Here is a 228,630-nt window from a genome sequence, read left to right on the forward strand (position 1 = left end):
GTCCCGGATGTGCCCGACGGAGGACTCGACGACGTAGTTGCCGCCGAGATAAGGGGCGATCTTGCGGGCCTTGGTTGGCGACTCGACGATCACCAGCCGCCGTCGATCGGCACCGTTGCCCCCGGTACCGCTCTTCTTGGTCCGTGTTCCTGCCACGCTGCCCTGCTCTCCACTCATCTCCGCGCCGCCGCGGCGGCGCTCTCACCCCTGCACCAGGGGTACTGCGCCCGCGTCTCGACCTGTCAGTGTGCACGTCCCCGGTGTCCGCGCAGCGCCGAGGTGCCCCGACGAGCCGCCGGGTCCCTGCCCGTCGGATCGCCGCTGACCTCGGCGATGTTTCTCCTCCACACCTAGCACGTGATGTCGGACACGTGCCGTGCAGGGTAACCGGTCATCCCGTCGATACCCTCCGTTAGACGGTGGCGGGTCCAAGTCTGGCGACGGTTCACTTATTCCTCCCCTCGGCCGAAAGGAACCCACCATGATCCGCCGACTGGTTGGCACCGCGATCGCCGTCGCGGCAACATTCGCGCTGGTCACCGCCCCCGAAGCGAACGCAGCGACCACCACGTTCACCGGTGCCGTGGCGTTGTCCAACTGCTCCGGTTCGGTCGTGAAACCCGCCGCGACGCCGCTGGACGCACCCGCTCTGGTGCTCTCGAACGGCCACTGCCTCGAAGAGGGCTTCCCCTCGCCAGGCGAGGTGATCGTCGGACAAGGCTCGAACCGCTCGTTCGACCTGATGTCGCCGGACGGGCAAAGCTCGGTGGGCACCGTGACCGCGACCAAGATCGTCTACGCGACGATGACCGACACCGACATCTCGCTGTACCAGCTGAGCGACACCTACGCCGACATCGAGCAGAAGTACAACGTCCCGCCGCTCGAACTGGTGAACACCCACCCGCAGGCGGGCACGCCGATCGACGTGGTGTCCGGGTACTGGAAGCAGATCTACTCCTGCTCGATCGACGGTTTCGTGCACGAGCTGCACGAGAACGACTGGATCTGGAAGGACTCGATCCGCTACGTGCCGGGCTGCGAGACCATCGGCGGCACGTCGGGCTCGCCGGTCGTCGACCGCAACACCGGCAAGGTCATCGGCGTGAACAACACGGCCAACGACGACGGCCAGCGCTGCACGCTGAACAACCCGTGCGAGGTCGACGAGGCCGGCAACGTGACCGTGCGGCCGAACTACAAGTACGGCGAGCAGACCTACGGAATCCCCGCCTGCCTGACCCCGGCCAACGAGATCGACCTCAACCAGCAGGGCTGCACCCTGCCGAAACCGTAAAGTCCTTCCCGGAAGGCCCCGTCGCTTCGCTGAGCGATGGGGCCTTTCTTTCGCGCAGCTACCCCACAGCCTCCAGTAAATACTGAAGAGAACTCTCCTCGGGCCCACCGCGCCGCGACTCTCCCGGCGCGCGCTCCCGCCGTTCCCCGGCAGGCGGCAGCTCCGGCCAGGCAGGCTCGGCCCCGGCAGGCGGTTCGCCGATCAGCTCGAGCAGACCGGCCAGCCTCCGCCGCCCGCTGATCCGCACCGCCGGCTGCTCCGCACGAGGCCCGAGCAACCGAGCCTGGACGCCCAGCGGTGCGAGCACGGCCAGCAGCTCCTCGTGCATCCACGGGGCCAGCGGATCGACTCCCAGCAGGTAGCCACCGGGTTCGGGCCGTCCGGCGGCCAGCGCCCACATCCGCAGCATCGCGCCGCTCAACCGGAACCCGCTGGGCACCGCCTTGCCGGAATCGTCCTCCGCCGGACCGGTGTGCCCCGGCCGGAGCCACCGCTGCGCGAGACCGAGCAGATCGACCCGGAACGACGTGCGCACCTGCGAACCGCCGCATTCAGCCACCGCGACCTGCGCGTCCGCACCCCGGCTACGGCATTCGCGCGCGAGCACCCGAGCCCGCCACGGCTCCTCGACCAGCACCGACAGCCGCGCCGCGGTGCGGCCGAACCCGGTGATCTGCCCTTGGCAGCACAACAGCCCGGCCAGGTCGGGCAGGCCCGGGCCGGTCGCCTCCGCCGAGAACAGCGAGATCGTCCGATCCACGCGGCCGATGATAGAACACAAGTTCGATTAAAGGCGAGCGTCACGGCGAGGTTTTCTTCAGGCACTCAGCGTTGCGTGCTCGCCAACCGGCGGCACCCGCAGAGACCAGCAACCACCGGTCGCCCCCGTCGGTTTCGTACTCCTCGTGCCAGATATGAGTTTCCCAGCCCAGATCACCGTCGAGCCGCTGCCGAAGGCGACATTGACCAGCGCGTGCGCGACGTGCCGCACGAGATCGCCGACTGCCCAGCCGGGGCAGGTCGGCACGGTCACGGCCAGATTTCCGGCGGCCGCCTCAGCGTGGCGCGGGCGGGACCACCAGCTGCTGACAGCCCGCCGCGCGCTTGCCCGCCGCGGACAGGGCTGGCGTCGCGTCCAAGCCCTTGAGGACGTCGAGCCGGGAAACCTCGTCGATCGCCGATTTGGCGTCGTCCAGCGCCGCTTTCACCGCGTCAGGGCTGGCGGCCGCGTCGAGTTTGCCGCGCACCTCGTCGGCCTGACGCCGCACTGAAGTGAACTGGCCCAGCAACGCCGTGCGCGCCGGTTCGCCGCCGGGCAGCGGCGCGGGGCCGACGCGGTGCAGGCCAGACACGGTCTGGTCGATTCCGGTGGCCACCGACGCCAGGAGATCGCTCGACGTCCGAGTCGCCTGCGCCGACGAACTCGGGTCGATCGAGGGCAGATTCGCCAAGGCACGCACCAGATGCGTGACCGCCCCGCAGTACCCGTCGGCCCATTTCGCGGCCGGATCGGCCGGGGCCGCCGCCTCCGCGTGCCCGCCGGAGGCGACCTGCTCGGACGGGGGCGGCGGTTGCCCGCAGCCCGTGACGCCGATGCCGATTCCTGTTGCCAGCGCGGCTAAACCGGTCCAGCGCGGCCGCACTCGCACCACTCCTCCGCGTCGAACTCCGTGTCCTCCGCACGGTACCGACCCGCCGGTAGTCCGCAACTCGCCCCGTATCCCGGACGCGAACGGGCCCGGTACGCACAAGGCATACCGGGCCCGAATGGAGCAGTGCGTCAGGCTTTCGCCTCCGCCGGAGTGTCCGCCATCACGCTGCCGCGCCGCTTGGACATGACGATCGCCGCGACGATCACCGCGAGGGCGACCACCGCGATCACGATCCGCCACGTGGTGTCCGCGCCGCCGCCGAGCGTCAGCGTGACCACCGCGGGCGCGATCAGCACCGAGACCAGGTTCATGACCTTGATCAACGGGTTGATCGCGGGACCGGCGGTGTCCTTGAACGGGTCGCCGACCGTGTCGCCGATGATCGTCGCCTCGTGCGCGTCGGAACCCTTGCCGCCGTGGTTGCCGTCCTCGACCAGCTTCTTCGCGTTGTCCCACGCGCCACCGGAGTTGGCGAGGAAGATCGCCATCAGCGTGCCGGTCGCGATCGCGCCGGCCAGGTATCCGGCGAGCGCGCCGGTGCCGAGGCCGAAGCCGACCGCGATCGGCGCGAAGACCGCCAGCAGACCCGGCGTCGCCAGCTCCCGCAGCGAATCGCGGGTGACGATGTCGACGACCTTGCCGTACTCGGGCCGCGTGGTGCCCTCCATGATCCCGGGGATCTCGCGGAACTGGCGGCGCACCTCGTACACCACCGCGCCGGCGGCGCGCGAAACCGCGTTGACCGCGAGACCGGAGAAGAGGAACACGACCGCCGCCCCGACGATCACGCCGACCAGGGTCTCCGGGCTGACGATGTTCGCCACGAACGTGCCCGTGCTGCCGACCGCCTTCGCGATCGCGTCCGAATAGGACCCGAACAGCGCCGTCGCCGCCAGCACCGCGGTAGCGATCGCGATGCCCTTGGTGATGGCCTTGGTGGTGTTGCCGACCGCGTCCAGTTCGGTGAGGATCTGCGCGGCCTTCTCGTCGACGTCGCCGGACATCTCGGCGATGCCCTGCGCGTTGTCCGAGACCGGGCCGAAGGTGTCCATCGCGACGATGACGCCGACGGTGGTCAGCAGGCCGGTGCCGGCCAGCGCCACCGCGAACAGCGCGACGCCGCCGCCGAGCAGGAACGCGCCGAACACGGCGGCCCCGATCACCAGCGCGGTGTACACGGCGGACTCGAAACCGACCGAGATGCCGGACAGGATCACCGTCGCCGCACCGGTTTCCGACGTCTTGCCGACGTCCTTGACCGGCTTGTGCTCGGTGCCGGTGTAGTAGCCGGTGATGCGCAGGATCAGCGCGGCGAGCACGATGCCGATGATCACCGAGACCGTCGCGATCACCGCCGGGTTGCCGGTGTTGTGCGAGAAACCCTCGCCGAAGTCGGCGAAGCTGCTCGGCAGGTACACGAACGCGGCGACCGCCGACAGCACCGCGGAGATGACCGCGGAGATGTAGAACGAGCGGTTGATCGTGACCAGACCGCCCTCGCCCGCGCGCGCCTTCGTGATGTAGACGCCGATCACCGCGGTGATCACGCCGATGGCGGGCACGATCAGCGGGAAGATCAGGCCGTGCGCACCGAAGGCGGAGCTGCCGAGGATCAGCGCGGCGACGAGCATCACCGCGTAGGACTCGAAGAGGTCCGCGGCCATGCCCGCGCAGTCGCCCACGTTGTCGCCGACGTTGTCGGCGATCGTCGCGGCGTTGCGCGGGTCGTCCTCGGGGATGCCCTGCTCAACCTTGCCGACCAGGTCCGCGCCGACGTCGGCGGCCTTCGTGAAGATGCCGCCGCCGACCCGCATGAACATGGCGATCAGCGCCGCGCCGAAACCGAAGCCCTCCAACACCTTCGGTGCCTGGCCGGTGTAGACGAGCACCACGATCGCCGCGCCGAAAAGGCCGAGCCCGACGGTGATCATGCCGACCACGCCGCCGGTGCGGAACGCCACGCGCATCGCCTTCTCGCGGCCGCCTTCCTCGCGCGACGCGGCCGCCACCCGCAGGTTCGCCTGCGTGGCCAGCCACATGCCGAGGTAGCCGATGGTGAACGAGAACACCGCCCCGACGAGGAAGAAGATCGACCGGCCGATCCGTTCGCTCCAGTCGTCCGCGGGAAGTGCGAACAGGAGCAGGAACACGATCACGCCGAAGATGGCGAGGGTGTTGCGCTGCCGCTTCAGGTATGCGGCCGCACCTTCCTGCACTGCCTTCGCGATGTCCTGCATCTTGGCGGTGCCCTGGCCTGCGGCCAGCACCTCCTTGAGCAGGGCGTAACCGATGGCCAGTGCGACAAGGGCGACCACGGCGACCACACCGACGATGGTGTAGCCACCCCCGGAGAGCGTGATACCGCCCTCCGCGAGGAACTGCCGGGACATTCGTCCTCCTGGGAACGCCGTCTGGCCAGCGCGGGCCCGTCGTACCCGGCGCGCCTGCACTGGCGTGGATCTGTGCCGAAGGACACGCTAGCCGTGCAAGCAATGCACGTCTCACATGACGCTCGCCACAGTGGGTGTGGATCGAGGGAGTGTATTGGTAGTGATCTGCGCGTCCGCAATGTGTCCCGGCGAGAGCACGTTCGGTAACCTTGTGTGATTGGTCACTGGATCGATGCCAGCCCGGTTTTGTCGGTGCCCTGTGCGAAGCTTCGGCACGTGGTGGGAGAGCGAGGACGGAGGCTGCTGGACCGGGTCACGGCGGGCATCCCGGCGCACGAAAATCCGGTCACGCACGTGTCCCGGCTGCCGGAACGCGCGGCCCGGCACGAGCCGTGGCCGGAGTGGGCGGAGCCGTCGGTGGTGGCCGCGTTCGGCGCGGCCGGGGTGGGAAAACCTTGGCGGCACCAGGTCGAGGCGGCCGCGCTGGCGCATTCGGGCGCACACGTCGTGGTGTCCACCGGCACGGCGTCCGGGAAGTCGCTGGCGTACCAGCTGCCAGTGCTCACCGCGCTGGCGACAGACTCGCGGGCGACCGCGCTGTACCTCTCGCCGACGAAGGCGCTTGGCGCTGATCAGCTGCGTGCGGTGTCCTCTTTGGACGTTCCAGGAGTGCGCGCGGCGGCCTTCGACGGCGATACGCCGATGACAGAGCGCGACTGGGTTCGCGCCCACGCGAACTGGGTGTTCAGCAACCCGGACATGCTGCACCGCGGCATCCTCTCGGCGCACTCCCGATGGACGCAGTTCTTCCGCCGGTTGCGGTACGTCGTGGTCGACGAATGCCACAGCTATCGCGGCGTGTTCGGCTCACACGTCGCACTGCTGTTACGCCGTCTGCGTCGAGTAGCGGAGCACTACGGCGCTTCGCCGGTCTTCGTACTGGCGTCGGCGACCACCGCTTCGCCAGCTTCCTTCGCCACGCGCCTCACCGGCGTGGAGTGTTCAGCGGTCACCGAGGACGCGTCGCCGCGCGGAGCACGCACGGTCGCGTTGTGGGAGCCGCCGCTACTGGACGAGTTGACTGGCGAGAACGGCGCGCCCGTCCGCCGTCCGGCTGGCGTCGAGACCGCGCGAATCCTGACTGAGCTGGTAGTCGAAGGCGCACGCTCGCTGGCTTTCGTCCGCTCCCGCCGCGGTGCCGAGCTGACCGCGCTGGGAGCCCGGCGGCTGCTGTCCGAAGTGGACCCCCGGTTGGCGGACACCGTCGCCGCGTACCGGTCTGGCTATCTCCCCGAGGAGCGCCGGGCCCTGGAGCAAGCCCTGCTCTCGGGTCGGCTGCTAGGCGTCGCGACCACGAACGCGCTGGAGCTGGGGGTCGACATCGCCGGCCTGGACGCGGTGGTCCTGGCGGGTTATCCCGGCACCCTCGCGTCTTTCTGGCAACAGTCCGGCCGCGCCGGCCGTTCGGGCGACGAAGCGCTGGTGGTCTTTGTCGCCCGAGACGATCCGCTCGACACCTACCTGGTGCACAACCCGGCCGCGCTACTGGAACGCCCGGTGGAAACGGCGGTGCTGGACCCGACGAACCCGTACGTGCTAGGCCCGCAGCTCGCGTGCGCCGTCGCGGAACTGCCGCTCACCGAACCAGAACTGGAAACCTTCGGCGGCGACGCGGCCCGCGCGGTGCTGGCGGAACTGGCCGAGGAGAAACTGCTGCGCCGCCGATCCAGCGGCTGGTACTGGACTTCCCGCGACCGCCCGCACGCGGAGGTAGGCATCCGCGGCTCGGGCGGCGACCAGATCGCGGTAGTGGAAGCGGATTCGGGCCGGATGCTCGGCACCGTCGACCCCGGTTCGGCCTGCTACTCCGTCCATCCCGGTGCGGTGTATTTGCACCAGGGTTCGTCGTATGTCGTCGACGAACTGGACTTGGAGACCGGCCTCGCGCTGGTCCACGCGGAGGACCCGGACTGGACGACTTCGCCGCGCGAGATCGTGGACATTTCGGTGCTGTCGATGGAAGAACAGTGCCGCCACGGCGGGGTGACGGTGTGCCTCGGCGAGGTGGCGGTGACGTCACAGGTAGTGGGGTACTTGCGGCGGCGGCCCTCAGGTGAGGTGCTGGACCACACGCCGCTCGACCTGCCCGAGCAAAGCCTCCACACGAGGGCGGTTTGGTACACGGTTTCGGGTGAGCTGCTGGAGTCGCCTGGTGGTTCAACGGCGGGGGCCGGGAACGCGTCTCCATCCGTCGGGGGCACCGCTGCTGGGCCAGAGGTCAGCCGCGGGGTTGACGAACCGGCCGGGGCGGAGAGCGGGTCGCCGACCGCCGGAGATCTGGGCGACGCCGGTGCGGGGAACCGTCAGGCGGCTGGCAAACCGGTGGGGACCGAGAGTCTGCCGCCAACCGACGGGGATCTCGGTGGGGCCACTGCGGGGGCAGCGGGCAACCAGGTGACTGGCGAACCCGTGGGGACCGAGAGCATGTCGCCAGCCGCTGGGGATCCCGGTGGGGCCGCTGCGGGGGCAGCGGGCAGCCGGGTGACTGGCGAACCAGTAGGAACCGAGAACTTGCCGCCAACCACCGAAGACCTCGGCAAAACCGCTGCGGGGGCAGCGGGCAACCAGGTGACTGGCGAACCAGCGGGGACCGAGAGCATGTCGCCAGCCGCCGGGGATCTCGGTGGGGCCACTGCGGGGGCAGCGGGTGGCCGGGCGGCTGGCGAACCGGTGGGGACCGGAGGTGCCTCGTCGGTTGTCGGGGTAACCGGCGAAGTTTCGGGGCGTCCGGCGGCTGGGCGGGGGCCCAGTGCCGGAGTCGCGGTGGGACCGGTGGGGACCGGGGGTGCTGGCAGAGCACCGGGGGCGCCGGATTGCTTCCGGCGCGCGTCCCCGGTGCCCTGCATGCCGCCGAGCACGCGGCGATCGGCCTGCTACCGCTGTTCGCTACGTGCGACCGCTGGGACATCGGCGGGGTGTCTACCGCGTGGCACGAGGACACCGGGGAGGCGACGGTGTTCGTGCACGATGGGCATCCCGGGGGTGCGGGGTTTGCCGACCGCGGTTATGCCGCGATTGTCCCGTGGCTGGCCGCTACGCGGGAGGCGATCGTCTCCTGCGAGTGCCCGACGGGCTGCCCGTCCTGCGTCCAGTCGCCGAAGTGCGGGAACGGCAACGATCCGCTGGACAAGGCGGGGGCGGTGGCCGTACTGGGAGCCGTGCTCGGGGCGTTGCGTCAGCACGGGGAACAGTGCGGCCACGGTGGAGCGTGAAAACTCTCTTCGGTTGTCGCGTGCTGCCTGCCGGGATGGAACCGGATCAGGCGGCGGTGCTCTCGACCAGCATCGGGGCGTGCTCGTCGGCGAGGGCGCGAACCAGCACGTCCTGCACCTCGGCGGCGGGCGGCAGCTGCCAGCCGCACACCTCCGGCTTCACGCGCCAGTGCACGACACCGTGCTGGAACGGCGACGGCGGCAGCGGGATGTAGCTGTCCGCGCCGTGCCACTGCACGGAAATCTGCTCGGCGATCTCGGCGGGCATGCGGTCGGCGGGCTGGGTGAGGAACAGCCACCGGCCGTTCGGCATCGCGACGATCGGGGCCGGGTGCCCGATGGCCCGCAGCAGCCGAGCGGCGCGCTTGCCCAGCTCCTGGTCGACCTCCACCGCGTCGAGCACGGTGCCGGTCGCCACGAGGAGGCTGTGCGTGCGGTCGGTGAACCAGCCGGCGACCTCGTGGGCGTGCGAACCGACCAGCTCACGCCAGTCGTCGCGCACCGGCACCGGCCGGCGCCAGGTCAGGTCGTCCCCCTCCGCGGTGATCGGCTCCGGGGTCGCCCCCGGAAGCACCGGCCAGCCGCGCCAGGCGAGACCGATCGCCTCCGCACGCAGTTCGATGCGGAAGGCGTTCCGCCAGCTGTCCGGCCAATTCGCGTCCAACATTGCTTTCCTGCCTTCGAGGTCCGGTTTTCGCGCCGTCCGGGTCGGGGCCGTGGTGGCGCACGTCTCACTAAACGGCAAGTTGCACATTGCGCGGAAGACTCCAGCGACAACCGGCCGTTACCGCGCGATGAACGCCCGGTAGTCCACTGTCCGGCCGATAACAAGGAGCCGATCATCGGCCGCTGACCCCGCCACCCGACCCGCGAGAACCGGCTCACCACGGGATTCGACAGTTTCCCGGCTTTCCGCAGGCATGCTGGAGCATCCCGATTGACAGGCCGCTGACCTGGGGATTCAACCGTTCGGCGTGCGCCAACGACCGCTGCTCGTGGTGGTTCGCCACTCGTCGTCGGTACGGGAAAGGACCGGACGAGCGGCTGTTCCGGGGACTGGTCACCGGTCCGCGAGGGAGCCGATGAGCGGTTCCGGCTGATGAGCGGAGCAGCGGTGGCGGGGTGCCCGGTGGCGAGGCGACGGGACTGCGCGGGGGCGGGTGGCAGGTTGCAACTCCCTTCGGGTGGGGCGGGTGAGGTCGGTTTGAGCGAGGACTCGGCCAGGCGTGCCGCGTACGGACTGGATCGGCGAGGGCTGGGGTTGCTGCGCGGGGCTAGCCGCCTGAGGACAGCCATCCGGGTAGGGCCGCGTCAGCTCAGCCGAGCCGAGACGGCTTCCTCACGCGCAGCCGGACAGTTGTCCCAGCAGGACGGCAAGTCGGTCGGGACGACGCGGCTTCCTCACGCGCAGCCGGACGGTTGCCCCGGCAGGGCGGCAAGTCGGCCGGGCCGAGGCGGCTTTCTCGCGCTGCTGGACGATTGTCCGGGCAGGGCGATGAGGCAGCCGGGGCGAGGCGGCTTTCTCGCGACCGGCCACGGCGGTTCCCCGGTCAAGGGGGCAGGTCGACTGGGCCTGCGCGGGCTTTCGCGGTGGGAGCGGGCAGGCCGGGGATTGGGGCGGAGGTGGCGCGGACCTCGATGAAAGCGTCGCGGTTGTGCCAGCGGCAACTGGTCAGCACGGCGTGCTCGTGGTCGGCGACTTCCTGGGCTCGGGCGCAGGCGGTGGTTGGTCCGGCGGCGGCGTGGGCTGCTGCGGCCAGTGCGCCTAGGTCGGCGGCTGCTTCGGTGCGGTGGCGGGCGGTGATGGCCGCGGCTAGCCACCACACCAGGACCGTGATGGCGATCAGGGTGGTTGCGGCTAGGGCGGTCCAGATCGTGGCGACGCCGGCGTCTGCCGGTTGTTCTTGGGTCATGAGGATGTGCCTGGTTCGGCTATGGCGTAGGCGGTGGCGCTCAGGTGGAGGGCGGACAGGGCATCGGTGGTGACTTCGGCGGTGAGGCCGTCGCCGGTTCGGTGGATGGTGAGGTGTGCGCCGCGCGGGGCAATGGTTTGGACCACTGCGTCGGCGGCTCCTGGCTGTCCGGCCGCGGTCAGGCGGGCGGCTTCGCGGGCGGCGTCCAGGCAGCGGAGGTGTCCGGCGATTGCGCTGGTGCCGGCGAGCAGGATGGCCAGCACGGCGGTCAGCGCGCCCAAGGAGAGGGCGGCTTCTACCGTGACGAATCCGCCGTCCCGGCGACGGCTGGCCATCAGGTGGCCACCGTGAGGGCTTTGTGCACGAGGCCGGCCAACGTCGCGGAGACTGAGTCTCCGCTGAGCAGGACGTAGAGCGCCACGGCGAAAGCTGTCGCGGCTACCGTGCCGATGGCGTACTCCGCGGTGGTGGTGCCCTCGTCTCCGGGCAAGAACCGCATGATCGGTTTCCCTTTCTGTCGTGGATGGGTTCACAGCAGGCCGCCGATCCGCCCGGCGAGGCCGAGCACCACCGGCAGCACGCCGAGGGCGAAGAACGCGGGCAGGAAGCACAGGCCTACCGGCAGGGCCAGGGCGACCCCGGCTCGTTCAGCGCGTTCTTCGGCCTCGACGCCCAGCCCGTCGCGTACGCGGCGAGCCAGGTCGTCCGCGGTCGAGGCGAGTGCTGCGCCGGACCGCGCGGTGCGGGTGGCGGCGACTGCCAGTTCGGCAAAGCCTGGCCGGGCTCGGACTGGAGCCCACGAGGGAGCCGGGTCGGCTCCCAGGGCTAGGAGGTTTGCTGTTGCGCGCAGGGCGTTTCCGGTGTCCGGCGGTGCACCGGGCGCGACGGCGTCCAGTGCGGTCGGGACTGGCATTCCGGCGCGCAGGCAGGCGGCGAGCATGTCTAGGACTGAGGCGGAGCGGAGGCGATCTGAGACGTCGTCTGGGTTTTTCGGGTGGCGGGAGCGGCGCAGGAGCCACCAGGCGGCTGCCCCGGCGGCTAAGCCGAAAGGGATTCCGGTAAGGACGATTGCGGACAGGCCTACGACGGTTGCGGCAGCGGGGTGCCAGACCTCTGGGCGCAGGGTGCGGCGTGGGCGGTTGGGGCGGACTAGGTGTCGGGGCGGGGCGGTGTTTGGCCAGAGCAAGAGCGCGGTGGCGGCTAGGGCGAAGCTCAGGGTGGTCATGGGGCGGCCTTGCGGTTGGTCAGGGCTCGGGACCATGCGGTGCCTGCCCATAGCAGGGCTGCGCCAGCTACTAGGAATGCTTGGCCGATAAGGGTTTTGGTGAGGACGGCGAGCGGGTTCGCGCCGATGAGCTGTCCCATTGCTAGGCAGGCGACCGGTAACACGGTCAGGACGACGGCGCTCATGCGCGGGCCCGCCATTTTTGCGTGCAGGCGGCGGGTGAAGGCGATTTCGGCGTCTACGTCTCGGCGGGTGGCGTCCAGGGCGTCGGCGATCGGGAGGCCGTGGCGGCGGGCGAGGTTCCAGGATTGGGCGACGGCGGGGAGTACTGGGGATTCCAGGGTGCCGTCGAGGCGGGCGGCGGTGGAGAGGTTGTGGAGTTCGTCGGCTAGTTCTGGGACGGCGTCGGCGGCTGCTTCGGCGGCGGTGACTGGGTGAGCGCCGGCGCGGAGTTCGGAGACCATCGTGCGGAGGACGGTCGAGGTGCGTTCGGCCTGGGTCAGGGTTTCGGTGATTTCCTTTCTGCTGCGCCATTCCTGGCGGACGGCGAGGGTGAGCAGCGCCGTGGCTATCGCGGCGCCGATTCCGGCTAGCGGCAGGGCGAGGAAGGCGGGGGCCAGCCAGAGGGCTTGGCGGGGTGGGATGGGGAGGCGTAGGCGGATTCGGGGTGCTGGAAAGAGGCGGTTGGGGGTGGTTGGCCAGCACAGGATTCCGGTGCCTGCGCAGAGGAATGACCAGGCGGAGATCACTGGGGCACCTCGCTGCTCGGGCAGTTCGCGGGGTGGACGGTGAGGTGTGGCCGGTTGATGCGGTGGGCGGTGGTGACGCGGGGTTGCTTGATGGGGTGCGTTGCGAAGGCGCGGTGCCAGTCGACGCGGGAGCGGTTGATGGGACGGGCGACAGTGACGCGGGACCGGTTGACGGGATGCGTTGCAAAGACACGGCGCCAGCCAACGCGGGACCGGTTGACGGGACGGGCAGCAGTGACGCGGGACCGCTTGACGGGATGCGTTGCAAAAACACGGCACCAGCCAACGCGGGACCAGTTGACGGGACGGGCAGCAGTGACGAAGGAACTGTTGATGCGGCGGGTCGCAGCAACGCAGGACCAGATCACGCAATGCCCGGCAGTGACGCGAGGCCGGTCGATGTGGGGTCGGGTATTGGAGTGCGCGGCGGCGAAGCAGGGCCAGTCGGCGCGGTTGGCGGCCGTGCGGCAAGGGTTAATCATGGGTGGGCCCGGGAGTCGTCAGGGTGGTGAAGAGGTGGCGGCGGTTCGTCCAGTGGCCGTCGCGCCAGACTGGGTGGGTTTTTACTTCTCCGTGGTAGCGCTGGAGTACTGCGACTTCCGTCAGGTGGCGACCCGTGGTCGTTCGGCGCATGTGGAGGATTACGCGGACGGCTGCGGCCAGTTGGCTGTGCACCGCGTCGCGCGGGAGGCCGCCTAGGGCTGCAAGTGCTTCTAGGCGGGCGGGGGCTTCTGCGGGGGAGTTTGCGTGCAGGGTGCAGGCTCCGCCGTCGTGGCCGGTGTTCATGGCGTTCAGCAGGGAGCACACTTCTGCGCCGCGGACTTCGCCGACGATCAAGCGGTCTGGGCGCATGCGCAGGGCTTGGCGGACCAACTCGGGGAGTTCGACGGCACCGGCACCTTCTACGTTCGCGGGACGGGCGACGAGGCTGACGAACTGCGGGTGAGTTGGGCGTAGTTCTCCGGCGTCTTCTACGCAGACGATCCGTTCAGTTGGGGCTACCGCGCCTAGCAGGGCACTTAGGAGGGTCGTCTTTCCTGCACCGGTGCCGCCGGTGATCAGGAAGGCTAGGCGGTGCTTGAGGATCGCGTGGAGGATGGTCAGGGCGGTTGCGTCGATGGCTCCTTGTGCGTGGAGGGCGGACAAGTCGTGGGTCGCCGGGCGTAGGACGCGTAGTGACAGGCAGGTGCCGTTGGCGGCGATGGGCGGCAGGACGGCGTGGACGCGGATTCGGCCTTGGCGGGCGGGGAGCCAGCCGTCTACGTAGGGCTGGGCGTCGTCCAGGCGGCGGCCTGCGGCTAGGGCCAGGCGCTGCGCCAGGCGGCGGACGGCGTCCTCGTTCGGGAAGGCGATCGGTGTTTGGGTTAGGCCGGCTGGGCCGTCGGTCCATACCTGGTCGGGGGCGGTGACCAGGACGTCGGTGACGGTGTCGTCTTCCAGCAGTACGGCGAGCGGGCCCGCGCCGACGAACTCGTCTCGGGCTTGGCGGACGGCGGCTAGTACTGCGTCGTGGCTCAGGGCACCGCCTGCCTCCGCGCGGACGGCTTCAGCCAGGGCGATCGGGTCGGTGCCTCGGCTTTCTCCGGCTAGGCGGTGGCGGACTCGTTCTACGAGGTCGGTCGTCATCTATGCCGCCTGCGCGAGGGGAAGAGGGCGCAGCTCGGCCAGTACCGCACGGGCGGCGGCGACCAATGAACCCTTGGAAGGAAGCTCGAATTCGCCGGATTCCACAGTGGCCGCTACTCGGCGTTCGGGGGACACGGTGGCGATCAGGGGCGGGCCGAGCAGTCCTGCGGTTTGTGCGGCCGAGACGCCGTCTACGGGATGTCCACTTGCGACGATTGCGAAACGTTCGGCGTGCGGGCGCAGGTGAGTCAGGACCTGTTTCGCTGCCATGCAGGCTCGGAATTCCACGGGAACGACAAGCACGATTAGGTCGGCCGCGGACGCGACGGCGACGGTGCCTTCGTCGAAATGGCGGGGTAAATCGCAGACGACGGTGCGGCCGGCGCGGCTGCCAGCGGCCACCACGGCGGACAGAGCACGCGGGGTCGGGCCGGCACCGGAGCGGCCGCAGGACAGCACGGGAAGCTTGCCGCGGCTTGGCAGTGACGCGATCAGCGAAGGGACGGAGACGCGGCCGGACAGCCGAACCTCCGGCCAGCGCAGGCCTTTCGTGTCTTCTAGGCCCAGTGGGAGATCTAGTCCGCCGCCTAAGGGGTCGCAGTCGACTAGGAGCGCGGGGCCGGTGCGATCGGCTTCTACCGCGACCGCAGCGGCCAGTACGGAGGTACCGGAACCGCCTCGGCCGCCTACGAAAGCGATTACTGGGCCTGGAGAGTCGGCTGGTGCGTCAGTGACGTCGGCGAACGCGCCGGTGAGGTCGGCTTCGTCGTCGGGCAGGCTGAAAACGCGGCGAGCGCTGAGCGCGGCCGCGCGGCGCCAGGTCTCCACATCGGGTGTGCCTTTGCTGACGAGCACGACGTTGTCGCGTGCTGGCATTGGCGGACTGTCAGCGGCGAGGTCCTCGTCCAGCACCACGAGTGGAGCGCGGGTCCACCGGCCGCGGGCGGCGGCCAGGTCTGGCGCGTGGTCGAACTCGCAGCCGACGACGGCGGCGACGCGGCGGATCTCTTCGAACACGGTGCCCTCGCCTGCGACGACGAGCGGTTGTGCGGTGGCCATGTGCCCCTCCCCTTGGTCTCGTGGGCCGGACTTCCACGGTCGCTCGCCTCCGGACCGCGCGGCAATGCCCGCTTTTCCGTCCTGTGGATAACCCGGGGGTTGTGGACAACCGAGCGGCGAAATCGATCCAGAACCGCCGGAGTGTCCGCCCGCTCCGGATAATGCGCGGCTCCGCTCATTCAGTCGAGAAAACGATTGCCACGAAGAACCTTCGGAAAAACAACGCGAAAAAAGTAAATTTGCCGCGCCGGGTCGGATAACTGGCCAGCATCCGGAGAAAATACCGCCAAGGTAAGCGTGCGGTTAACTGATCTCGCGCATGCAAGTGCACGGTAAACCGCCGGAACCGCCCAGGTCAGCAGCGGAAAAGCAGGTCACGGTAAGATTTCCGGGGCAGACCTGAAAATTGTTCGCTGACGCGGAAACGGGGAGAATAGAAGGCGGCCCTCGCCAGGGGGAGGGACGAGGGCCGCCAGGGGTTCAGCCCCGGGGGTCGGACTGAACCAGCCCGGTTCACGACCGGGTCCGTTCACTGTAACTCCGTTAGCTATGAGTTGGCTGTGTGAGTGATACATACGATTCGATAACGGCACTCGAGGCCCTAAGCGAGCGGATGTCATCGATTTTCCGGCCGTCGCCACGACCGGTGTGCTGCCAACAACACCACGCCGTACGCCTATCCTGATCACGTGGCCGAACCCCGCAGCGAAGAAGCACCCCGGCGCGTAGCCGCCTTCTTCGATCTCGACAAGACGATCATCGCGTCGTCCAGCGCGCTCGCGTTCAGCAAGCCGTTGCTGCGCGAAGGACTGATCAACCGTCGCGCGGCGCTGCGAAGTGCTTACGCGCAACTGGTTTTCTCCCTCGCCGGCGCGGACGCGGACAAGACCGAGCGGATGCGCGCCGAGGTTTCCGCGCTGTGCGCGGGCTGGGATGTCGCGCAGGTTTCCGCGATCGTGCGCGAAACATTGCACGACGTAGTCGATCCGCTCGTTTACGTAGAGGCGACCGACCTCATCGCGCAGCACCTCGCGGACGGGCACGACGTGATCGTGCTTTCCGCGACCGGCGAGGAGGTCGCGGCCCCGGTCGCGGAGATGCTCGGCGCGACCCGGTGTGTCGCCACCCGCATGGAGATCGTCGACGGCCGCTACTCCGGCGAGGTCGATTTCTATTGCTACGGCGAGAACAAAGCCGTCGCGGCGAAGCAGCAAGCCGCCACGTACGGCTACGACCTCGCGGACTGCTTCGCCTACACCGATTCCAGCACCGACATCCCCCTGCTGGAGGTGGTGGGTCACCCGCACGCGGTGAACCCGGACAAGCTGCTGCGCCGCACCGCCGACGAGCACGGCTGGCCGGTCCTCGCGTTCGAGCGGCCGATGTCGCTGCGCACGCGGATCCCGGCGAAGTCCGCGGGGATGGTCGCGCTCGGCGTGGGCGCGGTGGCGGCGGGCGCGACCTGGTACAGCCTCAGCCGGCGCAGGCGGTCTCGCGGCGGGAATGGCTGAGTACCCACGTGGCGGTACCGAAACTCCGGTTTCCGCAGCTAGGTCCGTTGCTGAGGGTGGTGTTGTCACCGGATCGAGCCTCTGTACCGGTGCACCCGTACGCGCACTTGAAGTGACCGGGCTCACGGCGTAGAAAGTAGGTGCGGACGTTGATTCGGCCAGGACAGAGGTAGAAGAGAAGCCTCTGTCACCCCGGGCAACCTCCGTGCGCGGACTCCGGGTACCCACGCGCAGCACGCCGCGGGAGGCTCGTCGTCTAGGGACTGCGTACCGGGACGCCGGACGCCGAGTCCATGAAGGTACGACCAGAGTTGCACGCTTGGTCGCCCGAGATGTTCGCGCTGACTGGCGGCGCCCGTTGGCCTCGGCTGACGGGCGCCGCCAGTGTTATGTCGACACCGAAGCTGCGGACCGAGCCAGGCTCGAAGAAATCCGCGCGCGGTGAGACGTCCTCCCAGGTGAACCCTCCCGTTCCTGCGCTCGGCCGATGGACAACCCCGTGTCGCGGTGAGTAGCTTCCCGATACCGGTGCTGCCCGGTGGACGCTTCACGACCCGCGTCTCCACCCGCGGCGGCACGCGACACTGGGAGGCAATTCGTGACGAACCGACTCGCGCGCACGCGGAGGATGCAGGTGTTCGCCGTTCCCCTCGCGGGGGTGCTCGCCGTCGGGGGGTTGAGTTCCTCGGCCTTCGCGGCGCCGAAACAACCGCAGCAGACACCCCCGCAGACCTCAGCGCAGCTCGACGCCGCCGCGGCACAGGCGCTGCGCGGCATGAGCCTTGAGGAGAAGGTGGGGCAGCTGTTCGTCACGTGGGTGAACGGCAAGTCCGCGGACGAGGTGAACCCCAAGAACCAAACCGATTTCGGCGTCGACACCGCGGCGCAAGCGGTGCGGAAGTACCACCTCGGCGGCGTCATCTACTTCAACAACACCAGCCGCGACAACTTCGACGATCCCGTGCAGGTCGCGAAGCTGTCCAACGGCCTGCAGCGCGCCGCGCTCTCCAGCGGCGCGCACATCCCGCTGCAGATCGGCACTGACCAGGAGGGCGGCACGGTCACGCGGATGGGCGCGCCGGCCACCGAGTTCCCGAACGCGATGGCTATCGCCGCCGGTCGCGACACCGGCAGCGCGACCAAGGCCGCCACGATCCTCGGCCACGAACTGCGCGCGGTCGGCATCAACCAGGACTACGCGCCGGACGCGGACGTCAACTCCAACCCGGCCAACCCGGTCATCGGCGTCCGGTCGTTCTCCGGACGACCCGACCTGGCCAGCGGTTTCGTGTCCGCGGAGGTCAAGGGCTACCAGGAGTCCGGGCGGGCGAGCCAGACCGTCTCGTCCACCGCGAAGCACTTCCCCGGCCACGGCGACGCGGCGACCGACAGCCACACCGGGCTGCCGAAGATCAACCGCACCGAAGCGGATTGGCGCAAGATCGACGTGCCGCCGTTCAAGGCCGCGATCGCGGCGGGCATCGACTCGATCATGAGCGCGCACATCCAGTTCCCGAGCCTCGACCCGTCCGGCGAACCGGCGACGCTGTCGAAGCCGATCATCACCGGCAAGCTGCGCGGCGAACTCGGCTACAACGGCGTCGTGATCACCGACTCGCTGGAGATGCAGGGCGTGCGGGAGCTGCACAGCGACGCCGAAATCCCGGTCCTCGCGCTGAAAGCCGGCATCGACCAGCTGCTCATGCCGGTGCACCTGGACGTCGCGATCAACGCCGTGATCGCCGCGGTGAAGTCCGGCGACCTGACGATGCAGCGGATCGACCAGAGCGTGTTGCGCGTGCTGAAGCTCAAGCTCAAGCGCGGAATCCTGTCCTCGCCGTTCACCGACCCCGCGCAGGTCATGAAGAAGGTCGGCACGCCGGAGCACCTGGCCACCGCACAGGGCATCGCCGACCGGTCGATCACCGCGATCGCCAACGACGCCGGGGTGCTGCCGCTCAAGCAGAAGCCGTCGTCCGTGCTGGTCACCGGCTGGGGAGACACCACGACGCAAACGCTTGCCGGCCGTTTCACCGCGCACGGCACGAAGGCGACCGCGCTGGCCACCGGGCAGACGCCGACCGACGCGCAGATCGCCAAGGCCGCCGAAGCCGCGAAGCAGAACGACGTCGTCGTGGTGCTGACCAACAACCTCGGCGGTTTCCCCTTGCAGGGCAAGCTTCTCCAGGCGCTGATGGACACCGGGAAGCCGGTGGTCGCGGTCGCCGCGCAGATTCCGTACGACGCCGGGTACGCGAACCCGGTGCCGACTTGGCTCGCTACCTACGGCTACATCACGCCGTCGCTCGAAGCACTGGCCAAGGTCGTCCTTGGCGAGACGAAGCCGAGCGGAAAGCTGCCGGTCGACATCCCGGCCGGGACGGACGTGCACACCGTCAAGTACCCCTTCGGACACGGGCTGACCTGGTGACTCTCAACCGCAGGAACTTCCTGGCCGTTCCAGCGCTCGCCGTTCCGGTGCTCGCGGGCGGCTCAGCGGCAGCACAGGCGTCCGAAGCGGCACAACCCGAGTTGGAACGCCGAGTCGTCACCGGCGCCGAACAGCTCGCCGCACAGGGCTGGCGTCCGCTCGCCGGGCGCAAGCTCGGCGTGCTGTCCAACCCGACGGGCGTGCTCGCCAACGGCGACCACATTGTCGACTCGATGGTCGCGGCGGGCGTACGTCCCGTCGCGGCCTTCGGGCCCGAGCACGGCTTTCGCGGCAGCGCGCAAGCTGGCGGCTCCGAAGGCGACTACACCGACCCGCGTACCGGCATCCCCGTGTACGACGCGTACGGCGCTAACGCGACGAAGCTTGCTTCGCTGTTCCAGAAGGCCGGCCTCGACACTGTCGTCTTCGACATCGCGGACGTCGGCGCGCGCTTCTACACCTACATCTGGTCGCTGTACACAGCGATGGTCGCCGCAGCGAAGGTCAACGCGGCCTTCGTCGTGTTAGACCGGCCAAATCCCATCGGCGGACGGCTGTCCGGCCCAGTGCTTGACCCGAAGTTCTCATCCGGCGTCGGGCTGAAGCCGATCGCACAGCAGCACGGCATGACCGTCGGAGAACTAGCGCGCTTCTTCGCCGCCGAGTTCTTGCCTGGCGAAGGCGTAAAGCTGGCGAAGCTCGAAGTCGTCCAGGTACGCGGCTGGCGACGCGACAGCTTCTTCGCGGACAGCGGTCTGCGTTGGGTCCTGCCAAGCCCGAACATGCCGACGCCGGACACAGCGCTCGTGTACCCCGGCACAGGCATGTTCGAAGGCACGGTGTTCTCCGAAGGACGCGGCACAACACGGCCGTTCGAGATCATCGGCGCGCCCGGCCTCGACTGGCACTGGCGCGAGGAACTCGAGAAGCTCCACCTGCCGGGCGCAGCGTTCCGCGAGATCTACTTCGTGCCCACCTTCGGCAAGTTCGTGAACGAGCCTTGCGGCGGCGTACAGGTCACCGTCACCGATCCGCGGGCGTTCGACGCGATCAGCACCACCGTCTCGATGTTCGTGACAGCCAAGCGCATCGCGCCCGACAAGTTCGGCTGGCGCCCGGACCACATGATCGACAAGCTGTCCGGATCCGCGCGGCTGCGCACCATGGTCGACGCCGGCGCAGGGGTGGACGAGATCACCGGCGCGTGGCGCGCCGAACTCGCCGACTTCGCCCGCAGACGCCGCCCCCACCTGATCTATCGCTGAGGAGAGCGGTCATGCGTGCTAGGAAAGTGCTCGTCGCGACGTTGGCCGTCCTAGTCGCGGCCACGACGACCGCGGGAGCAGCCACGATCGACAACCGGCACGGCACCTTCGCCGGGCGTTTCGACCGTCCACAGCACGGGTTCGCCCCGGCGAGCACGACGCTGCGCGACGGCAGCCCGCGCGAGGTCAACCTCGATCCGCAGCCGATCCGCGACGCCGAGCAGTTCCTGAAGAGCTGGACGCAGCCGGACGCCAGCGGGCATCCGCACTTCTCCGGCGCGGTCGGCCTGCTCGCGCACGACGGCGTGGTCGTGGACCGTTACGCGGTCGGCGGCGCGCTCCGGTACGCCGACGCCAAGGGCCCCGAACTGCCGCCTGACCAGCAGGTTCCGATGCGGAACGACACCATCTTCGACATGGCGTCGATCTCGAAGCTGTTCACCTCGATCGCCGCCTTGCAGCTGATCGAAAAGGGCAGGCTGGACGTCAACGCGCCGGTCGTGCGCTATCTGCCGGAGTTCGGCGTCAACGGCAAGCAGGACGTCACCGTGCTGCAGCTCCTCACGCACACCTCCGGTTTCGACGCCGACCCGTCGCCGTCGCTCTGGGAGGGCTACCCGGACATCCCGTCGCGGCGCAAGGCGGTGCTCGACAGCCCGCTCAAGAACGCGCCGGGCAGCACGTATCTGTACTCCGACCTCAACATGCTGACCCTCGGCTTCCTGATCGAGAAGCTGTCCGGCAAGCCGTTGGACCAGGTCGTGCACGACCGCATCACCGCGCCGCTCGGCATGGTCGACACCGGCTACAACCCGCCCGCGTCGAAGCTCGACCGGATTGCCGCGACCGAGTACGAGACCACCCCGCCGCGCGGGCTCGTGCGTGGGCAGGTGCACGACGAGAACGCCTGGGCGCTCGGCGGCGTCGCCGGGCACGCGGGCGTGTTCTCGACGGCGAGCGACCTGGCCGTGCTCTGCCAAGCCATCCTCAACGGCGGCAGTTACCACGGGCATCGGATCCTGCGGCCGGACACCGTCACGAAGATGCTCACGAACTACAACCAGCGCTTCCCCGGCGACGAACACGGGCTCGGCTTCGAACTCGACCAGCCCTGGTACATGGGCGCGCTGGCGTCGCCGGTGAGCGCGGGCCACACCGGCTTCACCGGCACCACGCTCGTCATCGACCCCGAATCGCGCTCGTTCGCGCTGCTGCTCACCAACCGCGTGCACCCCACGCGCACCTGGGGTTCCATCAACACCGCGCGCCAGGTCTGGGCGACGTCGCTCGCGAAGGCCATGGCCGTGCGACCGGCCGAGGGCCCCGACGCCTGGTACGCGGGTCTCGGAAACAACAGCGTCGCTACGCTCAGTACTCAACCGCTTCCAGCCGGTGCGCCACTGCGAGTCTCCTTCGACGCTTTCGTCGACACAGAGGGCCCGAGTGACCCGTTACAGCTCGAATCGAGCACCGACGGGGTTAATTGGCAACCTATTCCGCTTCAGGCTTGTGGCCCGGGCGCACCCGACGACGAGACGTCCGCGCTCGGCGGACACGGGCACCGCTCCTGGTGGCGGGTGTCCGCGGAGGTGCCCGCAGCTGCCGCTACCTCGCTTCGGTGGCGTTACAGCACCGACCCGAATTACTCGGGACGGGGAGTTTCCCTCGATAGTGTGAAAGTCACCCAACGCGGCCGCCTCGTGCTCGATGGTGAGCGAAACCCCTCGGAACTGGCCTCTTCCGGCTGGAAATTGAGCGCTCGGTAGGCACGCCGCCGCGTATTGCCACCATTGTGTCCCCACTCAGTGGAACAAACTCCTTCGCTAGACACACTTAGTTGCCAAGTCGTTAGCTTGACCTCGTTAACGCGGTGGACCCGGTTGGCGACTTTCTTGACAACGATTAATCGCAAACCGAAGTCCGCAGACACGGACGGGTTGTGGTTCTGCCGAAGGATGTGGGTAGCCTTGTCGCAAATGCCAACGGTTAGTAACTTTCCGACGGCGGATGATGCGGGATCCGTAATCAGCAGCGCACCCTCCGAGCACCTCGCAGGTCAGACGGCGGCGCGCGACGCGGATGCGAGCCCCCTGGTCCGCATTCGCTCGCTGCTGCCCGGACTCGCCCGGGCCGAGCAGCGCGTCGCGAAGGTCGTGCTCGAGGACCCGGCCGCCGTCGCGCGCCGCAGCATCACCGAGGTCGCGCTCGCCGCGAACACCTCCGAGACCACCGTTACGCGCTTCTGCAAGGCCGTCGGGGTCGGCGGCTACCCGCAGCTGCGCATCGCGCTCGCCGCGGACACCGCCCGTACCGAGGCGCGCACCTCGCGCAACCTCGGCGGCGAGATCGGCCCTGGCGACGACCTGGCGTCCGTCATCGGCAAGGTCAGCTTCGCCGACGCGCGCGCCGTCGAAGAGACCGCGGACCAGCTCGACGTCGCCTCGCTGCAGAGCGTCATCGACCTCGTCGCCGAAGCCGGCCGGGTCGACGTGTACGGCGTGGGCGCAAGCGCTTTCGTCGCCGCTGACCTGCAGCAGAAGCTGCACCGGATCGGCCGCGTCAGCTTCTCCTGGTCGGACACGCACATCATGCTCACCTCGGCCGCCGTGCTGAAGCCGGGCGACGTCGCGATCGGCGTCTCGCACACCGGCGCGACCACGGACACCGTCGAGGCGCTGCGGGTCGCGCGCGAGCACGGCGCGGTGACCGTCGCGGTCACGAACTTCCCGCGTTCGCCGATCACCGAGGTCGCCGACCACGTGCTCACCACGGCGGCCCGCGAAACGACCTTCCGGTCGGGGGCGACCGCAAGCCGGATCGCCCAGCTGACCGTGATCGACTGCCTCTTCATCGGCGTGGCACAGCGGCACATGGAGGAGTCGGTCAGCGCGCTCGACGCGACGAGGGACGCGGTCGGCTCGCACCGGCTCGGGGTCAGACCCGACGGGCGCCGTCGTCCGAGGGAAACCGGCAAGTGAACCAAGAAGCGAGGATCTGATGTCCGTCCCCTGCCAGACGGTGCACGTCGATTCGCCCACCGAACAACGAAACCCGCGCACGGTCGACATCGACCTGATGTCCACCATGGGGATCCTCGGCGCGATCAACGCCGAGGACCGCCGGGTGCCGGACGCGGTGGCCGCCGTGCTGCCGCAGCTGGCCCGTGCGGTCGACTACGCGGTCGAGGCGCTGCGCGGCGGGGGGCGCGTGCACTACGTCGGCGCGGGCACCTCGGGCCGCCTCGCGACGCTGGACGCGGCCGAACTGGTGCCGACGTTCAACGTGCCCGGCGACTGGTTCGTCGCGCACCACGCCGGCGGCGAGAAGGCGCTGCGGCAGGCCGTCGAGAACGCTGAGGACGACGAGGACGCCGGTGCGGCGGAGATCGCCAGCTCGGTGCGGCCAGGCGATTTCGTGCTCGGGCTCGCCGCTTCCGGGCGCACGCCGTACGTGCTGGGCGCGCTCGCCGAAGCCAGCCGGATCGGCGCGCACACCGGGCTCGTCTCGGCCAACCCGCGTGCCGCGAAGCCGTCCGGCGTGGACGTGCTGATCGCCGTCGCCACCGGTCCCGAGGCCATCGCGGGCTCGACCCGGATGAAGGCGGGCACCGCGCAGAAGCTGATCCTCACCGCGTTCTCCAGCGCGACGATGATCAAGCTGGGCAAGACGTACTCGAACCTGATGGTGAGCATGCGCGCGACGAACGCGAAGCTGCGCGGCCGCACCATCCGGATCCTGCAGGAGGCCACCGGCATGACGATGGCCGACTGTTCGGACGCGCTCACCGAATCCGGCGGCGACCTCAAGGTGGCGCTCGTGCACCTGCTGTCCGGCAGCGACGTCACCCGTTCCGCCGAGGCGCTGTCCGCGGCAGGCGGGCACGTGCGCAAGGCGCTCGACTCGCTGCACCTGCGCGCCGGCTGAGCCTTACTGGATTGTCCGTGAAGGGCTCCTTGAGGGAATCTGATTCCCTGAAGGAGCCCTTCACGGCTTTCGGCGAGCGAGAGGACGGCGATGACGCAGCGGCTCACTCGCGGCGATCGGTGGTCGATCGGCGGCATGGCGGCCGTGATCCTGCTGCTCAATCTCGTCGGCTGGGGTCTGCTCGCGCTGGTCGTGGCACCGCAGCACTACGCGCTCGGCGCGGGCGGCACGTTCGGCATCGGCCTCGGCGTCACCGCGTTCACGCTCGGCATGCGGCACGCCTTCGACGCCGACCACATCGCCGCCATCGACAACACCACGCGCAAGCTGATGTCCGACGGGCAGCGTCCGCTGTCGGTCGGCTTCTGGTTCTCCCTTGGCCACTCGACGATCGTGTTCGCGCTGTGCCTGCTGCTGTCGATGGGCGTCCGCGCGATCGCCGGGCAGCTGGAGGACGACGGTTCCGCGCTGCACGAGACGACCGGGCTGATCGGCACGTCGGTGTCCGGGATTTTCCTGTACCTGATCGCGATCATGAACCTCGTCGTGCTCGTCGGGATCGCGCGCGTGTTCGCCCGGATGCGCCGCGGCGAACTGGACGAAGCCGAACTGGAACGCCATCTCGACAACCGCGGCCTGATGAACCGGCTGTTGCGCGGGGCCACGAAAGCGGTGCGGAAGCCGTGGCACATCTATCCGGTGGGAGTCCTTTTCGGACTTGGCTTCGACACCGCGACGGAAATCGGGCTGCTCGTGCTCGCCGCGGGCGCGGCCGCGTTCTCCTTGCCCTGGTACGCGATTCTCGTGCTGCCGATCCTGTTCGCCGCCGGGATGAGCCTGTTCGACGCCGCCGACGGCGTGCTCATGAACTACGCCTACGGCTGGGCTTTTTCCCGGCCGATCCGGAAGATTTATTACAACCTCACGGTCACCGCGCTTTCCGTAGCGGTCGCGCTCGGCATCGGGACCATCGAGCTGGTGACGCTGCTCGCCGAGAAGCTGGACATCACCTCCGGACCGCTCGCGGCGATCGCCTCGGTGAACCTCGACTACGTGGGCTTCGCGATCGTCGGGCTCTTCGTCGTCACCTGGATGGCCGCGTTCGCGATCTGGAAATTCGGGAGAATAGAGGAGAAGTGGGCCGCGCGGCTGGGTACCGCCGACTGACACCTGGGGGCACCGTGAAGGGACAAGTACCGATACTGGCGCGGGCGTTGTCGCTCGTGTTCCGCCGCCGGATCGACGTGCCGACCGGCGGTGCCGCGATTCACTACAGCCGCGGCATCCGTCCGATGTTCTGGGCCTTGCTGGTGGTCAACCCGGTCGACATCGTGCTGGTCGAGGTCGTGGTGAAGTCGGTGCCGGTGCGGATCTCGGTGCTGGTGCTGGAAATCCTCTGCGCGCTCGCGTTCTTGGCTCTCGTCGCGACGCTCTACAAGTACCCGCACTCGGTCGGCAAGGACGAGCTGCGGGTGCGATACCTGTCCACTTTCGACTGCCGGATCCCCTTGGCCAGCATCGATTCCGTCCGGCAGGCAAGCCGGTCGCCGCGAACCCGGGGCACCGTCAGCGTGCCCGAAGACGGTGTGCTGGCAGTGGGAATCAGCCAGTCGACCAACCTCTCGGTCACCCTCCGCGAACCGCTGCTGGTCGACCTCGGCCGCAAGGGCACCGTCGAAATCACGCAGCTCGACTTCTGGGCCGATGAGCCTCGGGACGCCGTCGCGGCGATCCGGGAGCGGCTGCCCGCCAGCGTGTAAAGCTGCCGGAAGCGGCGGCGGATCCCCTCGCCGCCGCTTCCGGCAACACCCCCAGTGCGCGTCAGACCGAAGCGACCGGCTGGCGGATCGCGGCGTTGAGCCGGTTCCACACGTTGATCCCGGCGATGGACAGCAGCAGCGACGCGAGTTCCTTCTCGTCGTAGATGTCCGCGGCGGCGTCCCAGACCTCGTCCGGGACCGGGTCGGTCCGGTCGGCCAGCCGGGTCACGGACTCGGCCAGGTCCAGTGCGGCACGCTCGGCGTCGGTGAAGTACGGCGATTCGCGCCACGCGCCGACGCCCCAGATCCGCTCGTCCTTCTCGCCGGCTTCCTTCATCTCCCGCGCGTGCATGTCGACGCACATGCTGCAGCCGTTGATCTGGCTCACCCGCAGGTGGATCAGGTGGTGCGTGGTCGCGGGGACCGTGCTGTCGTTCGTGGCCTTGCTCAGCGCCATCAGCGCCTTCATCGCGTCCGGCTGAACCTGGATCGGGTGGGTCATCCGTGCCTGCATGGTGGTCTCCTCCTGTCACGTCCGCCGTGTTCGGCGGGTCCTGGTGGTAGGACCCGGCGCAAGGAGAAGATGTGACAGTGCGGGACGAAAAACAGGACGAGAATTTCTGGGCGGCTCAGTTCGAGGAGCATCGGCCCAGGTTGCGGGCGGTGGCGTACCGGATGCTCGGTTCGTTCGCCGAGGCCGACGACGCCATCCAGGAGACCTGGCTGCGGGTGACGCGATCGTCCGGAGAGGACATTCGCAACACCGGAAGCTGGCTGACGACGATCGTGTCGCGGCAATGCCTCAACATGCTGCGCTCGCGTGCGACCCGCCGCGAGGACCCGCTGGACATCCGGGTGCCGGACCCGGTCGTGGAGACCGGGGACGGCGTCGATCCGGCGGAGCAGGAGGTCCTCGCGGACTCGGTGGGGCTCGCGCTGCTGGTGGTGCTGGAGGCGCTCGACCCGGCGGAACGGCTCGCCTTCGTCCTGCACGACATGTTCGCCGTGCCGTTCGACGAGATCGCCACGATGCTCGACAAGAACACCGCCGCGGTCCGGCAGCTGGCGAGCCGGGCGCGCCGCCGCGTGCAGGGCGCGACGCCGGCCGGCCCGCCGAACCGTGCCCAGCAGCGGCAGATCGCGGACGCCTGGCTCACCGCCGCGCGCGGCGGCAACTTCGAGGGGCTCGTCGCGCTGCTGCACCCGGACGCGCTGCTGCGCGTCGACACCGGCGGGCTCGGCTCGAAGGTCGTGCGCGGTGCGGCCGAGGTCGCGGGCAGCGCGTCGCAGTTCCGTCCGGTCGGGCTGGTTTCCCAGTACGCGACCGTCAACGGCGGTCCCGGCATCGTCGCCCTGCGCGACGGGAAGCCGGTTTCGGTGCTGTCGTTCACCGTGTCCGACGGGCTCATCACGGAGATCAACATCCTCGCCGACGCCGAGCGGGTCGCGGCGCTGAACTTCTGAGGTCAGCCGAGCCGGTCCAGGGCGGCTACCGCTTCGGCGGGCAGCCGCACCTGGCCGGCGGCGAGGTTCTCGGCGAGATGCGCCGGGGTCGCCGTCCCCGCGATCAGCAACGTGCTGTCGTAGCGCTGCAAGAGCCAGGCCAGCGCGACCTGCGCGGGCGTACAGCCGAGTTCAGCCGCGATCCCGGTGACGACGGGATGCCCGGTTACGTCCTGGCCGAGGTCGAACGCGGAGCCCAGCGGGAAGTACGGCACCCAGGCGATCCCGTGTTCGCGGCACAGCTCCAGCACGGGTTCGGTGGCGCGGGCAAGCAGGTTGTAGGAGTTCTGGACGCAGGCGATCCCGGCGTCGAGCGCGTGCCGGAGCTGGTCCGCGGACACGTTGCTGAGCCCGAGTTCGCCGATCTTTCCCGCGTCGCGCAGGGAAATCAGCTCGGCTAGCTGGTCGTCGATGTCGACGATCTGGTCGCCTTCCGCGATCAGCCCAGGCCCGGCGTCCGCGCGCCGGAGGTTGACCACGTCGAGCTGTTCGACGCCGAGCGAGGTGAGGTTGGCCTCGACCTGCTCCCTCAGCTGCTGCGGTTGTTGCGCGAGCTGCAGCCCTTGCTGAGCTTCTACGGCACCGACCTTGGTCACCACGACCAGGTCGTCCGGATAGGGAGAGAACGCTTCGCGGATCAGGTCGTTGCATCGGCCGTCGCTGTAGAACTGGGCCGTGTCCAGGTGATTCACGCCCGCGCGGGCCGCGGAGCGCAGCAGTTCGACCTGGTCAGCGCGGTTGGCGCCGGGGCGGCCAAGCTGCATCACGCCGTAGCCGATCCGCGCGACCTGATGGCCGGCGAGCTTCGCGGTGCCGCCTGGAGCTGGGGTTGCCGTCATGAGGAAAGACTCCTGCCGTGGCATAGTGGACGTTGATGCGGAGGCGCCTCCGTATTGCCACCGTAGCAGAACCGGAGGACCCTCCGCTTTGTCGAGTCCGAAGAAGCCGCGCGCGGACGCTGAACGCAACCGCGCTCGCCTGCTGGCTGCTGCCCGCGAAGCGTTCGGCGAAGGCGACGAGCCCGTCACGCTGGAGCGAGTCGCGCGCGAAGCGGGTGTCGGCATTGGCACGCTCTACCGACACTTCCCCACTCGCGAAGCGCTCGTGGAGGCGCTGTACCGGGACGAGCTGGCACAGGTCGTCGCGAGTGCACCGAAGCTGCTTGCGACCGAGAAGCCGCTTCGCGCGCTCCGCCGGTGGATGGACCGCTTCGCCGAGTACGCGAGCACGAAGTACGACATGGCCGACACGCTGCGCGCGATCATCGAGGCGGGCACGGTCGACATGACACAGGTCCGCGCGGAGCTGACCGAGGCTGTGCAGCTGATCATGGACGCGGGCGTAGAAGAGGGAACGCTCCGCGCGGATGTTCGGGCGCAAGACGTCGTGGTGACCGTGGTTGGCGCGTGCAGTATGCGAACCTTGCCGGACGGACCGGAACAGTTGGGCCGGATGCTCGATCTGATCCTCGCTGGAGTGCGTCAGCCGCCGAGCTGATGCACCCGCAGCGCGAGCTGGATCTCCAACGACCGCTCCGGCTCGCGCCAGTCCTCGCCGAGCAGTACGGCGAGGCGCTCCATCCGCTGCGCCACCGTATTGACATGGACGTGCAGAGTTTCCTTTGCCCGCACCAAATTCCCACCAGCCGCGTAGTACGCACGCAGCGTGCCGATGAGGTCGGTGCCGCGCCGGGCGTCGTAGTCGAGGACTGGACCGAGAGTCGCCCGGACATAACCGGACAGGTCGGAATGGCGGCCGAGCAGGACGCCGAGGAACCCGAGGTCGGCCATCGCCGCGCCGTCGCCCTCGCGGCCGAGCGCTAGCAAGGTATTAACGCATCGAACAGCTTCAGTGTACGCCTGCGCCAGCGCTTCCGGCCCGTTCGCGGGGCCAGCCGCGCCGACGGTCACCGGACAGTCCACAACAGACTTCAGCTCAGTGGCGATCCGCGCTGCCGCAGGCTGATCCGGCGCGAGCGCGACGACTTGCTCGGCGTGCACACCTACCAGATCCCCATACCGCGCACAGGCGGCAGCGAGCCCGCGCCGGGAGATGCCGGACGCGTGCGCGACCAAAACCACGTGCGGTGCCGACAAATCGACCCCCAACCGGCGGGCGCGGGCGACCAACGCACCGGGATTTCGGGTGGGCGCGGTAAGCAGATCCGTCAGCAACTCGCCGCGCACCTGGTCCTCGGCTTGTGCCACGGAACGACGCAGCAGCAACAACAATGCCGTGACCACCGCGGCGCGCTCAAAGAGCCGACGGTCGTCCCCGGCCAGCTCCGGCCGTCCGGACAAGGTCAGGCTGCCTAGCAACTCCTGGCCCGCCCGCACTGCGCAGACCCAGGTGTCCTTTGTAGACACAGCGCGACCGTTGGCATGCGACGAAGCTACGGCAGCCCCGTCGAAAGGCATAGCGGTGCCAGCCAGCAGGCCGCCTTCCTCGTCATGCACGGCGATCGAACCGCGCAGCACTCCGGCTACTTCCGCCGCCACCGCAGGTAGATCCGCACCGCCGAGTACGAGGTCCATGAGGCGATCGTGCGCGTCGTCGGCTCGGCGCATCGTCGCGTTGGCCGCGTTCAATTCCGCGGCGGCGGAACGTGTTTCGTCCAGCAAGTGCGCAGTGTCCAACGCGATCGCGGCATGCGCGGCCAACGACGACAGCAGTGCGACTTCCGCCGTCGAGAACGCCCGCGACGCCCGGTCGGATGCATACAGCACGCCCAGCACCTTGCCGCCGATCGCCAGCGGCACGCCAAGAATCGCCTTAAGCCCTTCCTCACGAACCCCCGCGTCGATCGGGTTCGTGTGCCGGAATCGCTCGTCCTTGAAGTAGTCCGCGGTCGCGTACGGACGCGCGGTTTGCGCCACGAGTCCGCCGAGACCTTCGCCCATTCCGAGCACAATCTGTTGGAACAAAGCGGAAACCGAACCGTCGGTGACGCGGATGTACGTCTCGCCGTTCGCCTCGTCGTTGAGGCTGAGGTACGAGACGTCGACGCCCAGCAGCGTTCGCGCGCGCCGGACGATCGACCGGAGCACCGCGTCCGGATCGCGCAGCCGGGCGAGGTCGCTCGCGGTGTCGAACAACGCGGTCAGCTCGGCTTCCCGCCGCCGGTGTTCGCTGAGCGTCTCGCGGATCCGCAACGCCAGCTCGGTCGCCGAACCGATCGCGGCGGACTGTTCCGCGGACAAGCCCCGGGCAGCGACGTGCGCCAGCTGCTCACTGCTCGCTCCAGCGGCGAGCAGTTCGAGCAGCCGGCGATACGCCTCGGCGGTGGGGTCCACACCCGTCATGCTGTCATTGAAGCCTGCCGTCCGGCCGACGTCTCGTGCAACGACTCGCCGCGCGTCTCCCGCGCGCCGAACAGCGCGACCAGCGACAACAGGCACATCGCGACCACGTAGAGCGAGATCGGCACCGTGGAGTGGTACGCCTCGAACAGCGCCACCGCGATCAGCGGCGCGACCGCCCCGGCCGCGATGGACGACAGCTGGCCGCCGACCGAAAGCCCGGTGTAGCGGACCCGCGTCGGGAACTGCTCGGCGAAGAACGCTGCTTGCGGGCCGTACATCGCGCCGTGCACGACGAGTCCGATCACGGCCGCGCCAATCACCGAACCGGTGGTGCGGAGGTCGAGCAGCCAGAAGAATCCGAACGACCACGCCGCCATCCCGACCACGCCGAACAGGTACACCGGCCGCCGTCCGATCTTGTCAGACAGCAGTCCCCACAAGGGAATCGTCACGAAGTGGACGGCCGACGCGATCAGCACCGCGGTGAGACCGGTCGCCTTCGGCAGCCCGAGCCCGGTCGTCACGTACACGAGAATGAACGCGGTGATCACGTAGTACGACACGTTTTCCGCGATACGCGCACCGAATGTCACGGCCAGCGCCCGGAAATGCCCGCGGAACACGTCGACAATCGGTGCCTGTTCACGTTCGTCCGCGGCCGCCTTGGCCGCGAGGAACACCGGCGATTCCGAGACCGCCAGCCGGATCCACAGGCCGATCACCACCAGCACGCCGGACAGCAGGAACGGAACACGCCAGCCCCAAGCCTGGAAAGTCGCGTCCGACTGAGTCGACGCCAGGATCGCGAGCACCGCCGTGGCCAGCAGGTTCCCGGCCGGAACGCCGGTCTGTGGCCAGGACGCCCAGAACCCGCGCCGCCGGTCGTCGCCGTGCTCGGACACCAGCAGCACCGCCCCGCCCCACTCGCCGCCGAGGGCGAAGCCCTGGATCAGCCGCAGCAGCGTCAACAGGATCGGCGCGAGCACGCCGACCGCGCTGTACGTGGGCAGCAGACCCATCGCGAACGTCGAGCCGCCCATCATCAGCAGGCTCACGACCAGCAGTTTCTTGCGTCCGATCCGGTCGCCGAAGTGTCCGAACACGAGCCCGCCGATCGGGCGCGCGAGGAAGCCGACCGCGTAGGTGAGCAATGCCAGCAGGGTGCCGGTGAGCGGATCGGCGGACGGGAAGAACAGTTTGTTGAAGACCAGCGCGGCGGCCGAGGTGTAGAGAAAGAAGTCGTACCACTCGATGGTGGTTCCGATCAGCCCGGCTCCGACGACGCGCAGCAGCTTTTTGTCCATAGTGGACTCCACTCCGTTGTGGGGAAAGGGGATTCAGCCAGCGGTCCAGCCGCCGTCAACGGGAAGCGACGCGCCGGTGACGTGCCCGGCGGACTCGCCGCACAGCCACACCACGAGATCGGCGACGTCCTCGGGTTCGATCAGCCGCTTGATCGCGGCCCGGCGCAGCAGAACCTGCTCCAGTACTTCGTCCGGCGGCACCCCGTGTTCGGCCGCCTGCGCCTCGATCTGGCCGGTGACGAGCGGGGTGCGGACATAGCCAGGGTTCACGCAGTTGCTGGTCACGCCGTGCTCAGCGGCTTCGAGAGCGACCACTTTGGACAGACCCTCAAGCGCGTGCTTCGCGGTGACGTAGGCGGCTTTGTACGGACTCGCCCGCACGCCGTGCACGCTGGACATGTTCACGATCCGTCCCCAGCCGCGCGCGTACATCGCGGGCAAGCACCGGCGGATCAACAGAAACGGCGCGGTCACCATCAACGACTGGATAAAAGTGAACCGCTCCGGCGGAAACTCCGGCAGCGGGGCCACGTGCTGAACGCCCGCGTTGTTGACGAGCACGTCGACGTCCGCGGGGAGCGTCTCCAGCGCCGCCGGATCGGTCAGATCCACCTCGTGCGCCTGCCCGCCGACCTCGGCGGCCGCCGCCTCCGCCCCGGCGACGTCCACCACGTGCACCTTCGCCCCAGCGGCACCGAACGCCCGCACGCAAGCCAGCCCGATGCCGCTGCCGCCGCCGGTCACCAGCACCGTGCGTCCGGCGAGGGAACTGTCACTGGTCATGGCCGGAAACAGTAAGTCGCTCCGACCAGGGCGACCATGGCTCAATCCACTACAGAGTGCCGCCCGGTGATGTGGTCAGGCCACACCTGTCAGCCAGCGGCCGACGAGATGCTCCGCGCCTCGTTCGCCCCGGTTTCAAAGGCCTCACAGCAGAAGAGCAGCCACTCGCGCACGCCGTCCGGAGTCCCGGCGGCGAATCCCTCCGCCAGCTCGACGTACCGGGGAACCCGCCGAAAATACGCGACCTCGGGCACCGTCAACGCCTTCGGGTCCAGCCCGGTGGCGACCATCGACAGCCGAGCCGCCGCGCGAGCGACCACCCCGTCCGCCGAACCGAACGGGGCCAGCGCCAGCAACTCGCCGTGCACCACCGCGGTGAGCACCGGCCCAGGCACCGAGGTCGCGCCGGTGACCAGCTGAGCCAGCAACTCCAGCCGCTCGCCCCCGCGCTGCGGCCTGCCGAGCTGATCCGGATCAGTGACCACATCGGACGCGGCCAGCAAATGCAGCCGCGCCAACGCCTGCAACGGAGCCCGCCGCCACGTCGGCAGCAGCGACTCCAGTTTTTCCGCCGCCCGCAACGCCCCGGCGAGCAGCGGGTCCGTCACCGACCCGTCCTCGGGCAGTTCCGGGTTGGCGCCGTCGATCCCGGCCGAAGCCCGCGCTGCCCGGACCGAAGCCTCAGCCGCGGTTTCCGCACCACCGCGAAGATTCGCGGGCAATCGGTGCACGGCGAACACGGCGTCCTGCGCCGCCTTCGCCGCCGCGGCGACGCCGTCCAGCTCCAGCAACGGCTTCAGCGGATCACTCATGCGTCAAGCACCTGCCCCGCGCGCTCCACCACGGGCGGCAGCACCGACCACGGGAAGTTGATCCACCGGTCGGTCCGCTTCCACACGTACTCGCACTTCACCGTCGAAGCGGGCTTCTCGTACACCACCGCGCAGCGCACGTCCGCGACGTGGTCGGCGCAGAAGTCCCGGACGAGCTTGAGCGTCGCCCCGGTGTCCGCGACGTCGTCGGCGACCAGCACCTTCTTGTGTGTGAGATCCACCACGTTGGGCACCGGCGGCAGCATGACCGGAAGGTCCAGCCGCTGGTCGACCCCGGTGTAGAACTCGACGTTCATCACGTGCAGGTTCTTCACGTCGAGCGCGTACCCGAGCGCGCCGGCGACGAACAGCCCGCCGCGTGCGATGGAGAGGATGAGGTCGGGGACGAACCCGTCCGCGGCCACCTCCTGCGCCAGTTCGCGGCTCGCCGAACCGAACAACTCCCAGGTGAGGTTTTCTCGCTCCTCGGCCATGCGCGCTCTCTTTCTCAGGTGGTCCTGGGAGCATAAGCGGCCGGAAAGTGGACTGCTGAAATGATCGGGAAATGGTACTTCGACGCTGCCACTTGCCGCCGTAGCGTGAGCCCGTGACCTGGAGCGAGCACCCCATTCTGTCCGGCCGCCACGTACGGCTCGAACCCCTTTCCACCGGCCACGCGGCCGGCCTGCTCGAGGCCGGAGCCGACCCGGCCATCTGGCCCTGGCTGAGCGTCCGCCAGCCCGCCGACCTCGGCGAAGCCGAGACGATGGTCAAGGACGCGCTCGCCGACCCTGACCGCCGCGCGTGGGCGCAGATCGACCTCGCGTCCGGCCGCGTCGCGGGCACCACCTCTTATTACCAGGTAGTAGCGAAACACCGGATCCTGTCGATCGGGCACACCTGGATCGGCGCGGACTTCCAGCGCACCGCGCTCAACACCGAGGCCAAATTCCTTCTGCTGCGCAACGCCTTCGAGGACTGGGGAGCACACCGCGTCGCGTGGGAAACCGACATCCGCAACCTCCGTTCGCAACGCGCGATCGAACGGCTCGGCGCGCTGCGCGAGGGTGTGCTGCGGGCGCACCGGATCCGTCCGGACGGCACGACCCGCGACACGGTGCTCTACTCGATGACGGACGCCGAGTGGCCGGGCGCCCGCGCCCGGCTGCTCGCCCGCCTCGGCTGAGCCTCGCCGCACTTCGCTTGGCGCTGTGCGCGCAACGTGGCTGCAACCTTGTCGTAGGCGGACTAACGTCGCTAGCGTTCCCTGCGCCGCGGGTTCGCACTACAGGAGGCTTTGCACCATGACCGAGCAGTCCCCAGCGTTGGACAACCTGCTCACGGAGAGCCGTACGTTTCCGCCCAGCGCCGAGTTCGCTGATCAGGCGAACGCGAAGGCGGATTTGTACGCGACGGCGGACGCTGACCGGGAGCAGTTCTGGGCCGGACAGGCCGAGCGGCTGACGTGGGACACCAAGTGGTCCCAGGTACTGGACTGGACCAATGCGCCGTTCGCGAAGTGGTTCGTCGGCGGGAAGCTGAACGTCGCGTACAACTGCGTGGACCGGCACGTCGAGTCCGGCCACGGGGACCAGGTCGCGATCCACTGGGTCGGCGAACCGGGCGACACGCGCGACATCACCTACGCGCAACTGAAGGACGAGGTCTCGAAGGCCGCGAACGCGCTGTCGTCGCTGGGCGTGGTCGCCGGGGATGTCGTGGCGATCCAGCTGCAGATGGTGCCCGAGGCGATCTTCGCGATGCTCGCGTGCGCGCGGATCGGCGCTCTGCACAGCGTGGTGTTCGGCGGCTTCTCGCCGACCGCGCTGCGCGCGCGGGTGGACGACGCGGCGGCGAAGATCGTGATCACTTCGGACGGTCAGTACCGCCGGGGCAAGGCCGCGCCGATGAAGGCGAACGTCGACGAAGCCTTGCAGGGCGCGGAAACCGTGCAGAAGGTCATCGTCGTCAAGCGCACCGGCAGCGACCTCGAGGGCGAGACGCCGTGGACCGAGGGCCGCGACCTGTGGTGGCACGAACTGGTCGACAGCCAGTCCGCTGAGCACAAGCCGGAAGCGTTCGATTCCGAGCACCCGCTGTTCATCCTCTACACGTCGGGCACCACGGGTAAGCCGAAGGGCATCTTGCACACCTCCGGCGGCTACCTGACCCAGACCGCGTACACCCACAACGTCGTGTTCGACCACAAGCCGGGCGAAGACGTCTACTGGTGCACCGCCGACATCGGCTGGATCACCGGGCACTCGTACATCGTGTACGGCCCGCTGGCGAACCGCGTGACCCAGGTGGTTTACGAAGGCACGCCGAACACGCCGCACGAGGGACGGCACTGGGAGATCATCCAGAAGTACAAGGTCTCGATCTACTACACCGCGCCGACGCTGATCCGCACCTTCATGAAGTGGGGCGAGGACATCCCGGCGAAGTACGACCTGTCGTCGCTGCGGGTGCTGGGCAGCGTGGGCGAGCCGATCAACCCCGAGGCCTGGATCTGGTACCGCGAGAAGATCGGCGCGAACAAGACGCCCATCGTGGACACGTGGTGGCAGACCGAAACCGGCGCGATCATGATCTCGCCGCTGCCCGGCGTCACCACCGCCAAGCCGGGTTCCGCGCAGCGCGCGCTGCCGGGCATCTCGGCGAAGGTCGTGGACGACACCGGCACCGAGGTCCCGCACGGCGGCGGCGGATACCTGGTGCTGGACAAGCCGTGGCCGTCGATGCTGCGCGGCGTGTGGGGCGACGACGAGCGCTTCCGCGACACCTACTGGTCCCGCTTCTCCGAGCAGGGCTACTACTTCGCCGGCGACGGCGCGAAGTACGACGACGACGGCGACATCTGGCTGCTCGGCCGCGTGGACGACGTGATGAACGTGTCCGGCCACCGGATCTCCACCACCGAGGTCGAGTCCGCGCTCGTGTCGCATCCGACGGTCGCCGAGGCCGCGGTCGTCGGCGCGACCGACCCGACCACCGGACAGGGCATCGTCGCGTTCGTGATCCTGCGCGGCAACGCCGGGAACGGCGGAGACGCGGCGGTGCAGGAGCTGCGCAACCACGTCGCCAAGGAGATCGGGCCGATCGCGAAGCCGCGGCAGATCATGGTCGTGGCCGAGCTGCCGAAGACCCGCTCGGGCAAGATCATGCGCCGGCTGCTGCGCGACGTCGCGGAGAACCGCCAGATCGGCGACGTCACCACGCTCGCCGACTCGTCGGTCATGGACCTCATCTCCTCCGGACTGAACTCCGGCAAGGAGGAGTAAGTTCTTCACCGTCAGGAAGGGGCTCTCCCGGCTGGGAGGGTCCCTTCCTGCATTGATCCCCTGAAAGTGCGGGCATCGAACGCATGTTCTAAGATGCCCGCGTACCCAACCCAGATCCGGGCAAGGAGACGACACGAATGTCCGTGGAAGCCTTGACGCACGACGAGGACACTGCGGCCGAGACGGCGGCGGCGTCAGCGCCGCAGGCCGCCGGCACCCCGGAGACCCCGGAAGTCGCCGAGTCCGCCGAGTCCACTGCCGCTCCCGCGGAGACGGCTTCGGACGCCCCGAAGCCCGCGTCGGAGTCTGAAGAGACCCCGGCCGTCGAATCGCCGAAGCCGAAGCGCGGCCGCCCGAAGGCCGCGGCGTCGACGGCGAAGAAGACGCGCACGGTGGAGCTGACGCTGACCGTCACCGGCACGGCGGACGGCGAGTGGCAGGCCGAGCTGAAGAACGGTGCCAAGTGGGTGGCGAAGGGCCTGGCAGTCCCGGCCGCGGCGGTGTCGCGGGCGGCGAAGGAACTGCACGACGACCTGTCCGGCCCGATCGACGAGGTCATCAACGCCGCCCGTGAGGCGCAGGCCGCGAAGGTCGCGCAGCTGGAGGCCGAGCTGGAAGCCGCCAAGGCGGCGCTGGCCGAACTCGACAACTGAGCTAGACCCGGTTCGCCCGGGTCCGGCGTCCACTGTGGCGCCGGACCCGGGCGTTCGTCGTTTCAGCCCACCGGCGACCGCCCCGGCAGCGGGGCCTTGAACTCGATCCAGCGGCTGTCGGTGAGCGCTTCGACGTGATGGCGCACCCCGCGCGGATGCACCACGACGTCGCCCGGCCCGAGTTCGGCCCAGACTCCGTCGACCGTGCCGCGCAGCCGCCCTTCCAGCAGGTGCACGATGCTGTCGTGGTCGTGGCTGTGCTCAGCCGACGCGACGCCCGCCGGATAACGGATCTCGTACGCGAGCCCGTGCTCGGCGCGCGCCCGCTCGCGGATCAGCCCGGTGCCGCCGCGCAACGGCTGCCCTTCCACTACCGACAACGTCCGCCACTCCTGCTCCATCCCGGCAGCCTATTCGCCAGGTCAGGCAAGGCACAATTCATTGAGGATTGCCTTTCTTAACCGAATTCAGTGCTGCGGGAAAATGTCGCGCGGAAACAATTTCCGTGATTCACTTAAGACGTGACCGAAACGATGGGCGACGCAGTGCACGCACACGAACCGCACGAGGACGTCGGCGGCAAGCTGAACTGGCTGCGTGCCGGGGTTCTCGGGGCGAACGACGGGATCGTGTCGGTCGCGGGCATCGTCGTGGGGGTCGCGGGAGCCACCACCGACAGCACCGCGATCCTCACCGCCGGAATTGCCGGGCTCGTCGCCGGCGCGTTTTCCATGGCCGGCGGGGAATACGTGAGCGTGAGCACTCAGCGAGACACCGAACGCGCGCTGCTGCGGCTCGAGAAGCACGAACTGAAAACGATGCCGGAGGCCGAGGAACGCGAACTCGCGCAGCTCTACGAGGACAAGGGCTTGTCCCCGGAGCTGGCGAAGCAGGTCGCGCGCGAGCTGACCGAAAAAGACCCGCTGCAGGCGCACGCGGAGGCCGAACTGGGCATCGACCCGGACAACCTGACCAGCCCGTGGCAGGCGGCGTGGGCGTCGCTGCTGGCGTTCTCCGTCGGCGCGCTGCTGCCGTTGCTGGCGATCGCCTGGACGTCGGTCAGCGTCCGGGTCTGGGCATGCGCGCTGGCGGTGGTCGTCGGCCTCACGCTCACCGGTTTCGTGAGCGCGCGGCTCGGCAACGCGCAGGTGGGGCGCGCGATCGTCCGCAACGTCGGCGTCGGCGCCCTCACCATGCTCGTCACTTACTTCGTCGGGGTGCTTTTCGGCACCACCGTCGGCTAGCTAGTGCACGCCGCGCATCAGGCGGCGGATCACCGGAATCAACGCGAACAGCACCAGCCCGACCGCGACCGCGACGCCGCCGATGATGCTGAAGTACGGCACCTCGTCGTGCGGGTCGTAGGACTGGGCGAGCTTGCCCGACATCGCCGTGCCCAGTGACACCGACAGGAAGTTCAGCGCCACCATCTGCGTGCGGAACGCTTCCGGCGCGAGCTTCGTCGACAGCGAAAGCCCGACCGGCGACAGCATCAGCTCGGCGATCGTGAACACCAGCAGGATGCCGGCCAGCGCGATCAGCGGGCTGCCGTTCTCGCCGGTGTGCGCCATCGGCAGGAACAGCAGGAACGCGATGCCCATGAACACGGTGCCGAGCACGAACTTCATCGGCGTCGACGGCTGCTTCGGGCCGAGCTTCGTCCAGATCGCGGCGACCACCGGCGCGAACACGATGATGAACACCGGGTTGATCGAGTTGACCCAGGACACCGGCATCGTCCAGCCGAACAGGTCGCGGTCGAGCCGCTGGTCGCTGTAGACCGCGACCACCGTCGACTGCTGCTGGTACAGCGACCAGAACGCGGCGCTCGCGATGTACATCGGGATGAACGACAGCACCCGGCTGCGCTCGTCCGAGGTGATCTTCTTGCTGGCGAGGATCGTCACGAAGTACACCACCGAGATCGCGATGACCACGTAGACCACGACGTCGGCGAGGTTGTCCGGGGTGACCACGCCGGACATGATCAGCGCGACGATCGCGGCGATGATCACCACGGCGACGCCGATCACGAGCGCGCGCTGCGAGGCGGGCAGCGGATTCGGGACCTCGGACGCCTTCGCGCCGAGGTTCTTCCGCCCGATCGAGTACTGGATCAGGCCGAGCGCCATGCCGATCGCGGCGAGGCCGAAACCGAGGTGGAATCCGCCGTTCTGCTGGGCGAGCCCGGTCAGCAGCGGGCCGATGAACCCGCCGAGGTTGACGCCCATGTAGAAGATCGTGAACCCGGCGTCGCGTCGCTCGTCGCCCTCGGCGTACAGCGTGCCGACGACCGAGGTCGCGTTGCCCTTGAGCCCGCCGGACCCGAGCGCGACGCACGCGAGACCAACACCAACGCCGGTCAGCCCGGGCAGCACCGCCAGCGCGATGTGCCCGATCATCACCACGACAGCGCTGTAGAACAACGTCCGTTCAGAGCCGAGGAGCCGGTCGGCGATCCACGCGCCGACGACCGTGGCGAGGTAAACCGTGCCGCCGTACGCGCCGACGATGCCGAGCGCGGCGCTCTGGTCGATCCCCAAACCGCCCTTGTCGGCCTGGTAGTAGAGGTAGATGGCGAGGATGCCCTGCATCCCGTAGAAGGAGAAGCGCTCCCACATCTCCACGCCGAAGAGGTTGGCCAACCCCCGCGGGTGCCCGAAGAATCTGGTGTCGTGCTGGGCGTCGATAGGGGTGCTCACTACTGCCTCGTCCCTGTATTCAACATCATTGTCGTTCTCTCCTCGCATGCTAGAAGGCGAACAGGTGAACGAAAAACCGGCGCCAGTATGGACTAGACAACTTGAGTCCCGCGATGGGCTGACCTGCGTTTGCGCTCAACGCGCGGCGGTGCGAGCGTCATCGGGCAGCCGCGGCTTGCCGTTCGTCACAACGGCCGGTAATCGGCGACTGCGGACGGTAAACTGGACATCGGTGTGCCGGGAAGTCTGGTCGGCGGGAGAGCCGCCGTCCCCACAAGGAGTTGTTCGTGACCCCAGCCCGCGCCGTCGCCGAATTCGCCCGTTTCCTCCGCACGGAAACCACCGGCGGGCTGATCCTGCTCGCCGCCACCGCGGTCGCCCTGGTCTGGGCCAACTCGCCGCTCGCGCCCGCGTACGAGGCGCTGCGCGACTTCCGGCTCGGCCCGGAGTTCCTGCACCTCAACCTCACCCTCGGCGACTGGGCCAAGGACGGGCTGCTCGCGCTGTTCTTCTTCGTCGCCGGGCTTGAACTCAAACGGGAACTGGTGGTCGGCGAGCTGTCGCGGTGGCGCCAGGCCGTGCTCCCGGTGATCGCCGCGATCGGCGGGATGGTCGTGCCCGCGGTGCTCGCGCTCTCGATCGCCTGGGGCACGCCGGAGGTCGACCAGGCGTGGGCGATCCCGGTGGCCACGGACATCGCGTTCGCGCTCGGCGTGCTCGCGCTGACCGCCTCGAACCTGCCCAGCAGCGCGCGGGTGTTCCTGCTTTCCCTTGCCGTGGTGGACGACCTCGGCGCGATCCTCGTCATCGCGATCCTCTTCACCAGCAGTTTCAACCTGATCGCGGCGGCGGTCGCGGTGGTCGCGCTCGGGCTCTACGCCTTCCTGCAGCACAAACGCGTCCGCACGCCGTGGCTGTACGTGCCGATCGCCTTGATCACCTGGGTCGCGGTGCATTCGGCGGGCATCCACGCGACGATCGCCGGCGTCGCGCTCGGGCTGCTCACGCGCGTCCGCGAGGACGAGGGTGAGGAAGAATCGCCCGCGGTCCGGCTCGAGCACCGGTTGCAGCCCTGGTCAGCCGCGGTCGCGGTGCCGCTGTTCGCCTTGTTCGCCGCGGGAATCTCGGTGAACGCCGACGCGCTGTCGACGGTCTTCACCACCGCGTTGCCGCTGGCTGTCCTCTTCGGACTGGTCGTCGGGAAGTTCGTCGGCATCTTCGGCGCGAGCCTGCTGGCGGTGAAGCTGCACGTGGCGGAAAAGCCCAGCGGGATGAGCTGGCGAGACGTCGCGGCGCTGTCCGTGCTCGGCGGCGTCGGGTTCACCGTCAGCCTCCTGATCGCCGAACTCGCGCTGCCCGCCGAAGCCGCTGAAGTGGCCAAGGCGGCGGTCCTGATCGCGTCGGCGATCGCCTCGCTGGCGGCGGCTCTGCTGCTCTTGCGGCGCAGCCGAGTACACGCGAACGCGGCCTGATCCCGACACTCCCGCCAGTCCGTCGCGCCCGGGGAACGGCCACGTGGCACGATGACCCAGTGAGCAGCCCCAAACACGAGCGCACCAGCCCCGACGGCGTGGGGGCCGTGCCGTACCTGCCCCTGTCCAGCGACGAGGAAGCCGCGGCGAGCGAACAGTCCATCGGCAAGCTCGTCGGCGACGCCACCCAGCACCTGTCGACGCTGGTCCGCGCCGAGATCGAGCTGGCGAAGGCCGAGCTGGCGCAGGAAGCGAAGAAGGCGCTCAAGGGGACCGTCTTCTTCCTGGTCGCCCTCACCGTCTTTCTGTACAGCACCTTCTTCCTGTTCCTGCTGATCGCCGAGGGCCTGTCGGACTGGTGGGGCATCCGCTGGCCCGCGTTCGCGACGGTGTTCGGCCTGATGCTGGTCACCACGGGCGCGACCGCGTTCCTCGGCTGGCGCAAGGTGAAGAAGCTGCGCGCGCCGGAACGCACCATCAGCAGCGTCAAGGAGACGGCCGAGGCGTTCAAGCGCAAGCAGGCCGAAGACGACGACCTGCCGTCGACGCAGGGCTGACGTCAGCCCTCGCGCCGCAGTGGTGGAGCTGACGCCAGACCCGTCGAGCGTGCGGGTCGACGGGCCGTGGACGCATCGGGACGTCTCTGCCAACGGCATCCGCCTGCACGTCGCCGAGCGCGGCGAGGGCCCGTTAGTGCTGCTCCTGCACGGGTTCGCCGGTTTCTGGTGGACCTGGCGACACCAGCTGCCCGCTTTGGCGGACGCCGGTTTCCGCGCGGTAGCGGTAGATCTGCGCGGCTACGGCGACTCAGATAAACCTCCACGCGGCTACGACGCGTGGACCCTGGCCGGCGACGTAGGCGGCCTGATCAAAGCACTAGGCGCCCGCCGGGCACACCTAGTCGGCCACGCCTGGGGCGGCATGCTCGCCTGGACAGTCGCGGCGTTGCATCCGCGACTGGTGTCCTCCGTGACCGCGATCGGTGCCGCGCATCCCCTCGCGTTCAAGTCCGCGGTGAAGCGCACGAGCAGCCAGATCCGCGCGGCCGGCCACCTTTTCCGCTTCCAGGTACCGATGGCCCCGGAGAAATGGCTGGTCCGCGACAACGCGGCGGCAGTAGAAGAACTGTTCGCCAAATGGTCCGGCGAACCCTGGCGATCCTCTTCGGACTTCGCCGAGACGATCCCGTCGTTCCGCCAGGCGATGCTCGTCCCCGGCGTCGCACACTCCGCACTGGAGTACTACCGCTGGGCCTTCCGAGCCCAGTTCCGCGGCGAAGGCAGGCGCTTCACCGACGCCGTCAGCGCCCGCATCGCCGCCCCCGTACTGCAACTACACGGCGCCGACGACACCTGCATCCTCCCGGAAACCGCACGAGCGTCAGTGCACTGGGCAGGCCCACACAGCGAACCCAAGATCTGGCCCGGCATCGGCCATTTCCCGCACCTGGAGGACCCGGACAGGGTCACCAAGTCCGTTGTGGACTTCGTCCGCTAAACCGCATCGAACGCACCCAACCATCGGTGCACCCAGCCCTCCCCCGCACCCCGATACGAAGCCGCCCTGCGGTCGGTGGGTGCTTGTCAAGGCATCTTTCCCGCCTTGACAAGCACCCACCGACCGTCAGCACAATTGGGCTTCGGGGTGCTCACCGCCGGGCTCAATTAGCACAAGCCCCAGTACCAACCCGATCAGCCTGAGAAGGAGCAGCCTCCACCTCAGCCCGAACCTGATCCGCCGTCAACGTGAACCCAGTCTCCGGATCCTCCACCGCGGCCCCGAACACCACCCCGATAACCTCCCCCTCCGGAGTAATCATCGGCCCCCCAGAATTCCCGCTCCGCACAGTCCCCCGAATAGTAAAAACATCCCGCTGCACAGTATTAGCGTCATAAATATCCGGCCCACGCAAATTAATCCGCCCCCGCACCCGAGCCGGAGTAGCGGTATAAGGCCCATCCAACGGATACCCCAACACCACCGCGTTATCCCCAGCCTTCGCGGTCTCCGGAGCAAACGGCAACACCGGCGCCCGCAGCCCAGGCACCGCCAACACCGCCACATCGACCTCAGGGTTGAAATACACCACCCGAGCCCGATAATCCCCCGAGGTCGACTCAATACCGACCTCTTCGGTCCCAGCAACCACGTGCGCGTTAGTCATCACCCGCTGCGGCGCGACCACAAACCCACTACCCTCAAGCGCCCGAGAACAAGACGGCGCGTTCCCGCGAATCTTCACCACACTCGAATGCACCCGCTTGGCCACCGCGGACACATTGAGCGAAGTATCCGGTGGCGGCGTATCCACCGAAGGAGCCTTCTCGAACGGCGAAAGCGCGGACGGGAACCCAGACGCGTCCAGCAGTTTCCGCAGATCGCTCGGCAGCCCCTGCGCCTCCGCGGGCATCAGGTCGTTGACTTTGCCCAGCACCACCGACGAGTTGATCGATTTCGCCAGCCCGGGAATCGCGGACACCGTCGTGAGCGGATTGGCGACCAGCCACGCGACCACGAACACCGCCGCCGCCTGCAGGATCGCGCCGAGCGTCTTGTCGATGCCGGAAAGCTTGTCCGGATTGATCTTCTGCCGCAGCTTCCGCCCGACCCACACCCCGAGCGTCTCGCCGAGCACGATCAGGAACACGACCACGGCGAACGCGAACGCGACCTTCGCGACCGGGCTGTCGAAGAGGCTGATCACGAACGGGGCCAGCTTCACCCCGGCCACCGCGCCCAGCGCCACTCCCACCAGTGCGGGCAGCGCGACGATCACGCCCTGGAACGCACCGGAAACCGCCGCCATGACCGCGAGCAGCAGGACGACGACATCGACCCAGTTCACCGCGCCGTCACTCCTCGATAGTGCCGTCCCGGGCCGCCAACCGGCCCTGATGTTCGGCCCACGCTACGTCAAGCTCGCGCACGTCGCCGGTGTCCCACGCCCGTTCCCAGCCGCCGAGCGACAGCAGCACGGACAGCAGACCGGCGGTGAAACCCCACACGAACAGGCCGTCGACGGTGAACGCCGGCCCCCGCCACGATGCGTCGCCGCGGCGCACGGTGAACCGGTTGGCCGGGTCGGCGAGGTCGGCGAGCGAGACGCGCGCGACCGCCGCCGTCTCGGCCGGATCGACCGCGCGGACCGGCGACGGGGTGTGCCAGTGCGCCAGCACCGGCGTGACCGCGAACCTCGACACCGGCACGAACAGCTCCGGCAGCACCGCGACCGGCAGGATGCCCGACGGATCGACGCCGGTCTCCTCCTCGGCCTCGCGCAACGCCGTGCCGACCGGGCCGTCGTCGCCGTCCTCCGCGCCGCCGCCGGGGAACGAGACCTGCCCGGCGTGCGAGCCGAGCGTGTCCGCGCGCCGCTGCAGCAGGACGTCCGGACCGTCCCCGCCAGGCCGTTCGCCGAACAGGATCAGCACCGCCGCGGCCCTCGTGAGCAGGTCTTCCGGCGGGCTGAACCGGGTGAACGTGCGGCTGTCGACCTCGCCGGACACCTTCACCAGCGGCCGCAGCCACTCCGGCACGGCTTCGGGGTCGACGAGCGGTCCGGTGGTCATGAGTAGTCCTTCACAGCAGCGCGCACCTGGTCAGTGTTGTCGAACAACCGCGGGCTCGCGATGAACCGGACCTGGCCGTCCGCGGTGACCAGGTACGACGCGGGCAAGGACGAGGGCACCTTGAGCGCGGTGCGGATGGGACCGGTCTGTCCGTCGCCGTCGTACAGCGACGGCAGGTGCACGCCGAGCCGCGCGAACAGGCCCAGCCCGTCCGCGGCCGGGCTCGCGACCTGCACGCCGACCACGCGCACCGCACCCGGCTCAGCGGCATACCGCTGCAGCACCGGCAGCTCCGTCCGGCACGGCTGGCACCAGGACGCCCACACGTTGACCAGCACCGGGCCGCCGCCGAAAACCTTGCCAACGTCCACACGGGACCCATCGCCAAGACAGTCCGCCTCGATCCCGGACAGCTGGCCGACCTCCTTCGCCGAAGCAGGCGGGCAAGGCTGCAGCTTCGCCGCCGCTCGCGCGGCAGTGAGGTCACCGGACGCGGGGGGCGCGGAGTTCGAACCGCCGCCGCGGAGCGTCAGCACCGCGACCAGCGCGGCCACCGCCAGCACCGCGACCCCGAGCGCCCATTTGGTGACTGCGGTCACCCGCGCGCCGCCAGCTCGAGGATGTGGTCCTTTTCCGGGCCTTTGACCAGCTTCGCGGCCACTTCGAACTCGGTGGGCCCGGCGCCGAACGACGGGCAGTCCTTGCGCAGCGGGCACGCGCCGCAGGCCGGTTTCCGGGCGTGGCACACGCGCCTGCCGTGGAAAATCACGCGGTGGGACAGCATCGTCCACTCTTTCCGCGGGATCAGCTCGCCGACCGCGTGCTCGACCTTGACCGGATCCTCTTCCGCGGTCCAGCCCCAGCGCCGCACGAGGCGGCCGAAGTGGGTGTCCACTGTGATTCCCGGCACGTCAAAAGCGTTGCCGAGCACGACATTCGCGGTTTTGCGGCCGACACCGGGCAGCGTGACGAGGTCGTCCAGCTTGTTCGGCACCTCGCCGCCGTAGCGCTCCACGAGCGCCGCGCCGAGACCAAGCAGCGAATTCGCTTTCGCCCGGAAAAACCCAGTCGTACGCAGGTATTCCTCGAGTTCGGCGCGGTCGGCTCCGGCGTAATCGGCCGCCGTGCGGTACCTCGCGAACAAAGCGGGCGTGACCAGGTTCACCCGCACGTCCGTGGTCTGCGCCGACAACACCACCGCGACCAGCAGTTCCAGCGGATTCGTGAAGTCCAGCTCGGCTTTGGCGTCCGGATAAACCTGATCGAGGCAACGTTTCATCCGCCGGGCGCGTCTCACGAGCGCGAGCCGGCTTTCGCCGCGGTCCGTGCGGGGCCCGTTCGGGACAACAGAGGGCACCCCGATAGCCTACGGGCGAGTCGGACGAGCCGGTCGGGAGCATCCGCCGGTGGACGCCCGAGCCGCCAGAGGACCACCTCTGCGGGCCGAGGGTCCGCCCCGAGCGAGGATCTGGAGTCCATGTCTGAGTGCGTCACCGACAACCGCGGAGGTGTGGCATGACCGTGTGGTTCGTGATCCTTGTCCCGCTGGTGATCATGTTCTTCGCGTTGTTCATGGAGCGGGTCGAAAGCCGGCTCAAGCACGTCGCGGTGCAGGAGAACGAGGTCGAGGAATTCCTCGAGCAGGCACAGCCCAACGAGGTCAGGGCCCTGTACGGGCACGGAATCGGCCGCGCGCTGGAGCTGTTCCGGCTCCGCAGGCTCGGCGGACGGGCAGCCAGGCTACGGGCCCGCAAGGTGCGGAGTTAGGCTCCTCAGTCGGACGTGATCGTTCCAGGCGGGCCGTGCCGTGCGCGGCGAGCCGACGAGCGATCTGCCCGACACGCCCTAGACTGACGCGAAAGTGATCGGCGACACTGCCTTCGACCTGCGAAGGAAGTGATCGTTTCTCGACGAGGAGGCACCCGAGGTGGACGAAACCCTGGCCCGTGCGGGCATTTTCCAGGGTGTGGAGCCGGCTGCGGCGGAGGCGCTGGCCCAGACCTTGGAATCCGTGGAGTTCCCCCGCGGCCATGTCATCTTCAACGAGGGCGAGCCGGGCGACCGGCTGTACATCATCCAGTCCGGCAAGGTGAAGATCGGCCGCAAGTCCCCGGACGGCCGCGAGAACCTGCTGTGGATCGCCGGTCCGTCGGACATGTTCGGCGAACTGTCCATCTTCGACCCGGGCCCGCGCACGTCCGGCGCCACCACGGTCACCGAGGTTCGCGCGGTCACCATGGACCGCCCGGCGCTGCGGCAGTGGATCGCCACTCGCCCGGAGATCGCCGAGCAGCTGCTGCGCGTCGTCGCGCGCCGCCTGCGCCGCACGAACAACATGGTCGCGGAGCTGATCTTCACCGACGTGCCCGGCCGCGTGGCGCGCGCGCTGCTGCAGCTGGCGCAGCGCTTCGGCAGCCAGGAGGCTGGCCTGCTGCGGGTCACGCACGACCTGACGCAGGAAGAGATCGCCCAGTACGTCGGCGCGTCCCGCGAGACCGTCAACAAGGCGCTGGCCGACTTCGCCCACCGCGGCTGGCTGCGGCTCGAGGGCAAGAGCGTGCTGATCCTCGACCCGGAGCGGCTGGCTCGCCGCGCTCGCTGATCTTCCCCCGAGTGGGTTAATCCGCGCGGGTTTTTCGAAGGCCACCTCCTACTGGAGGTGGCCTTCGTGCGTTGATCCCCCACACGAGCGGCATTCCGCGGCCGCACCGTGTCGCCGCCCGTTTCGGCCCGGATTGCCAGGAAAATGACAAGGAGCCGGGCGCCACCCCCGACGTGGCGCACCGGCTCCTCGCCTGCGCACGGATCATCCCCCGACGATCCGCGCTCCCCGCCCTCCGGACCAGGCCCCGACCCATATGCCGGAGGGAGCTGGGTGCTGCAGTGCTGTCCAGCCCTGAACGGGCTGTCGTTCAACCATCATGGCCAATACCCACGAATTCAAGGCCATTCACCCTCAAGGACGCCATGAGTGCGTCTTCGTTGCACTTGTTCACGCGGAATCCAGCTGGTGTTACCGGATCGAGACCTTGAGGTCGGGCAACCGCGCAACCACCGCGGCGGGGGCGGGCTGCTCGGCGATCTGGGCGGCGAGGGACCCGGCGGACTCCCGGTACCTGGGGTCGGTGAGCACGGCCTGAACCGCGTCTCGAATTCCCTCCCCGGAGTCAACCGCGATCCCCGCTTCCGCGGCCTTGACCTGCGCGGCGACCTCGAAATGATCAGACGCCAACGGCGAGACCACCAGCGGCACGCCGTGCGCGAGCGCGCCCAGCACGGTCGCAGAGCCGCCATGGCAAACCACCGCGTCGACCGCCGGCAGCAGCTGCGTCTGCGGCACGAACTGCTCGATCCGCACGTGGTCCGGTTGCTCGCCGAACCGGCTGACGTCGCCGTCCCGGCCGATCGTCGCCACGACGTTCACCGGCTCGTCGCGCAGCGCGGCGACCATGCTTTCCAGCACTCCAGGGCTGGCGTTGTGGGTGGTGCCGAGGGTGACGTAGACGGTCCGGTCGTACGGCAGGCCGTCGAGCACTTTCGCCCGGGGACCTGGTTCCGGCACCACTCCGGCCGGCTGGAGCGGCCAGCGGGTCGGGTACTCCCAGGCGACGCCGGCCGGGCGCAATCCCTCCGGCCAGAAGTCCAGGTACGGCACGGCGTCGCGCGGCGGCAGCCCGTCGAGGCCGCGCTCGCGGACCAGACCGTCGGCGACTTCCCAGGCCCGCGCCATCGTCGCGGCGGACTTCGGCGGGCCGATCGCGTGCATCGCGTACGGCACGCCGACCAGGCAAGCGGCCATCACGGCAGCGCGTTCGGCGAGGTTGGCGACGACGAGATCCGGCCGCCAGTCGCGGACGAACTCGACCATGTCGTCGAGCCGCGCGGCCGCGCCGAGGCCGACCATGTACTCGGCGACCAGATGGGAGAGCCGCTCGTCCGCGGTCATCCCGGCCATCTCCTCGCGGGCCCGCTGCCACATCGCGGCCGCGGCGGCGGGGTCGCTCGGCCGCCCTACCGACACGGCTTGCAGACCAGTGTTTTCCAAGTGCCCCATGGCTTCCGGACCGGTCACGAACGCGACCTCGGCACCGGCGGCTCGCGCGGCCCGCGCAAGCGGCAGCATCGGCGCGATATGGCTGTACCCGGCCCCGGAGGAGAACATCAGCCGCATCGCGCGAGCGTACTGACTGACCCGATCGGGCGTGACCAAGATGACCGGGAAAATTACTGGTACCTCCGTACCAATTTCGCCATACTCGTACGCGTGTCCCAGTCTGCCCACTCCGAAGGCCGCACCACGCTCGCCGACTACCGCTCCGCGCTGACCGCCCCCGGCTCGCGCGGCCCGGCGATCGCGTCGATCCTCGCCCGGCTCCCGATCGCGATGATCGGCATTTCGGCGCTGCTCTACGTGCAGCGCGAAACGGGTTCGTTCGCCGTGGCCGGGCTGGTTTCGGCGAGTTCGCTCGCCGGGGTTTCGGTGGGCGCGGTCGTGCAGGGCAGGCTGATCGACCGGTTCGGCCCCAGCCGTCCGCTGCTGGTCGTCGCCGCCGTGCTCGCGCTGTCGATGGCTGCGCTCGCGCTCGCGATCGAGGCGCATCTGCCGACGTACGTGCTGATCCCGCTGGCTGCTCTCACTGGCCTTTCGGAGCCGATGGTCGGCTCCGCTTCGCGGGCGCTGTGGACGAAAATCCTGCCGGAAGGGCCAGCGCGCAATGCCGCGTTGTCCTACGAGGCGATCAGCATGGAGGTCTTCTTCATCCTCGGCCCCGGTATCGCGGGCCTGCTGATTACCGCGCCGTGGCCGGGCACCGGCATGGTCATCGGCACGGCCACCATGGTCACCGGAGCGGTGCTGTTCGCGCTGAACCCGACCGTGCGCGCGTGGGGTCCGGCGCCGAAGGCGAAAACGCCACTGCTCGGCGCGCTCGCCAGCCCCGGAATGCGCACGCTCGCGTTGGCCGCGCTCGGTTTCGGCATGGTGATCGGGTTCGTGGAGGTCGCGGTTCCGGCCGCCGCAACGGAATCCGGCCATCCCTCGCTGAGCGGTCTGCTGTTGTCCGCTTGGTCGTTGAGTTCGGTGGCGTTCGGCGTGGCCTACAGCCTGCACCCGTGGCCGCGGCGGCTCAGCCTGCGCCTGCCGGTCCTGCTGGGCGGTTTCGGGGCTTTCGTTGCGCTGCTTGCCCTTCCGTCGAGCCTGTGGGCGCTGGCCTTGCTGATGCTGCTGGCCGGCGCGATGATCACGCCCCAGTCCACGACGCATTCCGCGGCGATCGAGGTCGTCGCGCCGCGCGGCACTGCGGCTGAGGCGTTCGGCTGGGTGCTTACAGCGGTCACGCTGGGGCTCGCGGCCGGGCAGTCGGTGAGTGGTTACCTGGTCGAACACTCCGGCACCGGTGCGGCGTTCGCAGCCGCTGGGGTCGCCGGGGTCGCGTTGGCCGTCGTGGTGTGGCTGCTGCGCGGGACCGTGCGGGCCGCTTCGCCGGTGGTCGATGACGCCCTCGTCGGCGCAGCCAGCTAGACCGCATCTCCGCAGCTCAACGGCTTCTGCGCCGTTTTTGTCGGTGGTCGCCGCTACTTTGCGTGGCATGGATCTCACTTCCTTCGTGCGGCCGCTGGCCGCCGTCGCGACCGCCGCGGCCCGGCTCCTGTCGCGGCAAGCCCGGCTGCGACTGCGAGCAAGGGCGGACGGCCTCGTGGTGTCCGGCAAAGACCGCGACCTGGCCGTCCAGTTCTCCTGCCCAGCGACCACCCACCTCGACGGCGAGGTCGTGGTGCCAGCCGCGCCCTTCGCCGAAACGGTCCGCATGCTGGACGTCGACCAGGTCCGGCTAGCCGTCGAAGGAACCCGCCTCGCGATCCGCACGGACAATGCCCGCTTCGCCCTGCCCCTGCTGGACCGCGACCTGCACCTGGATCCCGAACCGCCACCCCTGCTGTCCAAAGTAGACGGAGCAGCGCTCGCCACCGCCCTGCGCACCGTCGCCGGCACCGCGGCAAAGGACGATCCACTGCCGGTCTTCACCGGCGTACGCGTGCAGTCCCTCGGCGACGAGCTATGCCTGACCGCCTCGGACCGTTACCGGATGGCCGTAGCCCGTTTGCCGCTGCGGGAGGTCCGGGAGCCCATCGACGTCCTAGTCCCAGCCACCTTGCTGACCGAAGCCGCCCGCCACGGCTCCGGTGCCATGGGACTGCACGCCGACACGAGCCACTTCGCCCTGAGCTGGCCCGGCGGCACCGTCACCACGGCAGTCCTGGACGCGGGCTTCCTCTCCTCGGACGCGATCCCGTCCGACGCGGTCGACACCGAGGTCGAACTGGGCGCCGACGAACTGGCCGCCGCCATCCGACGAGTCGGCGTCTACTCCGAGGACCGCCGGGTCCTGACCCTGGAAGTCGGCGATGCGCACCTCCGCCTGGCCAGCGCGAGGCAAGACACCGGCGAAGCGGAGGAACACCTGAAGGCAAACGTTTGCGGCGGCCGCACGTCGCCGTCCTTCCAGGCCCGGTACCTCCTGGACGCACTAGCCCCGTTCTCCGGAGAACGGATCCGGATGGCGATTCAACCGGGGTTGCGAGCGTGCGTCCTGACCCCAGCGGACGAGGACGGACGGGAGGTGGGATTGCGGTACTACCTGATGCCGATGCTGCCTCGCTGACCGGCGAGCCCGGAGGCTGGCTGGAACCTGGCGAGACCGACCGCGCCCTTGCCTTCCATTGCTATCGTTTTCTGTCCTTATAGTCAGATTGCAGAGCTTGGATCACGGACATCACGGCGGCTCAGCTGGACCTCATCCTTGACGAGGCCGACGGAGCGACGGCCGGGCATTCCCAGCTCACCCGGTTCGCGATGGAGCTGTTCGACCTTCAGCGTCGGCACGGGCTGCGCGGTGATCCGGCTTTCACCATGGCGATCGGGTCGCTGCTCACCGTCGAGGGGTTGCGGAGTCGCCGACGTGGAGCTGTAGCTGCTTGAGCGCGTTGTCCCAGACCCTTTCATGCCAGGTTCTGGCCTGCTGCCAGGTTTCCCCGGACCGCCAGCCGCCGTGCCGCAGGCGCAGGATCGTGTTGTTCCCGCTGCCTGCTCGAAGGTCGATGCTGACCCAGGTAGGCACTGGCGAGCCGTTCATGACGGACGCGAACTGCACCGGGCCCTTCCATTCGATGGTCAACCTGCTCGGTTGTGCCCATTCGACGATCCGGCATCCGATGGTGCTGTTCACCTCGCGGTTGCCGGGATCCCAGAACAGTTCGAAGGGTTCGCCGGCGGCGGTTCCGACCCGCGCGTCCTCGGCGAGCCACGACCTCAGCTCAGCCGCGCTGGCCACCGCTGCCCAGACCTGGTCCTGCGTTCCCGGCACCTCGAGCTCGATCAGGATGTCCTCGGGAGAAGAGTCGCCCACAAGTTCCTCCAGTATCGGATTCTGAAGCGAACAAGTGGGCAGTATCGAGCCAAGCAAGCCCGGCGAGTAGCCCCACCAGAGTGAATGGTCCGGAGCCAGCCGGGGTGCGGGCTCAGGCAGCCGTCTCCGCCGCCACCGCGGCCTTGACCTCGTCGAACGTCGGGTTGACCAGTGCGGTCGAGCCGATGATCACCGTCGGCACCGTCTCGTTGCCGTTCGCTACCGCGCGGACTCGTTCGGCTGCTCCGGGTTCTTCCCAGATGTTGATTTCCCGGACCGGCAGGCCGCTTTCCCTCAGCGGCCTGCGCAGTGCCGAGCAGAAGCCACAGCCTGGCCGCCAGTAGAACTCGACCTCGACGTTGCTCATTGTCCGTCCTCCGAAGAAGCCCGTAGGTAGTCCAATTGCGCTCGCACGCTCGCCTCGGCGGGAGCCCACAGCGCGCGGTCGACGTCGGCGTAGACAACCTCGACCACCTGTCGCGGCGTCGCGTCTTCGCCGAGCGTTCGCAAGGCGGAACGCACCTGATCCAGGCGCTGTTCCCGATGCGCCAAGTACTCCCGCGCGGTCGCGGGCAGATCGGGCAGTTCCGGGCCGTGGCCGGGCAGGCCGGGGGTGCCCGCGGGCAGGTCGATCAGTTTGCGCAGCGAGCGCAGGTAATCACCGAGGTCGTGCAGGACCGTGGTGCCTCGGCCGAGGATCGTGTCTCCGGTCAGGATCTGGCCCGCTACCAGCAGCGACACCGAATCGTCGGTGTGGCCGGGCGTGTGCAGAACGTGGAAGTCCAAGCCACCCGCGGTAAGGACTTCCCCGTCGGCGAAAGGCTCGGCGCCGATGCAGAGGGAGGCGTCGAAGGCTCGTACCGGGGCGTCCGTTTTGGACGCGAACCACGGAGCGCCTTCGGCGTGATCCGGGTGGTGGTGGGTCAGCAGGATCAGCTCGACCGGACCGACCGCGGCGAGTTTTTCCAGGTGGTCCAGGTCGTGGTAGCCGGGGTCGACGACAACCGAGGCCGCGGCGTCGGGGGCGCGCAGTACCCAGGTGTTGGTGCCCTCCAACGTCATCGTGGACGGGTTGTTCTCCAACAGCACCGACGCGGTCTCGGAAACGCGGCGCAGCACGCCGTAAGCGGGAGCGGTCACTCAGGACTCCGAAGTATCGAGGACAACGCGGATGTTTTCGCCGTCCCGGACAAGGGTCGGCACCGTCTTAACGATCTCGCGCGGCTCAGCGAGCACCGCGTCGGCGTCGGAAAACTCGGCGAGTTCGACGAGGGTCAGCCAGGTCGGCGGCATCAGCGTGCGACGGCCTTCGCGCGCGTCCGCGACTGCTTCGGCGGGCGGTTGCCAACCGGCGGCGGCCGCTTCGGACGTCGCGCCGTCCGCACGCTGGCCTTCGGGGAGCTTCGCGACAAAGAACCGGGTGTCGTAGCGACGCTGTTCCTGCGGCGGCGTAACCCAGTGCGCGTACGGGTGCAACAGGTCCGCGCGCAAGGTGAGCCCGGCGTCGGCGAGGAAGCCCGCGAGCGAGATTTCCCGTGATTCCAAGGCTTTTCGCGCTTCGTGGTACGGCGCGACGTCGGCGACCACCGCGTCCTCGGTTCCGGCCAGTAGCACGCCGGACTCCTCGAAGGTCTCCCGAACCGCGGCGCACACGAGCGCGCGGGCGAGGCTTTCGTCGCAGGTGAACTGCTCGGCCCACCACGACGCTGGCGGCCCGGCCCACGCCACGGAGGCGTCGGCGTCGCGCGGATCCACCCCGCCGCCGGGAAACACAGTCATCCCGCCGGCGAACGCCATGCCCATCACCCGGTGCTGAAGGAAGACCTCCACGCCGTCCGAAGTGTCCCGCAGCAGGATCACCGTGGCGGCGTCCTTCGGGGTCGCCGGCGGGCCATCCGCGTTGTCCCGGATCGCGATGCCAGGACGGGCGGGGATGTCGAAAACGAATTCACGCGGCCGTTCCACCCGGGCAACATACCTCGCAATCCGTACGCGTCGCGGATTACTTGTGTCACCTCGCGACCCGGAGAAACAGCGAAGGGCCCCTCGCGGAGATCACCGCGAAGGGCCCTTCACCGAACAGGCTCAGGACCAGTGCTGGTCCCCGCCGGAACGGGACGCGCCGTTGAGCCGCAACCGGGCCGCCTCGGCACGCTCGCGCTCGGCCAGCTCCTCGTGCAGCTCGCGCAGCAGCGCGCGGTCGCGTTCGGACAGGCTCGGGTCGTCCAGATCCAGCGCGGGCAGCTCGACCACCTCGTGCATGCTCGGCTTGCCCGCGGCGATCTCACGGCCCTTCTCCGGATCCTCGGCCAGCGCGCGACGCAGCTGCGCCACCTCGGACGGCGTCAGGTCCGACGTGCGCTCGGCGCGCGTCTCCGACCCAGCTGTCCGCGGCCGTTCCGCGGCCGCGGGCTCGGCGGCGGGCTCCGGCATCGCGACCGGCTGTGCGGGCACGGCCTGCACGATCGGCACCACGGGCGCGACCGGCACCACCGGCTCGGCGGCGGCCACCGGTTCCGGCTCGGGCTGGCGGTGCCCGTGGCGGCTCGGCGCTTCCGAAACCGGTTCGGGCACCGGAGCCGGAGCGGACGCCGGGGCGCTGCGCTGCGGCGTCGGTTCCGGCCGGTAGTCCGGGGCCGAATGGGTGCTGCCGGTGACCCACACCGGGCTCGCGACGGCACCCGCGGCCTGGTGATAGTCCGACTGCGGGATCCCCGGGCCGCTCACCTCGACGACCGAGCGGATGCCCGCCCGGCGCAGTGCGGTGTCGACGCGGAACGCGACCGCGGGCGGGTTGCCCTCGGGACCCAGCTCGACCAGCACGACCCGCTGCGGCAGCGCGCCCGGCACGCTGCCCGCGGGGGTGTTGCGCCACACCGCGTGCACGGAACGCACGTCGGGCAGCACCTGCAGGGTGCGGTCGAGCGCCTCGGCAAGACCGAACTCGGGCTGGTTGTCGCCCGTGAACCGGTGCGTGTGCATCGGCTCGTGGTCGGTGACCAGCAGGTCGTTCGCGAGGGTCGCGTCCGAACGGCTCATCTCGAGCACCAGCGCCAGTTCGCGCTGTTCGGCCTCGCTCACCCCGATACGGCCCGCGATCAGCGTGCCGGTGGTGAGTTCCACCGCCTCGTCGATGTGGGCTCGGGCGATCAGTTCCCGCGCTTCGGTAAGCGCGCTGTCGTCGATGCGGCCCGCCAGGGCCAGCAACAAGTTATGCAGGCGCAGGGGCACCGAGAACCCGTCCATCGGGCCGTCGTGAACCTCCACCATGGCTCTGCTCCTCCCAGCTCGCCTGGCGGCAACGAGCGTTAAGCGGCGACAAGTCGATGACCGGCGCCCGCGGCGCCTACGCAGACCAGCTCGGACTCGGCGAGCGCGGCCCGGTGGTACCCGGGAAGGTCGAAGCGCGGCGGGATGACCTCGACACTGGGCTCCTCGTCCCCCATGACCCGCAGCACCCGCTGCAGTTCACCGGTGAGCCGGGGCTGTCCCGCGGTCGCCGTCACCAGCAGGACTCGCTTCGCCCCGCCCTCGCCGGAAGCGCCGAGGCGCCGCCAGCTCTGCCGTACTTCCCCCACATCCGCGCGTCCACGCAACGTCGCGTGGAGCAAGACGGACACAGAGTCGACGGAGTTCACCCATTCGGGCGCACTCTGCGTGAATGTGTACCTGGTCTCGGTGACGTCGTCTACCCCCAGGGTGGAACTCACCTGATGCCAGTCGGCGCCGTGCGGGATCAGACCGGCCACGAGCAGGCGGTACTCCGCCTGGTCCAAATCGATCCTGTGCTTGAGCAAAGACCTTGGCAGGGTCCGCGCGAGCGTCCCCATCGCGCCTTCGCCGAGCCAGTCGCGGAACCGCCACAACAGCTGGTCCGGCGTGCGGCCCGCCAGCCGCAGCAGCAGTTCGTGCAGGGACTGTTCGATGTCGGGGTCCATCACTCCACCTCCACGATCAGTTCGACTTCCACCGGCGACGCGATCGGCAGCTCCGCGACGCCGACCGCCGACCGCGCGTGCACCCCGGCGTCGCCGAAGATCTCGCCGAGCAGCTCGGACGCCCCGTTCACGACCGCGGGCTGGCCGGTGAAGCCCTCCGCGGAGGCGACGAAACCGACCACCTTGACAATCCGGACAACAGAGTCAATGCCGACGAGGGCGTGCACCGCGGCCAGCGCGTTCAGCGTCGCCGTGCGGGCGTGGCCCTTGGCTTCCTCCGGGCTGACCTCGCCGCCGACCTTCCCGGTCGCGGCGAGCGCGCCGTCGACGAAGGGCAGCTGGCCGGAGGTGTAGACGTGCGAGCCGGTGCGCACGGCCGGCACGTACGCGGCCAGCGGTGCGGCGACTCCGGGCAGTTCGATACCGAGTTCGGCGAGCCGGTCGCTCCAGGTCAACGCCGCCCCCTCAGCTCTTCGGCCGCTTCAGGTACGCGACGTGCTGTTCGCCGCTCGGGTTGGGCAGCACGGTCACCAGCTCCCAGCCGTCCTCGCCCCACTGGTCGAGGATCTGCTTCGTCGCGTGGATCAGCAACGGGACGGTGGCGTACTCCCATTTGGTCGCACTCATGACTCGGGAGCGTAACCAAGCGGGCAAGGCCCCTCCGGACCGCCGCCGCCGAAAGCCCGTCACCCGTCCAGGGGAGCGCCTGGCTAGGCCGGGTGAGTGTGGGTCACTTCACATCCGATCGTCGCTCGCTAGCGTGGGCGCGTGGAGACCTGGCGGATCGTCGCGACCGTGCTGCTCGCCGTGGCCGGGCTGCCGCTCGTGCTGGTCGTGATGGCCAAAACGCGGGACCGGGTGAACGATTCGGGCCAGGTGGTCATCGCGGGCGCGGTCACCCTCACCGTGCTGGTCGTGGTGGCGGTGCTCACGCTGACCGTGCTGCCCGCCTTGGTGACCTGGATCGTCGTCGCGGTGGTCGCCGCTGCGGTCAGCGTCATGATGCTGGCCAGCTGAGCACCGGTTTAGTGTTGAGGATGTGACCACACCCTCCGCCGGCTGGACCGACGAGCTTGCCAGGGCCCGGCTGCATTTCGTCACCGGCAAGGGCGGAACCGGCAAGACCACGCTCGCCGCGGCGCTGGGTCTCGCGCTCGCCCGCGACGGCCGCCGGGTGCTGCTGATCGAAGTCGAAGGCCGCCAAGGCATCGCGCAGCTCTTCGACACCGAGCCGCTGCCGTACGCGGAGCAGCGGATCGCGTCGGTCCCCGGCGGCGGCGAACTGCGCGCGCTGCACATCGACGTCGAAGCGGCGCTGCTCGAATACTTCGAGATGTTCTACAACCTCGGGTTCGCCGGGCGGACGCTGCGCCGGATGGGCGCGATCGAGTTCGCCACCACGCTCGCGCCGGGCCTGCGCGACGTGCTGCTCACCGGGAAGATCAAGGAATGCGTCGGGCGCACCGAATCCGACGGTCGCCACACGTACGACGCGGTCGTGGTCGACGCGCCGCCGACGGGCCGCGTGGTGAAGTTCCTCGACGTCACCAAGGCTTTGACCGACCTCGCCAAGACCGGCCCGATCCGCGGCCAGGCCGACGGCGTCGTGCGGCTGCTGCACTCCGGCGAGACCGCCGTGCACCTCACCACGCTGCTGGAGGAGATGCCGGTGCGCGAGACCGTCGAGGCGGTGGCCGAGCTGGACGGGGCCGACCTGCGGCCGGGCGCGGTGCTGGTGAACCGGGTCCGCCCGCCGCGGCTGCCCGCGCGCTCGGTGACCGCGGCCGCCGACGGCCGGGTGGACGCCGACCGGGTGCGTTCCGGCCTCGCGTCCGCCGGGCTGAACCTGCCGGAGGCGACGCTCGACGCGCTCGTGGAGGAAACCGTGGAGCACGCCGTCCGCGTCGCCGCCGAGCAACGGGCCCGCGAGCAGCTCGCCGAGGCCGATCTGCCGACGCTGGAGCTGCCGGATCTCACCGACGGCGTCGATGTCGCCGCGCTTTACGAACTCGCCGAAACGCTGCAGGAACAGGGGGTGCGCTGATGCCCGCCGACACGGCGCTCGACGTGGACGCCCTCCTCGACGACCCGGCCAGCCGCGTGATCGTGTGCTGCGGCTCCGGCGGCGTCGGCAAGACCACCACCGCGGCGGCGCTCGCGCTGCGGGCCGCCGAACGCGGCAGGCAGACCGTGGTGCTCACGATCGACCCGGCGCGCAGGCTCGCCCAGGCGCTCGGTCTGCGCGAACTGGGCAATCATCCGAAGCAGGTGCAGGTCGAGGGCTTCGAGCCCAAGGGCGAACTCTGGGCGATGATGCTCGACATGCGCCGCACGTTCGACGACATGGTGCGCGTGCACGCCGGGCCGGAACGGGCCGAGCAGCTGCTGCAAAACCCCTTCTACCAGACCATTTCCACGTCGTTCTCCGGCACGCAGGAGTACATGGCGATGGAGAAGCTCGGCCAGCTCGCGGCGACCGACGAATGGGATCTGATCATCGTCGACACGCCGCCGAGCCGGTCCGCGCTCGACTTCCTCGACGCGCCGACCCGGCTGTCCACCGCGCTCGACGGCCGGATGATCCGGTTGCTCACCGGACCGGCGAAGGCCGGCGGCTGGGGCCTGCGCAAGGTGGTCAGCGCCGGGTTCTCGATGTTCGCGAAGGCCGTGTCGACGATCATCGGCGGACAGCTGCTCGCCGACGCCTCAGCGTTCATGCAGGCCTTCGACAGCATGTTCGGCGGTTTCCGCGAACGCGCGCGCAAGACCGCCGAGCTGCTGCGGTCATCCGGCACGTCGTTCCTGGTGGTGGCCGCGCCGGAGCCGGACGCGCTGCGCGAGGCGTCCTACTTCGTCGAGCGGCTGGCCGGCGAATCGATGCCGCTGGCCGGTCTGGTGGCCAACCGCACGCATCCGGTGCTCGCGCCGCTGTCCGCGACCGAAGCGCTGACCGCCGCCGAGTCGGTGCAGAACGCGCCGCTGGCCGAAGCCGTGCTGCGGCTGCACGCCGACCGTGTCGCGCTGGCCGAGCGCGAGAACCGCCTGCTGGCGCGCTTCACCCGCGCGCATCCGGAAGTGCCGCTGACCCGGGTGCCCGCGCTCGCCGGTGACGTGCACGACCTCGAGGGCCTGCGCGACATCGGAGTGAAGCTGACGTCGTGAGCGGCTGCGCCGGAGCACAGCCGCTCACGAGCAGGTTTTCAGCCCGCCGCGGCGGCCAGCGCGTCCCGCTTGGCCGCTTCGAGCAGGTCAGTCCAGCTGGTCACGTCCGGGCGACGGCGCAGCAAGGCCCGCCGCTCCCGTTCCGTCATCCCGCCCCAGACCCCGAAATTGATCCGGCCGTCGAGCGCCTCCGCGAGGCATTCGGTGCGCACCGGGCACCCCATGCACACGGCTTTCGCCCTGTTCTGTTCGGCGCCTCGCACGAACAACCCGTCGGGATCAGCGTCCCGGCACGAGGCATCGACCCGCCAGCCAACCTGATTGGTTTGCATACCCCCAGCTCCCTCATCTGGTGTATGGCACCAGCGAAGGCGAAGCTCCCGCTCCCACCCCCGCGAGCGTTTCCCACTGCGCCGCACGTCGGTGACGGCACCTCCCCGGTGCCGCTGCCGCTGTCTGGACCAGCCAGGCTCCCACCCGGGCTGCTCCGTCTGTCGGCATCTACGTGAGACGTTGACGGACTGTAGGGTCCCTCGGTTCCCTCCGTCGAGACCTAGCATGCATTCCGTTACCTGAGGTCACGTCACGGGGTCCCGTTAATGATCGCCCGAGGGGCGCGCGGACGTGAGGTCACGGGGACGGCACGGGCCTTCAGTACCCTGGCTTTCGTGCGCAAAACGGATGGTCTGTTCAAGCTCATCGGCCTGTGCCTGCTGGCGGGGGTGCTGGTCGCCGGGATCATGTTCCCGGTGGTGGGCGCCGCGGGGGTCGTGTCCAACCAGGCGAGCGAAACGGTCGACAAGACGTCGTCCGACCTCGCCGACATCCCGCCGCCGCTGGTGACGACCGTCACCGACTCCGGCGGCAAGCCGATCGCGACGCTGTACGACCAGTACCGCATCCCGGTCCGGCCGGACCAGATCAACCCGGCGCTCAAGTGGGCGCTGCTGTCGGCCGAGGACAAGGCGTTCTACGAGCACCACGGGGTGAACTGGGGCCGGACGCTGCGCGCCGCCGTCTCCAACACCGCGGGCGGCGACACCCAGGGCGCCTCGACGATCACGCAGCAGTACGTGAAGAACTACCTGATCAACGTCGTCTACCGGAAGGACAAGAACGGGCAGGCGAAGGCGCAGGAGCAGTCGCTCTCGCGCAAGCTCAAGGAAGCCCGGATCGCGATCAACCTCGAGACCAAGCTCTCGAAGGACCAGATCCTCGCCGGCTACCTCAACATCGTCGAGTTCTCCCGGCAGATCTACGGGGTCGGAGCGGCCGCGCACGCCTACTTCAACACCACGCCGGAGAACCTGACCGTGCCGCAGGCCGCGCTGCTCGCGGGCATCGTGAACAACCCGATCGTCCTCGACCCGTGGAACCACCCGGACAAGGCCACGAAGCGGCGCAACCTGGTGCTCGACCGGATGGTCAGCAACCAGAAGCTGGCGAAGGCGGACGCGGACAAATTCAAGGCCGAACCGCTCGGCGTCGTGCCGGACACCCCGTCGAAGCCCGCCTCGAACTGCACCGGAGCCGGGCCCGAGAACGGCTTCTTCTGCCAGTACGTCGAGGATTATTTGATCAAGTCCGGAATGTCGAGGGACCAGCTCTACACCGGCGGGTACACGATCAAGACCACGCTGGACGAGAAGGCGAACCACGAGGCGAAGGTCTCGGCTGAGACACAGGTGAGCAAAACCCAGAAGAACGTCGCGAACACGCTTTCGCTGATCCGGCCCGGCAAGGACCGGCACGAAGTGGTGGCGCTGGCGGCGAACCGCGATTACGGCATCGACGCGGATCAAGGCCAGACGACATACGCGCTCCCGTCCGGCGTGTTCAACACCGGCGGCGCGGGGTCGAGCTACAAGATCTTCACCACCGCGGCGGCGCTGAACCAGCACGTCGCCGGGATTTACAGCAACATCCCGGTCGGCAGCGGCTATACGTCGCACGTGTTCACCGGTGGCGGCAACCACTGTCCGCCGACCGGTCCGCCGCTGAACTCCCGCTGGTACTGCGTCGGCAACGCCAGCAAAACCTCTCCCGAATCGCTTACCTTGCAGATGGCGCTGGCGACCTCGCCGAACACCGCGTTCGTGGCGCTGGAGGACAAGATCGGCAGCACCGGGCCCGGCATCGACATGGCGACCAAGCTCGGCATGCGCGACACCATGGCGAGCAACCCCGGCGGCGGCCGTGTCGACCCGAAGTCGAACGAATCGGGCAAGAACCAGAGCCAGGCACAGGCTTACGGCCCCAAGCCGAACTACCCCGGCACGGGTGCGTTCACCCTCGGCTTCAGCCCGACGAGCGGCCTGGAACTGGCGAACGTCGCCGCGACCATCCTGAGCGGCGGCAAATGGTGCCCGCCGACCCCGCTGGCGGCGGTGACCGACCGCGACGGCAAACCGGTGCCGATCAAGGAAGCCCCGTGCGAGCAGGTCGTGCCGGAAGGCCTCGCGAATACGATGGCGGTCGGCATGAGCAAGGACGACCAGCCCGGCGGCACGTCCGCCGCCGCGGCCGGAGCGGTCGGCTGGAACCGCCCGCTCGTCGGCAAGACGGGTACGACCCAGAACAACGGCTCGGCGACCTTCGTGGCCGGCACGCCGCAGATGGCAGGCGCGGCCATGGTGTTCCGTCCGGAAGGCGGTAGCGGCGGTCTTTGCTACAACGGCGTCGGCAACGTGTCGACGTGCGGAACGGGCAACATGTTCGGTGGCAAGACACCCGCGCAGACGTGGTTCGGCGCGATGACGAACATCATGAAGGACCAACCGGTTGTGCCGTTGCCGCCGGAGGATCCGGCGTACACCAACTGAATCCGGGAAACGGGGCGGGAGAGGAGATCTCCCGCCCCGTTTTGAATTGTCCAGACCGCTGAGCGTCACCGGCCACAGCGGACGACCCGATCGAACACGTATCCTCGAACATGTGAGCACGCTCGGTAACACCAACCCGCCCGGGGGCACCGCGAAGCGGTTTGCCGTAGGGACCATCGCCGTCGGGGCCGCCACCCTCGGTTACGCCGTCGGAATCGAACGACGCCGCTGGACGCTGCGGACCGCTGAGCTGCCCGTGCTCGCGCCCGGCACCCGGCCGTTCACCATCCTGCACGTCTCCGACCTGCACATGCTCCCCGGCCACCAGGCCAAACAACGGTGGGTCGCCGCGCTCGACGAACTCGACCCGGACCTCGTCGTCAACACCGGCGACAACCTCTCCCACCGCACCGCGGTCCCGTCCGTGCTCCGCGCGCTCGGGCCGCTGCTCGACCGGCCGGGGCTGTTCGTCTTCGGCAGCAACGACTACTACGCGCCCAAACCCAAAAACCCCGCGCGCTACCTCATGCCGCGCGGCAAAAGAAGCGCATCCACGGCACCCAGCTGCCCTGGCGCGACCTCCGCGCGGCCTTCGTCGAACACGGCTGGGTCGACCTCACCCACGTCCGCCGCACGGTCGACGTCGGCGGCCGCGCCGTCTTCGCCGCCGGAGTCGACGACCCGCACCTCCACCGCGACCGCTACTCCGACATCGCCGGCCCCGCCGACACCACCGCGGCCGTCCGCCTCGGCGTCACGCACTCGCCGGAACCCCGCGTCCTCGACACCTTCGCCACCGACGGCTACGACCTCGTCCTCGCCGGCCACACCCACGGAGGCCAGCTCCGCATCCCCGGCTACGGCGCCATCATCACCAACTGCGAACTCGACCGCAGCCGCGCCCGCGGCGCCTCCCGCTGGGGAGCCCGCATGTGGCTCCACGTCTCCGCCGGACTCGGCACCTCCCCCTACGCCCCCGCGCGCTTCGCCTGCCCACCGGAAGCGAGCCTGTTGACGCTGGTCCCGCGCGGATCCGGCACCGCCGACCCCCGCAAACCAGCCCCGCGTAAAGCCGCGAAACCCGTCCGCTAGACTTACTCCCGACCCGCTAAGCAGTACCTCGGGGTGTGGCGCAGCTTGGTAGCGTGCCTCGTTCGGGTCGAGGAGGTCGTGGGTTCAAATCCCGCCACCCCGACTGGTGAGTGAGGGCTGTTGTCTGCAGAAAGCGCAGACAACAGCCCTCACTTCGTTTTGTCCTCTGGGGGTCGGACCCCCAGACCCCCGCCAGGGGGCTCGCCCCCTGGACCCCCGAAGGTGCATCGGGTGCGGTTGGTGGGGGTGGATGCGAAGCCACGGCTCGCCTCGGGGCTAGCTCGCCATTCGTCCGGCCGTCCGTCGACCGCATGGCATCGTGGTTTCGGGGTTAGCGGGTGGCGGTTAGTTCTTGCCAGCATTGGTGGAAGTCGCCGATGGCGGGGGTCTTTGTCCAGGACCAGGCGGAGCGGGCGGCTGAGGTTAGTTGGTCGTGGTCTTTGGTGGGGGGTTCGGCTAGGGCTGCGGCTAGGCGGGTTTCTATGTAGGTGGCTAGGGCTCGGTAGGGCAGGTCTTCTCGGTAGCGTGAGCGTTCGGTGATGTTGGTGAAGCCTGCGGTGGCTACCTGGGTGGCGATGGTGCGGCCGCAGAACGGGTTGCCGCCTTGGCGGCGGCGTAATAGGTAGTGGCCGCGTAGGGCGGCGTCTACGTTTGCGGTTCTGGGGCGGATTTTGGCTCGGCTCCAGTCGGATGTCGAGATTGCCAGGTGGCCGCCTGGGCGTAGGACTCTGCGGATTTCCGCGAGGGCAGCCTGTGGGTTTGCCAGGTGTTCGAAAAGTGCGTGGGAGAAGACTGCGTCTATTGAGGCTGTCGCGAAAGGGAGGGCGTAGGTGGTCGCGTTGACGTAGTCCACTGTGGACGTTGTCGGGAGCAATGGCAGGTGGATGTCGACGCCGATTACGTGGCAGGCGGGGGCCAGGGTGGCGGTGATGGAGCCTTGGCCGCAGCCTAGGTCCAGGACTCTCAAGCCCGGAGTGAAGAGCGGTTGGGCGAACGCGGCGCGGTCACTCGCTGTGCGCGTGTTCATCATTGACAGCGCGTCTTGGGCATAGCCCGGCGCGTAACCCTCCAGCACCTCGCACAGAGTACGGGTGAGAGGTGGCAGGATCGAGGGGTGAGCACGCAGTCAGGCAACCAAAATCCGCCCGCGGTGGTCCCGGACCGCCTGTTCGACGACGCCGAAACCGAAAAGCGCTGGCTGGCGCGGTTCCACGCGCCGCGTATCTCGGTGCCCGAGTGGGCCCGCGACGCGCCCGACGCCAACGTGTACGTCTCCAACGCCAGTGGCGTGTGGGAGGTCTACGCGTGGGACCGGGCCACGGACAGTCACCGGCGCGTCACCAACCGGCCTAACGGCACCCTGCACGCGACCCCCGCCCCCGACGGGACGGCCATCTGGTGGTTCGACGACACCGACGGCGACGAATTCGGGTCTTGGCGCAGCCAGCCCTTCGACGGCGACAGTTCCGCGGCCGTCAAAGCACTGCCCGATATTCACGACGGATATCCGGCCGGACTGGAGATCGGCAACCGCGTGATCGCGGCCGGTGTCTCCACCGATGACGGCAGCGAACTGTTCGCGAAAATCGACGGCGTAACCGAGCGTTTTTACCAGCACGCGGACGACGCTGGAATCGCGTCGATGTCGCGTGACGAAAGCCTGCTCGCCATTTCGCATTCCGAGCACGGGGATTCGCGGCATCCGGCGTTGCGAGTGCTGTCCACCGACGGGTTCACCACCGTCGCCGAGAAGTGGGACGGCGAAGGAAAAGGCTTGCAGGCGCTGGAGTTCTCGCCGCTTCCCGGCGATCAGCGCTTACTGGTCCTGCACGAACGTCGCGGTCGTGAAGAACTGCTCGTGTGGGACGTGCAGGCGGACACCGAAACCGAACTGCGGATCGATTTGCCCGGCGAGGTCGTCGCGGACTGGTATCCGGACGCGCGCGCGTTGCTGGTCGTGCACTTCCACGAGGCGCGCAGTTCGTTGTACCGCTACGACCTGGACACCGGCGAACTGTCCGCAGTGGACACTCCGGCCGGCCGGATCGGCGGCGCGGGCGTGCGGCCGGACGGGACCATCGAATACTCGTGGTCCAGCGCCGCGGAACCGGCGGCGGTCCGTGCCCGCGCGACCGACGGCACCGACACCGTCCTGCTGACTCCGCCAGGCGAGCGCGCACCGGGTTCGTCGCCGGTCACGGACGCGTTCGTGGAGGGTATCGGCGGCCGGATCCACGCGCTGGTTTCCCGTCCGGCGGATGCCCCCGAAGGCCCGCTGCCCACGGTGTTTTCGCTGCACGGCGGCCCGCACGCGGCCGACGAGGACCGCTTCTCCGCCTACCGCGCGACGTGGCTGGACGCCGGCTTCGCCGTGGTCGAGGTCAACTACCGCGGCTCCACCGGCTACGGCTCGGCGTGGCGGGACGCCATCGAAGGCCGCCCTGGCCTGACCGAACTGGAAGACGTCGCGGCGGTCCACGACTGGGCTGTCGAAAGTGGACTGTCCGATAAGGACAAGTGCGTGGTGAACGGTGCTTCGTGGGGCGGATATTTGACCCTGCTGGCGCTCGGTACCCAGCCGACGCGATGGGCAGCCGGCGTCGCTGGCGTGCCGGTGGCCGACTATGTGGCCGCCTACGAGGACGAGATGGAACAGCTGCGCTCGTTCGACCGCGCCCTGTTCGGCGGGTCACCGGAGGACGTGCCGGCGGTGTACCGCGAATGCTCGCCGCTGACGTACGTGGACGCGGTCGCCGCGCCGGTGCTGATCCTGGCCGGGGACAACGACCCCCGCTGCCCGATCCGGCAGATCGAGAACTACCTGGACCGCCTCGCCAAGCGCGACGCGCCCCACGAGTTCTACCGCTACGACGCGGGGCACGGATCGCTGGTGATCGCCGAGACGATCAAGCAGACGTCCATCGAGGTGTACTTCGCCTTGCGGGCGCTGGGGATGCGCTGAGTGTTCGGGCCGTCCAGGTTCGCCTGGACGGCCCGGCCTCACAGCCCGCGCTTAGCGCCCTTCAACCGCTCCACCGCAGCGTCATCCCCCTCGAAAGTCACCTGCACCGCGTCCCGGCCGAAGACGAAGAGCAGCAGCTCCACCGGCTCGCCCACCACGGTCACCACCGGAGCCCCGGACTTCACCGAAGCCGACTGGCCGTCCGGAGTCCGCAGGACCACCCCGACCGGCGACTTGCGCAGGTTCAGCTTCGCCGTCCGCGTGGCCAGCCGCCAGGCCGCGCCGTCTCGGGAAGGGTCGGCGGGCCGCGGGGTCCAATCCGGTTGTGCCCGGCGGACATCCTCGTGGTGCACCAGGAACTCGGCGCTGTTCGTCGCCTCGTCGACCGGGCCGAGCGAGGTCGGCCAGAAGCGCGACGGGCCTCGGCGCACCTGGGCGACCAGGTCGTCCCACGGGCGCGCCGCCACCCCGTCCTGCACCTTCTGCGTGTGCCCGGCGAGTGCGGGCACCACGATCCCGGGCATCGCGTCCGGTCGGTGTTCCCGCACGACCAGGTGCGCGGCCAGGTCCCGCGTCTGCCAGCCTTCGCACAGCGTCGGGGCGTCCGGGCCGAGCTGCTCGAAGAGGTCGCTCAGCGCTTGGCGTTCATCCTTGGCAAGGCCCATAGCAGTCAGGTTACTCGTCAGTTAGTGATGGAAGCCGGTCGATGTGGCTGGGTCGTGCTGCGGGGACGGTTGGCTGCTCAGCTCCGGCAGCACGCGCTTCAGGTCGCCGAGCAGCAGGTCGGCCAGGTCGTGGGTGAAGCCGTTGCGGACGACGACGCGCAGAACCGCCAGGTCAGTGCGGTTGTCCGGGAACGTGTACGCGGGCACGAGCCAGCCGCGTTCGCGGAGGCGGCGGGAAACGTCGAAGACGTCGAACGCGGTGACGTCCGAGCGCGTGGTGAAGGCGAACACTGGCAGCTGGTCGCCGTGCGTGAGCAGTTCGAAGGGCTCCAGCTTCGCGATCTCCTCGGCCAGGTACATCGCCACGTCGCGGGAAGCTTGTTGCACCGCACGGAAACCTTCGCGGCCTAGCCGGACAAAGGTGTAGTACTGCGCGGCGACTTCCGAGCCAGGTCGGGAGAAGTTGAGCGCGAAGGTCGGCATATCGCCGCCGAGGTAGTTGACGTTGAACACCAGCTCCTCCGGCAACGCTGCCTTGTCGCGCCACACAACCCAGCCGACGCCGGGGTACACGAGGCCGTATTTGTGTCCCGAGGTGTTGATCGACGCGACGCGCGGCAACCGGAAGTCCCACTCCAGGTCCTCGTCGAGGAACGGGGCGATCATCGCGCCGGACGCGCCGTCGACGTGCACGGGGATGTCCCAGCCAGTCCGCTCCTGAAGCGCGTCGAGTGCGGCCGCGATCTCGGCGACCGGCTCGTAGCTACCGTCGAAAGTGGACCCGAGGATCGCGACGACGCCGATGGTGTTTTCGTCGCAGAGCTTCACCGCTTCTTCCGGCGACAGGTGGTACCGGTCGCCCTCCATGGGCACCAGGCGCGGTTCGACTTCCCAGTATTCGCAGAACTTTTCCCAGCACACCTGGACGTTGATGCCCATCACCAGGTTCGGCTTTCCGGTGCGGCCCAGCTTCGCCCAGCGCCGCTTCAACGCCATGCCGGCGAGCATGCAGGCCTCGGACGACCCGGTGGTCGAGCAGCCCATGATGTCGGTCGGATCGGGCGCGTGCCACAGATCGGCGAGGATGTTGACGCAGCGCCGTTCGAGTTCGGCGGTCTGCGGGTACTCGTCCTTGTCGATCATGTTCTTGTCGACGCATTCGGCCATCAGCTCGCGCGCCTGCGGTTCCATCCACGTCGTGACGAACGTGGCGAGGTTGAGCCGCGCGTTGCCGTCGAGCATCAGCTCGTCGCGCACCAGCTGCAGCGCGGTGTCCGGCGGCAGCGAATCGTCCCGGAGCCGGTCGCGCGGCATCGTGAAGTCCGCGGCGAGCGCCGGATTGCTCCCGGCGTACAACGGATTCGTGCCGGTCTTCCGGTCTGCCCGATCTTGTTTCCCCTGATGCAGCACCATGGCTGCGAACCTACCCGCGACGACCGCCGGATGCGGGAAAGCCGCCCGCGACAAGGGCGGGCGGCTTTTCTCCGACGGGTGCGGTCAGGCTTGCTGCGCCTGCCACATCCAGTGCGCCTCTTCCAGCGCGCGGGTGATCTCGATGAGCAGATCCTGCGTCACGAGGTCGCTCTTGTCGGTTTCGTCAATGCGCTTGCGGAGCCGTTCGATCAACGTCGCGAGCGTGTCGACGATCGCGGAGATGGTCGAGTCGACGGACTGCCAGTTGTCCGGGTACTCCGGCGCACCGGAGGTCGCGACGACGGTTTTCGCCTTGCCGTTGGGCGAAACCCCGATCGCGGCGGCGCGCTCGGCCACCTCGTCGACGTACTGTCGCGCGGTCGACACCAGCTCGTCGAGCTGGAGGTGCGCGCTGCGGAAGTTCTGGCCCACCACGTTCCAGTGCGCCTGCTTCGCGATGAGCGAGAGGTCGATCAGGTCGGTCAGCGTCGCCTGCAGCGCGTTGCCGGTGATCTCCTTGTCCGCGTCGGACAGCGGGCTCTTGATGGGGGAAGTGGTCATCTCGGGTGTCCCTCCTCTGTCTTGGTCAGACGGTGGTGGTCAACTCCACCTCGATGTTGCCGCGGGTCGCGTTCGAGTACGGGCAGACCTGGTGGGCCTGCTCGACCAGCTGGTCGGCCTCGGCCTTCGCCAAACCGGGCAGCGTCACGTCGAGCCGCACACCCAGCTGGAACCCGGCGTCCTTCTTGAAGACGCTCACCGAACCGGTCACCGTCGCCGCCGGCAGCGCGACCTTCGCCTGCCGCGCCACGGCTTGCAGCGCGCTCAGGAAACACGCGGAGTACCCCGCGGCGAACAGCTGCTCCGGGTTGGTTTTGTCGCCGCCGGGACCGCCCATCTCCTTCGGGATCGCCAGCGACTCGTCGATCACGCCGTCCGAGGACGTCACGTCGCCGTTGCGGCCTTCTCCTCGCGCGGTCGCGACGGCGGTGTAGATCGGCTCGGCCATGCGTGTTACCTCCTCGTCGGGACGCCTCCGGAGTCAGCGTCTCAATGAGTTCAACACTCCGCATTCGCGGAACAGTGCCCCGGCATGGCAGTCATCACCCCAGGAATAACCGGGATGCGGGGAGGCGAAACGTCAGCGCGCGCGAAGCAGCGCGTGCTCCGCGACCTGCTCCCCGATGAGCCGCAGCGTGCGGACGCTCTTCTCGTCGGACGCGCCGCCGCCCTCGTCGAACTTCGTCTCGGCGGAGTTGATGGAACCACCCAGCGGAGTGGACCAGCCGCGCAACGCGTGCGTGATCGTGCGGAGCTGTTCGAGCGTGGTGACCGCGGCCTGCCAGCCGTATGCGACGGCGGCCAGGCCCACCGCGCGGCCGTCGAGGTAGGGACGGGTGTCCTCGCGGAGGTCTTCGACGTAGTCCAGGGCGTTCTTGACCAGGCCGGACAGCCCGCCGTGGTAGCCGGGCGAGACGACGATGAGCCCGTCCGCCTGGCGGATGCCTTCGATGAGCTTCCGCGCGCGTTCGTTTCGCTCCCGGATGGCGGTGTCGTAGAACGGCAGGACCAGCTCGGGTCCCGGGATCAGCTCGGTCACGACGCCACGTTCTTCGGCGGCGGCGAGCGCGATACGCAACGCGCGCTCGGATTGCGAGCCCTCTCGCAGGGAGCCGCCAATGCCGAGTACCCGGACCGTTTTCGCGGAAGTCACAGGTCGAGGCTAACCCCTCCACCTAAGTAGAGGACCAGGATCTGAGACGGAGGTCTGAGTCACACACCGACTGGACCAACGTACCTACTGACAAGTAACCTCGGGCTATCCGGCGTTCGAGGAGGAACGATGGCCATTCCGCCGCAGGTCCGTGCCCAGGCTGCCGCCGCGCAGCTGTTGTTCTGGCTGCCCCGGCCGGTGCGCAGGCTGATCGCCGGGGCACCGCTGCGGCTGGACGGCCAGGAACTCGCCCTCGACGCCCAACTGCTGCTGCGCCTGCAGAAGCTGTCTGGCGCGGCGCTGGTCAACGGGTCGGTCGAGCGGTCCCGCGTGATGCTGGAGCTGGGTCAGCACCTGGTGAACGGCAAGCGGATCGAGCCCGTCGCGACCCGCGATGTCGCCATCCCATCCGGCGACGCGGCCCTCGACGCCACGCTGTACACCCCGGCCGGGCTGCCGGAACCGTCCCCGTTGCTGGTGTTCTTCCACGGCGGCGGATGGGTCATCGGCAGCCGGGCGACGCACGACAACGCCGCGCGCTACCTCGCGAAACACGCCGGGGTCCGGGTGCTGTCAGTGGAGTACCGGCTCGCGCCGGAAAGCCCGTTCCCCGGTCCGGTCGAAGACGCGCTGGCCGCGTTCGACTACGCGCACGCCAAGGCGGCCGAACTCGGCGCGGACCCGGACCGGATCGCGGTCGGCGGCGACAGCGCGGGCGGGAACCTGTCCGCCGTCGTCGCACTGGAGGCGACCCGGCGCGGCGGCCCGGCACCCGCATTCCAGCTGCTCATCTACCCGGCGGTCGACTTCACCACGCGGCGGCGGTCCCGCGAACTGTTCGGCGAGGACCTCTTCCTCACCGACGAGGCGATGGTGTGGTTCGAGGGGCATTACGCACCCGAGGGCGTCGACAAGGCGGACCCCCGGATGTCGCCGCTGCTCGCGTCTGACCACAGTGGACTCCCGCCGGCCTACATCGTGACCGCGGGCTTCGATCCGCTGCGCGACGAAGGCGAGGCGTACGCGGAAAAACTGCGTGCGGCGGGGGTTCCGGTGGCTCTCAGCAGGCAGGCCGACCTGATCCACGGCTTCCTCAACTTCGCCGGGGTCGGGACGCGGTTCCGGGAGGCGCTTGCCGAGATGGCCGGCGCGCTGCGGGTGGGGCTCGCCAACCGCTCGTGAGCGGCAATGCCGGTTAACTCACGAGGCCCGGACATGGAACGGAGCCTGGCGCGGCGAACGCACCAGGCTCCGGGCCTTTTCTCCTCCCAGTCAGGTCCCCGGCACAGGCACCGGTGCGGGCACCGGCGGCGCGGGCAGCGGCGGAGTCGGCACCGGCAGCGGTGGTACCGCGCCCCCGCCGAGCAGACCGCCCAGCAGGCTGGTGACCGCGGCGAGCAGGCCCTTGACCAGGTCGCTCACCGCCTTCAGCGGTCCGGGCAGGTCCGGCAGCGGCGGGATCGGCAACGGCGGGATCTGGCGCGGCGTCGCCGTCGGGTCGCCGAGGAGCCGGTTGGACTCGTCCGCGCGGACCTTCGCCGCCGACGACATCTGCTGGGTTTCGGATTGGACCTGGTACCGCTTGCCCGCCGCGATGTCGGCGAGCACCGGGCTGAGCCGGCCGAGGTCCGCCCTCGTCTTCGCGACATCGCCCGCGTAGGCCACCTTGGTCAGGTCGTCACGCATCTGCAGTACTTGTGCGGCTACGGCTTGCGTGGCCGAGGAGCCCTTGCCGCCCGCCGGGCTCGCGGAGGCCATCCCCGAAGTGCCGACGGCCAGCAGACTGCCGGCGGCGACCACAGCGATGATCCGCCCGATCTTGCCTTTCATTCTTTACCTCCCTGGCCTCTGGGACCTGACGGGTAAATCGATACCCGCCGTGTCGGCCCAACACCAGCCGATCACCGGATAGGGAGCTTTTCTAACCCTTACGTGCCGAATCCAACGGCCGGGAACCGGCCCGCAATTGATTAACGTGGATGGCTTGCGCGTCCCCCGACAATGACAGACCCCGGGACCTGAATCTGACTCATAGTAGCCGGATTGCCCGAATGGCGGTATTGCTCACTCACACGGGGGCAGTTCGTGATCGATTACCTTCATCACCCCGTCGGGATGCGGGATCTCGCTCGCCCAACCGTGGGTGTCCCCCACGCACGCACCGTCGGCCGCATTCGAGGCCGATCCGCCTTTTCCTGGCGATCGCCGCCGCTTCGACCGGAAAACTCCAAGGTCGGCGCGGAAATATGAAAAGCTGTTCGCCAATATGCGGTGGGAATTCCTTTTCCGCGTTGCCGAGCAAGTTAGCACCCAGGTCGCGCACGCATTTTCCGGCCCCGCCGAACGCCTGCGCGACACCCGGCCGGGGCGCCGGGCGGACGCCGGCCGGGTGTGACGAAAAGAAGTTGCACGCTCGTACCAACTCTTGCTCTCATGGGGTACGTGCCTTTTCAGCCGTATCGCCGCGTCCTGAGCGTCCCCGGAGTCCGCCCGTCGATGGTGCTGATGTTCTTCGCACGGGTGCCCATGACGATGACCGGCGTGACGCTGACGCTGTACGTCGTCAGCGGCCTTGGCCGGGGCTACGGCGCGGCGGGCGTCGTCGGCGCGGCCGTCACGCTGGGCATGGCGCTGGGCGCGCCGCTGATCGGGCGCACTATCGACCGGTACGGCCTGCGCCCGGTCGTCGCGGTGTGCGGGCTGTCGTCCACCGCGTTCTGGTTCGCGGCACCGCATCTTTCGTACCCGGCACTGGTGGTGTGCGCGCTGCCAGCCGGGGTGCTGTCGGTGCCCGCGGGTTCGCTGGCGCGGCAGATCCTGGCCGCGCTGGTGCCCGCCGAACAGCGCCGCGCGGCGTACTCGCTGGACACGATCCTGGTCGAGGCGTCGTTCATGATCGGCCCGGCGGCCGGGATCGCGGCGATCTCGTCGCTGTCGGCGACGCTGACGCTGAGCGGCATCGGCGCCATCTTCGGCATCACCGCGCTGCTGATCTTCCTGCTCAACCCGCCGATCCGGAACGAGGACGAACTGGCCCCGGCAGGCACCGCGCGCCCGCCGCTGCGGTCCTGGCTGAGCGGACGGCTGCTGGCGACCCTGCTGATCGCCGCCGGAACGCTGTTCTGCCTGGTCGGCACGGAGGTCGCGACGCTGGCCGCGCTGCGCTCCCACGGGGACGTCGGCTGGACCGGCCTGGTCATCGCGGTGATGTGCGCGGCGTCGATGATCGGCGGCATCGTGCACGGCGCGGTACGGAAATCGCTGCCGCAGGGAATGCTGATGCTGCTGCTGGCGCTCCTGGTGATCCCGGTCGGGCTGGCGACGCAGCCGTGGTGGCTGCTGATGCTCCTGCTGATCCCGACGAACCTGGTCTGCGCCCCCACGCTCGCGGCCACCACGGAGGCGGTGAGCGCACTCGCGCCGCCCGCCGTCCGGGGCGAGGCGATGGGGCTGCAGGACGCGTCGACCCGGCTCGGGCTGGCCGCGGGGAGCCCGGTGGTCGGGTTCGCGATCGACCATTCGAGCCCGGCGTGGGGGTTCGCGGCCGCGGGGTTGGGCGGATTGGCGCTGGCGGCGCTGGGGCTGGTGTGGTCGCTGCGGCGGCCTTCGGCACGGATGCCTTCGCTGGCCGCGGCGGTTCGGGCCCGCCGCTGAGCTGGCTGGCGGGCAGCTCGCTCAGCTGCTCTTCAGCGCCCCAATGTGGCATTGGTTGCGTGGGACGCACCCAATGTGGCGTTCGGTGCGTGGGACGCACCCAATGCCACATTGGGGGCACGCTAGCGACCGCTAGGCAAGGCGGGGTGGGTGCGGATCAGGTGCAGGCTTTGCGCAGCCCGTCCAGCTTCTCCAGGTTTCGTTTGGTCCACCGGGCGATCACCCCGGCGTCCTCGAGGTGTTCCTTCTGCACCTGGACGTACGAGTCGGCCATGCCGAGCAGGGCGTTCTTGACGTCCTCCTCCTTGACGTCCGCCGCCAGCTCGCGCAGGCGCTTTTCCTTGTCCTGCGCGCGGGCTTTGAGCTTTTCGCCGTCCACCAACGGGTTCAGGTCGGCCAGTCCGAGCGCCTCGCTGCACGCGGAGACCTTGTCCACCGCCGAATTCGCTTGGTTGACCGCCGAATCGACCTGGTCGCATCCGGCCAGCAGCGTCGCAGCCGCGGCCAGGGCGACGACCATCCCCCAGTTCTTCATGAACTCAGCGTAGCGGGTCCTGCGGGCGAACCACCCTGGTTCGCCCGCAGGACCTTTCTTAACCCTTCACGCACACGACCTGCTTGAGGTGCGCGACCACCTCGACCAGGTCGGTCTGTGCCTTGATCACCGTCTCGATGTCCTTGTACGCGGCCGGGATCTCGTCGACGACCCCGGTGTCCTTCCGGCATTCCACGCCCTCGGTCTGCGCGGCGAGGTCGGCGGCGGAGAAGGTCTTGCGGGCCTTCGTCCGCGACATCCGCCGTCCAGCGCCGTGGGACGCGGATTCGAACGACGCGGTGTTGCCCAGTCCGCGCACGATGTACGAACCCGTTCCCATGCTGCCGGGGATGATCCCGAGGTCGCCGGAGCCGGCCCGGATCGCGCCCTTGCGGGTGACGAGCAGGTCGACGCCGTCGTAGGTTTCCTCGGCGACGTAGTTGTGGTGGCAGCTGATCGCGTCGTCGAAGGTGGTGCCGGGGATGACCTCCGCGACGGCGAGCTTCACCAGCGCGACCATCGTCGCCCGGTTCCGCGCCGCGTAGTCCTGCGCCCAGAACAGGTCTCGCCGGTACGCCTGCATTTCCGGCGTGTTGGCGACGAACACCGACAGGTCGGGGTCCGGCAGATCCCGGTTGTGCGGCAGCTTCCGCGCGATCGCCATGTGCCGCTCAGCGAGTTCCTTGCCGATGTTGCGCGAACCTGAATGCAGCATCAGCCAGACCCGGCCCTCGTCGGCTCCGCCCTGTTCGAGGCAGACCTCGATGAAGTGGTTGCCGCCGCCGAGGCTGCCGATCTGCCGCGCCGCCCGGTCGTGCAGATCCTGGACGCCCTCGTGCAGGTCGCCGAACGACTTCCAGAACGTGTCCCAGCCACCGACACCGTGCACCTTCGCGGTGTTGACCGGCGTCTTGTGCAGCCCGAACCCGACCGGCACCGCCGCTTCGATCCGCTTGCGCAGCTTGCCGAGGTCGTCCGGCAGATCCGCGGCGGTGAGCGAGGTCCGCACCGCGCTCATCCCGCAGCCGATGTCGACGCCGACCGCGGCCGGGGAAACGGCGTCGCGCATGGCGATGACGCTGCCGACCGTCGCGCCCTTGCCGTAGTGGACGTCGGGCATCACCGCGACACCGTGCACCCACGGCAGGTTGGCGACGTTGCGCAGCTGACGCATCGCCTGGTCTTCGACCGACGCGGGGTCTGCCCACATCCGGATCGGAACCCGCGCGCCGTCCACCGCCGTGTACATGATTTTCCCTTTCTCAGACCGGTGTTTGCCCAGTCAGCATCCGGCACCGAGGCGCTCGCGACAACGGGTTTTCCGGATCCGCGGCACGGGTGAAACGAAAACCGCACTGGCGTCGATATCGGGCTCGGACGACCGGTTCGCCCAGGGTGCCGGTCTTGGGGAGGATTCCGTTTTTCGATGAAGAACTCGTCGCGGGCGTTGCTCGCTGTCTTGCTGCTGGCTGGTTTCCCGGTGCTGATGCTCGTCGTCGCCGGACTGCTGATCTGGCTGGAAATCGCCGCGTTCCAGCACAGTCCGTTCTCCGCGGGGCGGCTCGGCGTCTTCGTGGTTCCGGTGCTGTTTGTGCTGTTCAGCGCCCTGCTGACGTTCGAGCGGACCCGCGACGACGACGTGGGCGTGCCCGTCACGCCCGAGGAACAGCCTGAACTGTGGGCGACCGTTCGCGAACTCGCCAGCGAGGTCGGCACCCAGCCACCGGATGAGATTTACCTGATTCCCCAGGCCAATGCGGCGGTGTACGAGGAGACGCATTGGCTGGGGCTGCGCGTGCGGCGGCGCCAGATGTTGATCGGCGCGCAGCTTCTCGCCGGGACGCGAGTCAGCCAGCTTCGCGCCATTCTCGGGCACGAGCTGGGACACTTCAGCAACCGCCACACCCGGTTCGCCAGCGCGACCTACCGCGGACGGCAGACGATCGGGCGAGTCCTGAATGGACTCCACCGGTCGGCCTGGCTGCTGCGGCCCGTCTTCAGCGTGTACGCCGCGATGTACTTCCGGGTCTCGATGCGCGTGAACCGGGAACGGGAACTCGCCGCTGACATTGATTCCGCCCGGGTCGCGGGAACCACGGCCGCGACCACCGCGTTGCGCGAGGCCGAAGTGCTCGACGCGGCGTGGTGGCTCTTCCTGCACGAGTACGCGTCGATCGGCTGGGCCGCCGGCTATCTGCCGGAGCGGATGACCGAGGGCTACCAACTGCTGCTCGCCGACGGGAAACGCGCGGAGGAATTCGCTTCCCTGAGGGAAAACCCGTCCTCGGAGCCAGAATCGAAGTACGACAGCCACCCGCCAACGTCTGAACGAATCGCGCTGCTGGAAGCCGCTCCGGCCATCCCCGTGCCGCCCGGCGGCGAGCGACCGGCGACGGATCTCCTCCGCAATGGAATGGCGCTGCTCGACGCGGTACTGGCGACCGGCTTCACCGAGGAAGCATCCTCGAAAAAGAAGCTCGACTGGGCCAGCCTGGTTGACGTCGGAATGCGCAACTCGAATCAGGTCGAGGCACTGCGAATTCTCCGCAGCCGCAGCCTCGATTATCTGCTCGATCTGCTCGACGACGGACGCCTTGAGGACATCGCCGATCCCACCGCGCCGCCGGAGGCCAACGCACGGGCGAAGCGCGAGCTTTACCGTCCGCAAGTCCACAGTCGACTGTCCATTGTGGTGCATGCGCAGCTCGCCAAAGCCGATGCGGCGCACTGGGAACTGTCCTGGTCCGGGCCAGCGAAGCTGGTCCTGTCCGAACCGTATGCCACCGAACTGGATCCCGCGATCGACGCGGCGATCGACGGGGATACGGCTCCGCTCCGCGCGTTGCTCGCCCCAGCCAATTCCGGAGAGGAAACCCTTTGCTGCGACTGATCAAGCTCTACACCGTTCCTCGATACCGCCGGATGATGAAGGGGATCGCGAAAGACGCCAAGAAACGCGGCTTGACCACTTCCGACTACATGCGCACGCTCGGCAGCAAGGACCTGGCCCGCTATCTCATTCCGCCGGTCAAGCCGATGGACGTCGAACGGTTCGGCCTGCCTCCGGACGCCAAGCTCACCAAGAAACCGCTGCTGCCGGAGCCGGTCCGGGCCGCCAAAATCGCGTATGCCGCTGGGGACTGGCGGCCAGGCGCTGATCTGCTCGCCAAAATCGGGCAGGACTGGGACCGGCGCAGTGCGATCGTGAGCCTCCTCGGCGAGGTCGCGGCTGACGACGACACCGCTCTGAAGTCCTGGCGCGCGGCCCGGCCCGACGACGCGGACGCCGCCGCGGTACACGCCGACGCGCTCACCAATGTGGCTTGGCAGATCCGCAGCGGACGGGGAGCGAAGCACGTCAGCGCGGAGCAATTCGCGGGATTCCAGCGCGTGCTGGGCGAGGCCGATGAAGCCAGCCAGACCGCCGCTGAACTCGCTCCCGACGATCCGACGCCGTGGGCGATCCGGTGCATGATCGCGATGGGCAGGCAGTACGGGCACGAGGAATTTCGCGCGGTGTGGAACGGTGCGATGGCTCGCGATCCGCTGCACGTCCACGCCCACGCGCGCGCCCTTCAGTACTGGTGCGGCAAGTGGTTCGGCAGCAACGAGCTGATGTGGACATTCGCCGAGGAGGGCGCGGCGAAGCATCCGAAACTGGCGTTTCTCCCGCTTGCCGCGGCGTTCGAGGCGTCTTTCGCGGACGTCAAGGACGCGTGGCGGGACAAGCGGGTCGAGGCGGCGCTCGACCGGCTGCTGCCGTGGCTCGACGGCGAAGGCCGGGACGCGCCGGACACCCCGAACAGCCGCGCCTACGCGGCCCGCGCGCTAGTGGAACTCCGGCGCGGCCCCGAGGCGGTGGAGCAATTCCGCCACCTCGGCCGGAGTGCGTCCGGACGGGTGTGGTCGTACAGCGGCTACGGAGCCATCCACGAATTCCGGACGCACCGCAACCGGGCTTGCCGGCTCGCCAAGTAGCGGGGACCGGTCCCGGGCGACCAGTGGTCTCCTGGCCCGGTTCCCGAACCTGAGGTGGTGTCCGCGGTGTACCCGTCCAGCCCTGATCAGCCGATGCCCGCGTCCGGACCGAACGCGGAGCAGGAGGTGCTGCGCGGAATCCGGACGATGCGCTTGGCGATCGGCGGCCAGGCCGTGCTCTACCTGGCGCTCGTCGCGTTCGTCGGGTTCCTGCTCGGACTCGGCGGCACTACGAGCGCCGTGGCCCTGCCGGTGGCGATCATGGCGGTCAACGCGGCGCTGACCATCGCGCTGGTGGTGTGTGCCGTGCTGCTGAGCAAACGGCAGCGCAAGGTCATGCTCACGCTGATCTGGCTGGAGTGCGGGTTCATCGCGATGCTGCTGCTCGGCCTGATTCTGACCTTCGCCACCAGTTCCGGGGCCGGGGGCGCGCCGGTCGGGCTGATCCTGTGGGGGTTCCTGGTCCAGGCCGTACTGCGGCCGCTGCAGAAGCCGGAACTCCGGGCCGCGTTCGGGCTGAAGCCGATCAAACCGCGGCAGAAGAAGTGAAAACTGCCCGGCCCCTGAGCAAGGGACCGGGCAGTTTTCCCAGAGAAAATCAGCGGTTCTGCGCCACCAGTTCGGCGATCTGCACCGTGTTCAGCGCCGCCCCCTTGCGGAGGTTGTCGGCGGCGACGAACAGCGCCAGCCCGCGCCCGTCCGGAACGCCGGGGTCGGTGCGGATGCGGCCGACCAGGCTCGGGTCGATGCCGGCGGCCTGCAGCGGCGTCGGCACGTCCGCCAGCCGCACGCCGGGCGCGGTCGACAGCAGTTCCGTCGCCCGCTCGACCGACAGCGGCCGCTCGAATTCGACGTTCACCGACAGCGAGTGCCCGGTGAACACCGGCACCCGCACGCAGGTACCGGACACCAGAAGCTCCGGAATGCCGAGGATCTTCCGGCTCTCGTTGCGCAGCTTCTGTTCCTCGTCCGTCTCGAAGGTGCCGTCGTCCACAATGGACCCGGCCATCGGCAGGACGTTGAACGCGATCGGCGCGACGTACTTGGCCGGGGCCGGGAATTCGACCGCCGAACCGTCGTGGGTGAGTGAGGCCGCGCGCGAGGCGACCGCGTTCACCTGCGCGGCCAGCTCGTCGACGCCGGCCAGCCCGCTGCCGGACACCGCCTGGTAGGTGCTCGCGACGATCCGCACCAGCCCGGCCTCGTCGTGCAGCGGCTTGAGGACCGGCATCGCGGCCATGGTGGTGCAGTTGGGGTTCGCGATGATCCCCTTGCGCACCTCCTTGATCGCCTCCGGGTTGACCTCGCTGACGATCAGCGGCACGTCCGGATCGCGGCGGAACGCCGACGAGTTGTCGACCACGATCGCGCCCGCCTCGGCGAACCGCGGCGCGTGCTCGCGAGACGTCGCGCCGCCCGCGGAGAACAGCGCGATGTCCAAACCGGACAGATCAGCGGTCGCGGTGTCCTCGACGGTGATTTCCTCGCCGCGCCACGGCAACGTGCGTCCCGCTGAACGGGCCGAGGCGAAGTACCGGATCTGCTCGACCGGGAAATTCCGTTCGTCGAGCAGCTTGCGCATCACGGCGCCGACCTGGCCGGTCGCCCCGACCACGCCGACGCGAAGACCCTGCGCCATCAGCGACCACTCCCCGCGTAGACGACGGCTTCTTCGTCGCCGCCGAGTTCGAACGCCTCGTGGATCGCGCGCACGGCCTCGTCGAGCTGCGCGTCGCGGATCAGCACCGAAATGCGGATCTCCGAGGTGTTGATGATTTCGATGTTCACGCCCGCGTTGGCCAGCGCCTCGCAGAACGTCGCGGTGACCCCGGGGTGCGAACGCATCCCGGCGCCGACGAGCGACACCTTGCCGACGTGGTCGTCGTACAGCACCGACTCGAAGCCGATCTCCGCCTTGATCTTCTCGAGTTCCTTGACCGCCTTGGCCCCGTTGGCCTTCGACAGCGTGAAGGTGATGTCGGTGCGGCCGGAGGAGGTGCTGGACACGTTCTGCAGCACCATGTCGATGTCGATCTCGGCGTCGGCGACGACCCGGAAGATCTTGCCCGCCGCGCCGGCGTGGTCCGGCACGCCGGTCACGGTGATCTTCGCTTCCGAGCGGTCGTGTGCCACACCGGTGATCAGCGCTTGTTCCACGGGGATCTCCTCGATCGATCCGGCCACCGTGGTGCCCGGCTTGTCGCTGTAAGAAGAACGGACTCGGATCGGCACGCCGTAGCGGCGCGCGTACTCGACCGACCGCAGGTGCAGGATCTTCGATCCGCTCGCCGCGAGTTCCAGCATCTCCTCATACGGGATGGTGTCGAGCTTTTTGGCGTCCGGCACGATCCGCGGGTCGGCCGAATACACACCGTCCACATCGGAATAGATCTCGCAGACATCCGCGTTCAGCGCGGCGGCGAGCGCCACCGCGGTGGTGTCGGAACCGCCCCGGCCGAGCGTCGTGATGTCCTTGGTGTCCTGTGCCACGCCTTGGAAACCGGCCACCAGCGCGACGTATCCCTGCTCCAGCGCCTCGGTGACGCGGCTCGGCGTGACGTCGATGATGCGCGCGTTGCCGTGCACCGACGTGGTGACCACGCCCGCCTGGGAACCGGTGAACGACCAGGCTTGCGCACCCTGGGCGGAAATGGCCATCGCGACCAGCGAATTCGAGATGCGCTCACCGGCGGTGAGCAGCATGTCCATTTCCCGCTCCGGCGGAGCCGGGTTCACTTGCTGCGCCAGATCGAGCAGCTCATCAGTGGTGTCGCCCATCGCCGAGCACACGACGACCACGTCGTTGCCCGCCTTCTTGGTCGCGACGATCCGTTCTGCCACGCGCTTGATCCGGTCGGCACTTTCCAGCGACGATCCGCCGTACTTCTGGACCACGAGGGCCACGCCCGAACCTCCTTGACGGGCCGGGGCGTACTCCTTGGAGGGCACCGAGGAGCGCCCACGGCCCTTCATTTGGAGAAGAGCCTACCGGCGCGAACGGCGCTCGCCACCCCATCGAGTGGTCCGCCACGGCCCGCTCGGAGCATTTGGAAGTAAATTTTCCTTGACGCCAGGGGAAACCTCGAAGCCCTTTCGCCGGAGTGACAGAGAGCACTCTTCTGGCGTACTACGTTCGCCGCATGCGCAAACCAGCCGAGACCGCCGTCCCCGTCGCGTCCGCCATCGCCGAGCGCTGGAGCCCGCGGGCCTACGACGAGACCGCCGAGATCACCGACGCCCAGCTGACCGCATTGCTCGAAGCCGCCAGGTGGGCGCCGTCTTTCGGCAACACCCAGCCGGCCCGTTACCTCGTCGGCCGCCGCGGCGATCCGGTGTTCCCGCGCATCCTCGCGACGCTGAACTCCGGGAACCAGGCGTGGGCGTTCCGGGCGAGCGCGCTGCTGATCGGCGTGATGGTCACCACGAATGAGAAGGGCGAGGTGCCCTACACCGACTACGGACTGGGCCTCGCGACCGAGAACCTCGTGCTGCAGGCGGTGGACCTTGGCCTGATCGCGCACCAGATGGCCGGCTTCTCGCCGGACGCGGTCCGCGCTGAGTTCGGCTTGCCGGACGCCGCGGTAGCCCGGGTGGCGATCGCCGTCGGCTCGCCGGCCGACCCGTCCGTACTCGAGGATCCGCGCCGCATCGAACGCGAACTCGCCCCTCGGCAACGACTGCCGCTCGCGGAGTTCGCGTTCGGCGACCGATGGGGCGCACCGGCACTGTGACCGTTTCGTAACCATTCGAGGGAACCGGCATCTCGCCCATGAGGTCTGATGGACACCAAACCGGTCAGACCAATGAATCGGTGGAATATCCCTCAAGGAGTGACGAGATGCGTACTGGCCTGCCGGTGGTGACGGCGATTTCCGCTGCGACCTTGGCGCTTGCCCTGTCTGGCTGCTCCAGCAAGGACGACAAGCTGCCGGACCCGCCGATCGCGCCGCCGCCCACCTCCTCGGCGAGCGCGCCCTCGTCAAGCGCCGCGCCGGCTGGCGAGTCCGCCTCGGCCGACTACACGAAGCAGGGCACGAAGCTGAAGGTCGGCGAGAAGGCCGTGGTGCCGTTCAAGTCGAAGAACAACACCGGCGCGCTCGGCGTGACGGTGACCGGCATCGACAAGGGCGTCGAGGCGGATCTGGCCCCGCTGAAGCTGGGCGACCGGGCCAAGGGGATGACGCCGTACTACATCCAGGTCAAGGTCACGAACGAGACCGGCACGGACTTCGCGTACGCCTCGCTTGGCTTGATGAACGGCCTGCTCGCGGACGGCACCAAGGGCCCGCACGTGACGGTGATCGGCAAGTTCGAGAAGTGCGACAGCGAGAACGCGGACAAGAACTTCACCACGAAGGGGGCGTCGTTCACCAGCTGCGTGCTGGCACTGGCCCCGGCGGGCGCGGAAGTGAAGGGGGCTAGCTACAGCGCTAGCACGTATCGGAATCTGGCTCCGGAGACCGACTATGGCAAGGAAGCGGTGACCTGGCAGTCCTGAGGTTCGGGGCGGGCGGGTGCCGGTCAGGAGCCGGCGCCCCGACCCGTCAAATTCAAGGTACGGGCCACTTCCTTGCAAGTTCCCCGAAGGAATTCAAGGAACTTGAGATGCTGCAGGCAGAATTAAAGGATCAGCTGATAACCTTTAAAAGTGGAGCTAGAGACCTTCCGTCAGTCGTCGATCGGGCACCTCGTACCCGTAAGCGGCACCGACGGGCGCACCAAACAACCGTACCGCCACTTCGCGTTCGTTCCCGACCCGCTTCCCAGCGAAGTCGCGCTCACCGCCGGAACGTACAAGCTGCTCAGCGAGGCCGACCGGGCGCTCGGCGCGCTGGACGCGCTGACCGACCAACTGCCCAATCCCGGGCTCTTGGTCCGACCCTCGCTGACCAGGGAAGCGATCAGCACCTCGGCGTTGGAAGGCACCTTCGCTCCCTACGCCGACGTGCTCCAGGCGCAGCACACCAGCGGGGAGCCAGCCACCGCGGAGATCCGGGAGATCCAGAACTACGTCGAGGCGGCATTCGAGGGCCTGGATCTCATCAGCAAACTGCCCATCTGCCTGAAGGTGGTCTCAAAACTCCAGCAGATCCTCGTCGCCGGAACGCGTGGTGACTCCTACGACGCGGGGAGGCTCCGCGAACGACTGGTCTGCATCGGCGACCGCGGACGAGGGATCGAGCAGTCACGCTTCGTCCCTCCACCCAACGGCGACACACTCCGAGACGGAGTGAGCGCATGGGAAAAGTGGATCAACACCGAACAGGAGCTGCCCGTACTGGTAAAACTGGCGCTCGGCCACTACCAGTTCGAAACCCTGCATCCGTTCAGCGACGGCAACGGCCGGATCGGACGGCTGATCATCACGTTGCAGCTGATCGAGGAGAAGATCCTCAAGTACCCAGTGCTGAACTTGTCCTCCTGGCTGGAACCGCGCCGGGAGGATTACATCGACCATCTTCTGAACGTCAGCAAGACGGGCTCCTTCGACCCCTGGGTCCGATTCTTCGCCGAAGCCGTCAAGGCTCGCGCACTGGCAGCGGGAAACACCATCGGCAGGCTCACCGCGTTCTCCCAAGAAGTGATCGACACGATGCGCGGGCTTGGCGCGCGCGGTGCCGTGCAGGACCTCGCCGTGACCATCATCGGGTACCCGATGATGACGATTCCCGAGGTGCAGAAGAACCTTGGCGTGTCCTATCCGACCGCCAGCAATGCGATCAAGAAGCTCGAGGAAGCCGGTTTCCTGCGCGAGATCACCGGTGGGAACTACGGACGCCAGTACATCTGCGACCGAGTCTTCGACGAACTGGCCGAAAACTGACCGCTCAGCCGCCAGCGCCCCCGACCCGGCGGATGATCTTCGCCAGGATCCCGGACACGATCAGCCAGAACACCGCCGCGATGCCGTAGTTCACCAGTACTCGCAGCTTCGCGTCGCTCGGCGTGAACAGGTCCTTGAAGCCGAGCGACAGGCCGTCGGCCCAGCTGCGGACGAACGAGACGATTCCGTTGCCCTGGTTGGCCTCGCCGATGACGAAAATCACGTGCAGCACCAGTACCGCGGCGAAAAGCAGCCCGACCCAGCGCACGAGGGACGCGATGAACGACACCGTCCGCTCACGGGTGCGCCGCCAGTCCACCGGGGTGCGCTGGGGACGCGCCTTCGCCTCGGTTTCCTGCGCTTGTTCCGCGTGCTCGCCCATGCCGGGCAGTCTGGCACGTCGCCTCGCGGCCCGCTACCCGCTAGTAACAGGTATCAGCCACCCGACGTAACAGTTCGATCGCGACGGGCGGCTTTCCAATCGCGGCGCCGGGTGGTTACAGTGACCCCGTGGCGCGTGAACTCCTGCTTCGCTGCCGCGACGGGGCCTGATCTGACCGGCTCCTCGTCGCGGGGCTTTGTGGTGCCGGTCGTCCGTACGGAACCCGTCAGGAGAATTTCCCGCGATGAGCACTGACCCCCGCACCACCAACTCGCGTCTGCGCACGCCCTCTCGTCCCGCGCCCGCCGGACAGCCCTCGTGGAACCCGCAGCGCGGCACGTCCATGCCGGTGCACCGCTACCGCCCCTGGTACGACGTAGTCGAGAACATCGACGTACCCGACCGCACCTGGCCGGACAAGCGCATCGAGCGCGCGCCGCTGTGGTGTGCGGTCGACCTGCGCGACGGCAACCAGGCGCTGATCGACCCGATGTCGCCCGCGCGCAAGCGCAAGTTCTTCGACCTGCTGGTCCGCATGGGCTACAAGGAGATCGAGGTCGGCTTCCCGGCCGCCTCGCAGACCGACTTCGACTTCGTGCGCGAGATCATCGACGAGGGCGCGATCCCCGACGACGTGCACATCCAGGTGCTGACCCAGTGCCGCCCCGAGCTGATCGAGCGCACCTTCCAGGCGCTCGAAGGCGCGCCGCGCGCGATCGTCCACATCTACAACTCGACCTCGATCCTGCAGCGCCGCGTGGTGTTCCGCGAGGAGCGCGAGGGCATCAAGAAGATCGCGACGCAGGCCGCCGAAATGGTCGTCGAGCTGGCGGCGAAGCAGCCGGACACCGACTTCCGCTTCCAGTACTCGCCCGAGTCCTACACCGGCACCGAACTGTCCTACGCGCTCGAGGTGTGCAACGCGGTCACCGAGATCTGGCAGCCGACGCCGGAGAAGCCGGTGATCCTGAACCTGCCGGCGACCGTCGAGATGGCGACGCCGAACGTCTACGCCGATTCGATCGAGTGGATGAGCCGCAACCTGGAGCGCCGCGATTCGGTGATCCTGTCGCTGCACCCGCACAACGACCGCGGCACCGGCATCGCCGCCGCCGAACTGGGCTACCAGGCCGGCGCGGACCGGATCGAGGGCTGCCTGTTCGGCAACGGCGAGCGCACCGGCAACGTCGACCTGGTCGCGCTGGGCATGAACCTCTACAGCCAGGGCATCGACCCGCAGATCGACTTCTCCGACATGGACGAGATCAAGCGGACCGTCGAATACTGCAACCAGCTGCCGGTCCCGGAACGCTCGCCGTGGGGCGGCGACCTGGTGTTCACCGCCTTCTCCGGCAGCCACCAGGACGCGATCAACAAGGGTCTCGACGCGCTGAAGGACGCCGCGGACAAGAAGGGCGTCCCGGTCGACGAGCACCCGTGGGAGGTCCCGTACCTGCCGATCGACCCGAAGGACGTCGGCCGCACCTACGAGGCCGTGATCCGGGTGAACTCGCAGTCCGGCAAGGGCGGCGTCGCCTACATCATGAAGGCCGAGCACCAGCTGGACCTGCCGCGCCGGCTGCAGATCGAGTTCTCGAAGGTCATCCAGGCCTACACCGACACCGAGGGCGGCGAGGTCGACCCGGCCACGATGTGGAACGCGTTCTCGGCCGAGTACCTGGAGTCGAAGACCCCGCTGGAGCTGATCAAGCAGCGGGTGACCGACAACGGCGGCGGCGAGTACGACCTCGAGGCCACGGTGAAGGTCGAGGGCGACGAGCACGAGATCACCGGCCGCGGCAACGGGCCGATCGCCGCGTTCTTCGACGCACTGTCCACTGTGGGCTATGACCTGCGGCTCCTGGACTACAGCGAGCACACGCTGAGCCCTGGCGACGACTCGCGCGCCGCGTCCTACATCGAATGCGCGATCTCCGACCGCGTGTTCTGGGGCATCGGCGTCGACCCGTCGATCGTCACCGCTTCGCTGCGTGCTGTCGTGAGCGCGGTCAACCGGGCAAACCGCTGACCCGCGTCTGATGCGAGCCGAGCGCCTGGTCGCGCTTCTCTTCACGCTGCACCGCAAACGCGCGGGCACCGTCGGGGAGCTGGCGGACGAGCTGGGCGTGACCGAGCGGACGCTGCGGCGCGATCTCGCCGCGTTGCGCGAAGCCGGCGTGCCGCTCTGGAGTGAACCAGGGCGGCACGGCGGCATCCGGCTCGTCGACGGCTGGCGTTCGAAGCTCGACGGCCTCACTTCTCGGGAGGCCGTCGCGCTGCTGGCCCTCGACGTGCCGGACGCGCTGGCCGGGCTCGGTCTCGGCACCGCCGTCGCCGCCGCGCACGCGAAGGTGTCGGCGAGTATGCCGAAACAGCTGCAGGAGCAGGCCCGGACCGTCGCCGGGCGCTTTCATCTCGACGCGTCGGCCTGGTTCAGTTCGCCGGACGACACGGCCGCGTTGCCCGCGGTCGCGAAAGCGGTGTGGACTCAGCGGCAGCTCGACGTACGGTATCGGCGGCGGGACAAGGTCACCCGGCGGACGCTCGATCCGTTCGGGCTCGTGTTGAAGGCCGGGGTTTGGTACCTGGTGGCGCGGGTCGGCGGGGATCTGCGGACGTATCGGGTTTCCCGGCTGGAAGCGGTCGCCGAAACCGGGGAAACCTTTGTGCGGCCAGAGGAATTCTCGCTCGCCGACTGGTGGCGGACGTCGGCGGCGGAGTTCGAGAAGATGCCGCTGCCGTTGAAGGTGACGGCCCGGCTCGACCGGTTCGCGGCGGGCGCGTTGCGGCGGGTTTTCGGGCCGGAGCACGTGCACGAGGTGCTGGTGTCGCTCGGTCCGAAGGACGACGACGGGTGGGCCGAGGCCGAGTTTGCCATGGAGGGCAAGGAAGTCGCTGTCGGACAGCTGGTTTCCCTCGGCCCCGGCGTCGAGGTGCTCACCCCGCCGGAGATCCGCGCCGCGGTCGCGGAATTCGGTCAGGCCCTGGCTGACCGCAACCGTCCGTGAAGGACTCCTTGCGGGAACTAGATTCCCTCAAGGAGTCCTTCACGGACAGTCGGCATCAGCGGTAGCCGGTGGCGTCGGCGGGCTTTCCGGGTTCCTGGACCTCGTCGATGTAGCGCCACGCGTCCGGACGGCTGCCGTCCACGTCGTCGATCTCGTAGACCTTCGCCAGCTGTCCGCTGGAAACGGTCTGCCCGGTCCACCGGTGCCGGTCCGCGTCGGCGGCCAGCGCGACGACCGTGCGGCCGGAGAAGGTCGGCGACTCCGAGATCACGAAGTGCGGTTCGCGGACCGTCGCGTCCCGCCAGTTTTCCTCGGTGACCTCGAAGATCTCCAGCATCGCCTCCGAACGCAGCCAGCCGGGCGTGAACGCGATCGCGGTGCACTCGTGCTTTTTGAGTTCGGCTGCCTCGCCGACGGCAAGGACGTTGATCGCCGTCTTGGCCAGGTAGTACGGCAGCGACGTGCCTTCGCGGTACTTCGCGTTGTACTCGGCGGTGCCGTCGGTCAGCTCGATCACGAGCCCGCCCGGACGGCGGATGACCAGCGGAAACAGATGGTGGCTGGTGATCAGGTGCGCGTCGAGCGACAGCCGCATCATCCGCAGGCTGGCGTCCAGCGAGTGCTCCCAGATCGGTTTGCCCCACTCGAGGTAGCGGTCGCCGCCCCAGATGCCGTCGACCAGGATGTCGAGCCCGCCGTGTTCGGCGTCGATCCGCTGGGCGAGTGCGGCGACCTCCTCGCTCACCAGGTGGTCGACCCGCAACGCGGTTCCCTTGCCGCCAGCCGCTTCGATCCGCTCCAGGGTGTCCTCAATGGTCTCCGGACGGTCCACTTCAGACCGTCCGGCGCGCGTCGTGCGACCGGTGACGTACACGTACGCCCCGGCCCGGCCCAGCTCGACCGCGATCGCCCGGCTCGCCCCGCGCGTGCCGCCCGCCACGAGCGCGACCTTGCCGGCCAGTTCCCCGCTCATTCGGTTTGTCCCCTTTTCTGTCGGTGAACCACCAGCGTGCGGGCTAACCCTGACATCCTCTGTCCGGGTTCGCAAAAACTAGGCCGCGGACTTGAGCGCCGAGTACAACGCGCTGATCAGCGGCTCGTTCTCCGGGGCGGCCGCGGCGGGGAACGGGATCCGGCGGCGGGTGTACCCGTAGGCGATGCCGTTTCGAGGGTCGGCGAACGCCTGCTGGCCGCCCGCGCCGCTGTGGCCGAAGCTGCCCTGGCCCAGCTCCGGATAGCGCTCGCCGGTGGCGTGGAAACCGATGCCGAACGCCTTGTGCTCGCCCAGTACGACGTCGTGGCCGATGGACTGGATTTGCGCGAACTCGGCGGCGGTTTCCGGCTTCAGCAGCGGCGGTTCGCCGTCCAGCGGGCTGATCGCGGCGGCGTACATCCGGGCCAAGCCGCGAGCGGAAGCGACACCGCCGAACGACGCTGGGCCGAGCCGCCGGACTTCCGGGAGGTTCGGTAGTTCCCAGACCTCCGGGCCGTCTGGGTGGTGACGGTTGAACGCGATGCCCGTCAGGCTGTTCGCGGCGGGCAGCGCGAGCTTTCGTTCCGGGGTCTGGATCATCGGTTGCGCACTGACAAATCTCGGCTCCAGCTCGGCGGGCAGGCCGAGGTAAAAGTCCACTGTGTACGGATCGCGGACGCGATCGGCGAAGTGTTCCTGAATGGTGCGGCCGGTTGCCCGGCGAACGACCTCGCCGCTGAGTGCGCCGATGACCAGCGCGTGGTAGCCGAACGTGCTTCCCGGCCGCCAGAACGGGCGTTGCCGGGCCAGGCGTTCCGCGACGATTCGGTCGTCCGCGAGTTCCGTGCGGGAGAAACCTTCGTCGGTGCCGACCAGACCGGACTGGTGTGCCAGGAGTTCCCGCAGGGTGACGTCGGCCGCGAACTCCGGCCAGTAGTGGCGCACCCGCTCGTCGAGGTCCAGCGCTCCGTCCTGGACGAGCAGCGCGACGACCAGGTGTGCCGCGCCTTTCGTCGCCGAGTACGCGCCGAGCAGGGAATCTCCGTCGATGTCTTCGCCGGTCCACAAGTCGGCCACTCGTTCGCCGCGGTGGTACGCCACCAGCTGAGCGGACCCGTCGGCGACCGCCGCGAACGTGTCCCGCACCTGTTCGAAACCGGGCTGCACAGTGCCCTTGATGTCTGCCATGCCACGACCATACGCTTATTTGTAACCATTGGTCACTAACCTGGTCTGGGTAGAGTCCTGGCCATGACCCGACCGCGGCCCGGCCGCCCCGCGCAGCTCGATCGCGAGCGGATCGTCGACGCGGCGCTGTCCGCCGGGAATCTCGACACGCTGACCATGCGCGAGCTGGCGACCCGGCTCGGCGTGACGCACGGCGCGCTCTACCGCTGGGTCGCCAATCGGGACGCGCTGTTCGATTTGGTGAGCGAAGTGGTGCTCGAGCGGGTGCTTCCGGCGGAGGGGCCGCCGCGACGGTCTTGGCGGCCGTGGCTAGCGAAGGTGGCGTGGGCGATGCACGACCAGTTTCTCGCGGTGCCCGGCTATGCGACTCGGCTGTCCCGGCCGCATCGGCACAACGCGGATTCGTTCGGACGGCTGCACGGCGAGGTAGTCGCCGCGTTCACCAACGCCGGAGTGCGGCCAGAGCTGGCCGAACAAAGTTGGTACATCTTCATCACGTGCACGGTGAGCTGGCTTGCCGTACGGGAGAACCCGCTCGACCTCGGGCCGGACGCGCCTCGGTTCGAGCTGTTCCTGGACACGTTGCTGCGGGGGCTGCCCGCCAGGGAACCCAGTTAGGTCGTGAGGGCGGCGACCTCGGCGCGCATCTCCTCGATCACCGTCGCGACGGCCGGCCGGTTCGCCGCACCGGTGCGACACACCACCTCCACCAGCCGCGCCGCGCGGATTCCGGCCAGCGGGCGGCCGACCAGCCCGCTGCCGCGCCGAGTGTCCATTGTGTACCGGGGCATCAGCGCGATCCCGTGCCCGGCGGCGACCAGCCGTTCGGTGATCCGGAAGTCATTGATGCGCTGGACGATCTGCGGCCGCACACCGGTCCGCACGGTCAGCGAGCGGAGGACGTCGTCGACCGGGAAGCCGTGGTCGACCGAGATCCAGCGTTCGTCGGCGAGATCGGCCAGCCCGACGCGACGGCGGCGGGCTAGGCGGTGGCCGACCGGGAGCGCGACGTCCAGCGGTTCGCGCAGCAGCGGGAAGACGTCGAGCCGCTCGGTGTCGAACTCGGCCGCATGCTCGTCGCGGTGCGCGACGACGACGTCGTGGTCGGCGACCAAGCCGGGCAGCTGCGGCGGGACCATGTCGACGTCGCGGACGTCGATCTCGAGGTTTTCGTGCTGCTCGATGCGGCGCAGCAGGCCGGGAAGGAGCATCAGCCCGGCGGACTGGAAGATCGCGACCCGCACTCGCCCGCGCGGGGCGCTGCGGTAGGTGTCCAGCTCCGCTTCGGCGCGATCGAGCGCGGCCAGGACGTCGTCGGCGCGCGCGACGAGGGCCCGGCCGGCGTCGGTGAGCCGGAGGCCGCGACCGGCCGGTTCGGTGAGCGCGATACCGACCTCCGCCTGCAACGCGCGCAGCTGCTGTGAGATGGCCGACGGCGTGCAATGCAGCGCCTGCGCAGCGGCGGTGACGCTGCCCCGGTCGGCGAACTCGCGCAGCGTCCGAAGCCTGCCCAGATCCATCCGGGCAGTGTATGTGAAGCGGTGCTTCACAGTCAGTGCAGTTATTCTCGCTGGTCCTTCAAAGTTTGACTAGGCACAGTTAACGCATGCCCATCCGAGACCGTCTGCTCGCCGTGTTCGTCGCCATCTTGTGGGGCCTGAACTTCATCGCGATCCACGCCACCCTCGGCCAGTTCCCGCCGATGTTCGCGGGCGCGCTGCGGTTCCTGCTGATCGCGATTCCGACGGTCTTCCTCGTGCCGTGGCCGCGGGTGAAGCTGCGCTACCTGCTCGGTTACGGCCTCGGGTTCGGCACCGGGCAGTTCGCGTTCCTGTTCGTCGCCATGCACCTCGGCATGCCGACCGGGCTCGCGTCGCTGGTGCTGCAGGCGTCGGCGCCGTTCACCGTGCTGCTCGGCGCGGTGCTGCTGCGGGAACGCGTCTCCGGACGGCAGCTGGCCGGGATCCTGCTCGCCGTCGCGGGCATGACGGCGATCGCCTGGCAGCAGTCCGCGCACGCCGCGCTGGTGCCGGTGCTGCTGACCCTGCTGGCCGCGCTGAGCTGGGCGATCGGCAACCTGAGCATGCGCCGCGCGGAGCCGGACAACCCGCTGCACCTGACGCTGTGGATGTCGGTCGTGCCGCCGCTGCCGATGCTGGCGCTGTCGGGCATCTTCGAGGGCCCCGCGGCCGCCTGGCATTCGCTGGCGACGCTCGGCACCAAGACCGGCCTGATCGGCGTCGCGGGGCTGGCCTACGTGGTCATCTTCGGGACGGTCATCGGCTCCGGCATCTGGACCACGCTGATGCGCCGCAACCCGGCGGGCGTGGTCGCGCCGTTCTCGCTGCTGGTGCCGGTGGTCGGGCTGAGCGCGTCGTTCTTCCTCCTCGGCGAGGTGCCGACGGTCCTGACCCTGATCGCCGCGGCGGTGGTGATCGGCGGCGTGCTGCTGGGCTCGCTGCGGCGGAAGCCCGCGGTGACGCCGGAGGAACTGCTGCCGGTGTGAGCGTCACCGATCGGGACCCGCTCAGGCGACCGCGTCGTCCTTCGCCGCCGCTGACTCCGCTGCCGCGTGGCGGGCCATGCGCTTCTTCAGCACCAGCGTCACCACCACGCCGATCACCAGCGCCGCGCCGAGGCCTGCCCACTGGAAGCCCTTCAGCCACTTGTCGGCAACCACGCCGAGGTAGTAGATGAGCGCCGTCGTTCCGCCCGCCCACACGATGCCGCCCAGTGCGTTCGCGATCAGGAAGCGCGGGTAGTGCATGTTGAGCGACCCCGCGAGCGGGCCGGCGAGGATGCGCAGCACCGCGACGAACCGGCCGAAGAACACCGCCCACATGCCGCGTTTGTGGAACATCTTCTCGGCACTCGCGATGTGGTCCGGACCGAAATGCTTGGGGAACTTCCGTCCCGCCCAGGCGAACAGCCGTTTGCCGCCCTTGCGGCCGATCAGGTACCCGATGCTGTCGCCGATGATCGCGCCCGCGGTGGCCAGCACGCCGATCCACAGCGGGTTCAGCCCGCTGTGCGACGACGCCAGCAGCGCCGCGCTCACCAGCACGATCTCCCCTGGCAGCGGGATGCCCAGGCTTTCGACCATCACCACCAAGCCCACCAAAAGGTAGACCGAGAGCGGAGGGATCGCCTCCAGCACGTGGTCGATGTTCACTGCCAACCCCCTTGAGTTTCGTGCCTGGTGACCGCAGGGTACCGGCGGCGCGGGCGGCCTCGCGTCCACCTGGAGTCGGGGGTGGGGTCCGTCTTACGGCAGGGGTTTTCCGGGTTTTTCGGGCATATCACGCAAAGCGCGCGATTCCAGGTACTCCCGTTCCGGCAGGCTCAACGTGCGCTGGGCGGCTCGCGCGTAGCAGTCGCGGGCGCCCTGTGGATCGCCGGAGAGTTCCAGGAGATGGGCGCGGACCACGTCGGCGCGGTAGTGGTCCACGTCGAGCGCGTCCAATTCGGCTAGCGCGTGCGACGGGCCTTCGACACGGGCCAGCGCTACCAGGCGGTTGAGCGTGACCATCGGGCCCGGCGCGATCTGCTGGAGAAGGTCGTACAGCAGCAGGATCTGCGGCCAGTCGGTGGCGTCCGCGGTCGGGGCTTCGTCGTGGACGGCGGCGATCGCGGCTTGCAGTTGGTACGGGCCGACCGGCGTGGTGGCCAGCGCGTGTTCGATGAGCGCGCTGCCTTCGGCGATCGCGGACGCGTCCCACCGCGTACGGTCCTGTTCGGCCAGCGGCACCGGGATGCCGTCGCTGCCGGTGCGGGCGGGGCGGCGGGCATCGGTGAGCAGCATGAGCGCGAGAAGTCCGGCGACCTCGCCGTCGGCAGGCAGCAGGGCGTGCAGTTGCCGGGCCAGCCGGATGGCCTCAGCGGTCAGTTCGACGCGGTTCACCGCGCTTCCGGAACTGGCGGTGTGGCCTTCGGTGAACACCAGATACAGCACCTGCAACACCGCGGCGACGCGTTCTGGCAGCTCATCCTTGGGCGGCAGAACGAAATCCGCGCCGCGCAGTTTCTGTTTCGCCCGGCTGATCCGCTGGCCGATCGTCGGCTCCGGGACCAGGTACGCCCGCGCGATCTCGGCGGTGGTGAGGCCGCCGACGGCGCGCAAGGTCAGCGCTACTTGCGCTGGCCGGGTCAACGAGGGATGGCAGCAAAGCAAGAGCAGGGTGAGGGTGTCGTCCTGCTGCGGTACGAGTTCGAAGGACGGCGGTTCCAACGCGGCCACCGTCTCCTCACGACGGATGCGGGCGGCTTCGCTGCGCCACATCTCGATTCGCCGGCGCGAGGCCGTGGTGATGAGCCAGGCCTTCGGATTGTCCGGAACACCGTCGCGCGGCCATTGCACGGCGGCGGCGAGCAAGGCCTCCTGCACGGCGTCCTCGCATTTGCCGAAATCGCCGTAGCGGCGCACGAGCGCGGTCAGCACCTGCGGGATGAGGTCGCGCAGGAGGCCGTCGATCACAGCTCGAAGTCCACGTCGCCGGTCAGGCCCATCACGGGCCGGACCTCGATCGTCGCGAACGGAGCCTCCGGGATCCGCGCGGCGATCTCCAGCGCGCGGGCCTCGGAGGCGCACTCCAGCAGGTAGAAGCCCGCGAGCTGCTCCTTGATCTCGGCGAACGGGCCGTCGGTGGTGCTCACCCCGTCCGGCTGGACGTGCACCTGTTTGGTCTGTTCCGGCGCGGCCAGCCGTTCGGACACGATCCGCTCGCCGGTGCCCTCCAGCTCCTCGTGGAACCGCTGGTAGGCGCGCAGGCCCTCGGCCTTCTGCTCGTCGGTCATCCCCGCCCAGGCCGCGCGCGACGCCGGGTTGCCGTAGATCAGGACCAGATACTTCATCGGAAGCCTCCTCGAAAAGTTTTCTACCCCTGATGTCGAAGCCGCGCGGACAGCTTCGACGTCCCGGACGAAACGCATCGCCGGGAAAAGGAGAACACAGAATGTCCGAGAACGAGATCCGCGACCTGCTGGCCGAGCACACCGCCGCGACGCACGCGAAGGACCCGCAGCGCCTCGTCGCCTGCTACGCCGACAAGGCGGTCCGGTTCGACCTCGCCCCGCCGCTGGCCACGACCGGCGCTTCCGCGGACTACGTCACGCAGTGGTTCAGCACCTTCGACGGCCCGATTTCCCGCACCCACCACGACGAGGAGATCACCGTGTCCGGCGACCTGGCGGTGGTGACGGCGCTGACCAAGCTGACCGCGACCCCGCGCGGCGCGAGCGAATCGTTCACCCTCTGGTTCCGCAGCACGTTTGCCTTGCGGCGGAACGGAAACAGCTGGCTGATCTCGCACGAGCACAGCTCGACGCCGTTCCACATGGACGGTTCGTTCCGCGCCGCTGTCGATCTTCAGCCGTGAAAAGCCGTGAAGGACTCCTTGAGGGAATCAGATTCCCTCAAGGAGTCCTTCACGAACGGTCAGAGAATCTCAGCGGCCGAACCGACGTCCGGCGGGCCGAGGTCCGGGTTCAGTGCCCCGGCGTCGACCAGCTCCACGTCGACCTTGTGCGGCTGGATCCGCCCGTCGCGGATGTCCTCCGCGTAGTGGCAGGCCACCCGGTGCCCGTCGCCGATCTCGCGCAGCTGCGGGCGATCGGTGGTGCACAGGCTGTCCTGCTTCCACGGGCACCGCGTGTGGAAGCGGCAGCCCGACGGCGGGTTGGCGGGCGACGGAAGGTCGCCGGCGAGCAGGATCTGCTCGCGGCTGTCCTCCACCACCGGGTCCGGCACCGGGATCGCCGACAGCAGCGCCCGCGTGTAGGGATGCAGCGGGTTCTGGTACAGCTCCTCCGACGTCGTCTCCTCGACCAGCGCGCCGAGGTACATCACGCCGATCCGGTCGGAGATGTGCCGGACCACCGCGAGGTCGTGCGCGATCACCACGTACGTGAGACCAAGCTCGTCCTGCAGATCCTCCAGCAGGTTCACCACCTGCGCCTGCACCGAAACGTCCAATGCGGACACCGGCTCGTCGGCGACGATGAGGTCCGGCTGCACCGACAGCGCCCGCGCGATGCCGATGCGCTGGCGCTGGCCGCCGGAGAACTCGTGCGGGTACTTCCGCAGCGAGGTCTCCGGAAGCCCGACCGCGCTCAGCAGCTCGCGCAGCCGCTTCGCGGTGGACTCCTTGTCCTTGTCCAGCCCGTGCGCGCGCATGCCCTCGACGAGGATCGACTCGACCGACTGGCGCGGGTCCAGGCTCGACATCGGGTCCTGGAACACCATCTGCATCCGTCGCCGCGCCTTGCGCAACTGCTCGCCCTTGAGGTGGGCGACGTCGGTGCCGTCGAACACGACCTTGCCGCCGGTCGGCTCGTTGAGCCGCAGGATCGCGCGGCCGAGCGTCGACTTGCCGCAGCCGGATTCGCCGACCAGGCCGTAGGTTTCGCCGCGGCGGATCGACAGGTCGACCCCGTCCACCGCGAACACGTGGCCCACCGTGCGGTCCACGACGACGCCGCGTTTGATCGGGAAGTGCACCTTGAGGTCGGTGACCTCGAGCAGCACGTCGTCGGTGTTCGCCACCGTCATCGGGTCCCTCCTCCTGCCGCCACGGCGGGTTGCACCGGGTTGTGGCAGCGCAGCAAGCCGTTCCGGTCGGGAACCAGCTCCGGCGAATTCTCCAGGCACGCAGCCACCGCGTTCGGGCAGCGCGGCGCGAACGCGCAGCCGCCGTCCCACGGGATGTTGTCGGCCACCGAACCGCGGATCGGCACCAGCTTCTCGCCGCGGCCCTCGTCGAGCCGCGGGATCGAGGCCAGCAGGCCGTGCGTGTACGGATGCCGCGGCTGGGCGAACAGCGAATGCCGTTCCTGGCGCTCCACGATCCGGCCGCCGTAGAGCACGTTGACCTCGTCGCAGAGCCCCGCGACGACGCCGAGGTCGTGCGTGATCATCACCAGCGCGGTTCCGGTGTCCTGCACCAGTTCCCGCAGCAGGGCGAGGATCTGCGCCTGGATCGTCACGTCGAGCGCGGTGGTCGGCTCGTCCGCGATGAGCAGCCGGGGACGGCACGCCAGCGCGATCGCGATCAGCGCGCGCTGCCGCATTCCGCCGGAAAGCTGGTGCGGGTACTCGGAAAGCCGCCGCGTCGGGTCGGGAATGCCGACCTTGTCCAGCAGTTCCGCCGCTTCGATCCGCGCCTTCTTGCGCGGCATGTCGCGGTGGCGCTCCAGCACCTCGGTGATCTGCAGCCCGATCGGGATGACCGGGTTCAGCGAGGACAGCGGGTCCTGGAACACCATGCCGAGATCGCGGCCGCGCCGGTCGCGCATTTCGCGGTCGGACAGGGTCAGCAGGTCGGTGCCCTCGAAGCGCACCGAACCGCTGACGGTGTTGCCGCGCTTGGCGAGCAGCCGCATGATCGCGAGCGAGGTCACCGACTTGCCGCAGCCGGACTCGCCGACCAGCCCGACCGTCTGGCCGGGTTCGACGTCGAAACTCACGCCGTCGACCGCGGTGAACGGACGTTCGCCGCGGCGCTGGAACACGACCTTCAGGTCGCGGACTTCGAGAAGTGCCACGGGGTCACCGCCGGTTCTTCGGGTCGAGGGCTTCGCGGAGGGACTCGCCGAGCAGGGTGAACCCGAGCGCCACGATGATGATCGCGATGGCCGGGTAGTACGCCAGCTCGGGCCGGATGTCGAGGAAGTGCTGGGAAGCGTTGCCCAGCATCAAACCCCACTCCGCGCGGGTCGGGTCCGGGTCGCCGAGACCGAGGAACGACAGCGCCGCGGCCTCCAGGATCGCGGTCGCCAGCGTCAGCGTCGCCTGCACGATCACCGGGCCGAGCGAGTTCGGCAGCATGTGCCGGAACACGATCGTCGTGCGCTTCACGCCGAGCGACGTCGCCGCCAGCACGTGGTCCGCCTCGCGCTGGGCGAGCATCGAACCGCGCAGCAGCCGGGCGAAGATCGGCACGCCGATGATCGACACGGCGATGATCACCGTCCACTGGCTCGGCTTCGCGAACAGCGCCGCGATCGAGATCGCCAGCAGCAGCGAGGGGAACGCCAGCAGCACGTCGACGATGCGCATGAGGACGGTGTCGACCCAGCCGCCGAACGCGCCCGCGAGCCCGCCGATCAGCGCGCCGATGAGCACGCCGATCACCGTGGCGAGCACGCCGACCAGCAGCGTCTGCTGTGCGCCGATCAGCAGCCGGGACAGGAAGTCGCGGCCGAAATCGTCGACGCCGAGCGGGAAACCGGGCTGTGCGCCCGGAATGATGCCGCGGCCGAGGATGACCTTGTCCTGCAGATACCGGACCTGCGGGTCCTTCGGCGCGAGCAACGGCGCGAAAATCGCCAGCAGCAGGAACAGCAGGGTGATCACGCCGCCGACGATCGCCACCGGGCTGCGCAGCATCCGGCGCACCGCCTCGGCGCCGAGGCTGCGCCCGCTCGCCGACGACGCGGCGAGCTTGTCGATCGGCTCTTTCTTCTTGTTCAGCAGAGTGTTCACCGCACACGCACCCTCGGGTCGATGAGCCCGTAGGAAATATCCACGAGCATGTTCACGAGCACGTAGACCAGTGCCCCGAGGAGGAGCAGCGCCTGCAGCCGCGGGTAGTCCCGCTTGTCGATCCCTTCGGCGAGAAGGAAGCCGAGGCCGCGGAAGTTGAACACGCGCTCGGTCAGCACGGCGCCGCCGAGCAGTGCGCCGGTCTGCAGGCCGATCGTGGTGATCACCGGCAGCAGGGCGTTGCGCAGCACGTGCCGCTGGCGGACCACGGGCTGCGTGAGGCCCTTCGAGTTCGCGGTGCGGATGAAGTCCTCGTTGAACACGTCGAGCACCGACGCGCGGGTGATCCGGGTGATCACCGCGAGCGGAATCGTCGCGAGGGCGAGGGCGGGAAGAATGAGGTGCTTGATCGCGTCCCAGACCGCGTCCCATTCGCCGGTCATCATTCCGTCGAGAAGGGCGAAATGCGTGACGACCGTGGCGTTGATGCCCGGTGCCTGCCTGCCTTGCGACGGCAGTCCGAGCGGCGTGGAAAGCAGGTCCTGCATCATGTAGCCGAGGAAGAAGATCGGCACCGCGACGCCGACCAGCGTCAGCACGATGATGACGTTGTCGACGATCTGGCCGCGGAAGCGGGCGCCGAGATAGCCGAACGAAATCCCGAACACCACGGCGATGATCATCGCCGAGATGCCGAGTTCGATGGTGGCCGGAAGGAACGTGCCGATCTCCGACATCACCGGACGGGCCGACACGAGCGAATTACCGAAATCGCCGGTGACCGCCCGGCCGAGGAATTTGAAGTACTGCACGAAAATCGGCTGGTCGAGGCCGAGCACGTGATTCAGGTTCGCCAGTTTTTCCGGAGTCGCCTTGTCCCCGAGCAGCGCGGACGCGGGCCCGCCGGGGAGTGAGCGCAACCAGGCGAATACGAGGATGGACAGGATGAGCAGCGTCGGGATCGCTTGTAGCAGCCGACGCACGAGGAAACGGAGCACGAGTAGTCCTTTGTGTACAGCCCGGGAACGAGGCCAAGGGCAGGCGCGGTAGCACCTGCCCTTGGCCTGGCTGCTCAGTGGAGCACGTCAGCCGATCGTGACGTTGTCGAAGCGTTCGTCGGTGAGCGGGCTGGCGACCACGCCCTTGATCTTCGGTCCGACCACGATCGCCGGCGTCGGGTAGGCGATCGGGATGGCGGGCAGGTACTCCATGATCTTCTTGTTGGCCTCCTGGTACGCCTTGGCGTGCGCATCGCCTGCCGGCGCGGCGTCCGCGTCGGCGAGCGCCTTGAAGAGGCCCTGGTTGTTCTGGTCGGTGAGGCCGAACTCCGGCTTCGGGCGGCCGAAGAAGGTGCCGACGAAGTTGCCCGCGTCGTTGTAGTCACCGGTCCAGCCGAGCAGGTGGATGTCCTGCTTGCTGTTCTGCTGCACGTCGTCCTTGTACCCGCCGTTCCACGACTCGGCGACCGGCTGCACGTTGATGCCGATGGCCTTCAGGTCCTCGGAGATCGCGGTGTAGGTGTCGGCCGGGTTCGGCATGTAGGGCCGGGTGACCTCGGTCGGGTAGTAGAACTTCAGCGTCATGCCCTCGGCGCCCGCCTGCTTCAGCAGGTCCTTGGCCTTGGCCTGGTCCCAGTCGTACTTGGCGACGTCGTCGGTGTAGCCGGTGATCGCCTTCGGCACGAACTCGGTCGCGACCTCGGAACCCTCGGCCAGCTTGGACTTCACGAACTGCGCCCGGTTGATGCCGTAGGCCAGTGCCTTGCGGACCCGCGGGTCGGCCAGCTTCGCGCCGTTGGGGCCGCCCTGGTTGATGCCGAGGTAGAGCACGTTGAACGACGGGCGGATCAGCACCTGCTCGCCGTCGTTGCGCAGCAGCCCGTAGTCGGCGGGGGCCGGGAAGTCGTAGCCGTTGATGTCACCGGCCTTGAGCGCCTGCTTGCGGGCGTTCTCGTCCGGGATCACCTTGAACACGAGCTTGTCCAGCTTCGCCGGCTGCGGCATCGTGCTGGTCTCGTTGCGCACCAAGGTGATCTGGCCGTTGCCCTGGTCCCAGCCCTCGAACTTGAACGGGCCGGTGCCGGTCGGGTGCTTGTAGCCGTACTCCGGGTACGTGATCGACGTGCCGGAGCCGGTGACCTTGTCCGCGTTGTACTTCTGCAGCGCGGTGGGGCTCTGGATCGCGAACGACGGCAGCGTGAACGCGGCCGGGAAGGCGCCCTTCGCGCGGTTCAGGTTCAGAACCGCGGTGTGGTCGTCCTTCGCCTCGCAGCTCTTGTAGACCGGCTGGCCCTTGGTGGTGCCCTCGTTGTGCGCGAAGCCCTCGAAGACGTCGCCGTAGTAGATCATCTGGCTCTGGGCGGTGGCGCCCTTCATGTTGTACCAGCGATCGAAGTTGAAACAGACGGCCTTGGCGTCGAACGCGGTGCCGTCGCTGAACTTCACGCCCTGCTTGAGGTCGAAGGTCCAGGTCTTGCCGTCGTTGCTCGGCGTCCACTTCGTGGCGAGCGACGGGGCCAGGTCCGCGGTGCCCGGCTTGTTCTGGATCAGCGTGTCCAGCATCTGCCGGGTGATCCGGAAGGTCTCGCCCTCGTCGTTGAAGATCGGGTCGAACATCTTCGGGTTGCCGGTGTTGCCGAAGACCATGGTGCCCCCGGATCCACCGCCTCCGGCCTCGTCGCGCTTCGATTCCGCACACGCGGACAGCGAGACCGCGAGCGCGCCCGCGAGCCCGATCAGAGCTGCCCGGCGTGTTCGGGTCAGCCGCAATTGCTGCATCTGGCACCCCTTGGGAATGTTCGGTGTCTCGAAATTCACCGTCGGCGGTCAGTTCGGGAAGACCAGTGCGATCGGTGTGTTCGGTGACACTAGCGGCAACTCGGCCTCCGCTTAAGCACGTGAGGTTACGATCGCGCTACGTAAGGCCCAAATTGACCGCAACGTGTCGGCAATTGTGCGCACTGCGTAGCGAAATCCGCCGGTTTGGTACGTTGAGTGGCGGTTTGCTCACCCAGTTGGCCTAAGCGGGCGGGTTGTCCGTTCCGGGTGCCGTGGATGTTCCGGAACTCCTCCGGGCCCCTGGCGCACTGCCCGTGAAGGGCACGGAAACAGCCCGAATGTACTCGAGTTTCCAGTGCTCGCGCATTCCGCGCAATAGCCCTTTTCGCTGGTGGCAAACCGAGGTCGAGCGCGGATTCCGGTTGTTCAGACCAGCTGGTCCGCCGCCTCGCGAGTGCCGTCCACGGCGAACCAGCCGCGTTCGAACAACTGCCAGCGCCGCAGTTCGGCGCGCGCCTGCTCGCCGTCCCGGGCGACCGCCCTGGACAACCGTTCAGCCTCGGTGCCGCCCTCGATCCAGCACAGCCGCGACAGCCGGGACCGCACCGCCCGGCGTCCACTCGACACGCCTTCCAGCACCAGCACCTCAGGCACCTCGACGGGCACCAGCTCGCCGGGCCGCGGCGTGCCGGAGGTCCAGTCCACCCGGCGGTACTCGCCGGGGCGGCCTTGCGCCAGCGGCTCCAGCACCCCGGCCTCCAGCTGCGGCCACCACGCGACAGGATCGTCCCAAGTGGCGAAGGCGTCCGTGCTGACCAGCGCGGCGCGCGGCCCCAGCGCCTTGACCGCTTCGGCGGCGAGAGTGGACTTTCCGGCCCCGGACGGGCCGTCGATGGCGAGCACCCGGACGCCGCCGAGCCGGGGCGGAGCGGCGAGCAGTGCGGAGATCAGCGAACGCGTGCTGGGCTCGCTTCGGGCAGGCCGTCCACATTGTCGGGTGCGGACGTGCGCTTCTCCAGCTCGGCGATGCGGGCTTCGAGGTCGCGCTGGGTGTCTTCCAGTTCGCAGCGCAGCAGCGCGGTCTCCTCGACCGCGGTGCGCACCTCTTCCTCCAGGTGCCCGACCTCGGTCGACAGCTGCAGCGAAACCAGCGCGAGGACCACTCCGGACAGGAAGAAGACGAAGTTCGACGGGGTTTCGACGCCGGTCAGGTGCGCCACGAAGTCCGCGACCGACGGCACCACGGCGAGGATCACGACGCCGATGGCCACCACGAGCCAGATGCCGGCGTACTTCTCGCGCAGCTTGCGCCGCCGCATCATCTCGATGACGACGAACAGCACCAGACACGCGATGACGATGCTCAGTACGCGCCAGCCTGCCATGCGGAGCCTCCCTACGCGGCGTCGGAAGAATCGACGGACGGACGCCGGCGGACCAGCGCCAGCAGCAGCGCGAGCCCCGCACGGCCCAGGTACACGGCGGATTTCACCGGCGAATGGCTCGGCGTGCCGCCCGCCCGCTCCCGCATCAGGACCGGAGTTTCCTCGATCCGCAGCTTCGCCCGGATCGCCATCACGAGCGCCTCGACCGTGTCGCCGAGGTACTCGGCCGGGTAGTACGCGGCGAACAGCCGGATCGCGCGCGGCCCCATCGCCTTGAACCCGGACGTGACGTCGGTGAGCTTGTTCCCGGCCAGCTTGCTGAACACCAGGGACAGCACGACCATCGCGTACTTGCGCGGACCGACGGCCCGGTACGCGCCCTTGCCGGCGAACCGCGAGCCGATCGCGATGTCGGCGCCCTCGTCGAGCAGCCGCAGCAGCGCGCCGACCTCGTCGGGATCGTGCTGCCCGTCCGCGTCGACCTGGACCACGGCGTCGTAACCGCGCGCGACGGCGTACCGGAACCCGGTGCGCATCGCGCCGCCCACGCCGAGGTTCACCGACAGCCGGGCCACCTTGACGCCCGCGGCACGGGCGAGTTCGGCGGTGCGGTCGTGCGAACCGTCGTCGACGACGAGCACGTCCATCCCCGGCAAGGACTGCTTGACCTGGGCGAGCACCGACGAAACGCTGTCCTGCTCATTGAAGGCCGGCATCACGATGAGCACGCGGCGGGTGCTCACGAGTGTGCTGGACACGACAGCCACCATAACCGCTCACTCCCCGTGCGGAGTGCTAGCCCCGGGCGCGGCGGCGGATCCGGTGACCCCGGACTGCCCCGCGATCTCGTAAATCGTCGCGTCCGAGTTGCGGAAGACGACCCGGAACATCGGGCCCTCGGTGATCCGCGCCACGCCGACCGACTCGATCGCGTTGTCGGCGGCGAGGCCCTTGCCCTGGATCACGTAGCGCACCTTCAGGTCGGTGAGGTCTTTGCGGACCTGTGGGTACTTGTCGACTTTGTCGACCCACGCGCTCAGATACGCGGCCTTGGTGTTCGCGTCCGCGCCGTAGTAGTTCCACTCGACCGGCATCACCCCGGACAGCGCGTACATCCAGGCCGAGCCGTCGGCCTTGTTGTTCATCACATGTTCGCCGGGCACGGTGTGCTGGCCGAGCCACGCGTACGCGGCTTCCTCGCCTTTGGACACCGTCGGCCCGTCCTTGTAGGTGGTCGCCAGGCGCACCGCGTTGCGTCCGATGTAGCCGCCCCCGCTCAGCCCGCCGAGCACCACGGCCAGCAGCAGCACCGCGATCCCGGTGAGCGCGACCGGCTTCAGCTTCACCCGCGGCTGCATCTTGCGGACCATCCAGGCGACGGCGGTGTGCGCGAACTCGCCGAACGCCACCGCGCCGGCGAGCGGCACGAGCGCCGCGATCCGCCAGTGGTCGTTGTAGAAGACGCTCGTGACCGTCTGCACGATGCCGGACTCGAGCGCCACGGTGACCATGAACAGACCGCCGAACACGATGTACGCGCCGACCATCCACATCATCCGCCGGTGGCGCACCATCAGCACGATCCCGATGAACGCGGGCACGCCGACCCACCACTGCGGGAACTCCGACATCGGGGAGAAGGTGAGCGTTTCGCCGAGGCCGCCGGCGAGCGTGGCTTCTGGAGCCCAATGCGCGCTCGTCACGCCGCTCGCGTTGTAAAGCGACGGCAGCACAAGCGGGACGCCGAGAACAATCGCCAGCCCGACGGTCGCGATGAGCGAAGGGGCGCTGCGCCGCCATTCGATCTTTTCGTAGCGGAACAGCACCGCCAGCAAGATCAGCAGGAAGTACCCGACGAGCACGAACACGACGCTGGTGTGCAGGCCGCACAGCCCCGCGACACCGACGCCGATCGCGACCGGGCCCGCGATGCCGTCCGGCTTCAGCAGGTACCGCGCGAGCACGAGCATCGCCGGGATCAGCGCGACGCCCGCGACGTACGGCCACAGTGGACCGCGCCACAGCGAGTCGTACGGGAACGCGCTGAACCACGTGGTGACCGCGGCGGCCGCGGCGGCGCCCAGCGCGGGCATGCCCCACACGCGGCACAGCGCGGCGACACCGACCGGCACGGTGAAAATCACCGCGAGCGCGGCCAGGTTCAGCGTGGGCATCATCGCGAGCCCGCCCTTGCCGAAGACCAGCGAGAGCAGCGCGTGATAGGTGTCGGGATAGAAGTAGTTGGTCTGGTTCGGCAGGTTCGCGATCGTGCCCACAGTGGACGGCCGGGCGTCGCCGTGCTCGGCGATCCAGCGGATCAGGTTGCCGTGGAACGGCGCGTCCCAGCCCTGCTGGACGGTGTTGATCCCGTTGCTGCCGCGCAGGAAAGTGACCGCGCCCACGGCCATGCCCGCGGCGACGCCGACCGCCATCACGACGTGGTCGCGCAGCGGGAGCTTCGGCAGTTCGTCGACGGTCCAGTCCGGGTGCCGGCGCGCGCGCAGCCGTTGCACCCCGAACGCGAGGCCGAAGCCGGCGACCGCGAGGACCAGCGTCCAGAGCGCGACCGACAGCATCGTCCAGCGGATGCCGAGCCCGCCGAGCACCGGGACGCCGAGCGCCACGACCCCGAAGGTGAGCAGCGGCGCGGTGGCCGCGAGAGTCCATCCGCGCAGCCGGATGGCGGCCCCGAAGACGAGCCCGGGCACCCAGAATGCGAGCAGCACCAGAAGAACGTTCATCGAATTCGCGGTCCAAACCTGATCGGCATTTTACCTTCGCCGCACACCGACGCCGGCGGCTGCGAAGTCACACTACTGCGGCGCTATGCCGACGTTTCACGGGAGTCGCCCGCGGACGAATTAGCGAGAACGAATGTGAGCACGACCGCAAGGCCAGCCATTGGCGCGGCGGCGAGCGCGATCACCGCGCGCAGCACCGTGTCGCCCGGCACCGCCAGCAACAGCACCGAAGCGGTGGCCGCGACCACCGCCCAGGTGATCAACACGTGCCTGGCCTGGGCGCGCGCGACGAGCACGGCGGTGAGCAATTGCATCGGCACCAGCAGCACCGAGGACCACACGAGCCCGGCCACCGCCCAGCCGTCCACCTGGTAGCCGGGACCGTTGACGAACCGCACCGCCCACGGGCCGATCAGCATGCCGACCAGCGCGCCGAGCGCGGCCAGCGCGAGCGAGGCGAACGTGCCGAGCAGCAGCACGCGGCGCAACCGGTGCCGTCCGGCCTCGCTGGTGGAAAGCCGTACGACGAACGGCACCGCAAGCGATTGCACCGGCCCGATCAGGGTCAGCGGCAACCGCGCGATGACCAGCGCGGCGAAGACCGCGCCGAGCCGTTCGCGGTCGCCGCCCGGCGCGAGCAGGCCGACCAGCGCGGGATAACCGGTGATGACGCTCGCGGTGAGCGCGGCGCCGAGCAGCAGCATGAGCATCCGGCGGACGGTCACCGCCCAGCCGTCGCCTTCGGCGCGGACGTCGAGCAATCGCCAGCCCTGACGGACGAACAGCAGCCAGGCGAACGAACCCGCGGCGACCGCCAGAGCGAGCGGCACCAGCTGGTAAGCCGTCGCGACGACCAGCAGGCCCAGCACCAGCGCGCGGACCGCCGGTTCGGCGACCACGAGCCAGGCGAAATGTTTCACCTGATGTTGCCCGATCAGCAACCCGCGAATGCCGAACTGACAGGCGAACGCGACGCCGCCGGCCAGCACGATCAGCGCGAGTTCCCAGGTGCCGTGGAAAAGCCGGTCGTTGATCGGCGGAACGAGCAGCGCGAGCCCGAACGCGGCGGCCACCGCGGCGGCGGTGGCGACGGCCCGAAGCGCGCCGCGGCCGGCCAGTCCACCGGTGAGCGCGGCCACCGCGGACTGCCGGGAAAGTTCTTGCTCCAGCGGGGAAAGCGCGCTGCCGAGGCCCATCAGGAGGCCCCAGAAGGTGACGAAAGTGGCGTACTGGTCCGGCGGGAGAAGCCGCGCGCAAGCGACCGTGAGGACGTATCCGAGGATGATCGACACGATCAGCGAACCGCCGAGTTTTCCAGCGGTGCGGTGGGTGTCGCGGACGACGCCGTTGGCCGTCTCTCCGGTGCCGGTCACGCTCATCGGCGCCGCAGCCGTGCGCGCAGCGCGAGATACAGCCCGCGCAGCACCCCGAGCCGAAGCCGGTCGCGAACACCGGCAGCAGGGTGCTGACCGCGCGCGCTTCGGCGTTGGTGGCCCCGCACTTCTTGACCACCCCGGCGGCCGCGACGCTTCCGGCCACGCCGAGCGCGGCGGCCGTCTTCGGCTTTTTCACGGCCAGTCCCACGCCGACCGCGCCTACTGCGAGCGCACCGAACAACGCGTTTCTCGCTGGACCGGGTGAACCTAGATAGGAATCGACATAGGTCGTCCCGCGAAAAAATGACTGTGCGTAGAACTTTTTGAACGAATCGCGCCCGTGGTAGATCGCGGAGAACTGCGGGGCCAGGAAAATGCGCGAACGTTCGGCGATCCAGCGCAGCATGCGGGTGTCGTCGCTGGCGAGCCGGACGTCGTCGAACAGCGATTCGAACGCGGCGGCCGAACCCTCCAGCAGGTCGCGGCGCGCGCAGAAGAACGTGGTGCCCTTGGGGTAGACGTCGAACTCTTCGATGCCGAACGACGTCAGCTTCGGGTCCTGGAAGTACCGCCGCCAGCCGATGGTGACGAGGCCGGCCATGAAGCCCGCGTAAGGATTGTGCTCGGAGGCGACGTGGATGTGGCCGTTCCAGACCGCGCGCTCCGGGTGCTCGGTGAGCTGCTCGCGCAGGAAGGAAAGGCTGCCTTCGTCGACGATGACCCGGCTGTCCAGCAGCATCAGCCAGTCGCCGGACGCCTTCGCCATCCCGGCGCGGCGCGCCTCGAACCGGCCGCTGTTGGGCTGGGTCAGCACGGTGATCCCGTACTTTTCGCGCAGCCCGGCGAGCCGCCGCGGCGTGCCGTCGGTGCTCCCGTCGTCCACGACGAGCACCTCGACCGGCCACCGAGCCGCCTCCGCGGAGGCGATCAGCGCGCCCACGCTGCGGTCGATCCAGTCCTGTTCGTTGTAGACCGGAATCACGACGCTGAGCGACGGGAGGAGCGGGTTCGCACTCACGCGGCGAGGCTACCCTGTACTTGGCGAGCCGGGATGCCCAGTATCCTGGCCGCCGTCGTTGACCTTAAGGTGATTGGGCATCCACGGTGATTTCCTTCATTGTCGGCACCACCGCGGAACTGATCAAGATCGCGCCGGTCTTCCACCGGATCGCCGAGCGCGGCGCGACGCCGAAGCTCTGGTTCACCGCACAGCACGTGGACGAGGTAGCCGACGTACTGGCGGATCTGCGGCTGCCGGAACCGGACTTGTGGTTCGTGCCGCGTGCGCAGGCGCACAACCTCGAATCCCCGGCGCAGGTACCGGGCTGGGCGGCGCAGGTCATGCGCACCGCGTGGAGCCGCCGCGCCGAACTGCGCGCCCGCCTGACCGAGGACGGCCGCCCGCCGCTGGTGCTGGTGCACGGCGACACGTTCACCACGCCGTACGGGGCGTTGATCGGCAAGAAGATCCTGAAGGCCCGCGTCGGGCACATCGAGGCGGGCACGCGGTCGGGCAGCATTCTGTCGCCGCTGCCGGAGGAACTGAACCGCAAAATCGCCGGAAAGCTCGTGGACATCCACTTCTCGCCGAGCGAGCGCGAGGTGCACAACCTCCGCAACGCGCGCGGCGTGGTGGTGAACACCGAGGCGAACACCGCGATCGACTCGATGCGCCAGGTCATCGACCAGCCGCTGGACGTACCGGGCCTGCCGGAGAAGTTCGGACTGGCGACGCTGCACCGGTTCGAACTGGTGTCGCGCGCGGACAAATACCGTGAGGTACTCGAAATCCTGCGCGAGCAGAGCCGCGAGATGCCGATCCTGTACCTGGCGGGCGCGCCGGAGCGGGAGAAGATCCGCGCGCTGGGGCTGGACAATCTGTTCGACGACAAGTTCATCGCGCAGCCGAAGATGCGGTACCTGAAGTTCCTGCCGCTGGTCGCGCGCGCCGAGTACGTGGTCACGGATTCCGGCGGGCTGCAGGAGGAATGCGGGTATCTTGGCCTGCCATGCGCGGTCCACCGGGCGCGCACGGAGCGGCACGTGGGGATCGGCGAGAACGTCATGCTGACCGAGATGCGCGGGGATCTGCTGCGGGAATTCCTGGCCACGTACCAGAATCGGCGCGGGGAGTCGTGGATGGACAAGTACCACCCGTCGGACATCGTGGTGAACTCGTTGGCACAGCTGGGTTACTGCTGAATCTTTGGCGCCGGCTTCGCCGTCGCGTGCGGGATCGCCTTTAGTCGGCGTCTGACGGAGCTGCGCACCCGGCCCGGGGGCCGTGCACGCAACTCCGTCAGACGCCGACGCGATCCCGCGGTTGGGTTGCGTCGGTATTCGGGGGCAAAGAAACTACAACGCTCGACGCCCGGACAGCGCGCGCCCCAACGTCAGCTCATCCGCGAACTCCAGATCCCCGCCCATCGGCAACCCAGACGCCAGCCTCGTCACCGACAGCCCAGGGAAATCGCGCAGCATCCGCACCAGGTACGTCGCCGTCGCCTCGCCCTCGGTGTTCGGATCCGTCGCGATGATGATCTCGCGGACGTCCGCCTCGCCGATGCGCTTCAGCAGCTCTCGCATCCGCAGCTGTTCCGGCCCGATGCCGGACAGCGGGTCCAGTGCGCCGCCCAGTACGTGGTAGCGGCCCTTGAACTCGCGGGTCCGCTCGACCGCCAGCACGTCCTTCGGCTCCTCGACGACGCAGATGACCGTGAGGTCACGACGCTCGTCGCGGCAGATGCGGCACGTTTCCTGTTCCGAGACGTTGCCGCAGATCTCGCAGAACTGCACGCCCTCCTTGACCTTGCCCAGCACGTCCTGCAGCCGCGCGATGTCCGCGGGGTCGGCGGCCAGCAGGTGGAACGCGATGCGCTGGGCACTCTTCGGACCGACGCCGGGCAAGCGGCCCAGTTCGTCGATCAGGTCCTGGACGACACCCTCGTACAAGTGTCAGCCGCCGAAGCCGAGGCTGCCGAGGTCCGGCATGCCGCCGCCGAGGCCGCCGGCCAGCGGGCCCAGTTTCTGCTCGGTGAGCTTCTGCGCGCTCGCCGACGCGTCGCGGACCGCGGCGACCACCAGGTCGGCCAGGGTTTCCACGTCGTCGGGGTCGACCACCTTCGGGTCGATGACGAGGCTCTTCAGCTGGCTGTCGCCGGACACCGTCGCGGTGACCAGTCCGCCGCCCGCGGTGCCGGTGACCTCGGTGTTGGCGAGTTCTTCCTGGGCCTCCACCAGCTTCTGCTGCATCTGCTGGGCCTGCTGCATGATCTGCGACAGGTCGAAGCCGCCGCCGCCGGGTTGCACCATGATCGCACTCGGTCCTTCCGCGTTTGGGTGTTCTCTCCCAGCCTAGCCGCGTGCCCGGCGAGTCCGTCCTGGCGGCACGCGTGTGCTGTGGCACCGTGGTCGCGTGCGAGCGAAGACACTCCCGCTGCTGACCGGCCTCATGCTGCTCACAGCGTGTTCCGGCGGCGGTTCGACGCCTCCGTCACCGGCCGCCGCGCCGACGTCCTCGGCTGGTTCGGCGAGCCCGAGCCCGTCGTCGTCCAGTCCGCCACCGCCGCCGTCCTCCTCCTCGAGCCCGCCGTCGACGTCCGCGGTGCCGCCGGTCGGCTCGGGCAAGGTCGTGGTGCTCGATCCGGGGCACAACGGCGGCAACGCGGCGCACCCCGGCGAGATCAATCGGCAGGTGCCCGCCGGGCGCGGGCAGACGAAGCCGTGCAACACCACCGGCACGTCGACCAACGCCGGGTACCCGGAGCACGCGTTCACCTTCGCCGTTGCCAAGGAGATCGGGAACGCGTTGGCGGCCAAGGGAATCAAGGTCGTCTACACGCGGCAGAACGACTCCGGCGTCGGCCCGTGCGTCGACGAGCGCGCGCGGATCGGCAACAACGCGAACGCCGACGCGGTGGTGTCGATCCACGCCGACGGCTCCACTTCGCCGACCGCGCACGGCTTCCACGTCGCGTACTCGGCGCCGCCGTTGAACGCGGCGCAGGGCGAACCGTCGCTGAAGCTCGCCCGCACGATGCGCGACGGAATCCGCGACGACGGCTTCGCCACGTCCACTTACATCGGTTCGGCGGGCCTTTCGCCACGAAACGATCTGGGCGGGCTCAACCTGTCGACCCGCCCGTCGGTGCTCGTGGAGTGCGGCAACATGCGCAACGCCGACGAGGCGAGCCAGATGTCGTCGGCAGCGGGCCGGCTGCACTACGCGCAGGCCATCGCGAAGGCGATCGAGGCTTACCTAGCCAGCTCCTGAGAGCCGAAAGGGCTACTGAGCGGACAGAACACCGGACACTGTCTTCTCCCTTGATCGGTCCCGACTTACCGTCGCTGGGGACCTGTCGAGGAGGCGCCGGTGGCAACATCACTCCGAGGACGACTGGTACGGCTGCTGGCCGTGACAGCCATGGCGGGCACTCTCGTGTCGACGGGAATCGCCGAAGCGGCTCCACAGACAGTGACCGTCGGGCAGGCGCGGTTCGAAGTCCTGTCGCCGACGCTCATCCGGACCGAGTACGCGGGTGACGCACACTTCGTCGACGCTGGCACGTTCAACGCGATCGGCCGCGACAGCTTCACCAAGACTCCTTACACCGCAACGAAACGCGACGGCTGGCTGACCATCCGGACCAGCGCCGTCCAGCTGCGCTACAAGCTCGACTCGGGTGAGTTTTCCGACGACAACCTCACCGTCCAGCTGCGCACTGGCGGTCAGGACGTCACCGCGCGGCCCTGGACCGGCAAGCCAGCCTGCGCGTTCGGGACGCTCTGTGAGGCGGAGCAACTGCAGCTAGCCGGTGTCGGCTCAGCCAGCGACCATCGCGGCTACACCGGCGACGGTTTCGCAGCGGGCTTCATCAACCCTGGCGACGGTCTGGCCTTCCGCGCCACCGCCCCGTCCGCCGGTGATTACCAGCTGGATCTGCGCTACGCCAACGGAACCGGCGGCGACGGACAGCACACGACCCGCACGCTCACCGTCCTCGTGGACGACGCCGCACACACCGTCACGCTGCCAGCCACCGCTGACTGGGACACCTGGGCCCTCGCGACCGTGCCGATCACCCTGCCCGCTGGACAGCACCAGGTGACCGTCAAGCGCGGCACCGCCGACTCGGGCAACGTCAACCTCGACAGCCTCGCCGTGGTCAACACCGGTGCCGCGTATCCGCAACCCGTCCCGCCAGCGCCGACGCCGTGTGCGTTCGGCGTTCTCTGCGAGGCCGAGCAAGGCGCGCTGTCCGGCGGCGCGCATCCGGCCAGTGACCACGACGGACACTCCGGCAAGGCCTTCCTCGCCGGAATGGAACGAATCGGCGCGTCCGACACGCTGACGGTCACCGGCGTTCCTGCCGACGGTTCCTACGATCTGCAACTGCGCTACGCCGACGCGACTCAGCCGACCTCGCTGACCGTTCAAACCACCAACCTCACGCTGCCGCCGACCAGCAGCTGGAATTCGTGGCGTACCAAGGCAATTCCGGTCCAGCTCAAGGCCGGAACCAACACCGTCAAGCTGTCCTGCCCGGACACGAACTGCCACGTCAACCTCGACACCGTCGCCGTCACCGCCCCGCATTCGGTACTACTCGCCCCGCACGCGCCGCTCGGCGGCTACCGACGAGGCCTCGACGGCGTGGACGGCAGCGCGGTCTCCGCACCCGGAATCCTCTACCAGGACGGCTGGTCCCTCCTCGACGACACCGTATCGGCGCTGTACGACCCGCGCACCAAGGTAGTCACCCAGCGCCCCGGCAACCAGCCCTACCAGGACGGATACGTCTTCGCCTACGGCCAGAACTACGGCCGCGCGCTGCAGGAACTGGCCCAGCTGACCGGTCCATCGCTGCTGCTGCCCTGTTGGGCCTACGGCGTTTGGTACTCCGAGTACTACGACCGCACCGCCGCCGACTTCCAGCAAACGATCGTGCCGAAGTTCCGTTCGCAGCACGTGCCGCTCGACATGCTGGTCGTCGACACCGACTTCAAATCGCCGGACCGGTGGAACGGCTGGGAAATCGACCCGACGCGGTTCCCCGATCCGAAGGCGTTCTTCCAGTGGGCGCACGACCAGGGCCTGCACACCACGCTGAACATCCACCCGAGCATCCGCGCCACCGACCCGCAGTTCCCGGCGGCGCAGGCAACCGCGAAGGGCAAACTCCAACCCGGTTGCGGAAACGACTGCTACATCTTCGATTTCGGCGATCCCGACCAGTTGCGCGCCTACTTCGACCTGCACCGGACGATGGAACAGCAGGGCAACGACGTCTGGTGGCTCGATTGGTGTTGCGACGGCTCGAAATCCAGCCTCCCCGGCGTCACCCCGGACGCGTGGATCAACCAGCAATACGCCGAACACGGCGGCTTCGCTTTCTCCCGCGCCTACGGCTCGCTGCAAGCCGGTGGATACAGCTCGCCAACCGCAGTGCCGACCGGGCCGTGGGCGGACAAACGCACCACACTGCACTTCACCGGCGACACCATTTCCGACTGGGCCACGCTGGCTTTCGAGGTCGGCTACACGCCCGGCGAATCCGCGGCGACCGGCCTGGCTTCGGTGAGCCACGACATCGGCGGCCACACCGGTGGCCTGCAGCAGCCCGGCACGGAACCGGGTAGCACCAAGCTGCCGGACGATCTGTACGCGCGCTGGGTGCAGTTCGGCACGTTCCAGCCGATCGACCGGCTGCACTCCAACCACAGCGACCGGTTGCCCTGGCAATACGGGCCAGCCGCCGACGCGTCAGCGACGAAATTCCTGAACCTGCGCGAAAACCTCGTCCCGTACACGTACACGCTCGCGCAGCAGGCCACCGCGACCGGGATGCCGATCGTGCGGCCGCTGTACCTGCAGTACCCGGGCGAGCAGGAGGCCTACGCCCAGGCCGGCGGAGAGTATCTGTACGGCCCGGACGTCCTGGTGGCTCCGGCGACCAGCCCCGGCACCACGGCGACCACTAACGTCTGGTTCCCGCCGGGCAACGATTGGACGGACTACTTCACCGGCAAGACCTACCGCGGCGGCACCACGGCGCAGATCACCACGGGCTGGGACACGATGCCGGTGTTCCTGCGCTCGGGCGGGATCATGGTCACGCGCAGCGGAAACGTCCCTGGCGACGCACACGATCCAGGCACCGCCGCGACCGTCACGGTGGCTGGCGGCCACAACGGCGCGTTCACCCTCTACGACGGGCAGTCGTTGCGCTACACCGAAAACGCCCACTCGGCGACGCTCACGATCGGTGCCACGCAGCGCGTCTGGACGGTCCGGTTCACCAACACTGCCGCGCCGTCCGCGGTGTACGTGGACGGACGTCGCAGCACCTGGACCTGGGACGCCGCGACCCGGACCGTGACCGTGCAGGCACCGCCGACGCAGCATCCGCTCAAGGTGGTCGTGAGTGCTAAACCCGGTTAGAACCGGCATTAGCACTCACGACGCCGTACTTGCCTGGCACCGCGGCTGGGCAGGCCTGGTGAGTGTTCGCGCCGGTCCTAACCGGCGCGAACACTCACGACGTCCTCAGTCCAGCGGGCGAGCGCCGAGGTGGTCGGACAGCAGCTTGCGCGCGATCTGCTCCGGGTCCTCCTCCGCGGGCGGCGGCGGAGGCGGCGGGACCGGGCTGGAGTCCTCGGAGTAGATGTCGTCGTCCTCGTCCGAGGGTTCGGGCGGGAGCGGGATGTCCGGTTCGCTCGTCGTCACGCGGGGACGGCTCGGTGCTTCCGCCGGCTTCGGAGGGGCAGACGGAGCAGCGGCGGCCGGGGGCTGCGCGGCCGCGGACGGACGGGTGAAGGACCGTTCCGGAGCCGGTGCCGCGACCTGCTGCCGAGGAGCCTGCCGCGCCGGAGCGGCGGCCGGGGCCGCGCCGTGCACGCAGCGCACCTGCCATTCGCCGCCGAGCACCTCGCTCAGCCCGGCCGCGATCTTGCTCGCGTTGCCCTGGTCGCTCAGCCGCCGGGCGAGCGGTTCGGACTTGTGCGTCAGCGTCACCGCCGAACCGTCCACCTCGGCGACCGTGGCCTGGGTGAGCATCGCTTCGAGCGCGCGACCGCCGGTGAACTTCCGCAGCGACGCCAGCAGCTGCGGCCACTTCTCCCGCACCTTGGCCGCGTCGATCCCACCCGCCGGGGCTTCCGCCGCAACCGGAGCGGGAGCCTCCTCAGCAGGAGCCGGAGCAGGCGTTTCAACGGGAGCCGGGCGGCTGACCTCCGGCCGCGCCGGACGCGCCGGTTCTTCAGCCGGACGAGTCGGAGCCTCCGCCGCCGGACGAGCCGGTGCGGCAGGAGCTTCCTGCGCCGGACGCTGCGAAGGCCGCTGGAACCGAGCCGGAGCCTCCGCCGGAGCAGCGGAAGCGGCCGGGGCGGTCGCGGGGGCAGCAGCGGGACCAGCGGGAGCGGGCGCGCCAGCCGGACGCCGCTCCAGCCGTTCGATCCGCGCCAGCAAAGCCTTCTCCGCCTCGGTGACCGACGGCAGCAGCATCCGCGCACAGAGCAGTTCGAGCACGAGCCGCGGCGACGTCGCGCCGCGCATCTCGAGAAGTCCACTGTGGACGATATCGGCGTAGCGGGACAGCGTGGCCGGGCCGAGCTTGTCGGCCTGCTCGGTCATCCGCTTCAGCTCGTCGTCCGGCGCGGCGACCAGCCCGCGTTCGCCCGCCTCCGGGACCGCGCGCATCAGCAGCAGGTCGCGGAGCCGGTCGAGCAGGTCGGTGGCGAAGCGGCGCGGGTCGTGCCCGGCGTCGGCGAGTTTCTCGACCGTGCCGAACACTTCGGCCGGGTTGTCGTTCGCGAGTCCGTCGACCACCGCGTCGATCAGCGCGGTGTCCGTGACGCCGAGCAGCGACACCGCCCGCGAGTACGTGACGCCCTCCGGACCGGCCCCGGCGAGCAGCTGGTCCAGCACCGACTGGGTGTCCCGGGCCGAACCGCCGCCGGCGCGGATCACCAGCGGGTACACCGACGCTTCGACCGTCGCGCCCTCGGCGGCGACGTTGCGCTCCAGCAGTTCCCGCATCGAACTCGGCGGGATCAGCCGGAACGGATAGTGGTGCGTACGCGAGCGGATGGTGGTGAGCACCTTGTCCGGCTCGGTGGTGGCGAAGATGAAGATGAGGTGCTCTGGCGGTTCTTCGACGATCTTCAGCAGGGCGTTGAAGCCCTGCGTGGTGACCATGTGCGCCTCGTCGATAATGAACACGCGGTAGCGCGATTCGGCGGGCGCGTAGAACGCCTTGTCCCGCAGTTCGCGCGCGTCGTCCACCCCGCCGTGGCTGGCCGCGTCGAGTTCGGTGACGTCGACGCTGCCTGGGCCTTCCGGCGCGAGCGCGCGGCACGAGTTGCACTCGCCGCACGGATCCGGGGTCGGGCCTTTGGCGCAGTTCAGCGAGCGGGCCATGATCCGCGCGCTCGACGTCTTGCCGCAGCCGCGTGGCCCGGAGAACAGGTACGCGTGGTTGATGCGCCCGGCGGCCAGCGCCGTGCGCAGCGGTTCGGTCACATGCTCCTGGCCGACGACCTCGGCGAAGGTCGCCGGACGGTACTTCCGGTACAGCGCGAGAGCCACGTGCCCGAGACTACAGTGAGCGGGGTGAGCCCCTCCCGTTCCGGTCGCGGCCGTGCGCCGAGCGGCCCGCGGCCGGGCATTTACCCGGTGCGGTTCGGGACCGCGGAGCTGCTGCGCGACGCCGATCGGCCGAACGCGTGGATGCTTTCGGTCGGCGGAGTAGCGCAGTCCTACGTCGACCTCGACGACCCGACGAACCTGGAGTTCGACTACGTGCGCCGGCTCGGCGATCTGGTCGACTTCCTTCCGCCGGGACCGCTCGACGCGCTGCACGTCGGCGGCGCGGGCTGTTCCCTGCCGCGTTACGTCGCCGCGACGCGACCGGGTTCGCGGCAGCTGGTGTTCGACGCCGACGAACCGCTGATCAACCTGGTCCGCGAACAGCTTGAGCTGCGCAGCGTCCCGAAGCTGCGAGTACGGATCGAGGACGGTCGCGCGGGCGTGCGCAGCAGGCACGACGCGTCAGCGGACCTCATCGTGATCGACGCCTTCGAACGCGCGACGCTGGCCGGCGGCTTGGCGACCGTCGAGTTTGTGACCGACGTGGCCCGCGTGCTGCGACCAGGCGCTTCGATGCTGGCGAACATCTCCGACGGCCCCGGCCTGCCGTTCGCGCGCCGGTTCTTGGCGACGCTGTCCGAGGTGTTTCCGCACGTCGTCCTGCTGGCCGAACCTGGTGTGCTGCGCGGACGTCGCTTCGGCAATCTCGTGCTGGCTGCCTCGCGGCTCGAACTGCCGACCGCGGAGCTGACCCGGCGCGCGGCGTCGTCGCCCTATCCGGCTCGAGTGGTGCACGGCGCGGAGTTGCGGCAGCTCCGGGGCAAGGCCGCACCGGTCTTCGACGCTGAATCGCTGCCCTCGCCGACACCACCAGAGGATGTGCTCGGCCTCTTCTAAAAGGGCATAAAAAGCGGGTTCCCCCCGTACCCGCCAGAGCCCGCTTATCCTTGCTGCCTTCCGGCCCTGGGGAAGTTCACAGGGTGGACGCCACGGGGGGTCCCCGCAGACGACTATAGCGGACTCGGTTGCCGCACCCGCGACCCCCGCGCCACCCCGGCCTCGACCAGGTCGAGGACCTCCCGCACGGACGCCGGGTCGCGCGCGTCGAACGGATGCACCGGGACGCCGTCGCGCACGGTCAACGCCCAGCGCACGTCGTGCAGCGGGCGGGTGAGCAGGCCGTCGAAGCAGTTCACCCCGACGACGAACGGCAGCCGCAGCCCTTCGACCGCGTCGAGCACCGGGTAGGCGTCCGCGATCCGGCGCGGGTCGACCACCACGAGCGCGGCGTCCGCCCCTTGGACGAGGTCCGGCCAGCGGAACCAGAACCGGGGCTGTCCCGGCGCGCCGAACAGGTACCGCCGCCGCTCGCCCTCGCCGAACCTGCCGAAGTCGAGCGCGGCGGTCGTTTCGCCGGCGTCGGTGCGCACCGGCGCGATGTCCGAAACGGCGTGCACCGCCGTCGTTTTCCCGGCGCCCGCCGGGCCAAGCACGAGGATCTTCACGAGTTCAGGCGAGCGCGGTGTTCTTCAACTCCTCGACCAGCGCGGGGGTCAGGACTTCGGAGGCGCGGTTGGCGAACATCGCCATCTCGTAGGCGATCGTGCCGAGGCTGGCCTGCTTGTTCGCCAGCACGCCGAGCGAGCAGCCGATGCTGATGGTGCAGACCACCAGGTACCCGCGCTCCAGTTCGACCACGACCTTGTCCGGATCGCCGAGCGGATGGCTTTCGGACACGCTCTGGGCCAGCGCGAGCATCGCCGAACAGGTCGCCGCGAGCCGGTCGGCGTCCGCGCGGTCGAGGTCCTGCGACGCGGCGATCAACAGCCCGTCCGCGGACACCGCGAGCGCGGCGATCGCGCCGGCGGTGTGCAGCGCGAAGCGGTTGACCAGCCAGTTGAAGTTCTGCGCGGCGGCGGGAACGGTCATGATCCTCCTTGATCGGCCTGCTGGGCGGTGACTTGCCGTGCTTTGGCGACGCCGTCGGAAAACGCGTCGAAGGTAGCCCGCTCGGCGGCCGGATCGCGCAACTCGCGGCGCGGCAACGGGGTACGGACGATCTGCGGGAGCTTGAGCCCGGGCGCGAGCTGCGCGCCGGGGACACGGCGGAACACGCCGTCCCGGGATTCCGGTGGCACCACGGTGAACTGATGCGTCGGCGACGGGTCCGCGGTGTCTGGTTCGGGTTCCGGGGTGTCCGGAGTGGACTCTTCGGGAATTTCCAGCGTGCCGGTAAGGGAGGCGAACTCGGGTTCCGCCGTCGGCCATTCCGGTGTCTCTTCGGGCGTCGTTTCGGCTTCGGGCTCGGGCGGATCGGTGAACCACTGGAACCCGGCTGGCGTCGGCGCGGACAGCGCGGCGATCGCGGGGGCCGGCAGCAGCACCGGCCGCGGGTCCGGCACCTGGCCCGGTTCGAAAAGCCCAGGCCCGCGACGGAAATCGACGTCGCGGGTGAACAACGCCTGCGGCACCGAAACGCGGGCCGTCACGCCACCGTCCGGAGTGGACTCCAGTGCCACGCCAAGCGAATGCCGCTGGGCGAGCCTGCCGACCACGGCCAGCCCGAGCTGCTGCCCGGACGCCGCGTCGACCGGTTCGGCGAGGCGGCGGTTCTCCTCGGCCAGCCGGTCCGCGGCCAGCCCGATGCCGTGATCGGCGATGCGCACCAGCAGATCGCCGGACGGCTGGAACTCCGTCGTGACCTCGACCGGCGACTCCGGCGGCGAGAACGCGGCGGCGTTTTCCAGCAGCTCGGCGAACAGCAGCACCAGGTCGATCCCCAGCGACGGGGCGAGCAGCGCCTCGGCCGGATCGGCGATCTTGATCCGGGACTCGTCGTCGATTTCCGCGGCGGCCGAGCGCAGCGCGGTGGCCAGTTCGATCGGGCCGCCGACCCGGGTTTCGTCGCGATTCCCGGTCACCACAAGCAGATCGTCTGCGGTGCGGCGCAGCCGGAGCGCGGCGTGCTCGACGCGGTGCAACCCGGCGAGCAACACCGGATCGTCCGCGCCGCGGGCCAGTTCCTCGACCACCGTGCGCTGCCCGGCGACCAGATTCTGCGTGCGTTTGGCCGCGCCGACCAGCAGCTGCACCCCGGCGCGACGCGAGTTCGCCTGTGCGGTCACCGCGTCCACCGCCGTGCCGCGGAGCCGGTTGAACGCGGCGGCCAGCTCGGCCAGTTCGCCGCCGGTCCCGGCGTCGAGTTCGGGCAGCAGCGGCTGCGGCGGGCCCGCTTCCGGCTCGGCGGCCTGAACCAATTCAGCGGCGGCGAGGTCGGCGGTCGAGCGCGCTTGGCCGCTCAACCGGCGCAGCGGCCGGGCGACGGATCGCGCGGCCAGCACGGACAACGCGGCAACCAGTCCGAAAAGGACAATCGCGGCACCGCCGAGGATGAACGCCGTCCGGGTCGCACTGGACGCTTTCGACGCGGCGTCGGCGGCGATCGCTCCGGTGAGCCGGGCTTCCACCGCACCGCGCTGATCGGCGAGCTGAGTACCCGCTGTGACCACATCGGACACAAACTGCGGGTCCTGTCGCGGCGCGGCGGCCAGGCGGTCGAACTGCTGAGCCGTCGCCCCCGTCTCGACCGCGGCGACCTGTGCCGCGTCCTGGTTTCCGGCCAGCCTCGCGAACTGTTCTCCGTAGACGGCGGCGCGCTGACCTGCGCGATCAACTCCGGCGGACGCGATCAGCGCGGTCACCCGGGCCGCGCGCTGCTCGTTCGCGCGCAGCAAGGCGTCAAGCTTCCGAGCCTCGGGACTGTCCGATTTGGCCAGTCCCAGTGCGTCGATCACCCCCGTGGACATGGAATCGTAGCCAGACGCGATATCAGCTACGGAAACCTGCCTTTCGATGGCGTTCTGCCGCAGTTTCGACAGTTCGCCGCCCGGGCTGAGCAGGCCGCCCGCGACGCCGTCCACCGTCTGCTGCTGCCGGACGAGCGCGGCGTTGGTGGCCGACGGATCAGCGACAAAAGCGGCCGCGAGCAGGCTCTCCCGCTGCAACTGCCCGACCAGCGCGCCCGCGCGCTGCGCCCGGGCCGCGGTGTCCGAAGTGGCCTCCGCTGTCGAGACGGCGTTGACCTGGGTAAATACGAGCGGAACAGCCGCCGCCACGACCAGGACCAGGGGAGCTACGACCAGCACGGTCACTCTCGCCTGCACAGTGCGGATTCCGAGGCGGTCGAGCAGCCGCGCAGCGGATTCGTGCGACCGGACCGAGCCGTCGCGCATCCACGTCACCTTCCGTTCCCGAGGAGTCCCGACGAGACCGAGGCGTGGAGTGCACCGAACGGGGACACCCGCAGGACGCTACTACTCTCGGTAGTACTCGTCGCGGTACGCACATGGTCGGACACCCCACGTCTGCGCAGAGCTTAGCGAGGCTCGCAAGATCTAGACAATGCCCTCTTGCCCCGTGTCGCGCCCTGACACGCTGGGGTTTTCCCGGCGAGCGGCACGCGCCGAGCACCCGGGAGAGGAGAATGACCGTTATGCGCACCGCTCCTGTCCCGGCCGACGTCGCCGCTGCCACGATCCGCCTCAAGCCACACGTCCGGTGGACGCCGCTGTTACGCACTGAAATCGACGGTCGTCCGCTGGTGCTCAAGCTGGAGCAGCTCCAGCGGTCCGGTTCGTTCAAGCTCCGCGGCGCGGTAAACGCCCTGCTCACCGGGCCCGCGCCGAAGCGCGTGGTCACCGCGTCGGGCGGCAATCACGGCCTCGGCGTCGCCACCGCCGCGCAAGCGCTGGGTATCCCCGCGGTGGTCTACGTGCCGCAGACCGTGCCCGAAGCGAAGGCCGCTGGCATCGAGGCGGCCGGTGCGAAGCTGATCCGGCACGGCGCCACGTACTCCGAAGCCGCAGCAGCCGCGCTGGCGGTCGCCGAGGAACCCGGCACCCGCTACCTGCACGCGTACGACGACGCCGACGTGATCGCCGGACAAGGAACCGCGACTGCCGAGATCGTGGCCGACGCGCCAGACGTCGATGCCATCGCCGTCGCGGTCGGCGGCGGCGGGCTGGCTTCGGGCGCGACGCTGGCCGCCGACGGCCGTCAGGTGTTCGCAGTGGAACCGGAGAATTGCCAGGCGCTGCACGCCGCCCTCGACGCGGGCGAACCGGTGGACGTCACCATCGACTCGGTCGCCGCCTCCGCACTCGGCGCGACCCGCGTCGGCGAGCTGGCCTTCGGCATCCTCAGCTCGCCGGCCGTCACGTCCGTCCTGGTATCCGACGACGAGATCCTCGCCGCGCGTGACCTGCTGTGGCGCGACTTCCGGCTCGTCGTCGAACCGGCCGCCGCGGCACCGCTGGCCGCTTGGCTCGCCGGGCGCATTCCGGCCGAGTTGCCGTGTTTTGTCTTGTGCGGAGCCAACACCTCGGTCACCTTCGCGTGAGGTCGTAGACCTTCGCGTTGCCGACCGCGGTGGCGGGGAAGTGCTGCTGGACCCAGGTCGTAACCTTCCCGATTCGGCTGCCCCGACCGCCGACGACGAAGTAGCGGATGTCCCCGCTCGCCACGTACTGCTGGAATTGCGCGAGCGTCGGAGCCGGGTCTCGGCCGCTGAACCCGCCGACCGCGAGCACCGGTTTGCCGCTGTTCAACGCGAGCCCGGCGGCCTGCATCGCGCCGGTTTCCGCGGCGGCCCACTTCGTCGTCGCGGTCTCCAGCAGCCGATCCAATGCCACATTGGACTGTTGCGGCTTGCCGAAACTGGCGCGCCGTTGCGGCCCGGACGCCGGACTGCCACCGGTATGCGCCGTCGAAGCAGTAGCCACCGTGAAGGACGCCATCCCCAGCAGCGCGGCCACGAGTGCCAGCACCGCGACGGTTCGTCGCGCAGTCCCGACCAGCAACGCGACCACGCCCAAGACGCCGAGCACCAACACGGCGTACCGGACCCACGGCTGCCAGCTCGGCGTCCGGTGCAGGAGGACAAAACTCCACGCGACCGTCGCCGCCAGCATCACCGCGAGCACCACGCGCGGCGCGAGATACGCACGGCCGCGCCACAGCTCGGTCGCGGAAATCGCCACGGTGGCAGCGATTCCCGGCGCGAGCGCGACCGTGTAGTACGGATGGATGATCCCGCTCATGTAGCTGAACACGAGCGCGCTGATCGCCGTCCAAGCACCCCACAGCACCAGCGCCGCCCGAGTACGATCAGTCCGCGGCGCACGCCGGGTGAACCACAACCCGGCCACGAGCCCGATCAACGCCGCGGGCAACAGCCAGGACGCCTCACCGCCGAATTGCTGCGTGAACAAGCGAGTCAAGCCCGCCTGGCCGTGGCCGGGCAATTTCGGCCGCGGGTCCCCACCGTGCGACTGCCCGAAAATCCGGCCAAGTCCGTTGTATCCGAAGGCTAATTCCAGCACGCTGTTATTCGACGACCCACTGATGTACGGACGATCGGCAACCGGCCACAACGCCACCGTCAGCACCCACCAACCCGCCGAGACCACCACCGCACCGGCAGCGGCGAGCAACTGCCACACCCGCCGCCGCAGCGAAGTCGGCGCGGCCACCGCGTACGCGAGCACGAACGCTGGCAACACTAGAAACGCCTGCAGCATTTTGTCGAGGAATCCGAATCCGATCGCGACACCCGCCAGCAGCAGCCACTTCGTGCTCGCCTGTTCCAGCGCTCGCACCAGAAAGTATCCGCCCGCCACGAGAAGCAGCACCAGGAACGCGTCCGGGTTGTTGAAGCGGAACATCAGCGCGGCAACCGGAGTGAGCGCGAGCAACGCCCCGGCCAGCAATCCGGCGGCTGGACCGGAAAGCCGCCGCACCGCCAGATACAGCAGGCCGACCGAACCGACCCCGGCGAGCGCGTCCGGCGCCAGCATGCTCCAGCTGGAAAATCCGAAGATCCGCCCGGATAATCCCATCACCCACAGGGAAAGGGGCGGTTTGTCGACGGTGACCACGTTGCCCGGGTCGAGCGAACCGAAGAACCACGCTTTCCAGTCCCACGTGCCCGCTTGCACGGCCATCGCGTAGAAATCATTGCCCCAGCCGGAAATCGCGACATTCGTGAGATACAACGCGGCGGTGCCCAGCAGCAGCACCGCGACCGCGGGGCGCACCCAGCGTGGCGCGACGACAGTCGTCATGCCCGTCATTCTCACGGCCCGTGCTGTGCGCGGGCTGTGAATCCTTCACGATTGCGGAAACGACGCCACGAATTCAGTACGCCCGGGCCGACTGGCGACATGCACCCGCCCGGAATGCGCGGCCACAACTGCCGCCACAATGGCCAGCCCCAGCCCGGTACTTCCAGCGGCGCGCGAACGCGAATTGTCGCCGCGGGCGAACCGCTCGAATACCTCGGGCAGGATGTCCGGCGGAATTCCCGGCCCATCGTCCACAACGGACAAAGTAGCCCAACCGTCTTGTGTGGACAATGCGGTCGTCACCGTGGTCCCGGCGGGCGTGTGGGCGCGAGCGTTGCCGAGGAGATTCAGCACCACCTGGTGCAGTTGCCCGGAATCGCCGAGCACCGTGATCGGTTCACCGGGAAGTTCCAGCAGCCACTTGTGTTCCGGGCCGGCGACGTGCGAATCGGCGACCGCGTCCGCGACCAGCCGGGACAGATCGACCGGCTCGTGCACCACCGGACGCCCGGAGTCGAGCCGGGCGAGCAGCAGCAAATCCTCCACCAGAGTCGTCATCCGCGCCGATTCGGATTCGACCCGGCTCATCGCGAACGCGATGTTCGGCGGCACCTGTTCGCCGCTGCGCCGGGTCAATTCCGCGTACCCGCGAATGGCGGCGAGCGGCGTGCGCAATTCATGGCTCGCGTCCGCGACGAACTGGCGCACCCGGCTTTCGCTGGCCTGGCGGGCCGCGAGCGCGCCGGCGATGTGGCCGAGCATCCGGTTGATCGCCGAACCGACCTTGCCGACCTCGGTCCTCGGGTCAGTGTCCACTTCGGGCACTCGCTCGGACAGCGCGACCTCGCCGCGGTCCAGCGGCAGTTCGGACACCCGGGAAGCGGTGGCGGCGAGCCGGTCCAGCGGAGCCATCGTGCGCCGGATCGTGACCGCGCCGGCGAACCCGGCGACGAGAATGCCGCCGAGCGCGACCCCGCCGAAAATGAAGCCCAGCCGCCACAACGTCTCCGTGACGCGATTCATCGGCAGCCCGATCACGGTGAACTCGCCGCGCGGCGAATAGGCCGCGACCACGCGGTACTTCCCGAGCTTCCCGGAAAGATCGACCGTGCGGCGCTGGCCGTTCGGGGCGAGGGTGAGCAGGACCCGGTCCTGGTCCGGGGTCAGCGGGATGAGGCCGAACGGGCCGATCACCTGCCCGTTGACGATTCCGTCGTGGACAGTCAGGCTGAGCGTCCCCTCCGGCTGGCCGAGCACGCGCAGCGGATCCGGCGGCAGTTTCCCCGGACCGTTGATGGGCGGGCGCGGCACGCCGTGCCGGAACCCGCGATCGCTCGCCGCCGCCAGCTGTCCGTCGAGCTGGCCGACGAGGAAACTGTTCAACGCGAGTTCGGTAACCACGCCGACCACCAGGCAGACCAACGCGAGCAGCGCCGCCAGCTGCACGATCAGCCTGCGGCGCAGGGACCACGGACGGCGGCGCTCAGCCCGCGGCGGGTTTGAGGACATATCCGGCGCCGCGCATGGTGTGGATCATCGGTTCCCGATCGGCGTCGATTTTCTTGCGGAGATAGGAAATGTACAGCTCGACGATATTGGCTTGCCCGCCGAAATCGTAGCTCCACACGCGGTCGAGGATCTGCGCCTTCGACAGCACCCGGCGCGGATTGCGCATCAGATAACGCAGCAGCTCGAATTCGGTCGCGGTGAGCGGCACCAGGTCACCGCCGCGATGCACCTCGCGGCTGTCCTCGTCCAGGGTCAGGTCGCCGACCACGAGCTGCGACCCGGTCGAACCGGAGACCCCGCCCGCCCGGCGCAGCAGCGCGCGCAGCCGCAGCGCCACCTCTTCCAGGCTGAACGGCTTGGTCACGTAATCGTCGCCGCCCGCGGTGAGCCCGGCGATCCGGTCCTCCACCGCGTCCTTCGCGGTCAGGAACAGCACCGGCAGATACGGCATTTCGGCCCGCATCCGGCGCAGCACCTCGAGCCCGTCGAAATCGGGCAGCATCACGTCGAGCACCACGGCGTCCGGCCGGAAATCGCGGCCGACGCGCACCGCTTCGGCCCCGGTGCCGGCGCTGCGCACCTCCCAGCCCTCCATCCGCAGGGCCATCGACACGAGTTCGGCCAGCGTCGACTCGTCGTCGACGACCAGCACGCGGACCGGGCTGCCGTCCGCGCGGCGCAATTCGGCCTTGCCCCGGCTCACGTTGCTCATCGTGCCATCTTCGGGGCCGGTCTTCAGGTCGAGCTGTGGCCCAGCTGTGTGTTTCCTGTGCGGCGCCGCACAGGCGTTCCCCACTTCCGGCACAGCTTCCGCACAGCGCTCGGCCCGACTCTCGGAAGGGACAAGCGCGAACCTTTCCGGAGGAGACCATGACGACCGATCCAGCAGAGGGCGCGACCTGGGGAGAGCAACCCGCTCCCGCACCCGGCGGCGGCCAGGGGAAGTCGTGGTCGGGTCGCAAAACCGCGATCGCGGCCGGGGTCGCGGTGGTGATCGCGGTCGGCGGCGGGCTGGCGATCTGGGCGGGCACCAGCGGTAATGACGCGTCCGCACAGCAGGGCCCCGGCGGATTCGGCGGACCGGGCGGCCCCGGCGGGTTCGCTGGACGCGGCGGCGGGATGACCGTGATGCGCGAGGCGTTGCACGGCGATTTCGTGGTGGCCGATCAGTCCGGCGGGTACACCACCGAGCGGATGCAGACCGGGACGATCACCGAACTCAGCGCCACGTCGGTGACCCTGACGAGCAAGGACGGCTACAAGCAGACGTACACGCTGGATTCGGCTACCGCGAAGACCGGTTCGCCGAAATCCGGCGACAACGTCACGGTGATCGCGAAGGTGCAGGGCACCACCGCCACCGCGACCTCGCTCGGCGAAGCCCAGCAGTTCGGCAACGGACAACCTCGCCGCCGCAATTAGCCCGAGGAGGGGACCTTGAGAGAATTTCTCAAGGTTCCCTTCGCAGCGGGTGAGGAGGCGGTCGTGAAGCGGTGGATCACGCTGGCTTGCGGTGTGGTGTTGGTGCTCGTCGGCGCGGTGTGGGTGCTGCAGGGCGTCGGCGTGCTGACCGGCAGCTTCATGACCGGGCAGAAGCTGTGGTTCCTGATCGGGCTGGTCGCGTTCCTGGTCGGCGTGGTCCTCGTCGCGGCGACCACGTTCCGGAAACGCACGCGCTGACTTACTTGGTGAAAATTTCGAACACCGGGTAGCCCGGCGCGATCTCCAGCAGCTTCTCTTCCGGAGCCTTCGCGTTCACCCCGTCGAAGAACGCGCCGACCTCGAACGCCCAGCGCTTGAGGTACGAGCGCAGCACCGCGGGCTTCTCCTCGTTGGACAGCTCGCGGTAGGTGAACGTCTGAGTGCGACGTCCGACCGTCAGCTGGCCCTCGCCCGCGGCGCGCAGGTTTCGCACCCACTGGGTCTCGCCGCGCGCCGCCACCAGGTACTGCTTGCCCTCGAACGGCAGCAGGTTCACCGGCACCTCGCGCAGTTCGCCGGACTTGCGGCCGCGGACGCCCAGCACCCGGCTGCCCCACACGCTCAGGCCGAGCTTGGTGAGCCCGCGGACGACGCCGTTGAACGCCGCCGTCGACTTGCTCGGTTCGAGGTAGCGAGTGCTGGTCATGGGTTCCTCCTCGGTTTGCGAGAGCAGTGCTCTCTGTTGTGAACAGTGAACACCTTCGTTTGCTTCGAGTCAAGAGCAGTGCTCTCGGTTTTGCGCAGCGCTCTCAACCGAGGCACACTGATCGCATGACTGCCGCCCCCCGGACCGCCCGCGAACGGGTCCGCGCCGAGATGACCCGCGAGATCAAGGACGAGGCCCGCCGCCAGCTGGCCGAGGTCGGCGCGCACGGGCTGTCGCTGCGCGCGGTCGCGCGCGAACTCGGGATGGTCTCGTCGGCGCTGTACCGGTACTTCCCGAGCCGAGACCAGCTGCTCACGGCGCTGATCGTCGACGCGTACAACGCCATCGGCGAGGCAGCCGAGCAGGCCGACCCGCGCACCGGCGACCCGCGTACGCGCTGGCGAAGCATCTGGCGCGCGACTCGCGAGTGGGCGCGCGCGAACCCGCACGAGTACGCGCTGATCTACGGCTCGCCGATCCCGGGCTACCAAGCGCCGCAGGACACCGTCGCGCCCGCCGGACGGGTCGCGTTCGCGCTGGTCGGGGTGCTGCGCGACGCCCATCCGCACGAGCCAGCCGTCACCGCGCCGATGTCCGCGGAGCTGCGGGCGCAGGCCGATCAGCTCACTCAGTTGCTGGACCTCGACGCGCCAGCCGAGGTAGTGATGCGCGCCATAGCCGCGTGGACGCAGCTGTTCGGCGCGCTCAACTTCGAGCTGTTCGGCCAGTACGTCGGCAGTGTCGACCCGGCCGACGCGTACTTCGAGCACCTGATCGGGCAGATGGCGGACTTCGTGGGTCTGTAGTCCGGGGTAGGTTCGCCGTTGGCGCGCCACAACGGAAAGGTGGGTTCGACGTGACGGGATGGGCCGAGCGGGTCGGCAGGATCCGGGTGATCGGCACTGGGGTGATGGGACGCGGCATCGTCCAGCTCGCCGCGACCGGCGGAGCCACCGTGGAACTCGCGGACGTGCAGCCGGGCGCGGTCGACGCGGCGATCGAGCACGTCAGCGCGATGGTCGACCGGCTGGTCGCCAAGGGCAAACTGACCGAGGAGTCCGGCCGCGCGGCGAAGGACCGCCTGGTCCCGGTAGACGGCCCGCTCGCCCCGGCCGACGGCGTGGACCTGGTGATCGAGGCCGTCCGCGAGGACCTCGAAACGAAGCGCACGCTGTTCGCCGATCTCGAGAAAATCTGCGGCCCGGACGCGGTTTTCGCGACCAACACCAGCTCACTGTCCGTCACCGAAATCGCCGCGGCGCTGTCCGACCCGGCACGAATGGTCGGCCTGCACTTCTTCAACCCGGTCCCGCTGATGCGACTGGTCGAGGTCATCCCCGGCGCGCGCACCGCGGACTGGCTGCCGGGCGAAGCACTCGGACTGGTGCGCAGCTGGGGCCACGAACCCGTGCTGGCCAAGGACGCCCCCGGCTTCCTGGTCAACCACGCGGGCCGCGGCCTGAACACCGAGGCCCTGCAAATCCTTTCCGAATCCCTCGCCGAACCAGCCGAAATCGACCGCATCGCACGCGACGTGCTCGGTCTCAAACTCGGCCCGTTCGAACTGCTGGACCTCACCGGACTGGACGTCTCGCACGCGGTCCTGGAAAGCATCTGGAGCGGCTTCCACTCCGAACCACGCCTGCGCCCGTCCTGGCTCACCCGCCCGCGCGTCGCCGCCGGACTCTTCGGCCGCAAAACCAGCGAAGGCTTTTACCGCTACCCCGACGGAAAACAAGAACTCCCCGCCGAGCCGACCGCCCCGCCCGTCCCCACCCTGCCGGTCTACGCCGCGGACGAACGCCTGGGCCGCCTCCTGTCCGCCGCCGGCGTCGACGTCGTTCCCGATGCCTACCCGGACACCGTGCTGCTGGTGACCCTGCGCGGAGAGTCCACTGTGGAAGCTGCGCGGCAACTGGAACTGCCAGCCGCCCGCGTCTGCGGAATCGACGCGCTGGGCTACGAATCGCGCTTCACCCTGTCTGTCCACCCTGGACTGGACCCGCACTACGGCCGCGCCGCCTGGGGCGCCCTAGCCGCGACCGGCACCCCGGTAACGGTCGTCCGCGACGGTGCCGCTCCCATCGCACAGCGGCTGCTGGCGTCCATCATCAACACGGCTTGCTACATCGCCGACCAGGGCTTGGCCGCCCCGGCCGACATCGACACCGCCGTGCGGCTGGGTCTTGGCTACCCGCGCGGACCGCTGGAGTGGGGCGATCTGGTCGGGCCGGAGAAGGTCCTGCGCATCCTGAACGGCCTGTTCCGCGCGACCGGTGATCCGCGCTACCGGCCTAGCGGCTGGCTGGCTGAACGGGTGGCGCTGGGACTGCCGCTGGCCTCCATCGGTACCCGTCCGGCTGATCTCGTCTGAGGTTTTTGTCGGTGGCACCGCTCCACCGCCGTCATGCAGGCATCAATCGACCCAGCGGCGGTAGTCTGCCGGATCGACGTTGCTCCCGCAGACGATGGTGACCACGTGCCGTCCGGCGAAGCGCTCCCGATTCTCGAGAATCGCCGCGACGCCGAGCGCGGCCGACGGTTCGACGACGAGTCCGGCCCGGTCAAGCAGCAATCGCATCCCGGCGATGATCGACGCCTCCTTGACCAGGACGGCGTCGTCGGCGACCAGGAGGAGGTCGTCCAGGACGGCCGGGATGGGGTAGCGGCCGGCGACACCGTCGGCGATGGTCTCGGTCGAGTCGGTCGTGACGACGCGCCGCTGATGCCACGAGTGCGTCATCGCCGGTGCGCCCAGTGGCTGAACGCAGACGACCTCGACGCCCGGCGCGCAGTCCTTGAGCACGTGGCCCACCCCGGTGGCCATCGCCCCGCCGCCCAGTGCGATCAGTACGACGTCGAACGGGGGCGCGGCGTCCACCAGTTCGAGGCCGATGGTCGCCGCGCCCTCGCAGGTCTCGAGGTCGAGGCTGTCTTCGACCAGCCGGATGCCGTCACGTCGTGCGATGGCCGCCGCTCGGTCGCGAGCCGCTTCGATGTCTCCGTCCACCAATTCCAGCTTGGCGTCCAACGCGCGGATGCGCTCAAGTTTGACCGCGGGCGCGAAGCGGGACGCCACGACGGTGACGTCGAGCCCCCGGCCGCGACCGGACCAGGCGAGGGCTTGGCCGAGGTTGCCCGCACTCGCGCATACGACCGCGGACGAGCCGTTGCCGGCGAGCGAACTGGCGACTATTTCGGTGCCGCGGGCCTTGAAGCTGCGGACCGGGTTCGCCGTTTCGAGCTTGATGCTCACCGCGCACCCGAGGTCGGGCTCCAGCCCCTCGCAGCGGTATAGCGGAGTGTCGAGAAAGGTCGGGTCGATCCACTGGCGGGCCGCCCGGATCGAAGCGGTGTCGAGGCGCGTCATCGGTCAGCTCCCGGTGTGACGGTCTAAAGCGGCAAGAACAGTGAGTGCGTCCCGAAGCGCGGCGACGTCGTGGGTTCGGATGAAGTCGACGCGGTGTCTGGCGGCGTACAGCTCCGCGGCCAGGCTGGCCGGCCCGATCTCCGCCAGCGTCCGTCCGGTGACCGCCCGGAGAAACGACTTCCGCGACGGCGAGACCATGACCGGGACGCCGAACCGGGTTCTGATCGCGTGCAGCCTGGCGAGGACGGCCAGCGACGGTTCCGGGGTGGTGCCGAGAAAGTAGCCGAGTCCGGGATCGATGATCAGCCGTTCGCGGTCGATGCCTCCGGCCTGGAGCGCGGCCAGCCGCTCGTCGAAGAATCGCTCCAGCCCAGTGAGCACCGTTCGCGGATCGGTGCGCCCTGTGCGCCGCACCGAGTGCATGACGATCAGGCGGCACCCGGCATCGGCCAGCTCCGCGTACCGCCCAGGGTCGGGAAACCCCTTGACGTCGTTGAGAAACGCGGCACCCCGAGCGGCGGCGAACCGGTGGGTCCGGGGCTGGAACGAGTCGACCGACACGGGAACGCCCGCGGCGACCAGGTGGTCCAGGACCGCGTCCAGCCGCCGCATCTCCTCGTCGGCGGTCACCGGCTCGGCACCCGGATGACTCGCCGCGGGGCCGAGTTCGACGACGTCCGCACCCGCCGCCAGCAATCGGCGTGCCTGCGCGAGCGCGTCCGCCGGCGCCAAGAACCTGCCGCCGTCAGAGAACGAGTCCTCGGTGACGTTGACAATTCCCACCAGCTGAGGCCGGTGCCAGGATTCTCCCGAAGAAGCCAGATGAGCAACCATCGCCGTGTCTCCCGGATCTCGATCCCACAAGAGCCCAGGCGCACGGCACGACGTCACAGGGACGGGGCCGCTCCCCGATGGTGATCCATCTCCAGACGCCAGTCACGGCCCGACCCCACCGTAGCAAGGATCGACGGAGCGAACCACCGAGAACTCGGTTGCTCACCAACGATAATCCGAAGCCCTCCCGTTGCGGAAAATAATGTACCCGCCCTGGAAATCGCTGCGCGCACCGCCGCTGACCGCGTATTCGTCCGAGGTAGGCAGCCGGAGATAACCTCTCTCCCACCCCAGCGCGGCCCACCGATTGCGGATCTCCCCCTGCACCATATGCGCGCCCGTACCCGCGCTCCAGTAAACCGAACCACCGCCAGTGAAGTGGTTGTACCGCGCGATTCCGTTGGGAGTGCCCGATTCGTCGGTAGTCGGATAGCCAAGCCCGCGCTCCCACCCGAGCGATGCCCACTTGTCCCGGATAGCCCCGCCGATCTGATGCGCCCCCGTACCCGGCGTCCAGTAGATAGAGCCGCCAATCGTGAAGTGGTTGTACCGGCCCACCCGGTCCGGAGTCATCGACTCGTCCGTCGTCGGATACCCCATTCCCCGCTCCCAGCCCAGCGAGGCCCATTTGTCCCGAATGGCCCCGCCAATCTGATGCGCGCCGCCGGACGGCGTCCAATAGACCGACCCACCGGTAAAGTGATTGAACCGCCCGACCCCGTCCGGAGTCCCGGACTCGTCAGTGGTCGGATACCCCACCCCGCGTTCCCAGCCGAGCGCAGCCCACTTAGCCCGAATCTGCCCCTGGACGGAATGCGCTCCGGTCGACGGCGTCCAGTACACCGACGCGGCCTGGCTCCCCGGCGTACCCAGCAAATGGTTGTACCGGCCCACCCCGTCCGGAGTCAGAAGTCTCATCCGTGACCGGCGGCCCATAAACCCGATGCCCGCCCATAGCCAGATACCGGGCAAGGATCTGCCCGCCGATCTCCCGCACCCCGCTCTGCGCGGACCAGTACAACCGCCCATTCGCATAAACCCGATACCGCACCGGCCCGTCAACCACCTCAGGACCGCTAGGCGCACCAAGCAAATTCCGCAGCCCAGGCTCGGCCGCATACCGCTGATCAATCGCCGTCACGTAGTTCGCGGTAAGCGTCATATCACCGGCCCCCACGGTGATAGACCACGAAGCGGTAGCCGGACCCCCTTGCCACCCAACGAACTTAGACGCCCCGTCAGTCCCGACCAACGCCGCGGTCACGTCAAACGTCGCGCCCTCAGTCACCATCGCACTGCTGACCCCGCCCTCGCTCGGAATACTCAGCGCGGCAGGCTGCGTCCCGACCAATGTCAACCGATGCTGGCGCGGGTAAGCGACATACGTCTTACTAGCCTGCACCCCCGCATGATCAGTGACCGTGGCGGTGAACTCCATCCGAGAATCCGTGTGATCAGTGAACGACGTGGTCAGCGTCGGACCAGTCGCACCGTCACCGGGATGCACGTGACAAGCACCAAGATCCGGGCAGTGCCTAATCAAGGTCGTCCAGGTAATGGGAAGGCTGCCGTCCTCAACATCAGTAGCCGTGGCGGACAACGAAACCGGCTCACCCACCGCGAAGTCCTTGTCCGGAGCGGACAAATCAAGCACCGGCGAGTGATTCCCGGGCGCAACAGCAACCGTCGAAGTCCCAGCCGCCCCCAGCGGGTCCGTGACAGTCAACTTCGCGGTAAACGAATCACCAGCCCCATACTGATGGCTGACCTGAACGCCATCATCAGTGCTTCCATCGCCGAAGTCCCAGGAATAGGTGAGCTGATCACCGTCAGCATCCGTAGAACCACTGGCGTCAAAGGAAACCGTCCGAGTATCCGGATCCGTCGTCGACGTCGCCTTAGCCACCGGCGCAGCGTTGTTCGTCGAGTAACTCAACCGACGCAGCACCCCGGAGTTGAGATCCGTGAAGACGATATCCCCATTGGGCGCGGCAGAAATCCGGGTAACCCCACCAACATTCTGGAACGGCGCCGGACTCACCGGTGCCTGCGTGAGCCGCCCCTGAGCGTCGTAACGAAGCGTCCAGATCTTCTGCCCGGCGTAGTCCCCGAAGAAGTACGCGCCCTGGTAAGCAGCGGGATAAGTACTTCCCCCATAGACAATTCCGCCAGTGACGCTGTTGCCCTGCGCCGGACCAGTCCCGTGCTGGTAGTCCCACAACGGCGGCGTGTTCACCACGGACGCACAACGCGCGTCAGTCGAATACCCCGGCGTCAGATGGTTTCCCTCGTAACAAGGCCAGGCGAGATTCGCGCCAGGCTGCACGACGTCCAGCTCTTCCCAGGTGTACCAGCCGACGTCGCCCACCACGGGCAGGCCGCTCTTCGGGTCGAGAATGAAGCGGAACGGATTGCGGAACCCGCTGGCGAACACCTTGCTACGTGCGGAATCCGGTGCCGCGGCGTTGTAGTACGGATTGCTCGGGACGCCCTTGCCGTCCGCGGTGAGGTGCAGGATTTTGCCGAACGGCGAGTCGAGGTCCTGCGCGACGAAGGCGACCGGATTGGTCTTGCCCGCGTCGCCGTTGTCCCCGACGGAGTACCAGAGCGTGCCGTCCGGCGCGGGATAGACCGTGTCCAGGCCGTGGATGTAATACGGGCTGCCGGGCAGGTCGAAAATCACCTGCTCGCCGGTCAGTCCGGACGGATGACCCGCGTCATCCAGCTGCACGGTGAACTTCGCGGCGCGCAGCGTGTACTGGCCGCCGCCCAGCGAGACCGAGCGGTTGAGGTAGATCTGGTGCGAGGCGGCGTAGTCCGGCGCGAGCGCGATGCTGGTGAGGCCCATGTCGCCCTGCGTTTCGACCGGGAAGGTCGCGATCCGCTCCGGCGCGCCGTCGCCTTCCGCCGGGACCCAGTTGACGACGCCGGATTTGCCGAGCGCCAGCACGCTGTCGTCGGGCAGCCAGGCGAAGTCGGTGAACTCGTACTCCCCGAGCCCGGTCGGCCGGTCCCGCAGGACGAACCCCGGCGGCAGCGCCGGAGTGTCGGCTGCCGCCGCCGGGGCGACGGCGGGGACGGCGACCACCGCGAGTGCGGCCGCGAGCAGGGAACGGAGCGTGCGCCAGGCCATCCAAGGCCCCCTTTCTGAGCGTTCGGTAATCGCTCAAAGGGGGATGGAGTTGCCTCTATCGGGTGATATTTATCCGACCGTGATGCGCTGGGTCAGGGCACGACCTGGACCACGTCGCCGATGTGCAGGGTGTTGAAGAACCGCAGCGACGACGTCGCCGACAGGTGGATGCAGCCGTGCGAGTACACCTTCAGGCTGCCGGTGTGGAACGCGTCACCCGGGTAGAAGAAGACCGAGTTCGGCATCGGCGCGTTGTCGAACTGCTTGCTCAGGTGCATCTTTTCCTTGGACAGCACGTGGAACGTGCCGGTCGGGGTCGCGTGCCCCTTGCGCCCGGGCAGCATCGAGACGGGGCCGTAGATCACCTTGCCGTCCTGCAGCAGCCAGGCGCGGTGCGCGGAGATGTCCACGCAGGCGCTGGTGCCCGACGCGGCGGCGGCCGCCGCGCACGGGACGTCGGCGGTGCTCACCGGGTCGGCCTTCGGCTTGGGCTTCGGAGCGGGCTTTGGCTTCGCGCTGGTGCTCTGCGGGGTGCTCGGCGGTGTGCTGCTGGTCGCCGGGGCGGCGGAACTGCTGGTCGGCGCGCTCGCCGAGGTGGTCGGCACACTCGCCGCGGCGGGAACCGCGCCGCCGCCGGAAGCCGATCCGGCCGTGCCGCCGGAGCACGCCACGAGCCCGAAAGCCGCGGCCAGCGCCGCCATCCCCACCAGAACCCTTTTCACGATCCGGTACCCCCGCGTTCGGTCGGGTCGCATTCGGCAGGACCCGTATCACCCGAATAGACGACCGTCACCCCCTCGTGGTTGCTCGGCAATGGTCACGATCTGGCGTCTCCACCCCCGGGTTGAGCCGCGGATCCACCCGGCGCCAGCCCGTGCGCCGACGAAAACCGCACTGATTCCGGCGAGGCTGGAAGCACGCCGGGCAGCCTCCCGGCACCCGCCGCCGGCCGGGCGAAGCCGACCATCTCAGTGAAGGAAGACCGTGAACCTCGGCCCGCTCACCATCGTTCTCTACGTCGCGATCGCGGCGCTCGTCCTGTACCGCGTCGTCTACCGCCAGTGGCGCGGCACGCTGCTGAGCCGCAAACGCTTGCTCACGCTGCCGTTCATCCTGACCGCGATCGGCCTGTTCTCCGCCGCCACCGCGTTGCAAAGCGCGACCGCGACGGAGTACGCGCTGCTGGCTGGCGACGTCGTGGTGCTCGGCCTGCTGGGCGTCGTGCGTAGCTCCACTTCGGTCCTCAGCGCCCGCGAAGGCACGACGTTCGTGAAGGGCACTCCGCTCACGCTGGTGCTCTGGTTCGCCACCATCGGCGTACGCGTCGGCTTCTCCTTCCTCGGGGCCGCGCTCGGCGTCAGCAACGCCGTGACGTCTTCGACGATCATGCTCACCATCGGCGTCAGCATCGGCGTACAGAACGCCTTCACCTACTACCGCATCCAGAAGCTCGGCCTGCCGCTCTCGGAGCAGACTCCCGCGAGCATCAGCCGCTAAGCCCCACCATGCGCGCGTACATCCGCGAAGGACTCAACACCGTTGCCGGGTGCAGGAAGCCCGGCAACGGTGGCAAGTCCCGCGCGAAAGGCACGAGATGCGCGTACAGCACTTCTGCCCCAGACGGTCGCGCTGAAGGATCCTTTGCGAGCGTCGCCGCGAGAAGCGCGTTCAGCTCCCGCGGTACCCCAGGGACGACCGGCGCTGGTTCCTTCACCTGCTTGTCGAAGACGGCGTACGCCGTCGGCCCGGTGAAGACCGGACGTCCAGTAAGCATCTCGTGCAGTACGCAACCGAGCGCGTACAGATCGCTTCGCGGCTCCGCGTGCCCACGCTGGATCTGTTCCGGAGCCATGTACGACGGCGTACCCAGCAGCTGCCCCGCGCGTGTGAAGCGAGCAGTGTCGGCTTCGCGCAACACAGCGAGCCCGAAGTCCATCACCTTCACACTGCCGTCCGGACAAAGCATCAGGTTGGCGGGCTTGAGGTCGCGGTGACAGATCGCGTGCGCGTGCGCCGCCGACAGCACCGCGGCCGCTTGCGCCGCGATCGCCGCCGCCCACGACACCGGCAGCGGACCGTGCTCGGCGAGCAGATCGTCCAGCGTCACGCCTTCGACGAACTGCATGACCTGGAACAACCGGTCGTCATGGGCACCGAAGTCATACAGCGTGGGCGCGCCGGGATGGTCGAGCGTGGCGAGGATCCGCGCTTCGCGGGCGAAGCGTTCCTCCAGCTCTTCGTCACCGCCAGGCAGCCGCAGCAGCTTGATCGCGACGTGCCGGCCGAGCCGCCGGTCGAGCCCGCGGTGCACCGAACCCATGCCGCCCCGCCCGAGCGGCAGATCGTCGACCTCGTAGCGGTCCGCGATCAGCATGGGCCCCCTCACAGCGCTCACCCGCCACCGGGCTTCAGCCGTCCTTCGGCGAGTGCGGCAAAGCCTAGCCGCACCAGGTCGCGGCCGATTTCCGCGGTTTGCCGCAGTGCCCGGTCGAAGTCCGCGAGCGCGCGGAAAGCGACGCCGTGCGCACGCTGCGTTTCGAGCGGATGCCGCGGCACCTTCAGCCGGCGCGCGTCGATCCTGGTCGACGCGCTGTGCACCGGGAAGTCCGCGGCGCGCAGGCAGCCAGCAAGGAACTGCGCGTCCAGCAGCTCCGGATCCACGCGATAACGGGAAAGTGCCGGCCCGAGCCGCACCGGCGCTCCACTGTGGACGATCACCGCTCCGGTGACCGACGCGACCACGTCGCCCTCCTGAGCGAAAACCGCCGCCGGATCGGGTGCGGCGTGACCGGTCGGCGGACCGCCGATCAGGACGTCGTCGGTGGTCAGCACGGGTTCGTCGCCGTCGGCGGTACGCGGCGGCGCGTGCGTGATCCGCAGCGCGCCCGCCTTCACCAGTTCGCCGACGGTCGTGTGCGCCGGTTCTCCGGAAGCCGGTTCGAGCTGGGGCAGCTCGATCCCGATCTGCTGGAAAAGCTGTTGCGCGGCAAGGAAAGCCTCACCCGAATCGCTGCCCGCGCGGCGGCTCGACGGCGTCAGGTCGACGTCGTCATCGAGCACGTCGATGATGCGTTCGCCGGTCTCCGGGTCGGCCAGATAGTCCTGCCACACCTGCTCGACATCGTCCGCGGTGGTGTCGGCGATCAACACGGTCGTCGGCGCACGCTGCTCCGGCTCCGGCCGCGTGAGCAGCCAAAGATCCGTGCCAGCGGCGAGCGTACAGACCGCGCGCAACGCTCCAGCGCGAAGAAGATTCGCCCGGATGCGTTTCCCGCTCCGCCGCCCGGCCGCCGCGCCCGGCATCAACACCGCGACCGCGCCGCCCGGCTTCACGTGCGCCAGGCAATGCTGCACCCACGCCAGCTCCGACTCCCCGCGCGGCGGCAGGCCGTACTCCCACCGCGTGTCGCCGACGAGTTCCTCATGCCCCCAGCCACGCTCGTTGAACGGCGGATCGCACAGCACCACGTCAGCCAGGCGATCGGCGAAAGCGTCCGCGCGCAACGCGTCCGCGTCGTGCACCTCGGCGTCCACGCCGTGCAGTCGCAACCGGATCCCAGCGATCCGCGCCGTGTCCGGGTCGACGTCCTGCCCCCACGCACGCGTGGCCGCGGCGGCGAGCAACAGCGACCCGAACCCGCACGCCGGGTCCAGTACCGTGGCCCCCTTCGCGCCGGTCAGCCGCACCATCAGGGCGGCGTACGCGGTCGGCGTCGTGGAGAGCCGGCGGGCATGTGCCTCGAAGAAGCGTTCGCAGAGCTGCTCAAACGTCTCCGCCGCGCCTTCGCTCTCGGCGAGCTGGGTGATCAGCGCCAGCAGCTCCGGATCGTCAGGCCCTTCGGCGGCCTCCGCGAGATACTCGCCGACTGCGGCCAGCCGCGTGCCGAGGTCAAGATCGTCGCCGAGCGCGCGCAGCCGTTGCCACGCTTCGTCAATCGGCGCCAGCTCGAACGGACGACCACGTCCGCGCAGCCACGCCTGCACCTCCGGCAGCGAAAACAACGGGCTGGACGCCGTCCCGCCCACCGGTTTGGGAAAATCGTCATGGCGGCGCCGCCAGTTGCTCACCGCCGCCCGGCGCACGCCCGCCAGGCGCGCGATGTCGGCCGCACTCACCGCCGCGTCGTCTGCCATGCGAGCACGATAGCCGACGACAGAGGTTTCCATCGTTTCGCTTGTTAACTCAGTCAACCAATGGTTTTATGGGGACATGGCCACCGAGCAGACCCGGTTCACCCTGCGGTACTCCGCGGGCTCGGACCAAGGGCGACGACGCACCAACAACGAGGACTCCGTGTACGCCAGCGGGCGGATGCTCGTCGTCGCCGACGGTATCGGCGGCCAGCCGCACGGCGAAGTCGCCAGCTCGACCGCGGTCAGCGTGCTCGCGTCGCTGGACGCGGAGCTGCGCACCCTCGACCTCACCGCGCACAACCTGTCGAACCTGCTCTCCGACGGCGTGCGCCGGATCGGCGAACAGCTCGCCAAGGTGGCCGAGGAAACCCCCGCCACCCAAGGCATGGGCACCACCCTGACCACGCTGCTGTTCGACGGCGTCCACTTCGCCGCGGCCCACGTCGGAGACTCCCGCGGCTACCTCCTGCGCGACGGCGAACTGCGGCGCATCACCCGCGACCACACGCTGGCCCAGGCCCTGGTCGAAGACGGCACCATCAGCGCCGCCGACGCCGACCACCACCCGCGCGGCTCGATGCTGATGAAGGCGCTCCTGAGCACCGGCTCGGCCGAACCGGACGTCTGGGAGTTCACTCCACAGGCAGGCGACCGCTATCTGCTCTGCTCCGACGGCCTCACCGCCGGTGCCAGCGAACCGGCCATCCAGAAGGTCCTCGCCAACGGCACCCCCGAGGAAATCGTGCCGAGGCTCATCGCCTTGGCCAACGAGGGCGGCGGCCCGGACAACATCACCATCGTGGTCGCCGACGTCGTCCCGGCCTGACCCGTCGCCGCAGGTCGGACCACCTGCGGAAGGCCCGGGGGCCATCCGGTATTCTTCCCCACGGAGGATTGGCCGAGCGGCCTAAGGCGCACGCTTGGAAAGCGTGTTGGGTTCACGCCCTCGCAGGTTCGAATCCTGTATCCTCCGCAGCGGTAACCACGAAGGTCCCGGCTTCTCAGAGGCTGGGACCTTCGTCGTTTCCCGGTAAATCCCTTGCCACGCAACAATATTGCCCTGGCAGAATTCGTTCATGGACCACAGCGCAGCTCAAGAGTTCGCCGATCACTGGGCGAAGGCCTGGAACGCCCACGATCTCGACGCCCTGATGACCCACTTCGCCGACGACGTGATCTTCCGGTCGCCGGTCGCGGTCCAGGTCATCGGCGGCGACGGCGTGATCAAGGGCAAGGAGGCGCTGCGCGCGTACTGGGCCGAGGGGCTGCGCCGGATTCCCGATCTGCGGTTCGAGGTCCTCGGCGTCTACGCCGGACTCGGCGCGCTCGTCATCAACTACCGCAACCAGAAGGGCGGGCTGGTCAACGAGGTCCTGGTTTTCGACGGCCCGCTCGTCGTCGAGGGCTACGGAACCTACCTCGGTGACGACCCCAATCCGGCCGGGGCTCGCTGAACCAGGGGGCGGGCCGTCGCTGTCCGCAACCGCGGCAGGGGCTGGGATCGGCCGAACGGTCCCACCCGCTAGGCTTCGCGCCAGACTTGATCGCAGCTGTCCGGAGAGGTTCCCCCGGTGTCACGAATACCGTTTTGACCTGGGCGTTGGCCGTCGCGCACACACCAAAAACCCGCAGGTCAGCAGGCTGGAACGCGGGTTTCGGGCCCCGCGTGCGCACCCGAGAAGCCAGCGCCCGACAGGCCCCGGACCGCCACCCGCGTCCGGGGCTTTGTCGATTCTCCCGTTCTCACTTACTTACCGAAAACACTTGATCACGCTAAGTTTGTACGTGGTCGTTCCAGCCCCTGACGTACCGAGGAGTCCGCCCCCATGGCCGGAGTGGAAGAGATCCGCGCTGGTATCGCGCTCGCGAACGAGAAGGCGTCCGCGAGCATCGCCGCGCTGCAGCAGGCAGCGCAGGCGCTCGAAGAAGCACAGCTGTCGCTGTCCCAAGCCACCCAGGGCAGCAGCCAGCACGAGGTAAACCAGGCGCACGGCTTGCTCGCCGAAGCGCTGCAAGGGATCACCGGCATGCAAAGCACCATCCAGGCCGGCATCTCGTCGGCCGATTCCTACTCGGCGCGGCTTTAACGCCGATGTCGGGGCTCGCCGAAATCCATCAGTTGCTCACCGCCGCGCGAGCGGGGTCGGCGACGGACGGGCGCATGCCGAGCGAGCGCAGGCTCTGCTCGGCGACGCCCGGCGCGCACTCGTCGACGCACAGGCCAAGGCCGATCCCTGGCTGCCGCAGCAATTGGCGCAGGCCGACGAGGCGCTCGAGAACCTCCTCACCCGTTTAGCCGCCGCCGACGATCTGGTGGGCGGATACCAGTCACGCCTGTAGGGATGAGATGGCCAGCAAGTCAGCCGAGCAACGCAATCGTGTGCAAACCGCTCTCGACCGGGTCCGGCACCAGATCGGGCTCGTGCTCGGGGCCGCGGCGGGCGCGCGCGAAATGGCCGAGGCCGAGGTGGCCCGGCTGACGCTGGAACAGGAGATCGTCCGGGTCGGCATGGACCACGCCGATCCGGCACAGCAGACGGAGTGGGCGCGGCATCCGGCGGCGCACGAGGTGTTCGCCGCGCTCGGCGGCACCCGCGCCGCCTTCTACACCGACTGGAGCGCCGGTCCCGGCGAGCTGCGCGACCTCGTCGCCGCGCACGCGCCGGGGCCGGCCGGACGGCCGCCGAGCGAATGGCTCGGCCGCGTCGGCACGAATCCCGGGGTCTCCGCGCCGGGGTTGTGGCGGGTCGGCTCGGCCACCGCGGCCGGCCGCGACATCTCGCGCACGTTCGACGTCGCCGTGCCGTTGCTGGACGAATCGCACCTGGCCATCACGTCCGCGCCGAAAACGCGGCCGGTGGTGGACGGGATCGTGCAGGGCCTGCTGATGCGCGTGCTGTCGGCGTTCGAACCCGGTGCGGTGAAAATCCACCTCTGGGACGTCGGGCAGCTCACCGCGATCCTGCCGGACCTGTACCCGCTCAGCCGCACGAGCGCGCTGTCGCTGTACGACCCGACGCGGCTGGAGGATCTGCTCGACGAACTCGCCGGGCACATCCGCCGGATCCACGCCACCGGCATGCAAGCCGGCCACACCTCGTTGCGGGAACTGCGAAAAGCCACCGGCCAGCGGCTGGAGCCGTACCGGATCGCGGTGCTGTACGGCAACGGCGAAACCCTCGAAGCGGAACGCGCACGCGACCTCAAACGCGTGGCCAGCGGCGCGCTCGCGGCCGGGATCTGCCTGATCCTGGTGGACGTGCCCACCGCGGTGAGCGCGTCGATCGAAACACTCAGTCTTCTGGACGAACGCCGCGCGGTCAGCAGCATGACCGGCAGCGATCTGGTCGTGGACCTGGATCCGCCGATGCCGTCCGGCCAGGTCATCCGCGCGGCGAACCGCATCGCCGAAGCACTGATCGCGCGCCAGGGCGGCCCGCGGTCATTCGCCGACCTGATGCCCGCCGAGATCGGGCAGGAGAGTTCCGCACGGGAACTGCGCGCGCCGATCGGGTTCCACGAGGGCGAAGCCGTCGAAGTGGTCATCGGCGACGCGAGTCCGCACGCGCTCATCGGCGGGCCGAGCGGTTCAGGGAAAACGAACTTCCTGTACGCGTTACTGGGCAGCCTCGCCGCGCGCTACACGCCGGACGAGCTGGCGTTGTACCTGCTGGACTTCAAGGAAGGCGTGTCCTTCGCCGGTCTCGCGCCCGGCCGTAAGGACTCCAGCTGGCTGCCGCACGCGAAACTGGTCGGCGTCAACGTCAACACCGACCGCGAGTTCGGGTTGGCACTGCTGCGTTTCCTCGCCGACGAGCTGCGCCGCCGCTCCGCCGCGGCCAAGGAACACGAGGTCACGAACCTGGCCGACCTGCGCGAACAGGACCCGGGCGGACACTGGCCGCGGATCGTCGCGGTGATCGACGAGTTCCAGTACCTCTTCGCGGGCCGGGACCAGGTCACCGCGCAGGCCACGCAATTGCTCGAAGACATCGCGCGACGCGGCCGTTCGCAGGGTATTCACCTCGTGCTGGCCAGCCAGGACGTCGCCGGTATCGAAGCGTTCTGGGGCAAGCCAGCGGTGTTCGAGCAGTGCACGCTGCGGATCGCGATGCCGAAGGCCCGCCGGGTGCTCGCGGAGACGAACAACGCGGCGGTGTCCGCACCGAAGTGGCACGCGGTGATCAACCACGATTCCGGTGTCGCGCACGGAAACCAGCTCGCGCACGTGCCGGATTCGAGCACTCGCAACGTCTTCGTGAACCTGCAGCAGAAACTCTGGGAACTCTACTCCGGACGCTTCGCGCGCCCGCGGCTGTTCGACGGTGCGCATTCGCCGGTACTGGAACAGTTCCCGGCATTCATGGAACTCAAGCCGAGCCCACAGCCGCGCGCGATCCTGGGCCAGTCGATCGACGTTACCGAGGCCGCTTGCGGGGTCGAGTTGCCCAGGGTGCCCGGCCGGAACATCGCCGTGCTCGGCGGTGCCACCGCGGAGGCGTTGTCCATTATGGACTCCGTAGCGCGGTCGCTTTCCCGGCAGCTGGAGGTCGAACGGGCCGCCTTCCTGCTCCATTGCCCCATCGAAGCCAGCTCACCCGCGGTGCTGGAGTTGAAGAACCGGCTGGAAGCCGAAGGCCACCTAGCAACGCTCACCGAAGACCTTTCCGCCGAACTGGAGTCGATCGTGGAATCACTCGCCACGACGACGCCGCGCATTCTGCTGCTGTACGGAGTGGACGCCGCGCTGCCCGCGTTGGAGGCAAAGGGTGTCGGACAGCTGAAGAGCGGCCTCGACCACCTGCGCACGCTGCTCAAAAACGGCCCCGCACACGGGGTTCACACCATCGGCTGGTGGCGCAGCATCGCGCGGCTCAAGGACACCCTCGGCTTCGGCGGCACCGACGACATCGGCACGTGGTCCGCCTTGGATGTCCAGGGCAACGAACTGTCGCCCTTCGCCGCCGGACAGGTCGTGCATTGGTCGCCGCGGCCTGGCCGGGCTTTGTTCTTCGACCGCACTACGCACGGGGCACCGGAAGTCATCATTCCCTTCCAGCGCCCAGAAACCGAGCCGACCGCGGGAGGTACGCCGTGACCGAGGGAACCACCAGCCCCGCAATGCGATACAAGGAAATCGTAGGCCTGGCCCGCGGTTCGGCGGACAGCCTGCGCGCCTGGGAACTGGCCCGGGCGGACGAGATCGAACGCCAACTGTCGGACGCACAGGCCGCGGTGGCCGCCGCGCAGGATCAGGAAGAAAAGACCCGCGAGCGCGCCAGCCGGTGGTGGAAAATGGCGCTGCACAATGTGTCGCGGCTGAATTTCATCGAGGCACTGGACGATCCGCAGCCGGTTACTACTGCTCGGCCGCAGTATTTGGATCGGTATCTGGAAGAGGTCAAGCCTAGTTATCAGGAACTGGTACAGGCGGTCCTCGGCCTCGGCTGGCGCGCGAAACGCTGACTCCGCGCATCCTCCCTCTGTCGCCAGATTTCACTCGGTCAGGTGACTCTTGTCTGCAAGTGCAGACAGGTTTACTCGCTTCCAAACAGGGACATGACACCTGAGGCCAACAGGGTCAGGGCGATCCGCTCGGGGAGGGGCGTACATCGTGACGACAACAGTGGCGGAAACCGCGGCGATTGTTGCCGCGTCCGGCACACTGACGGGAAGCATTGCTCGGCCGCTCTTTAAATGGCTGACAGTGAAGACCTTCGCGGCGAAGGCCCTTCCCCAAGACCTGCCCAAGATCGCCGAAGCTCTCCAACCGCCCAGGCGATCACGGACGGAACGATGGGTTCGGGGCACGTCTACCTCAGCGAAAAGGCCGCGAGGGGAACTCTGAAGGAGCCAGAGTTCCCCTCACCAGCAACTAAGCAGTCCGGTGCAAGAACCGGTCGAACTGATCAAGCAGGTCATTAGCGAAATCCGCGAACGGATTCCCCGCCGAAGGACGGAATCGCACCACCTGCGGATCGTGGTCACTGGCCTGCTCAGCGAACTCAGCATTCACATGCACCACGTCGTAATCCACCCCGCGCGGTGCGGCGGACGCCAGAATGTGGTCAAGCACCTGCGACTGCCCCTCGTACACATAGCTATACCGCTCAGCAGCCGGCAGCGTCGAGATCAGATCCTTCAACCCACCCGACGTCAGCTTCGCCAGCGCGGGCGAGAACTGGTAGTCGTTGAAGTCACCAGCGACCACCACGTTCGCCTGCGGCTCCGCGCCCAGCAGTTGCCCCACGAAACCCTGCAGCACAGTCGCCTGCTTCTGCCGCTGCACCTCGGAGCTGCGCTTCGGCGGCTGGTAGCGGCCGTGCGTTGGCTGGTCGCCGCCCTTGGAGTTGAAGTGGTTGGCGAGCACGAACACCGTGCGGCCACGGAACACGAACTCCCCGGCCAGCGGCTTGCGGCTGTCCTCCCACGCCTCGTTGCCCGGGTCGACCCGGCCCGGCGACTGCGTCAGGTGCGCCTTTCCGTGATCGGAAACCACACCGACGGACGACGTCGGACCGCCGCCCGGACGGTCCACAAAGGACACCCGAGCAGGGTTGAACAGGAACCCGACGCGGATGTTGCCGCCCGGCTGGCCGCCGTCCTCGTCGTTCACCGGGTTGATCTGCCGCCACTGGTACTGCGGTCCGCCAGCGGCGACGATCGCGTCGGTGAACTTCTTCAGCGTCGCGTCGGCGTCGACCGTGCCGTCGTCGGTCGCGCCGCTGTTGTCCTGGATTTCTTCCAGGGTAACGATGTCCGGCGTCGCGAGGTTGTCGACGATGCCGTGCGCGAGCTGTGCGTACTTCGTGTCCGAATCGGACGGTGCGAGGTTCTCGACGTTGTACGTCGCCACCGAAAGCTCGCCCGGACGCTGCTTGCGCGTGGTTTCCTTCTGCAGCTTGTTGTCCTTGGCCGCACCCAGCTTCGACGCGAGCAGCGTGTACCCGCCGAAGTTGCTGTACTCCACCGGACCGGACGTGACGCCGGTGAGCACGTCGCCGGTGTTGACCTTCGGAGCCGCCTGCTGCGACGAAGGAATGATCGACTGAACCTTCAGCACGCCAGTGTTGATCTTGTCGTACCCAAGATACACCGTCCCGCCGCGCGGCGTCGGGTTCTGCTGCGGTTTCGTGGTCACGTAAAGCTCGCCGTACTTGTTGCTAGGGCCGACCACGCGTGCGTCGGAGACCTGGACGATCTCGCTTTCGTGCGATTCCCAGAAGTCCAGCGCGTACTTCGACGGCTCCAGCGGCAGCGATTCGATGCTGCCACCGGCGTTCGGGGCCAGCACGTCCGGCACCTGGTCCGGCGTCAGCACCGTCGGCGCGGGCAGCGGATTGCCCGACGAATCGACTGTCCACTGTGCACTGGTCAGCTCGGTGAGCGACTGGTAGTTCGAGGTCGCGGGCGCGTCCGGGTAGTACTCCTTGACCTTGCCCTGTGCGGTGACCGCGTCGCCGACCGCCACGTCCGGCGTGGTCGATCCGGTGAAGACGAACAGGCCCTCGCTGGTGCGCGGGTCGCTGTCCGGATGCGGGTCGGTCAGCCAGAACCCGCATGCCGAGCCGAAGCCGCGCACCGCGGTGACGACGCCGGTGACGTCCTCGACCTGCTTGTCCTTGAACGGCGAAATCCGCGTGGTGCCCTGGATGTCGTGAATCTTCGCCGGAACGCCCGGCTCGCCCGGCGGGGTGCCGGTGGTCTCGCCCTTGGTGTTGGTCGGCGTCGGGGCACCGACCGCGAAGTCCGCGCTGTTGTTGTCCGTGTCGGCGAGCGTCGCCGCGCGGGCGACCGAGGTCGTGTTGGACGGCGCAGCGGCCGGATCTCCTTCGCGGACAACGGCATCGCCGAAGCCGACGAGGTCCTTGACGCGGCTGTCGGCCAAACAGTCAGCGGCGGTCTTGCAGGTCAGCGGCGCACCGCCAGACACGAGAGCGACGGTGCCCGCGGTCGCCGACATCGCGATCGCCCCGGTCGCATCCGGCGTCGGCAGCGCGACCGTGCCGCCGTTGCCCTTCCCCTCCGCGACGAGGTAGCGGCCGTTCGGCGCGACGGACCCAGCAAGCGGCGTGACCTGCCACTTGCTCGACGCGCTCGCCGAACCCGGCAGGTACTGGACGCTGTAGCCGTCGAGCGCGACCGGCGCGCCGCCGTGGTTGGCCAGCTCGATGAAGTCGTTGGTGAGTGTGGCGCCGGAATTGCCGCCACCGCCGTAGACCTCGGCGATCAGGGCGTCGGCACTCGGTGCGGCCGAGGCGGGCGCGGCCAGTCCGCCCAGCACGAGAGCAGCGGCGGAGACGGCAACCGCGCCTCTGGTCAGTCTTGCCCCACCGGCGCTTCGGCCCCCGGCAGGACGACGGGATATGGTCACCCTGAGTCCCCTCTGCATGTCAACGGTCGAGGCATCGTCCCCCGAACAAGCGAAGCAGAGGAAGACGAAAGGGCAACGATTCGTAACGAGCTGGAGGGATTTCCTCCTTTGGACGGGTTGACGCAATGATCACGCTCGTACTCGGCGGAGACGTCAACCTGCAGGGCCGCGCGAACCCGGAAACGGCGTTCCACCCGTTGACCTCGCTGCTCACCGGTGCCGATGTGCGGTTCGTGAATCTCGAAGGACCGCTCTCCGGCTCGACCGGCACGGACATCCCGCACAAACCGAACTGGCGGCACTCGCCGCCGGAGATGGTCGCCGCGCTGACCGCCGCCGAGATCGACGTCGTGTCGGTGGCCAACAACGTCACCTACCCGCCGGCCGCGGCGATGGCGAGCCTCGCCGTGCTGGACCGCGCCGGAATCGCGCACTGCGGCGCTGGCGCGAACCTCGCCGAAGCGCACGCGCCGGCGATCCTCGAACGGCCCGGCGGCCGGATCGCGTTCCTCGCCTACACCTCGCTGTGCTGGCCGGTCGGGCAGGAGGCGACGGACGATTCCCCCGGCGTCGCCACGGCCGGCGCTTACACGTCGTACCAACCGGATCCGCGCGTCCTGGACATCCCCGGCCGCCCGCCGATCGTGCACACCACGCCGGTCCGCCGCGATCTGGAACTCCTGCTCGCCGACATCCGCCGCGCCCGCGCCGAGGCCGACCACGTCGTGGTGTCGATGCACTGGGGCATCCCCGGCGAAGAACTGGCCGAGTACCAGGTGACTTACGCGCACGCGATCATCGACGCCGGGGCCGACCTGGTCGTCGGACACGGACCGCACACCGTGCAGCCGGTCGAGGTCTACCGGGGCCGTCCGATCCTTTACAGCCTCGGCAACCTCGTCTTCGACTGGCCCGCCATGCGCGACCGGTACCGCGACGGCCTGCTCGCCGGCTGTGTCGTCGGCGAGCAACTCCGGGTCGAATTAGTGCCAATCCGCCGCGACGAAGACAACGAATGCGTACCGTTGACGGGAGCCGAAGGCGACGAGGCGCTCCAACGGCTCGTGGAGCTGTCCGCGCGCCGCGGCACGAGCGTGACGGTCAGTGATGGTTTCGCGACCGTCGAAGGACTTCGCGGCTAAGCCGCCGATCCCGCCGTCACCCGGACGGCGCATCTGCCTTAAATGCAGCTCAAGCCCGGGGTCAGCTGGTACGGGGCGGGAGTACCTTACCGATGAGCACCGAAACTGTGGCACAGACCACTTTTCCGGCGCTCACGGGTAGCACCTCGCGGGGGAGGCGACACGGTCACGTGGGGGTTGACCGTCGTCGAGTGCGCGGGTGCCACCACCCGGGAAACAGCCGCGGGCGCGGGAATTTCCGCTTCGCCCGCGACCGCGGCTCCATGGATTTGCCCCGGGGAAGCCTCGCGAGTGGCGAGGTGCCGCCTTATCCGCGCAGGGGGAGCGCGGGAGGGGGAGGAAGGCGATGCGCCTCGCCACTCGTGAGCACTAGCCGTCCGGTCACGCGGGCGCAGATCTCGCCGTGCGTCAGCGGCAGATAGTGCCCGGCTCCCGGCACGACCTGAAGCGTTCCGTCCTGACAGGCAGCCAGAAACCGCCGTTCGCCCAAGCGGAAATGATCGTGGCGGCCGTTCAGCAGAGTTACCGCCCCGGGGTACCGCGCCAGGTCGGCGAGCGGGTCCATTTCGGCCGCCGCCGCCATGACGTCCGGGATCACTTCGGACGCGATCCCCGCGGCGATCACCGGCTCAGCCACCTCCGCCGGAACAACGCGGCGCAACAACCACGCGCTGAAGGAAGCCCCGTCGTCCGACGTCGTCGCCAGCCCGCGGCGCGCGAACCGGAACCCGCCGCGCAGCACCGCGCTGGGCACGAGCGAACATCCGGCTCCCACCAGGGAAGCCACCCGCTCCGGATGACGCGCCGCCGTCGCGATCGAGACGTAGCCGCCGAGCGAATGTCCGACCAGGACCGCGCGGCCGCCAACCTCGTCGATGGCTTCGACGACAGCGTCGACCGCACCGTCGAGAGTGAACCGTTCCCCGCGTCGCACCCCGTGTCCAGGCAGATCCGGCGCGGCGGCCGGGCCGTGCGCCAGGCGGATCTGCTGCTGCCAGCACGCCCCGGACAACCGGAGCCCGTGGACGAAGACCACCGGCATGACGTGTCCCCCTTTCGAATGCAACGGACCGTTGCATTCAGGTCTACCCGCCTCCGACGGCAAATGCAACGCACCGTTGCAAACCTGGCTAGGATCAGACCATGGACCGGACCGCCTCCCGCCCGCGCAAAGCGGACGCCATCTACTCCGCGACCCTCGCCCTGCTGGCCGAACGCGGTTACGACGCGCTGACGGTCGAGGCGGTCGCGGCGCAGGCCGGGGTGCACAAGACGACCATCTACCGCACCTGGGCGACCAAAGACGAGGTCCTCGCCGACGCTCTCGTGCAGGCCCCGGAGCTGACCTTCGCGATCCCCGACACCGGCACCCTGCGCGGCGATCTCCTCGAACTGGCCAAGCAGATCCACCGGCTGCTGTCCGACCCGGCGAACCGGCGGATCATCACGGCCGTCGTTTCCGCACTGCCAGACCGTCCCGCCACCGCCGAGGCCGCCGGACGCTTCTTCGCCGATCGCCTCGGCCGTGAGCAGGCCGTCTTCGACCGTGCCCACGACCGAGGCGAACTGGCCGACGCTGCGGATTCGGAGCTGGTCATGGATCTGCTCGGCGGGAACCTCTGGTTCCACACGCTGATCCGGGCGAAATCCGCCGACGACGCCTATCTCGAACGACTTGTCGACACTGTCCTCACCGGAGTCGCCCGCTGATCAGTACGGCCGGTCCCCGACGATCGCGACGCGCTCCGCGATCCGGACGTGCGGGTGGTAGTCGTTGACCGCGTAGTGCTGGGTCGCGCGGTTGTCCCAGAACGCCACCGAATCCCGCTCCCAGCGGAACCGCACCTGAAACTCCGGCGTGTGCGCCTGCAGGAACAAATACCGCAGCAGCCGGTCGCTCTCCGCGCGGTCGAGGCCGACGATGTGCGTGGTGAACGCCTGGTTCACGAACAACGTCCGCCGTCCGGTCTCCGGATGGGTCCGCACCACCGGGTGCTCCACCGGCGGGTACGCGTCCTGCCATTGGGCCAGCAGATCCGGGTCGGTAAACCGGTCGAAGCCGGGGACGAAGTCGTGCACCGCGGTGAGCCCATCGATCCGTTCGCGGACCTCGGCGGGCAGATTGTCGTAGGCGGCGGCCATGTCCGCCCACATCGTGTCGCCGCCGACCGGCGGGACCTCGACCAGCCGCAGCACCGAACCGAGCGCCGGATTCGGCCGCCAGGTGACGTCGGTGTGCCAGATGTTCTCGTATCCGGGCATCCCGGCGGTGCGGGTGAAGCGCACGACCTGGTCGGAATCGCCCTGCGGGATGAACGGGTTGGTCTCCAGTTCGCCCCAGTTCGCGGCGAACGCGCGCTGCTGCTGCGAGGTGATGTGCTGGTCGCGGAAGAACAGCACCTTCCACTCCAGCAGCGCGCGGTTCAGCTCCGCACGCAGTTCCGGCGACACCGGTGCGCCGAGGTCCACTCCGGAGAGTTCGGCCCCGATCACCCGGCCGAGCGGGCGCAGGGTGAAAAGCTCGTAGGGAGCTTCGGCGGCGGAAAGCCGGTTCAGCACGCGCGGGCCTTCGACGATTCCGTTGTCCGGAGTGGCGGACGAGCGCAGGCGGGCAGGCAGGTCTACAGACATGGCGGTACTCCCGGAAGAATAGGTGAATTCGGCTGTGACAGCGGAGAATCGCCTACGCGGGAGGAGAGCCGAGACGACCGCGACGCCTCAGGAGGGCGGCGACGCCCTCACCGTCCGACCGCGCCGGGGCACGGCCGGCTAGCGGCACTTCCCGGTTCTCTGGCATGCGGTCAATTCTGGTGGGGCCCGGAACTCACGGTCAAGGGTCCTCCACAATGTGGAATCGTCGCACGCCCGGCCGAGTGACCCGGGCGGCCTCGATGGGGTTAGATCTCTCCAGAGGGTGGCGGACCGCGGTGCGCGCTCTCCCGGAAGCGGAGGTCCCGATGGCAGGTTCGACGAGCGAGCGGCTCAACGCCGCCGCGGACGCGCTCGATCGAGCGGCTGCCGACGCGGACCGGGCGGCAGGCCGGTTCGCCGAAGCCCGGCTCGAATCGACGCCGTGGGGGATTTCCGCGCCGGCCAGGGAAATCGCCGCCCGGTGGGAAGCCGCGCTCGCCGCGCGGGACATCGACGCGCGCATGCTCGGCGACGCGACGTCCGACCTCGCCGGTCAACTGCGGATGGCCGCCCGCGGTCCCCACCAGCGTCCGACGATCGCGACGGCGCTGCTGAGTTGATGCCGTTCCTCCACCCGGCGCTGGAAAACGCGGCCGCCGGGCTTGCTTCATTGGGCGCCGCGGCCGCCGCGATCGGCGCGCCGGACCCGGTCACCGCGCTGCGCCAGATCGACTGTTCCCCGCAAGCGATCCGCGAATCCGCGCGCACGCTGTCCAGCGGCCGCGACGTTTTGGTGATGGCCCGGCTGGAGTTCGAACGCGGGGCGCACAGCGCGGAACGCAAATGGGGCGGCGAACCGGCCGCGCGATTCCGCGGCAGCGCGGACGAACTGGACGCGCACTACCGGCAGGCCGCCGAAGCCGCCGCGCGCACCGCGTCGGTCGGCTTGGATCTGGCGGATTTGCTTGACCGGCTGGCAGATCAGACGGCGGCGCGAGTCATGCTGATCGCGGAAGGCGTGTCCCCGGCGGCCGTCGCGCTGCTGGCCGGAGACCGTTCCGCGGAGCCGGCGGTGCGGGAGGCGTGCGGAACGATCGCGGAAGCGGTCGCACGCGGCGTCGCGACCATAGGAGAGGCAACGACTTTCCTCGACGCGTTCGGCACTCCGGTGCTGCAAGACGAGAACTAGCGAGTCGCGGTCACGAACCCGCCGCGGGTGTTGTCCAACGGCTCTCGCCCGTAACGGACGGAAAGCTCCGCGACAGTAACGGTTTCCGGCTGCCAGCCGTGCGCGGTGAGCCACTCCGGAGCGTCGCCGCCAAGACCGCCGCGCCAGAGAGCGGTGACCTCGGCACCGACATTGCGAGCCTGTTCCAGCAGCCCGTCGTGCTCGCCGTCCGGCCGATGTTCGAAGGAGATCCGGCTACCCGGCGCGGACAACGCGGTAACGTCCGTGAGCAGCCGCTCCGCCTCCTCGCGGCCGAGGTAGACGAGCAGCCCCTCGGCGAGCCAGACCGTCGGCCGCCCCGGATCGAATCCCGCGTTTTTCAAGGCAGCGACCCAGTCCTCGCGCAGATCCGCCGGAACCGCGATCCGCTCGCACCGAGGCCGCGCACCTTGCTCGGCCAGCACGGATTCCTTGAACGCGAGCACATCCGGCAGGTCGATCTCGTACACGCGCGCACCGTCCGCCCAGTCAAGCCGGAACGCACGAGCGTCGAGCCCCGCCGCGAGAAGCACCGTCTGCGTGCCGCCAGCGACAAAGTCGTCAAAGAACCGAGTCCGGATCGCGACCTGCTGCGCGAACACCATCCCGAGCCGCCGATCCCGATTCTGGTGGCCCTCGAAGATCGCCCGCCCAGCGTGAAAGAACGCGCCGGCATACGGATCCTCGAACAACCGGTCCGGCCGCCCGCTCTCCAACGCCCGAAGCCCAGCGACCCCAACCGCGGTCTTGCCCACCGGCGGAAGCTCTTCGCTCATGCCTCCACGCTACTGGGGCATCGCCGCTTTGACGGCCTCGACCAGCTGCCGCACCTTCTTCTTGTCGGACGAACTGTAGTAAAAGGTGCACAGATCAGCTTTGTCGCCGCCCGAAGCCGGGTTCTCGATCACCGTCGCCGGTGTCCCGGCCACCTTGAACTTGAGACAGCCTGGGCTGAACGCACCAGGTTCGGTGTTGCTGACCTCGCTGATTTTGCTGACCGCGAAGCGGTGCTGCTTGTTCGCGCCGAACAGTCCGTCCTTGATCGCGGCCTTGATAGTCACCTGCTTGCCACTGAACGTAAGCGAGCGACGCCGAGCATAGATATACAAAACGCCACCTCCGGTACGGGGACCAGCTACCGAAGGTTCAACGAACGCCCCACACCCAAAGTGCCCCACCCCAACGCAACCCTCCCGCCCAAAGCGCCTCTCCACTCCCAACGCAACCACCGATGGGGGTCCGGGGGCGAAGCCCGCCGGGCGGGGCCTGGGGGTTGCACCCCCAGAAACACGGCGGGCGAGCCGAGCCGACGCTTTCCGTCGGCACAGCTCGCCCACTCGCACGCGGTGGCGGTGGGATTTGAACCCACGGACGGGATTAACCGTCACACGATTTCGAGTCGTGCTCCTTCGGCCGCTCGGACACGCCACCGCCGAGAACAATACCGGACCCCCTCCGCGGGGTTCGGCGGGGGTTACTCGGCCCCTAGACGGCGGTCCGCGAAGTACGTCTCAAGCAGGGCCGCGCAGTCGCTTTCGAGCACCCCGCCGTGGACTTCCGGCCGGTGGTTGAGGCGGCGGTCGCGTACGACGTCCCACAGCGACGACACCGCGCCCGTCTTGGGCTCCCAGGCTCCGAACACCAGCCGCGCCACCCGGGCGAGCACGAGTGCGCCCGCGCACATCGTGCAGGGCTCCAGCGTGACCGCGAGCGTGCAGCCCTCCAGCCGCCAGCCGTCGCCGAACTCGCGGGCCGCCGCGCGCAGGGCGAGGATCTCCGCGTGCGCGGTGGGGTCGGCCAGTTCGACACGCGCGTTGCGAGCCGCGGCCAGTGGACGTCCGTCGGGGTCGAAGACGACCGCGCCGATGGGCACGTCGGCACCAGGGGCGCGGGCCGCGTCCAGCGCGGCCCGCACGGCCTCGATGTCGTCCGGCCGTCTCAGAGCTGGTCCAGCAGTTTCGAGAACTCGGCCTCGAAGCCGCACCGCTGGGCGATCATCTGGAGCTGTTCGTCCGGGTAGAGGTCGACCTCGCCGACGATCACCTCCAGCTCGCCGCCGGGCAGGCCGAGGTCGGCCAGTATTTCGAGGTCGCCCTCGGGCCAGACGGCGTCGTCGTCCTCGTCGGGCGGATCGACGCGCAGCACGTCGAGGACGTCCGCCGCGATGTCGTAGTCGAGCGCCGCGGCGGCGTCCGACAGCAGCAGCGACGGTCCCCTCGGGCTCGGCCGGACGATCACGAAGAACTCGTCGTCGACGGCCAACAGGCCGAACGCCGCCCCGGTCGACCGGAGCTTGCCCAGCTCGGTGATCGCCGCGTCCAACTCTGTGAGCGCCGAAGAATCGAGCGCACTGCACCGCCACCGACCGTCTTCACGGACCACAGCTATCGCGAAGCCCGTGACCGGCTCTTGCACCGCCATGCGCACACCGTATTCCGCCTCGCGGACGAACGCACGCACGGTGCGCCCGAAGCGTGCGAGGTGCCACTATCGAGCCATGACCGGACCCACCGACCTCCCCACCCTGCCCGGCAACCGGCACGCCGGGCTGCTCGAGGCCGCACGGCAGCTGCAGGACCGCACTGTCGAGCTTCGCCGCGCTGTGCACCGGCACCCTGAACAGGGCTTGCAGCTGCCGCGCACCCAGGCGGCGATCCGCGCCGCGCTGGCCGATCTGCCGATCGAACTCACCGACGGCCGCTCCACGACGTCGCTCACCGGCGTACTGCGCGGGGCCCGTCCAGGACCTGCCGTGCTGCTGCGCGCCGACATGGACGCGTTGCCGCTGACCGAAGACACCGGCCTGGAGTTTTCTTCCGAGGTCGACGGTTCGATGCACGCCTGCGGACACGACACGCACGTCGCGATGCTCGCCTCCGCCGCCCGGCTGCTGTCGGAGCGGGTCGAGGACCTGGCCGGCTCGGTGGTGTTCATGTTCCAGCCGGGCGAAGAGGGCCTCCACGGAGCGCGGCACATGATCCACGAGGGGGTGCTGGACGCGGCGGGCACGCGCGTCACGCGCGCCTTCGGCCTGCACACGATCGCCAACAGCCCGAGCGGCGTCCTGCAGGTGCGCGGCGGGCCGATGATGGCGTCGGCCGACACGTTCAGCGTCGAGGTCACCGGGCGCGGCGGCCACGGTTCGGCCCCGCAGGACGCCATCGACCCCGTCCCCGCCGCGGCCGCGATGGTCGGCGCGCTGCAGACGATGGTCACCCGCCGGATCAGCGTTTTCGACCCGGCGGTGGTCTCGGTGACCCGGATCGAGGCCGGCACGACGACGAACATCATCCCCGAGCGGGCAGTGCTCGAGGGGACCATTCGCACGCTGTCGGAGTCGACGCGCGCCTTCGTCCGCGAGGAACTGCCGAAGGTGTGCGAGGCGGTCGGAGCGGCGCACGGGTGTCGCGTGTCGGCCGGGGTGGACCCGGGCTACCCGACGACCGTCAACGACCCGCAGGTGGCCGCTGAGGTGCTGGCGCTGGGTGCGGCGGTGCTCGGGGAAGACAACGCCGAGGAGCTGGCCACGCCGATCATGGGCGCGGAGGACTTCTCGTATGTGCTGCAACGAGTTCCCGGCACGTTCGCGTTCATCGGAGCCCGGGAGCCCGGAGCCGACCCGGCGACTACCGAGGACAACCACTCGAACCGGGTGAGGTTCCACGAACCGGCGATGGCCGCCGGGGTGGCCATGTACACCGCGTTCGCACTGGACGCCCTGCGCTGATCTTCCCGTCGGCACGCCCCGGACCAGGGGCGTGCCGACTTTTGGCCGCGAACTAGGACGCCTATCCCAAAGATCAGGACGATTGTCCTGGCTGGCTCGTGCTACGCTCCGGGTCGCCGAGACATCATATATCAGATCGGATCTGCTCGTGGCGTTCGAGAAGGCGTTCGAGAAACAGCGACAGCGGCTCGCCAGTGTGGTGGCGATCCCGGTGACCCCGTTCACCGCGGCCGGAGACGTGGACGCCGAGACGTACGAGCGGCTAGTCGAACGGCTCGTGCTGAGCGGCGTCGAGGTCGTCACGCCGAACGGCAACACGGGCGAGTTCTACGCACTCGACGAGCAGGAAACGCGGCAGTGTCTCGAAGTCACCACGAAGGCCGCGCGCGAGGCGAGCGTCCTCGCTGGCGTCGGCCATGACGTGCGTACAGCCGTGAAGGCGGCGAAGCACGCGCGCGCTTCTGGCGCGGACATGGTGATGATCCATCAACCCGTGCACCCGTACGTCTCGCGCGCGGGCTGGATCGACTACCACCGCGCCATCGCGAACGAAGTGCCCGAGCTTGGGGTTGTCCTGTACGTCCGCAACCCCGCCATCGAGGGTTCAGACCTCGCTCAGCTCGCCGATGCCGCACCGAACGTTCTCGGCGTGAAGTACGCGGTGCCAGACCCGGTGCGCTTCCGCACTGTCGCGCGCGACGCGGGGTACGAGCGCTTCGTGTGGATCGCCGGTCTCGCCGAACTGTCGGCCCCTGGGTACTTCGCGGTCGGCGCGACGGGCTTCACCTCCGGTCTGGTGAACGTCGCCCCGCAGATGTCGCTGGACCTGTTCCGCCGCCTGCGCAACCACGACTTCGCCGGAGCGATGGAGATCTGGGACCGGATCCGCCCGTTCGAGCAGATGCGCGCCGCGGAGGGCAACGCCAACAACGTCAGCGTGGTCAAGGACGCGCTCTCCCAGCTCGGCCTGTGCCGTCCGGACGTGCGGCCGCCGAGCAGGCTGCTGACGGCCGCCGAACGGAACCAGCTGTTCGAAATCCTGTCCTCGTGGGGGCTTTCGTAGAGCGTCAGCCGAGCGTCGAAGGCAGGTCGAAAGCGCGGAACACTTCCGGACCGAAGGTCGTCACCTCCGCGACGCGGCTGCCGTCCAGCCGCAGCGTCACCATCCCGAAGGCCCGGAACTCGCCGACTGTGCGCGCGTACGTGGCGAGCGCGGGCAGGCCGTTCGCGCGCGTCTCGACAACGCGGAACTCGGCAGCGGCGTCGCCGTGGAACGCCGGTGCCCAGCCTTCAAGCACAACGGCGCGCCCCGCGTACCACGTCGGCTCCGACCCCATATGCCCGCCAGCGCCCGGAGCGTGACTGCAACGCACGTCTTCACGCAACAGCTCCGTGAAGGCCGCTTCGTCGTGGTCGACAAGCGCCTTCACGTACTTCGCGACGACTGCGCGTTCCTCTTCGCTCGCTGACGCAGACGCCCACTCCGTACGTCGCGTAGGCAAGTGCTCCTTCAACTCGGCGCGCGCCCGCAACACGTTGCTGTTCACCGAAGCAGGCGTCGTACCGAGCGCTGACGCCGTCTCGCGCGCGGACCAGCCGAGTACGTCGCGAAGCACCAACGCTGCCCGCTGTCGCGGCGAGAGATGCTGAATGGCCGCGAGGAACGCCAACTCGACCGTCTCCAGCGCGACGACGACAGCATCCGGCTGGAGCACACCGTCCGGCACCGGCTGCAGCCACGGCACCGCGACGTCGGGACGCGGCGCGAGATCCGAGTCGTGAGCGACCGGAAGGTCGAGCACCGGCAGCTCCCGCGGATGCGCTTCGAGGTAGTCGAGGCACGCGTTGGTCGCGATCCGGTACAGCCAGGCGCGCAGGCTCGCGCGGCCTTCGTACGTCGAACGGCCGCGCCACGCCCGCAGCAGCGTCTCCTGGACCAGGTCTTCCGCCTCGTCGAACGAGCCCAGCATCCGGTAGCAGTGCACCCGCAGTTCGTGCCGGTACTGCTCGGTCTCGCTCGCGAAGTCCGTCATCTGTTCAACCATGTCCGATAAGACGGCCGGTCGCCGGAAAACTCAGCAAAGCCCAGCTCAACCGGGGTGTGGCGGACGTTACTCACGCGTTAAGAACGCATCAGCACGACCACCCGGACCATCAGGGGCCCGTTTCCGGGACGTTCCAGGCCGGTGTCGGTGCCGTGTGCTGACGATGTTCGCCGCGATCGACATCGACCGGAGGTAACCGTGACGCTCAGCGAGCTGCTCCCGAGTCTCGGCTGCGAGGCCGCCGACCACCTAGAACCGGGACTCTGGCCGCAAGGCACGAAGCTCGGCGAAGGCGGCGAGCTGCTCTTCGCCGGCGCGCCGGTCAGTCACCTGGCCGCGCGCTTCGGTACGCCCGCCTACCTCCTCGACGAGGAGCACGTACGCGAAACGGCCCGCGCTTACCGCCGTGCGTTGCCGGAGGCCGACGTCGCCTTCGCAAGCAAGGCGCTCTGCACGCGAGCAGTGTTGCGTTGGGTCGCTGAAGAAGGACTGTCGCTCGACACGTGCTCCGCCGGAGAAATCGCCGTCGCGCGCGCTGTCGGATTCCCCGCGGAACGCATTCTGTTGCACGGCAACGCGAAGACACCGGAGGACCTGAAGGCGGCACTGCAGTACGGCGTCGGCCGCATCGTCCTCGACTCTCTCGACGAGGTCGAACAACTCGGCGCACTCGCGCATGGCGCACAGCGCGTCCTCATCCGCGTCACGCCCGGCGTCAGCGGCGATACGCACGCTGCGATCACGACAGGCACCGAGGGACAGAAGTTCGGCTTCTCGCTGCGCCCCGACGTACGCGACAACGTCGATCGCGCTGTCGCAGCAGTACTTTCACAGCCAAGCCTGCAACTGACCGGCCTGCACTGCCACATCGGCTCGCAAGTGTCCCGTGTGGACCGTTACGAGGAAGCCGCGCGACGGATGGTCGAAGTGCTCGTCCGCATCCGCGACCAGTACGGAATCACATTGCGCGACTTGGACCTCGGCGGCGGCCACGCCGTGCCGTACGCCGACCGCGAAGCTTCCTTCGACCTCGACGGCTACGCCCGCCGCCTCCGCGTCGCGCTGGGCTATGAATGCTCGTCACACGACTTCCCGTTGCCACGCCTGACAATCGAGCCCGGCCGCGCGATCGTCGGCCCAGCCGGGATCACCGTGTACCGTGTGTGCGCCGTGAAACGCGGCGCGCGCACCTTCGTCGCTGTCGACGGCGGTATGAGCGACAACCCGCGCCCCGCGCTGTACGGCGCGCGCTACACCGCGCGTCTCGTCGGCCGTCGCACCAAGGCCGCGCGTACGCCGATGACGGTTGTCGGACGACACTGCGAGTCCGGCGACGTACTGGCGGACGTCTGCCTGCCCGACGACATCCACGTCGGCGACCTGCTGGCCGTACCGTGCACCGGCGCGTACCACCACTCCCTGGCGTCGAACTACAACCTCGTCGGCCGTCCTCCGCTCGTCGGCGTACGCGACGGGCACGCCACGCTCCTCGTACGCCGCGAGACCGAAGAAGACCTGCTTCGCCGCTGCTAGCTCTCGATGGTCTGACCGTCGCGGGCAACGGCGCCGCGCGTCAGACGTCGCCCGGCGAAGAAGTCACGGCAGGCGCGTTGCACGGCGAACATCAACGGAAAGCCCACGAGGATCGCGACAACGCCGATCACCGCGACGCCGCCGACACCGAACACTGTGGTCTCTCCGGCGTCAGGCTTCGCGTACGTGATCGCCGCGAACACCAGTACTGCCAGGAAGAACACGCCGCCGACAAACGGCAGTAGCCCGCGTAGCACGAAGTTGCGCACGCTCGACAACAGCGTCCGGCGAAACACCCACACGCAAGCCAACGCCGTCACCGTGAACTCGATCGCGATCGTGAGCCCGACCGCGTCGACCGAATCCGCGAGCACGTTCCGGCTCCACAACGCCAGCAGCACGTACAAGGCGAGTGACACCAACCCGAACGCCCAGGTGGTCACCGACGGCGTCTGATACTTCGGATGCACCCGGCCGAACACCTTCGGCAGCGCGCCGTGGCTGGCCATCGACAGCGTCGTGCGCGCGGCGGGCATGATCGTCGCTTGGCTCGTGGCCGCGCCGCTGGTCAGCACCGACACGATCAGCAGCACCCCCATGACCTTGCCGAACCCGGACGTCCCGAACACCGCGCCGCCCAGCCCGGCGAGCACGTCCTCGGCATTCGCCTCGTTGGCCAGCCCGATCCCGTGCTCGCCGACGCCCGCGAACGCCAGCGCGGCGACGGTCACCAGCAGATAGTTGAGCACCAGCAGCACGGTGGACAGGATCGCGGCCCGCCCCGGCGCGTGCCGCGGGTCCGCCGATTCCTCGTTCACCGAAAGCGAACTCTCCCAGCCCCAGTAGATGAAGACCGCGAGCAGCACCGCCGACACCGCCGTCCCGACGCTGACCCCGCTCGGCCACAGCCAGTCCCACCGCGGCGTGGTCGCCTGCGGGCCCGCAGTGCCGGTGTAGACGCGGGCAAGGGCGACGACGGAGAAGATCACCAGGACGGCGAGTTCGATGCCGAGGAGGACCCACTGCGCGCGTGCCGACACCTCGATGCCGCGATAGCACAACCAGCAGAGCGCGAGCAGCCACGCGCCACCGATCGCGGTCGTCACCGCACGGTTGTTCGCGAGGTCGTCTAGACCAAACAGCAGCAGCGTGTACCGGCCGGTCAGCGCCGACTGACTGCTCATCACCAGCAACTGCTCCACCAGGACCACCCAGCCGGTCATCCAGCCGACCCGGCTGCCGAACGCGCGGGTGGCCCAGGTGAAGTTGGTGCCGCAATCGGGCTCGGCCGCGTTCAGTTCCCGGAAGGCAAACGCGACGAAGAGCACCGGGACAAACGCCAGCACCACGAACGCCGCGGCCTTGAACCCCGTACCCGCGAGCACGATGAACCCGAGCGTCGCGGCGATCGAATAGGCCGGGGCGGTCGACGACAAACCGATCACCGTCGAAGACACCATGCCGAGCGCGTTCGAACGGAGCCCCTTGGCCGGCACCACGGGCGCGGCGACGGCTTCGGTCATTGGAATATTCCTCCTAGTCAGCGGCGGTCCGCGACCGTACCCGCTGTTAGCCCGCGCCAGAACGACCGCGTGGCCAAGCGCACCTTCCGCCATCTGGAGAAGAAAACGGGAAAGGGTCTCCTGCTCTCCGGCTTCGGCCGATACGCTGCGCATCTGACAAATCACATGCCGAAACACAGGGAGGGACGGCATGGGTGACGAAAACCGTACGAAAATCGAGGAACCGCGTGCTCCGAGAGCGCTAGACGGGACCGACCGGACGCTCATCACGCTGTTACAGGAAGACGGCAGGGCGTCGTTCACGGCGCTCGCCAAAGCGGTGGGTCTTTCGGAGGGCGCGGTGCGGCAGCGAGTACAACGGCTGCTGCGAGAGGAAATGGTGCAGATAGTCGCCGTGACCTCACCAGAACACGTCGACCTGACCCGAAGGGCGATGGTCGGCATCACGGTGGACGGAGACGCCCGCGAAGTGGCCCAGCAACTGGCCAAGGTCGCCGACGTGCACCAGGTAGCCCTCTGCTCAGGCCGCTTCGACCTGCTGGCAGAACTCCTGTGCCGCGACGACGACCACCTCCTGTCCGTACTGGGCGACGAGGTACGGCCGATCGCCGGGGTGGCCTCGACGGAGCTGTTCGTGTACCTGAAGCTCGCGAAACAGGACTACTCGTGGGGCCGGCTGACCGCCTGATCCGCGGGTCGGGTTCTCGGGCTGGGTTCATGACAGGGTTCGCGGTGTTCGACGGGTTGGCTGTGTCCGACGGGTTGGCTGGGTCCGCTGGGTCCGTGGCGGGGTGCATGGCTGGCGAGTGCGGGCTGGGTTCTCGGTGGGGCCCTGGCCTGACTGGTCCGGATGGTTCCCCGGCTGAGTTCTCGGCTTGGCACGGGCGGGCTGGTCGCTCGGCTGGGTCCTCGGCCTGGCACGGGCGAACTGGCTGCCTGGTCGAGTCCTCGGCTTGGCACGGGTGGGCTGGCTGCCTGGTCGGATCCTCGGCCTGGCGCGGGCGGGCTGGTCGCTCGGCTGGGTTCTCGGCACGATGCGGACCGACCGGTTGCCCGGCGAGCTTCCCGGCTCGGCACCGGCGAACTGGCCGCCCAGTCGAGTCCCTGGCTCGGCACGGACAGACCGGCTGCCCGGCCGGGTCCTTGGCTCGGCGCAGTGCGTGGCCAACCCGGCATGGGCGAACTGGCTGCTCGGTCGAGTTCTCGGATCGGCGTGGGTCCGACTACTCGGCGCGACGCGGACCGACCGGCCGCCCGGCGAGCTTCTCGGCTCGACGCAGGCGGATCGGTTGCCGGGCCAGCCCCTCGGCTCGACCCGAGCGGACGGGCCTGACCTGGGCTCATCGGCCACGGTTCTTGGGCTGGCGAGTTCGGATTGGGCCCGCGGGCGAGGTCTTCGGACGCAGCCCTCGGGCAGGCCCGCTAGGACCGGATCGGGCCTGTGCCCCGGTTGGGTCGGCCAGGCCATTGGACTGGACCAGCCTGATTGCCAAGGCGGGTTCGGCTGAGTCCTCGGGCTGGATCGGACCGGTCGCGTCGGCGGGATCAACCGATACCGCGGCCACGGCCTCCGGAACGGACCGGACTGGTTCGGCCGGTTCCGCAGGCTCGACCCTCGGAGCGGACTGATCCCGAGGCTGAGCCGACGGGCTCCGGTCTGGGAGGCTCAATCCTCGGACTGGCTCGGCTGGCTCCCGACGCACGATCCTCGACCAGAGGTACCCGACCGGTGCCGCTGGGACTGGATCGTCCGAGTTCGGGGCGGGACCAGACCGAGTCAAACCGTGGCCCGGCGGCTTCGAAGTTCCGGTTCCAGCATCAGCGCTGGCCCCGGCTTCGGAAGTCCGGCACAACCGCAAGTCCAGGCACCGAGGTCCCACCCGGCAACGGGCTCCGGCCTGAACGGCAGCCCCGGCACGGAGTGAGGCCACCGGCCCAGCAACGACGCTGGCCCGGACGGGATTCCCGCCAGCAACGGCGCTGGCCCACCGCGGGATTCCCCAGCCACCGGTCCAGCAAAGACGCCGGCCCGGCACAAGGCTCCGGCCCCACCACTGGCCCAGCAACGACGCTGGCCGCAGGTCGCAGCTTGACCACCGGTTCCAGCAACGGTTCCGGCCCAGGCAGCGGCTCTGGTCAACCGTCCGGCCCCAGCAATGACGCTGACCCCGGTAGCGGGCTCCGGCCCAACCATCGGTCCCAGCAATGACGCTGGCCCCGCCGCCGGTTTCACCCCGACGTTCCCTGCCCCAGTCCCCGGCAAGGGAACGCTCGCCGACTTCGCGCGTCTTCCGCGCGGCAAGACCAGTCCCACTCACCGGCAAAGTGCTGGCCCCGGAAATTCCCCGGGGCCAGCACTCGCCCGTACCCGAATTCACGACCGGCGACTCCGTCGCTCAGCACAGGCACCCATTACAAAGCCATCCCGATATTAGCCCGACTGGCCGAAGTCATCAGTTTCGCTAATACCTCCGAACGGCCGCACCCATCGAATTCGCGTCCCGCCGAATCGGAATAGCACCTGCTGGATTCCTGAATCGACCGTTCGCCAGCAAGCCGGCTCCACGGCCAGCCGAACTCCCCAATCCCCAGCCGCGACCGCCTTCCGCGAACCGCGATCGCCGCCGCAATTGCCGAGACGCCAATCGCCCGGCCGGTCACCCGAGCAGGAATTCGCGCGGAGCCAGCGCCCGGTCGACGACCCTGGCCTCACCGATCTCGCCGTAGAAGCTGCGCTCCACCTTGCCCCGGTACGACGACGCACCGACCAGCCAGCCGCCTCCCGGATTGGCCAGGCCGATCGCCGGTGTCTTGGGGTTGCGCAGCAGCGGGCAGCCGTCGACGTAGAGTGTGCTGCGCCATCCGTCGTTGACGACCGCGACGTGCCACCACTTCGCCAGCGGCAGTTCGTGCCCCCAGTTGGTCGAAATCCCGTTCTGGTTCAACGGGAACACCGCCCACTGCAGCTCCGCGCCGTCCGAGACGCTGAACGTCGCGGCCGATTCGTTCGGGTCGTCGCTGGACTTCCCGGCCGCGCCGCCGTTGCCGAGGCGCGCGAAGATGCCGCACCAGCCGTGGGTGCCGTCGCGGAAGTCTTCCGGCAGGCGGATGAACGCTTCGACCGTGTAGCCGCGCTGGAAGGTCAGCTTGTTCATCGGTGCACTGTCGACAGTCTGGAGGTACGCGCCGCGGCCGGGATTGCGAGCACCGTCGAACCGAAGGCTCGCCCGAGACGGCTGGCGAGGAGAGAAATCCGCCGAATAGGTCAACGCCTCCGGCCCGCTGCCCGCCACCGTCGCGCGGCGCAGATCGTTGCCGCGGCCGGTGAGATCCTTGATCAGCACGTCATCCGGCACCGGAGCACCGGCGCGGCCGCCCTCGAACCGCCAGTACGCGACGGTGCCCGGCACGAGCTGCGGCTTCACCGGACGAGCCGGCGGCACCGGGACCGGCGCGAAGCCTTCGAACCGCTTGTCGAAGTCGATGTCGATGCTGAAGTAGTCGACATCGGTGCTGCGCTCGGCTTCGATGCGCTCGAGTTCAGTGAGATCGCGCCGCCCGTCGAGCCACGGCGAGAACGTGCGAACGTCGATGACACCGCGGGCGACGTCGAACTGGTACAGCCGGATCATGCCGCTGCCGCCGTAGTAGCGGTCCTGGTAGTTCGTGAGGTGCAGGTGGACGTCGTGGCCGGCGGCGTTGCGCTTCACTAGACGGCCCGGCGGCCAGTAGTGGCCGTTGAGGGTCAGGAAGATCTGGTCGCTTTCGTTGACGAACTCGTCCCAGACCTGTTGGCCGAAGTCTGACAGGAACGCCTTCCCCTGCTCGTCGGAGTTGACCAGCTCGTGGATGGTGAGGATCGCGGGCATCCGCGGATGCTGCGCGAGAACCTGCTTGGCCCAGGCGAACCCGCCCGCCGACGGACGCCAGTCCATCGCGAGCACCAGCCATTCCCGGCCAGCGGCCCGGAACACGTGGTAGGTGTTGTAGCCGTCCTTCGACGCGCCGCGGAACGTCGGCGAGTTCCGCTGCCGCTGCGGCCCGAACGCGTCGAGGTAGGGCGTCCGCCCGCGCTGGTCGTCGGTGGAACCGTCGATGTCGTGGTTCCCGGCGAGCGTGCTGTACGGGAACCGGAACCGATCGAGCGCCTGGAACGACCGGCTGATGCCGGCGAACTCCCGAGCCTGCCCGTTCTGCGTGAGGTCACCGAGGTGCGCGAGGAAGACAACGTTGTCGTCGTGCGCGTGACGCAGCACGTACGACAACGACGCGTCCACCGGCGCGGAATCGCCCCGGTCCTCGTCGAAGAGGTACTGGGTGTCGGGCATGACCGCGATCGTGAACCGCGGACTGTCACCGTCCGGCCGACGAGCGACGCTGGGATCGGCCGCCGCGATCCCGTTCAGGCCAGGGAGCGCGGACACCGCCGCGCCGGCACCGAGGATTCCGGCACCGCGCAGGAAGTTCCGCCGTGAAGAGTCAGTCACGAGCAGGAAGCTACGGGCCAGCCCCAACCGCTGCGGCAACAATTGCCGACGGCTCGATGAACACCTCCGCGCTCACGGCGTTTCTGTCCTGCGCAGGACAAATGACCGCCCGCGCCGACGCCGCTCAGTGACCGTCGCGTCGCCTTTGGTCGCCGACGAGCATGCCCGGCACCGCGAACCACAGCAGCCCAAACAGCAGCACCGCCATCCCGCCGACGAGCCCCATCGCAACCGGCCCGAACGCGACCTTCGCGATGAGCGCCACGGTCACCGTGATCGCCGCCGCCAGACACCCAAAGCCGACCAGCACCACCCGGTTGCCGACCCGCAGGATCTGCTCCCGCCGCCCAGTCCGGAACAGCATCCGGTGCCACGCCGCGGGCGCGGTCAGCAACGCCGTCGCCGCGACGGTGAGCAGCACCGCGAGCAGATGCAGCGCCTTCTCGAACCCGCTGGCGTCGTGAAACCGGCCCGTAAAGACCACCGACAGCAGGAACCCGAAGAGGATCTGCACGCCCGCCTGCGCAACGCGCAACTCCTGCAACAGCTCGCCGACGTTCCGCTGCAGCATCTGGTTCCGCGTCTCACCGGTGTGCTCGACGTCGTCGCCGACCTCCGCCGATTCGCCGACCTGCACCAGCCCACCGCCGTCCGCCGGTCCGCCTCCCAGGGTTGACCCGCTGACGTCCGCCAGCCCGCTGGAGCCCGCCGATCCGCCGGTATCCGCGCGACGGCCGTCAAACCCCATAGCGCTGTTCGGGTCATCAGGCATGTCAGGCTCCACCGGTGCTCGCCGAAGCATCGCCGGGCAAGTCCGACGCTGCCACGCTGCGGAGTACCCAACGCGTCAACGCCCGAAAAGTCACCCAGGCCAGCCGAGCGACGATCGCGCCCACCGCCCAAGCCCTGTCCCGGCCCGACAGTCCTCTCCGGACCGCACGACAACGCAGCCAGGCTGAGCCGCACGCCCGCGCCTGGATCTGGACTTGGACCTGGATCGCGCTCGAACTCGCACCGGCACCAAGACCTGGGTCGACCCAGAAGCCAGTCCCGCTTCCCGGCCGGACAGCGCCCGGGTCTAAGGCCCGGCATGCTCCGCGCACAGGCACCCTCATCCAGGCCTCGCCCGCAGCCCGTCCTGGCCTGGCCTGGGCTGGCCTGGGCTGGCCTGGCCTGGGCTGGCCTGGGCTGGGCTGGGCTGGGCTGGCCTGGGCTAAGCCCACGCCCGGACCGGCCATCGCTCGGCCTAGCCCCACTCCCGGCCTAGCCGCGCTTCCACCTTTGTCCCACCGCTCCGCCTCGGCCTGGGCTCGCTCCCGGCTTTGGCCCATCACTCGGCCTCGGCCCACGCCCGAACCTAGCTCGCAGCTCGCCCGCCCGAGCCCCGGACCTTGTCCGCGACTCACGCCTGACTCGCGCCCGGATCTGCCCGATCCACCCGCCGCCAGCACCCGGCCACCCAGCGCACCTCACGCCCGCACGGAAGCCACCCATCTCGACATCCGGGCAACCTCCACACGTTCGAGTGGAGAACATGGCACGGCACGCGCCGACTAGTTAGAGAAGTTTCATGCGTTTCCTCCCCAAGCTCCTTTCCACGGCCTTCGCCGCCGGTCTCTCCGTCACGGGCCTCTCCGCTACCTCCGCCGCAGCGGCTCCGGCCCCGCCACTGCACTTCACCGCCGCCCACGGCACGTTCGCGGCATACACTCCGGGCGGCCAAGCCGTCACCTACCGCCCAGATCTCGTACCCGCCGGGGCCAAGGCGCACGTCGCCGCCCTGTCCGCCAGTCGCGTAGGCACCACCACCGTGCTGGTGATCAGCGGCCTCCTGCCGCGGCACGAATACGGCGCGCACGCGCACGTGAACTCCTGCGGCGCCACCGGTGACGCCGCGGGCGGACACTTCCAGCACGTGCCGGACCCGGTGAAGCCCTCGGTGGATCCGGCCTACGCCAACCCGCACAACGAGATCTGGCTCGACTTCACCACCGACCGCTCAGGAATCGGTCATGCAACCTCCACTGTGGACTGGACTTTCGACGGACGGCGGGCGAAGTCCGTGGTGATCCACGAAACCCACACCCACACCGACCCCGGGCACGCCGGAACCGCGGGTGGACGGCTGGCCTGCCTGAACGTCGGCTTCTGAACCCGGACTCTCCGCTGCGCTCAGTCGTCAGAAGCCCCAGGATTTCTCCGGCACGATCCTGATCCGGACCGAGTAGTCGGCGTCGAAGGCGGCCGCGTCGGCGAATCCGATGCCGGCGTAGTGCCGCTGATACTTGCCGAGATAGCCGGGTGCCTCAGAGGCTTTGGCTTCGTCGACGTGCGCACGTCCGTTGACGACGATGATGCTGCCGCCGTGCTCGTCGCTGTTGAGATGGAAACTCACCTCTGGATTGGCGGCGAGGTGTCGGAGCTTGGCTGTGCCCGGGCGACTGAAGACAACGACATCTTCTCCGTCGAGCACGAACCACACCGGCCGCGGCGCCGGGCGACCGCTCGGAGTCACGGTGGTGAGCCACCCGATGGATTCACCAGCGCGTTCAATGAGTTTCGGGTCGTGGGTGTAGGTCATGGTTGGTTACCTCCTCGGTAGGTTTCCCAGGTAACCACGAGCCACCGACAGTTCCGACCCTTCGGCCCAAATCTCGGCCATCGAGAGCCGCATCCGGCTAGCGCCCCTGCAACTAGTTTTTGTTGCTACAAAAGAGAATTCCCCGATCCGCGACCGTTCCCAGTTCCCCGGATCGGGGGATTCCACCAAATCAGCGCGACGCGACAACCCGCGCGTACCGCGCCCCCGCCACGAGCAGGATCACTCCGGCACCGAGGAACGCGCCCACTCGCGCCAAACCGTCCAGCGCGGCGAGGTCGAACAAGACAAGCTTTGCGACCGCCGCAGCGACCAGCACCAGGCCCGTGATCCGCAAGGCAACCACCCGGATCCCACGCAGGAGAAGGACGAACGCCACGATCGTCCAGGAAACGGTGACGAGTGTGTGGCCAACCAGGAATCCAGTCCGACCAGGGGCGACGAGCATCGCCGCGGCGAGCACTAGCCCGGCTGCGCCGTAGAGCGCGCACAAACCCGCTGGCAGCCAAGGAGCAAGGCTGGCAGATTTCACGATGTTCAGCCGAATTGCCGCCCACGGCAACACGATCGCCGCGGCAAGGAGGAGCGCGGACGAAGCCAACGCGGTGAGCAGAAGGTCGCTCGGATGCCAACGCGGGAACACCAGCAATGCCGGGGTGACGTCCGAACCGAGCACGAACAACCCGCCGATCACAGCGAAGACGAGAGAACCGCCTAGCGCGAACCGATTCCGAGCGAACTTCGCCGCGAACGCTAGCACCACCGCTTCACCAAGCAGGACCGTTCCGCCATCGAACTGCGTGAGCGTCGCCTGCATCGCCGCGACAAGGCCAGCGATTCCCGCGACAGTACCGGGATTCCCCCGCACGATGGTCCATGTCGCGACGAGCACGACAGCCGTTCCACCCGCCAGAAACACGGATTCCGGCTTGTGCTGAAGCAGCGCGGCAACCAGTACCGGCAGCGGAGCGATCGCGAGAACAGCCAACGAGTACGGCTCATTATCGTTACGCCGCAACGTGATCAGCGCCGACACCGCGCTGACCACACTGGCGACGATCACCGCCCACACCGGCAAGGTGCGCAGTCCGATACCGATCAGCGCCGTTGTCAAGGGAGGAATGGCTGCAGTAAACGAAAGGGGCCACCATGACCGCCGAAGCTGGACAGGGACCGTCGCGATCTGGATCATGAGAAGGAACGTCACGAGTTCATCGGTGAAGCCCCACGTGATCAGGGGCGCGCACACTCCGCATCCTCCCACCACGGCATTCGCCAAGAGAGAGGAATCCCATTTGACCGCAAGCAAAAGTCCGCCCACCGCGATCGCCAACCCAACCGCGAGCCCGGCGGGAACCGGCAGGAAATCATACAAGGAGGTGGCAGCAACGGTGTCAAGGTAAAGCGTCGCGATCCCAGTGGCGACAAGGGCGAACGCCCCGGTGCGCGCAGCCGGTTTGCGGTGCAGCCAAGCACCCGCGCCGACGAGGATTCCGCCGAACGCAGCTCCGACCGCAACCCGCGGCAGCGGACCAAGCCAGCCGCGCTGGATAGCCAGAATCAGCAGCAGGACGACCCCGAGCAACGTCACCGCACCACCGATCCACGCCAGCAGTCGCGAACCGGCACCTTCGCGACCGAGCCGCTCACGGAGCGTCGGGGGCGGGGTGTACGGCGGCTGCGCGTAAGGCAGCTGGCCGTACGGCGACTGCTGTGCGGTTGTCTGCGGGTACCCGTGGGGTGGCTGTCCGGCGGCGAATTGGTCAGCGGCAGGCTGTCCGTGGCCTGGCTGCGCGGCGAACTGTCCGGCGGTGCCAGCGGCGGACGGTCCGTGGCTCGGTTGGGCGGCGAATTGTCCGGCTGCGGCCGTGTCAGCGGTGGGCTGCTCGGTGCTGGGCTGCGGTGTCGACGGGTGGGTCGCGCCGGCCGCGGGCTGGGCGGGGTACGGAGCCGCGTAAGGGTTGTACGGGTAGTAGCCCGGGTGGGGGTGAAACACTGTCCCGTACGCGGCCGAGTAGGCCGGGTACGAGCCTGCGCCCTGTGCCGTTGGGTAGCCCGGAGCGGTCGGGTAGGCCTGCGCTGCAGGGTGCCCGGGCGCGGGCAGGTGACCGGCGGATGCAGGCGGCTGGCCTGACGCGGCAGACGGGCCTGGTTCGGCCGCCCGGCCCAGTTCGGCCGCCTGGCCCGCCTCAGTCGCCTGGCCCTGCTCGGCCGGGCGGTCCGGCGCGGCGGAGGCACCCGACGCGAAGGTCTGCCCCTGTGCGGCAGAAGCCTCCGCCGAGTCGGACGAACCCTGCACAGCCGCATAGTCGGAGCTGACGGGCTGCGTGACGCCAGCCGGGGAGGTCTCGGCCGCTGCGTCGCCGGTCGACCCGGCCAGCTCGGCGGGGTCGCCAAGCGTCGGCTGAGCGTCTGTCGCTGCGTCCAGCGCGAGTGTCTCGCCGGGCTGGTCGGCGGCTGGCTCGGGCTAGGGGCGCACCGCGCGGAGTTCGGCTCCTACGTGCGTCAGGCGGCGGCCGAGGTCGTCCAGTTCGCCGGCCAGGCGGTGGAGCGTTGCAGCTTCCGTGGTCATACCGGACAGCCTCGGCGAAACCGCACGATGATCGGATCCGTAGCACTACTCAAGGCTGGACACGAGATGGTCACCGCCGCGGTGCGAGCCGCCCGGAGCTGCCCGGATGCGTGTGCCGTACGTCACGGGCGACAATGGAAGCGTGACTGCCACGTTGAGCGCGCCCACGTTGAAGATCGGCCCCTACCAGGTCGATCCTCCCGTCGTGCTCGCTCCGATGGCGGGGATCACCAACGTGGCGTTCCGGCGGCTCTGCCAGGAGTACGGCGCGGGCATCTACGTGTGCGAGATGATCACCGCTCGCGCGGTCGTCGAGCGGCACCCCGGCACGATGCACATGATGACCTTCGGCGAGCACGAAAAGCCGAGGTCCATGCAGCTCTACGGGGTCGACCCGAAGACGATGGCCGAAGCGGTGCGCATCATCGTCGGCGAAGGCCTCGCCGACCACGTGGATAGCAACTTCGGTTGTCCTGTCGCGAAAGTGACGCGGAAGGGCGGCGGTGCGGCGCTGCCGTTCAAGCGACGGTTGTTCGCGGACATCGTGCGCGAGTCGGCGAAGGCGGCGGCTGAGGGCGGCGTTCCGTTCACCGTGAAGTTCCGCGTCGGCATCGACGATGACCACCACACGTTCCTCGACGCTGGACGCATCGCCGAAGCCGAGGGCGCGGCCGCGGTCAGTTTGCACGCGCGTACTGCCGCGCAGCGCTACTCGGGTCAGGCCGACTGGTCGAAGATCGCCGCGCTGAAGGAGGCGGTCACCAGCATTCCGGTGCTGGGCAACGGCGACATCTTCAGTGCGGACGACGCGCTCCGCATGGTCGCCGAAACCGGCTGCGATGGCGTCGTCGTCGGGCGCGGCTGCCTCGGGCGGCCGTGGCTGTTCGGCGAGTTGGAGGCGGCTTTCCAGGGGCGTGAGGTCCCGGCGGGACCGAACCTCGGCGAGGTCGCGCGCGTCCTGCGGCGGCACACGGAACTCCTAGTCGAACACGACGGCCCGGACAAGGCCATGCGCGACATCCGCAAGCACATGGCCTGGTACCTGATGGGCTTCCCGGTCGGCTCTGAACTCCGCCGCGGCTTCGCGATGGTGACGAGCATGGACCAGCTGGACGACCTGATCGCACAGCTGGACCACGACGCGCCGTTCCCGACCGCCGCGACCGGTCCGCGCGGGCGGCAGGGCTCGCCGGGCAAGGTGACGCTTCCACACGGCTGGCTGGACGACCCCGACGACGACTGCGTCCCCGAAGCGGAAGACATGCACTCCGGCGGCTGACCAGCAACCGCTGGCCGGACGACAGAACACGCCAGAGCGGTCGAGGTCGGGCCTTCCACCGGGGCCGCAGCACTTCGCGGTACCGCCTGATCTACGCAATTCTCACCGACGCGGCCACCCCCGCCACCACGAGACGCTTCCTGCACAGACCCAGTCCGAGCAGGAGTTTCGTGATGACTTTCGCCGTTTCCCGCCGCAGCCGTCGCCGGATCGCTTGGGCCGCCGTCGCGGTGTCCGCCGCCGGTGTCGCGCTGTTCTCCGCCGTGACCTACCTGACCGGCGACCCGACGCTGAGCCGAATTCCGCTCAACCCAGCGATCGCCTTGCACTACCTGACGATCGTGTCGCACGCTCTGCCCGCAAGCCTGGTGCTGCTGATCGGACCGTTCCAGTTCGCCGCGACACTGCGCGCCAGACGGCCGAAACTGCACCGCGTCCTCGGCCGAATCTATGTGGTGAGCATGATCTTCGCCGCGGCCGCCGCACTCGTCGCGGCGACCTTCTCGGTCGATGGCATCTCCACGCAAATCGCCTTCTACCTGCTGGCCGTCGCGTGGCTTTACACGCTCTACCGCGGCTACACCTTCATCCGGCAGGGCCAGATCCAGCTCCACCGCATCTGGATGATCCGCAACTACGCGCTGAGCTTCGCCGCGGTCGTGCTCCGCGGGTTCCTCGGCATCGGCGCGGCGGCGAAGAGCATCTTTCCGACGCTGAGTTTCGCCGACATCTACACGACCAGCGCGTGGGGCTCGATCGTGATCTGCGTCGTGGTCGCGGAGTACTTCGTCATCAACCGCACCGTCGCGCCGCTGGTGCGCAAGCGGCAGGCGGCGGATATCCCGAGCTGACCTGCACAGATAGCACTTGTCCCCAGGTTATCCACAACCCACTGTGGACAACCTGGGGACAACTTGGGTTTCACTGCCTCAGGCGTCGATCTCCTGCGGCGCGCCGCCGACCGTGATCTTGCGCGGCTGGGCCTTCTCGGCGACCGGGATGCGCAGCGTCAGGACGCCGTCGACGTAGTCCGCGGCGATGCGCGTGGTGTCGAGCGTGTCGCCGAGGAACAGCTGGCGCGAGAACTTGCCGCGCGGCCGCTCGGACACCTGGACCTGCGCGTCCTCGACCGCGACGGCAGAGCGCTCGGCGCGAACGGTGAGCACGTTGCGCTCGACGCTCACGTCGATCGAGTCGCGGGCGATCCCCGGGAGGTCGAACTGGACGACGTACTCGTCGCCAGCGCGGTACGCGTCCATCGGGACAGAGCGCGGTGCGGTGCCCTGACCACCGAAGAACTGCTGGGTCAGGCGGTCGAACTGGGCGAACGGGTCGGTCCGGATCAGCATTGTCGAGTCCCCTTTCGGACAACTGCGGTCAGCTGTTCGGGTGCTGACCAAGCCTTACAAAGTTGCCAACGACTGACTCAACTTATTTGTTCCCGAGTAGCTCAGATCACAGTGACAGTGCGAGACGGGCCAAAACTGTCGGTGCCGGTCCGTAGAGTGCGTCTCGTGATCGACCAGCTGACCATCCCGACCGACGCGGGATCCTTCGACGCAATCGCCGCCGGCCCCGAGGACGGCCGCCCGGTTCTGCTGCTGCACGGCTTTCCGCAGGCCGCCGTGGAGTGGGAACACCAGGTGGCGACGCTCGGCGTGCTCGGCTATCGCGCGGTCGCGCCGGACCAGCGCGGCTATTCCCCGGACGTGCGGCCCGAGCGTCCGGCCGAATACGGCATCGCGACGCTGGTGTCCGACGTCGTGGCGATGGCCGACGCGCTCGGCTGGAGCAAGTTCGACCTGGTCGGTCACGACTGGGGCGGCGCGGTCGCGTGGTGGACGGCCGACGAGCACCCAGACCGGCTGCGCAGCCTCACCGTGGTGTCCACACCGCACCCGGGCGCGCTCGCCGAAGCGATGCGCACGGACGAGGACCAGCACCTGCGGTCGGCCTACATGACGGAGTGGCGGCAGACGCCCGCCACCGAGCGGCGCATGCTGGCCGACAACGCCAAGGCGCTGCGCGACATCTTCGACCGGCGCATCCCGCCGAGCAAGATCGACGAGTACGTGCAGCGACTGTCCGAACCGGGCGCGCTCACCGCCGCGCTGAACTGGTATCGAGCCGGGCGTCCGGGCGGGAAGATCGGCAAGATTTCGGTGCCGGCGATGTACGTGTGGTCCACAGAGGACGTCGCCTTCGGTTCCACCGCCGCGCTCGACACGGCGAATTGGTGCACAGGGCCGTATCGGTTCGAGATGCTGGAGGAGGTGTCGCACTGGGTAGCGGAGGAAGCGCCGGAGGCTTTGACCTCGTTGATCGTCGAGCATCTCGGCAACCGGTGATCCCGGGGTCTAGCCCAGGTCATCCGTCTGGTTCGTTCGGCTGGGTGTTCGACGGGCTACGGGTTCGCGCGTTGAGTGAAGATCCGACACTCGATTCGGGCGAAACGGCCACCCGCCTCGCGGTATCGACCGGTAGGTGCGTGGTGTTCAGTATCCGGAGTGGACACCAGCACTGAAGCCGAAACCGAACGCGTCGTCTTCGTGACCGAGGACGGCGTGCCCACCGGGGAAACCGGGCCGAAGCTCGCCAGTCATCACGCGGAGACCCGGCTGCATCTCGCGTTCTCCTGCTATGTCCTGCGCCGTTCGGACAACGCTCTGCTGATCACCCAACGCGCGCCGCACAAGAAGGTGTGGCCGGGGGTGTGGACCAACAGCGTGTGCGGCCATCCGGCTCCCGGCGAGGCTCTGGAGACCGCCGTGCGCCGGCGGGCTTCGTACGAACTCGGGTTGTCCGGGCTCGAAGACCTCGAGTGCGTGCTGCCCACGTACCGCTACCGCACGCCGCCCTTCCAGGGGATCGTGGAGAACGAGTTCTGCCCGGTGTTCGCCGCGTGGACCGAAGTCGATCCGCGGCCGAATCCCGAGGAAGTCGGCGGATGGCGATGGATTTCCTGGGCCGATTACGCACGGTGGATAGAAGATCCGGCGACTGACGCGAGTTACTGGGCGCGTGATCAATTTGCCCAGCTCAAGGACAAAAAGCCCTTCTCGGCTCTCTGAGCGAAGAACTCCGCTGCGTGACATCATCGGAAGTTCGTCGTCCACTTGAGCGAAATTCACCTTCGTACGTACCGATCACTCAAGCCACCGCTCCTTTACGACGAAAACGATGGAGTGGCGGAGGTCAGAGTGTCGGCGGACGACGAACTCGGAACGGGGGAGACGGCGCCAGACCTGCTCACGTTGCACGAGTCCATCGCGGACCTCTTCGCGACGCGTGGCGACTGGCGGCGGGCCTACCAGCACCTTCGCTCCGCCCTCGACATCGCCCGAGCAGGCAGTCTGCGCGATCCACTCACCTCGAGCTACAACCGTCGTTACCTCGACCAGCGACTGCCCGAACTGCCCGCCACGATGGCCGTCGCCCTGGTCGACCTGGACCGGTTCAAGTCCGTGAACGATACGTACGGTCACCTTCTCGGCGACCGCGTCCTCTGCCGGGTCGCCGATCTCCTGCAGGAAGGGCTGCCCGCCGATGCGTTCTGCGCACGGTACGGCGGCGAGGAATTCGCTCTCGTCCTTCCGGGAATCGATCACCGGGGCGCCGTCCGGCTCGCCAACGCCGCACGCCTGCGGGTCGCCTGTCATCCCTGGTCAGAACTCCAGCCGGGCCTGCGGGTCACGATCAGCGTCGGCCTCGCGCACGGCACCGGATCCGGGCCGCGGCAGCTCCACCGGGCCGACAATCTCCTTTACGCCGCGAAGCGGGCAGGACGCAACAAGGTCGCTTTTCACGACCGCGAGACCGCCCAGGTAATTACGCACTCTGAGTAACGCACGTCTGCGATTACTCCATTCACTGAACCCGATCTTCACCTGTTCGTCCGCTTCAGTGCGCCTTAGAGCGACGCATGGTGAAGAAATTCGCGGGAGGGTGTCGTCACGAACGGCGGGTATCCGTACGATAACGAAAAGCTCCCCCGGTACGACGAGTCCTGGGAGACCCGGCGCACCCCGCCGGGTGTTCAAAGGTAAGCCGCCCCAGCCTGGCGCCTGACGTGCGAGAGGAGACCGAGTGCCCGACGAGCGCAACACCCCAGGCACCGGTCGCCATTCCGACACCCCGGCACGTTCCCGCGGCGGACGCCGCCGTTCGATGGACACCCACGGCGGCATCAGCGTGTCCGACGTGGTCGCGCGGCACACCGGCGAGCGGCCCACCTTCGCCGACGACCCCGGGACGCGGCATGCGGAACCGGTGAGCAGGCTCGCGGAACCTGGCTCCCGCCGGGCAGAACCGGGCCGCCGCCGAGCGGACACCGACCGGCCCGCGCCCGGACGGCGACGGGCCGAGCCGGACGCTGGCTATCCGGGATCGAACGGTCTCGCTGGTCTTGCCCCCGAGCCGGGGCGACGGCGGGCGAATGGGCAGGTCAACGGGGCCGGTACCCGGCATGCCGAGCCGGAGGACAGCTCGGAACTGGGCGGCCGAGCGAATGGGAACGGCGCCGGTGGTCGGCACGGCGAGCCCGCGGTGGACGACGGTGGCCGGGCGAACGGGCACAGCAGCCGACACAGCGAACCGGCCGAAGGCGACGCCAGCTCAACCGGACGACGAGCCAACGGCCAAGTCAACGGAGTCAGCAACCGCCACAGCGAACCCGCAGGAGGCGACGCCACCGGGCGACGGACGAATGGGCACGTCAACGGGGTCGGCGGCCGACACGGCGAGCCGGGAGATGACGCCGCACCGGTCGCCGAGCGCGTCAGCGACTGGGAGTCCGCGGGAGGCGAGGCGGGTCCGACCGGCAGGCGGGCGAACGGGATCGGCAACCGGCACGGTGAACCGGCGGGAGACGCTGGGTACGTCAACGGGGCTGGCAACCGGCACAGCGCGCCCGCCGACGACGAGGGCTCCGGCGGTAGACGGGCGAACGGGTTCGGCGGCGGGCCCGTTGGATCGGCGGAGCACGACGCTGACTCGGCTGGTGGTCGGGGGAATGGCAATCGGCACAGCCGGGCGGTCGAGGATGCCGGGCGGGCGGACGGAGCTAGCGACGCTCCTGCACAGGGAGTCCGGGCAAACGGGGTTGGCGATCGGCATCCCGAAGGCATTGCCGTTCCTGGGGACGAACGTGCGAATGGCTTGGGGCGGCGCGGTCCTGCGGACGACAGCGCGCGTCGGGCGGGCAGTCGGCGCGGGGTCTCGGACGTTGAGGGCACCGGAACTGCGCGAGTAGGCGGGCGAGCGCTTCTTGGTGGCGCGGTGCCGGACAGCGGGTCGGTCGAGGATCCTCAGATCGCCGGGCCGGGTGGGCGTCGTGAGGCTGGGGCCTATCGGGCTGAGCGCGGCGACGGGCTTGGCGAGAGCGGACCTGCGGTGCCGCCGAACGGGCGGCGGGCTGGCGACGCGACTCGGCACGCTGCCGACGTACCCGGGCGTCCAGGTGAGGTTCGCGGGGCTGACGGGCTTGATGGTCGTGGTGGACCGGGTGTTCGTCCGGCGGGCGATGCTGAGGCGCGGCTCGCGGAGCCGGGTGGCCGGGTTCGGCCTGGTCCTGGCGAGTCTGGGCGGCCGGGACGTCGCGCGGCCGGCGAGGGCGGCGAGCCGGGGCTGGCTGGGCCTCCCGACGGTGGGCGGCCGGGGGTCGCTGAGCCGGACTTGGGTTCTCCGGAGCCGGGGATGCGGCCTCGGCGTCGGCGGCCGGATGGGCTTCCGCCTCGGCCTCGGCAAGGGGGTGGCGTTCCGGTTTCGCCGGAGCCGCCTGGACCTCGGCGGCCGCACGGTGCCGAAAACACGCTTGGGCAGCGGATGTCCGGACCTGATTCCGGTGGGCATCGGCTGCCTGGGCCGGAGTCGGGCGAACAGATCGCCGGGCAACGCGGACCTGCCGGGCAACGGATGCCCGGGCCGGAATCGGGCGAACAACTCGCCGGGCAACGCGGACCTGCCGGGCAACGGATGCCCGGGCCGGAATCGGGCGAACAACTCGCCGGGCAACGCGGACCTGCCGGGCAACGGATGCCCGGGCCGGAATCGGGCGAACAACTCGCCGGGCAACGCGGACCTGCCGGGCAACGGATGCCCGGGCCGGAATCGGGCGAACAACTCGCCGGGCAACGCGGACCTGCCGGGCAACGGATGCCCGGGCCGGAATCGGGCGAACAACTCGCCGGGCAACGCGGACCTGCCGGGCAACGGATGCCCGGGCCGGAATCGGGCGAACAACCCGCTGGGCAACGCGGCCCCGCCGCGCAGCGGATGCCCGGACCCAACTCCGGGGGCCATCGGCTGCCCGCACCCGAATCAGGCGCACAACCGGCCGGGCAACGGATGCCCGGACCGGAATCGGGCCAGAAGCCCGCTGGACAACGGATGCCCGGACCCGACTCCGGCGGCCACCGACTGCCCACACCCGAACCAGGTGCACAGCGAGGCCCTGCAGGACAGCGGGATTCGGCTGCGCTGAAGATGCCGGGCGGGCTCGAACCCGCCGAGCAGCGGCTGTCTGGGCCGGACTCCGCTGGGCAGCGCGGAACCGCAGGCCCTGGGCCCCGGGTGGCTGGTCCGGCCGGGCGGCGTCCTGGGGTCGACGGGATGCCCGCCAGCGGGGCTGAGGACGAACTCGAGCGGACCCAGTTGAGTGCCGCGCTTGAGCCGGATCGGCTGCGTGGCAAGCCGGACAGCGGGCGCAACGGGCAGGCTCCGCTACCGCGGGGCAACGGGGTGCGCAGGCCGGAGGCTGGGCGTGGCCGGGAGCTTGAGCGGACTCAGCTGGATGGCGAGCGTCCGCAGGTCAGTCCGGTGCCGAAGCGCGGTCCGGAGGCGGTGGGCGAGCGGACGCAGCTCAGTCCGGTTCTGGATGGTGAGCAGCCGCCGATCAGTGCTGCGCTCGCTGGGGATCGGACGCAATTCACGCCGGTCAAGGGAATCGGTCTCGGGGCGAAGAGCCCGGATCCGGAGAGCAGCCCGGCGGCCGACCCTGAACGGACCCAGCTCAGCCCGGCGGCCGACCCTGAACGCACCCAGCTCAGCCCGGCAGCCGACCCCGAGCGCACCCAGCTCAACCAGGCAGCCGACCCTGAGCGGACCCAGCTGAGTCCGGCCGTCGAGGGGGCGAATGGCAAGCGGCCCCGGCGTGCTCCGGCGCGGCCGGCCGCGGCGGTTCGGGCGGAGATGGATCCGCTCACCATGACTGACGAGATGGAGGCGATCGACGAAGCGACTCAGTACCGTCGCAAGATCGACCACAGTCTCGCTCGGTTCTCGGCCGCGCATGACGACGCTGCGGCGGAGGAAGCGAAGCGTCGCGAGCGGCGGGAGCGGCTCACTACCCGTTCGATGGCGTTGTTCGAGCAGACCCGAACCGCGTTGCAGCGGGTCGTTTTGCTGGACAAAGAAGACGAAGAAGAAGAGAAACCGGCGGAAAAGCCGGAGCAAACCAGGCTGCAGGAAAAGAAGCAGCGGCACACCGCGCGCAATATCCGGATCGGCCGGATCGCGTTGATCGTGGTGGTCGTGCTGATCTTCGTCGGCACCGGGGTCGCTTGGGGAGCCGTTACCTGGTTCGACGCCAAATTCGCCCAGGTTTCCGCGCTGGACGAGAACTCGGCTGACATCCAGAACGCCGAGGGGCAGGCCAACGACGAGAACTTCCTCATGGTCGGCTCGGATTCGCGGGACGGGGCGTCGGCCGAGGAAAACGTCGGGGACGCGTCCAACATCCCGGGTGCGCGGTCGGACACGGTGATGGTGGCGCACGTGCCCGCGGACCGGAAACGGGTCGTGGTCGTTTCGTTCCCGCGTGACCTCGAGATCGACCGGCCGGATTGCAATCGGTGGGATCCGGCCAAATCCGCCACGACCGACGAGGTCGTGCCCGCGCAGAAGATCGCCAAGCTCAACACGGCCTACGCGGTCGGCGGGCCGCAATGCATGACGAAGGTGATCCAGAAAGTCACCGGCCTGCGGATCAACCACTTCGTCGGCATCGACTTCAACGGGTTCAAGGAAATGGTCGACGCGGTGCACGGGGTGACCGTGCACAACGAGAAACCGATCGACGACACCACGCTCGGCAAGGTGCTGGCCGAAACCGGCGACGTGACCATTTCCGGTGACCAGGCGCTGAGTTACGTGCGGGCTCGGCACGTCAAGGGCGACCCGACCTCGGACTACGGCCGGATCAAGCGGCAGCAGGCGTTCATCGGCGCGCTGCTCAAGAAGGTCATGTCCTCGGATGTCGTGCTGGATCCAGGAAAACTGTCCGGCTTCATCACCGCTTTCGCGCACGCTACGTTCGGCGACAACCTCGGTGTGCAGCAAATGATGACGCTCGCGCAGTCGATGCGCGGGCTCGATCCGGCCAATATCAACTTCCTGACCATTCCCACCGTCGGCCTGCCGAACAAGCGCGGCAACGAAGTCCTGCTCCAGGAAAAGACCAAGAGCCTCTTCGACGCGTTGCGCGACAACACGCCGCTTCCGGGCAACCAGCCCGCCGGCACCGCGGCCAGCGCGCCGCCGGCCAACGCTGAATCGGGCAAGACTGGCTAGCACTCGGATTCGTTAGGCGGGGTTCATATGCGGTTCACCCAGCGATGCGGTATTCGGACAGTCCACGTCGTAGGGTGTGCTCATGCGTGAGGCCTACCATGTCGAACTCGATCAGCTCGCCGAAAACCTGGCCGCGATGTCGGTCCAGGTTGCCGACGCCATGGAGCGGGCCACCAAAGCACTGCTGGAGGTCGACCTCGGCCTCGCCGAGCAGGTGATCAGCGACGACGCGAAGGTCGACGACGCGCGCGCCGAATGCGAGGAGCAGGCGTACGCGCTGCTGGCGCTGCAGGCCCCGGTCGCCACCGATCTGCGCACCGTGCTCGCCGCCATCCACGCGGCGGAAAGCCTGGAGCGCATGGGAGATCTCGCCCTGCACGTCGCGAAGGCCGCCCGCCGCCGCCACCCCGATCCGGTGCTGCCGGACGCGGTCAAGCCGTACTTCGCCGAGATGGGCCGCGCCGCGGTCGGGCTCGCCCGCCAGGTCGAGGCGGTCATCAAGACCAAGGACGTGTCCGCAGCCAAGGACCTCGAGGCCGAGGACGACCAGGTCGACGACCTGCACCGGCACCTGTTCACCGTGTTGATGGACCGCGAATGGCCGCACGGCGTCGCGTCCGCGGTCGACGTCACGCTGCTCGGCCGGTTTTACGAGCGTTACGCCGACCACGCGGTGTCCGTCGCCAAGCGGATGATTTTCGTGGTCACCGGCCGGATGCCCGGCTACGGCACCGACGACGAGGACCTGACGATCTGACCGGCCACAACGAAAACCGCCACCCGAGGGTGGCGGTTTTTTAGTGCTCGGAAACTAAAAACGGCCGCCCTGGCAAGGAAACCAGGGCGGCCGTCCACAGTGGATCAGCCGAAGCGGCCCGAGATGTAGTCCTCGGTGGCCTTCTCGTCCGGGTTGGAGAAGATCTTCTCCGTGTCGTTCAGCTCGATCAGCCGGCCGGGCTGGCCGACGCCGGCCAGGTTGAAGAACGCGGTCTGGTCCGAAACCCGCGCCGCCTGCTGCATGTTGTGCGTCACGATGACGATCGTGTAGTCCTTCTTCAGCTCGCCGATCAGGTCCTCGATCGCGAGCGTCGAGATCGGGTCGAGCGCCGAACACGGTTCGTCCATCAGGAGCACGTCCGGCTGCACCGCGATCGCCCGCGCGATGCACAGCCGCTGCTGCTGACCGCCGGAAAGGCCGCCGCCCGGCTTGTTCAGCCGGTCCTTGACCTCGTTCCACAGGTTCGCGCCGCGCAGCGCTCGCTCGGCGACCTCGTCGAGCTGCTTGCGGCTCTTCACCCCGCCGAGCCGGAGACCGGCCACCACATTGTCCTTAATGGACATCGTGGGGAACGGGTTCGGCCGCTGGAACACCATGCCGATGGTGCGGCGCACCTGCACCGGGTCCACCGCCGAGGCGTAGATGTCCTCACCGTCGAGCAGCACCTGGCCGTCGACCCGCGCACCGGGAATGACCTCGTGCATCCGGTTCAGCGTGCGCAGCACGGTCGACTTGCCACAGCCCGACGGCCCGATGAACGCGGTCACGTTCCGCGGCGGGACGTTCAGCGTGACGCTGTCCACGGCGTGGAACTTGCCGTAGTAGATGTCCAGGTCTTTGACGTCGATTCGCTTGGCCATGACTCACTTCTTCTTCGGGGCGACGATGCGGGAAAGGACCGTGGCGAGCAGGTTGATCACGGCGATGATGAGCACCAGGGTGAGCGCGGCTCCCCAGATCCGGTCGAAGCCGACGCTGCCGGGGTCCATCGAGTTGGTGGCGCGTTCGTTGTTCATCACCAACGGAAGCGACGCCTGCTCCCCGCTGAAGATGTTCCAGTTGACGTAAGACGTGTACCCGACGAGCACCAGCAGCGGCGCGGTTTCGCCCATCACGCGGGCGAGCGCCATCATGATGCCGCCGAGAATGCCCGACAGCGCCGTCGGAAGCACGATCTTCATGATCGTCTTCCACTTCGGAACGCCCAGCGCGTACGAGGCCTCGCGCAGGTCGTCCGGCACGATCCGCAGCATTTCCTCCGCCGAGCGGACGACCACCGGAATCATCAGCAGCACCAGCGCCAGCGACACCGCGAACCCGCTGCGCGGCAGGCCGAGCGTGGTGACCCACAGCGCGTAAATGAACAGAGCGGCCACAATGGACGGAACACCGGAGAGGATGTCCACCATGAACGTGGTGGCCTTGGCCAGTTTGCCGCGGCCGTACTCGACGAGGTAAATCGCGACCAGCAGGCCGATCGGCACCGAGATGACCGCGCACACCAGCGCCTGCAGCAGGGAGCCGATGATCGCGTGCAGCACGCCGCCGCCGACCTCGTCGCCGAGCACCTGGCCGAAGTCCTGGCCCCACCAGTTGCTGTACGGGATTCGCTTGATGCCGTTGGCGATCACCGTGTACAGCACCCACACCAGCGGGATCACGGCGATCAGGAAGGACAGCCACACCAGGACGGTGGCCACGCCGTTTTTAGCCTTGCGGGCCGCGCTCACCTGCTGGAAAGCCGGTGTGGTCGCGGGCCGTTCGAGGGTGGTCGACATGGTCACTCCCCCTTCTTGCCGACGATCGAGCGGGCGGCGAAGTTGACCAGGAACGTCAGCACGAACAGCACCAGGCCGGCCGCGATGTAGGCACCGGCCGAGGTCGGGTTGTTGAACTCGCTGTAGTTCTGGGCGATCTTCGAGGCGAACGTCGCGCCGCCGTCGAAGAGGCTCCAGTCGAAGTTGCGGCCCTGCGGGATCAGCAGAATCACCGCCAGCGCAATGGTTTCACCGAGCGCACGGCCGAGGCCCAGCATCGACGCACCGACGAAACCGGCTTTGCCGAACGGCAGCACCGTGGTGCGAATGACCTCCCAGCGCGTGGCGCCGAGCGCGAGCGCGCCCTCGACCTGCGCGGTCGGCGTGCGCTCGAAAACCTCGCGGGTAAGGGACGTGATAATCGGCAGGATCATCACCGCCAGCACGATTCCGGCGGTGAAAATGGTGCCGCGCACGTTCGGCGCGATGTTGCCGGGCGCGAAAATCGGAATCCACGAAAACGTGCTGTTCACCCACTGCGAGAACGGCTCGATCGCGGGCGCGAACACGAGAATGCCCCACAGGCCGAAAATGATCGACGGCACCGCGGCGAGCAGATCCACGATGTAGGCGAACGGCCGGGCCAGTTTCGGCGGCGCGTACTGGGTGAGGAACAGCGCGATGCCCAGCGAGATCGGCATCGCGATGACCAGCGCCACCAGCGAGGTCGCCACGGTGACCTCGGCGAGGTCGGCGATGCCGAACGCCATGTTCTTCGGGTCGTTCGTCGACCACCCGTGGTTGAACAGGAAGTTGACCTTGTCCGCCTTCAGCGCCGGAATCGCCTGGATGACCAGGAAAATCCCGATCAGGGCGATCAGGGCGACGACGAAGATCCCGGCCCCGGTGGTCAGGTTCTGGAAGATGCGGTCACCGGCTCGCACCTTCGTCGGCTTCTTCCGCGCGGGCGGCGCTTCCGGCGCCGGCGCGGGTGGCTTGTCCGAAATCGGATCCTCCGGGAACGCTCGGGCGGACGACGAACGCCCACCGGGGTCGCCGGTGGGCGTTCGCGTCGAGGATTGGTCGCTCATCGACAGTCTCTAGTCAGCCTTCTGTACCAGCTAGACGTGGTTTCAGGAAATTTCCTTGACGGCCTTCAGCACCTTGTCCTGCAGGCTCTGCGGGATCGGGACGTAGCCCTTGGCCGACAGCGGCTGCTGGCCGTCGGTCGCGGCGACCGACAGGAACGCCTTGACCGCCTTCGCGACGTCCGGGTTCGAGTACTTCGAGCACACGATCTCGTACGTGGTCAGCAGCAGCGGGTAGGCGCCCGGCACGTTGCTGGCGTAGATGCCGTTAAGGTCCATCGCCAGGTCGTTGGTGCCCGGGTGGAAGAACTTGGCGGCGTCGAGGGACTTGGCCACGTTCTCCGCCTTCAGCTCGACGCCGCCGGAGCCGCTGTCGATCAGGGCCGGGGTGACGCCGTCCTTGGCGAACGCGCTCTCCACGTAGGTGATCGAGCCGTCCGCGCCCTTGACGGTGCTCGCGACACCGTTCGAGCCCTGCGCACCGTTGCCGACGCCGCCGTTGAACTTCTTGCCCGCGCCCTGGGTCCAGACGTCCTTCGCGGCCGCGCCGAGGTACTTCTGGAAGTTGTCGGTGGTGCCCGACTCCTCGGAGCGGGAGACGACCTGGATCGGCTTGTCCGGCAGGTTCAGGCTCTCGTTGCCCTTGACCGCCTTGATGGCCGGGTCGTTCCAGTTCTTGATGCCGCCGTTGAAGATCTTGGCGATGACCTGCGGGGTCAGCGTCAGCTTGTCCACGCCGGACAGGTGGTAGCCGACCGCGATCGGGCCGACGACCAGCGGGATGTTCAGCGCGGGCGAACCGCAGCGCTTGGTGGCGGCCTCGAGGTCGGCGTCCTTGATCGGCGAGTCCGAGCCGCCGAAGTCGACCTGGTTGGCGTTGAACTGCTTGACGCCGGCGCCGGAACCGGTGCCGTTGTAGTTCACCTTCTGGCCGGAGCACTTCTTGCCGTAAGCCTGGTTGAACACCTCGATGGCGTTCTTCTGGGCGGTCGAGCCCTCAGCGGAAAGCGGGCTCTTGCCCCCGCAGTCGACCTGGGCGGTTCCGGTGGCGGCGGGAGCGGCGGAGTTCGAGCCCGCGTTGTTTGACGCCGAAGGGTCGGAGCCACAAGCGGCGAGCACGAGCGCGGCGCTCGCCACGATGCCGACGGCACCCAGGGGCCGCATGATCTTCACTGCATTTCCTCCACTCGGAGATGTGCCTTTTTGAATCCGGTCGGGATTGGCGGCGGGTGAGCCGCACCGGAACCGGACACTAGGCAGCCTCGGTGGACGGTCGTCCTTGGTTGCATGAACGGGAGGTGAACAAGTCACCGTTTGTGAGCAGGACTACTACCCCGAATGGGTGCCGTGGCCTGCTCGTGACCTGCCAGTACGCAGAAAGTAATCCGACTCACCGGAGTCGTCGCCGGTGATCACGCACCGTACTGGACGTCGGTCTCGAAACGCTGGAACCCCAGCTTGTTGTACACAGCCAATGCGGCGGCGTTGTCGCCCTCGACGTACAGGATCACCCTCGGTAGCCCCCGGGAACGCAGGTAGCGGAGTCCGGCCAAGGTGAGCGCCTTGCCGAGGCCACTACCCTGAGTAGCAGGATCCACGCCGACCACGTAGACCTCCCCGACCGGGTCGCCGTCGAACCGGCCGGGCACCGGGTCGTGCACCTTCGTCCAGTGGAAGCCGACGACCTCGCCGCTCTCGTTCTCCGCGAGGAAGAAGCCCGCCGGGTCGAACCAGGCCTGAAGTTCCTCGGCGCGCACCTCGGCGGCGGTCAGCGCGCCCTGTTCCGGATGCCAGTCGAACGCGCGCGCGTTGACCGCGACCGTCGCGTCCTCGTCCTGGCCGGGCACAAAGGCGCGCAGCCGGAAACCGTTGCGCAGCACCGGTTCTGGCCAATCCGCACCCGCGACCTCGACGTGCAGGACCAGCAGTTCGCGCTGACGGCCGAGGTCGAGTTTCGCCGCGATCGCCGCCGCACCAGGGTGATCGCCGTGCGCCCACACGCGAAGCCCAGCGTCGGCGCGCTCGACCACCGCTTGCGCGAGCGCGGTACCAACGCCGCGACGCCGATAAGCCGGGTGCACGACCAGCTCGGCGACCTGGTGTCCGCGGGAATCGCCTTCGGTATCAAGGTGGACGTACCCGACGGGCGCGCCGTCGAGGTGGGCGAGGAGGTGCAGCCCGCCGTCGAATTCGCGCGGCAACGGCCCGGTCGTGTCGACCTCGGGACGGCCGTCCGCGGCTTTGACCGCGAGCAGCACTTCGCGCATCGCGTCGTCGTCGGGTTCAGTCGTCCAGTCGCCAAGGTCGATAGCCACAAACCGACCTTACCGGCGAAAGTCAGCGCGAGGTCAGCTCCGAAGCGTCGGACGGAACCGCGACAACCGGCTTCGCGCCCTTCGCCGGCCGCTCGAACTTGTAGCCGACGTTTCGCACAGTGCCGATCATCTGCTCGTGCTCCGGGCCAAGCTTCGCGCGAAGCCGCCGTACGTGGACATCCACGGTGCGCGTGCCACCGAAGAAGTCGTAACCCCACACTTCCTGCAGCAGCTGCGCGCGGGTGAACACCCGGCCAGCGTGCTGGGCGAGGTACTTAAGGAGTTCGAACTCCTTGTACGTCAGCTCAAGCGTGCGACGGCGCAGCTTCGCCGTGTACGTCGCTTCGTCAATGACAAGGTCGCCTACGCGCAGCTCGGCGTCCGCCTGCAGGCCGATGCCGTCGCGAGTGGTAGCCAGCCGCAGCCGCGCGTCGACCTCGGCAGGGCCCGCGGTGGGCAGCAGGATGTCGTCCGTACGCCATTCGGAGTTGACCGCGACCAGGCCGCCTTCGCCGATGACCGCGATGACCGGCGTGCCCGATTCGTCCTCCGCACCCTTAAGCAGGCGGCACAGGCTCTTCGCGGACGCGAGGTCGCTTCGCGCGTCGAGAAGAATGACGTCCCGGTGACCCGCGTCGAGCAGGGCCGTCACTTCCGGCTCGCGTACGCGTACGGTGTGCGGCAGCAGGTCCAGCGCGGGTAGTACGGAGGTAGCGTCGAGTTCCCCCGTCAGCACCAGCAGGTCCAAGCTCATGATCCGCACCGCCTTCAGATTCGTCGCCTCAAACGTGGCGTCGGTCGGTGCTAAGTGAGAATAGCGGGTGAACACGCCGGTACCTAGCTCCTGCTGGATCGATCACACCTGGTCGAACAGTCCCGGCGTGACCCGCACCACGACGAAATCCACCCGAACAGGAGAACCGAGGCGATGGCGAGCAGGCCCGTGACCCGGGACGACCGACCGGCCAGCAACCCCGGCAGCGGCCGCCGCGGCAGGCGCGTGCGGCGGTGGCTCATCGTGCTGGGAGTGCTGGTACTCGTGCTGGTTGGTGCGGATTTCGGAGCGGCGGCCTTCGCCGAGCACACGATCTCGCAGAAGGCCCGCGCGCAGCTCGGCCTGAGCGACGATCCGTCGGTCACCATCCACGGCTTCCCGTTCACCGTGCAGGCACTGTCGGGTGACTACAGTCACATCACGGTTTCCGCAGACGGCGTGCCGGTCGGCAGCGAACTTCGCGACCTGCGGGTGAGCGCCGAACTGGAGGACGTCAACGCGCCGCTGTCGGACCTCACGTCCGGCAACACCAAGGCGGTGAAGATCGGCAAGCTCACCGGCGCGGTGACGATCAAGGCGTCCGACCTCGCCCGGGTCTCGCCGCTGAACAAGATCCAGAACCTGAAGATCGAGCAGTCGACCCAGGCGTACGTGAAGTACGGCGACACCGACCAGGGCAAGCAGCCGGACCCGACGCCGACCAACGCCGACGGCGAACCGGCCGACGGCACCGCCGCCGGGCTGCGGATCTCCGGCGACGTCCAGGTGGCCGGGCAGAAGGTCGAGATCTTCTGCTTCGCGCTGATCCAGCTCAAGGAGAAGTCGATCTCGATCGTGCCGTACCGGTTGCAGTTCGGGAATGACCAGAGCACCACGATCGTTCCGGAAGCTGTGCAGAAAGCTCTGCTGCCGAACTTCCGGGCGACCATCACGACCACCCGGCTGCCGCTGTCGGTCACGCCGACCGCGGTCCGCGTCGACAGCGGCTCGGTGACGATCAAGGGCGAAGCGCGCGACGTGAACTTCGCCGACCTGTCCACCAACCACGGAGGCTGATCCCGGTGACCGGAGTGTGGGTGCTGCTGGCGACGCTGATCGTCGCCACGGCCGCGGGCCTGGTCATGCGCGCCCGCAACGGCCGGGTCCGCGCGGCCAAACCGGCCGCCGCCACCCGCGTGCTCCCCGCTCCGGTCATCGAGGCCCTTGATCCGCAATCCGCCGTCACCCTGGTGCAGATCTCCACCACGTTCTGCACCCCGTGCCGGCACACGCGAGCGATTCTGTCGTCGCTCGCGGAGAAGACCGACGGCCTGCACCACGTCGACCTCGACGTCACCGAACGTCCCGAGGTCGCGCAGGCGCTGTCGGTGCTCAGCACGCCGACCACGCTCGCGCTGGACCCGGAAGGCCGGGAACTGCTGCGCGTGGGCGGCGTGCCCAAGGGCCCGGAGCTGCTGGAAGCGCTCCGCCCGCACCTCGCCGTGCCCCGCTGACCTCCGCGCCCGGTCCCGCCGGTCCCGGCGGTTGATTCTCAAGATCCGGACCTCGTCCCAAGGAATGAACATGGTTCCGGGAGCGAGCGAGCCTGGGTACCCTCCCCCTGTGGACGAGCTGCCCATCACCCTTCTGACGCAGCGCCGCGCGGTCGATTTCTGCCGCGTGCGCAGCAGCTTGTGTCTGTCTGTACCCGGTCGGCGCTGAAGCACGTCTCGCGCCGTCCCGTTCCAGCCGTACCCGTCTTCGCCGCGTGCTGTCGCGCACGCCCATTCCCCTCGCACTGAGCAGGAGGAACCCATGTCCGCCGGACCGGCCGTAGACCCGCGAGGTCCCAGGTTCGCCGCGATCGTGACCACGGTGGTGCTCGCCGTCGTGCTGATCACGCAGTGGTGGCCGTTGCTCGCACTGCAGACCGTGGTCTTCGCGATCGGCGCGTTCGTCGGGCTCAAGCCCGCGCCGTACTCGGTGCTGTACCGGCTCGTGGTCGCTCCACGGCTCGGGCCGCCGACCGAACGCGAGGACGCCGCCCCGTTGCGGTTCGCCCAAGCGGTCGGGTTCGTGTTCGCGCTCGTCGGCACGGTCGGCTTCGCCACCGGCGTCACGCCGCTCGGCATCGTCGCGACCGCGTTCGCGCTCTTCGCCGCGTTCCTCAACGCGGCGTTCAACTACTGCCTCGGGTGCCAGGTGTACCTGCTGATCAAGCGTTTCAGCCCCGCGCGGGCGTCCTCGTAGCACCATCAACCAAGAAAGAGAGTTCGCTCCATGAGCCGAGAAGACGTCCTGGTCACCACCCAGTGGGCCGAGGAAAACCTGGACACCCCGGGCGTGGTGTTCGCCGAGGTCGACGAGGACACGACCGCCTACGACAACGGGCACATCCGCGGCGCGGTGAAGCTCGACTGGCGCAAGGACCTCCAGGACGGCGTCCGCCGCGACTTCGTCAACAAGGAGGGCTTCGAGAAGCTCCTGTCGGAGAAGGGCATCTCGAACGACGACCGCGTGATCCTCTACGGCGGCAACAACAACTGGTTCGCCGCCTACGCGTACTGGTACTTCAAGCTCTACGGCCACGAGAACGTGCAGCTGCTCGACGGCGGCCGCAAGAAGTGGGAACTCGACGGCCGCGAGCTGAACTCCGACGAGGTCAAGCGCGAGCCGACCACCTACAAGGCCAAGGACCAGGACCTGTCGCTGCGCGCCTTCCGCGACGAGGTCGTCCAGTCGATCGGCTCGAAGAACTACATCGACGTGCGCTCGCCGGACGAGTTCTCCGGCAAGCTGCTCGCCCCGGCGCACCTGCCGCAGGAGCAGTCGCAGGTGCCGGGCCACATCCCGGGCGCGCTGAACGTGCCGTGGGCGAAGGTCGCCAACGAGGACGGCACCTTCAAGTCCGAGCAGGAGATCAAGGACCTCTACGCCGAGGCGGGCTACGACGAGGGCAAGCCGACCATCGCGTACTGCCGCATCGGCGAGCGTTCGTCGATCGCCTGGTTCGCCCTGCACGAGCTGCTCGGCCAGGCGGACGTGAAGAACTACGACGGTTCGTGGACGGAATACGGTTCGCTGGTCGGCGTTCCGGTCGAGTTGGGAGCTAAGTAATGGCAGACGGCTGCAGCGCACCGGCGCAGGAAGCGACTCCGGCGGACTTCGACACCAACGGTCAGGTCGTGCTGGCGGGCAAGGTCACCGGCACCGAGGGGCCGGTCGGCGGCGCGTTCGTCCGGCTGCTCGACGGCGGCGGCGACTTCGCGGGCGAGGTCGTTTCCTCAGCCGACGGCGACTTCCGCTTCTACGCGGCCGAGGGTTCCTGGACGGTGCGCGCGCTGCACCGCACGGGCAACGGCGAGGCCAACGTCACCGCGGAGGGACCGGGCCTGCACCAGCTGGCAATTTCGGTTGTCTGACAACGCTTTTCCCAGGAGGGCCCCTCGGTTTCCGAGGGGCCCTTCCTCGTGTCAGGGGCACGAAAATCTTGACCTCAAGGCGGCTTGAGGACCCAAGCTCGCGGACGTGTCCCAAACGAAAACCGTTGTCCGTAGCCCGCTGCTGGCGGTCGCCGTGTTCGTCGGCAGCTTCATGGCGTTGCTCGACGCGAGCGTGGTGAGCGTCGCGCTGCCGACCATCCAGCGCGAACTGCACGCTGAATTCACTGACCTGCAATGGATTGTCGACGGATACACCGTCGCGCTCGCTGCCGTGATCCTGACCGGCGGCATCCTCGGCGACCGGTACGGCCGCAAGCGGATCTACCTCGGCGGGCTCGCCGTGTTCACGCTCGCCTCGCTGGCGTGCGGCCTCGCCCCGACGCTCGGGCTGCTGATCGCCGCGCGCGTGGTGCAGGGGATCGCGGCCGCCGCGGTCATCCCCGGCGGCATCGCGCTCCTCGCCCACGCGTATCCGGAGCCGCGGGAACGGGCCCGGATGATGGGCGGATGGGGCTGCGTGGCCGGATGCGCGCTGGTCATCGGCCCGCTCGTCGGCGGTCCGATCACCGACGCGTTCGGCTGGCCCACGATCTTCCTGATCAACCTGCCGATCGGCGCCCTCGCGGTGTTCGCCAGTTACCGGGGTCTCGGCGAATCGTCCGATCCCGCGCACGGGGCGCTGGACCTGCCCGGACAGGTGCTCGGCGCGTTGTGGATCGGGTCGTTCACCTACGCCGTGATCGCGTCCGACGCGGTCGTCGCGGTGGTCGGCGCGCTCGGGCTGGCCGCGTTCATCGTCGTGGAACTGCGGGCGACGCATCCGATGCTGCCGATCCGGCTGTTCGGCAAGCTCCGCTTCGCCACCTCGATCTTGACCTCGTTCGTGATCGGCTTCGCGTGCTACCCGCTGCCGGTCCTGATCGCCGTGTACCTGCAGCAGGCTTGGGGCAGCACAGCCTCGACCGCCGGGGTGCAGATGCTCCCGTACGTGGTCACTAACGCTGTCCTCGCGTTCATCTCCGGCCAGCTCACCGCTCGCTTCACCGCGGAACGCGTGCTGCCGATCGGGCTGACCATCACCACTGCGGGCAGCTTCGCCTTCCTGCTGGTCGACACGACGATCCCGTACTGGCTGCTCTGCGTTCCGCTCGCGCTGTCCGGCATCGGGCTGGGGCTGAGCATCACCCCGACGAACGTCGTCGGTCTCGCCGGGCTTCCCGTGCAGCGCACGGGCACCGCGGCCGGCACTGTGAACGCCGCGCGGCAGGTCGGGATGGCACTCGGCATCGCCGCGCTCGGGGCGCTCCTCGACCACGGCAGCACGCTCACGACCGGGCTGCAGACCGCGATGGCAGTGGGCGGCGCGGCGCTGCTGGCGGTGACCGTCCTCACCGCCGCGACCCTGCGCAAGGCCGGATGAGCCAGGGCGGACTATTGTCCTCGCTGTGGAGACCTTGTTTACGACCCTGTTGATCATCGCGGGCATCGCCACCGTGTGGTTCGCGGTCTACGTCGTCTACCGGCTGTACGCCGACCAGCGCTGATCAGCATGACGAGTGGCGACAAGGCCATCGCAGCCGCCGAGGAGCGGGCCGCCAGCACGCGCGACCGCAACCTGCCGTTGTGGGACGACCTGCCGATCCCCAACGACACGGCGAACCTGCGCGAGGGCCCGAACCTGAACGACGCGTGCCTGGCGCTGCTGCCGCTCGTCGGCGTCTGGCGCGGCGAGGGCGAGATCGACTACCCGACGATCGACGGGCCGATCAAGTTCGCGCAGCAGCTCACCGTCTCGCACGACGGCCGCCCGTTCCTGTTCCACGAGGCGCGCTCGTGGCTGCTGAACGAGGACGGCAGCGTGCTGCGGCCCGCCGCCCGCGAAACCGGGTTCTGGCGGCCGCAGGAGGACGACACCCTGGAACTGCTGCTCACGCACAGCTCCGGCATCGTCGAGCTGTACTACGGGAAGCCGCGCAGCCAGACGTCCTGGGAACTCGGCACCGACGCGGTCATCCGCACCGCGACGGCCAAGGAGGTCACCGGCGCGCAGCGGCTGTACGGCCTGGTGAACGGCGACCTCGGGTACGTCGAGGAACGCGCGATGGTCGGCCAGGAAATGCAGCCGCACGCCTCCGCGCTGCTGCGCCGCGTGGTGGGCTGAGGCTCCGGGAGACGCCGTGCGCTGGCGGCGGTACGGCGAACACGCCGCCCTGCTCGACTGTGCCTCACTCGATCAGATGAGCGCGGCCCGGGCGACGCTCACCGAAGCCGCGCTCGACGGCGTCACGGAGATCGTTCCCGGTGCCCGCACCCTGCTGGTGGTCGCGACGCCCGGTTCCGGCGCGCTGGAAGCCGCGCGGGCTTTGCTGGCCTCGGCCGATCTGGCGCATCCACCGGCCGGGCCACCTGGTGAAGTCGTCCTGGACGTGCACTACTCCGGCGAAGACCTTTCCCTGGTCGCTGAGGACGCGGGCCTCACCGTGGACGAGGTGGTCACCCTCCACACCAGCGCGACCTACACGGTGGCGTTCACCGGTTTCGCCCCCGGTTTCGGTTATCTCGCCGGCCTTCCCGCCGAGTTGCAGCAGCCCCGCCTCGCTTCCCCGCGAACCCGCGTCCCCGCTGGCGCGGTGGCCATCGCTGACGAGTACACCGGCGTCTACCCGCGAGAGTCCCCCGGCGGCTGGCGCTTGATCGGCCACACCGAGGCGACGCTCTTCGACCCTTCCGCCGAACAACCGGCGCTGTTCACGCCCGGTCTCCGCGTGCGGTTCCGGAGCGTCTGATGCGCGCTGTGGAGATCGTCTCGACCGGGCCGCAGGCGCTGGTGCAAGACCTCGGCCGCCCTGGCTACGCACATCTGGGCGTCCCACCGTCGGGTGCTCTCGACGCCGCTGCGTTGCGCCTGGGCAACCGGCTGGTCGGCAACGACGAGGGTGCGGCGGGCATCGAGACTCTGCTGGGCGGGCTGACCGTCCGGGCCGCTGCCTCGTGCACCGCGGCGGTGACCGGACCGCCGGTCGCGGTGTTCGTGGACAAACGGGAAACCGGTTCGCACACCCCGATTTCGCTGCGGCCAGGCCAAAAACTGACGATCGGCCGACCGGCCACCGGACTGCGCTGCTACCTGACGGTGTCCGGCGGAATCGCCGTGCCGCCGGTGCTGGGCAGCCGGTCGAGCGATGTCCTTTCTGGACTCGGCCCCGCCCCGTTGAGCGACGGCGAGACGGTCCCGCTCGGTCCGGTCACCGGCGTTCCGTCCGGTGCCGACGTGGTCGCCGCCGCACCGGTGCCGCCGCGATTGACGGTGCCCGTCCTGCTCGGCCCCCGCGACGACTGGTTCGCCGACCCCGCGACCGCGCTCAACACACAGTGGACAGTCACCGCGGAATCCAACCGAGTGGGGGTCCGCCTCGACGGGCCACCGCTACGTCGAGTGTCCACTTCGGAGTTGCCCAGCGAGGGCGTGCTCACCGGCGCGATCCAGGTCCCGCCGAACGGATTGCCGCTGGTGTTCCTCGCCGACCACCCGACCACGGGCGGCTATCCGGTGGTCGCGGTCGTGAGACGGGAGTCACTCGGCGCACTCGCGCAAGCACTCCCCGGAACCTTGGTGCGGTTCCACGCGTCCTTGTGAGCGTGGAACGGGTAACGATCACCGGCGGCACGGGTTTCCTGGAGCTGAACACCGGCGGGCGGGCGGAGCTGCCGCAGTCGCTGCGCATCGCGCTCGCGACCGGTCAGGTGCGCCTCCCGCTGGCGGAAACCCTGAGCGACCTTCTGGCCTTGCTCGTCGACGGCCAGTACCGAATCAGCGGCCCGCAACGACTCGAGTCGCTCGACCTGGTCCCGGCGAGCCCCTGGCCGGACGACGACGATGCCCGCGTCACGTACTACCGCACGGCAATCCGCGCCGGACACCGCCCGGTGGCGGTGGTTCTGTCCGGTACGCGAGCGTTTCTGCTGGACGGGCACCACAAGATCAGCGCTTACCGGGCGGAGGGGGTCACGCCGTCGGTGGTGCTGATCAGCGGGTCGTGAGTGTTTATCCCGGTTCTAACCGGCATAAACACTCACGAGCCGCTCAGTACTCGCCCTCGTAAGCGGCCACCAGCTCCCCGTGCAGCGCCGTCGCGTCCGGCAATGCCGTCCCGTTCAGCGTGTGCACCCGGGTCACCTTCCGCACCGACGACGTCAGGAAAACGCCGTCTCCCTGCCGCAAGTCGTCCACCGACAGCTGCTCCACCTTCACCGACCAGCCCGCCTTCTCCGCGCCGCGGAACAACGCGTACTGCGTCGTTCCTGGCAGGATGCCAACGGTGGACGGCGGCGTGTAGAGCGTCCGGTCCTTCGCCAGTACCACCGTCGAGGTGGGTCCTTCGAGCACCGAATCGTCGGTAGCGGTGAAGATCACATCTTGCGCTCCGCGACGGGCCGCCTCGCGCAGGGCGGCCATGTTCATCGCGTAGGAAACCGTTTTCGCGCCGAGCAAAAGCCACGGTGCGCGCTCGGCGAGTTCGGGGCCGAAACCGCGTTCCAGGGTCACCACGGAGACGCCCTCCGTGCGCGCCCGCAGCACCTTCTCGTCGACCTCCAGGCCCATCGCGAACGCCGTCGGCTTGCCTTCCGGATCGCCGTCGACACCCCGCGTGTACACGAGTTTCAGGGCAATCTCCGGTCCGCCCTGCCACGCGTCGACGACCGCCTGCGCGGCTCGGGCGAAGCCGTCGAGGTCCGGGGCCGGCAGGTCCAGCATCGCCGCGGAACGGGCGAGCCGGTCGAGGTGCGGACGCATTTCCCGCGGCTTTTTCACCGCCACGAGGATCGTTTCGAACACCCCGTCTCCGCGCAGCAGGCCGAGGTCGTCCACCCGGAGGTGAGCGGCTTCGGGGTCGGCCAGTGAACCGTCGAGGAAGGCGAGAACGCGCATCCCCACAAGGTACTCACTTACCCTTATGGCTATGCCGTACCGCTCGCCGCTGCTCGAAATCCCCCGCGCGGTCGCCGCGCCCGAGGGCCATCCGGAAGCCGGAGTTCCGTGGCACTGGGGCGATCCGTTCGCCGAGCAGCGCACCGCCGCCAGGGGGTGGTCGTGATCGACCGCTCCCACCGCGAAATCCTCGCCGTCACCGGACCAGAACGCTTGTCCTGGTTGCATTTGGTCATCTCGCAACACGTCACCGAACTCGCCGAGGGCACCGGTACCGAAGCCCTCGTCCTCGACAGCCAAGGCCACGTCGACACCCATTTCGTCCTCGCGCACACCGGTGAAACGGTGTACCTCGACAGCGACCCCGGCCCGGTCGCCACGAGCGCGTTGCCCAAGGGCGGCAAGCAAACCCTGCGCGAGTACCTCGAAGCGATGAAGTTCTGGTCCAAGGTCGAAATCCGCGACGCGACGGAAGAACTGGCCGTCCTTTCGGTGCTCGGCCCGGAGACCGACAGCGTGCTCGGGGTCGAGCTTGGCACCGAGCCGTACTCGGTGGCCGCGCTGCCCGAGGGCGGGTTCGCCCGCCGGATGCCGTGGCCGACGCGGGCGGGCGCGGATCTCGTGGTGCCGCGTGCTCAGCTCACTCAATGGTGGCAACGGCTCACCGACGCGGGCGCGCGCCCGGCCGGCTCCTGGACCTTCGACGCGCTGCGCGTGGAATCGCGGCATCCGCGGCTCGGCGTCGACACCGACGAGCGGACCATCCCGCACGAGGTCGGCTGGATCGGCTCGGCCGCGCACGTCGCGAAGGGCTGCTACCGCGGTCAGGAGACCGTCTCGAAGGTGCACAACGTCGGCCGCCCGCCGCGCTATCTCGCGCTGCTGCACCTCGACGGTTCGCCGGAGATCACGCCGGAGACCGGCGACCCGGTGAAGCTCGGCGAACGCGTGGTCGGCCGGATCGGCACGGTCGCGCAGCACCACGAACTCGGGCCGATCGCGCTCGCGCTGGTCAAACGCTCGGTGCCGGGCGGGGCGGAGCTGCTGGCAGGCGACGAGGACCGAGTGGTCCAGGCCACTGTCGATCCGGACTCGGTGCCGGGCGAACACGCGGCGCCCGGACGGGAAGCGGCGCAGAGACTGCGGGGCTGAAGTGAACTCGACGGTAGCGTCGTCGCGGAATGTGGAGCAGGATGTGCCCGTGATCGAAGTGCGTCCCGGCGGGCGACGACGGATCGACCGCGTCCTCGGCCCGGGATATCTCACCGGATTAGGCGACTTGCCGCTCCCGGTGCTGCGCGAGCGGCGCGACGAAGCCGCGCAGGAAGAGACAGACCTGTCCTACCTGCGCCGGCTCCTGCACGCCCGCATCGACATCGTGCGCGCCGAACAGGAGCGCAGGTCCTCCGGCGGGCAGAGCAGCATCGTCGACCGGCTCGCGTCGATCCTCGCCGACAACGCGCTCGGCCCGGCCGCCGGTTCGGGCAGACATCAGCAGCTCGAACCGTCCCGCGCGGGCGAGCACCGCAGGCACGCTGAGGCACTGATCGGCGACACCGGGCTCACCGACGTCGGCTCCCTCTCGGACGACAAACTCGCCGCCGCGCTGGACACGTACGCAGCCGAGGAAGCGTCCGTGTCGTCCTTTCGCCGCCAGGTCCAGGGCGTAATGGACACGCTCAACGCCGAGATCGCCGCGCGCTACAGCAGCGGAGCGGCCACTGTGGACCAGCTGTTGGACAGCGAGCTGGGGCGCGTCGAGGAATGACCGGCCAGCCGATCCTTGTCGAGGTCGTCCGGAACGGATTCATCGAGAGCGTCCACCACGGATGTCTCGTCGTCACCGCTCCGGACGGCTCGGTCCAGTTCTCGGCGGGCGACGTGACCAGCCCGTTCTTCCCTCGGTCCGCGAACAAGCCGCTCCAGGGCGTCGGGATGCTCCGCGCCGGGCTCGGCTACGACGGCGCGGACCTGGCGCTGGGCTGCGCCTCGCATTCCGGCGAAACCGGACACGTCGAGCGAGTCGCGGCGATGCTGTCCGGGGCTGGGCTCGATCCGTCGGCGCTCGCCTGCCCGGCGGAGCTGCCGATCGGCGAGGACGCTCGGCGCGCGGCCGACGAACCGCGGCGGATCACGATGAACTGCTCGGGCAAGCACGCCGCGATGCTCGCCACCTGCGTCGCGAACGGCTGGCCGACCGAGGGCTACCAGCTGCCGGACCATCCGCTGCAGGTCCAGCTCGCGAAGACGGTCGAGGAGCTGACCGGCGAATCCATCGCCGCGGTCGGGGTCGACGGCTGCAGCGCGCCGCTGTTCGCGTTCTCGCCGATCGGCCTCGCCCGGGCGTTCGGCAAGCTCGCGCAAGCGGCTCAGGGTACGGACGAGCGCCGGGTCGCCGATGCGATGCGTGGACACCCGTGGCTGGTCGCGGGCACTAGCCGGGAGGACACCCGGCTGATGCAGGCCGTTCCCGGGCTGCTCTCGAAGAGCGGCGCGGAAGGTGTTCTCGCGTTCACGTTGGGCGAAGGCACCGCGTGTGCGATCAAGATCGCGGACGGCAACAAGCGGGCCTTGGCGCCGCTGGCCATGGCCGTCCTCGCTCGGCTGGGCATCGAGGCCCCGGACGAGCTGTCCGACCTGGCGCACCCGCCCGTGCTCGGCGGCGGCGAACGCCAAGGCGAGCTGCGGGTCAGTTGGAGTGCTCCTTAGCCGCGAGGTCGCCCCAGAACTCGCGGAGCTGCGAAAACAGCTCGGCCAGCTCCTCGACGTTCCCGGTGCGCAGCGCGTCGAGGATGTCGTGGACCTCCTCCGCGGTGGAGTCGGCGTCCAGCAGCGAGTCGGCGAACAGCTGCACGAGGCCGCCGTAGTCCAGCTCGACCACCGAGTCCGGGTCGAAGCTCTCCAGCCACTGGCGGGTCTGCGAGAGCACCCGGCCGGGGCCGGAGTCGCCGAAGGTCGTCTCGATCAGCTCGCCCGCGTCGGACGCGCGGCGCAGCGCGGCCGACATCGGCGTCCGCCACGACGCTTCGCGCGCCGGGTCGGCCGGGCCGGTACCGAGCACGAGCTTGCGTTCGTCCGGGTCGACCAGCGAGAACCAGGGCAGCGGCACGGTCCAGGTCGTGGTGAGAGTGTGCGCGGCGGTGGCGGTCAAGTCGGTCATCGCGGCTTTGGTCTGCGCACGGGCGCGGTCCGCAGTCACGCCGCCGGCGTCGAGGACCACGTTCCGCAACGCCGGCTCGGCGTCGGCGAGGAAGGTGCTCAACGCCGCGGCGGAGCGGGCGCGCAGTTCGAGCGGGCACGCGAACGGTCCCTCGGCCGAGTGCCCGGCGGGGACGTCGGCCGGGTCGAGCACGAGCACGTCGGTGACGAGGCTCGGCGCGGGCCGTCCGTCGCGCAGCTGCGCGGGCAGCAGCCGCACCGGCGCGGCCGCCTGTGACTTGAGCCACATCTGCTGTTCGCGTTCGCCGATCGCGACCCGGCTGAGCCCGCCCGCGGAAACGGCCTCGACCAGCTGTTGCGCGGGCGGATCGCCCAGCGCGCGCAGAGGTTCGTACACCCGCAGATACGCCACGAAGGGTCGGAGCACCCGAGCATCGTGGCACGCCGACCAGCACCGATCGGCATCGACGTGCCGGTAACCGGCGTCCGGCGGACACTGTCACGACGAGCACACCGTGCCACGTCGCATCCAACCCCCGGGACACGGTACGGTGTCAGCAGGAAAGAACTGTCGAGACGATGCGGGGCCGCCGATTCCCCCGGCCGCCCCGCCCCTGTGCGAGGGGGTCGAGCCATGGGGCGCGGCCGGGCTAAGGCCAAGCAGACGAAGGTGGCGCGCGAGCTCAAGTACAGCTCCCACGACACCGATTTCGATGCTTTGCAGCGCGAGCTGTCGAGTAGTTCCTCGGACAACCACGAGGACGACAAGCGGTACGAGGACCCGTACGACGACGGGTACGACGAGTACCGCCGCCGTTGACGCAGGCACACGACACGCGAGGGCGGAATCGGACCGCGGTCCGAGACGCCCTCGCGCGTTGTGTGCTGCCCGTTTCTCGCTGCTGCCGGTGAGGTGACGAAGGAGTTGGACGGGTGAGCGACATCGCACGAGTAGGTGTGGTCGGGGCCGGGCTGATGGGCTCCGGCATCGCCGAGGTGCACGCCAGGTCCGGATTGGACGTGCTGGTCACCGAGGTGAACCAGCCCGCTCTCGATGCGGGCAAGGCACGCATCGAGAAGTCGCTGCAACGCGGCGTCCGCAACGGCAAGCTGGCCGCCGAGGACGCCGAAGCGGCTCTCGGGCGGCTGCGCTTCACCACGGACATCGCCGAGTTCGCCGACCGCGATCTCGTCGTCGAGGCCATCCTGGAACAGGAGCAGGCCAAGGTCGACGTGTTCCGGCAGCTGGACAAGATCGTCGAACGCGAGGACGCGGTGTTCGCGTCCAACACGTCGTCGATCCCGATCATGAAGCTCGGCATGGCCACCGGCCGTCCGCAGCAGGTCGTCGGCATCCACTTCTTCAACCCGGTGCCGGTGCTGCCGCTGGTCGAGCTGGTCCCGTCGCTGCTGACCAGCGAGGAGACCGCCCGCCGCGCCGAGGAGCACGCCACCGGGGCGCTGGGCAAGACGGTGATCCGGTCGCAGGACCGGGCCGGGTTCATCGTGAACTCGCTGCTGGTGCCGTACCTGCTGTCGGCGATCCGGATGATCGAGTCGGGCTTCGCCTCGGCCGAGGACATCGACCGCGGGATGGAGCTGGGCACGGCGCATCCGATGGGTCCGCTGCGGCTGTCCGACCTGATCGGCCTCGACACCATCAAGGCCATCGCGGACTCGATGTACGCCGAGTTCAAGGAGCCGCTGTACTCGTCGCCGCCGCTGCTGCTGCGCATGGTCGACGCCGGGCTGCTCGGCAAGAAGACCGGCCGCGGGTTCTACTCGTACTCCTGAACTTTAGTTGCGGCGGCCCGCAACCTTTCCCCGCTGTGCGCGCAGCGGCGGGTCGCTTGACTGTGCGGCATGACTTCGACGTTCGTCTTCGCCGCCGGTGCCAACGGCGTGTCCGCCGCCCCGCCCGAACTCGTGCTGCGCGGGTATCGCGGGGTGGGGGTGCCGCAGCCTGAGCAGCAGTTCCGGCTGTCGTACCAGGCTCCGCAGGATCTCGGCGCGTTCGCGACCGAACCGTCGGCGCTGGCCGGCGTGACCGTGGCCGACCAGGTCGCGGCCACTGTGGACGTCGTCCGCCGGGCCGCCGCGCTGGGTCCGGTCGTGCTGGTCGGTTCGAGCATCGGCGGCGCGCTGGTCACGCTCGTCGCCGAAGAGGTCCCGGAGCTGGTGTCGGCGCTGGTCTACGACGCGGCGTTCTGCTGTGTCGATCTGCCGACCCCGGAGGAGTACCTGGCGACGCCTGAGGCGGCGTCGTCGCAGGTCGGAGCCATGCTGGGCTTCATCGCCGCCGACCCAGCGGTGATCGGCGCGATGCGCTTCAACTGGCGCTCCTCGTCAGCTGAGGCGTTGACGGCGGCGAAAGCGGCGCTCTGCGCGGACGCCACCGACGGCGAGTTCTACGCCCTGCTCAACGCGATGGCCCCGGACGACATCATCGGCCGCAGCGCGACCGACTCGCGCGGCACCGCGGAACGGTGGGGTCGCGTCCCTCGCTGCTACGTCCGGCATCTCCAGGACCGGCTGGTGCCGCTCGCCCTGCAGGACCGGATGATCGCCGAGGCCGACGCGCGCACACCCGGCACGCGGTTCGAGGTGCACGACATCGACACCTCGCATTTCCCGGACGCGGCCGGGATGGCGCAGTTCGTCGAGGTGCTGGACAAGGTCGGCCAGTCGGTCAGCTGAACGCCGCTCGTCGCGCGGCCCGGCGCAGCACCGTCAGGATCGCCGGGCCGAGCACGAGGATCGCGACCAGATTCGTGAGCGCGCGGCCGGTGTCCCAGCCCAGCGTGGACGTCAGGACGGTGAACACCAGGAACCGGTGCAGATTGTCGCCGAGCGCTGCGCCGGGGACAAAGTCCAGCGCGGTGTGGCTCGCCAGGAACGGCCAGGTGAACAGGCTCATCGCGAGGCCGTAGAAGTAGGCGGCGACCACGCCGTAGACCGCCAGCAGCGCGATCTCCCACCGGCCCTTGACCCGGCGCGGGAGCAGCCCGGCACCCAGTCCGACCAGCGCGGACGCGAGCATCTGGAACGGCAGCCACGGCCCGACCCCGCCGGTGAGCAGCGCGGACGCGAACAGCGACGTCGAGCCGAGTACGAATCCGAAGCCCGGACCGAACACCCGCCCGGCCAGGATGAGGAGGAAGAACACCAGCTCGATCCCGCCGGTGCCCGCGCTGAGCGGACGCAGCGCGGCGTTCACCGCGGACAGTACTCCGAGCAGCGCGAGCGCCTTCGCGTCGAGCCCGCCGCTGGACAGCTCGGCCAGCACGATCAGGATCAGCACCGGCAGCGTCGCGAGGAACACGAACGGCGCGTCGGCCACGTGCGCTGAGGTGCCGACGTTGCCGCGAGCGAGTAACGGCCAGCAGAACATCGCGAGACCGACGACGACAGCGGCCGTCAGCACCACCGCCGTGCGGTGCCGGATGCGAACAGCCGGGCCCAGGAAATCGGTCACGCCAGCGCCTTCGCCACTGCGTCCACGGTCAGCCACGGTTCGGGCGCGAGGATCTTCGCGACCTGCGGAGCGAAGGCGGGCGAGGCTACGACGACGTCCGCGGTCGGGCCGTCCGCGACCACTTCGCCTTCGGCGAGGACCACGACGCGGTGCGCGGCGGAGGCGACGAACTCGACGTCGTGAGTGGCCAGCAGGACCGCGTGTCCGTCGGCGGCCAGGTCGGCGAGGATGGTCGCGAAGTGCCGTTTCGCCGGGTAGTCCAGGCCGCGGGTCGGCTCGTCCAGCAGCACGACCGGCGGGGCGGCGGCCAGTTGGACCGCCAGCACCAAGGCCAGCCGCTGGCCTTCGGACAGGTCACGCGGGTTGGCGGCGTCCTCGATGCCGGGCACGAGGCGGTCGAGCAGCTTCCGGGCAGTGCCCGCGTCGACGCCCGACTCGACGTCGGCCTGTCGGCATTCCGCCCCGACCGAATCGAGGTACAGCAGGTCAGACGGGGTCTGCGGGACCAGCCCAACCCGAGCGCGGGCGGCTCGGGTGCGGAGCGTCTTCGGATCCGCGCCGAGGATGTCGACTGTGCCTTCGGACCGGGGTCCGCTGCCCTGCAACGCCCACAGCAGCGAGGACTTGCCGGACCCGTTGCGGCCCATCAACGCGACGACCTCGCCTCGGTTCAGCCGCAGGTCAACGCCGCGAACCGCGTTCACCCCGCCGTACCGGACCCGCACGTCCTTCGCGGTGAGGACCGCTTCGCCAGAGCTTTTCTCGACCTGAGCCGGGCGGCGTTCAGCCAAGCGTTCCCGGAGCGGGCGGGCGAGGCGGCGGGCGTCGCGGACCGAGAGCGGCAGCGGCGACCAGCCCGCGAGTCGGCCCAGCTCGACGATCGGCGGCGCGACGTCGGTCTCGGCGAAAACCTCGGCGGGCGGGCCGGACACCACGGAGCCGTCGCCGGGCAGGTAGAGCAGGCGATCGGCGTACTGCGCGACGCGTTCCATCCGATGCTCGGCGACGACGACGGTGGTCCCCAAGTCGTGCACCAGCCGGGTGATCGCGGCCAGCACCTCCTCGGCCGCAGTCGGGTCGAGCGCCGACGTCGGTTCGTCCAGCACCAGCACGCTCGGATGCGCCGTGAGCACCGCGCCGATCGCGACGCGTTGCTGCTGCCCGCCGGAGAGAGTCCGAAGTGGACGATCGCGGAGTTCGGCGATGCCAAGCAGGTCAAGGGTTTCCTCGACCCGCTTGCGCATCACCTCCGGCGCGACGGCGAGCTGCTCCATCGCGTACGCCAGTTCTTCCTCGACGGTGTCGGTGACGAAGCCGGCCAGCGGATCCTGTCCGACCACGCCGACCACCGACGCGAGTTCGCGCGGCGGATGCGTCGCGGTGTCGAGCCCGGCGACCTCGACGCGTCCGCTCAGCACGCCGCCGGTGAAGTGCGGGACGAGACCGTTGATCGCGCCCAGAAATGTCGACTTGCCGACTCCAGTACGGCCAGCGACGAGGCAGAGTTCGCCCTCCTCGATCGTCACGTCGACGTCCTTGAGCACCGGTCGGTCCGCCCCGGCGTAAGTGACGCTGACGTGCGAGAACTCGATCATCGGACGACCTCCGACACCAGCGCCGGACGCGGCGCGAACCAAGCGGGCAGCAGGCCGATCAGCACCGCGACAGCCGGCAGCAGCGGCAGCTCCGGCCAGGTCGGCGGGCTGGCCGGGGTGGTGAGCGAAACCGGGTCGGCGAGCAGCACGAGCACCGCGGTCGCGACGCCGCACAGCGCGACCAGCGTCTCCGGCAGCCGCCACGGGTCGGGCCGGTAGGTCGTGCGCCGGATCTGCCGTCCGCCCAGGATGAATCCGGCGGCGGCCAGCGCCAGACCGGCGACGAGCATCGGCACGCCGAGCCACGAAGCGGACCCGTCGAGCACGCCGTAAACCCCGACCGCGACGCCGACCAGCCCGGCCAGGACGCAGATCGCGATCACCATCCGGACCCGCGGCGAGAGGTAGCCGCGCCGCCCGTAGCCACGGGAATCCATGGCCGCCGCGAGCTGCAGCGACCGGTCCATGGCGTCGGCCAGCACCGGCACGAAAATCCCCTTCACGAACCGCAGGCCGCGCGTCCGGCCCGCCCGCAGCCGACGCGCGCGGCGCACCCGCTGCACGCTTTCGACCAGCTGCGGTGCCACGGACAATGCGACGGTGACCGCCGTCCCGACCTCATACAGCGCCCCGGGAACCGCCTTGAGCAGGCGCTTCGGGTTCGCCAGCGCGTTCGCGGCTCCGACGCAGAGGACGATCGTGGCCAGCCGGAGTCCGTCGTACAGCCCGCCGAGCAGCTCCTCGGCCGAGGTGGGGCCGAGGAGCTGGATACCGGCGGCGACGCTCGGCAGCTGGATAGCCGGCAGCGTGAACAGGACGTGCCCGCCGTCCTCGCCGCCGATCAGGATCCGGAAAAGCACGCGCGACAGCAGGATCACCCCGGCGACCCAGGCGTACATCCGAAACGCGAGCGCCCACGGCGCGTCGCCGCGACGGAGCACCACGACGAACCCGGCCACGGCGATCACCAGCGCGAGCAGGAGCGGGTTCGTGGTCCGGCTCGCGGCGACGGCGAGCGCGAGCGCCCACACCCACCACGCGCCGGGATGGAGCGCTCGCGGACTACTCCGCCGCACGCCTGCGGCGCACCGCGACGACCGTCCCGGCCACCACAAGCAGCACGACGACCACGATGCCGATCACCAGGCCCCACGGGAAGCCACTGTCCGAAGTGGACGCCGGAGCCGGAGCCTGTGCCGGCGCGTTGGCTTTGCGCACCGGTTCGGTGCGCGGCGGCGGATACTCGGCGTAGGCCTTGCCGATCGCGAAGGACCAGCCCTCGAACGCACCGGCGGGCGGCTTCCAACTCTGCGCACCGACCTGCGCCGAGGCCCATTTGCCGCCGTTCGTGGCGGTCCAGAAGCTCCACGACGCCTTCTCCGGCGGCATGTCCGTGCAGGCCTGATCGGCGGGCTTGCCCTCGATTTTGCACATCACCGCCAAGCCGTACTTGCCGGTTCCGGCGAGGTCGAACCCGGCGTTTTGCAGCGCGGTGACGCCGTTTTCCTGCTTGCCAGGAGCGCACCGGATGAGGGTTTCACCGCCAAGGCCTTGGAAATCGACGACTACCGTGACGCCATTGTCGTCCTGGCAGTACCCCGCGGTGCCCTTGCCTGGCGTGGTCGCCGAGGCGGAGGACGCCCCGCCCAACCCGGTAGCAACGAGAAGAGCGCAGCCGGCGAGGATTCGCCCCCAGTGCCGCGCGTGCACGAATCGCATGTCAGATGTACCTCGCATCGATCGGACCACGACGGGCGATCCGGCTCGCGGTCCCTCGCGGGGCCGCTCACGGTTGCGGGCCAGCGCCGGATTCTCACCGGCTTCCCCCGTTCGTGGCGAAGAACTTGTCGACGTTAACGCACCGCAGGCCCCGCCGGAAGCGACCGCGGCCACACCTACACTTCCGGACGTGGGACAGGACCAGCTGCGCGTCGGCCTCGTCGGAACCGGACCGTGGGCGACCACGGTGCACGCCCCCGGGCTCGCGGATCATCCAGGAACCGTGCTCAGTGCCGTGTGGAGCCGACGGCCGGAAGCCGCTTCCGCGCTGGCGCAGGCGTATGACGCCGTGCCCACCAGCGATCTGGACGAGCTGTTCGAGCAGGTCGACGCACTCGCGTTCGCCGTACCGCCGACCGTGCAGGCTGAACTGGCCACCCGGGCCGCCGAGGCGGGCAAGCACCTGATCCTGGAGAAACCGATCGCCTCCGACCTGGCCGCGGCACAGCGTCTGGCCGACGCCGTGACGTCCGCGGGCGTCGCCTCGCTGGTGATGCTCACGCTGCGGTTCTCCCAGCAGACGCGCGATTGGCTGGAGGGTGTCACCGCCGCTGGCGGCTGGCGCGGCGGCAGCGTGCGCTGGCTGTCCGGTGCCCTGCTCGGCGGCAAATACGCGTCCTCGGCGTGGCGACAGGACCCAGCCGGCGGCGCGCTCGCCGACATCGGCCCGCACGCGTTCGACCTGATCGACGCGGCCCTCGGCCCGATCACCGGCGTCCTCGCCACCCACCGCGGCCCCGACGACCTGTGGCAACTGCTGCTCGAACACGAAGGCGGCATCACGAGCACCGCGACGCTCAGCCTGCGCCTGCCGGTGCAGCCGACGGTGGTTGAGTACTCGGTGTTCGGCGACCACGGCCTGCGCACTCTCGGCCGCACCGGCACGGCGAACGACGCGTACACCGCCCTGCTGGACGATTTCGCCGCGATGGTGTCGTGCGGAACGACCACGCATCCGTGCGACGTCCGCCGGGGCGTGCACCTGGCGCGGATCGTGGACCAGGCCCGCGCTGCGCTGCGCAGTTAATTCACTTGCCCGGCCTGACACGATGGGCGGGAAGTTTCGCTTCGGACGAAGGAATGCCTATGTGCTCCGCCACGGCCCACTCCGGCCTGGTCTGAGCTGTTCGGTGTGGGTCTGCCCGGCCCGGTTTTGTGCTGCCCTGATGCGGCCGCACCTTCCTTCCTCTCGAAAGGCTTCCACCAGAGATGTCCGCCCTTCAGGCATACGTTCGCGCGACCGCGCCCCTCGGCCGCGACACCGAGCGAATCGGCCCGTTCCTGGCGACGTTCGCCCAAGACAGCTCTCATCCGATGGAGAACTACGCCATCCCTGACGACGGCGCACAACCCTCGTCCGCAGATATTGCTCGGCTGATTTCCGCCTACCAGCAACGAAATCTCCTGCCCCGGCTGGAGTTCTTCACCGAAGCCGCTCCGGCCGTCGAGGCAGCCCTCGTCGCCGAGGGTTTCACGCTGGAACGCCGGGTGCCCGTGATGACCTGTGGCCCCGAAGACCGCGTCGATTGCGTTGTGCCGGAACACTTTCAGCTGCGCGAACCATCGTCCGACGACGAATTCCGCCGCCTGCGGTCCGTACAGAACGTCGCGTTCGGCGAGCCACCGGAGGTGTCGGACGGGGATGTCGAACGCAACCGCGAACACCTGACCGTCCTAGCCGAACACGGCGAAACCATTGTGGGCGGCGGAATCGCGCTGGACATCGTGTCCGGCACAACGGAAATCGTCGGCATCGCGGTCTCCACCGAACACCGCGGCCAGGGCCTCGCGGCGGCAATCACCGCACACCTGACCCGCCTAGCCCACGAACGCGGCGCGCGGACAGCGTTCCTTACGCCGGGAGATGTGGGGATCGGGACGGTGTATCGGCGTGTTGGGTACCGCGTGGCTGGTGAGTGCGTGCACCTGTCGCTGAGTTAATCGTCGAACCGGCCGCCGCGGCCGCGTTTTACGTCGCTGCGGCGTTTCTTCGCGGCCAACCGGCGTTCCTTCGAGCCTCGCGAAGGCTTGGTGGGACGCCGTTTGGCCGGCGGTGGCGCGGACGCTTTCGTCAGCACCTCAGCGAGCCGTTCCCGTGCCGCGTCGCGGTTCATCAGCTGTGAGCGGTACTCGCTGGCCGCGATCGTCAGCACGCCTTCGACCAGGCGGGTGCCCAGCCGGGTCGTGATGCGTTCCTTCAGCGCGGGCGGGATTACGGCGGAGCCCGCGACGTCGAACGACAGCTCGACGCGCGAGTCCGTCGTGTTCACGCCCTGTCCGCCCGGTCCCGACGACCGGGAGAACCGCTCTCGCAGTTCGGCGCCCGGGATCACGAACCGGGCGCCGACGCGTACGTCCTCCGCCATGTCCTCAGTGTCTCAAGACAGAGCAAGCGGCTTTCAGAACCGCGGGTGGTCGCCCGACAGCACCGCGCGCGGGCCGTCCGGGTCTTCCGCGGGCTGCACGTCGCCGAGGATCCACGCGGGCACGTGCCGTGCGGTGAGCACCGCCAGCGCCCGGTCGACGTCCTCGGCGGACACGATCGCGACCATGCCGACGCCCATGTTGAACGTCTTCTCCAGCTCCGCGCGCTCGACCTTGCCGCGCTGGCCGATCAGGGCGAACACCGGGGCCGGCGTCCACGTGCCGCGTTCGAGCTTGGCGACCAGGCCGCGCGGCATCACGCGCGCGAGGTTCGCCTCGAGGCCGCCGCCGGTGATGTGCGCGAACGTGCGCACCTCGGTCTCGGCGACCAGCGCGAGGCAGTCCTTCGCGTAGATCTTGGTGGGTTCGAGCAGCTCCTCGCCAAGGGTGCGGCCGAACTCCTCGACGTGCCCGTCCAGCGGCATCCGCGCGATGTCCAGCAGCACGTGCCTTGCCAGCGAGTAGCCGTTGGAGTGCAGCCCGGACGAGCCCATGGCGAGCACGACGTCACCAGGGCGAACCTTCTCCGGCGACAGCAGCGCGGACGCCTCGACCGCGCCGACGCCGGTGGCCGACAGGTCGTAGTCGTGCTCGCCCATCAGGCCAGGGTGCTCGGCCGTCTCGCCGCCGAGCAGCGCGCAGCCCGCCTGCACGCAGCCCTCGGCGATGCCGCCGACCAGCGCCGCGATCTTCTCCGGCACCACCTTGCCGACCGCGATGTAGTCCTGCAGGAACAGCGGCTCGGCCCCGGTCACGACGAGGTCGTCGACCACCATCGCGACCAGGTCGATGCCGACCGTGTCGTGCTTGTCGAGCGCCTGCGCGACCGCGATTTTGGTGCCGACGCCGTCGGTGGACGACGCGAGAATCGGCTCTTTCCACTTGTCGAGCTTGAGGGAGAAAAGCCCGGCGAAGCCGCCGACCCCGCCGCGCACCTCGGGCCTGGTGGCGCGCTCGGCGTGTGGCTTGAGCAGCTCAACGGCCTGGTCACCGGCGTCGATGCTGACGCCGGCGGCTGCGTACGTGGCGCTCGTGGACTCGCTCACGGAAGCGGACTCCCTACTGGACTTGCTTGGTTCACGGACGCCGGACGGCGTCTTCGGCACCGTACCCGGCCGCACTGACAGGAGTCGCCGCGCCACCGGCCGCGTCCATGCTTTCGAGCAGGTGCTTGCCGATGAGCGCGTCCTCGGGCAGCGGAATCGGGTACTCGCCGGAGAAGCAGGCCGTGCACAGCCGCGATTTCGGCTGTTCCGACGCCGCGACCAGGCCGTCCAGCGAAATGTAGCCGAGCGAATCGGCCCCGATCGAGCGGCGGATTCCGTCCAGGTCGACGCCGTTCGCGACGAGTTCTGCCCGCGAGGCGAAGTCGATGCCGTAGAAGCACGGCCACCGCACCGGCGGCGACGCGATCCGCACGTGCACCTCGAGCGCACCAGCCTCGCGCAGCATCCGCACGAGCGCACGCTGCGTGTTGCCGCGGACGATCGAGTCGTCCACCACGACCAGGCGCTTGCCGCGGATGACGTCGCGCAGCGGGTTCAGCTTCAGCCGGATGCCGAGCTGCCGGATGGTCTGCGACGGCTGGATGAAGGTGCGTCCGACGTAGGCGTTCTTGACCAGACCGGTGCCGTACGGCAGGCCGGAGCCCTGCGCGTACCCGATCGCGGCCGGGGTGCCGGACTCCGGCACTGGCATCACGAGATCGGCGTCGACCGGGTGCTCGGCGGCCAGTTTGCGACCGATCTCAACGCGCGTGGCGTGCACGCTGCGGCCGGCGATCGACGTGTCCGGACGCGCGAGGTAGACGTACTCGAAGACGCAGCCCTTGGGCTCCGGGTTCGCGAACCGCGAGGAACGCAGCCCTTCGGCGTCGATGGCGATCAGCTCACCCGGCTCGACCTCGCGCACGAACGACGCGCCGCAGATGTCGAGCGCGGCGGTCTCGCTCGCCACGACCCAGCCGCGTTCCAGCCGACCGAGCACCAGCGGGTGCACGCCATGCGGGTCGCGGGCCGCGTACAGGGTGTTCTCGTCGGCGAAGACCAGGCAGAACGCACCCTTGAGGGTGGGCAGCAGCTCCAGCGCGGCGGCCTCGATGCCCTTGTCCGCGGCGTTCGCGGCGAGCAGTCCACAGACGAGGTCGGAGTCGCTCGAAGACCCGGTGAGCCCGGCGTGCGGCTTCAGACCAGCCTCGACCGTGCGGTCCCGCAGCTCGGCGGTGTTGACCAGGTTGCCGTTGTGCGCGAAGGACAGACCGCTGCCGGTAGCCGTGGTGCGGAAGATCGGCTGGGCGTTCTCCCAGATCGTGGCCCCGGTCGTGGAGTACCGGCAGTGCCCGACGGCGATGTGCCCCTGCAAGGACTGCAGGACCTGCTCGTCGAAGACCTGGCTGACGAGACCGAGGTCCTTGAAGACGACGATCTGCGAGCCGTCCGAGACGGAGATGCCCGCTGCCTCCTGCCCGCGGTGCTGCAGGGCGTAGAGGCCGTAGTAGGTGAGCTTGGCGACTTCTTCCCCGGGAGCCCAGACGCCGAAGACGCCGCACTCCTCACGGGGTTCCGGTTCGGGTTGATCTTCGGGTCGATCTTCGGGTTGAGCAGGACTGGCGGAGGGGTCGGAAACCACCGGGAAGCTCCCAGGAAGACGCGGGCGGGCCGAGTCCAAGTGTAAGGGCTGGACCGCGCGGTACAGCGGTCCGTGGCGTGGTTCTGACCACTACGGGGGAGGTTTTGGTGAGCGGTGCTCTTGGTTGGGAGCGGGGGTCTTGGACTTTCCTTCTATCGGGCGGCTGTTGCGGGTGGGCACCCCGAAGCTTGATTGTGCTGACGGTCGGTGGGTGCTTGTCAAGGCGGGAAAGATGCCTTGACAAGCACCCACCGACCGCAGAGAGGCTTCGTATCGGGGTGCAGGGCCAGGGCTGGGTGCCTCGATCTTTGGGTGCGTCGGCGGCGGTTCGGTGGGCGATGTCCGTGAAGGACTCCTTAAGGGAATCCAAGTCCGTGAGGGGAACCCTGGGGGAATCAGAGTCCGTGAAGGTGGCCCTCACGGACAGCGCCTGGCCGCGGGGCCGAAATGAAACAGGCCCCGCACGAAGTGGATTGGGCCACTTCGTACGGGACCTGAGATCGGGGAGCGCCCGGGGGAGGCGCGGTAAAGCGGGTCAGCGAGCGGCTAGCCACTTCGAGCGGCCGCCTCGGCCGGGGACCCAGCAGCCGTTCGCGGGGGCGACGGTGGCTGGGTGCCGATCGGGCAGCGCGAGTACTTCGTCCAACACCTGGCTCGCCTCGCCGCGTGCGCGCCACAGCGTCGACGCGGGGGCGAAGATGTTCTGCTCGCTGCCGGGGAGGCGGCTTGCCTCCACGTCGTCCTCGGCGTTGAGCCGGACGACGTCGACCACGTTGTCGTGGACTCGGACTCCGACCACGGCCTGCACCTCGCCCGCTCCGTCCGTCGGGTGGACGAACTGGTAGCCCTTGGCGATCAGCTGTTGCAGGCCTTGCTCGATGTCGAAGCCGGATCCGACGACGTCTGACTCAGCCGAGGACATCGTCGAATTCGCCGTCCTTCGCGCCGGCCAGGAAGGCCGCCATCTCCGCACGCGTGTAGACGAGCGCCGGGCCCGCCGGGAAACGGGAGTTCCGCATCGCGATCTCGCCCGAGGTCAGCGGGGCCACCTCTACGCAGTTGCCCACCGCACCGCTGTAGCTCGCCTTGCGCCACTGGGCTCCGGTCAGCCGGTCGGCCGGAATACCGTTCTCGAACCGTTCAGCCATGATGCCACCTTCCAGAAGGACGATGAAAAGCTCAGGAATCTGCACGTGCATCTGCCTGCGACTTCGACGCTAGCACGCGCGCATGCAGCGGTAAATGCACGTGCAGAATTTCCTGCAAATTTCTCACTGCGTGACGACACGGTTCAGTAGAAGTTCCCGTATAGGTGATTCGAGCACTACCCGAACGGGCGAATTATTACCTTGGGTCACGATATTGGCGTTCTGATAACGCAGTGCGTACGTGAGTCGCCGCCGACGGACGCAGGGGGTGAATGGCGGACACTGACCGTGATGGCCGACAAGGCGTTCGGAAGGCTCGGGGCCGGGTCAGTGGAAAGGGGTTTCCGGAGATATGCACGCTCGGTAATGAGAAACCGGCGAGCGGGTTCTCTATTCGGCTACTCGTCGCCCGGACGGTCGGGACTGGAATTCTCGGTACGGGGAATTTCGCCGGGGGCGAGTGCACCGGCAGAGAAGAAGGAGCCTCGCTCAGATGTCTGCCTTGTACTTGGCGATCAGCGAGCGGCTTCGTTCCGGGGTCTCCGCGTCGACGGCGAGCAGGTCCAAGGCACGGCCGTACTTCTCGATCTCGTCGCGCTTGTCCAGGTAGTGCGCGCCGGTCAGGTACTCGACGTAGACGATGTTCGGCAGTTCCGCCTCCGAGAAGCGCAGCAGCGAGAACGCGTGCTCCGCAGAAAGACCGCTGCGGCAGAACGGCAGGATCTGCACCGACACGTGCGGCAGGGTCGTGACCTCGAGCAGGTACTCCAGCTGCTGTTTGAACACCTTCGGCCCGCCGATCGGCCGGTGCAGCACCGATTCGTCGAGCACCGCCCAGATCCGCGGCGCGTCGGGGCGGGCCAGCATCTTCTGCCGCCGCATGCGCAGGGCGACCAGCTGGTCCACGCGTTCGTCGGCCATTTCCGGGCGGCCGTGGCTGAAGATCGCGCGCGCGTACGGCTCGATCTGCAGCAGGCCGGACACGAACAGCGGCTCCCAGATCTGGATCCGCGACGCGGCTTCCTCAAGACCGACGAGGTCGGTGAACCACGCGGGCACCGTTTCCCCGAACTTGCGCCACCAGCCCGCCTCATTGGACTGCTTGACCATGTCGAGGAACGCTTTGCGCTCGTCCTCGTCGGAGACGCCGTACATGGTGAGCAGGTCGGCGACGTCGCGTTCCTTGAAGCCGACGCGGCCGAGTTCGAGCCGGGAGATCTTGGATTCCGAGCCGCGGATGTTGTAGCCCGCTTGCTGACGCGTGATCCCGGCTTCCTCGCGCAGTCGGCGAAGCTGCGAACCGAGGATCATCCGGCGCGCTGTCGGACCGAGGCTCTGCTCGCCGGCGGACACGCCTACCGCGTTCATGACCAGGGCCCTTCCATCGCCGCTCGTTCGTCCCGGGGAATCGAAATCGACTACCCAAAGTACACGCAAGGCACTGCCCCGGACAGCGTGGCACAGCCTCGGCTCAGGGGATTCTACGGAGTGTGTGCCTCAGATGACACTCCTGAGAGAACAATCGCGGCGGAAATTCAGATCCGCACGACCGGAAGCCAGTGCGTCAGGTCCGCGCGGCTGCCCGAGGCGGATACCCGGGCGTCGCGGAGCGCGTCGTCCCAGTCCAGAAGCCCGGTGGCCAGTTCGAGCCACGTCCGCGCGTCGGTTTCGACGACGTTCGGCGGCGTGCCCCGGGTGTGCCGCGGGCCCTCGATGCACTGCACCGCGGCGTACGGCGGCACCCGGACTTCGACGGTGTGCCCGGGAGCGTCTTGGGCGAGCGTGCGCAGGGTCGCGCGCACCGCCGCGGCCAGTTCGGGACGGGCCGGATCCGGTCCGGCGCCACGCAACCAGTCCGAAACGGCCAGCACCGCCGCCCGTAACTGAGCGGGATCGACCGAACGCGAAGAGGCCATGCGACAACAGTAGAGTGGCCGCGAACGGACTTTCAGGCACCCGGCACCGAGGGACGGCGATGGCGCAGCGGGACGAGGCAGATCGGATGGTTTCCCGGACCCCGGCGGGCAAACGCGCGCGCCGGAACGCGTACCCCCGCCGCGGTCCGCAGGGAAAACCTGAGATCACTCCCGAGATGCGGGCCAACGCGCGGACCAACCCGAACAGCTGGCTGTATGTCATCGACGAGGCCTTCGACGCGCGCGGGCCGGTGCCGTCGTGGGCGGTCGTCGGCGCGTATCCGGTGAACGGCACGGGCGAGGTCGTCGAGGACTTCCATCCCAACGATCGTTACCGGCCCTCGCCGAAGGCGCTCGGTTTTCCCGAGCCGCGCAACGAACTCGAGCGGCTGCTGCAAATGGTCCGGACCGAACACCGGCCCGCCGAAGACCTGCCGCGCGTCATCCTCGACTCGACGCTGCTGGTTTACGCCCTGTCCCCGGTGCAGCGCACGGTCATCGGCTTCCACAACACCGACGGCCGCGTGATGGTCCCGGCGTACACGGCGAAGTCGTTGGTACCGCGCGAATGGCCGCACGCGCGCGCGGTGCTCGGCCGCGACATCGTCGGGCTGCTCGCCGGACATCCGCTCGCGATCAACCCGCACGACCTGATCACCGCGGTGGTACCCGCCGAGCACCTCATGAAGGCGCTGGCCGAAGAACGCCGCTGACCTGGGCAGACCACCCTGCCGAGTGATCATGATTCGCCGAAATCCCGCGACCGGGGCATCGTGACGCAGTAGGAGTACACGCGTCCGGTGAGGAGCCCTGGGTGAAGCGTCGGTTGCTGCTGCGCTGGAGCGCGGTTCTCTTCGCCGGGATCACCGGCACGTCCTTGTGCGCGACGGCGGAGGCGGCGCCGAGCTACGCCGGGGCCGAGGACAACTACGCCGGTTCGCAAGTCGCGAAGCACGAAGGCGTGCTGGGATCGCCGAACATCTCGTACACGACGGAAGGCCAGTACCTCGGGCACGACGTCAGCGGGCACCAGGGTCCGGTCGACTGGCCAGCCGCGGCGGGAGCCGGCGCGAAATTCGTGTACGTGAAAGCGACCGAGGGCACCGGGTTCGTCAGCGGGCAGTTCGCCCAGCAGTACAACGGTTCCTACCAAGCGGGGATCGTCCGCGGGGCCTATCACTTCGCGCGCCCGGACGTGTCCGACGGCGCCGCGCAGGCCAACTACTTCCTCTCCCACGGCGGCGGATGGTCGGCCGACGGCAAGACGCTTCCCGGCGCGCTCGACATGGAATACAACCCCTACGGCGAAACGTGTTACGGCAAGGACGCGAACGGGATGGTCGCGTGGATCCGCGCGTTCTCCGACACCTATCGCGCCCGCACCGGACGGCTGCCGACGATCTATACCTCGACCAGTTGGTGGAAACGGTGCACCGGAAACAACCCTTCTTTCGGAGGGAATCCACTCTGGATCGCGCGCTACAACTCCTTCATCGGCGAACTGCCCGCGGGCTGGGGACAGCACGCCATCTGGCAGTTCTCGAACAGCGGGACACTGCCGGGAGACCAGAACTGGCTCAACGGAACGCAAACGGCGCTACGCAATCTGGCATTCGGGTGAACATTCGTGACGTTGTCACAAATTAGTCATCACCGCCCGATGAAAATCACCCACTCGCCCATTCATCTTCACGGAACTTGGTGACAAACGCCGATTCGTCCTCAAGAATCTCCCCGTGGCGGCTACCTGCACATAGCCGCCCTCCGCGAGGGTATCTGTGAAGGGATCGACGATGTCCACTTCCCGAAGAGGACGGCGTATCACGCTGCTGTCCGCGCTCACCGTCCCTGTAGTAGCGCTCCTGCTCGGCGCTTCGACAGAGGCGATCGCCGCCCCGGCGGCTTCCCCGCTTTCGGCGCGGGAGATCAACGCCGTCAACGCCGACATCCAGGCGAACAACCACACCCTGGGGTCGCAGATCCGGCGCGTCGAGGGAGATCAGTCCACTCCCGAGACGATCAAGGCCGCGCAACAGCCGCAGCCCGCGGCCGCGCTGCCGAACCAGGTGGCCGCCGCGGTCGCTGGCATGGACGTCGCCAGCTATCAGGGCAACGTCAACTGGGCCAACTGGTGGGGCCAGGGCAAGCGATTCGTCTGGACCAAGGCGACCGAGAGCACGAACTACACGAACCCGTACTTCGCCCAGCAGTACAACGGTTCCTACAACCAGGGATTCATCCGGGGCGCCTACCACTTCGCCACCCCGAACACCTCGAGCGGCGCGGCGCAGGCGACCTACTTCGTCGCGCACGGCGGCGGCTGGTCGAAGGACGGCAAGACGCTGCCCGGCGCGCTGGACATGGAGTACAACCCCTACGGCGCGACCTGTTACGGGCTGAGCAAGGCGTCGATGACGGCGTGGATCAAGGACTTCCACGACACCTATCACGCCAAGACGGGCCGCTGGCCGGTGATTTACACGTCGACGAGCTGGTGGAACCAGTGCGTCAGCGGCGATTTCTCCAGCACCGCTCCGCTGTGGGTCGCGCGGTACGCGTCCTCGCCCGGAACGCTGCCGTACAACTGGGGCGTCTACACCGTGTGGCAGTACACCTCGAGCCCGCTTGACCAGGACACGTTCAACGGCGCCTACGACCGGCTGCAGGCACTCGCCAACGGCTGACCTGACGGCGCGCACGGACGCGGCTCCCGGTTCTCCCCTCCTCCTGCCGGGCGGGGCGGCCGGGAGCCGCTTTTGTGCACGCCCTGCCCGCCTTGCACAATGCAGACCTGGGGCGGAGACGGAACCGCCTGAGCCGGCGGGGCGTCAGACCGCGGCGCGAGTCGGTGCAGCAGGAAGGCGGAACCATGACTTACCCACCGCAGCCCGGACAGGGCGGGGACCCCTACGGCCAGGGCTGGCAGCAGCCTGGCCAGGGCGGGGTGCCGCAGCAGCCGGGGTGGGACCCCAACCAGGCCCAGCAGCCGCAACAGGGCTGGGACCCGAACGCCCAGGCCCAGCCACAGCCCGGGTGGGACCCGAACGCTCAGCAGCAGTACCCGGGGTACCAGCAGCAGCCTTACGGCGGCACCCAGCAGTTCCCGCAGCAGGGCTGGGACCAGGGGCAATACCCGGGCGGACCGGGCGGCCCCGGCGGGGAGCCGCCGAAGAGCAACAAGACCGGGCTGTGGATCGGCATCGCCGTCGCGGTCGTCGTGGTGGTCGCGCTGGGCATCACCGGGTTCGTCGCTCCGGGGTTCTTCCTGAGCAAGGACGACAAGGGCACCACGCAGGCGCAGCCGCCGGCACCGGCCCCGTCGCAGTCTTCGGAAGCGCCGATGCCGAGCGACTCGTCGTCGCCGTCCACGGATTCGAGCGAGGAGCCCGGCTCCGGCGGGGCCTCGGGCGAGGCGAAGCAGGTCATCGACAACTTCCTCGCCAAGCTCAACGCCAAGGACGCCGCCGGTGCCACCGCGCTGGCCTGCCAGGGCACCGAGAGCATGTCGAAGCGCAGCATCGACGAGACCACCAGCGGCGACCCGCAGCTTTCGCTGGGCAAGGTCACCCAGGGCAGCGCCACGACGAGCGCCCGCGTCACCGGCACGCTGTCGGGCAAGGACGCCAGCGGCACGATGGTCATCATGAACCGCGGCGGCGGTTACTGTGTGGGGCTTTACCTGATCCTGGCGTTCTGATCCGGTGCGCTCGCCGCTGCTGTGGACGTTGATCGCGTCCGCGGTACTGCTGTGCGGGGTCGGGGGCTGGCTGCTCACCGACCCCGCGACGAGCCGCAGCGAAGCGCTCAAAACCGGTGGTCTCGCGGGTGGCGCGGTCGTCGCGCTGTACGCGTTGTGGCTCAACGACCGCCGTCGCCGCGTCGAGGAGGCGCGGCAGACGATCGAGCAGCAGCGGCACGACGTCGACCGCGAGCGGATCTCCGACGAGCGGTTCGCGAAGTCGGTGGAACTGCTCGGGCACGAGGCCGATCAGGTGCGGGTGGGGGCGTTGCACGCGCTGGCCGGGCTGGCGCGCACGCGGCCGGAGTACCGGCAGACCGTGCTGGACGTGCTGTGTTCCTATCTGCGGCGGCCGTTCACGCACGGCCGCTACGGCGGTTCCCGGGACGATGGCACCCCGGAAGAGGAACGTGAGCTGCAGGTGCGGCTCACCGCGCAACGGCTGATCCGGGACCTGCTGCCGCTGTCCGATGTGGACGAGCCAGGTCCCGATCTCGATCTGACTGGCGCGGCACTGGAGTATTTCGATCTTTCCCGCCGCCGGATCGGCGGGCTGCTGCTGCGGCACGCTTCGTTGTACAGCAGCACGAATATCAGTGGCTGTGTCTTCACCGGCCAGGTTTACTTCACCGCCGCGGGCACCGGGGCCGGTCGGCTGGTGGGCGTTTTCCGTTGCCGCGACGCGACTTTCCTCGATCGGGCTTGGTTCTCCGGTACCGAGTTCTCGGAGCGGACCAACTTCTCCGGCACGACCTTCGCCGGGCGGACCACCTTCAAGGGGGCGACGTTCGCGAAGGAAGTCTTGTTCGACGGGGCGACGTTTGCCGACTCCGCCGAGGTGCAGCTGCCGGAGGGCTGGGAGCTGGAGCCTCGGACCGGCGGCTACGTGGCGGTGCGGTCGTCGTGAGTGCCTACGCCGGTTAGAACCGGCGTAGGCACTCACGAGTCAGTCGAACAGCGCCGGAAGCGTCTTCTCCCAGGTCTCACGCAGTTCCTCGAGGGTGAACTCCGTGATGCCCTGGATCTCCAGCGTGCCGGAATCCGGGTCGACGACGCCGGTCTTGCGCCACGGCAGGCCGCGGGCGGTGCACATCTCGGTGAACCGCAGCTCCTCGGTGCGCGGGACCGCCACCAGCACGCGGCCGGACGACTCCGAGAACAGCTGAACGAACGGGTCCTGGTCGCGGTCGAGGAACACCCGCGCCCCGCACTGTCCAATCAGGACAGTTTCGGTGAGGGCCTGCGCCAGCCCGCCGTCGGCGAGGTCGTGCGCGGCGGAGATCATGCCGTCGCGCGAGCCGGCGACCAGCACGTCGGCCAGCAGCTTTTCGCGGGCAAGGTCCACCCGGGGCGGAACGCCGCCGAGGTGGCCGTGCAGCTCGCGGGCCCAGGCCGAACCGTCCAGCTCGTCGTGGGTGTCGCCGAGCAGCAGCAGGGTCTCGCCCGCTTCCGCGCCGATGCCGGTCGGGATGCGGCGGGTGACGTCATCGATCACGCCGAGCACCGCGATCACCGGGGTCGGCAGGATCGCCGTGTCGCCGGTCTGGTTGAAGAAGCTGACGTTGCCGCCGGTGACCGGGATGCCCAGCTCGACGCACGCGTCCGCGAGACCGTGCACGGCCTGTTCGAACTGCCACATCACGCCGGGGTCGGTCGGGGCGCCGAAGTTGAGGCAGTCGGACACCGCGACCGGGGTCGCGCCGCCGGTGGCGACGTTCCGGTACGCCTCGGCCAGCGCGAGCTGCGCGCCGCGGTACGGGTCGAGGTAGACGAACTTCGCGTTGCAGTCGGTGGCCACCGAGACGCCGCGGTTGCTCTCCTCGTCGATCCGGATCATGCCCGAATCGGACGGCTGGGACAGCACCGAATTGCCGCGCACGTAGCGGTCGTACTGCGCGGTCACCCATTCCTTCGACGCCTGGTTCGGCGACGCGATGAGCCTCAGGAAGTCCGCGCGCAGTTCCTCGGGCGTCGACGGACGCGGCAGCTTCGCGGACGTGTCGGCGATCAGGCCGTCCTGGAACGCGGGGCGCTCGATCGGGCGGTCGTACACCGGGCCCTGGTGCGCGACGGTGTGCGCGGGCACGTCGACCACGATCTCGTCGTTCCAGGTGATCACGAGGTGCTCGCCGTCGGTGACCTCGCCGATGTCAGTGGCGATGACGTCCCACTTGGCGCAGACCGCCATGAACGCCTCGACGTTCTCCGGCGCGACGACCGCGCACATGCGTTCCTGCGATTCGCTGGACAGCACCTCGGCGGGCGTCATTCCGGTGGCGCGCAACGGAACCCGGTCGAGGTAGATGTGCATGCCGCCGTCGCCTGCCGCGGCCAGCTCGGACGTCGCGCAGGACAGCCCGGCCCCGCCGAGGTCCTGGATGCCGACGACCAGGTTCTCCCGGAACAGGTCGAGACAGCACTCGATGAGCACCTTTTCGGTGAACGGGTCGCCGACCTGCACGCTGGGCAGCTTGCGCCGGCCCGCGGCGGATTCGTCGCCGGAGAAGGTGTCGCTGGCGAGCACGGACACGCCGCCGATGCCGTCGAGGCCGGTGCGCGCGCCGAACAGGATGATCTTGTTGCCGGAGCCGGACGCGAACGCCAGGTGCAGGTCCTCGGTGCGCATCGCGCCGACGCACAGCGCGTTGACCAGCGGGTTGCCAGCGTAGGAGGGGTCGAAGACCAGCTCGCCGCCGATGTTCGGCAGGCCGAGGCAGTTGCCGTAGCCGCCGACGCCCGCGACCACGCCGGGCAGCACGCGCTTGGTGTCCGGCGCGTCGGCCGGGCCGAAGCGCAGCGCGTCCTGCACCGCGAGCGGCCGCGCGCCCATCGCCATGATGTCGCGCACGATGCCGCCGACGCCGGTGGCCGCGCCCTGGTACGGCTCCACATAGGACGGATGGTTGTGGCTTTCCACCTTGAAGGTGACCGCCCAGCCGTCGCCGATGTCGACGACGCCCGCGTTCTCGCCGATGCCGGCCAGCATCTTGGCCTTCATCTCGTCGGTGGCGGTCTCGCCGAAGTAGCGCAGGTGCTTCTTCGAGGACTTGTAGGAGCAGTGCTCGCTCCACATCACCGAGTACATCGCGAGTTCGGCGTCGGTGGGCCGGCGGCCGAGGATTTCCCGGATCCGCGCGTACTCGTCTTCGGCGAGGCCGAGTTCGACGTACGGCTGGCTCGTTTCCGGGGTCGCCGCGGCCACTGCGGTGGTGTCAACTGTGCTGGTCACGGTATCCGTGTCAGGGTTCGCCACAGGCTCCAGACTACGTGTCGGCCGGGTCACACCCGCAGCCGCCCAGGCTGGTCGCGCGGGGATAAATCAGTCGCGCTGGACAGTCCCGGCGGCTTAGCGTCAGTGATCGTGCTTTCCGCCACGTATCCCTTTCCCGACATCCGGCTGCCGGAACGGCCGACCGCCGTTCGGTACCTGCTGGCGGTCCTGCGCGCGCGGCCGTGGCTCGTCCTCGGTGCCGCGGTGACCGGGGCGGGCTGGTCGCTGCCGAGCGCCCTGCTGCCGCTGGTGATCGGCCGCGGGGTCGACGCGATCGCGAACGGCGACACCTCCGCGCTCTGGCGCTGGGCGCTGGTCGCGGGAGTGCTCGGCGTGGTGCAGGCGCTGCTCGGCACCGGGCTGCACTTCGCGGCGTACGGCATGTGGATTCACGGCGCGGGCACCACGCAACGCCTGGTCACCGACCACACCACCCGGCTCGGCGCGAGCCTGCGCGAAGCGACCAGCACCGGCAACGTCGTCGCGGTCACCTCGTCGGACATGAACTGGATCGGCAACGCGTTCGAGGTCATCGGCCGCACGGTCGGGTCGATCGTGGCCTTCGTGGTCATCGGGATCGCGATGCTCGGCACGTCGCCGTTGCTGGGCACGGTCGCGCTCGTCGGTGTCCCGCTCGCGGTGCTCGGCATCGGACCGCTGCTCGCGCCGCTGCAGAAACGCAAAACCGCGCAGCGGGAGAATCTGAGCGACGTGAACGCGCTCGGCGCGGACATCGTGTCCGGGCTGCGGATCCTGCGCGGCGTCGGCGGCGAACGGCGGTTCCTGCGCCGGTTCCACGACGCCAGCCAGCTGGTGCGCCGGTCCGGCGTCGAGGTCGGGCGCAGCGAATCGTGGCTGGCCGCGGCGGAGGTGCTGCTGCCCGGGCTGGTGACGGTGGCGATCACCTGGCTTGGCGCGCGACTCGCGCTCGACGGCACGATCGGCGTCGGCGAGCTGGTGGCGTTCTACGGCGTTTCCGCGTTCCTGGTGGTGCCGGTGGCCACCGCGACCGAGCAGGTCAGCGCGCTCAGTTCGGGCCTGGTCGCGGCGCGCAAGGTGTGCGGGCTGCTCTCGCTACGGCCTCGGCTGGCCGAACCGGAGTCGCCGCTGCCGCTGCCGGACGGGCCGCTGGAGCTGGTGGACACGACCAGCGGCATCCGCATCGAACCGGGCAAGCTGACGGTGGTCGATCTCGGTGCCGAAGCGGAGGCGATCGCCGAACGGATGGCCCGGTTCGCCGATCCGGACGAGGACGAGAAGGTGCTGGTCGGCGGGGTCCCGGCGGATCGCGTCGCGCTCACCGAGCTGCGGGCGCGCGTGGTGTACGCGCACAACCAGGACATCTGGTTCTCCGGCGTGCTGCGCGACCAGCTCGCGCCGGCGCGTCCGGGCAACGTCGACATCTTCGCGGCGCTGCACGCGGCGGACGCCGAGGACATCGTCGAAGCGCTGCCGCGCGGGGTCGACGAGCTGATCGGCGAGCGTGGCCGCGAGGTGTCCGGTGGCCAGCGACAGCGGCTCAGCCTGGCCCGAGCGCTGGCGACCGACGCCGACGTGCTGCTGCTGGACGAGCCGACCTCGGCCGTCGACGCGCACACCGAGGCCCGGATCACCCAGCGGGCCAAGGAATTGCGGAAGGGAAAGACCACGGTGGTGTTCAGCCAGAGTCCACTGTGGAGGAACGTGGCGGACGAGATCGTAAGCGCGAAGGCGGTGACGGTATGACGACGCGGCTCCCGCTCGCGTCGAGGCGCGAGGTCCGGCAATGGGCGCGGCGCACGGCCGCCGAGCACCGGCGCGAGTTCTCCGTGATGCTCGGCCTGTTCTTCCTGGCCACGCTGATCGGGCTGGCCGGGCCGCAGCTGCTCGGCCTGCTGGTGGACGGCGTGGTCGGCCACGGCACGACGCTGCGGGTCGACCTGCTCGCGGTGGCGTTCGTGGTGGTGCTCGTGCTGCAGTCGTGGGCGAAGAAGGCGGCCCGGCTGCGCGGACGCGTCTTCGGCGAACGAGTGCTGGCGGAGAATCGCGAACGCTTCGTCAAGAACGCCCTCGACCTGCCGCTGGGCACCGTCGAAGCGGCCGGGACCGGCGATCTGCTGAGCCGCGCGACCAGCGACGTCAGCAGGCTGGACCACGCGGTGCGGTTCGCCGCGCCGGAAATCCTGATCGCCACGGTCACCGTGCTGCTGACGACGATCGCGATGATCGTGACGTCGCCGCTGCTCGCGCTCGCTCTGCTGGTGGCTGTTCCGCTGCTGGTTTCGGTGAACGTCTGGTACCAGCGGCGGATTCCGAAGGCCTTCGCGTGGATGCTCGACCGGTGGGGCGACCTGCAGTCGGTCACCCACGAGACGGTGGAGGGCGCGCGGACCGCGGAGGCGTTGAGCCTCACCGAGCGGCGGCTGCGCACCGGGCATCACGCGCTCGACCAGGCGGTGCTCGGCGAGCGGCGGATGCGGTCGTATCAGCTGCGCTGGCTGCCGTCGCTGGAGATCAGCTACGTGCTGCCGATCGCGGCGCTGCTGCTGCTCGGTCTGCTCGCCTACCAGCAGGGCTGGGCCGGGCTCGGCACGATCACCACGATGCTGGCGTACGCGCAGGCGATGACCACGCCGCTCAACGAGGCGCTGTTCTGGCTGGAAGACCTGCAGGTCGCGATGGCCGCGGCGCGCCGGATCCTCGGCGTGCGTCCGTCCGAGACCACGGAGAAGGTCACCGACGTGCCGCGCGGACGCGACATCGAGGTGCGCGACGTCCGCTTCGGCTACACGGCGGACCGCGAGGTGCTGCACGGCATCGACCTGAGCGTGCCGAGGGGCGAACGGCTGGCGATCGTCGGGCCGTCGGGGGCGGGCAAGTCGACGCTGGGCAGGCTGCTGGCCGGAATCTCGGCGCCGACCGCCGGGTCGATCCAGGTCGGCGGCACCGAGGTGTCGACGCTCGCGGACGACGTGCTGCGCGGCGAGGTTCTGCTGCTGACGCAGGAGCACCACACGTTTTCCGGGACGCTGCGGGAAAACCTGGCGCTGCCTGCCCGGCGCGAGGGCGGCGATTGGACCGACGAGGAGCTGAACGCCGCGCTCGCGTCCGCCGGTGCGGCGGAATGGGCGGCCGGGCTGCCGGACGGTCTGGACACCAAGCTCGGTTCGGGCGCGTACGCGGTGCCGGCCGGTCTCGCGCAGCAGCTGGCGCTGGCCCGGGTCGTCCTGGCCGACCCGCACACGCTGGTGCTGGACGAGGCGACGTCGCTGCTGGACACCGGGTCGGCGCGGGAGCTGGAACGGTCGCTGAACGCGGTGCTCGAAGGCCGCACGGTGATCGCCATCGCACACCGGCTCCACACGGCCGCGGCGGCGGACCGGGTCGCGGTGGTCGAGGGCGGCCGGATCACCGAGCTTGGCCCACATGAGGACTTGATCGCGGCGGGCGGTCCGTATTCGCGGCTGGTCGCGGCCGCGAGCTGAAGCGCGATTCCCAGACGGCAAATCTGGCGCGGTGAAGCTGTGGGTGAACTTGGGAGGGAATCAGACTTCCCCAAATACACTACCCGCATCGAAAGGGGGAGCGGGTAGTGACGGACAAAATAGGTGGCCGGCGGGCACTCCTCATCAGCTCGGCATTTCTGGCAGTCGTGGTGATCGCGGCGATCGTGGTACCGCTCGCGTTCAACAGCGGCAAGGTGCCCGGCCACGCGATCGCAGTGTCTCAGCCAGGTCCGTGGCAGCTGGGATCGGACCGGATCCCGCCGTACGGCAACGGCATCGATTCCTGGGTCGTGGGCGACGATCTGGTGCTGGTGAACGACACCTATGCGGTCGCGTACGCACGGAGCGACGGTAAAGAACGCTGGCGGATCCCCTCCCCTCCGGCCATTTCTGCGGGGCGAGCACCTCTGTCGTCGATAACCACATCGCCGTCGGCTATGGGGATCACTGCTCGAGCGCGGCCGTGCTGGATGTCAACGCGGGAAAGCTGCTGTGGCAGCGGGCGATGCCCATCACCTCGTCGGGAAGCCCGTCGGAGGCGAAACTCGACGAGCACGCAGTGCTGGAGATCGTCGGCGGTTCGGTCGTGGTCGTGCACTACCAGCAGCTGCTCGGGCTGGACGCGGCCACCGGCGCCGTCCGCTGGTCCGAGGTCACGCCACCGACCGACGAGAAGGTGTACTCGAACTGCATCCCGTCGGACGGGATGCGGCGGAGCGCGGACTTCGTACTGCTGTCCCACTGCAGCGCCAAGGACTCCGGCAACGACTTGTACGTCGCCGTCGCCGTCGATCCCGCGACCGGAAAAGCCAAGCAGCACAACGAGTTCGTGAAGAGCACGTCCTACCTCACGATGGCGTGGGTGAGCGCGTCGCCGCTGGTCGCCTACCTCAGCGATGCGTCGAAAGGGGTGTACGAAACTCTCGACGACTCGCTCGAACCGGTTTCCACCATCGAGGCCGGAGACGCGTTGAACGGCTTCCTGGGCGACGACGGATTCGGCTACAGCCTGAGCGGGATCTCCAACGGCACGTCACATCGACGTTCGCGAGCACTCGTCACGGGCACCACGATGATCGCGCTGACAAGCCCGCAGAAGCCCAACCGCCTCGCCGCGTTCGACCTCCGCACCGGTGCCAAACGCTGGGAAGTCCCGGCACCCGGCGGTGGCATTGTCGCGGCACCGCTCGCGGTGGAGGGCGGGCAGGTGATCGCCGTGGTCTCCGCTGGCCAGGACAGTCCTGATCAGCACATCGTCAAGTTCTCATTGGACGCCGGAGCGGTGACACCCGTGCGCACGGTCTCGCTCCCGGGTTCCGGCGATCGCCGCTTGGCACCGTGGTTCTGCCGCTTGTTCTGGGCAGACGGGGTCGTTTTCGGAGTCCGCGGGATCTACAGCGGGCAGTCCACGGCACTGGTCTTCCGGCTCGGCTGATTCTTCTGCCTCGGCTCCGCCGAGGCGGCGGGATCGCCTTTAAGCCGGCGTCTGGGTGAGCAGCGCACTCGGCCCGGGGGCCGAGCACGCTGCTCACCCAGACGCCGGCGCGATCCCGCGTTGTGGTTCCGATTGGTTAAAAGAGGCCGGGCCGCGACTGGGCGGAATGTCTGGCTGGGAGTCGGCGTTGGCCCTGGCGGATTCTGATCTTCCTAGCCTGGGGGTGACGCCGGATGGCGGTCATGACTGTGGACGAACGAGAGAAGTTCCTCGCCGAGAAGCGGGTGGGCGTGCTGTCGATCGGCCGGGACGGGGCGGCTCCGCTCGCCGTGCCGGTTTGGTACGACTACGAGCCCGGCGGCGAACTGCTGATCTGGATGGATCGCGGATCGGCGAAGGACCGCGCGATCGAGGCGTCCGGCAAGCTGAGCCTCACGGTGCAGCAGGAAACGCAGCCGTACAAGTACGTCACGGTGTCCGGTCCGGTCGTGGACCGGTCCGCGGCTCCGACCGAGGAGCAGGCGCTCGCCATCGCTTCGCGGTACGCGCCCGAGGCCGAGGCGCGGAAGTTCGTCGAGGGCTCGCTCACGGAGAACTCGGTGCTGGTGCGGGTGCGCACCGAGCGCTGGCTCTCCAGCGACCACAGCAAGTAACGCGAAAGGGGCCCCGGGAGGTTTCCCAGGGCCCCTTTTCGGTGCGGTCAGGCCTTCACGAGCGCGTCGACCGCGCTGTAGAACATGCCGAGACCGTCGTCGGACGGGCCGGTGAGCGCGTCGATCGCGTGCTCCGGATGCGGCATGAGACCGACCACGCGGCCGTTCTCGCTGGTGACGCCCGCGATGTCGTTGCGGGAGCCGTTCGGGTTGCCGCCGACGTAGCGGAACGCCACCCGGCCCTCCGCCTCCAGCATGTCCACAGTGGACTGGTCGGCGACGTAGCAGCCGTCGTTGTTCTTGAGCGGAATCAGGATTTCCGCGCCAGCCTCGTAGCGCGTGGTCCACGCGGTGCCGTTGTTGTCCACGCGCAGCCACTGGTCACGGCACACGAAGTGCAGGCCGACGTTGCGGATCATCGCGCCGGGGAGCAACCCGGCTTCGCACAGGATCTGGAAGCCGTTGCAGATGCCGAGCACCGGCATGCCCTTGTGCGCGGCGTCGATGACCGAGGTCATGACCGGCGCGTAGCGGGCGATCACGCCGGCCCGCAGGTAGTCGCCGTAGGAGAAGCCGCCCGGGACGACGACCGCGTCGACGCCCTTCAGGTCGTCGTCGGCGTGCCACAGCGAGACGGCCTCGGCGTCGGCGTAACGGACCGCGCGGGCGGCGTCGCCGTCGTCGAGCGTGCCGGGGAAGGTGATGACGCCGATGCGGGCGCTCACGCCTCCACCCGCCGGATCGTCCACTGCTCGATCACCGGGTTGGCGAGGAAGCCCTCGGCCATCTTGGCCAGCGTCTCGTCATCGACGTCGTCGTCGACCTCGAGTTCGAAGTGCCGCCCCTGGCGCACGTCGGCGACCCCGGAGAAGCCCAGCCGCGGCAGCGCACGCGCCACCGCCTGGCCCTGCGGGTCGAGGATCTCGGGTTTGGGCATGACGTCGACAACGACTCGAGCCACGGCTGGCTGCTCCTTATTTCTGCAGGTCGTGGGTGCGGTTGAAGCGTACTTCACTAGCCTGATCGGCAGACAGACCGGTATCGAGGGGGAGACATGAACCACCCGCCGCAAGGCCCGTACCCGCAGCAGGGTCCTTATCCGCCGCGCGGACCGCAGCCTGGGCAGTTCCCGCAGCAGTTCCCGCCGCAGTTCGGCCAGTACCCGCCGCCGCCGAAGAAGAAATCGAAGGCCGGGCTGTGGATCTCGCTCGGCGCGGCGGTCGTCGTGCTCGGCGGCGCGGTCGCGTTCACCGGCTGGGTGACGCCGGGCTTCTTCAAGGAGAAGCTGGACACGACGTCGCAGGGCACGCCGGAGCAGGTGGCCCAGTCGGTCGCGAACTCGATCACCGAGCAGACCGGCCTGGATCAGCTGTGGTGCAAGATCCGGTCGAAGCGGTCCTACACCGCCGACGAGTTCTTCCGGAGCGCGAAGGGCGAGGCGAAGATCAGCAATCCGGTGCACCCGACCGGCCAGCAGGAACGCGCGGCGACAATCACCGCGGGCGACCTCAGCTACGGCATCGCGATCATCCCGGACGGCAAGGGCTGGTGCGTGCGCGACGCCAAGTCCGGCGGCGAACCGGCTCCGCTGGCCAGCCTGTCGACGGATCCGAAGCCGCGACCCCAGGTGAAGGACGGCACGGACGCCGCGACCAAGTTCATCGACGCGGTCAACGCGCGGGACATCCCGGCGGCGCTGTCGGTGATGTGCCGGGACGCCCCGGACACCACCCGCGACGGCACCCAGCAGTGGATCTACGGCGAAACCAAGCTCACCCCGCGCAAGACGGACGTGCTGACCACCGCGGGCCGGACCATCGTGCATCTCGACACCAAAGTGGACGGCGTGACCGGAGTGGGCCGGGTGGAGACCGACGACGACGCGGCGGACGGCGCGTGCGTCACGTCCTTCGATGCCACTTCTGACTGATCGGTTTTCCGGGGACTTGCGCGTAGCGTGACCTGCGCCATGATGTGTCGTTGACAGGGTGTCAACACCACCGGGAGGCAGCGTGCCAGAGCAGGACTCCTTCGACTACGTGATCGTCGGCGCGGGCAGCGCGGGCTGTGTGCTGGCGAACCGGCTGAGCGAGGACCCGTCCGCGCGGGTGCTCCTGCTGGAGGCCGGCGGCGAGGACACCGCGGACGAGGTCAAGATCCCGGCGGCGTTCGCGTCGCTGTTCAAGACGAAGTGGGACTGGAACTACGAGACCGTCGAGCAGAAGCACACCGGCAAGACGGCGTACTGGCCGCGCGGCCGGATGCTCGGCGGCTGCTCGTCGATCAACGCGATGATCTACATCCGCGGCAACCGCGCCGACTACGACGGCTGGCGCGATGCGCACGGAGCCACCGGCTGGGGCTGGGACGACGTGCTGCCGTACTTCAAACGCGCCGAGGGCAACCAGCGCTTCGGCGGTCCGC

General features: G+C 68.9%; 215 protein-coding genes, 3 tRNA genes, 1 other RNA gene, 5 pseudogenes and 2 riboswitches (2 of these 226 only partly in view). Of the genes and pseudogenes, 105 read left to right on the forward strand and 119 right to left on the reverse strand.

The window, feature by feature from the left end:
• Positions 1–177: the start of a type I DNA topoisomerase gene (gene topA / locus RPX00_RS10575; RefSeq protein WP_406639342.1), read on the reverse strand. Its footprint begins 2,700 nt before the window's first position; only the first 177 of its 2,877 coding nucleotides appear in the window; its start codon is at positions 175–177; its stop codon lies off the left edge, out of view.
• Positions 178–481: 304 nt separating this feature from the next.
• On the opposite strand from topA, the gene RPX00_RS10580 reads away from it, so the two are divergent.
• Positions 482–1,297, forward strand: a complete 816-nt coding sequence (locus RPX00_RS10580; protein WP_406639343.1) for a serine protease — start codon at positions 482–484, stop codon at positions 1,295–1,297.
• A gap of 58 nt (positions 1,298–1,355) precedes the next feature.
• Here the strand turns inward: RPX00_RS10580 and RPX00_RS10585 are convergent, their stop codons facing one another.
• The 3 genes from RPX00_RS10585 to RPX00_RS10595 form a co-directional block, all read right to left on the reverse strand.
• The gene (locus RPX00_RS10585; protein ID WP_406639344.1) at positions 1,356–2,057 is read right to left on the reverse strand and encodes a hypothetical protein; all 702 of its coding nucleotides are present in this window, start codon (positions 2,055–2,057) and stop codon (positions 1,356–1,358) included.
• Positions 2,058–2,352: 295 nt separating this feature from the next.
• Positions 2,353–2,946 (reverse strand): hypothetical protein, encoded by a 594-nt coding sequence (locus RPX00_RS10590; RefSeq protein ID WP_406639345.1) that lies wholly within the window; start codon positions 2,944–2,946, stop codon positions 2,353–2,355.
• 131 nt (positions 2,947–3,077) lie between these two features.
• A complete protein-coding gene (locus RPX00_RS10595; RefSeq protein WP_406639347.1) occupies positions 3,078–5,339 on the reverse strand; it encodes a sodium-translocating pyrophosphatase in 2,262 nt (753 codons plus the stop codon).
• Positions 5,340–5,615: 276 nt separating this feature from the next.
• On the opposite strand from RPX00_RS10595, the pseudogene RPX00_RS10600 reads away from it, so the two are divergent.
• A pseudogene (locus RPX00_RS10600) lies at positions 5,616–8,611 on the forward strand (DEAD/DEAH box helicase).
• A 46-nt stretch (positions 8,612–8,657) separates the two neighbouring features.
• Here RPX00_RS10600 and RPX00_RS10605 read toward each other — a convergent pair.
• The 8 genes from RPX00_RS10605 to ssd form a co-directional block, all read right to left on the reverse strand.
• Positions 8,658–9,278, reverse strand: a complete 621-nt coding sequence (locus tag RPX00_RS10605) for a bifunctional DNA primase/polymerase (RefSeq protein WP_406639348.1) — start codon at positions 9,276–9,278, stop codon at positions 8,658–8,660.
• 883 nt (positions 9,279–10,161) lie between these two features.
• The gene (locus tag RPX00_RS10610; protein ID WP_406639349.1) at positions 10,162–10,524 is read right to left on the reverse strand and encodes an Rv3654c family TadE-like protein; all 363 of its coding nucleotides are present in this window, start codon (positions 10,522–10,524) and stop codon (positions 10,162–10,164) included.
• Positions 10,521–10,859 (reverse strand): TadE family type IV pilus minor pilin, encoded by a 339-nt coding sequence (locus tag RPX00_RS10615; protein ID WP_406639350.1) that lies wholly within the window; start codon positions 10,857–10,859, stop codon positions 10,521–10,523. The genes RPX00_RS10610 and RPX00_RS10615 overlap by 4 nt, the downstream gene beginning before the upstream one ends.
• Entirely contained in the window at positions 10,859–11,023 is a 165-nt protein-coding gene (locus RPX00_RS10620; RefSeq protein ID WP_406639351.1) for a DUF4244 domain-containing protein, read from the reverse strand. The genes RPX00_RS10615 and RPX00_RS10620 overlap by 1 nt, the downstream gene beginning before the upstream one ends.
• A gap of 30 nt (positions 11,024–11,053) precedes the next feature.
• Positions 11,054–11,464, reverse strand: a complete 411-nt coding sequence (locus RPX00_RS10625) for a type II secretion system F family protein (protein ID WP_406639352.1) — start codon at positions 11,462–11,464, stop codon at positions 11,054–11,056.
• Between the two features lie 281 nt (positions 11,465–11,745).
• Positions 11,746–12,498 (reverse strand): type II secretion system F family protein, encoded by a 753-nt coding sequence (locus RPX00_RS10630; RefSeq protein WP_406639353.1) that lies wholly within the window; start codon positions 12,496–12,498, stop codon positions 11,746–11,748.
• A 474-nt stretch (positions 12,499–12,972) separates the two neighbouring features.
• Positions 12,973–14,124 carry a TadA family conjugal transfer-associated ATPase gene (locus tag RPX00_RS10635; RefSeq protein WP_406639354.1) on the reverse strand — a complete coding sequence of 384 codons (1,152 nt, stop codon included), beginning with the start codon at positions 14,122–14,124 and terminating at the stop codon, positions 12,973–12,975.
• Positions 14,125–15,183 (reverse strand): septum site-determining protein Ssd, encoded by a 1,059-nt coding sequence (ssd, locus tag RPX00_RS10640; protein ID WP_406639355.1) that lies wholly within the window; start codon positions 15,181–15,183, stop codon positions 14,125–14,127.
• A 689-nt stretch (positions 15,184–15,872) separates the two neighbouring features.
• Between ssd and RPX00_RS10645 the strand changes: the two genes are divergently transcribed.
• The 8 genes from RPX00_RS10645 to RPX00_RS10680 all read left to right on the forward strand — a co-directional run bounded on the left by RPX00_RS10645 (position 15,873) and on the right by RPX00_RS10680 (position 26,074).
• Complete coding sequence (locus tag RPX00_RS10645; RefSeq protein ID WP_406639356.1) at positions 15,873–16,694, forward strand: HAD family hydrolase; 822 nt, start codon at positions 15,873–15,875, stop codon at positions 16,692–16,694.
• Between the two features lie 628 nt (positions 16,695–17,322).
• Positions 17,323–19,125, forward strand: coding sequence for a glycoside hydrolase family 3 protein (locus RPX00_RS10650; protein ID WP_406642855.1), 1,803 nt, complete (start codon positions 17,323–17,325; stop codon positions 19,123–19,125).
• Positions 19,122–20,390: an exo-beta-N-acetylmuramidase NamZ domain-containing protein gene (locus tag RPX00_RS10655; RefSeq protein WP_406639357.1), complete on the forward strand. Its 1,269-nt coding sequence runs from the start codon at positions 19,122–19,124 to the stop codon at positions 20,388–20,390. The genes RPX00_RS10650 and RPX00_RS10655 overlap by 4 nt, the downstream gene beginning before the upstream one ends.
• 11 nt (positions 20,391–20,401) lie before the next feature.
• Positions 20,402–22,156, forward strand: coding sequence for a serine hydrolase (locus tag RPX00_RS10660; protein ID WP_406639358.1), 1,755 nt, complete (start codon positions 20,402–20,404; stop codon positions 22,154–22,156).
• A 210-nt stretch (positions 22,157–22,366) separates the two neighbouring features.
• Positions 22,367–23,368: a MurR/RpiR family transcriptional regulator gene (locus RPX00_RS10665; RefSeq protein WP_406639359.1), complete on the forward strand. Its 1,002-nt coding sequence runs from the start codon at positions 22,367–22,369 to the stop codon at positions 23,366–23,368.
• A 16-nt stretch (positions 23,369–23,384) separates the two neighbouring features.
• Positions 23,385–24,314 carry an N-acetylmuramic acid 6-phosphate etherase gene (locus RPX00_RS10670; RefSeq protein WP_406642857.1) on the forward strand — a complete coding sequence of 310 codons (930 nt, stop codon included), beginning with the start codon at positions 23,385–23,387 and terminating at the stop codon, positions 24,312–24,314.
• 90 nt (positions 24,315–24,404) lie between these two features.
• Complete coding sequence (locus RPX00_RS10675; RefSeq protein ID WP_406639360.1) at positions 24,405–25,481, forward strand: HoxN/HupN/NixA family nickel/cobalt transporter; 1,077 nt, start codon at positions 24,405–24,407, stop codon at positions 25,479–25,481.
• A 14-nt stretch (positions 25,482–25,495) separates the two neighbouring features.
• A complete protein-coding gene (locus RPX00_RS10680; RefSeq protein WP_406639361.1) occupies positions 25,496–26,074 on the forward strand; it encodes a hypothetical protein in 579 nt (192 codons plus the stop codon).
• A 61-nt stretch (positions 26,075–26,135) separates the two neighbouring features.
• Here the strand turns inward: RPX00_RS10680 and RPX00_RS10685 are convergent, their stop codons facing one another.
• A complete protein-coding gene (locus tag RPX00_RS10685; protein ID WP_406639362.1) occupies positions 26,136–26,588 on the reverse strand; it encodes a carboxymuconolactone decarboxylase family protein in 453 nt (150 codons plus the stop codon).
• A 71-nt stretch (positions 26,589–26,659) separates the two neighbouring features.
• On the opposite strand from RPX00_RS10685, the gene RPX00_RS10690 reads away from it, so the two are divergent.
• On the forward strand, positions 26,660–27,538 hold the full coding sequence (locus tag RPX00_RS10690) for a sigma-70 family RNA polymerase sigma factor (protein ID WP_406639363.1): 879 nt from the start codon (positions 26,660–26,662) through the stop codon (positions 27,536–27,538).
• 2 nt (positions 27,539–27,540) lie between these two features.
• On the opposite strand, the gene RPX00_RS10695 is transcribed toward RPX00_RS10690, so the two are convergent.
• Entirely contained in the window at positions 27,541–28,416 is an 876-nt protein-coding gene (locus RPX00_RS10695; RefSeq protein ID WP_406639364.1) for an aldo/keto reductase, read from the reverse strand.
• Between the two features lie 88 nt (positions 28,417–28,504).
• Between RPX00_RS10695 and RPX00_RS10700 the strand changes: the two genes are divergently transcribed.
• Positions 28,505–29,074, forward strand: coding sequence for a TetR/AcrR family transcriptional regulator (locus tag RPX00_RS10700; protein ID WP_406639365.1), 570 nt, complete (start codon positions 28,505–28,507; stop codon positions 29,072–29,074).
• On the opposite strand, the gene RPX00_RS10705 is transcribed toward RPX00_RS10700, so the two are convergent.
• From RPX00_RS10705 to RPX00_RS10725, 5 genes are all read right to left on the reverse strand, one after another.
• On the reverse strand, positions 29,059–30,879 hold the full coding sequence (locus RPX00_RS10705; RefSeq protein ID WP_406639366.1) for a helix-turn-helix domain-containing protein: 1,821 nt from the start codon (positions 30,877–30,879) through the stop codon (positions 29,059–29,061). The two genes, RPX00_RS10700 and RPX00_RS10705, sit on opposite strands and share 16 nt — an antisense overlap.
• Positions 30,876–32,183, reverse strand: coding sequence for an MFS transporter (locus RPX00_RS10710; RefSeq protein WP_406639367.1), 1,308 nt, complete (start codon positions 32,181–32,183; stop codon positions 30,876–30,878). The genes RPX00_RS10705 and RPX00_RS10710 overlap by 4 nt, the downstream gene beginning before the upstream one ends.
• Before the next feature lie 33 nt (positions 32,184–32,216).
• Positions 32,217–32,966 carry a 3-hydroxybutyrate dehydrogenase gene (locus tag RPX00_RS10715; RefSeq protein ID WP_406639368.1) on the reverse strand — a complete coding sequence of 250 codons (750 nt, stop codon included), beginning with the start codon at positions 32,964–32,966 and terminating at the stop codon, positions 32,217–32,219.
• A gap of 89 nt (positions 32,967–33,055) precedes the next feature.
• A complete protein-coding gene (locus tag RPX00_RS10720; protein WP_406639369.1) occupies positions 33,056–33,778 on the reverse strand; it encodes an oxidoreductase in 723 nt (240 codons plus the stop codon).
• Complete coding sequence (locus tag RPX00_RS10725; protein ID WP_116204936.1) at positions 33,775–34,272, reverse strand: phosphoribosyltransferase; 498 nt, start codon at positions 34,270–34,272, stop codon at positions 33,775–33,777. Before RPX00_RS10725 ends, RPX00_RS10720 begins: the two co-directional genes overlap by 4 nt.
• Before the next feature lie 113 nt (positions 34,273–34,385).
• Here RPX00_RS10725 and RPX00_RS10730 point away from each other — a divergent pair, with 113 nt between their 5' ends.
• From RPX00_RS10730 to RPX00_RS10740, 3 genes are all read left to right on the forward strand, one after another.
• Positions 34,386–34,964, forward strand: coding sequence for a GNAT family N-acetyltransferase (locus tag RPX00_RS10730; protein ID WP_406639370.1), 579 nt, complete (start codon positions 34,386–34,388; stop codon positions 34,962–34,964).
• 118 nt (positions 34,965–35,082) lie between these two features.
• Positions 35,083–37,062 (forward strand): acetate--CoA ligase, encoded by a 1,980-nt coding sequence (acs, locus tag RPX00_RS10735; RefSeq protein ID WP_406639371.1) that lies wholly within the window; start codon positions 35,083–35,085, stop codon positions 37,060–37,062.
• A 137-nt stretch (positions 37,063–37,199) separates the two neighbouring features.
• Positions 37,200–37,715 (forward strand): DUF6319 family protein, encoded by a 516-nt coding sequence (locus tag RPX00_RS10740; RefSeq protein ID WP_406639372.1) that lies wholly within the window; start codon positions 37,200–37,202, stop codon positions 37,713–37,715.
• Between the two features lie 62 nt (positions 37,716–37,777).
• Here the strand turns inward: RPX00_RS10740 and RPX00_RS10745 are convergent, their stop codons facing one another.
• Positions 37,778–38,116 (reverse strand): cupin domain-containing protein, encoded by a 339-nt coding sequence (locus RPX00_RS10745; protein ID WP_406639373.1) that lies wholly within the window; start codon positions 38,114–38,116, stop codon positions 37,778–37,780.
• A 120-nt stretch (positions 38,117–38,236) separates the two neighbouring features.
• Here RPX00_RS10745 and RPX00_RS10750 point away from each other — a divergent pair, with 120 nt between their 5' ends.
• Positions 38,237–38,959, forward strand: coding sequence for a VIT family protein (locus tag RPX00_RS10750; RefSeq protein WP_406639374.1), 723 nt, complete (start codon positions 38,237–38,239; stop codon positions 38,957–38,959).
• Here the strand turns inward: RPX00_RS10750 and RPX00_RS10755 are convergent, their stop codons facing one another.
• Positions 38,960–40,417, reverse strand: a complete 1,458-nt coding sequence (locus RPX00_RS10755) for a peptide MFS transporter (protein WP_406639375.1) — start codon at positions 40,415–40,417, stop codon at positions 38,960–38,962.
• Positions 40,418–40,704: 287 nt separating this feature from the next.
• Here RPX00_RS10755 and nhaA point away from each other — a divergent pair, with 287 nt between their 5' ends.
• From nhaA to RPX00_RS10770, 3 genes are read left to right on the forward strand one after another with little or no spacing between them, the layout of a single operon-like run.
• Positions 40,705–41,889, forward strand: coding sequence for a Na+/H+ antiporter NhaA (nhaA, locus tag RPX00_RS10760; RefSeq protein WP_406639376.1), 1,185 nt, complete (start codon positions 40,705–40,707; stop codon positions 41,887–41,889).
• A gap of 59 nt (positions 41,890–41,948) precedes the next feature.
• Positions 41,949–42,446, forward strand: coding sequence for a phage holin family protein (locus tag RPX00_RS10765; protein WP_406639377.1), 498 nt, complete (start codon positions 41,949–41,951; stop codon positions 42,444–42,446).
• 22 nt (positions 42,447–42,468) lie between these two features.
• Complete coding sequence (locus RPX00_RS10770) at positions 42,469–43,386, forward strand: alpha/beta fold hydrolase (protein WP_406642858.1); 918 nt, start codon at positions 42,469–42,471, stop codon at positions 43,384–43,386.
• A 163-nt stretch (positions 43,387–43,549) separates the two neighbouring features.
• On the opposite strand, the gene RPX00_RS10775 is transcribed toward RPX00_RS10770, so the two are convergent.
• From RPX00_RS10775 to nth, 4 genes are read right to left on the reverse strand one after another with little or no spacing between them, the layout of a single operon-like run.
• Positions 43,550–44,734 carry a MarP family serine protease gene (locus RPX00_RS10775; protein WP_406639378.1) on the reverse strand — a complete coding sequence of 395 codons (1,185 nt, stop codon included), beginning with the start codon at positions 44,732–44,734 and terminating at the stop codon, positions 43,550–43,552.
• Between the two features lie 7 nt (positions 44,735–44,741).
• Complete coding sequence (locus tag RPX00_RS10780; RefSeq protein WP_406639379.1) at positions 44,742–45,458, reverse strand: NUDIX hydrolase; 717 nt, start codon at positions 45,456–45,458, stop codon at positions 44,742–44,744.
• Positions 45,455–46,057 (reverse strand): TlpA family protein disulfide reductase, encoded by a 603-nt coding sequence (locus tag RPX00_RS10785; protein WP_406639380.1) that lies wholly within the window; start codon positions 46,055–46,057, stop codon positions 45,455–45,457. Before RPX00_RS10785 ends, RPX00_RS10780 begins: the two co-directional genes overlap by 4 nt.
• Positions 46,054–46,737 (reverse strand): endonuclease III, encoded by a 684-nt coding sequence (gene nth, locus RPX00_RS10790; protein ID WP_406642860.1) that lies wholly within the window; start codon positions 46,735–46,737, stop codon positions 46,054–46,056. The genes RPX00_RS10785 and nth overlap by 4 nt, the downstream gene beginning before the upstream one ends.
• Before the next feature lie 236 nt (positions 46,738–46,973).
• On the opposite strand from nth, the gene RPX00_RS10795 reads away from it, so the two are divergent.
• Both RPX00_RS10795 and RPX00_RS10800 read left to right on the forward strand, forming a co-directional pair.
• Positions 46,974–47,225, forward strand: a complete 252-nt coding sequence (locus RPX00_RS10795; RefSeq protein WP_037369289.1) for a hypothetical protein — start codon at positions 46,974–46,976, stop codon at positions 47,223–47,225.
• 160 nt (positions 47,226–47,385) lie between these two features.
• On the forward strand, positions 47,386–48,060 hold the full coding sequence (locus RPX00_RS10800; RefSeq protein WP_009084463.1) for a Crp/Fnr family transcriptional regulator: 675 nt from the start codon (positions 47,386–47,388) through the stop codon (positions 48,058–48,060).
• Positions 48,061–48,471: 411 nt separating this feature from the next.
• Here the strand turns inward: RPX00_RS10800 and RPX00_RS10805 are convergent, their stop codons facing one another.
• A complete protein-coding gene (locus tag RPX00_RS10805; protein WP_406639381.1) occupies positions 48,472–49,629 on the reverse strand; it encodes a glycosyltransferase in 1,158 nt (385 codons plus the stop codon).
• Positions 49,630–49,722: 93 nt separating this feature from the next.
• On the opposite strand from RPX00_RS10805, the gene RPX00_RS10810 reads away from it, so the two are divergent.
• Together RPX00_RS10810 and dnaN are read left to right on the forward strand one after the other, a co-directional pair.
• Positions 49,723–50,979, forward strand: coding sequence for an MFS transporter (locus RPX00_RS10810; RefSeq protein WP_406639382.1), 1,257 nt, complete (start codon positions 49,723–49,725; stop codon positions 50,977–50,979).
• Positions 50,980–51,046: 67 nt separating this feature from the next.
• Positions 51,047–52,120, forward strand: coding sequence for a DNA polymerase III subunit beta (gene dnaN / locus RPX00_RS10815; RefSeq protein WP_406639383.1), 1,074 nt, complete (start codon positions 51,047–51,049; stop codon positions 52,118–52,120).
• Between the two features lie 267 nt (positions 52,121–52,387).
• On the opposite strand, the gene RPX00_RS10820 is transcribed toward dnaN, so the two are convergent.
• The 8 genes from RPX00_RS10820 to RPX00_RS10855 all read right to left on the reverse strand — a co-directional run bounded on the left by RPX00_RS10820 (position 52,388) and on the right by RPX00_RS10855 (position 57,429).
• The gene (locus RPX00_RS10820; protein ID WP_406639385.1) at positions 52,388–52,864 is read right to left on the reverse strand and encodes an SRPBCC domain-containing protein; all 477 of its coding nucleotides are present in this window, start codon (positions 52,862–52,864) and stop codon (positions 52,388–52,390) included.
• A gap of 112 nt (positions 52,865–52,976) precedes the next feature.
• Positions 52,977–53,231 (reverse strand): glutaredoxin domain-containing protein, encoded by a 255-nt coding sequence (locus RPX00_RS10825; RefSeq protein ID WP_406639386.1) that lies wholly within the window; start codon positions 53,229–53,231, stop codon positions 52,977–52,979.
• Positions 53,228–54,004: an MBL fold metallo-hydrolase gene (locus RPX00_RS10830; RefSeq protein WP_406639387.1), complete on the reverse strand. Its 777-nt coding sequence runs from the start codon at positions 54,002–54,004 to the stop codon at positions 53,228–53,230. Before RPX00_RS10830 ends, RPX00_RS10825 begins: the two co-directional genes overlap by 4 nt.
• Positions 54,005–54,829 carry an NUDIX hydrolase gene (locus RPX00_RS10835; protein WP_406639388.1) on the reverse strand — a complete coding sequence of 275 codons (825 nt, stop codon included), beginning with the start codon at positions 54,827–54,829 and terminating at the stop codon, positions 54,005–54,007.
• 120 nt (positions 54,830–54,949) lie between these two features.
• Positions 54,950–56,134 (reverse strand): hypothetical protein, encoded by a 1,185-nt coding sequence (locus tag RPX00_RS10840; protein ID WP_406639389.1) that lies wholly within the window; start codon positions 56,132–56,134, stop codon positions 54,950–54,952.
• A 38-nt stretch (positions 56,135–56,172) separates the two neighbouring features.
• Positions 56,173–56,802, reverse strand: coding sequence for a hypothetical protein (locus RPX00_RS10845; RefSeq protein WP_037808399.1), 630 nt, complete (start codon positions 56,800–56,802; stop codon positions 56,173–56,175).
• Positions 56,802–57,257 (reverse strand): RidA family protein, encoded by a 456-nt coding sequence (locus RPX00_RS10850; RefSeq protein ID WP_116205785.1) that lies wholly within the window; start codon positions 57,255–57,257, stop codon positions 56,802–56,804. Before RPX00_RS10850 ends, RPX00_RS10845 begins: the two co-directional genes overlap by 1 nt.
• A gap of 10 nt (positions 57,258–57,267) precedes the next feature.
• On the reverse strand, positions 57,268–57,429 hold the full coding sequence (locus RPX00_RS10855) for a DUF4177 domain-containing protein (protein WP_020664158.1): 162 nt from the start codon (positions 57,427–57,429) through the stop codon (positions 57,268–57,270).
• A 141-nt stretch (positions 57,430–57,570) separates the two neighbouring features.
• On the opposite strand from RPX00_RS10855, the gene RPX00_RS10860 reads away from it, so the two are divergent.
• From RPX00_RS10860 to RPX00_RS10870, 3 genes are read left to right on the forward strand one after another with little or no spacing between them, the layout of a single operon-like run.
• Positions 57,571–57,819 carry a hypothetical protein gene (locus RPX00_RS10860; RefSeq protein ID WP_406639391.1) on the forward strand — a complete coding sequence of 83 codons (249 nt, stop codon included), beginning with the start codon at positions 57,571–57,573 and terminating at the stop codon, positions 57,817–57,819.
• Between the two features lie 22 nt (positions 57,820–57,841).
• Positions 57,842–58,846 (forward strand): ArsA-related P-loop ATPase, encoded by a 1,005-nt coding sequence (locus tag RPX00_RS10865; RefSeq protein WP_378304070.1) that lies wholly within the window; start codon positions 57,842–57,844, stop codon positions 58,844–58,846.
• A complete protein-coding gene (locus tag RPX00_RS10870) occupies positions 58,846–59,964 on the forward strand; it encodes an ArsA family ATPase (protein ID WP_378304068.1) in 1,119 nt (372 codons plus the stop codon). The genes RPX00_RS10865 and RPX00_RS10870 overlap by 1 nt, the downstream gene beginning before the upstream one ends.
• Before the next feature lie 38 nt (positions 59,965–60,002).
• Here RPX00_RS10870 and RPX00_RS10875 read toward each other — a convergent pair whose 3' ends face one another.
• Complete coding sequence (locus RPX00_RS10875; protein ID WP_020664154.1) at positions 60,003–60,296, reverse strand: WhiB family transcriptional regulator; 294 nt, start codon at positions 60,294–60,296, stop codon at positions 60,003–60,005.
• Positions 60,297–60,632: 336 nt separating this feature from the next.
• On the opposite strand from RPX00_RS10875, the gene RPX00_RS10880 reads away from it, so the two are divergent.
• From RPX00_RS10880 to RPX00_RS10890, 3 genes and pseudogenes are all read left to right on the forward strand, one after another.
• Complete coding sequence (locus RPX00_RS10880; RefSeq protein WP_406639392.1) at positions 60,633–62,786, forward strand: transglycosylase domain-containing protein; 2,154 nt, start codon at positions 60,633–60,635, stop codon at positions 62,784–62,786.
• Between the two features lie 112 nt (positions 62,787–62,898).
• Positions 62,899–63,878: pseudogene (locus tag RPX00_RS10885) on the forward strand (metallophosphoesterase).
• 29 nt (positions 63,879–63,907) lie between these two features.
• Positions 63,908–63,981, forward strand: a tRNA-Pro gene (locus RPX00_RS10890).
• Between the two features lie 228 nt (positions 63,982–64,209).
• Here the strand turns inward: RPX00_RS10890 and RPX00_RS10895 are convergent.
• Positions 64,210–64,953: a methyltransferase domain-containing protein gene (locus RPX00_RS10895; RefSeq protein ID WP_406639393.1), complete on the reverse strand. Its 744-nt coding sequence runs from the start codon at positions 64,951–64,953 to the stop codon at positions 64,210–64,212.
• 39 nt (positions 64,954–64,992) lie between these two features.
• Between RPX00_RS10895 and RPX00_RS10900 the strand changes: the two genes are divergently transcribed.
• Positions 64,993–66,840, forward strand: coding sequence for a prolyl oligopeptidase family serine peptidase (locus tag RPX00_RS10900; RefSeq protein WP_406639394.1), 1,848 nt, complete (start codon positions 64,993–64,995; stop codon positions 66,838–66,840).
• 38 nt (positions 66,841–66,878) lie between these two features.
• Here the strand turns inward: RPX00_RS10900 and RPX00_RS10905 are convergent, their stop codons facing one another.
• From RPX00_RS10905 to RPX00_RS10925, 5 genes are all read right to left on the reverse strand, one after another.
• Positions 66,879–67,505: a TIGR03085 family metal-binding protein gene (locus RPX00_RS10905; protein ID WP_406639395.1), complete on the reverse strand. Its 627-nt coding sequence runs from the start codon at positions 67,503–67,505 to the stop codon at positions 66,879–66,881.
• A gap of 21 nt (positions 67,506–67,526) precedes the next feature.
• Positions 67,527–68,918 (reverse strand): glutamate decarboxylase, encoded by a 1,392-nt coding sequence (locus tag RPX00_RS10910; protein ID WP_406639396.1) that lies wholly within the window; start codon positions 68,916–68,918, stop codon positions 67,527–67,529.
• An 84-nt stretch (positions 68,919–69,002) separates the two neighbouring features.
• The gene (locus RPX00_RS10915; RefSeq protein ID WP_354747488.1) at positions 69,003–69,479 is read right to left on the reverse strand and encodes a DNA starvation/stationary phase protection protein; all 477 of its coding nucleotides are present in this window, start codon (positions 69,477–69,479) and stop codon (positions 69,003–69,005) included.
• Between the two features lie 25 nt (positions 69,480–69,504).
• Positions 69,505–69,927: an organic hydroperoxide resistance protein gene (locus RPX00_RS10920; protein WP_406639397.1), complete on the reverse strand. Its 423-nt coding sequence runs from the start codon at positions 69,925–69,927 to the stop codon at positions 69,505–69,507.
• 132 nt (positions 69,928–70,059) lie between these two features.
• On the reverse strand, positions 70,060–70,632 hold the full coding sequence (locus RPX00_RS10925; RefSeq protein WP_406639398.1) for an NADPH-dependent FMN reductase: 573 nt from the start codon (positions 70,630–70,632) through the stop codon (positions 70,060–70,062).
• 129 nt (positions 70,633–70,761) lie between these two features.
• Between RPX00_RS10925 and RPX00_RS10930 the strand changes: the two genes are divergently transcribed.
• The gene (locus tag RPX00_RS10930) at positions 70,762–71,814 is read left to right on the forward strand and encodes an alpha/beta hydrolase (RefSeq protein ID WP_406639399.1); all 1,053 of its coding nucleotides are present in this window, start codon (positions 70,762–70,764) and stop codon (positions 71,812–71,814) included.
• 90 nt (positions 71,815–71,904) lie between these two features.
• Here the strand turns inward: RPX00_RS10930 and RPX00_RS10935 are convergent, their stop codons facing one another.
• The gene (locus tag RPX00_RS10935) at positions 71,905–72,462 is read right to left on the reverse strand and encodes a hypothetical protein (protein WP_406639400.1); all 558 of its coding nucleotides are present in this window, start codon (positions 72,460–72,462) and stop codon (positions 71,905–71,907) included.
• Between the two features lie 675 nt (positions 72,463–73,137).
• Here RPX00_RS10935 and RPX00_RS10940 point away from each other — a divergent pair.
• Positions 73,138–74,286: an MFS transporter gene (locus RPX00_RS10940; RefSeq protein WP_406642861.1), complete on the forward strand. Its 1,149-nt coding sequence runs from the start codon at positions 73,138–73,140 to the stop codon at positions 74,284–74,286.
• A 157-nt stretch (positions 74,287–74,443) separates the two neighbouring features.
• Here the strand turns inward: RPX00_RS10940 and RPX00_RS10945 are convergent, their stop codons facing one another.
• Positions 74,444–74,821, reverse strand: a complete 378-nt coding sequence (locus RPX00_RS10945; protein WP_406639402.1) for a hypothetical protein — start codon at positions 74,819–74,821, stop codon at positions 74,444–74,446.
• Between the two features lie 58 nt (positions 74,822–74,879).
• Entirely contained in the window at positions 74,880–76,070 is a 1,191-nt protein-coding gene (locus RPX00_RS10950; RefSeq protein WP_406639403.1) for an RtcB family protein, read from the reverse strand.
• A gap of 177 nt (positions 76,071–76,247) precedes the next feature.
• Here RPX00_RS10950 and RPX00_RS10955 point away from each other — a divergent pair, with 177 nt between their 5' ends.
• From RPX00_RS10955 to RPX00_RS10965, 3 genes are read left to right on the forward strand one after another with little or no spacing between them, the layout of a single operon-like run.
• On the forward strand, positions 76,248–77,711 hold the full coding sequence (locus RPX00_RS10955; protein WP_406639404.1) for a M48 family metallopeptidase: 1,464 nt from the start codon (positions 76,248–76,250) through the stop codon (positions 77,709–77,711).
• Positions 77,699–78,799 (forward strand): DUF4034 domain-containing protein, encoded by a 1,101-nt coding sequence (locus RPX00_RS10960; protein WP_406639405.1) that lies wholly within the window; start codon positions 77,699–77,701, stop codon positions 78,797–78,799. Before RPX00_RS10955 ends, RPX00_RS10960 begins: the two co-directional genes overlap by 13 nt.
• A 57-nt stretch (positions 78,800–78,856) precedes the next feature.
• Complete coding sequence (locus tag RPX00_RS10965; protein ID WP_406639407.1) at positions 78,857–79,348, forward strand: hypothetical protein; 492 nt, start codon at positions 78,857–78,859, stop codon at positions 79,346–79,348.
• A gap of 49 nt (positions 79,349–79,397) precedes the next feature.
• Here RPX00_RS10965 and RPX00_RS10970 read toward each other — a convergent pair whose 3' ends face one another.
• Complete coding sequence (locus tag RPX00_RS10970) at positions 79,398–80,438, reverse strand: aspartate-semialdehyde dehydrogenase (RefSeq protein WP_406639408.1); 1,041 nt, start codon at positions 80,436–80,438, stop codon at positions 79,398–79,400.
• Entirely contained in the window at positions 80,438–81,703 is a 1,266-nt protein-coding gene (locus RPX00_RS10975) for an aspartate kinase (protein WP_037808437.1), read from the reverse strand. Before RPX00_RS10975 ends, RPX00_RS10970 begins: the two co-directional genes overlap by 1 nt.
• 236 nt (positions 81,704–81,939) lie before the next feature.
• Between RPX00_RS10975 and RPX00_RS10980 the strand changes: the two genes are divergently transcribed.
• From RPX00_RS10980 to RPX00_RS10990, 3 genes are all read left to right on the forward strand, one after another.
• Entirely contained in the window at positions 81,940–82,530 is a 591-nt protein-coding gene (locus RPX00_RS10980) for a nitroreductase family protein (protein WP_406639409.1), read from the forward strand.
• A 107-nt stretch (positions 82,531–82,637) separates the two neighbouring features.
• Positions 82,638–83,297, forward strand: coding sequence for a hypothetical protein (locus tag RPX00_RS10985; protein WP_406639410.1), 660 nt, complete (start codon positions 82,638–82,640; stop codon positions 83,295–83,297).
• Between the two features lie 150 nt (positions 83,298–83,447).
• Entirely contained in the window at positions 83,448–84,623 is a 1,176-nt protein-coding gene (locus RPX00_RS10990) for a Fic family protein (RefSeq protein ID WP_406639411.1), read from the forward strand.
• 4 nt (positions 84,624–84,627) lie between these two features.
• On the opposite strand, the gene RPX00_RS10995 is transcribed toward RPX00_RS10990, so the two are convergent.
• Positions 84,628–85,005: a hypothetical protein gene (locus tag RPX00_RS10995; protein WP_406639412.1), complete on the reverse strand. Its 378-nt coding sequence runs from the start codon at positions 85,003–85,005 to the stop codon at positions 84,628–84,630.
• Between the two features lie 244 nt (positions 85,006–85,249).
• Here RPX00_RS10995 and leuA point away from each other — a divergent pair, with 244 nt between their 5' ends.
• Entirely contained in the window at positions 85,250–87,034 is a 1,785-nt protein-coding gene (gene leuA / locus RPX00_RS11000; protein WP_406639413.1) for a 2-isopropylmalate synthase, read from the forward strand.
• A 10-nt stretch (positions 87,035–87,044) separates the two neighbouring features.
• Complete coding sequence (locus tag RPX00_RS11005; RefSeq protein ID WP_406639414.1) at positions 87,045–88,013, forward strand: helix-turn-helix transcriptional regulator; 969 nt, start codon at positions 87,045–87,047, stop codon at positions 88,011–88,013.
• 55 nt (positions 88,014–88,068) lie between these two features.
• On the opposite strand, the gene RPX00_RS11010 is transcribed toward RPX00_RS11005, so the two are convergent.
• Positions 88,069–88,986, reverse strand: a complete 918-nt coding sequence (locus RPX00_RS11010) for an SDR family oxidoreductase (protein WP_406639415.1) — start codon at positions 88,984–88,986, stop codon at positions 88,069–88,071.
• Positions 88,987–89,064: 78 nt separating this feature from the next.
• Positions 89,065–90,174: a serine hydrolase domain-containing protein gene (locus RPX00_RS11015; RefSeq protein WP_406639416.1), complete on the reverse strand. Its 1,110-nt coding sequence runs from the start codon at positions 90,172–90,174 to the stop codon at positions 89,065–89,067.
• Between the two features lie 63 nt (positions 90,175–90,237).
• Between RPX00_RS11015 and RPX00_RS11020 the strand changes: the two genes are divergently transcribed.
• Complete coding sequence (locus tag RPX00_RS11020) at positions 90,238–90,792, forward strand: TetR family transcriptional regulator (protein ID WP_406639417.1); 555 nt, start codon at positions 90,238–90,240, stop codon at positions 90,790–90,792.
• Here RPX00_RS11020 and RPX00_RS11025 read toward each other — a convergent pair.
• The gene (locus RPX00_RS11025; protein WP_406639418.1) at positions 90,789–91,694 is read right to left on the reverse strand and encodes a LysR family transcriptional regulator; all 906 of its coding nucleotides are present in this window, start codon (positions 91,692–91,694) and stop codon (positions 90,789–90,791) included. The two genes, RPX00_RS11020 and RPX00_RS11025, sit on opposite strands and share 4 nt — an antisense overlap.
• Positions 91,695–91,780: 86 nt before the next feature.
• Between RPX00_RS11025 and RPX00_RS11030 the strand changes: the two genes are divergently transcribed.
• Entirely contained in the window at positions 91,781–92,680 is a 900-nt protein-coding gene (locus RPX00_RS11030) for an EamA family transporter (protein WP_406639419.1), read from the forward strand.
• A 21-nt stretch (positions 92,681–92,701) separates the two neighbouring features.
• Here RPX00_RS11030 and RPX00_RS11035 read toward each other — a convergent pair whose 3' ends face one another.
• The 3 genes from RPX00_RS11035 to RPX00_RS11045 all read right to left on the reverse strand — a co-directional run bounded on the left by RPX00_RS11035 (position 92,702) and on the right by RPX00_RS11045 (position 95,025).
• Positions 92,702–93,346, reverse strand: coding sequence for a DedA family protein (locus RPX00_RS11035; RefSeq protein WP_406639420.1), 645 nt, complete (start codon positions 93,344–93,346; stop codon positions 92,702–92,704).
• A 93-nt stretch (positions 93,347–93,439) separates the two neighbouring features.
• Positions 93,440–94,648: an RNA polymerase sigma factor gene (locus tag RPX00_RS11040; RefSeq protein WP_406639421.1), complete on the reverse strand. Its 1,209-nt coding sequence runs from the start codon at positions 94,646–94,648 to the stop codon at positions 93,440–93,442.
• Entirely contained in the window at positions 94,645–95,025 is a 381-nt protein-coding gene (locus RPX00_RS11045) for a YciI family protein (protein WP_406639422.1), read from the reverse strand. The genes RPX00_RS11040 and RPX00_RS11045 overlap by 4 nt, the downstream gene beginning before the upstream one ends.
• Positions 95,026–95,126: 101 nt before the next feature.
• On the opposite strand from RPX00_RS11045, the gene RPX00_RS11050 reads away from it, so the two are divergent.
• Positions 95,127–95,549 carry a YybH family protein gene (locus RPX00_RS11050; RefSeq protein ID WP_406639423.1) on the forward strand — a complete coding sequence of 141 codons (423 nt, stop codon included), beginning with the start codon at positions 95,127–95,129 and terminating at the stop codon, positions 95,547–95,549.
• A gap of 59 nt (positions 95,550–95,608) precedes the next feature.
• Here the strand turns inward: RPX00_RS11050 and RPX00_RS11055 are convergent, their stop codons facing one another.
• The 11 genes and pseudogenes from RPX00_RS11055 to RPX00_RS11105 all read right to left on the reverse strand — a co-directional run bounded on the left by RPX00_RS11055 (position 95,609) and on the right by RPX00_RS11105 (position 107,950).
• The gene (locus tag RPX00_RS11055) at positions 95,609–96,721 is read right to left on the reverse strand and encodes an ABC transporter ATP-binding protein (RefSeq protein WP_406639424.1); all 1,113 of its coding nucleotides are present in this window, start codon (positions 96,719–96,721) and stop codon (positions 95,609–95,611) included.
• Complete coding sequence (locus tag RPX00_RS11060; RefSeq protein WP_406639425.1) at positions 96,718–97,713, reverse strand: ABC transporter ATP-binding protein; 996 nt, start codon at positions 97,711–97,713, stop codon at positions 96,718–96,720. Before RPX00_RS11060 ends, RPX00_RS11055 begins: the two co-directional genes overlap by 4 nt.
• A gap of 4 nt (positions 97,714–97,717) precedes the next feature.
• Positions 97,718–98,653: an ABC transporter permease gene (locus tag RPX00_RS11065; protein ID WP_406639426.1), complete on the reverse strand. Its 936-nt coding sequence runs from the start codon at positions 98,651–98,653 to the stop codon at positions 97,718–97,720.
• The gene (locus tag RPX00_RS11070) at positions 98,650–99,651 is read right to left on the reverse strand and encodes an ABC transporter permease (protein ID WP_406639427.1); all 1,002 of its coding nucleotides are present in this window, start codon (positions 99,649–99,651) and stop codon (positions 98,650–98,652) included. The genes RPX00_RS11065 and RPX00_RS11070 overlap by 4 nt, the downstream gene beginning before the upstream one ends.
• 87 nt (positions 99,652–99,738) lie before the next feature.
• A complete protein-coding gene (locus tag RPX00_RS11075) occupies positions 99,739–101,430 on the reverse strand; it encodes an ABC transporter substrate-binding protein (RefSeq protein ID WP_406639429.1) in 1,692 nt (563 codons plus the stop codon).
• Between the two features lie 426 nt (positions 101,431–101,856).
• Positions 101,857–102,333, reverse strand: a complete 477-nt coding sequence (locus RPX00_RS11080; protein WP_406639430.1) for a uridine kinase — start codon at positions 102,331–102,333, stop codon at positions 101,857–101,859.
• Between the two features lie 44 nt (positions 102,334–102,377).
• Complete coding sequence (locus RPX00_RS11085) at positions 102,378–102,815, reverse strand: DUF2304 domain-containing protein (RefSeq protein WP_378303996.1); 438 nt, start codon at positions 102,813–102,815, stop codon at positions 102,378–102,380.
• An 11-nt stretch (positions 102,816–102,826) separates the two neighbouring features.
• Positions 102,827–103,585, reverse strand: a complete 759-nt coding sequence (locus tag RPX00_RS11090) for a glycosyltransferase family 2 protein (RefSeq protein WP_406639432.1) — start codon at positions 103,583–103,585, stop codon at positions 102,827–102,829.
• A gap of 6 nt (positions 103,586–103,591) precedes the next feature.
• Positions 103,592–105,556, reverse strand: a complete 1,965-nt coding sequence (locus RPX00_RS11095) for a DUF6541 family protein (protein WP_406639433.1) — start codon at positions 105,554–105,556, stop codon at positions 103,592–103,594.
• An 83-nt stretch (positions 105,557–105,639) separates the two neighbouring features.
• Complete coding sequence (locus RPX00_RS11100; RefSeq protein ID WP_406639434.1) at positions 105,640–106,935, reverse strand: hypothetical protein; 1,296 nt, start codon at positions 106,933–106,935, stop codon at positions 105,640–105,642.
• Positions 106,932–107,950: pseudogene (locus RPX00_RS11105) on the reverse strand (glycosyltransferase family 2 protein). The gene RPX00_RS11100 and the pseudogene RPX00_RS11105 overlap by 4 nt, the downstream one beginning before the upstream one ends.
• An 86-nt stretch (positions 107,951–108,036) precedes the next feature.
• Here RPX00_RS11105 and RPX00_RS11110 point away from each other — a divergent pair.
• Positions 108,037–109,134 carry a UDP-N-acetylglucosamine 2-epimerase gene (locus RPX00_RS11110; RefSeq protein ID WP_406639435.1) on the forward strand — a complete coding sequence of 366 codons (1,098 nt, stop codon included), beginning with the start codon at positions 108,037–108,039 and terminating at the stop codon, positions 109,132–109,134.
• Between the two features lie 153 nt (positions 109,135–109,287).
• On the opposite strand, the gene recR is transcribed toward RPX00_RS11110, so the two are convergent.
• Positions 109,288–109,884 (reverse strand): recombination mediator RecR, encoded by a 597-nt coding sequence (recR, locus tag RPX00_RS11115; RefSeq protein WP_037808499.1) that lies wholly within the window; start codon positions 109,882–109,884, stop codon positions 109,288–109,290.
• A gap of 3 nt (positions 109,885–109,887) precedes the next feature.
• Positions 109,888–110,244, reverse strand: coding sequence for a YbaB/EbfC family nucleoid-associated protein (locus RPX00_RS11120; protein WP_067577153.1), 357 nt, complete (start codon positions 110,242–110,244; stop codon positions 109,888–109,890).
• Between the two features lie 139 nt (positions 110,245–110,383).
• Between RPX00_RS11120 and RPX00_RS11125 the strand changes: the two genes are divergently transcribed.
• The gene (locus tag RPX00_RS11125) at positions 110,384–111,205 is read left to right on the forward strand and encodes an N-acetylmuramoyl-L-alanine amidase (protein ID WP_406642863.1); all 822 of its coding nucleotides are present in this window, start codon (positions 110,384–110,386) and stop codon (positions 111,203–111,205) included.
• Between the two features lie 99 nt (positions 111,206–111,304).
• The gene (locus tag RPX00_RS11130) at positions 111,305–114,373 is read left to right on the forward strand and encodes a TIM-barrel domain-containing protein (RefSeq protein ID WP_406639436.1); all 3,069 of its coding nucleotides are present in this window, start codon (positions 111,305–111,307) and stop codon (positions 114,371–114,373) included.
• 105 nt (positions 114,374–114,478) lie between these two features.
• Here the strand turns inward: RPX00_RS11130 and RPX00_RS11135 are convergent, their stop codons facing one another.
• Positions 114,479–116,518, reverse strand: coding sequence for a DNA polymerase III subunit gamma and tau (locus RPX00_RS11135; protein ID WP_406639437.1), 2,040 nt, complete (start codon positions 116,516–116,518; stop codon positions 114,479–114,481).
• Between the two features lie 87 nt (positions 116,519–116,605).
• Between RPX00_RS11135 and RPX00_RS11140 the strand changes: the two genes are divergently transcribed.
• Positions 116,606–117,415 carry a spermidine synthase gene (locus RPX00_RS11140; protein WP_406642865.1) on the forward strand — a complete coding sequence of 270 codons (810 nt, stop codon included), beginning with the start codon at positions 116,606–116,608 and terminating at the stop codon, positions 117,413–117,415.
• 8 nt (positions 117,416–117,423) lie between these two features.
• On the opposite strand, the gene ffs is transcribed toward RPX00_RS11140, so the two are convergent.
• The 4 genes from ffs to RPX00_RS11160 all read right to left on the reverse strand — a co-directional run bounded on the left by ffs (position 117,424) and on the right by RPX00_RS11160 (position 120,750).
• Positions 117,424–117,523: signal recognition particle sRNA small type (gene ffs, locus RPX00_RS11145), an RNA gene on the reverse strand.
• Positions 117,524–117,528: 5 nt separating this feature from the next.
• Positions 117,529–118,023 carry a GTP-binding protein gene (locus RPX00_RS11150; protein ID WP_406639438.1) on the reverse strand — a complete coding sequence of 165 codons (495 nt, stop codon included), beginning with the start codon at positions 118,021–118,023 and terminating at the stop codon, positions 117,529–117,531.
• Between the two features lie 4 nt (positions 118,024–118,027).
• Complete coding sequence (locus tag RPX00_RS11155) at positions 118,028–118,447, reverse strand: roadblock/LC7 domain-containing protein (RefSeq protein WP_378303976.1); 420 nt, start codon at positions 118,445–118,447, stop codon at positions 118,028–118,030.
• A complete protein-coding gene (locus tag RPX00_RS11160) occupies positions 118,444–120,750 on the reverse strand; it encodes an ATP-binding protein (RefSeq protein WP_406639439.1) in 2,307 nt (768 codons plus the stop codon). The genes RPX00_RS11155 and RPX00_RS11160 overlap by 4 nt, the downstream gene beginning before the upstream one ends.
• A gap of 260 nt (positions 120,751–121,010) precedes the next feature.
• On the opposite strand from RPX00_RS11160, the gene RPX00_RS11165 reads away from it, so the two are divergent.
• Complete coding sequence (locus RPX00_RS11165) at positions 121,011–121,916, forward strand: serine/threonine dehydratase (RefSeq protein ID WP_406639440.1); 906 nt, start codon at positions 121,011–121,013, stop codon at positions 121,914–121,916.
• On the opposite strand, the gene RPX00_RS11170 is transcribed toward RPX00_RS11165, so the two are convergent.
• Genes RPX00_RS11170 through RPX00_RS11180 form a run of 3 tightly spaced genes read right to left on the reverse strand, consistent with a single transcriptional unit; the run spans position 121,903 to position 125,860 of the window.
• Positions 121,903–123,639 (reverse strand): glycosyltransferase family 39 protein, encoded by a 1,737-nt coding sequence (locus tag RPX00_RS11170; RefSeq protein ID WP_406639441.1) that lies wholly within the window; start codon positions 123,637–123,639, stop codon positions 121,903–121,905. The genes RPX00_RS11165 and RPX00_RS11170 overlap by 14 nt on opposite strands.
• A gap of 45 nt (positions 123,640–123,684) precedes the next feature.
• Positions 123,685–125,148, reverse strand: coding sequence for a sensor histidine kinase (locus RPX00_RS11175; protein WP_406639442.1), 1,464 nt, complete (start codon positions 125,146–125,148; stop codon positions 123,685–123,687).
• Positions 125,123–125,860, reverse strand: coding sequence for a response regulator transcription factor (locus RPX00_RS11180; RefSeq protein ID WP_406639443.1), 738 nt, complete (start codon positions 125,858–125,860; stop codon positions 125,123–125,125). Before RPX00_RS11180 ends, RPX00_RS11175 begins: the two co-directional genes overlap by 26 nt.
• 158 nt (positions 125,861–126,018) lie before the next feature.
• Here RPX00_RS11180 and RPX00_RS11185 point away from each other — a divergent pair, with 158 nt between their 5' ends.
• Both RPX00_RS11185 and RPX00_RS11190 read left to right on the forward strand, forming a co-directional pair.
• Positions 126,019–126,570 carry a hypothetical protein gene (locus RPX00_RS11185; RefSeq protein ID WP_406639444.1) on the forward strand — a complete coding sequence of 184 codons (552 nt, stop codon included), beginning with the start codon at positions 126,019–126,021 and terminating at the stop codon, positions 126,568–126,570.
• Between the two features lie 63 nt (positions 126,571–126,633).
• Positions 126,634–126,828, forward strand: a complete 195-nt coding sequence (locus RPX00_RS11190; RefSeq protein WP_406639445.1) for a hypothetical protein — start codon at positions 126,634–126,636, stop codon at positions 126,826–126,828.
• Position 126,829: 1 nt separating this feature from the next.
• On the opposite strand, the gene RPX00_RS11195 is transcribed toward RPX00_RS11190, so the two are convergent.
• Positions 126,830–127,276, reverse strand: a complete 447-nt coding sequence (locus RPX00_RS11195) for a nitroreductase family deazaflavin-dependent oxidoreductase (RefSeq protein ID WP_406639446.1) — start codon at positions 127,274–127,276, stop codon at positions 126,830–126,832.
• 125 nt (positions 127,277–127,401) lie between these two features.
• Between RPX00_RS11195 and RPX00_RS11200 the strand changes: the two genes are divergently transcribed.
• Together RPX00_RS11200 and RPX00_RS11205 are read left to right on the forward strand one after the other, a co-directional pair.
• Positions 127,402–128,082, forward strand: a complete 681-nt coding sequence (locus tag RPX00_RS11200; protein WP_406639447.1) for a TetR/AcrR family transcriptional regulator — start codon at positions 127,402–127,404, stop codon at positions 128,080–128,082.
• A gap of 50 nt (positions 128,083–128,132) precedes the next feature.
• Entirely contained in the window at positions 128,133–129,650 is a 1,518-nt protein-coding gene (locus RPX00_RS11205) for a 3-hydroxyacyl-CoA dehydrogenase (RefSeq protein ID WP_406639448.1), read from the forward strand.
• Between the two features lie 42 nt (positions 129,651–129,692).
• Here RPX00_RS11205 and RPX00_RS11210 read toward each other — a convergent pair whose 3' ends face one another.
• The 4 genes and pseudogenes from RPX00_RS11210 to RPX00_RS11225 form a co-directional block, all read right to left on the reverse strand.
• Complete coding sequence (locus tag RPX00_RS11210) at positions 129,693–130,646, reverse strand: threonine/serine dehydratase (RefSeq protein WP_406639449.1); 954 nt, start codon at positions 130,644–130,646, stop codon at positions 129,693–129,695.
• 3 nt (positions 130,647–130,649) lie between these two features.
• Positions 130,650–131,480 carry a dihydropteroate synthase gene (gene folP, locus RPX00_RS11215; protein ID WP_406639450.1) on the reverse strand — a complete coding sequence of 277 codons (831 nt, stop codon included), beginning with the start codon at positions 131,478–131,480 and terminating at the stop codon, positions 130,650–130,652.
• A 25-nt stretch (positions 131,481–131,505) separates the two neighbouring features.
• Positions 131,506–131,596: riboswitch (ZMP/ZTP riboswitch) on the reverse strand.
• Between the two features lie 46 nt (positions 131,597–131,642).
• Positions 131,643–134,613: pseudogene (locus tag RPX00_RS11220) on the reverse strand (PQQ-dependent sugar dehydrogenase).
• Between the two features lie 92 nt (positions 134,614–134,705).
• A complete protein-coding gene (locus RPX00_RS11225; protein WP_406639451.1) occupies positions 134,706–135,335 on the reverse strand; it encodes a L,D-transpeptidase in 630 nt (209 codons plus the stop codon).
• Positions 135,336–135,597: 262 nt separating this feature from the next.
• On the opposite strand from RPX00_RS11225, the gene RPX00_RS11230 reads away from it, so the two are divergent.
• Entirely contained in the window at positions 135,598–136,110 is a 513-nt protein-coding gene (locus RPX00_RS11230) for a hypothetical protein (RefSeq protein WP_406639452.1), read from the forward strand.
• On the opposite strand, the gene RPX00_RS11235 is transcribed toward RPX00_RS11230, so the two are convergent.
• Positions 136,100–136,987 (reverse strand): serine/threonine-protein kinase, encoded by an 888-nt coding sequence (locus RPX00_RS11235; protein ID WP_406639453.1) that lies wholly within the window; start codon positions 136,985–136,987, stop codon positions 136,100–136,102. The two genes, RPX00_RS11230 and RPX00_RS11235, sit on opposite strands and share 11 nt — an antisense overlap.
• Positions 136,988–137,004: 17 nt before the next feature.
• Positions 137,005–138,747, reverse strand: coding sequence for a class I SAM-dependent DNA methyltransferase (locus RPX00_RS11240; protein ID WP_406639454.1), 1,743 nt, complete (start codon positions 138,745–138,747; stop codon positions 137,005–137,007).
• Positions 138,748–138,823: 76 nt separating this feature from the next.
• Here RPX00_RS11240 and RPX00_RS11245 point away from each other — a divergent pair, with 76 nt between their 5' ends.
• The 4 genes from RPX00_RS11245 (at position 138,824) to RPX00_RS11260 (ending at position 140,834) form a co-directional block, all read left to right on the forward strand.
• Positions 138,824–139,573 (forward strand): PP2C family protein-serine/threonine phosphatase, encoded by a 750-nt coding sequence (locus tag RPX00_RS11245; RefSeq protein WP_406639455.1) that lies wholly within the window; start codon positions 138,824–138,826, stop codon positions 139,571–139,573.
• A gap of 62 nt (positions 139,574–139,635) precedes the next feature.
• Positions 139,636–139,720, forward strand: a tRNA-Ser gene (locus RPX00_RS11250).
• A gap of 103 nt (positions 139,721–139,823) precedes the next feature.
• A complete protein-coding gene (locus RPX00_RS11255; RefSeq protein ID WP_406639456.1) occupies positions 139,824–140,201 on the forward strand; it encodes a YybH family protein in 378 nt (125 codons plus the stop codon).
• Positions 140,202–140,573: 372 nt separating this feature from the next.
• Positions 140,574–140,834 (forward strand): hypothetical protein, encoded by a 261-nt coding sequence (locus tag RPX00_RS11260; RefSeq protein WP_009084635.1) that lies wholly within the window; start codon positions 140,574–140,576, stop codon positions 140,832–140,834.
• Positions 140,835–140,862: 28 nt separating this feature from the next.
• Here RPX00_RS11260 and RPX00_RS11265 read toward each other — a convergent pair whose 3' ends face one another.
• The gene (locus RPX00_RS11265) at positions 140,863–140,997 is read right to left on the reverse strand and encodes a hypothetical protein (protein WP_406639457.1); all 135 of its coding nucleotides are present in this window, start codon (positions 140,995–140,997) and stop codon (positions 140,863–140,865) included.
• Positions 140,998–141,094: 97 nt separating this feature from the next.
• On the opposite strand from RPX00_RS11265, the gene RPX00_RS11270 reads away from it, so the two are divergent.
• Complete coding sequence (locus RPX00_RS11270) at positions 141,095–143,845, forward strand: FtsK/SpoIIIE domain-containing protein (protein WP_406639458.1); 2,751 nt, start codon at positions 141,095–141,097, stop codon at positions 143,843–143,845.
• Entirely contained in the window at positions 143,842–144,213 is a 372-nt protein-coding gene (locus RPX00_RS11275) for a hypothetical protein (RefSeq protein WP_406639459.1), read from the forward strand. Before RPX00_RS11270 ends, RPX00_RS11275 begins: the two co-directional genes overlap by 4 nt.
• A gap of 409 nt (positions 144,214–144,622) precedes the next feature.
• Here RPX00_RS11275 and RPX00_RS11280 read toward each other — a convergent pair whose 3' ends face one another.
• Positions 144,623–147,031, reverse strand: coding sequence for an endonuclease/exonuclease/phosphatase family protein (locus RPX00_RS11280; protein ID WP_406639460.1), 2,409 nt, complete (start codon positions 147,029–147,031; stop codon positions 144,623–144,625).
• Positions 147,032–147,246: 215 nt separating this feature from the next.
• On the opposite strand from RPX00_RS11280, the gene RPX00_RS11285 reads away from it, so the two are divergent.
• Positions 147,247–148,263 (forward strand): CapA family protein, encoded by a 1,017-nt coding sequence (locus RPX00_RS11285; RefSeq protein WP_406639461.1) that lies wholly within the window; start codon positions 147,247–147,249, stop codon positions 148,261–148,263.
• 307 nt (positions 148,264–148,570) lie between these two features.
• Here the strand turns inward: RPX00_RS11285 and RPX00_RS11290 are convergent, their stop codons facing one another.
• Positions 148,571–149,305, reverse strand: coding sequence for an alpha/beta fold hydrolase (locus RPX00_RS11290; RefSeq protein ID WP_406639462.1), 735 nt, complete (start codon positions 149,303–149,305; stop codon positions 148,571–148,573).
• Positions 149,306–149,406: 101 nt separating this feature from the next.
• Here RPX00_RS11290 and RPX00_RS11295 point away from each other — a divergent pair, with 101 nt between their 5' ends.
• Positions 149,407–149,973 carry a TetR/AcrR family transcriptional regulator gene (locus RPX00_RS11295; protein ID WP_406639463.1) on the forward strand — a complete coding sequence of 189 codons (567 nt, stop codon included), beginning with the start codon at positions 149,407–149,409 and terminating at the stop codon, positions 149,971–149,973.
• Here the strand turns inward: RPX00_RS11295 and RPX00_RS11300 are convergent, their stop codons facing one another.
• Positions 149,974–150,894 carry a TauD/TfdA dioxygenase family protein gene (locus RPX00_RS11300; RefSeq protein ID WP_406639464.1) on the reverse strand — a complete coding sequence of 307 codons (921 nt, stop codon included), beginning with the start codon at positions 150,892–150,894 and terminating at the stop codon, positions 149,974–149,976.
• A 326-nt stretch (positions 150,895–151,220) separates the two neighbouring features.
• Between RPX00_RS11300 and RPX00_RS11305 the strand changes: the two genes are divergently transcribed.
• Both RPX00_RS11305 and RPX00_RS11310 read left to right on the forward strand, forming a co-directional pair.
• Complete coding sequence (locus RPX00_RS11305; protein WP_406639465.1) at positions 151,221–151,514, forward strand: hypothetical protein; 294 nt, start codon at positions 151,221–151,223, stop codon at positions 151,512–151,514.
• Positions 151,514–152,083, forward strand: a complete 570-nt coding sequence (locus RPX00_RS11310; RefSeq protein WP_406639466.1) for a hypothetical protein — start codon at positions 151,514–151,516, stop codon at positions 152,081–152,083. Before RPX00_RS11305 ends, RPX00_RS11310 begins: the two co-directional genes overlap by 1 nt.
• Here RPX00_RS11310 and RPX00_RS11315 read toward each other — a convergent pair.
• From RPX00_RS11315 to RPX00_RS11335, 5 genes are all read right to left on the reverse strand, one after another.
• Positions 152,080–152,877, reverse strand: a complete 798-nt coding sequence (locus RPX00_RS11315; protein WP_406639467.1) for an SAM-dependent methyltransferase — start codon at positions 152,875–152,877, stop codon at positions 152,080–152,082. The two genes, RPX00_RS11310 and RPX00_RS11315, sit on opposite strands and share 4 nt — an antisense overlap.
• Positions 152,878–152,886: 9 nt before the next feature.
• Complete coding sequence (locus RPX00_RS11320) at positions 152,887–153,162, reverse strand: hypothetical protein (protein ID WP_406639468.1); 276 nt, start codon at positions 153,160–153,162, stop codon at positions 152,887–152,889.
• A gap of 283 nt (positions 153,163–153,445) precedes the next feature.
• Positions 153,446–153,532, reverse strand: a tRNA-Ser gene (locus RPX00_RS11325).
• Positions 153,533–153,575: 43 nt separating this feature from the next.
• Positions 153,576–154,016 carry a nucleoside deaminase gene (locus RPX00_RS11330; protein WP_406639469.1) on the reverse strand — a complete coding sequence of 147 codons (441 nt, stop codon included), beginning with the start codon at positions 154,014–154,016 and terminating at the stop codon, positions 153,576–153,578.
• 23 nt (positions 154,017–154,039) lie between these two features.
• Positions 154,040–154,522 carry a tRNA adenosine deaminase-associated protein gene (locus RPX00_RS11335; protein WP_037354362.1) on the reverse strand — a complete coding sequence of 161 codons (483 nt, stop codon included), beginning with the start codon at positions 154,520–154,522 and terminating at the stop codon, positions 154,040–154,042.
• Between the two features lie 76 nt (positions 154,523–154,598).
• Here RPX00_RS11335 and RPX00_RS11340 point away from each other — a divergent pair, with 76 nt between their 5' ends.
• Entirely contained in the window at positions 154,599–155,828 is a 1,230-nt protein-coding gene (locus RPX00_RS11340; RefSeq protein ID WP_406639470.1) for a M20 family metallopeptidase, read from the forward strand.
• Positions 155,829–155,976: 148 nt separating this feature from the next.
• Positions 155,977–156,891, forward strand: coding sequence for a dihydrodipicolinate synthase family protein (locus RPX00_RS11345; RefSeq protein WP_406639471.1), 915 nt, complete (start codon positions 155,977–155,979; stop codon positions 156,889–156,891).
• 4 nt (positions 156,892–156,895) lie between these two features.
• Here RPX00_RS11345 and RPX00_RS11350 read toward each other — a convergent pair whose 3' ends face one another.
• Positions 156,896–157,861 carry an RNA polymerase subunit sigma-70 gene (locus RPX00_RS11350; protein ID WP_406639472.1) on the reverse strand — a complete coding sequence of 322 codons (966 nt, stop codon included), beginning with the start codon at positions 157,859–157,861 and terminating at the stop codon, positions 156,896–156,898.
• A 210-nt stretch (positions 157,862–158,071) separates the two neighbouring features.
• Here RPX00_RS11350 and lysA point away from each other — a divergent pair, with 210 nt between their 5' ends.
• Positions 158,072–159,406 carry a diaminopimelate decarboxylase gene (lysA, locus tag RPX00_RS11355; protein ID WP_406639473.1) on the forward strand — a complete coding sequence of 445 codons (1,335 nt, stop codon included), beginning with the start codon at positions 158,072–158,074 and terminating at the stop codon, positions 159,404–159,406.
• Here the strand turns inward: lysA and RPX00_RS11360 are convergent.
• A complete protein-coding gene (locus tag RPX00_RS11360; protein WP_406639474.1) occupies positions 159,403–160,929 on the reverse strand; it encodes an APC family permease in 1,527 nt (508 codons plus the stop codon). The two genes, lysA and RPX00_RS11360, sit on opposite strands and share 4 nt — an antisense overlap.
• A gap of 190 nt (positions 160,930–161,119) precedes the next feature.
• On the opposite strand from RPX00_RS11360, the gene RPX00_RS11365 reads away from it, so the two are divergent.
• The gene (locus tag RPX00_RS11365) at positions 161,120–161,617 is read left to right on the forward strand and encodes an Lrp/AsnC family transcriptional regulator (protein WP_406639476.1); all 498 of its coding nucleotides are present in this window, start codon (positions 161,120–161,122) and stop codon (positions 161,615–161,617) included.
• Positions 161,618–163,586: 1,969 nt separating this feature from the next.
• Here the strand turns inward: RPX00_RS11365 and RPX00_RS11370 are convergent.
• On the reverse strand, positions 163,587–165,416 hold the full coding sequence (locus RPX00_RS11370) for a LamG-like jellyroll fold domain-containing protein (protein ID WP_406639477.1): 1,830 nt from the start codon (positions 165,414–165,416) through the stop codon (positions 163,587–163,589).
• 124 nt (positions 165,417–165,540) lie between these two features.
• Entirely contained in the window at positions 165,541–166,053 is a 513-nt protein-coding gene (locus tag RPX00_RS11375; RefSeq protein WP_406642867.1) for a DUF6328 family protein, read from the reverse strand.
• A 933-nt stretch (positions 166,054–166,986) separates the two neighbouring features.
• Between RPX00_RS11375 and RPX00_RS11380 the strand changes: the two genes are divergently transcribed.
• Complete coding sequence (locus tag RPX00_RS11380) at positions 166,987–167,568, forward strand: superoxide dismutase (RefSeq protein WP_406639478.1); 582 nt, start codon at positions 166,987–166,989, stop codon at positions 167,566–167,568.
• Positions 167,569–167,595: 27 nt separating this feature from the next.
• Here RPX00_RS11380 and RPX00_RS11385 read toward each other — a convergent pair whose 3' ends face one another.
• Positions 167,596–167,997: a TIGR03667 family PPOX class F420-dependent oxidoreductase gene (locus RPX00_RS11385; protein ID WP_406639479.1), complete on the reverse strand. Its 402-nt coding sequence runs from the start codon at positions 167,995–167,997 to the stop codon at positions 167,596–167,598.
• Positions 167,998–168,187: 190 nt separating this feature from the next.
• Entirely contained in the window at positions 168,188–169,606 is a 1,419-nt protein-coding gene (locus RPX00_RS11390; protein WP_406639480.1) for a DUF2339 domain-containing protein, read from the reverse strand.
• Between the two features lie 1,087 nt (positions 169,607–170,693).
• Here RPX00_RS11390 and dusB point away from each other — a divergent pair.
• Both dusB and RPX00_RS11400 read left to right on the forward strand, forming a co-directional pair.
• Positions 170,694–171,866 carry a tRNA dihydrouridine synthase DusB gene (dusB, locus tag RPX00_RS11395; RefSeq protein ID WP_406639481.1) on the forward strand — a complete coding sequence of 391 codons (1,173 nt, stop codon included), beginning with the start codon at positions 170,694–170,696 and terminating at the stop codon, positions 171,864–171,866.
• A gap of 173 nt (positions 171,867–172,039) precedes the next feature.
• Positions 172,040–172,717, forward strand: a complete 678-nt coding sequence (locus RPX00_RS11400; RefSeq protein WP_406639482.1) for a DUF2306 domain-containing protein — start codon at positions 172,040–172,042, stop codon at positions 172,715–172,717.
• A gap of 78 nt (positions 172,718–172,795) precedes the next feature.
• Here the strand turns inward: RPX00_RS11400 and RPX00_RS11405 are convergent, their stop codons facing one another.
• Positions 172,796–173,215, reverse strand: a complete 420-nt coding sequence (locus RPX00_RS11405; protein WP_378303892.1) for an Hsp20/alpha crystallin family protein — start codon at positions 173,213–173,215, stop codon at positions 172,796–172,798.
• Positions 173,216–173,380: 165 nt separating this feature from the next.
• Between RPX00_RS11405 and RPX00_RS11410 the strand changes: the two genes are divergently transcribed.
• The 6 genes from RPX00_RS11410 to phoU all read left to right on the forward strand — a co-directional run bounded on the left by RPX00_RS11410 (position 173,381) and on the right by phoU (position 181,191).
• Positions 173,381–174,214 carry an alpha/beta fold hydrolase gene (locus tag RPX00_RS11410; protein WP_406639483.1) on the forward strand — a complete coding sequence of 278 codons (834 nt, stop codon included), beginning with the start codon at positions 173,381–173,383 and terminating at the stop codon, positions 174,212–174,214.
• Between the two features lie 159 nt (positions 174,215–174,373).
• Entirely contained in the window at positions 174,374–174,937 is a 564-nt protein-coding gene (gene idi, locus RPX00_RS11415; protein ID WP_406639484.1) for an isopentenyl-diphosphate Delta-isomerase, read from the forward strand.
• A 114-nt stretch (positions 174,938–175,051) separates the two neighbouring features.
• The gene (locus RPX00_RS11420; protein ID WP_406639485.1) at positions 175,052–175,711 is read left to right on the forward strand and encodes a GGDEF domain-containing protein; all 660 of its coding nucleotides are present in this window, start codon (positions 175,052–175,054) and stop codon (positions 175,709–175,711) included.
• Between the two features lie 1,487 nt (positions 175,712–177,198).
• Positions 177,199–178,347 (forward strand): hypothetical protein, encoded by a 1,149-nt coding sequence (locus RPX00_RS11425; RefSeq protein ID WP_406639486.1) that lies wholly within the window; start codon positions 177,199–177,201, stop codon positions 178,345–178,347.
• 707 nt (positions 178,348–179,054) lie between these two features.
• On the forward strand, positions 179,055–180,434 hold the full coding sequence (locus RPX00_RS11430) for an LCP family protein (protein ID WP_406642869.1): 1,380 nt from the start codon (positions 179,055–179,057) through the stop codon (positions 180,432–180,434).
• A gap of 82 nt (positions 180,435–180,516) precedes the next feature.
• Positions 180,517–181,191, forward strand: a complete 675-nt coding sequence (gene phoU, locus RPX00_RS11435) for a phosphate signaling complex protein PhoU (protein WP_406639487.1) — start codon at positions 180,517–180,519, stop codon at positions 181,189–181,191.
• A gap of 104 nt (positions 181,192–181,295) precedes the next feature.
• Here the strand turns inward: phoU and pstB are convergent, their stop codons facing one another.
• From pstB to RPX00_RS11465, 6 genes are all read right to left on the reverse strand, one after another.
• Positions 181,296–182,072: a phosphate ABC transporter ATP-binding protein PstB gene (pstB, locus tag RPX00_RS11440; protein ID WP_009084706.1), complete on the reverse strand. Its 777-nt coding sequence runs from the start codon at positions 182,070–182,072 to the stop codon at positions 181,296–181,298.
• A 3-nt stretch (positions 182,073–182,075) separates the two neighbouring features.
• Positions 182,076–182,990: a phosphate ABC transporter permease PstA gene (pstA, locus tag RPX00_RS11445; RefSeq protein WP_406639488.1), complete on the reverse strand. Its 915-nt coding sequence runs from the start codon at positions 182,988–182,990 to the stop codon at positions 182,076–182,078.
• Positions 182,991–182,992: 2 nt separating this feature from the next.
• Positions 182,993–183,913, reverse strand: a complete 921-nt coding sequence (gene pstC, locus RPX00_RS11450; protein WP_406642871.1) for a phosphate ABC transporter permease subunit PstC — start codon at positions 183,911–183,913, stop codon at positions 182,993–182,995.
• Between the two features lie 189 nt (positions 183,914–184,102).
• Positions 184,103–185,230, reverse strand: coding sequence for a phosphate ABC transporter substrate-binding protein PstS (gene pstS / locus RPX00_RS11455; RefSeq protein ID WP_406639489.1), 1,128 nt, complete (start codon positions 185,228–185,230; stop codon positions 184,103–184,105).
• 239 nt (positions 185,231–185,469) lie between these two features.
• Entirely contained in the window at positions 185,470–186,324 is an 855-nt protein-coding gene (gene mshD, locus RPX00_RS11460; protein WP_406642873.1) for a mycothiol synthase, read from the reverse strand.
• 70 nt (positions 186,325–186,394) lie between these two features.
• On the reverse strand, positions 186,395–187,126 hold the full coding sequence (locus RPX00_RS11465; protein WP_406639490.1) for a winged-helix domain-containing protein: 732 nt from the start codon (positions 187,124–187,126) through the stop codon (positions 186,395–186,397).
• Between the two features lie 174 nt (positions 187,127–187,300).
• Between RPX00_RS11465 and RPX00_RS11470 the strand changes: the two genes are divergently transcribed.
• From RPX00_RS11470 to RPX00_RS11515, 10 genes are all read left to right on the forward strand, one after another.
• A complete protein-coding gene (locus tag RPX00_RS11470) occupies positions 187,301–188,203 on the forward strand; it encodes a DUF2993 domain-containing protein (RefSeq protein WP_406639492.1) in 903 nt (300 codons plus the stop codon).
• 5 nt (positions 188,204–188,208) lie between these two features.
• On the forward strand, positions 188,209–188,640 hold the full coding sequence (locus RPX00_RS11475; RefSeq protein ID WP_406639493.1) for a TlpA family protein disulfide reductase: 432 nt from the start codon (positions 188,209–188,211) through the stop codon (positions 188,638–188,640).
• A 301-nt stretch (positions 188,641–188,941) separates the two neighbouring features.
• Positions 188,942–189,376 (forward strand): DUF4395 domain-containing protein, encoded by a 435-nt coding sequence (locus tag RPX00_RS11480; protein WP_406639494.1) that lies wholly within the window; start codon positions 188,942–188,944, stop codon positions 189,374–189,376.
• 30 nt (positions 189,377–189,406) lie between these two features.
• Positions 189,407–190,243: a sulfurtransferase gene (locus tag RPX00_RS11485; protein ID WP_406639495.1), complete on the forward strand. Its 837-nt coding sequence runs from the start codon at positions 189,407–189,409 to the stop codon at positions 190,241–190,243.
• Positions 190,243–190,548 carry a DUF1416 domain-containing protein gene (locus tag RPX00_RS11490; protein ID WP_406639496.1) on the forward strand — a complete coding sequence of 102 codons (306 nt, stop codon included), beginning with the start codon at positions 190,243–190,245 and terminating at the stop codon, positions 190,546–190,548. Before RPX00_RS11485 ends, RPX00_RS11490 begins: the two co-directional genes overlap by 1 nt.
• Before the next feature lie 106 nt (positions 190,549–190,654).
• The gene (locus RPX00_RS11495) at positions 190,655–191,989 is read left to right on the forward strand and encodes an MFS transporter (RefSeq protein ID WP_406639497.1); all 1,335 of its coding nucleotides are present in this window, start codon (positions 190,655–190,657) and stop codon (positions 191,987–191,989) included.
• 129 nt (positions 191,990–192,118) lie between these two features.
• Positions 192,119–192,730 (forward strand): FABP family protein, encoded by a 612-nt coding sequence (locus tag RPX00_RS11500; protein ID WP_406639498.1) that lies wholly within the window; start codon positions 192,119–192,121, stop codon positions 192,728–192,730.
• 16 nt (positions 192,731–192,746) lie between these two features.
• On the forward strand, positions 192,747–193,355 hold the full coding sequence (locus tag RPX00_RS11505; RefSeq protein WP_406639500.1) for an allophanate hydrolase subunit 1: 609 nt from the start codon (positions 192,747–192,749) through the stop codon (positions 193,353–193,355).
• Positions 193,355–194,206: a biotin-dependent carboxyltransferase family protein gene (locus RPX00_RS11510; RefSeq protein ID WP_406639502.1), complete on the forward strand. Its 852-nt coding sequence runs from the start codon at positions 193,355–193,357 to the stop codon at positions 194,204–194,206. Before RPX00_RS11505 ends, RPX00_RS11510 begins: the two co-directional genes overlap by 1 nt.
• Before the next feature lie 2 nt (positions 194,207–194,208).
• A complete protein-coding gene (locus tag RPX00_RS11515) occupies positions 194,209–194,610 on the forward strand; it encodes a hypothetical protein (RefSeq protein ID WP_406639503.1) in 402 nt (133 codons plus the stop codon).
• Positions 194,611–194,653: 43 nt separating this feature from the next.
• Here RPX00_RS11515 and RPX00_RS11520 read toward each other — a convergent pair whose 3' ends face one another.
• On the reverse strand, positions 194,654–195,499 hold the full coding sequence (locus tag RPX00_RS11520; RefSeq protein ID WP_406639504.1) for an aminodeoxychorismate lyase: 846 nt from the start codon (positions 195,497–195,499) through the stop codon (positions 194,654–194,656).
• Positions 195,500–195,530: 31 nt separating this feature from the next.
• Between RPX00_RS11520 and RPX00_RS11525 the strand changes: the two are divergent.
• From RPX00_RS11525 to RPX00_RS11535, 3 genes and pseudogenes are all read left to right on the forward strand, one after another.
• Positions 195,531–196,651, forward strand: a pseudogene (locus tag RPX00_RS11525) (YgfZ/GcvT domain-containing protein).
• Positions 196,652–196,700: 49 nt separating this feature from the next.
• On the forward strand, positions 196,701–197,267 hold the full coding sequence (locus tag RPX00_RS11530; protein ID WP_378303854.1) for an aerial mycelium formation protein: 567 nt from the start codon (positions 196,701–196,703) through the stop codon (positions 197,265–197,267).
• On the forward strand, positions 197,264–198,208 hold the full coding sequence (locus RPX00_RS11535; protein ID WP_406639505.1) for an asparaginase: 945 nt from the start codon (positions 197,264–197,266) through the stop codon (positions 198,206–198,208). The genes RPX00_RS11530 and RPX00_RS11535 overlap by 4 nt, the downstream gene beginning before the upstream one ends.
• Here the strand turns inward: RPX00_RS11535 and RPX00_RS11540 are convergent.
• The gene (locus tag RPX00_RS11540) at positions 198,189–199,085 is read right to left on the reverse strand and encodes a hypothetical protein (protein ID WP_406639506.1); all 897 of its coding nucleotides are present in this window, start codon (positions 199,083–199,085) and stop codon (positions 198,189–198,191) included. The two genes, RPX00_RS11535 and RPX00_RS11540, sit on opposite strands and share 20 nt — an antisense overlap.
• A 207-nt stretch (positions 199,086–199,292) precedes the next feature.
• On the opposite strand from RPX00_RS11540, the gene RPX00_RS11545 reads away from it, so the two are divergent.
• From RPX00_RS11545 to RPX00_RS11555, 3 genes are all read left to right on the forward strand, one after another.
• Positions 199,293–199,478, forward strand: a complete 186-nt coding sequence (locus RPX00_RS11545) for a DUF3073 domain-containing protein (protein ID WP_378303848.1) — start codon at positions 199,293–199,295, stop codon at positions 199,476–199,478.
• A 113-nt stretch (positions 199,479–199,591) separates the two neighbouring features.
• On the forward strand, positions 199,592–200,452 hold the full coding sequence (locus tag RPX00_RS11550; protein ID WP_344266205.1) for a 3-hydroxybutyryl-CoA dehydrogenase: 861 nt from the start codon (positions 199,592–199,594) through the stop codon (positions 200,450–200,452).
• Between the two features lie 69 nt (positions 200,453–200,521).
• Positions 200,522–201,355 carry an alpha/beta fold hydrolase gene (locus tag RPX00_RS11555; RefSeq protein ID WP_406639507.1) on the forward strand — a complete coding sequence of 278 codons (834 nt, stop codon included), beginning with the start codon at positions 200,522–200,524 and terminating at the stop codon, positions 201,353–201,355.
• Here the strand turns inward: RPX00_RS11555 and RPX00_RS11560 are convergent.
• Genes RPX00_RS11560 through RPX00_RS11575 form a run of 4 tightly spaced genes read right to left on the reverse strand, consistent with a single transcriptional unit; the run spans position 201,348 to position 205,447 of the window.
• Positions 201,348–202,133, reverse strand: a complete 786-nt coding sequence (locus RPX00_RS11560) for an ECF transporter S component (RefSeq protein ID WP_406639508.1) — start codon at positions 202,131–202,133, stop codon at positions 201,348–201,350. The two genes, RPX00_RS11555 and RPX00_RS11560, sit on opposite strands and share 8 nt — an antisense overlap.
• Positions 202,130–203,728: an ABC transporter ATP-binding protein gene (locus RPX00_RS11565; protein WP_406639509.1), complete on the reverse strand. Its 1,599-nt coding sequence runs from the start codon at positions 203,726–203,728 to the stop codon at positions 202,130–202,132. Before RPX00_RS11565 ends, RPX00_RS11560 begins: the two co-directional genes overlap by 4 nt.
• Entirely contained in the window at positions 203,725–204,804 is a 1,080-nt protein-coding gene (locus RPX00_RS11570; protein WP_406639510.1) for a CbiQ family ECF transporter T component, read from the reverse strand. Before RPX00_RS11570 ends, RPX00_RS11565 begins: the two co-directional genes overlap by 4 nt.
• Complete coding sequence (locus RPX00_RS11575; protein ID WP_406639511.1) at positions 204,791–205,447, reverse strand: hypothetical protein; 657 nt, start codon at positions 205,445–205,447, stop codon at positions 204,791–204,793. The genes RPX00_RS11570 and RPX00_RS11575 overlap by 14 nt, the downstream gene beginning before the upstream one ends.
• Positions 205,448–205,459: 12 nt before the next feature.
• Positions 205,460–205,590: riboswitch (cobalamin riboswitch) on the reverse strand.
• 47 nt (positions 205,591–205,637) lie between these two features.
• Between RPX00_RS11575 and RPX00_RS11580 the strand changes: the two genes are divergently transcribed.
• Both RPX00_RS11580 and RPX00_RS11585 read left to right on the forward strand, forming a co-directional pair.
• The gene (locus tag RPX00_RS11580) at positions 205,638–206,534 is read left to right on the forward strand and encodes a Gfo/Idh/MocA family protein (protein ID WP_406639512.1); all 897 of its coding nucleotides are present in this window, start codon (positions 205,638–205,640) and stop codon (positions 206,532–206,534) included.
• 182 nt (positions 206,535–206,716) lie between these two features.
• Positions 206,717–207,448 (forward strand): GNAT family N-acetyltransferase, encoded by a 732-nt coding sequence (locus tag RPX00_RS11585; protein ID WP_406639513.1) that lies wholly within the window; start codon positions 206,717–206,719, stop codon positions 207,446–207,448.
• Here RPX00_RS11585 and arfB read toward each other — a convergent pair.
• From arfB to RPX00_RS11620, 7 genes are all read right to left on the reverse strand, one after another.
• A complete protein-coding gene (gene arfB / locus RPX00_RS11590; RefSeq protein WP_406639514.1) occupies positions 207,445–207,873 on the reverse strand; it encodes an alternative ribosome rescue aminoacyl-tRNA hydrolase ArfB in 429 nt (142 codons plus the stop codon). The two genes, RPX00_RS11585 and arfB, sit on opposite strands and share 4 nt — an antisense overlap.
• A gap of 33 nt (positions 207,874–207,906) precedes the next feature.
• On the reverse strand, positions 207,907–208,977 hold the full coding sequence (purM, locus tag RPX00_RS11595; protein WP_378303826.1) for a phosphoribosylformylglycinamidine cyclo-ligase: 1,071 nt from the start codon (positions 208,975–208,977) through the stop codon (positions 207,907–207,909).
• 31 nt (positions 208,978–209,008) lie between these two features.
• Positions 209,009–210,559: an amidophosphoribosyltransferase gene (gene purF / locus RPX00_RS11600; protein WP_406639515.1), complete on the reverse strand. Its 1,551-nt coding sequence runs from the start codon at positions 210,557–210,559 to the stop codon at positions 209,009–209,011.
• Between the two features lie 535 nt (positions 210,560–211,094).
• Complete coding sequence (locus tag RPX00_RS11605) at positions 211,095–211,481, reverse strand: hypothetical protein (RefSeq protein ID WP_406639517.1); 387 nt, start codon at positions 211,479–211,481, stop codon at positions 211,095–211,097.
• Positions 211,468–211,707: a DUF397 domain-containing protein gene (locus RPX00_RS11610; RefSeq protein WP_406639519.1), complete on the reverse strand. Its 240-nt coding sequence runs from the start codon at positions 211,705–211,707 to the stop codon at positions 211,468–211,470. Before RPX00_RS11610 ends, RPX00_RS11605 begins: the two co-directional genes overlap by 14 nt.
• Before the next feature lie 489 nt (positions 211,708–212,196).
• A complete protein-coding gene (locus RPX00_RS11615) occupies positions 212,197–213,075 on the reverse strand; it encodes a helix-turn-helix domain-containing protein (protein ID WP_406639520.1) in 879 nt (292 codons plus the stop codon).
• 167 nt (positions 213,076–213,242) lie between these two features.
• On the reverse strand, positions 213,243–213,623 hold the full coding sequence (locus RPX00_RS11620) for a sterol carrier family protein (protein ID WP_406639521.1): 381 nt from the start codon (positions 213,621–213,623) through the stop codon (positions 213,243–213,245).
• A gap of 59 nt (positions 213,624–213,682) precedes the next feature.
• On the opposite strand from RPX00_RS11620, the gene RPX00_RS11625 reads away from it, so the two are divergent.
• The 5 genes from RPX00_RS11625 to RPX00_RS11645 all read left to right on the forward strand — a co-directional run bounded on the left by RPX00_RS11625 (position 213,683) and on the right by RPX00_RS11645 (position 218,269).
• Positions 213,683–214,336, forward strand: coding sequence for a type VII secretion system-associated protein (locus RPX00_RS11625; protein ID WP_378303818.1), 654 nt, complete (start codon positions 213,683–213,685; stop codon positions 214,334–214,336).
• 101 nt (positions 214,337–214,437) lie between these two features.
• On the forward strand, positions 214,438–215,244 hold the full coding sequence (locus RPX00_RS11630; protein WP_406639523.1) for a lysozyme: 807 nt from the start codon (positions 214,438–214,440) through the stop codon (positions 215,242–215,244).
• A 172-nt stretch (positions 215,245–215,416) separates the two neighbouring features.
• Positions 215,417–216,307 (forward strand): lysozyme, encoded by an 891-nt coding sequence (locus tag RPX00_RS11635; RefSeq protein ID WP_406639524.1) that lies wholly within the window; start codon positions 215,417–215,419, stop codon positions 216,305–216,307.
• 185 nt (positions 216,308–216,492) lie between these two features.
• On the forward strand, positions 216,493–217,320 hold the full coding sequence (locus tag RPX00_RS11640) for a hypothetical protein (protein WP_406639525.1): 828 nt from the start codon (positions 216,493–216,495) through the stop codon (positions 217,318–217,320).
• A gap of 4 nt (positions 217,321–217,324) precedes the next feature.
• Complete coding sequence (locus tag RPX00_RS11645; RefSeq protein ID WP_406639526.1) at positions 217,325–218,269, forward strand: pentapeptide repeat-containing protein; 945 nt, start codon at positions 217,325–217,327, stop codon at positions 218,267–218,269.
• 39 nt (positions 218,270–218,308) lie between these two features.
• Here RPX00_RS11645 and purL read toward each other — a convergent pair whose 3' ends face one another.
• Positions 218,309–220,591, reverse strand: a complete 2,283-nt coding sequence (gene purL / locus RPX00_RS11650; protein WP_406639527.1) for a phosphoribosylformylglycinamidine synthase subunit PurL — start codon at positions 220,589–220,591, stop codon at positions 218,309–218,311.
• A gap of 132 nt (positions 220,592–220,723) precedes the next feature.
• Here purL and RPX00_RS11655 point away from each other — a divergent pair, with 132 nt between their 5' ends.
• From RPX00_RS11655 to RPX00_RS11670, 4 genes are all read left to right on the forward strand, one after another.
• Positions 220,724–222,358, forward strand: a complete 1,635-nt coding sequence (locus tag RPX00_RS11655) for an ABC transporter ATP-binding protein (RefSeq protein ID WP_406639528.1) — start codon at positions 220,724–220,726, stop codon at positions 222,356–222,358.
• Complete coding sequence (locus tag RPX00_RS11660; protein WP_406639529.1) at positions 222,355–224,097, forward strand: ABC transporter ATP-binding protein; 1,743 nt, start codon at positions 222,355–222,357, stop codon at positions 224,095–224,097. Before RPX00_RS11655 ends, RPX00_RS11660 begins: the two co-directional genes overlap by 4 nt.
• 382 nt (positions 224,098–224,479) lie before the next feature.
• Entirely contained in the window at positions 224,480–225,553 is a 1,074-nt protein-coding gene (locus RPX00_RS11665) for a PQQ-binding-like beta-propeller repeat protein (RefSeq protein WP_406642875.1), read from the forward strand.
• 233 nt (positions 225,554–225,786) lie between these two features.
• Positions 225,787–226,206 carry a pyridoxamine 5'-phosphate oxidase family protein gene (locus RPX00_RS11670; RefSeq protein ID WP_378303798.1) on the forward strand — a complete coding sequence of 140 codons (420 nt, stop codon included), beginning with the start codon at positions 225,787–225,789 and terminating at the stop codon, positions 226,204–226,206.
• A 47-nt stretch (positions 226,207–226,253) separates the two neighbouring features.
• Here RPX00_RS11670 and purQ read toward each other — a convergent pair whose 3' ends face one another.
• Both purQ and purS read right to left on the reverse strand, forming a co-directional pair.
• Positions 226,254–226,931 carry a phosphoribosylformylglycinamidine synthase subunit PurQ gene (gene purQ / locus RPX00_RS11675; RefSeq protein ID WP_406639531.1) on the reverse strand — a complete coding sequence of 226 codons (678 nt, stop codon included), beginning with the start codon at positions 226,929–226,931 and terminating at the stop codon, positions 226,254–226,256.
• Complete coding sequence (gene purS / locus RPX00_RS11680; RefSeq protein ID WP_037808692.1) at positions 226,928–227,167, reverse strand: phosphoribosylformylglycinamidine synthase subunit PurS; 240 nt, start codon at positions 227,165–227,167, stop codon at positions 226,928–226,930. Before purS ends, purQ begins: the two co-directional genes overlap by 4 nt.
• A 93-nt stretch (positions 227,168–227,260) precedes the next feature.
• Here purS and RPX00_RS11685 point away from each other — a divergent pair, with 93 nt between their 5' ends.
• Both RPX00_RS11685 and RPX00_RS11690 read left to right on the forward strand, forming a co-directional pair.
• The gene (locus tag RPX00_RS11685; RefSeq protein ID WP_406639532.1) at positions 227,261–228,136 is read left to right on the forward strand and encodes a hypothetical protein; all 876 of its coding nucleotides are present in this window, start codon (positions 227,261–227,263) and stop codon (positions 228,134–228,136) included.
• 82 nt (positions 228,137–228,218) lie between these two features.
• Positions 228,219–228,630: the 5' end (the start) of a GMC family oxidoreductase gene (locus RPX00_RS11690; protein ID WP_406639534.1), read on the forward strand. The gene runs 1,157 nt beyond the window's last position; 412 of the gene's 1,569 nt are visible here — the first part of the coding sequence; the start codon lies at positions 228,219–228,221; the stop codon falls past the right edge of the window.

The sequence above is a fragment of the Amycolatopsis sp. WGS_07 genome (assembly GCF_045278895.1).
GTDB lineage: Bacteria > Actinomycetota > Actinomycetes > Mycobacteriales > Pseudonocardiaceae > Amycolatopsis.

Excerpts from the sequence above, each read along its gene's own strand:
- RPX00_RS10580 (WP_406639343.1), top strand. The coding sequence starts at position 482 with ATGATCCGCCGACTGGTTGGCACCGCGATCGCCGTCGCGGCAACATTC.
- RPX00_RS10595 (WP_406639347.1), bottom strand. The coding sequence starts at position 5,339 with ATGTCCCGGCAGTTCCTCGCGGAGGGCGGTATCACGCTCTCCGGGGGT.
- RPX00_RS10605 (WP_406639348.1), bottom strand. The coding sequence starts at position 9,278 with ATGTTGGACGCGAATTGGCCGGACAGCTGGCGGAACGCCTTCCGCATC.
- RPX00_RS10610 (WP_406639349.1), bottom strand. The coding sequence starts at position 10,524 with ATGACCCAAGAACAACCGGCAGACGCCGGCGTCGCCACGATCTGGACC.
- RPX00_RS10615 (WP_406639350.1), bottom strand. The coding sequence starts at position 10,859 with ATGGCCAGCCGTCGCCGGGACGGCGGATTCGTCACGGTAGAAGCCGCC.
- RPX00_RS10620 (WP_406639351.1), bottom strand. The coding sequence starts at position 11,023 with ATGCGGTTCTTGCCCGGAGACGAGGGCACCACCACCGCGGAGTACGCC.
- RPX00_RS10625 (WP_406639352.1), bottom strand. The coding sequence starts at position 11,464 with ATGCTCGCCGCCTGCCTGCGCGCCGGAATGCCAGTCCCGACCGCACTG.
- RPX00_RS10635 (WP_406639354.1), bottom strand. The coding sequence starts at position 14,124 with ATGACGACCGACCTCGTAGAACGAGTCCGCCACCGCCTAGCCGGAGAA.
- ssd (WP_406639355.1), bottom strand. The coding sequence starts at position 15,183 with ATGGCCACCGCACAACCGCTCGTCGTCGCAGGCGAGGGCACCGTGTTC.
- RPX00_RS10650 (WP_406642855.1), top strand. The coding sequence starts at position 17,323 with ATGCAGGTGTTCGCCGTTCCCCTCGCGGGGGTGCTCGCCGTCGGGGGG.
- RPX00_RS10660 (WP_406639358.1), top strand. The coding sequence starts at position 20,402 with ATGCGTGCTAGGAAAGTGCTCGTCGCGACGTTGGCCGTCCTAGTCGCG.
- RPX00_RS10665 (WP_406639359.1), top strand. The coding sequence starts at position 22,367 with ATGCCAACGGTTAGTAACTTTCCGACGGCGGATGATGCGGGATCCGTA.
- RPX00_RS10675 (WP_406639360.1), top strand. The coding sequence starts at position 24,405 with ATGACGCAGCGGCTCACTCGCGGCGATCGGTGGTCGATCGGCGGCATG.
- RPX00_RS10685 (WP_406639362.1), bottom strand. The coding sequence starts at position 26,588 with ATGCAGGCACGGATGACCCACCCGATCCAGGTTCAGCCGGACGCGATG.
- RPX00_RS10695 (WP_406639364.1), bottom strand. The coding sequence starts at position 28,416 with ATGACGGCAACCCCAGCTCCAGGCGGCACCGCGAAGCTCGCCGGCCAT.
- RPX00_RS10705 (WP_406639366.1), bottom strand. The coding sequence starts at position 30,879 with ATGACGGGTGTGGACCCCACCGCCGAGGCGTATCGCCGGCTGCTCGAA.
- RPX00_RS10710 (WP_406639367.1), bottom strand. The coding sequence starts at position 32,183 with ATGGACAAAAAGCTGCTGCGCGTCGTCGGAGCCGGGCTGATCGGAACC.
- RPX00_RS10715 (WP_406639368.1), bottom strand. The coding sequence starts at position 32,966 with ATGACCAGTGACAGTTCCCTCGCCGGACGCACGGTGCTGGTGACCGGC.
- RPX00_RS10720 (WP_406639369.1), bottom strand. The coding sequence starts at position 33,778 with ATGAGTGATCCGCTGAAGCCGTTGCTGGAGCTGGACGGCGTCGCCGCG.
- RPX00_RS10725 (WP_116204936.1), bottom strand. The coding sequence starts at position 34,272 with ATGGCCGAGGAGCGAGAAAACCTCACCTGGGAGTTGTTCGGTTCGGCG.
- acs (WP_406639371.1), top strand. The coding sequence starts at position 35,083 with ATGACCGAGCAGTCCCCAGCGTTGGACAACCTGCTCACGGAGAGCCGT.
- RPX00_RS10740 (WP_406639372.1), top strand. The coding sequence starts at position 37,200 with ATGTCCGTGGAAGCCTTGACGCACGACGAGGACACTGCGGCCGAGACG.
- RPX00_RS10745 (WP_406639373.1), bottom strand. The coding sequence starts at position 38,116 with ATGGAGCAGGAGTGGCGGACGTTGTCGGTAGTGGAAGGGCAGCCGTTG.
- RPX00_RS10780 (WP_406639379.1), bottom strand. The coding sequence starts at position 45,458 with ATGACCACCGGACCGCTCGTCGACCCCGAAGCCGTGCCGGAGTGGCTG.
- nth (WP_406642860.1), bottom strand. The coding sequence starts at position 46,737 with ATGAAACGTTGCCTCGATCAGGTTTATCCGGACGCCAAAGCCGAGCTG.
- RPX00_RS10795 (WP_037369289.1), top strand. The coding sequence starts at position 46,974 with ATGACCGTGTGGTTCGTGATCCTTGTCCCGCTGGTGATCATGTTCTTC.
- RPX00_RS10805 (WP_406639381.1), bottom strand. The coding sequence starts at position 49,629 with ATGCGGCTGATGTTCTCCTCCGGGGCCGGGTACAGCCATATCGCGCCG.
- dnaN (WP_406639383.1), top strand. The coding sequence starts at position 51,047 with ATGGATCTCACTTCCTTCGTGCGGCCGCTGGCCGCCGTCGCGACCGCC.
- RPX00_RS10825 (WP_406639386.1), bottom strand. The coding sequence starts at position 53,231 with ATGAGCAACGTCGAGGTCGAGTTCTACTGGCGGCCAGGCTGTGGCTTC.
- RPX00_RS10840 (WP_406639389.1), bottom strand. The coding sequence starts at position 56,134 with ATGGTGGAGGTTCACGACGGCCCGATGGACGGGTTCTCGGTGCCCCTG.
- RPX00_RS10845 (WP_037808399.1), bottom strand. The coding sequence starts at position 56,802 with ATGGACCCCGACATCGAACAGTCCCTGCACGAACTGCTGCTGCGGCTG.
- RPX00_RS10855 (WP_020664158.1), bottom strand. The coding sequence starts at position 57,429 with ATGAGTGCGACCAAATGGGAGTACGCCACCGTCCCGTTGCTGATCCAC.
- RPX00_RS10870 (WP_378304068.1), top strand. The coding sequence starts at position 58,846 with ATGCCCGCCGACACGGCGCTCGACGTGGACGCCCTCCTCGACGACCCG.
- RPX00_RS10875 (WP_020664154.1), bottom strand. The coding sequence starts at position 60,296 with ATGCAAACCAATCAGGTTGGCTGGCGGGTCGATGCCTCGTGCCGGGAC.
- RPX00_RS10905 (WP_406639395.1), bottom strand. The coding sequence starts at position 67,505 with ATGGGCCTTGCCAAGGATGAACGCCAAGCGCTGAGCGACCTCTTCGAG.
- RPX00_RS10910 (WP_406639396.1), bottom strand. The coding sequence starts at position 68,918 with ATGGTGCTGCATCAGGGGAAACAAGATCGGGCAGACCGGAAGACCGGC.
- RPX00_RS10915 (WP_354747488.1), bottom strand. The coding sequence starts at position 69,479 with ATGACCACTTCCCCCATCAAGAGCCCGCTGTCCGACGCGGACAAGGAG.
- RPX00_RS10920 (WP_406639397.1), bottom strand. The coding sequence starts at position 69,927 with ATGGCCGAGCCGATCTACACCGCCGTCGCGACCGCGCGAGGAGAAGGC.
- RPX00_RS10930 (WP_406639399.1), top strand. The coding sequence starts at position 70,762 with ATGGCCATTCCGCCGCAGGTCCGTGCCCAGGCTGCCGCCGCGCAGCTG.
- RPX00_RS10935 (WP_406639400.1), bottom strand. The coding sequence starts at position 72,462 with ATGAAAGGCAAGATCGGGCGGATCATCGCTGTGGTCGCCGCCGGCAGT.
- RPX00_RS10940 (WP_406642861.1), top strand. The coding sequence starts at position 73,138 with ATGTTCTTCGCACGGGTGCCCATGACGATGACCGGCGTGACGCTGACG.
- RPX00_RS10945 (WP_406639402.1), bottom strand. The coding sequence starts at position 74,821 with ATGAAGAACTGGGGGATGGTCGTCGCCCTGGCCGCGGCTGCGACGCTG.
- RPX00_RS10950 (WP_406639403.1), bottom strand. The coding sequence starts at position 76,070 with ATGTACACGGCGGTGGACGGCGCGCGGGTTCCGATCCGGATGTGGGCA.
- RPX00_RS10955 (WP_406639404.1), top strand. The coding sequence starts at position 76,248 with ATGAAGAACTCGTCGCGGGCGTTGCTCGCTGTCTTGCTGCTGGCTGGT.
- RPX00_RS10970 (WP_406639408.1), bottom strand. The coding sequence starts at position 80,438 with ATGGCGCAGGGTCTTCGCGTCGGCGTGGTCGGGGCGACCGGCCAGGTC.
- RPX00_RS10980 (WP_406639409.1), top strand. The coding sequence starts at position 81,940 with ATGCGCAAACCAGCCGAGACCGCCGTCCCCGTCGCGTCCGCCATCGCC.
- RPX00_RS10985 (WP_406639410.1), top strand. The coding sequence starts at position 82,638 with ATGCGTACTGGCCTGCCGGTGGTGACGGCGATTTCCGCTGCGACCTTG.
- RPX00_RS10995 (WP_406639412.1), bottom strand. The coding sequence starts at position 85,005 with ATGGGCGAGCACGCGGAACAAGCGCAGGAAACCGAGGCGAAGGCGCGT.
- leuA (WP_406639413.1), top strand. The coding sequence starts at position 85,250 with ATGAGCACTGACCCCCGCACCACCAACTCGCGTCTGCGCACGCCCTCT.
- RPX00_RS11005 (WP_406639414.1), top strand. The coding sequence starts at position 87,045 with ATGCGAGCCGAGCGCCTGGTCGCGCTTCTCTTCACGCTGCACCGCAAA.
- RPX00_RS11010 (WP_406639415.1), bottom strand. The coding sequence starts at position 88,986 with ATGAGCGGGGAACTGGCCGGCAAGGTCGCGCTCGTGGCGGGCGGCACG.
- RPX00_RS11015 (WP_406639416.1), bottom strand. The coding sequence starts at position 90,174 with ATGGCAGACATCAAGGGCACTGTGCAGCCCGGTTTCGAACAGGTGCGG.
- RPX00_RS11020 (WP_406639417.1), top strand. The coding sequence starts at position 90,238 with ATGACCCGACCGCGGCCCGGCCGCCCCGCGCAGCTCGATCGCGAGCGG.
- RPX00_RS11025 (WP_406639418.1), bottom strand. The coding sequence starts at position 91,694 with ATGGATCTGGGCAGGCTTCGGACGCTGCGCGAGTTCGCCGACCGGGGC.
- RPX00_RS11030 (WP_406639419.1), top strand. The coding sequence starts at position 91,781 with ATGCCCATCCGAGACCGTCTGCTCGCCGTGTTCGTCGCCATCTTGTGG.
- RPX00_RS11045 (WP_406639422.1), bottom strand. The coding sequence starts at position 95,025 with ATGAAGTATCTGGTCCTGATCTACGGCAACCCGGCGTCGCGCGCGGCC.
- RPX00_RS11050 (WP_406639423.1), top strand. The coding sequence starts at position 95,127 with ATGTCCGAGAACGAGATCCGCGACCTGCTGGCCGAGCACACCGCCGCG.
- RPX00_RS11055 (WP_406639424.1), bottom strand. The coding sequence starts at position 96,721 with ATGACGGTGGCGAACACCGACGACGTGCTGCTCGAGGTCACCGACCTC.
- RPX00_RS11075 (WP_406639429.1), bottom strand. The coding sequence starts at position 101,430 with ATGCAGCAATTGCGGCTGACCCGAACACGCCGGGCAGCTCTGATCGGG.
- RPX00_RS11085 (WP_378303996.1), bottom strand. The coding sequence starts at position 102,815 with ATGGCAGGCTGGCGCGTACTGAGCATCGTCATCGCGTGTCTGGTGCTG.
- RPX00_RS11090 (WP_406639432.1), bottom strand. The coding sequence starts at position 103,585 with ATGGTGGCTGTCGTGTCCAGCACACTCGTGAGCACCCGCCGCGTGCTC.
- RPX00_RS11095 (WP_406639433.1), bottom strand. The coding sequence starts at position 105,556 with ATGAACGTTCTTCTGGTGCTGCTCGCATTCTGGGTGCCCGGGCTCGTC.
- RPX00_RS11100 (WP_406639434.1), bottom strand. The coding sequence starts at position 106,935 with ATGAGCGTGACCGGCACCGGAGAGACGGCCAACGGCGTCGTCCGCGAC.
- RPX00_RS11120 (WP_067577153.1), bottom strand. The coding sequence starts at position 110,244 with ATGGTGCAACCCGGCGGCGGCGGCTTCGACCTGTCGCAGATCATGCAG.
- RPX00_RS11125 (WP_406642863.1), top strand. The coding sequence starts at position 110,384 with ATGCTGCTCACAGCGTGTTCCGGCGGCGGTTCGACGCCTCCGTCACCG.
- RPX00_RS11155 (WP_378303976.1), bottom strand. The coding sequence starts at position 118,447 with ATGACCGTTCCCGCCGCCGCGCAGAACTTCAACTGGCTGGTCAACCGC.
- RPX00_RS11160 (WP_406639439.1), bottom strand. The coding sequence starts at position 120,750 with ATGCGCGACGGCTCGGTCCGGTCGCACGAATCCGCTGCGCGGCTGCTC.
- RPX00_RS11165 (WP_406639440.1), top strand. The coding sequence starts at position 121,011 with ATGCGCACCGCTCCTGTCCCGGCCGACGTCGCCGCTGCCACGATCCGC.
- RPX00_RS11170 (WP_406639441.1), bottom strand. The coding sequence starts at position 123,639 with ATGACGACTGTCGTCGCGCCACGCTGGGTGCGCCCCGCGGTCGCGGTG.
- RPX00_RS11175 (WP_406639442.1), bottom strand. The coding sequence starts at position 125,148 with ATGTCCTCAAACCCGCCGCGGGCTGAGCGCCGCCGTCCGTGGTCCCTG.
- RPX00_RS11180 (WP_406639443.1), bottom strand. The coding sequence starts at position 125,860 with ATGAGCAACGTGAGCCGGGGCAAGGCCGAATTGCGCCGCGCGGACGGC.
- RPX00_RS11185 (WP_406639444.1), top strand. The coding sequence starts at position 126,019 with ATGACGACCGATCCAGCAGAGGGCGCGACCTGGGGAGAGCAACCCGCT.
- RPX00_RS11195 (WP_406639446.1), bottom strand. The coding sequence starts at position 127,276 with ATGACCAGCACTCGCTACCTCGAACCGAGCAAGTCGACGGCGGCGTTC.
- RPX00_RS11200 (WP_406639447.1), top strand. The coding sequence starts at position 127,402 with ATGACTGCCGCCCCCCGGACCGCCCGCGAACGGGTCCGCGCCGAGATG.
- RPX00_RS11210 (WP_406639449.1), bottom strand. The coding sequence starts at position 130,646 with ATGACGCGCCTCGACACCGCTTCGATCCGGGCGGCCCGCCAGTGGATC.
- folP (WP_406639450.1), bottom strand. The coding sequence starts at position 131,480 with ATGGTTGCTCATCTGGCTTCTTCGGGAGAATCCTGGCACCGGCCTCAG.
- RPX00_RS11235 (WP_406639453.1), bottom strand. The coding sequence starts at position 136,987 with ATGCTGATCGCGGACCGCTACGAGGTCGACGATCTGCCGCTCGGGCGG.
- RPX00_RS11240 (WP_406639454.1), bottom strand. The coding sequence starts at position 138,747 with ATGGCAGACGACGCGGCGGTGAGTGCGGCCGACATCGCGCGCCTGGCG.
- RPX00_RS11245 (WP_406639455.1), top strand. The coding sequence starts at position 138,824 with ATGGCCACCGAGCAGACCCGGTTCACCCTGCGGTACTCCGCGGGCTCG.
- RPX00_RS11255 (WP_406639456.1), top strand. The coding sequence starts at position 139,824 with ATGGACCACAGCGCAGCTCAAGAGTTCGCCGATCACTGGGCGAAGGCC.
- RPX00_RS11260 (WP_009084635.1), top strand. The coding sequence starts at position 140,574 with ATGGCCGGAGTGGAAGAGATCCGCGCTGGTATCGCGCTCGCGAACGAG.
- RPX00_RS11270 (WP_406639458.1), top strand. The coding sequence starts at position 141,095 with ATGGCCAGCAAGTCAGCCGAGCAACGCAATCGTGTGCAAACCGCTCTC.
- RPX00_RS11285 (WP_406639461.1), top strand. The coding sequence starts at position 147,247 with ATGATCACGCTCGTACTCGGCGGAGACGTCAACCTGCAGGGCCGCGCG.
- RPX00_RS11290 (WP_406639462.1), bottom strand. The coding sequence starts at position 149,305 with ATGCCGGTGGTCTTCGTCCACGGGCTCCGGTTGTCCGGGGCGTGCTGG.
- RPX00_RS11295 (WP_406639463.1), top strand. The coding sequence starts at position 149,407 with ATGGACCGGACCGCCTCCCGCCCGCGCAAAGCGGACGCCATCTACTCC.
- RPX00_RS11300 (WP_406639464.1), bottom strand. The coding sequence starts at position 150,894 with ATGTCTGTAGACCTGCCTGCCCGCCTGCGCTCGTCCGCCACTCCGGAC.
- RPX00_RS11305 (WP_406639465.1), top strand. The coding sequence starts at position 151,221 with ATGGCAGGTTCGACGAGCGAGCGGCTCAACGCCGCCGCGGACGCGCTC.
- RPX00_RS11310 (WP_406639466.1), top strand. The coding sequence starts at position 151,514 with ATGCCGTTCCTCCACCCGGCGCTGGAAAACGCGGCCGCCGGGCTTGCT.
- RPX00_RS11315 (WP_406639467.1), bottom strand. The coding sequence starts at position 152,877 with ATGAGCGAAGAGCTTCCGCCGGTGGGCAAGACCGCGGTTGGGGTCGCT.
- RPX00_RS11335 (WP_037354362.1), bottom strand. The coding sequence starts at position 154,522 with ATGGCGGTGCAAGAGCCGGTCACGGGCTTCGCGATAGCTGTGGTCCGT.
- RPX00_RS11340 (WP_406639470.1), top strand. The coding sequence starts at position 154,599 with ATGACCGGACCCACCGACCTCCCCACCCTGCCCGGCAACCGGCACGCC.
- RPX00_RS11350 (WP_406639472.1), bottom strand. The coding sequence starts at position 157,861 with ATGACGGACTTCGCGAGCGAGACCGAGCAGTACCGGCACGAACTGCGG.
- RPX00_RS11360 (WP_406639474.1), bottom strand. The coding sequence starts at position 160,929 with ATGACCGAAGCCGTCGCCGCGCCCGTGGTGCCGGCCAAGGGGCTCCGT.
- RPX00_RS11365 (WP_406639476.1), top strand. The coding sequence starts at position 161,120 with ATGGGTGACGAAAACCGTACGAAAATCGAGGAACCGCGTGCTCCGAGA.
- RPX00_RS11380 (WP_406639478.1), top strand. The coding sequence starts at position 166,987 with ATGCGTTTCCTCCCCAAGCTCCTTTCCACGGCCTTCGCCGCCGGTCTC.
- RPX00_RS11385 (WP_406639479.1), bottom strand. The coding sequence starts at position 167,997 with ATGACCTACACCCACGACCCGAAACTCATTGAACGCGCTGGTGAATCC.
- dusB (WP_406639481.1), top strand. The coding sequence starts at position 170,694 with ATGCGTGTGCCGTACGTCACGGGCGACAATGGAAGCGTGACTGCCACG.
- RPX00_RS11400 (WP_406639482.1), top strand. The coding sequence starts at position 172,040 with ATGACTTTCGCCGTTTCCCGCCGCAGCCGTCGCCGGATCGCTTGGGCC.
- RPX00_RS11405 (WP_378303892.1), bottom strand. The coding sequence starts at position 173,215 with ATGCTGATCCGGACCGACCCGTTCGCCCAGTTCGACCGCCTGACCCAG.
- RPX00_RS11430 (WP_406642869.1), top strand. The coding sequence starts at position 179,055 with ATGGATCCGCTCACCATGACTGACGAGATGGAGGCGATCGACGAAGCG.
- phoU (WP_406639487.1), top strand. The coding sequence starts at position 180,517 with ATGCGTGAGGCCTACCATGTCGAACTCGATCAGCTCGCCGAAAACCTG.
- pstB (WP_009084706.1), bottom strand. The coding sequence starts at position 182,072 with ATGGCCAAGCGAATCGACGTCAAAGACCTGGACATCTACTACGGCAAG.
- pstA (WP_406639488.1), bottom strand. The coding sequence starts at position 182,990 with ATGTCGACCACCCTCGAACGGCCCGCGACCACACCGGCTTTCCAGCAG.
- mshD (WP_406642873.1), bottom strand. The coding sequence starts at position 186,324 with ATGCGCGAAGTGCTGCTCGCGGTCAAAGCCGCGGACGGCCGTCCCGAG.
- RPX00_RS11465 (WP_406639490.1), bottom strand. The coding sequence starts at position 187,126 with ATGAGCTTGGACCTGCTGGTGCTGACGGGGGAACTCGACGCTACCTCC.
- RPX00_RS11470 (WP_406639492.1), top strand. The coding sequence starts at position 187,301 with ATGGCGAGCAGGCCCGTGACCCGGGACGACCGACCGGCCAGCAACCCC.
- RPX00_RS11480 (WP_406639494.1), top strand. The coding sequence starts at position 188,942 with ATGTCCGCCGGACCGGCCGTAGACCCGCGAGGTCCCAGGTTCGCCGCG.
- RPX00_RS11485 (WP_406639495.1), top strand. The coding sequence starts at position 189,407 with ATGAGCCGAGAAGACGTCCTGGTCACCACCCAGTGGGCCGAGGAAAAC.
- RPX00_RS11490 (WP_406639496.1), top strand. The coding sequence starts at position 190,243 with ATGGCAGACGGCTGCAGCGCACCGGCGCAGGAAGCGACTCCGGCGGAC.
- RPX00_RS11500 (WP_406639498.1), top strand. The coding sequence starts at position 192,119 with ATGACGAGTGGCGACAAGGCCATCGCAGCCGCCGAGGAGCGGGCCGCC.
- RPX00_RS11510 (WP_406639502.1), top strand. The coding sequence starts at position 193,355 with ATGCGCGCTGTGGAGATCGTCTCGACCGGGCCGCAGGCGCTGGTGCAA.
- RPX00_RS11520 (WP_406639504.1), bottom strand. The coding sequence starts at position 195,499 with ATGCGCGTTCTCGCCTTCCTCGACGGTTCACTGGCCGACCCCGAAGCC.
- RPX00_RS11535 (WP_406639505.1), top strand. The coding sequence starts at position 197,264 with ATGACCGGCCAGCCGATCCTTGTCGAGGTCGTCCGGAACGGATTCATC.
- RPX00_RS11545 (WP_378303848.1), top strand. The coding sequence starts at position 199,293 with ATGGGGCGCGGCCGGGCTAAGGCCAAGCAGACGAAGGTGGCGCGCGAG.
- RPX00_RS11555 (WP_406639507.1), top strand. The coding sequence starts at position 200,522 with ATGACTTCGACGTTCGTCTTCGCCGCCGGTGCCAACGGCGTGTCCGCC.
- RPX00_RS11565 (WP_406639509.1), bottom strand. The coding sequence starts at position 203,728 with ATGATCGAGTTCTCGCACGTCAGCGTCACTTACGCCGGGGCGGACCGA.
- RPX00_RS11575 (WP_406639511.1), bottom strand. The coding sequence starts at position 205,447 with ATGCGATTCGTGCACGCGCGGCACTGGGGGCGAATCCTCGCCGGCTGC.
- RPX00_RS11585 (WP_406639513.1), top strand. The coding sequence starts at position 206,717 with ATGTCCGCCCTTCAGGCATACGTTCGCGCGACCGCGCCCCTCGGCCGC.
- arfB (WP_406639514.1), bottom strand. The coding sequence starts at position 207,873 with ATGGCGGAGGACGTACGCGTCGGCGCCCGGTTCGTGATCCCGGGCGCC.
- RPX00_RS11605 (WP_406639517.1), bottom strand. The coding sequence starts at position 211,481 with ATGTCCTCGGCTGAGTCAGACGTCGTCGGATCCGGCTTCGACATCGAG.
- RPX00_RS11610 (WP_406639519.1), bottom strand. The coding sequence starts at position 211,707 with ATGGCTGAACGGTTCGAGAACGGTATTCCGGCCGACCGGCTGACCGGA.
- RPX00_RS11615 (WP_406639520.1), bottom strand. The coding sequence starts at position 213,075 with ATGAACGCGGTAGGCGTGTCCGCCGGCGAGCAGAGCCTCGGTCCGACA.
- RPX00_RS11620 (WP_406639521.1), bottom strand. The coding sequence starts at position 213,623 with ATGGCCTCTTCGCGTTCGGTCGATCCCGCTCAGTTACGGGCGGCGGTG.
- RPX00_RS11625 (WP_378303818.1), top strand. The coding sequence starts at position 213,683 with ATGGCGCAGCGGGACGAGGCAGATCGGATGGTTTCCCGGACCCCGGCG.
- RPX00_RS11635 (WP_406639524.1), top strand. The coding sequence starts at position 215,417 with ATGTCCACTTCCCGAAGAGGACGGCGTATCACGCTGCTGTCCGCGCTC.
- RPX00_RS11640 (WP_406639525.1), top strand. The coding sequence starts at position 216,493 with ATGACTTACCCACCGCAGCCCGGACAGGGCGGGGACCCCTACGGCCAG.
- RPX00_RS11660 (WP_406639529.1), top strand. The coding sequence starts at position 222,355 with ATGACGACGCGGCTCCCGCTCGCGTCGAGGCGCGAGGTCCGGCAATGG.
- RPX00_RS11670 (WP_378303798.1), top strand. The coding sequence starts at position 225,787 with ATGGCGGTCATGACTGTGGACGAACGAGAGAAGTTCCTCGCCGAGAAG.
- RPX00_RS11685 (WP_406639532.1), top strand. The coding sequence starts at position 227,261 with ATGAACCACCCGCCGCAAGGCCCGTACCCGCAGCAGGGTCCTTATCCG.